The 230686-nt window shown below is 71.3% G+C and carries 213 protein-coding genes, 2 tRNA genes and 5 pseudogenes (2 of these 220 only partly in view); 109 read left to right on the forward strand and 111 right to left on the reverse strand.

Translation table 11 applies throughout. From position 1 onward, the window contains the following. Window positions 1-841, reverse strand: partial view of an amino acid ABC transporter permease gene (locus ABD143_RS06280; RefSeq protein WP_343972499.1) — the 5' portion only. It extends 89 nt beyond the left edge of the window; the window shows 841 of its 930 coding nt (coding positions 1-841); it begins with the start codon at window positions 839-841; its stop codon lies beyond the left edge, outside the window. Window positions 842-848: 7 nt separating this feature from the next. After that, window positions 849-1766, reverse strand: coding sequence for an ABC transporter substrate-binding protein (locus ABD143_RS06285; protein WP_343972502.1), 918 nt, complete (start codon window positions 1764-1766; stop codon window positions 849-851). A gap of 214 nt (window positions 1767-1980) precedes the next feature. Between ABD143_RS06285 and ABD143_RS06290 the strand changes: the two genes are divergently transcribed. From ABD143_RS06290 to ABD143_RS06315, 6 genes are all read left to right on the forward strand, one after another. Next, complete coding sequence (locus ABD143_RS06290; protein ID WP_343972505.1) at window positions 1981-2307, forward strand: antitoxin; 327 nt, start codon at window positions 1981-1983, stop codon at window positions 2305-2307. Between the two features lie 212 nt (window positions 2308-2519). Further along, window positions 2520-3710: a pyruvate dehydrogenase (acetyl-transferring) E1 component subunit alpha gene (gene pdhA / locus ABD143_RS06295; RefSeq protein WP_379659611.1), complete on the forward strand. Its 1191-nt coding sequence runs from the start codon at window positions 2520-2522 to the stop codon at window positions 3708-3710. Window positions 3711-3722: 12 nt separating this feature from the next. Then, window positions 3723-4688 (forward strand): alpha-ketoacid dehydrogenase subunit beta, encoded by a 966-nt coding sequence (locus ABD143_RS06300; protein ID WP_343972508.1) that lies wholly within the window; start codon window positions 3723-3725, stop codon window positions 4686-4688. Between the two features lie 5 nt (window positions 4689-4693). Next, window positions 4694-6022 carry a dihydrolipoamide acetyltransferase family protein gene (locus ABD143_RS06305; RefSeq protein ID WP_343973395.1) on the forward strand — a complete coding sequence of 443 codons (1329 nt, stop codon included), beginning with the start codon at window positions 4694-4696 and terminating at the stop codon, window positions 6020-6022. 108 nt (window positions 6023-6130) lie between these two features. Beyond that, window positions 6131-7483: an FAD-binding oxidoreductase gene (locus ABD143_RS06310; protein WP_343972511.1), complete on the forward strand. Its 1353-nt coding sequence runs from the start codon at window positions 6131-6133 to the stop codon at window positions 7481-7483. 56 nt (window positions 7484-7539) lie between these two features. Further along, the gene (locus ABD143_RS06315; RefSeq protein ID WP_343972513.1) at window positions 7540-8037 is read left to right on the forward strand and encodes an FxsA family protein; all 498 of its coding nucleotides are present in this window, start codon (window positions 7540-7542) and stop codon (window positions 8035-8037) included. A gap of 29 nt (window positions 8038-8066) precedes the next feature. On the opposite strand, the gene ABD143_RS06320 is transcribed toward ABD143_RS06315, so the two are convergent. Continuing rightward, complete coding sequence (locus ABD143_RS06320) at window positions 8067-8708, reverse strand: SIMPL domain-containing protein (RefSeq protein ID WP_343972516.1); 642 nt, start codon at window positions 8706-8708, stop codon at window positions 8067-8069. 98 nt (window positions 8709-8806) lie between these two features. Between ABD143_RS06320 and ABD143_RS06325 the strand changes: the two genes are divergently transcribed. The 3 genes from ABD143_RS06325 (at window position 8807) to ABD143_RS06335 (ending at window position 11467) form a co-directional block, all read left to right on the forward strand. Further along, window positions 8807-9640: a DUF1206 domain-containing protein gene (locus ABD143_RS06325; protein WP_343972519.1), complete on the forward strand. Its 834-nt coding sequence runs from the start codon at window positions 8807-8809 to the stop codon at window positions 9638-9640. A gap of 126 nt (window positions 9641-9766) precedes the next feature. Continuing rightward, window positions 9767-10957: an AAA family ATPase gene (locus tag ABD143_RS06330; RefSeq protein ID WP_343972522.1), complete on the forward strand. Its 1191-nt coding sequence runs from the start codon at window positions 9767-9769 to the stop codon at window positions 10955-10957. Window positions 10958-11149: 192 nt separating this feature from the next. Beyond that, window positions 11150-11467, forward strand: a complete 318-nt coding sequence (locus tag ABD143_RS06335; protein WP_343972525.1) for a GroES family chaperonin — start codon at window positions 11150-11152, stop codon at window positions 11465-11467. A 723-nt stretch (window positions 11468-12190) separates the two neighbouring features. On the opposite strand, the gene ABD143_RS06340 is transcribed toward ABD143_RS06335, so the two are convergent. Next, window positions 12191-12394 carry a hypothetical protein gene (locus ABD143_RS06340; protein WP_343972528.1) on the reverse strand — a complete coding sequence of 68 codons (204 nt, stop codon included), beginning with the start codon at window positions 12392-12394 and terminating at the stop codon, window positions 12191-12193. Between ABD143_RS06340 and ABD143_RS06345 the strand changes: the two genes are divergently transcribed. Together ABD143_RS06345 and ABD143_RS06350 are read left to right on the forward strand one after the other, a co-directional pair. After that, window positions 12378-14237: a VanW family protein gene (locus ABD143_RS06345; protein WP_343972531.1), complete on the forward strand. Its 1860-nt coding sequence runs from the start codon at window positions 12378-12380 to the stop codon at window positions 14235-14237. The genes ABD143_RS06340 and ABD143_RS06345 overlap by 17 nt on opposite strands. Window positions 14238-14320: 83 nt before the next feature. Further along, window positions 14321-14746, forward strand: a complete 426-nt coding sequence (locus ABD143_RS06350; RefSeq protein WP_343972534.1) for a CBS domain-containing protein — start codon at window positions 14321-14323, stop codon at window positions 14744-14746. Window positions 14747-14817: 71 nt separating this feature from the next. Here ABD143_RS06350 and ABD143_RS06355 read toward each other — a convergent pair whose 3' ends face one another. Next, the gene (locus ABD143_RS06355; RefSeq protein ID WP_343972537.1) at window positions 14818-16662 is read right to left on the reverse strand and encodes an acyl-CoA dehydrogenase; all 1845 of its coding nucleotides are present in this window, start codon (window positions 16660-16662) and stop codon (window positions 14818-14820) included. Between the two features lie 212 nt (window positions 16663-16874). Here ABD143_RS06355 and ABD143_RS06360 point away from each other — a divergent pair, with 212 nt between their 5' ends. After that, the gene (locus ABD143_RS06360) at window positions 16875-17891 is read left to right on the forward strand and encodes a peptidoglycan recognition protein family protein (protein ID WP_343972540.1); all 1017 of its coding nucleotides are present in this window, start codon (window positions 16875-16877) and stop codon (window positions 17889-17891) included. Window positions 17892-17914: 23 nt separating this feature from the next. Here the strand turns inward: ABD143_RS06360 and ABD143_RS06365 are convergent, their stop codons facing one another. After that, a complete protein-coding gene (locus ABD143_RS06365) occupies window positions 17915-18730 on the reverse strand; it encodes a glucose-1-phosphate cytidylyltransferase (protein WP_343972543.1) in 816 nt (271 codons plus the stop codon). Next, on the reverse strand, window positions 18730-19473 hold the full coding sequence (locus ABD143_RS06370; protein WP_343973398.1) for a 2-C-methyl-D-erythritol 4-phosphate cytidylyltransferase: 744 nt from the start codon (window positions 19471-19473) through the stop codon (window positions 18730-18732). The genes ABD143_RS06365 and ABD143_RS06370 overlap by 1 nt, the downstream gene beginning before the upstream one ends. Window positions 19474-19628: 155 nt before the next feature. Between ABD143_RS06370 and ABD143_RS06375 the strand changes: the two genes are divergently transcribed. Then, window positions 19629-22259: a LuxR C-terminal-related transcriptional regulator gene (locus ABD143_RS06375; RefSeq protein ID WP_343972546.1), complete on the forward strand. Its 2631-nt coding sequence runs from the start codon at window positions 19629-19631 to the stop codon at window positions 22257-22259. 20 nt (window positions 22260-22279) lie between these two features. Here ABD143_RS06375 and ABD143_RS06380 read toward each other — a convergent pair whose 3' ends face one another. From ABD143_RS06380 to ABD143_RS06395, 4 genes are all read right to left on the reverse strand, one after another. Next, the gene (locus tag ABD143_RS06380; protein ID WP_343972549.1) at window positions 22280-23755 is read right to left on the reverse strand and encodes a dynamin family protein; all 1476 of its coding nucleotides are present in this window, start codon (window positions 23753-23755) and stop codon (window positions 22280-22282) included. Beyond that, window positions 23752-25593 (reverse strand): dynamin family protein, encoded by a 1842-nt coding sequence (locus tag ABD143_RS06385; protein ID WP_343972551.1) that lies wholly within the window; start codon window positions 25591-25593, stop codon window positions 23752-23754. Before ABD143_RS06385 ends, ABD143_RS06380 begins: the two co-directional genes overlap by 4 nt. A 126-nt stretch (window positions 25594-25719) precedes the next feature. Next, a complete protein-coding gene (locus ABD143_RS06390) occupies window positions 25720-26571 on the reverse strand; it encodes an IniB N-terminal domain-containing protein (RefSeq protein ID WP_343972554.1) in 852 nt (283 codons plus the stop codon). Window positions 26572-26768: 197 nt separating this feature from the next. Further along, window positions 26769-27437 carry an IniB N-terminal domain-containing protein gene (locus ABD143_RS06395; protein WP_343972557.1) on the reverse strand — a complete coding sequence of 223 codons (669 nt, stop codon included), beginning with the start codon at window positions 27435-27437 and terminating at the stop codon, window positions 26769-26771. Between the two features lie 211 nt (window positions 27438-27648). Here ABD143_RS06395 and ABD143_RS06400 point away from each other — a divergent pair, with 211 nt between their 5' ends. The 5 genes from ABD143_RS06400 to ABD143_RS06420 all read left to right on the forward strand — a co-directional run bounded on the left by ABD143_RS06400 (window position 27649) and on the right by ABD143_RS06420 (window position 31695). Then, entirely contained in the window at window positions 27649-29559 is a 1911-nt protein-coding gene (locus ABD143_RS06400) for an Hsp70 family protein (RefSeq protein WP_343972560.1), read from the forward strand. Between the two features lie 31 nt (window positions 29560-29590). Continuing rightward, window positions 29591-29851, forward strand: a complete 261-nt coding sequence (locus ABD143_RS06405) for a hypothetical protein (protein WP_343972563.1) — start codon at window positions 29591-29593, stop codon at window positions 29849-29851. Between the two features lie 28 nt (window positions 29852-29879). Next, complete coding sequence (locus tag ABD143_RS06410) at window positions 29880-30326, forward strand: GNAT family N-acetyltransferase (RefSeq protein ID WP_343972566.1); 447 nt, start codon at window positions 29880-29882, stop codon at window positions 30324-30326. 37 nt (window positions 30327-30363) lie between these two features. Next, window positions 30364-31182 carry a hypothetical protein gene (locus ABD143_RS06415; protein ID WP_343972569.1) on the forward strand — a complete coding sequence of 273 codons (819 nt, stop codon included), beginning with the start codon at window positions 30364-30366 and terminating at the stop codon, window positions 31180-31182. Between the two features lie 156 nt (window positions 31183-31338). After that, window positions 31339-31695, forward strand: coding sequence for an MmcQ/YjbR family DNA-binding protein (locus ABD143_RS06420; protein ID WP_343972572.1), 357 nt, complete (start codon window positions 31339-31341; stop codon window positions 31693-31695). Here ABD143_RS06420 and ABD143_RS06425 read toward each other — a convergent pair. Both ABD143_RS06425 and ABD143_RS06430 read right to left on the reverse strand, forming a co-directional pair. After that, entirely contained in the window at window positions 31616-32224 is a 609-nt protein-coding gene (locus tag ABD143_RS06425) for a GNAT family N-acetyltransferase (RefSeq protein ID WP_343972575.1), read from the reverse strand. The genes ABD143_RS06420 and ABD143_RS06425 overlap by 80 nt on opposite strands. Further along, window positions 32221-32409 carry a hypothetical protein gene (locus tag ABD143_RS06430; protein ID WP_343973432.1) on the reverse strand — a complete coding sequence of 63 codons (189 nt, stop codon included), beginning with the start codon at window positions 32407-32409 and terminating at the stop codon, window positions 32221-32223. Before ABD143_RS06430 ends, ABD143_RS06425 begins: the two co-directional genes overlap by 4 nt. Window positions 32410-32411: 2 nt before the next feature. On the opposite strand from ABD143_RS06430, the gene ABD143_RS06435 reads away from it, so the two are divergent. After that, window positions 32412-32678, forward strand: a complete 267-nt coding sequence (locus ABD143_RS06435) for a cupin domain-containing protein (RefSeq protein WP_425563739.1) — start codon at window positions 32412-32414, stop codon at window positions 32676-32678. A 4-nt stretch (window positions 32679-32682) separates the two neighbouring features. Here ABD143_RS06435 and ABD143_RS06440 read toward each other — a convergent pair whose 3' ends face one another. Further along, window positions 32683-33321, reverse strand: a complete 639-nt coding sequence (locus ABD143_RS06440) for an NAD(P)-dependent oxidoreductase (RefSeq protein WP_343972578.1) — start codon at window positions 33319-33321, stop codon at window positions 32683-32685. A 77-nt stretch (window positions 33322-33398) separates the two neighbouring features. On the opposite strand from ABD143_RS06440, the gene ABD143_RS06445 reads away from it, so the two are divergent. Further along, window positions 33399-33767 (forward strand): winged helix-turn-helix transcriptional regulator, encoded by a 369-nt coding sequence (locus ABD143_RS06445; RefSeq protein ID WP_343972581.1) that lies wholly within the window; start codon window positions 33399-33401, stop codon window positions 33765-33767. Between the two features lie 25 nt (window positions 33768-33792). Further along, window positions 33793-34989 (forward strand): DNA polymerase IV, encoded by a 1197-nt coding sequence (gene dinB / locus ABD143_RS06450; RefSeq protein WP_343972584.1) that lies wholly within the window; start codon window positions 33793-33795, stop codon window positions 34987-34989. A gap of 49 nt (window positions 34990-35038) precedes the next feature. Here the strand turns inward: dinB and ABD143_RS06455 are convergent, their stop codons facing one another. Beyond that, entirely contained in the window at window positions 35039-35380 is a 342-nt protein-coding gene (locus ABD143_RS06455; RefSeq protein WP_343972587.1) for a VOC family protein, read from the reverse strand. A gap of 120 nt (window positions 35381-35500) precedes the next feature. Further along, window positions 35501-35571: transfer RNA gene (locus ABD143_RS06460), tRNA-Gly, on the reverse strand. 187 nt (window positions 35572-35758) lie between these two features. On the opposite strand from ABD143_RS06460, the gene ABD143_RS06465 reads away from it, so the two are divergent. Next, entirely contained in the window at window positions 35759-36889 is a 1131-nt protein-coding gene (locus ABD143_RS06465) for a UDP-N-acetylglucosamine 2-epimerase (RefSeq protein WP_343972590.1), read from the forward strand. A 30-nt stretch (window positions 36890-36919) separates the two neighbouring features. Then, complete coding sequence (gene dcd / locus ABD143_RS06470) at window positions 36920-37501, forward strand: dCTP deaminase (RefSeq protein ID WP_343972593.1); 582 nt, start codon at window positions 36920-36922, stop codon at window positions 37499-37501. A 10-nt stretch (window positions 37502-37511) separates the two neighbouring features. Here dcd and ABD143_RS06475 read toward each other — a convergent pair whose 3' ends face one another. Beyond that, on the reverse strand, window positions 37512-38300 hold the full coding sequence (locus tag ABD143_RS06475; protein WP_343972596.1) for an ABC transporter permease: 789 nt from the start codon (window positions 38298-38300) through the stop codon (window positions 37512-37514). Beyond that, a complete protein-coding gene (locus tag ABD143_RS06480; RefSeq protein ID WP_343972599.1) occupies window positions 38297-39253 on the reverse strand; it encodes an ABC transporter ATP-binding protein in 957 nt (318 codons plus the stop codon). The genes ABD143_RS06475 and ABD143_RS06480 overlap by 4 nt, the downstream gene beginning before the upstream one ends. A 136-nt stretch (window positions 39254-39389) precedes the next feature. Here ABD143_RS06480 and ABD143_RS06485 point away from each other — a divergent pair, with 136 nt between their 5' ends. Together ABD143_RS06485 and ABD143_RS06490 are read left to right on the forward strand one after the other, a co-directional pair. Beyond that, window positions 39390-40577, forward strand: coding sequence for a histidine kinase (locus ABD143_RS06485; protein ID WP_343972603.1), 1188 nt, complete (start codon window positions 39390-39392; stop codon window positions 40575-40577). Window positions 40578-40582: 5 nt separating this feature from the next. Beyond that, window positions 40583-41191: a response regulator transcription factor gene (locus tag ABD143_RS06490; RefSeq protein ID WP_343973401.1), complete on the forward strand. Its 609-nt coding sequence runs from the start codon at window positions 40583-40585 to the stop codon at window positions 41189-41191. 3 nt (window positions 41192-41194) lie between these two features. Here ABD143_RS06490 and ABD143_RS06495 read toward each other — a convergent pair whose 3' ends face one another. Further along, a complete protein-coding gene (locus tag ABD143_RS06495; protein ID WP_343972606.1) occupies window positions 41195-41839 on the reverse strand; it encodes a class I SAM-dependent methyltransferase in 645 nt (214 codons plus the stop codon). Between the two features lie 187 nt (window positions 41840-42026). On the opposite strand from ABD143_RS06495, the gene ABD143_RS06500 reads away from it, so the two are divergent. Together ABD143_RS06500 and ABD143_RS06505 are read left to right on the forward strand one after the other, a co-directional pair. Then, complete coding sequence (locus ABD143_RS06500; protein ID WP_343972609.1) at window positions 42027-42938, forward strand: AraC family transcriptional regulator; 912 nt, start codon at window positions 42027-42029, stop codon at window positions 42936-42938. Window positions 42939-43123: 185 nt separating this feature from the next. Next, window positions 43124-43855, forward strand: coding sequence for a hypothetical protein (locus ABD143_RS06505; RefSeq protein WP_343972612.1), 732 nt, complete (start codon window positions 43124-43126; stop codon window positions 43853-43855). Window positions 43856-43924: 69 nt separating this feature from the next. Here the strand turns inward: ABD143_RS06505 and ABD143_RS06510 are convergent, their stop codons facing one another. Next, window positions 43925-46216, reverse strand: a complete 2292-nt coding sequence (locus tag ABD143_RS06510; protein WP_343972615.1) for a heterodisulfide reductase-related iron-sulfur binding cluster — start codon at window positions 46214-46216, stop codon at window positions 43925-43927. A 435-nt stretch (window positions 46217-46651) separates the two neighbouring features. Here ABD143_RS06510 and ABD143_RS06515 point away from each other — a divergent pair, with 435 nt between their 5' ends. The 12 genes from ABD143_RS06515 to ABD143_RS06570 all read left to right on the forward strand — a co-directional run bounded on the left by ABD143_RS06515 (window position 46652) and on the right by ABD143_RS06570 (window position 59850). Further along, window positions 46652-46915, forward strand: a complete 264-nt coding sequence (locus ABD143_RS06515) for a hypothetical protein (protein WP_343972618.1) — start codon at window positions 46652-46654, stop codon at window positions 46913-46915. Window positions 46916-46919: 4 nt separating this feature from the next. Then, window positions 46920-47390 carry a hypothetical protein gene (locus ABD143_RS06520; protein ID WP_343972621.1) on the forward strand — a complete coding sequence of 157 codons (471 nt, stop codon included), beginning with the start codon at window positions 46920-46922 and terminating at the stop codon, window positions 47388-47390. After that, window positions 47377-50400, forward strand: coding sequence for an ATP-binding protein (locus ABD143_RS06525; protein ID WP_343972624.1), 3024 nt, complete (start codon window positions 47377-47379; stop codon window positions 50398-50400). Before ABD143_RS06520 ends, ABD143_RS06525 begins: the two co-directional genes overlap by 14 nt. Next, window positions 50397-52346 carry a hypothetical protein gene (locus ABD143_RS06530; RefSeq protein WP_343972627.1) on the forward strand — a complete coding sequence of 650 codons (1950 nt, stop codon included), beginning with the start codon at window positions 50397-50399 and terminating at the stop codon, window positions 52344-52346. The genes ABD143_RS06525 and ABD143_RS06530 overlap by 4 nt, the downstream gene beginning before the upstream one ends. A 73-nt stretch (window positions 52347-52419) precedes the next feature. Continuing rightward, window positions 52420-52959, forward strand: coding sequence for a hypothetical protein (locus tag ABD143_RS06535; protein ID WP_343972630.1), 540 nt, complete (start codon window positions 52420-52422; stop codon window positions 52957-52959). Between the two features lie 13 nt (window positions 52960-52972). Next, on the forward strand, window positions 52973-53989 hold the full coding sequence (locus tag ABD143_RS06540; RefSeq protein ID WP_343972633.1) for a C40 family peptidase: 1017 nt from the start codon (window positions 52973-52975) through the stop codon (window positions 53987-53989). Between the two features lie 260 nt (window positions 53990-54249). Then, window positions 54250-54678, forward strand: a complete 429-nt coding sequence (locus ABD143_RS06545; RefSeq protein ID WP_343972636.1) for a hypothetical protein — start codon at window positions 54250-54252, stop codon at window positions 54676-54678. Window positions 54679-54846: 168 nt separating this feature from the next. Then, window positions 54847-56703: a molecular chaperone DnaK gene (dnaK, locus tag ABD143_RS06550; protein WP_343972638.1), complete on the forward strand. Its 1857-nt coding sequence runs from the start codon at window positions 54847-54849 to the stop codon at window positions 56701-56703. Further along, the gene (grpE, locus tag ABD143_RS06555) at window positions 56700-57398 is read left to right on the forward strand and encodes a nucleotide exchange factor GrpE (protein WP_343972640.1); all 699 of its coding nucleotides are present in this window, start codon (window positions 56700-56702) and stop codon (window positions 57396-57398) included. The genes dnaK and grpE overlap by 4 nt, the downstream gene beginning before the upstream one ends. 18 nt (window positions 57399-57416) lie before the next feature. Further along, window positions 57417-58610 carry a DnaJ C-terminal domain-containing protein gene (locus tag ABD143_RS06560; RefSeq protein ID WP_343972643.1) on the forward strand — a complete coding sequence of 398 codons (1194 nt, stop codon included), beginning with the start codon at window positions 57417-57419 and terminating at the stop codon, window positions 58608-58610. After that, a complete protein-coding gene (locus ABD143_RS06565) occupies window positions 58607-59044 on the forward strand; it encodes a heat shock protein transcriptional repressor HspR (protein WP_343972646.1) in 438 nt (145 codons plus the stop codon). Before ABD143_RS06560 ends, ABD143_RS06565 begins: the two co-directional genes overlap by 4 nt. Window positions 59045-59418: 374 nt before the next feature. After that, window positions 59419-59850 carry a type II toxin-antitoxin system VapC family toxin gene (locus ABD143_RS06570; protein ID WP_343972649.1) on the forward strand — a complete coding sequence of 144 codons (432 nt, stop codon included), beginning with the start codon at window positions 59419-59421 and terminating at the stop codon, window positions 59848-59850. On the opposite strand, the pseudogene ABD143_RS06575 reads toward ABD143_RS06570, so the two are convergent. The 4 genes and pseudogenes from ABD143_RS06575 to ABD143_RS06590 all read right to left on the reverse strand — a co-directional run. Further along, a pseudogene (locus ABD143_RS06575) lies at window positions 59837-59974 on the reverse strand (flavohemoprotein); the annotation flags it as partial. The gene ABD143_RS06570 and the pseudogene ABD143_RS06575 sit on opposite strands and share 14 nt — an antisense overlap. Window positions 59975-60066: 92 nt before the next feature. Next, complete coding sequence (locus ABD143_RS06580; protein ID WP_343972652.1) at window positions 60067-60513, reverse strand: hypothetical protein; 447 nt, start codon at window positions 60511-60513, stop codon at window positions 60067-60069. Continuing rightward, window positions 60492-60905 carry a hypothetical protein gene (locus tag ABD143_RS06585; RefSeq protein ID WP_343972655.1) on the reverse strand — a complete coding sequence of 138 codons (414 nt, stop codon included), beginning with the start codon at window positions 60903-60905 and terminating at the stop codon, window positions 60492-60494. The genes ABD143_RS06580 and ABD143_RS06585 overlap by 22 nt, the downstream gene beginning before the upstream one ends. A gap of 124 nt (window positions 60906-61029) precedes the next feature. Then, window positions 61030-62133: a globin domain-containing protein gene (locus ABD143_RS06590; RefSeq protein WP_343973404.1), complete on the reverse strand. Its 1104-nt coding sequence runs from the start codon at window positions 62131-62133 to the stop codon at window positions 61030-61032. Between the two features lie 462 nt (window positions 62134-62595). On the opposite strand from ABD143_RS06590, the gene clpB reads away from it, so the two are divergent. From clpB to pyrE, 4 genes are all read left to right on the forward strand, one after another. Beyond that, window positions 62596-65211: an ATP-dependent chaperone ClpB gene (gene clpB / locus ABD143_RS06595; RefSeq protein ID WP_343972658.1), complete on the forward strand. Its 2616-nt coding sequence runs from the start codon at window positions 62596-62598 to the stop codon at window positions 65209-65211. A 114-nt stretch (window positions 65212-65325) separates the two neighbouring features. Then, window positions 65326-65991 (forward strand): type III secretion system chaperone family protein, encoded by a 666-nt coding sequence (locus ABD143_RS06600; protein WP_343972661.1) that lies wholly within the window; start codon window positions 65326-65328, stop codon window positions 65989-65991. Window positions 65992-66048: 57 nt separating this feature from the next. Further along, window positions 66049-66819, forward strand: a complete 771-nt coding sequence (locus ABD143_RS06605; RefSeq protein WP_343972664.1) for an SDR family NAD(P)-dependent oxidoreductase — start codon at window positions 66049-66051, stop codon at window positions 66817-66819. Then, window positions 66816-67385: an orotate phosphoribosyltransferase gene (gene pyrE, locus ABD143_RS06610; RefSeq protein ID WP_343972667.1), complete on the forward strand. Its 570-nt coding sequence runs from the start codon at window positions 66816-66818 to the stop codon at window positions 67383-67385. The genes ABD143_RS06605 and pyrE overlap by 4 nt, the downstream gene beginning before the upstream one ends. Before the next feature lie 33 nt (window positions 67386-67418). Here the strand turns inward: pyrE and ABD143_RS06615 are convergent, their stop codons facing one another. From ABD143_RS06615 to ABD143_RS06625, 3 genes are all read right to left on the reverse strand, one after another. Next, on the reverse strand, window positions 67419-68432 hold the full coding sequence (locus tag ABD143_RS06615; RefSeq protein WP_343972670.1) for a hypothetical protein: 1014 nt from the start codon (window positions 68430-68432) through the stop codon (window positions 67419-67421). Between the two features lie 113 nt (window positions 68433-68545). Beyond that, the gene (locus ABD143_RS06620; protein WP_343972673.1) at window positions 68546-69652 is read right to left on the reverse strand and encodes a DUF4142 domain-containing protein; all 1107 of its coding nucleotides are present in this window, start codon (window positions 69650-69652) and stop codon (window positions 68546-68548) included. A gap of 13 nt (window positions 69653-69665) precedes the next feature. Beyond that, entirely contained in the window at window positions 69666-71006 is a 1341-nt protein-coding gene (locus ABD143_RS06625; RefSeq protein ID WP_343972676.1) for a ferredoxin reductase family protein, read from the reverse strand. Between the two features lie 371 nt (window positions 71007-71377). Between ABD143_RS06625 and ABD143_RS06630 the strand changes: the two genes are divergently transcribed. The 3 genes from ABD143_RS06630 to ABD143_RS06640 are packed head-to-tail and all read left to right on the forward strand — an operon-like array spanning window position 71378 to window position 75224. Next, entirely contained in the window at window positions 71378-72061 is a 684-nt protein-coding gene (locus tag ABD143_RS06630; RefSeq protein WP_343972679.1) for a hypothetical protein, read from the forward strand. Further along, on the forward strand, window positions 72058-74481 hold the full coding sequence (locus ABD143_RS06635) for an AAA family ATPase (protein WP_343972682.1): 2424 nt from the start codon (window positions 72058-72060) through the stop codon (window positions 74479-74481). The genes ABD143_RS06630 and ABD143_RS06635 overlap by 4 nt, the downstream gene beginning before the upstream one ends. Before the next feature lie 59 nt (window positions 74482-74540). After that, a complete protein-coding gene (locus tag ABD143_RS06640) occupies window positions 74541-75224 on the forward strand; it encodes a TrmH family RNA methyltransferase (RefSeq protein ID WP_343972685.1) in 684 nt (227 codons plus the stop codon). 20 nt (window positions 75225-75244) lie between these two features. Here ABD143_RS06640 and ABD143_RS06645 read toward each other — a convergent pair whose 3' ends face one another. Beyond that, window positions 75245-75688: a DUF4262 domain-containing protein gene (locus ABD143_RS06645; RefSeq protein ID WP_343972688.1), complete on the reverse strand. Its 444-nt coding sequence runs from the start codon at window positions 75686-75688 to the stop codon at window positions 75245-75247. 618 nt (window positions 75689-76306) lie between these two features. On the opposite strand from ABD143_RS06645, the gene ABD143_RS06650 reads away from it, so the two are divergent. The 3 genes from ABD143_RS06650 to ABD143_RS06660 all read left to right on the forward strand — a co-directional run bounded on the left by ABD143_RS06650 (window position 76307) and on the right by ABD143_RS06660 (window position 77707). Then, window positions 76307-76507 carry a MerR family transcriptional regulator gene (locus ABD143_RS06650; protein WP_343972691.1) on the forward strand — a complete coding sequence of 67 codons (201 nt, stop codon included), beginning with the start codon at window positions 76307-76309 and terminating at the stop codon, window positions 76505-76507. Between the two features lie 97 nt (window positions 76508-76604). Then, entirely contained in the window at window positions 76605-77285 is a 681-nt protein-coding gene (locus ABD143_RS06655) for an HAD family hydrolase (protein ID WP_343972694.1), read from the forward strand. Continuing rightward, window positions 77285-77707 carry an NUDIX domain-containing protein gene (locus ABD143_RS06660; protein WP_343972697.1) on the forward strand — a complete coding sequence of 141 codons (423 nt, stop codon included), beginning with the start codon at window positions 77285-77287 and terminating at the stop codon, window positions 77705-77707. The genes ABD143_RS06655 and ABD143_RS06660 overlap by 1 nt, the downstream gene beginning before the upstream one ends. A 7-nt stretch (window positions 77708-77714) precedes the next feature. Here ABD143_RS06660 and ABD143_RS06665 read toward each other — a convergent pair whose 3' ends face one another. Both ABD143_RS06665 and ABD143_RS06670 read right to left on the reverse strand, forming a co-directional pair. After that, a complete protein-coding gene (locus ABD143_RS06665) occupies window positions 77715-78353 on the reverse strand; it encodes a DJ-1/PfpI family protein (RefSeq protein WP_343972700.1) in 639 nt (212 codons plus the stop codon). A gap of 14 nt (window positions 78354-78367) precedes the next feature. Then, a complete protein-coding gene (locus ABD143_RS06670; protein ID WP_343972703.1) occupies window positions 78368-79339 on the reverse strand; it encodes a GlxA family transcriptional regulator in 972 nt (323 codons plus the stop codon). A 79-nt stretch (window positions 79340-79418) separates the two neighbouring features. Here ABD143_RS06670 and ABD143_RS06675 point away from each other — a divergent pair, with 79 nt between their 5' ends. Further along, complete coding sequence (locus ABD143_RS06675) at window positions 79419-80495, forward strand: glycoside hydrolase family 76 protein (RefSeq protein WP_343972706.1); 1077 nt, start codon at window positions 79419-79421, stop codon at window positions 80493-80495. Between the two features lie 17 nt (window positions 80496-80512). Here ABD143_RS06675 and ABD143_RS06680 read toward each other — a convergent pair whose 3' ends face one another. The 3 genes from ABD143_RS06680 to ABD143_RS06690 are packed head-to-tail and all read right to left on the reverse strand — an operon-like array spanning window position 80513 to window position 82070. Continuing rightward, window positions 80513-81157 carry a DedA family protein gene (locus ABD143_RS06680; RefSeq protein ID WP_343972709.1) on the reverse strand — a complete coding sequence of 215 codons (645 nt, stop codon included), beginning with the start codon at window positions 81155-81157 and terminating at the stop codon, window positions 80513-80515. A gap of 28 nt (window positions 81158-81185) precedes the next feature. Further along, window positions 81186-81437 (reverse strand): hypothetical protein, encoded by a 252-nt coding sequence (locus tag ABD143_RS06685; RefSeq protein ID WP_343972712.1) that lies wholly within the window; start codon window positions 81435-81437, stop codon window positions 81186-81188. A gap of 54 nt (window positions 81438-81491) precedes the next feature. Continuing rightward, window positions 81492-82070, reverse strand: a complete 579-nt coding sequence (locus tag ABD143_RS06690; RefSeq protein WP_343972715.1) for a SigE family RNA polymerase sigma factor — start codon at window positions 82068-82070, stop codon at window positions 81492-81494. Window positions 82071-82253: 183 nt separating this feature from the next. Between ABD143_RS06690 and fbaA the strand changes: the two genes are divergently transcribed. The 4 genes and pseudogenes from fbaA to ABD143_RS38125 form a co-directional block, all read left to right on the forward strand. After that, window positions 82254-83285 carry a class II fructose-bisphosphate aldolase gene (fbaA, locus tag ABD143_RS06695; protein ID WP_343972718.1) on the forward strand — a complete coding sequence of 344 codons (1032 nt, stop codon included), beginning with the start codon at window positions 82254-82256 and terminating at the stop codon, window positions 83283-83285. 47 nt (window positions 83286-83332) lie between these two features. Then, window positions 83333-83740 (forward strand): DUF3151 domain-containing protein, encoded by a 408-nt coding sequence (locus tag ABD143_RS06700; RefSeq protein WP_343973407.1) that lies wholly within the window; start codon window positions 83333-83335, stop codon window positions 83738-83740. Between the two features lie 5 nt (window positions 83741-83745). Beyond that, the gene (locus tag ABD143_RS06705; protein ID WP_343972721.1) at window positions 83746-84861 is read left to right on the forward strand and encodes an FUSC family protein; all 1116 of its coding nucleotides are present in this window, start codon (window positions 83746-83748) and stop codon (window positions 84859-84861) included. Beyond that, window positions 84858-85055 (forward strand): annotated as a pseudogene (locus ABD143_RS38125) (DNA alkylation repair protein); the annotation flags it as partial. The gene ABD143_RS06705 and the pseudogene ABD143_RS38125, both read left to right, overlap by 4 nt. A 50-nt stretch (window positions 85056-85105) precedes the next feature. Here the strand turns inward: ABD143_RS38125 and ABD143_RS06710 are convergent. Further along, window positions 85106-85726, reverse strand: a pseudogene (locus ABD143_RS06710) (ATP-binding cassette domain-containing protein); the annotation flags it as partial. A gap of 170 nt (window positions 85727-85896) precedes the next feature. Between ABD143_RS06710 and ABD143_RS06715 the strand changes: the two are divergent. Next, complete coding sequence (locus ABD143_RS06715) at window positions 85897-86559, forward strand: lysophospholipid acyltransferase family protein (RefSeq protein WP_343972724.1); 663 nt, start codon at window positions 85897-85899, stop codon at window positions 86557-86559. A 38-nt stretch (window positions 86560-86597) separates the two neighbouring features. Here ABD143_RS06715 and ABD143_RS06720 read toward each other — a convergent pair whose 3' ends face one another. The 7 genes from ABD143_RS06720 to ABD143_RS06750 all read right to left on the reverse strand — a co-directional run bounded on the left by ABD143_RS06720 (window position 86598) and on the right by ABD143_RS06750 (window position 92022). Beyond that, entirely contained in the window at window positions 86598-87401 is an 804-nt protein-coding gene (locus ABD143_RS06720) for an urease accessory protein UreD (protein WP_343972726.1), read from the reverse strand. Window positions 87402-87407: 6 nt separating this feature from the next. Further along, the gene (gene ureG, locus ABD143_RS06725) at window positions 87408-88112 is read right to left on the reverse strand and encodes an urease accessory protein UreG (protein ID WP_343972729.1); all 705 of its coding nucleotides are present in this window, start codon (window positions 88110-88112) and stop codon (window positions 87408-87410) included. 20 nt (window positions 88113-88132) lie between these two features. Further along, window positions 88133-88816: an urease accessory protein UreF gene (locus tag ABD143_RS06730; protein WP_343972732.1), complete on the reverse strand. Its 684-nt coding sequence runs from the start codon at window positions 88814-88816 to the stop codon at window positions 88133-88135. After that, complete coding sequence (locus tag ABD143_RS06735) at window positions 88816-90534, reverse strand: urease subunit alpha (RefSeq protein ID WP_343972736.1); 1719 nt, start codon at window positions 90532-90534, stop codon at window positions 88816-88818. The genes ABD143_RS06730 and ABD143_RS06735 overlap by 1 nt, the downstream gene beginning before the upstream one ends. Beyond that, the gene (locus tag ABD143_RS06740; RefSeq protein WP_343972739.1) at window positions 90531-90905 is read right to left on the reverse strand and encodes an urease subunit beta; all 375 of its coding nucleotides are present in this window, start codon (window positions 90903-90905) and stop codon (window positions 90531-90533) included. The genes ABD143_RS06735 and ABD143_RS06740 overlap by 4 nt, the downstream gene beginning before the upstream one ends. Before the next feature lies 1 nt (window position 90906). After that, window positions 90907-91209, reverse strand: a complete 303-nt coding sequence (locus ABD143_RS06745; protein ID WP_343972742.1) for an urease subunit gamma — start codon at window positions 91207-91209, stop codon at window positions 90907-90909. 87 nt (window positions 91210-91296) lie between these two features. Continuing rightward, complete coding sequence (locus tag ABD143_RS06750) at window positions 91297-92022, reverse strand: hypothetical protein (protein ID WP_343972745.1); 726 nt, start codon at window positions 92020-92022, stop codon at window positions 91297-91299. Between the two features lie 63 nt (window positions 92023-92085). Here ABD143_RS06750 and ABD143_RS06755 point away from each other — a divergent pair, with 63 nt between their 5' ends. Continuing rightward, complete coding sequence (locus tag ABD143_RS06755; protein ID WP_343972748.1) at window positions 92086-93369, forward strand: adenylosuccinate synthase; 1284 nt, start codon at window positions 92086-92088, stop codon at window positions 93367-93369. 318 nt (window positions 93370-93687) lie between these two features. Here ABD143_RS06755 and ABD143_RS06760 read toward each other — a convergent pair whose 3' ends face one another. The 5 genes from ABD143_RS06760 to nth form a co-directional block, all read right to left on the reverse strand. Further along, complete coding sequence (locus ABD143_RS06760; protein WP_343972751.1) at window positions 93688-93927, reverse strand: hypothetical protein; 240 nt, start codon at window positions 93925-93927, stop codon at window positions 93688-93690. Between the two features lie 54 nt (window positions 93928-93981). Beyond that, window positions 93982-95178, reverse strand: coding sequence for a MarP family serine protease (locus tag ABD143_RS06765; protein WP_343972754.1), 1197 nt, complete (start codon window positions 95176-95178; stop codon window positions 93982-93984). Window positions 95179-95239: 61 nt separating this feature from the next. Then, window positions 95240-95935 (reverse strand): NUDIX hydrolase, encoded by a 696-nt coding sequence (locus ABD143_RS06770; protein WP_343973410.1) that lies wholly within the window; start codon window positions 95933-95935, stop codon window positions 95240-95242. An 8-nt stretch (window positions 95936-95943) separates the two neighbouring features. Next, the gene (locus tag ABD143_RS06775; protein ID WP_343972757.1) at window positions 95944-96585 is read right to left on the reverse strand and encodes a TlpA family protein disulfide reductase; all 642 of its coding nucleotides are present in this window, start codon (window positions 96583-96585) and stop codon (window positions 95944-95946) included. Continuing rightward, window positions 96582-97313: an endonuclease III gene (nth, locus tag ABD143_RS06780; protein WP_343973413.1), complete on the reverse strand. Its 732-nt coding sequence runs from the start codon at window positions 97311-97313 to the stop codon at window positions 96582-96584. The genes ABD143_RS06775 and nth overlap by 4 nt, the downstream gene beginning before the upstream one ends. A gap of 333 nt (window positions 97314-97646) precedes the next feature. Here nth and ABD143_RS06785 point away from each other — a divergent pair, with 333 nt between their 5' ends. From ABD143_RS06785 to ABD143_RS06795, 3 genes are all read left to right on the forward strand, one after another. Further along, window positions 97647-97898 (forward strand): hypothetical protein, encoded by a 252-nt coding sequence (locus tag ABD143_RS06785; RefSeq protein ID WP_343972760.1) that lies wholly within the window; start codon window positions 97647-97649, stop codon window positions 97896-97898. Between the two features lie 167 nt (window positions 97899-98065). After that, window positions 98066-98740: a Crp/Fnr family transcriptional regulator gene (locus ABD143_RS06790; protein ID WP_343972763.1), complete on the forward strand. Its 675-nt coding sequence runs from the start codon at window positions 98066-98068 to the stop codon at window positions 98738-98740. Between the two features lie 103 nt (window positions 98741-98843). Continuing rightward, window positions 98844-100133, forward strand: a complete 1290-nt coding sequence (locus ABD143_RS06795) for an MFS transporter (protein WP_343972766.1) — start codon at window positions 98844-98846, stop codon at window positions 100131-100133. Here the strand turns inward: ABD143_RS06795 and ABD143_RS06800 are convergent. Then, window positions 100055-100840, reverse strand: a complete 786-nt coding sequence (locus ABD143_RS06800) for an MBL fold metallo-hydrolase (protein ID WP_343972769.1) — start codon at window positions 100838-100840, stop codon at window positions 100055-100057. The genes ABD143_RS06795 and ABD143_RS06800 overlap by 79 nt on opposite strands. Next, window positions 100837-101688 (reverse strand): NUDIX hydrolase, encoded by an 852-nt coding sequence (locus ABD143_RS06805; protein ID WP_343972772.1) that lies wholly within the window; start codon window positions 101686-101688, stop codon window positions 100837-100839. The genes ABD143_RS06800 and ABD143_RS06805 overlap by 4 nt, the downstream gene beginning before the upstream one ends. A gap of 191 nt (window positions 101689-101879) precedes the next feature. On the opposite strand from ABD143_RS06805, the gene ABD143_RS06810 reads away from it, so the two are divergent. Continuing rightward, window positions 101880-102779 (forward strand): Gfo/Idh/MocA family protein, encoded by a 900-nt coding sequence (locus ABD143_RS06810; protein ID WP_343972775.1) that lies wholly within the window; start codon window positions 101880-101882, stop codon window positions 102777-102779. Between the two features lie 13 nt (window positions 102780-102792). Here ABD143_RS06810 and ABD143_RS06815 read toward each other — a convergent pair whose 3' ends face one another. Genes ABD143_RS06815 through sp36 form a run of 4 tightly spaced genes read right to left on the reverse strand, consistent with a single transcriptional unit; the run spans window position 102793 to window position 106011 of the window. Further along, complete coding sequence (locus ABD143_RS06815) at window positions 102793-104727, reverse strand: hypothetical protein (RefSeq protein ID WP_343972778.1); 1935 nt, start codon at window positions 104725-104727, stop codon at window positions 102793-102795. Window positions 104728-104772: 45 nt separating this feature from the next. Further along, the gene (locus tag ABD143_RS06820; RefSeq protein ID WP_343972782.1) at window positions 104773-105372 is read right to left on the reverse strand and encodes a hypothetical protein; all 600 of its coding nucleotides are present in this window, start codon (window positions 105370-105372) and stop codon (window positions 104773-104775) included. Continuing rightward, window positions 105359-105832 carry a RidA family protein gene (locus ABD143_RS06825; protein WP_343972785.1) on the reverse strand — a complete coding sequence of 158 codons (474 nt, stop codon included), beginning with the start codon at window positions 105830-105832 and terminating at the stop codon, window positions 105359-105361. Before ABD143_RS06825 ends, ABD143_RS06820 begins: the two co-directional genes overlap by 14 nt. Window positions 105833-105837: 5 nt before the next feature. Next, window positions 105838-106011: a Sp36 family protein gene (gene sp36 / locus ABD143_RS06830; protein ID WP_343972788.1), complete on the reverse strand. Its 174-nt coding sequence runs from the start codon at window positions 106009-106011 to the stop codon at window positions 105838-105840. A gap of 72 nt (window positions 106012-106083) precedes the next feature. On the opposite strand from sp36, the gene bagA reads away from it, so the two are divergent. Together bagA and bagB are read left to right on the forward strand one after the other, a co-directional pair. Then, window positions 106084-107112, forward strand: coding sequence for an ATPase BagA (bagA, locus tag ABD143_RS06835; protein WP_343972791.1), 1029 nt, complete (start codon window positions 106084-106086; stop codon window positions 107110-107112). Further along, entirely contained in the window at window positions 107109-108287 is a 1179-nt protein-coding gene (gene bagB / locus ABD143_RS06840; protein WP_343972794.1) for an ATPase BagB, read from the forward strand. The genes bagA and bagB overlap by 4 nt, the downstream gene beginning before the upstream one ends. 20 nt (window positions 108288-108307) lie before the next feature. On the opposite strand, the gene ABD143_RS06845 is transcribed toward bagB, so the two are convergent. Further along, window positions 108308-108643: a WhiB family transcriptional regulator gene (locus ABD143_RS06845; protein ID WP_379659619.1), complete on the reverse strand. Its 336-nt coding sequence runs from the start codon at window positions 108641-108643 to the stop codon at window positions 108308-108310. A 119-nt stretch (window positions 108644-108762) separates the two neighbouring features. On the opposite strand from ABD143_RS06845, the gene ABD143_RS06850 reads away from it, so the two are divergent. The 6 genes from ABD143_RS06850 (at window position 108763) to ABD143_RS06875 (ending at window position 118445) form a co-directional block, all read left to right on the forward strand. Then, on the forward strand, window positions 108763-111219 hold the full coding sequence (locus ABD143_RS06850) for a penicillin-binding protein (protein ID WP_343972797.1): 2457 nt from the start codon (window positions 108763-108765) through the stop codon (window positions 111217-111219). Window positions 111220-111327: 108 nt separating this feature from the next. Continuing rightward, a complete protein-coding gene (locus ABD143_RS06855; protein ID WP_343972800.1) occupies window positions 111328-111870 on the forward strand; it encodes a hypothetical protein in 543 nt (180 codons plus the stop codon). Between the two features lie 226 nt (window positions 111871-112096). Beyond that, the gene (locus ABD143_RS06860) at window positions 112097-114091 is read left to right on the forward strand and encodes a bifunctional MFS transporter/dTMP kinase (protein ID WP_343972803.1); all 1995 of its coding nucleotides are present in this window, start codon (window positions 112097-112099) and stop codon (window positions 114089-114091) included. Then, window positions 114088-115239 carry a DNA polymerase III subunit delta' gene (locus ABD143_RS06865; protein ID WP_343972806.1) on the forward strand — a complete coding sequence of 384 codons (1152 nt, stop codon included), beginning with the start codon at window positions 114088-114090 and terminating at the stop codon, window positions 115237-115239. Before ABD143_RS06860 ends, ABD143_RS06865 begins: the two co-directional genes overlap by 4 nt. A 33-nt stretch (window positions 115240-115272) precedes the next feature. Then, on the forward strand, window positions 115273-118119 hold the full coding sequence (locus ABD143_RS06870) for an ATP-binding protein (protein WP_343972809.1): 2847 nt from the start codon (window positions 115273-115275) through the stop codon (window positions 118117-118119). Window positions 118120-118247: 128 nt separating this feature from the next. Next, window positions 118248-118445 carry a hypothetical protein gene (locus ABD143_RS06875; protein ID WP_343972812.1) on the forward strand — a complete coding sequence of 66 codons (198 nt, stop codon included), beginning with the start codon at window positions 118248-118250 and terminating at the stop codon, window positions 118443-118445. 9 nt (window positions 118446-118454) lie between these two features. Here ABD143_RS06875 and ABD143_RS06880 read toward each other — a convergent pair whose 3' ends face one another. Then, complete coding sequence (locus ABD143_RS06880; protein WP_343972815.1) at window positions 118455-119159, reverse strand: class I SAM-dependent methyltransferase; 705 nt, start codon at window positions 119157-119159, stop codon at window positions 118455-118457. Window positions 119160-119280: 121 nt separating this feature from the next. Here ABD143_RS06880 and ABD143_RS06885 point away from each other — a divergent pair. Continuing rightward, window positions 119281-119357, forward strand: a tRNA-Thr gene (locus ABD143_RS06885). A gap of 14 nt (window positions 119358-119371) precedes the next feature. Here the strand turns inward: ABD143_RS06885 and ABD143_RS06890 are convergent. Further along, on the reverse strand, window positions 119372-119893 hold the full coding sequence (locus ABD143_RS06890; RefSeq protein ID WP_343972818.1) for a tyrosine-type recombinase/integrase: 522 nt from the start codon (window positions 119891-119893) through the stop codon (window positions 119372-119374). Here ABD143_RS06890 and ABD143_RS06895 point away from each other — a divergent pair. After that, a complete protein-coding gene (locus ABD143_RS06895) occupies window positions 119859-120101 on the forward strand; it encodes a hypothetical protein (protein WP_343973435.1) in 243 nt (80 codons plus the stop codon). The two genes, ABD143_RS06890 and ABD143_RS06895, sit on opposite strands and share 35 nt — an antisense overlap. A gap of 29 nt (window positions 120102-120130) precedes the next feature. Here the strand turns inward: ABD143_RS06895 and ABD143_RS06900 are convergent, their stop codons facing one another. After that, window positions 120131-120334, reverse strand: coding sequence for a DUF4236 domain-containing protein (locus ABD143_RS06900; RefSeq protein ID WP_343972821.1), 204 nt, complete (start codon window positions 120332-120334; stop codon window positions 120131-120133). A gap of 116 nt (window positions 120335-120450) precedes the next feature. Between ABD143_RS06900 and ABD143_RS06905 the strand changes: the two genes are divergently transcribed. Beyond that, complete coding sequence (locus ABD143_RS06905; protein ID WP_343972824.1) at window positions 120451-120585, forward strand: hypothetical protein; 135 nt, start codon at window positions 120451-120453, stop codon at window positions 120583-120585. 81 nt (window positions 120586-120666) lie between these two features. On the opposite strand, the gene ABD143_RS06910 is transcribed toward ABD143_RS06905, so the two are convergent. After that, complete coding sequence (locus ABD143_RS06910) at window positions 120667-121116, reverse strand: excalibur calcium-binding domain-containing protein (RefSeq protein ID WP_343972827.1); 450 nt, start codon at window positions 121114-121116, stop codon at window positions 120667-120669. Between the two features lie 3751 nt (window positions 121117-124867). Here ABD143_RS06910 and ABD143_RS06915 point away from each other — a divergent pair. Further along, window positions 124868-125044 (forward strand): annotated as a pseudogene (locus tag ABD143_RS06915) (IS630 family transposase); the annotation flags it as partial. A 293-nt stretch (window positions 125045-125337) separates the two neighbouring features. On the opposite strand, the gene drmB reads toward ABD143_RS06915, so the two are convergent. From drmB to ABD143_RS06935, 4 genes are read right to left on the reverse strand one after another with little or no spacing between them, the layout of a single operon-like run. After that, window positions 125338-127146, reverse strand: coding sequence for a DrmB family protein (drmB, locus tag ABD143_RS06920; RefSeq protein ID WP_343972830.1), 1809 nt, complete (start codon window positions 127144-127146; stop codon window positions 125338-125340). Further along, complete coding sequence (locus ABD143_RS06925; RefSeq protein WP_343972833.1) at window positions 127147-130326, reverse strand: helicase-related protein; 3180 nt, start codon at window positions 130324-130326, stop codon at window positions 127147-127149. Then, window positions 130323-131843 (reverse strand): NERD domain-containing protein, encoded by a 1521-nt coding sequence (locus ABD143_RS06930; RefSeq protein ID WP_343972836.1) that lies wholly within the window; start codon window positions 131841-131843, stop codon window positions 130323-130325. Before ABD143_RS06930 ends, ABD143_RS06925 begins: the two co-directional genes overlap by 4 nt. Further along, the gene (locus ABD143_RS06935; protein WP_343972839.1) at window positions 131844-136550 is read right to left on the reverse strand and encodes a DEAD/DEAH box helicase; all 4707 of its coding nucleotides are present in this window, start codon (window positions 136548-136550) and stop codon (window positions 131844-131846) included. It lies immediately after the preceding gene. 452 nt (window positions 136551-137002) lie between these two features. Between ABD143_RS06935 and ABD143_RS06940 the strand changes: the two genes are divergently transcribed. Then, on the forward strand, window positions 137003-137515 hold the full coding sequence (locus ABD143_RS06940; RefSeq protein WP_343972842.1) for an Rv3235 family protein: 513 nt from the start codon (window positions 137003-137005) through the stop codon (window positions 137513-137515). Here ABD143_RS06940 and ABD143_RS06945 read toward each other — a convergent pair. Beyond that, a complete protein-coding gene (locus ABD143_RS06945) occupies window positions 137512-138609 on the reverse strand; it encodes a DNA cytosine methyltransferase (RefSeq protein ID WP_343972845.1) in 1098 nt (365 codons plus the stop codon). The genes ABD143_RS06940 and ABD143_RS06945 overlap by 4 nt on opposite strands. A 92-nt stretch (window positions 138610-138701) precedes the next feature. Between ABD143_RS06945 and ABD143_RS06950 the strand changes: the two genes are divergently transcribed. Further along, entirely contained in the window at window positions 138702-139121 is a 420-nt protein-coding gene (locus tag ABD143_RS06950) for a very short patch repair endonuclease (protein ID WP_343972848.1), read from the forward strand. Here ABD143_RS06950 and ABD143_RS06955 read toward each other — a convergent pair. Genes ABD143_RS06955 through ABD143_RS06975 form a run of 5 tightly spaced genes read right to left on the reverse strand, consistent with a single transcriptional unit; the run spans window position 139115 to window position 146193 of the window. Then, on the reverse strand, window positions 139115-139885 hold the full coding sequence (locus ABD143_RS06955; RefSeq protein WP_343972851.1) for a DUF6339 family protein: 771 nt from the start codon (window positions 139883-139885) through the stop codon (window positions 139115-139117). The two genes, ABD143_RS06950 and ABD143_RS06955, sit on opposite strands and share 7 nt — an antisense overlap. After that, entirely contained in the window at window positions 139882-140778 is an 897-nt protein-coding gene (locus ABD143_RS06960; protein WP_343972854.1) for a hypothetical protein, read from the reverse strand. Before ABD143_RS06960 ends, ABD143_RS06955 begins: the two co-directional genes overlap by 4 nt. Beyond that, window positions 140775-142616 (reverse strand): hypothetical protein, encoded by a 1842-nt coding sequence (locus ABD143_RS06965; protein ID WP_343972857.1) that lies wholly within the window; start codon window positions 142614-142616, stop codon window positions 140775-140777. Before ABD143_RS06965 ends, ABD143_RS06960 begins: the two co-directional genes overlap by 4 nt. Next, the gene (locus ABD143_RS06970; RefSeq protein WP_343972859.1) at window positions 142613-143602 is read right to left on the reverse strand and encodes a PD-(D/E)XK motif protein; all 990 of its coding nucleotides are present in this window, start codon (window positions 143600-143602) and stop codon (window positions 142613-142615) included. Before ABD143_RS06970 ends, ABD143_RS06965 begins: the two co-directional genes overlap by 4 nt. Then, on the reverse strand, window positions 143599-146193 hold the full coding sequence (locus ABD143_RS06975; RefSeq protein WP_343972862.1) for a Z1 domain-containing protein: 2595 nt from the start codon (window positions 146191-146193) through the stop codon (window positions 143599-143601). Before ABD143_RS06975 ends, ABD143_RS06970 begins: the two co-directional genes overlap by 4 nt. 680 nt (window positions 146194-146873) lie before the next feature. On the opposite strand from ABD143_RS06975, the gene ABD143_RS06980 reads away from it, so the two are divergent. Beyond that, the gene (locus ABD143_RS06980) at window positions 146874-147716 is read left to right on the forward strand and encodes an IS5 family transposase (protein WP_343972865.1); all 843 of its coding nucleotides are present in this window, start codon (window positions 146874-146876) and stop codon (window positions 147714-147716) included. A 223-nt stretch (window positions 147717-147939) separates the two neighbouring features. Continuing rightward, window positions 147940-148374: a hypothetical protein gene (locus ABD143_RS06985; RefSeq protein ID WP_343972867.1), complete on the forward strand. Its 435-nt coding sequence runs from the start codon at window positions 147940-147942 to the stop codon at window positions 148372-148374. A 10-nt stretch (window positions 148375-148384) separates the two neighbouring features. Here ABD143_RS06985 and ABD143_RS06990 read toward each other — a convergent pair whose 3' ends face one another. Next, window positions 148385-148564, reverse strand: a complete 180-nt coding sequence (locus ABD143_RS06990) for a hypothetical protein (protein ID WP_343972870.1) — start codon at window positions 148562-148564, stop codon at window positions 148385-148387. A gap of 260 nt (window positions 148565-148824) precedes the next feature. Here ABD143_RS06990 and ABD143_RS06995 point away from each other — a divergent pair, with 260 nt between their 5' ends. The 4 genes from ABD143_RS06995 (at window position 148825) to ABD143_RS07010 (ending at window position 151628) form a co-directional block, all read left to right on the forward strand. Continuing rightward, on the forward strand, window positions 148825-149280 hold the full coding sequence (locus ABD143_RS06995) for a VOC family protein (protein WP_343972873.1): 456 nt from the start codon (window positions 148825-148827) through the stop codon (window positions 149278-149280). Window positions 149281-149456: 176 nt separating this feature from the next. Then, window positions 149457-149678 (forward strand): response regulator transcription factor, encoded by a 222-nt coding sequence (locus tag ABD143_RS07000; RefSeq protein WP_343972875.1) that lies wholly within the window; start codon window positions 149457-149459, stop codon window positions 149676-149678. Window positions 149679-150073: 395 nt separating this feature from the next. Continuing rightward, window positions 150074-150613 (forward strand): dihydrofolate reductase family protein, encoded by a 540-nt coding sequence (locus ABD143_RS07005; RefSeq protein ID WP_343972878.1) that lies wholly within the window; start codon window positions 150074-150076, stop codon window positions 150611-150613. 514 nt (window positions 150614-151127) lie between these two features. Next, on the forward strand, window positions 151128-151628 hold the full coding sequence (locus ABD143_RS07010; protein ID WP_343972881.1) for a Pycsar system effector family protein: 501 nt from the start codon (window positions 151128-151130) through the stop codon (window positions 151626-151628). 207 nt (window positions 151629-151835) lie between these two features. Here the strand turns inward: ABD143_RS07010 and ABD143_RS07015 are convergent, their stop codons facing one another. The 4 genes from ABD143_RS07015 to ABD143_RS07030 form a co-directional block, all read right to left on the reverse strand. Then, window positions 151836-154571 (reverse strand): GAF domain-containing sensor histidine kinase, encoded by a 2736-nt coding sequence (locus tag ABD143_RS07015; protein WP_343972884.1) that lies wholly within the window; start codon window positions 154569-154571, stop codon window positions 151836-151838. Between the two features lie 104 nt (window positions 154572-154675). Beyond that, window positions 154676-155155 carry a (2Fe-2S)-binding protein gene (locus tag ABD143_RS07020; protein ID WP_343972887.1) on the reverse strand — a complete coding sequence of 160 codons (480 nt, stop codon included), beginning with the start codon at window positions 155153-155155 and terminating at the stop codon, window positions 154676-154678. Between the two features lie 8 nt (window positions 155156-155163). Further along, window positions 155164-156075: an FAD binding domain-containing protein gene (locus ABD143_RS07025; protein ID WP_343972890.1), complete on the reverse strand. Its 912-nt coding sequence runs from the start codon at window positions 156073-156075 to the stop codon at window positions 155164-155166. Continuing rightward, entirely contained in the window at window positions 156072-158429 is a 2358-nt protein-coding gene (locus tag ABD143_RS07030) for a xanthine dehydrogenase family protein molybdopterin-binding subunit (protein WP_343972893.1), read from the reverse strand. The genes ABD143_RS07025 and ABD143_RS07030 overlap by 4 nt, the downstream gene beginning before the upstream one ends. Here ABD143_RS07030 and ABD143_RS07035 point away from each other — a divergent pair. The 4 genes from ABD143_RS07035 to ABD143_RS07050 all read left to right on the forward strand — a co-directional run bounded on the left by ABD143_RS07035 (window position 158343) and on the right by ABD143_RS07050 (window position 161342). Next, on the forward strand, window positions 158343-158912 hold the full coding sequence (locus ABD143_RS07035) for an aldo/keto reductase (protein WP_343972896.1): 570 nt from the start codon (window positions 158343-158345) through the stop codon (window positions 158910-158912). The genes ABD143_RS07030 and ABD143_RS07035 overlap by 87 nt on opposite strands. A gap of 117 nt (window positions 158913-159029) precedes the next feature. After that, a complete protein-coding gene (locus ABD143_RS07040) occupies window positions 159030-159440 on the forward strand; it encodes a PPOX class F420-dependent oxidoreductase (RefSeq protein WP_343972899.1) in 411 nt (136 codons plus the stop codon). A 180-nt stretch (window positions 159441-159620) separates the two neighbouring features. Beyond that, entirely contained in the window at window positions 159621-160040 is a 420-nt protein-coding gene (locus tag ABD143_RS07045) for a YciI family protein (protein ID WP_343972902.1), read from the forward strand. Window positions 160041-160055: 15 nt separating this feature from the next. Next, the gene (locus tag ABD143_RS07050; protein WP_343972905.1) at window positions 160056-161342 is read left to right on the forward strand and encodes an RNA polymerase sigma factor; all 1287 of its coding nucleotides are present in this window, start codon (window positions 160056-160058) and stop codon (window positions 161340-161342) included. Window positions 161343-161377: 35 nt separating this feature from the next. Here ABD143_RS07050 and ABD143_RS07055 read toward each other — a convergent pair whose 3' ends face one another. From ABD143_RS07055 to ABD143_RS07085, 8 genes and pseudogenes are all read right to left on the reverse strand, one after another. Further along, window positions 161378-162376: a sigma-70 family RNA polymerase sigma factor gene (locus ABD143_RS07055; protein WP_343972908.1), complete on the reverse strand. Its 999-nt coding sequence runs from the start codon at window positions 162374-162376 to the stop codon at window positions 161378-161380. A 13-nt stretch (window positions 162377-162389) separates the two neighbouring features. Beyond that, window positions 162390-163127, reverse strand: coding sequence for an SDR family oxidoreductase (locus ABD143_RS07060; protein ID WP_343972910.1), 738 nt, complete (start codon window positions 163125-163127; stop codon window positions 162390-162392). Between the two features lie 144 nt (window positions 163128-163271). Continuing rightward, on the reverse strand, window positions 163272-164372 hold the full coding sequence (locus ABD143_RS07065; protein ID WP_343972913.1) for a lysylphosphatidylglycerol synthase transmembrane domain-containing protein: 1101 nt from the start codon (window positions 164370-164372) through the stop codon (window positions 163272-163274). Window positions 164373-164887: 515 nt separating this feature from the next. Then, window positions 164888-165061 (reverse strand): DsrE family protein, encoded by a 174-nt coding sequence (locus ABD143_RS07070; protein WP_343972916.1) that lies wholly within the window; start codon window positions 165059-165061, stop codon window positions 164888-164890. Window positions 165062-165130: 69 nt separating this feature from the next. Continuing rightward, entirely contained in the window at window positions 165131-165271 is a 141-nt protein-coding gene (locus tag ABD143_RS07075; protein ID WP_343972919.1) for a helix-turn-helix domain-containing protein, read from the reverse strand. A gap of 10 nt (window positions 165272-165281) precedes the next feature. After that, window positions 165282-165533: pseudogene (locus tag ABD143_RS38130) on the reverse strand (hypothetical protein); the annotation flags it as partial. Further along, window positions 165428-166051 carry an SAM-dependent methyltransferase gene (locus ABD143_RS07080; RefSeq protein ID WP_343972922.1) on the reverse strand — a complete coding sequence of 208 codons (624 nt, stop codon included), beginning with the start codon at window positions 166049-166051 and terminating at the stop codon, window positions 165428-165430. The gene ABD143_RS07080 and the pseudogene ABD143_RS38130, both read right to left, overlap by 106 nt. A gap of 178 nt (window positions 166052-166229) precedes the next feature. Next, on the reverse strand, window positions 166230-166646 hold the full coding sequence (locus tag ABD143_RS07085) for a MarR family winged helix-turn-helix transcriptional regulator (RefSeq protein ID WP_343972925.1): 417 nt from the start codon (window positions 166644-166646) through the stop codon (window positions 166230-166232). A 132-nt stretch (window positions 166647-166778) separates the two neighbouring features. On the opposite strand from ABD143_RS07085, the gene ABD143_RS07090 reads away from it, so the two are divergent. Next, window positions 166779-168530, forward strand: a complete 1752-nt coding sequence (locus tag ABD143_RS07090) for an ABC transporter ATP-binding protein (protein ID WP_343972928.1) — start codon at window positions 166779-166781, stop codon at window positions 168528-168530. A 35-nt stretch (window positions 168531-168565) separates the two neighbouring features. On the opposite strand, the gene ABD143_RS07095 is transcribed toward ABD143_RS07090, so the two are convergent. The 5 genes from ABD143_RS07095 to ABD143_RS07110 form a co-directional block, all read right to left on the reverse strand. Continuing rightward, a complete protein-coding gene (locus ABD143_RS07095) occupies window positions 168566-170020 on the reverse strand; it encodes a hypothetical protein (RefSeq protein WP_343972931.1) in 1455 nt (484 codons plus the stop codon). Window positions 170021-170125: 105 nt separating this feature from the next. Further along, window positions 170126-170752, reverse strand: a complete 627-nt coding sequence (locus ABD143_RS38135) for a DUF6875 domain-containing protein (protein WP_379660114.1) — start codon at window positions 170750-170752, stop codon at window positions 170126-170128. Between the two features lie 224 nt (window positions 170753-170976). Next, on the reverse strand, window positions 170977-171951 hold the full coding sequence (locus tag ABD143_RS07100) for a TauD/TfdA family dioxygenase (protein ID WP_343972934.1): 975 nt from the start codon (window positions 171949-171951) through the stop codon (window positions 170977-170979). Then, a complete protein-coding gene (locus ABD143_RS07105) occupies window positions 171948-173198 on the reverse strand; it encodes a hypothetical protein (RefSeq protein ID WP_343972939.1) in 1251 nt (416 codons plus the stop codon). The genes ABD143_RS07100 and ABD143_RS07105 overlap by 4 nt, the downstream gene beginning before the upstream one ends. Next, window positions 173195-174064: a P-loop NTPase family protein gene (locus ABD143_RS07110; RefSeq protein WP_343972942.1), complete on the reverse strand. Its 870-nt coding sequence runs from the start codon at window positions 174062-174064 to the stop codon at window positions 173195-173197. The genes ABD143_RS07105 and ABD143_RS07110 overlap by 4 nt, the downstream gene beginning before the upstream one ends. Before the next feature lie 1124 nt (window positions 174065-175188). Here ABD143_RS07110 and ABD143_RS07115 point away from each other — a divergent pair. The 3 genes from ABD143_RS07115 to ABD143_RS07125 all read left to right on the forward strand — a co-directional run bounded on the left by ABD143_RS07115 (window position 175189) and on the right by ABD143_RS07125 (window position 178003). Continuing rightward, window positions 175189-175941, forward strand: a complete 753-nt coding sequence (locus tag ABD143_RS07115) for a dienelactone hydrolase family protein (RefSeq protein ID WP_343972945.1) — start codon at window positions 175189-175191, stop codon at window positions 175939-175941. A 7-nt stretch (window positions 175942-175948) separates the two neighbouring features. Next, on the forward strand, window positions 175949-176206 hold the full coding sequence (locus tag ABD143_RS07120) for a DUF6295 family protein (RefSeq protein ID WP_343972948.1): 258 nt from the start codon (window positions 175949-175951) through the stop codon (window positions 176204-176206). A gap of 504 nt (window positions 176207-176710) precedes the next feature. Then, window positions 176711-178003 carry an MFS transporter gene (locus ABD143_RS07125; RefSeq protein ID WP_343973419.1) on the forward strand — a complete coding sequence of 431 codons (1293 nt, stop codon included), beginning with the start codon at window positions 176711-176713 and terminating at the stop codon, window positions 178001-178003. Window positions 178004-178414: 411 nt separating this feature from the next. Here the strand turns inward: ABD143_RS07125 and ABD143_RS07130 are convergent, their stop codons facing one another. Then, window positions 178415-179062 (reverse strand): GntR family transcriptional regulator, encoded by a 648-nt coding sequence (locus ABD143_RS07130; protein WP_343972951.1) that lies wholly within the window; start codon window positions 179060-179062, stop codon window positions 178415-178417. Between the two features lie 193 nt (window positions 179063-179255). Between ABD143_RS07130 and ABD143_RS07135 the strand changes: the two genes are divergently transcribed. Further along, window positions 179256-180248, forward strand: a complete 993-nt coding sequence (locus ABD143_RS07135) for a Gfo/Idh/MocA family protein (protein ID WP_343972954.1) — start codon at window positions 179256-179258, stop codon at window positions 180246-180248. On the opposite strand, the gene ABD143_RS07140 is transcribed toward ABD143_RS07135, so the two are convergent. Together ABD143_RS07140 and ABD143_RS07145 are read right to left on the reverse strand one after the other, a co-directional pair. Then, entirely contained in the window at window positions 180235-180621 is a 387-nt protein-coding gene (locus ABD143_RS07140) for a hypothetical protein (RefSeq protein ID WP_343972957.1), read from the reverse strand. The genes ABD143_RS07135 and ABD143_RS07140 overlap by 14 nt on opposite strands. Then, window positions 180618-181454: a nucleotidyltransferase domain-containing protein gene (locus ABD143_RS07145; RefSeq protein WP_343972960.1), complete on the reverse strand. Its 837-nt coding sequence runs from the start codon at window positions 181452-181454 to the stop codon at window positions 180618-180620. The genes ABD143_RS07140 and ABD143_RS07145 overlap by 4 nt, the downstream gene beginning before the upstream one ends. 77 nt (window positions 181455-181531) lie before the next feature. On the opposite strand from ABD143_RS07145, the gene ABD143_RS07150 reads away from it, so the two are divergent. Continuing rightward, window positions 181532-181924: a VOC family protein gene (locus ABD143_RS07150; protein WP_343972963.1), complete on the forward strand. Its 393-nt coding sequence runs from the start codon at window positions 181532-181534 to the stop codon at window positions 181922-181924. Window positions 181925-182002: 78 nt separating this feature from the next. Beyond that, window positions 182003-182506 carry a bifunctional nuclease family protein gene (locus ABD143_RS07155; RefSeq protein ID WP_343972966.1) on the forward strand — a complete coding sequence of 168 codons (504 nt, stop codon included), beginning with the start codon at window positions 182003-182005 and terminating at the stop codon, window positions 182504-182506. On the opposite strand, the gene ABD143_RS07160 is transcribed toward ABD143_RS07155, so the two are convergent. From ABD143_RS07160 to ABD143_RS07175, 4 genes are all read right to left on the reverse strand, one after another. Then, window positions 182465-183742, reverse strand: a complete 1278-nt coding sequence (locus ABD143_RS07160) for an MFS transporter (protein ID WP_343972969.1) — start codon at window positions 183740-183742, stop codon at window positions 182465-182467. The genes ABD143_RS07155 and ABD143_RS07160 overlap by 42 nt on opposite strands. After that, on the reverse strand, window positions 183739-184191 hold the full coding sequence (locus ABD143_RS07165) for a MarR family winged helix-turn-helix transcriptional regulator (protein WP_343972972.1): 453 nt from the start codon (window positions 184189-184191) through the stop codon (window positions 183739-183741). The genes ABD143_RS07160 and ABD143_RS07165 overlap by 4 nt, the downstream gene beginning before the upstream one ends. Before the next feature lie 137 nt (window positions 184192-184328). Next, window positions 184329-185300, reverse strand: coding sequence for a DUF6807 domain-containing protein (locus tag ABD143_RS07170; RefSeq protein WP_343972974.1), 972 nt, complete (start codon window positions 185298-185300; stop codon window positions 184329-184331). A gap of 155 nt (window positions 185301-185455) precedes the next feature. After that, complete coding sequence (locus ABD143_RS07175) at window positions 185456-187405, reverse strand: TPM domain-containing protein (RefSeq protein ID WP_343972977.1); 1950 nt, start codon at window positions 187403-187405, stop codon at window positions 185456-185458. A 101-nt stretch (window positions 187406-187506) separates the two neighbouring features. Between ABD143_RS07175 and yczE the strand changes: the two genes are divergently transcribed. Then, window positions 187507-188130: a membrane protein YczE gene (gene yczE, locus ABD143_RS07180; RefSeq protein ID WP_343972980.1), complete on the forward strand. Its 624-nt coding sequence runs from the start codon at window positions 187507-187509 to the stop codon at window positions 188128-188130. A 19-nt stretch (window positions 188131-188149) separates the two neighbouring features. Here yczE and ABD143_RS07185 read toward each other — a convergent pair whose 3' ends face one another. Beyond that, window positions 188150-189400 carry a multidrug effflux MFS transporter gene (locus ABD143_RS07185; RefSeq protein ID WP_343972983.1) on the reverse strand — a complete coding sequence of 417 codons (1251 nt, stop codon included), beginning with the start codon at window positions 189398-189400 and terminating at the stop codon, window positions 188150-188152. Between the two features lie 139 nt (window positions 189401-189539). Beyond that, the gene (locus ABD143_RS07190; RefSeq protein WP_343972986.1) at window positions 189540-190901 is read right to left on the reverse strand and encodes a type I glutamate--ammonia ligase; all 1362 of its coding nucleotides are present in this window, start codon (window positions 190899-190901) and stop codon (window positions 189540-189542) included. A gap of 97 nt (window positions 190902-190998) precedes the next feature. Here ABD143_RS07190 and ABD143_RS07195 point away from each other — a divergent pair, with 97 nt between their 5' ends. Together ABD143_RS07195 and ABD143_RS07200 are read left to right on the forward strand one after the other, a co-directional pair. Then, a complete protein-coding gene (locus ABD143_RS07195; protein ID WP_343972989.1) occupies window positions 190999-191991 on the forward strand; it encodes an alanine racemase in 993 nt (330 codons plus the stop codon). Window positions 191992-192233: 242 nt separating this feature from the next. Next, window positions 192234-193436 (forward strand): pyridoxal phosphate-dependent aminotransferase, encoded by a 1203-nt coding sequence (locus tag ABD143_RS07200; RefSeq protein ID WP_343972992.1) that lies wholly within the window; start codon window positions 192234-192236, stop codon window positions 193434-193436. 23 nt (window positions 193437-193459) lie between these two features. Here ABD143_RS07200 and ABD143_RS07205 read toward each other — a convergent pair whose 3' ends face one another. Next, entirely contained in the window at window positions 193460-194431 is a 972-nt protein-coding gene (locus ABD143_RS07205) for a zinc-binding dehydrogenase (RefSeq protein WP_343972995.1), read from the reverse strand. 73 nt (window positions 194432-194504) lie between these two features. Between ABD143_RS07205 and ABD143_RS07210 the strand changes: the two genes are divergently transcribed. Both ABD143_RS07210 and ABD143_RS07215 read left to right on the forward strand, forming a co-directional pair. Beyond that, the gene (locus ABD143_RS07210; RefSeq protein ID WP_343972998.1) at window positions 194505-195107 is read left to right on the forward strand and encodes a hypothetical protein; all 603 of its coding nucleotides are present in this window, start codon (window positions 194505-194507) and stop codon (window positions 195105-195107) included. Then, window positions 195104-198256: a helicase HerA domain-containing protein gene (locus ABD143_RS07215; RefSeq protein WP_343973001.1), complete on the forward strand. Its 3153-nt coding sequence runs from the start codon at window positions 195104-195106 to the stop codon at window positions 198254-198256. The genes ABD143_RS07210 and ABD143_RS07215 overlap by 4 nt, the downstream gene beginning before the upstream one ends. 19 nt (window positions 198257-198275) lie before the next feature. On the opposite strand, the gene ABD143_RS07220 is transcribed toward ABD143_RS07215, so the two are convergent. From ABD143_RS07220 to ABD143_RS07235, 4 genes are all read right to left on the reverse strand, one after another. Beyond that, window positions 198276-199844, reverse strand: a complete 1569-nt coding sequence (locus ABD143_RS07220; RefSeq protein WP_343973003.1) for an efflux RND transporter periplasmic adaptor subunit — start codon at window positions 199842-199844, stop codon at window positions 198276-198278. Between the two features lie 13 nt (window positions 199845-199857). After that, window positions 199858-201066, reverse strand: a complete 1209-nt coding sequence (locus ABD143_RS07225) for an ABC transporter permease (protein ID WP_343973006.1) — start codon at window positions 201064-201066, stop codon at window positions 199858-199860. Next, window positions 201063-201758 carry an ABC transporter ATP-binding protein gene (locus ABD143_RS07230; RefSeq protein ID WP_343973009.1) on the reverse strand — a complete coding sequence of 232 codons (696 nt, stop codon included), beginning with the start codon at window positions 201756-201758 and terminating at the stop codon, window positions 201063-201065. The genes ABD143_RS07225 and ABD143_RS07230 overlap by 4 nt, the downstream gene beginning before the upstream one ends. Before the next feature lie 161 nt (window positions 201759-201919). Continuing rightward, a complete protein-coding gene (locus ABD143_RS07235; protein ID WP_343973012.1) occupies window positions 201920-202195 on the reverse strand; it encodes a helix-turn-helix domain-containing protein in 276 nt (91 codons plus the stop codon). 33 nt (window positions 202196-202228) lie between these two features. On the opposite strand from ABD143_RS07235, the gene map reads away from it, so the two are divergent. Beyond that, complete coding sequence (gene map / locus ABD143_RS07240; RefSeq protein ID WP_343973015.1) at window positions 202229-203008, forward strand: type I methionyl aminopeptidase; 780 nt, start codon at window positions 202229-202231, stop codon at window positions 203006-203008. A 164-nt stretch (window positions 203009-203172) separates the two neighbouring features. On the opposite strand, the gene ABD143_RS07245 is transcribed toward map, so the two are convergent. Continuing rightward, entirely contained in the window at window positions 203173-205122 is a 1950-nt protein-coding gene (locus tag ABD143_RS07245; protein ID WP_343973018.1) for an acyl-CoA dehydrogenase family protein, read from the reverse strand. Further along, window positions 205119-205772 carry a TetR family transcriptional regulator gene (locus tag ABD143_RS07250; RefSeq protein WP_343973021.1) on the reverse strand — a complete coding sequence of 218 codons (654 nt, stop codon included), beginning with the start codon at window positions 205770-205772 and terminating at the stop codon, window positions 205119-205121. Before ABD143_RS07250 ends, ABD143_RS07245 begins: the two co-directional genes overlap by 4 nt. 56 nt (window positions 205773-205828) lie before the next feature. Here ABD143_RS07250 and ABD143_RS07255 point away from each other — a divergent pair, with 56 nt between their 5' ends. The 5 genes from ABD143_RS07255 to ABD143_RS07275 all read left to right on the forward strand — a co-directional run bounded on the left by ABD143_RS07255 (window position 205829) and on the right by ABD143_RS07275 (window position 211889). Further along, window positions 205829-207130 carry an acetyl-CoA C-acetyltransferase gene (locus ABD143_RS07255; protein ID WP_343973024.1) on the forward strand — a complete coding sequence of 434 codons (1302 nt, stop codon included), beginning with the start codon at window positions 205829-205831 and terminating at the stop codon, window positions 207128-207130. Continuing rightward, window positions 207130-208473 (forward strand): 3-oxoacyl-ACP reductase, encoded by a 1344-nt coding sequence (locus ABD143_RS07260; RefSeq protein WP_343973026.1) that lies wholly within the window; start codon window positions 207130-207132, stop codon window positions 208471-208473. The genes ABD143_RS07255 and ABD143_RS07260 overlap by 1 nt, the downstream gene beginning before the upstream one ends. Continuing rightward, complete coding sequence (locus tag ABD143_RS07265; RefSeq protein ID WP_343973029.1) at window positions 208473-209315, forward strand: MaoC/PaaZ C-terminal domain-containing protein; 843 nt, start codon at window positions 208473-208475, stop codon at window positions 209313-209315. Before ABD143_RS07260 ends, ABD143_RS07265 begins: the two co-directional genes overlap by 1 nt. Before the next feature lie 67 nt (window positions 209316-209382). After that, complete coding sequence (locus ABD143_RS07270) at window positions 209383-210912, forward strand: adenylate/guanylate cyclase domain-containing protein (protein ID WP_343973032.1); 1530 nt, start codon at window positions 209383-209385, stop codon at window positions 210910-210912. Between the two features lie 80 nt (window positions 210913-210992). Then, a complete protein-coding gene (locus ABD143_RS07275; protein WP_343973035.1) occupies window positions 210993-211889 on the forward strand; it encodes a DMT family transporter in 897 nt (298 codons plus the stop codon). 19 nt (window positions 211890-211908) lie between these two features. Here ABD143_RS07275 and ABD143_RS07280 read toward each other — a convergent pair whose 3' ends face one another. From ABD143_RS07280 to ABD143_RS07305, 6 genes are all read right to left on the reverse strand, one after another. Further along, a complete protein-coding gene (locus ABD143_RS07280; RefSeq protein ID WP_343973038.1) occupies window positions 211909-212688 on the reverse strand; it encodes a putative hydro-lyase in 780 nt (259 codons plus the stop codon). Further along, entirely contained in the window at window positions 212685-213563 is an 879-nt protein-coding gene (locus ABD143_RS07285; protein ID WP_343973422.1) for a 5-oxoprolinase subunit C family protein, read from the reverse strand. The genes ABD143_RS07280 and ABD143_RS07285 overlap by 4 nt, the downstream gene beginning before the upstream one ends. Before the next feature lie 98 nt (window positions 213564-213661). After that, window positions 213662-214273 (reverse strand): 5-oxoprolinase subunit B family protein, encoded by a 612-nt coding sequence (locus ABD143_RS07290; RefSeq protein WP_343973041.1) that lies wholly within the window; start codon window positions 214271-214273, stop codon window positions 213662-213664. Beyond that, on the reverse strand, window positions 214270-215040 hold the full coding sequence (locus ABD143_RS07295; protein WP_343973044.1) for a LamB/YcsF family protein: 771 nt from the start codon (window positions 215038-215040) through the stop codon (window positions 214270-214272). Before ABD143_RS07295 ends, ABD143_RS07290 begins: the two co-directional genes overlap by 4 nt. A 349-nt stretch (window positions 215041-215389) precedes the next feature. Beyond that, a complete protein-coding gene (gene ppc, locus ABD143_RS07300; protein WP_343973047.1) occupies window positions 215390-218170 on the reverse strand; it encodes a phosphoenolpyruvate carboxylase in 2781 nt (926 codons plus the stop codon). 274 nt (window positions 218171-218444) lie between these two features. Then, window positions 218445-219023, reverse strand: a complete 579-nt coding sequence (locus ABD143_RS07305) for an SACE_7040 family transcriptional regulator (protein ID WP_343973050.1) — start codon at window positions 219021-219023, stop codon at window positions 218445-218447. A gap of 99 nt (window positions 219024-219122) precedes the next feature. On the opposite strand from ABD143_RS07305, the gene ABD143_RS07310 reads away from it, so the two are divergent. Next, window positions 219123-220730, forward strand: a complete 1608-nt coding sequence (locus tag ABD143_RS07310) for a sensor histidine kinase (protein ID WP_343973053.1) — start codon at window positions 219123-219125, stop codon at window positions 220728-220730. Here ABD143_RS07310 and ABD143_RS07315 read toward each other — a convergent pair. Further along, window positions 220706-221380, reverse strand: coding sequence for a response regulator transcription factor (locus ABD143_RS07315; protein ID WP_343973056.1), 675 nt, complete (start codon window positions 221378-221380; stop codon window positions 220706-220708). The two genes, ABD143_RS07310 and ABD143_RS07315, sit on opposite strands and share 25 nt — an antisense overlap. A gap of 276 nt (window positions 221381-221656) precedes the next feature. On the opposite strand from ABD143_RS07315, the gene ABD143_RS07320 reads away from it, so the two are divergent. The 5 genes from ABD143_RS07320 (at window position 221657) to ABD143_RS07340 (ending at window position 228332) form a co-directional block, all read left to right on the forward strand. Further along, on the forward strand, window positions 221657-223264 hold the full coding sequence (locus ABD143_RS07320; protein WP_343973060.1) for a carboxyl transferase domain-containing protein: 1608 nt from the start codon (window positions 221657-221659) through the stop codon (window positions 223262-223264). Window positions 223265-223272: 8 nt separating this feature from the next. Beyond that, a complete protein-coding gene (locus ABD143_RS07325; RefSeq protein WP_343973063.1) occupies window positions 223273-225237 on the forward strand; it encodes an acetyl/propionyl/methylcrotonyl-CoA carboxylase subunit alpha in 1965 nt (654 codons plus the stop codon). Further along, on the forward strand, window positions 225237-226385 hold the full coding sequence (locus ABD143_RS07330) for an acyl-CoA dehydrogenase family protein (RefSeq protein ID WP_379660115.1): 1149 nt from the start codon (window positions 225237-225239) through the stop codon (window positions 226383-226385). Before ABD143_RS07325 ends, ABD143_RS07330 begins: the two co-directional genes overlap by 1 nt. 69 nt (window positions 226386-226454) lie before the next feature. After that, the gene (locus ABD143_RS07335) at window positions 226455-227903 is read left to right on the forward strand and encodes a fused MFS/spermidine synthase (RefSeq protein ID WP_343973066.1); all 1449 of its coding nucleotides are present in this window, start codon (window positions 226455-226457) and stop codon (window positions 227901-227903) included. Window positions 227904-227942: 39 nt separating this feature from the next. Next, the gene (locus ABD143_RS07340; protein ID WP_343973069.1) at window positions 227943-228332 is read left to right on the forward strand and encodes a type III secretion system chaperone family protein; all 390 of its coding nucleotides are present in this window, start codon (window positions 227943-227945) and stop codon (window positions 228330-228332) included. 33 nt (window positions 228333-228365) lie between these two features. On the opposite strand, the gene ABD143_RS07345 is transcribed toward ABD143_RS07340, so the two are convergent. Together ABD143_RS07345 and surE are read right to left on the reverse strand one after the other, a co-directional pair. Beyond that, window positions 228366-228542, reverse strand: a complete 177-nt coding sequence (locus ABD143_RS07345) for a hypothetical protein (protein ID WP_343973072.1) — start codon at window positions 228540-228542, stop codon at window positions 228366-228368. Between the two features lie 128 nt (window positions 228543-228670). After that, entirely contained in the window at window positions 228671-229471 is an 801-nt protein-coding gene (surE, locus tag ABD143_RS07350) for a 5'/3'-nucleotidase SurE (protein ID WP_343973075.1), read from the reverse strand. Between the two features lie 134 nt (window positions 229472-229605). Here surE and ABD143_RS07355 point away from each other — a divergent pair, with 134 nt between their 5' ends. Further along, a complete protein-coding gene (locus tag ABD143_RS07355; RefSeq protein ID WP_343973428.1) occupies window positions 229606-230514 on the forward strand; it encodes an aldose 1-epimerase family protein in 909 nt (302 codons plus the stop codon). A 69-nt stretch (window positions 230515-230583) separates the two neighbouring features. Here the strand turns inward: ABD143_RS07355 and ABD143_RS07360 are convergent, their stop codons facing one another. Further along, window positions 230584-230686, reverse strand: partial view of a transglutaminase family protein gene (locus ABD143_RS07360; protein WP_343973078.1) — the final stretch only. The gene runs 674 nt beyond the window's last position; 103 of the gene's 777 nt are visible here — the last part of the coding sequence; its start codon lies off the right edge, out of view — the gene reads right to left on this strand; the stop codon is at window positions 230584-230586.

Genomic DNA, 230686 nt, shown 5'->3' on the forward strand with positions numbered 1-230686 from the left:
GGCGTTCGACGAAGCCCTGCCCGACCGAGAGGATCGAGGTCAGGGCCAGGTACCAGATCGCCGCCACGATGAGCAGCGGGATCGTCTGGAAGTTCGTGGAGTAGATCCGCTGCACCGACGTCAGCAGCTCGAAGTAGCCGATCACCACCACGAGCGAGGTCGTCTTGAGCATCGAGATCGTCTCGTTGCCTGTCGGGGGGATGATCACCCGCATGGCCTGCGGGAGCACGATCCGGCGCAGTGTCTGCGCCCGGGACATGCCCAACGCGCCGGCCGCCTCGCTTTGCCCTTCGTCGACCGACAGGAGCCCGCCGCGCACGATCTCGGCCATGTAGGCGGCCTCGTTGAGCCCCAGGCCGAGCAGGCAGGCGGCGAACTGGTTGATCAGCGTGTTGGTGTCGAACGAGATGAACTCTGGCCCGAACGGCACCCCGAGCGACAGCCGCGGGTAGAGCGCGGCGAGGAAGTTCCAGAACAGCAACTGCGCGATCAGCGGTGTGCCGCGGAAGAGCCAGATGTAGAGCGCCGCCACTCCCGAGAGCACCGGGTTGGGCGACAACCGCATCACCGCGAGCGCGACGCCGCCCACGACCCCGATGGCCATCGACAGCACGGTCAGGATGAGCGTGTTGCGCAGCCCGTTCAGCACCGGCGGGGAGAAGAGGTACTCCCCGACCACCGGCCAGCGGAAGCCGGGGTTGGTGAGGATTGTGTTGACGAGCATCGCGGCCAGCACGGCCAGCACCGCGACCGCGAGCCACCGGCCGGGGTGCCGCACGGGAACGGCCTCGATCGGCTGCGGCCGGGCCCGTTCCTCCGAACTGGACGCCGTGGAGGTCACGGGAAGCTCAGCTCCTGACCTCGGAGGCCGGGACCGCCCCGTTCGACACGTTCCACTTCTCGAGGACCCTGCCGTACGTGCCGTCGTCGATCAGGGACTGCACCGCGCCGCGCACGGCCTGGGCGAACTGGCCCTGGTTCTTCGCGAGCACGATGCCGTAGGGAGCGGTGTCCCACGGCTCTCCGACCGCCTCGACGGCGCCGTCGGTAGTGGTCACCGCGTAGGCGACGACAGGGGAGTCGGCAAGCATCGCGACGATCCGGTTGGACGTCAGCGCGAGAGTCACATCGGTCTGCTGCTGCAGCTCCGTCACCTGGATCGCCGGCTGGGCTGCGGCGGTGCAGGCCGCGCTCCGGGCGGCGATGTCGTCGACCTGCACCGTGCCGGCCTGCACGCCCACGGCCCGGCCGCAGAGGTTGTCCGGAGCGATGCCCTGCGGGTTGCCGGAGGCGACGGCGAGGCTCGTGCCGGCGGTGAGGTAGCTGACCATGTCGACGGTTTGGGTGCGCTCAGGAGTGATCGAGAACGAGGACATGCCCAGCTCGTAGCGGGAGCCCTCGATCCCGGGGATGATCCCGGAGAACTGGCTGTTCTGCCATTCCGGTGTGAGCCCGAGCTTCTGCGCGACCGCCGTGCCGAGGTCGACGTCCATCCCGATGATTGTGGTGCCGTCGGTGTCGGTGAACTCGTTCGGCGGGTACGAGGCGTCGGTGCCGAACACGAGGCGGCCGTCGGATGCGATCGGGGCGGGCACCATCGCGGCGAGCGCGTCGTCCTTCGCCACGGCGGGGGCGGGCGCGCTCGGGGCGGCCCCGCCGGACGTTCCTCCGCCGCTGCCGTCACCGCCTGCGCCGCAGCCCGCGACGATGACGGCCAGCGCGGCCGCGCCGAGGACGGCCGGGATCGAGCGGGACCTGACGGGCACTGTGGACCTCCTCGTGGGCGGTGAGTACGCGGGGATGCTGCCATCCGGACGCCTCGAGGACACATGCAAGGTGGTCACCGTTGTGTGACGTCACGCTGAGTGATCTAGTGGGGATGGGAAGGTGAGTAAACCGGCGGGGACGGGTATACCGGGGAACCAGCGGGCGGTACGAGCGCGTTGTCCGCTGTGAGAACCCCGACGACGGAGGACCGCGATGCCCCTGTTCAGAAAGCTGGCGATGCTGGCCGGAGCCGCCGAGGCTGCGCGCCGCTACGCCAAGAGCAACCCGGACAAGGCGGCCAAGTACGTCGACCAGGCCGCACAGTTCGTCGACAAGCAGACGAAAGGCAAGTACTCGGGCCAGATCCACGGCGCGGCGGCGAAGGCGAAGAGCGCCGCCGGGATCAGGCAGACGCCGGGTCATGGTGCCACCGGCAACGGCTACCCGCAGGGTTACGACCAGAACGCCGGTTACGGCAAGAGCGCGGATTACACCGCACCCCCGCCGCCCCGCCGCCAGCCTGGTCAGGCCGGCCAGTAGGGCACCGGCAGCACCTCGTGAACGGCACGTCCTGCACCGCGGGGCGTGCCGTTCACGTGTGCGGGCTGTCGGCTGCCCGGCAGCCGTCACATCGTGTCAGGATTGCGCCGAGAGCCGGTCGTGGCCGCCCTCACCCGGGGCACCCGGCTGGGTCGGCGCCCGCCCTGCGTCCGCCACGAACGGGCGCGGGATCCCGAGCACGAGGAGGCACCGTGTCCGTTCCGCAGGACTGGACCCCGTCCACGTCCATCGACACCGAGGTACGGCCCGGCCGGGAGCACGTGCTCGCCGGCTTGAAGGCCACAGACGAGGGTGACCCGGAGCTCGTCCAGCTGCTCACCCCGGAGGGTGAGCGGGTCTCCGATCCCCGTTTCGACGGCTACGCGACCGACCTGGGGGTGGGAGCGCTCCGGAGTCTGTTCCGCGACATGGTGCTGGTGCGTCGGTTCGACCGCGAGGGCAACGCCCTGCAGCGCCAGGGTCAGCTCGGGATCTGGGTGCCGCTGCTCGGCCAGGAGGCGGCGCAGATCGGCGCGGGCCGCGCGCTGCAGCCGCAGGACATGGCCTTCCCGTCCTACCGGGAGCACGGTGTCGCGTTCGCGCGCGGGATCGATCCCGTGGACCTGCTCGGGATCTTCCGCGGCACCGACCACGGCAGCTGGGACCCGAACAAGGCCCGCTTCCACCTTTACACCATCGTCATCGGCAACCAGTGCCTCAACGCCGCCGGCTACGCCATGGGCCAGAAGTTCGAGGGCAAGGTCGGCGAGGGCCCCGACAGCGAGGCCACTATCTGCTTCTTCGGGGACGGCGCCACGAGCCAGGGCGACGTACACGAGGGTTTCGTCTGGGCCGCGGTCTACGACGCGCCCGTCGTCTTCTACTGCCAGAACAACCAGTGGGCGATCTCCGAGCCCACGTCGAAGCAGTCCCGCGTGCCCCTCTACAAGCGCGCGACCGGGTATGGGTTCCCGGGCGTGCGGGTGGACGGCAACGACGTTCTCGCGTGCCTCGCCGTCACGCGGTGGGCGCTGGAGGAGTGCCGCACCGGCAACGGGCCGGTGCTGGTGGAGGCGTTCACCTACCGGATGGACGCCCACACCACGTCCGACGACCCCTCGCGCTACCGGCTGGCCGACGAGCTCGAGCTGTGGAAGCTCAAGGACCCCATCGAGCGGGTGCGCGTCAACCTGGTGCGCGAGCACGGTGTGGGCCAGGAGTTCTTCGACGAGGTGCAGGCCGAGTCCGATGCGCTCGCCGCGCGGTTCCGGGAGCACTGCCTGAACATGCCGCCGCCCGCGCCGGACCGGATGTTCTCGCAGGTCTACGCCGAGGGCTCGCCTGTGCTGGACGCGCAGCGGGCCGAGTACCTGGCCTACTATGAGTCGTTCGAGGGGGTATGAGCCGTGCCTCAGATGACTCTCTCCAAGGCGCTCAACGACGGGCTCCGCGCCGCGATGGAGCGTGACCCGAAGGTCCTCGTGATGGGGGAGGACGTCGGCAAGCTCGGCGGGGTCTTCCGTGTCACCGACGGGCTGCAGAAGGACTTCGGTGAGCAGCGGGTGCTCGACACCCCGCTCGCCGAGTCGGGGATCATCGGCACCGCCGTCGGCCTCGCCATCCGCGGCTTCCGCCCGGTGTGCGAGATCCAGTTCGACGGGTTCGTCTTCCCCGGGTACGACCAGATCGTCTCCCAGCTGGCCAAGCTGCACTACCGGTCGCAGGGCACGGTGCGGATGCCGGTCGTGGTGCGCATCCCGTTCGGCGGGGGCATCGGGGCCGTCGAGCACCACAGCGAGTCGCCGGAGTCGCTGTTCGCGCACGTCGCCGGGCTGAAGGTCGTGGCCTGCTCGAACCCGGTGGACGCGTACTGGATGATCCAGCAGGCCATCAGCTCCGACGACCCGGTGATCTTCTTCGAGCCCAAGCGGCGCTACTGGGAGAAGGCGGAGGTCGACACCGACGCCACCCCGGTACCGCTGTTCAGCTCGCAGGTCGTGCGTACCGGAAGCACGCTGACGCTCGCGAGCTACGGACCGATGCTCAAGACCTGCCTGGAGGCCGCCGCGGCTGCCGAGGCGGACGGCCAGGACATCGAGGTGATCGACCTGCGCACGCTCTCGCCGCTCGACCTCGGGCCGGTCGTCGAGTCCGTGCGGCGCACGGGGCACCTCGTGGTGGTGTCCGAGGCGCCGTCGGAGTCCTCGATCACCTCGGAGGTGGCCGCGCGGGTGCAGTCGGAGGCGTTCCACTCGCTGGAGGCACCGGTCCTGCGGGTCACGGGCTTCGACACGCCGTACCCGCCGTCGCGCTGCGAGGACGACTACCTGCCCGATCTCGACCGGGTGCTCGACGCCGTCGACCGCTCGCTGGCCTGGTGACGCGAATGCGCCGCGAGTTCAACATGCCCGACGTCGGCGAGGGGCTGACCGAGGCCGAGGTCGTCACCTGGCACGTCGCCGCAGGCGACACGGTCACCGTCAACCAGGTGATCTGCGAGATCGAGACGGCGAAGGCCGCGGTGGAGCTGCCGTGCCCGTACGCGGGCACGGTGGGCGAACTGCTCGTACAGCCGGGAGAGACGGTCGCGGTCGGCAGCCCGATCATCGCGATCGAGACGGCCGAGGCGGGGGCGCCAGCTGCCCCCGCGCCGGGCGCGGAGGACGGACCGAAGATCGGCGAGGCCGGCAAAGACGGGCGCATCGCCACGCTGGTCGGCTACGGACCGCGCCCCGGATCGGCCACCCGCCGTCCCCGCCGGTCGACGGCGGCCGCGACGGTCGCGGCGGCTCCGGCCCCCGGGCCGTCCCCGGCGCCCGTCCCTGAGCCGGAGCCGGTCACGTTTGCCGCGCCCGGCGGCGGGGTCGTGCCCCTCGCGAAGCCGCCCGTGCGCAAGCTGGCCAAGGACCTCGGCGTCGACCTGCGGTCGCTCACCGGGTCCGGCGCCGGCGGGGTGATCACCCGCGAGGACGTCGAGGCGACCGTCGCCGCGCCGTCCGCCCCCGCGCCCGCGGTGGGCGGGGTGCGCCGGGAGCCGATCCGCGGGGTGCGCAAGGCCACCGCGGCAGCGATGGTGAGCAGCGCGTTCACCGCGCCGCACGTCACGGAGTTCCTGGCCGTCGACGTCACGGCGACGATGGAGCTGCGCGACCGGCTGCGCGCGACCCGCGAGTACGCCGAGGTCAAGCTCACGCCGCTGGCGTTCGTCGCGAAGGCCGTGTGCCTCGCGGCGCGGCGCACCCCCGAGGTCAACGCGCACTGGGACGAGGCGGCTGGTGAGATCGTCTACTTCGACCGGATGCAGCTCGGGATCGCCGCTGCGACCCCCCGCGGGCTGATCGTGCCGAAGGTCCGCGACGCCGACACGCTGACGTTGCGGGAGCTCGCGGGCGCCCTCGGAGAGCTCACCGCCACGGCGCGGGCGGGCAGGACGGCGCCCGCCGACCTGGTGGGAGGCACGTTCACGATCACGAACGTCGGTGTGTTCGGTGTGGACACGGGCACTCCGATCCTCAACCCGGGAGAGGCCGCGATCCTCGCCGTCGGCGCGATCAAGCCGACGCCGTGGGTGGTGGACGGCGAGCTGGCCGTGCGCACGGTGTGCCAGCTGGCCCTGTCGTTCGACCACCGGCTGGTGGACGGCGAGCAGGGCTCGCGGTTCCTTGCCGACGTCGGCGCGCTGCTCACGGAGCCAGGGCTCGCGCTGACCTGGTAGCCAGGGCGTGTCCCAGCCGGCCCGGGCTTTCAAGGCTTCTGCAAGCGGCGTGCCTGATGGTGCTCCCGCACGCGACCCGACCCGGGTCGCGCCGAGGGGGGACCAGGGATGACCAGCTCGACGACCGATGTCGGAGCCGATCTGGAGGGGCGGGTCACCGGACCGCTGCTGCGGGCAGGCGACCCGTCCCTCGCCGCCGAGGTCGCGCCGTTCAACCGTGCCCGCACCCCGCGGCCGGTGGTGGCCGTCGGGGCCACCTGCGCTGAGGACGTCTCGGCCGCGGTCGGGTGGGCCGCCATGCGCGGACACCGGGTGGCTGTGCAGGCAACCGGCCACGGGCTCACATCCTCGCTGGCCGGCGCAGTTCTCGTCACGACGAAAAGAATGGCGGGCGTCGAGGTCGATCCGGTGGCCCGCGCCGCCAGGGTCGGCGCGGGCGCGAGCGGCGCCCAGGTGATCGCGGCGGCCGCGCCGCACGGGCTGATGCCACTGGCCGGCTCGTCGTCTCAGGTCGGGGTCGTCGGTTACACACTCGGCGGCGGGCTGGGCCCGCTGGGCAGGCGCTACGGGTTCGCCGCCGACCATGTCCGGCGGTTGCGGCTCGTGACGTTCGAGGGCGCGGTGCGCGAGGTCGATGTGGATCGGGAGCCGGAGCTCTTCTGGGCCGTGCGCGGCGGCAAGGGCAACTTCGGGATCGTCACCGAGCTGGAGTTCGGGCTGGTACCGGTCGCACGGCTGTACGGCGGCGGGGTCTTCTTCCCGGCCGAGGTAGCTGCCGACGTACTGCACGCCTACCGGGAGTGGGCCCCGACGCTTTCCGACGAGACCACCACGTCGATTGCACTGCTGCGGTTGCCCCCGCTCCCCGAGGTGCCGGAGCCGCTGCGCGGCCGGTTCGTCGTGCACCTGCGGATCGCCCACCTCGGCCCGGCAGCCGAGGGCGCTGCGCTCGCCGCACCGATGCGGGCCGTAGCGCCCGCCCTGCTCGACGTGCTGGCGGACATGCCGGCGGCCGCGCTCGACGCCGTCCACATGGACCCCACCGAGCCGATGCCCGTCCGGGAGCGCGGCGCCACCCTCACCGGGCTCCCCGCCGAGGCCGTGGATGCGCTGCTGGCCGCGGCCGGCCCGGACCTCGACGCGCCGTCGCTGGTGATGGTCGAGATCCGGCAGCTCGGCGGCGCGCTCGCCCGCCCGCCCGCGGTGCCGAACGCCGTGGCCGGCCGGGACGCGGCGTACTCGCTGCTCGCCGTCGCTCCCGAGGACGGGCCCGCGTCCGCGGTCGTGGACCGGCTCGCTCCGTGGTCCACCGGCGGCGCACTGCTCAACTTCCTCGGCGCGGCCACCGCAGAGCGCATTCGCGGCCTGTGGAGCCCGGCCGATCTCGAGCGGCTGCTGGCCGTCAAACGGCGGCACGATCCGGCCAACGTGTTCGCGCTCGGGCAGCCCATCGACGGGTGACCGATCCGTAACCCGCAGATCGGGAGCACAGGAGCCCGCTCGTGCGTTAGAGGGGCATGCCGTTCGTGCTCCTGTACCTCGTGGTGGAGATCGTCGCGCTCGTCGCGCTCGGTTCCGTGATCGGGCTGGGCTGGACGCTGCTGGTGTTGCTGGCCGGTTCCGTGCTCGGCCTGTGGCTGGCCCGCCGGGAGGGGGTGCGCGCCGCGCAGGCGCTCGGCGACGCGGTCGCCAACCGTCGCGTGCCCACCGCGGAGGTCACCGACGGGATGCTCGTCGCCGCAGGCGGCGTGCTGCTGTTCGTCCCTGGCCTCGTCACCGACGTGGCCGGGCTGCTGCTCCTGCTCCCGCCCACCCGTGGGCTGGTGCGGCGCAGGCTCGTGCGCGCCGCGGAGGCACGCTCCCCCGAGCTGCGCACCGCGCGCATCCGGGAGCGGGGCCCGGTGGTCGAGGGGGATGTCGTCGAGCACCCGCGGGCCGGAAGGCCGCGCCCTCAGGGCCACCTGGTGATCGAGGGCACCGTGGTGCCCGGCGAGCCGCGCTCAGCGAGCTCGTAGGTCAGGCGTTGCAGGCCAGGCGTTGCAGGTCAGGCGCGTAGCGACCAGGTCGTCGTGCAGCGGGCCGTGACCCGCACCGGCTCCGGCTCCAGCCCGAGGTCGTGCACGTCCGGGGCGGCCGACTCGGCGCCGGCCGCCATCCGGGCCCGGTACGCCATCGGGACGCCGTGCTCAGGTGCCTCGGAGAGCCGAAGCAGCGGTCCGAGCGTGCCGCCCAGGGCCTCCGCGTATCCCTCGGCGCGGGCCCGGGCGTCGGCCACCGCGTTGCGCTGAGCCTCCCGCTGAGCCGCCGCGGGGTCGGTGAGCACCCAGCGCGGACCCTGCAGGTCGGTCGGCTCGGCGCCGACGAGGGCCGACAGCGCCGGCTCGAGCACCGAGACGTCGGTGATCACCAGCTCGAACTGCTCCCCGGCCCGGCACCCGACGATCCGCTTGCCGCGCCACTCGTTGTGCACCCACAGCCGCCTGCTGCGCACCACGAGCCCGGGCAGCTCGAGCGCCGGGGCGGCGGCGGCCACTTTTTGGCCGAGGTCGCGGACGGCGTCGGAACGGGTGCGGGCCACCGCGCTGAAGGCGACGTCCAGCTCCGCACGGTCGCCCGGCTGCTCGTGCCAGCCGGTGCCCTCCGTCACGATCTCGGGGCCGCCGGTGTGTCCCGCCGTCTCGCTCACGAGGAGAAGGAAACCAGATCGGGGCCTATCGGGCGGTCTCGTGATTCTCATAGACACCGCAAGAGAGTGCGATCAGCTTCCGCTGGGTAGATCTCCGCATGGCCCAACGCCTCGCTCCCCTTCACAACCTCGTGCGTGAGGGCCGCTCCGACGCTCCTGGCCGGGTCGTCGACCTGCTCGGCCGGATCGGGCTCGTCGGCTACGGGATCGTGCACGTGCTCGTCGCGTGGCTCGCGCTGCAGGTCGCGTTCGGTGTTCCGAACGCGCCCGCCGACGCCGGCGGGGCTGTCGGCACGATCGCGCGCACCCCTGTGGGTGTGCTGGCGCTGGTGCTGGCGGCGATCGGGCTGGTGGCGTTCGCGCTGTGGCAGGTGACCGCCGCCGCGATCGGCTTCCGCTGGGTCCGGGACGGCGAGCGTGTCCGCAAGCGGGTCGGCGCCGTGGCGAAGTCCATCGCGATGACCGCGCTCGCGGTGGTGGTCGTCAACTACCTGACGGGTGTCCGCGGGGGTGGCGACGCGACGGCCCAGGACCTGGCGGCGAATGTGTTGGACCTGCCGGCCGGGCGGGTGCTGTTCGGGCTCGTCGCGGGGCTGATCCTCGTGCTCGCCGGGGCGATGACCTACACCGGTGTGCGCCGCACGTTCATGGGCGACCTGGACGTCCGCGACCTCTCCCCCACGGCCCGCCGGGCGATCGAGCTCGCGGGGGCGATCGGCCACCTCGCCAGGGCCCTGGCGCTCGCGGTGGTGGGTTTGCTCGCCGGCACGGCGGCCCTGTTCGCCGACCCCGCTCGCGCAGGCGGGCTGGATGCCGCGCTCCGCGCCCTCGGCGCCACGCCACTGGGCGCGGGGCTGCTTGTGGTCGTGGCGGTGGGTTTTGCGGCCTTCGGTGTCTTCTGCTTCGCGGATGCGGCCACCCGGCGTGCCTGAATCGGCTCCTCTAGCGATTTCTAGAAAGCTTCCGAGAAAGCGCTACACAACCCGATCGACGACACGCCATCGCCTTCGCTAGTCGCTTCTACGGTCTGCACAAGATGTGCCGATACCGTCCGATGCGTGGATCCCGTGCGCAACCCGTTCGCTCCCGGAGCCGGTCAGCGGCCTCCCGAGCTGGCCGGCCGCGATCGTGAGCTCGACGCGTTCGAGATCGTGCTGGAGCGGGTGGCCCGCGGGCGGCCGGAGCGCAGCCTCGTGCTGACCGGCCTGCGCGGTGTCGGCAAGACCGTGCTGCTCGGCGAGCTGCGCTCGATGGCGCTGCGCGCGGGCTGGGGTGCTGGCAAGATCGAGGCCCGCCCGGACGCCGACCTGCGGCGCCCGCTCTCCGCCGCCCTGCACCGCGCCATCCGCGATCTCGCGGTGCGCCACCCCGAGCCCGAGCGGGTGGACGAGGTGCTCGGCGTGCTCAAGGCGTTCGCGATGCGGTCCGCGCCGGACGGGGCGAAGCTGCGCGAGCGGTGGCAGCCGGGGATCGACGTGCCGGTGCGGAACGGACGGGCCGACTCCGGCGACATCGAGATCGACCTCGTCGAGCTGTTCACCGTGGTGGCGGATCTGGCGGCCGACCTGGAGACGGGGGTGGCCCTGCTCATCGACGAGATGCAGGATCTCGAGCCCGACGATGTCTCCGCGCTCTGTGCGGCCTGCCACGAGCTTTCCCAGTCGCGGGCCCCGCTCGTGGTGGTCGGGGCCGGTCTGCCGCACCTGCCCGCCGTGCTCTCGGCGTCCAAGTCGTACTCCGAACGGCTGTTCAAGTACGCGCGCATCGGGCAGCTCGACCGCGCCGACGCCGACTTCGCGCTGCTCGCCCCGGCCGAGCGCGAGGACGCCTCGTTCGACGCGGATGCGCTCGACGCGCTCTACGAGGCGTCCGGCGGCTATCCCTACTTCGTGCAGGCCTACGGGAAGGCGGCGTGGGACGCGGCGCCGCGCAACCCCATCGGCGCACCGGACGTGAAGCTCGCGGCACCCGAGGCGGAGGCCGAGCTGGCCGTCGGCTTCTTCGGGTCCCGCTTCGAGCGGGCCACGCCGGCAGAGCGCGAGTACCTGCGTGCGATGGCTGAGCTGACGGAGGGGCGCGACGAGCCGGTGGGCACCTCGGGCATCGCGGAGCACCTCGCTCGCAAGGCGTCCTCGCTTTCCCCAGCTCGCGACAACCTTCTGAAGAAGGGTCTCGTCTTCTCGGCGCAGCGGGGCCAGATCGCGTTCACCGTGCCCCATTTCGGGCGCTATCTGCTCAGCCAGCCGTGACGAATCCCTGATACTAGGCCGAACGAGTGAAAGACGGCCCGAAGACGTTGAGAGGTAACAGACCGCCTCCGCTGTCCGATTCCATGTACAGCCCCGCGGTGCTGTCGGACCCCCGACCTGACAGCATCGCGGGGCTCTTCCGTTTCCGGCCCGGTCAGGGTCGCTGCAGACCGGGCTCGTAGCATCGGGCCGGTGCAGGACCCCAAGCTCGAGATCCAGATGCTGCACGACCGGGTGATGGTGAGGCCGGAGACGAGTGGCGAGCGCCGCAGCGGCGCGGGAATCGTCATCCCCGCAACCGCCGAGGTCGCCAAACGTCTGGTTTGGGGAGAGGTGTTCGGCGTCGGTGCCCATGTACGCACCGTGAAAGTGGGGGATCGGGTGCTGTTCGCGCGGGACGACCAGTACGAGGTCGACGTACAGGGGTCGACCTACCTCGTGCTCCGCGAACGCGAGCTGCACGCGGTGGCCGCCGAGCGCACCGAGCATGGCACGGGGTTGTACCTGTGACGAACCGGGCCTGCGTCAAGGCCCGGTCCGATGGTGAGGGGAATCAGAGTTCATGCCCGAGCGGCAGTCCACGCCCGGCGAGGTGACGTCGCGTCCGGAAGCGGACGCGACGGAGAACGGAAACGGTATGGGCGCCGACCAGGGCACCCGGGCCGGGGGGAACGCGAAGCCGGCTGCGCCCGCGGAGGCCACCACCTCGGGCGAGGTGGGGTCCTCGGAACGTACCGGGGACACACCGCAGGCTCGCGGCGACGCCGGGGGGAACGGCGTGACTGCGACCGAAAGTTCCGGGGGGAGCGGGAGCGCCGCCGACAGCACCACGATGACCACGGCGCACGTCGCTGGGCAGAACGGCGGGCAGGCGGCGCCGGGGGCGGGGGGTTCGCGCCCGACCGGTGATGCGCCGAACGGCTCGCCCGGCACCCCGGTGAACGGCGCCGCGAGCCCGCAGGTGAACGGCCCAGCCCAGGTGAACGGCCCAGCCCAGGTGAACGGCCCAGCCCAGGTGAACGGCCCAGCCCAGGTGAACGGCCCAGCCCAGGTGAACGGCCCAGCCCAGGTGAACGGCCCAGCCCAGGTGAACGGCCCAGCCAACGGGCAGGCGAACGGGCCGGCCAACGGCTCTGCGGGCGGTTCGGGAGGCGCGCTTCCGTCGCCGTCGCCCCGGCCGTCCGGCGCATCGCGGCCGCCGGCCGCCCCGCGCCCGTCGCCGCGTCCTCCGGCTCACCCGGAGTCGTCGGCCGAGCGGTCGACCGTGCGCACCCCCGCCGGGGACGAGAGCCCCACAGTGCGCACCCCGGCCGAGCAGCCCACCACCGTGCAGTGGGCAGGAGGCGACTCGCCCACCACGGCGGTGCGGCGCCCGGCGGCTGCGGCGCCTGCCGCGCCCACCCGCTCGTGGTTCACACCGGTGGACGCCGAAGTCACCGAGGTGCTCCCCCGCATGCCTGCCCCGCTGGCAGTCGCGCCCCGCCCCACGCCGAGGGCGCCGGAGCCGGCCACCGAGGTCATCCCGGTCACGCGGGTGGCCCCGTCGGCGCCGCCGGTTCCCCCGCCCCCGAACGTCCCCGGCCCGAACGACGAGGACACCGACGAGCCGCGGCCGCGCAGGCGCGGGCGCAGGGTCCTCGTGATCACATCGGCGGTCGTGGGCGCACTCGCGCTGCTCTACGCGGGCGACGTCCTGCTCGGGTCGGGATCGGTGCCGCGCGGGGTGACGGTCGCGGGCATCGCCGTCGGCGGGCTCCCGCTCGGTGAGGCCGAGCAGCAGCTGCGCGCGGAGATCCAGCCGCGCATCACCCAGCCGATCCCGGTGAGCGTCGGGGAGGCCACGAGCGAGATCGACCCGGTGGCGTCCGGGCTCGCGGTCGACTGGCCAGGGACTATGACCGCGGCCGGAGCCCAGCCCTACAACCCGATCACCCGGCTCACGTCGTTCTTCACCGAACGGCCCGTCGCGGTGGTGACGACGGCGGACCAGACCGCGCTGGACTCCGCGCTGGAGGAGCTCGCGCCGGTCGTCGACCGCGAGCCCGTCGAAGGCTCCGTGAAGTTCGAGGGCACCGATCCGCAGCCGGTCGACCCGGTTCCTGGGCAGCAGCTCGACGTGGCCGCGGCCGCCCAGGTGCTGCAACGGGACTGGGCGAAGGGGGGCGTCGTGGCGCTGCCGCTCAACGAGCTGCCGCCAACCACCACACCCGAGGACGTCGCCACCGCGATCGAGGAGGTGGCTCGTCCCGCGGTCGCCGCACCCGTGACCGTCATCGGCGAGAACGGCGTGCAGGGAGTCATCAGCCCCGAGGTCACCGCCACCGCGCTGCTCTTCCGCGCCGAGAACGGCGGCCTGGTGCCCGAGCTCAACCAGCAGGCCGTGCAGGATGCGCTCGCGCCGCAGATGGCTCCGTCGGAGCGGCCCGGCCGGGACGCCACCCTGGACTTCTCGGGGGGCAGCCCGGTGATCGTGCCCTCCCAGGACGGGCGCGGTGTGGACTACCAGGTCACCCTGGCCCAGCTGCTCACGGTGCTCACCGGCACCGGGCCGCGCGAGATCACAGCGGTGTACGCCGATCAGCCCGCCGAGGTCACCACCCAGGACATGGAGGCGCTGGGCAACCCGACGGTCATCGGTGAGTTCACCACCGGCGGCTTCGCCCGCGACTCGGGCGTGAACATCCGCCGGGCCGCCGAGCTGATCAACGGCGTCGTCGTGCAGCCGGGCGAGACGTTCAGCCTGGATGCCGCAACCGGTCCGCGCACCGCGGCGAACGGGTACGTCGAGGCGGGGGTGATCGACAACGGCCAGCCCTCCCGCGGCATCGCGGGCGGGGCCTCGCAGGTGTCCACCACGCTCTACAACGCCGCCTACCACGCGGGCATGACGCTCATCGAGCACAAGGCCCACAGCTTCTACATCAGCCGCTACCCGGCCGGGCGCGAGGCGACGATCGCCACAGGCGCCATCGACAACCGCTGGCGCAACGACAACCCCACCCCGGTGCTCATCCGCACCGCGTGGACCCCCACGTCGGTGACGGTGTCGATCTACGGGCAGCGGCAGTTCGAGGTCACCGGCGCTTTCGGCCCGCGCACCAACCCGACGCAGCCCAAGACGGTGACCATCCCACCGGGCCAGCCGTGCAATCCGAGCAACGGGGGACCCGGCTTCACGATCACCGATACCCGGACCCTCCGTGACGTCAGCACCGGCGAGACCCGCAGCGAGACGATTACGACCCGCTACAACCCGATCCCGCGGGTGGTCTGCGGGTAACCGAGGAAAGCCAGCCCTTTCGCGATCCCCGTCACACTTCGTACCCTTGATCCCGTCCGCCACGTGGGATCGGGGGTACGGAGATGCGCATCGCAGACGTTCTGCGTAACAAGGGAACTGATGTGGCGACGGTGGCCTCTACCGCCCGCGTCACGCAGATGATCGCTGAGCTGGCAGCACACAACGTGGGCGCGCTGCCGGTGGTCGACGACGGGGAGCTGGTCGGGATCGTGTCCGAGCGCGACGTCGTGCGCCGGCTCAACGGCATCGGCGCAGCATTACTGGAGGCGAGCGTCGGCGACATCATGACCACCGATGTCACGACCTGCTCGCCGGAGGACGGGGTGGCCGACCTGGCCGCGATCATGACTGCGCGGCGGTTCCGCCACCTGCCGGTTGTGGTGGAGGGCCGGCTCGCCGGCATCGTCAGTATCGGCGACCTGGTCAAGGCCCGGATCGACCTGCTGGAGTCCGAGCGCAAGCAGCTGGAGAGCTACATCGCCGGCTGAGGACACCAGGACGGCCCTTCCACCCCATCGGGGCCGGAAGGGCCGTCAGGCCTGCTTGCTGGTATCGCTGCTCAGAACGCCGCTTCGGGCAGCTCCATCAGCGAGTTGTCGGTGTTCTCCACGATCGTGCGCTGGGCGCTGAGCTGCGGCAGCACGGTCTTCGCGAAGAACCGCGCCACCCCGACCTTGCCCTCGTAGAAGGCCACGTCCTTGGCCGACGGCTCGCCGCCCAGCGCGGCCAGAGCCACCTCGGCCTGCCGCAGCAGCAGCCATCCGACGAGCAGGTCACCGACGGCCAATAGCAACCGCACGCTGTTCTGCCCGACCTTGTAGATGCTCGACGGGTCCTCGGCCGAGGCCATCAGGAAGCCCGTGAGCGCTCCCAGCATGCCCTGCACGTCCGTCAGGGCCGTGGCGAGCAGCGCCCGCTCCTCCTTGAGCCGTCCGTTGCCGGACTCGCCGTCGAGGAACTCCTGGATCTGCCCGGCGACGTGCGCGATGGCCTGCCCGTTGTCGCGCACGATCTTGCGGAACAGGAAGTCGAGCGACTGGATCGCCGTGGTGCCCTCGTACAGCGAGTCGATCTTGGCGTCGCGGATGTACTGCTCGATCGGGTAGTCCTGCAGGTAGCCGGAGCCGCCGAGGGTCTGGAGCGAGAGCAGCAGTTGCTCGGTGGCGCGCTCCGAACCCACGCCCTTGACGATCGGCAGCAGCAGGTCGTTCACCCGCTCGATGAGCGAGACGTCCTCACCCGCAGCCTGCCCCAGCCGGATGCGGTCCTGGTAGGTGGCCGTGTAGATGTAGACGGCGCGCAGGCCCTCCGCGTACGCCTTTTGCAGCATCAGGATGCGGCGGACGTCCGGGTGGTGGGTGATCGTGACCCGCGGGGCGGTCTTGTCGAGCATCCTGGGCAGGTCGGCGCCTTGCACGCGCTCCTTGGCGTAGTCGAGCGCGGCGAGGTAGCCGGCCGACAGCGTGCCGATCGCCTTCGTGCCCACCATCATGCGGGCGTACTCGATCACCTCGAACATCTGCGCGATGCCGTCGTGCACCTCGCCGAGCAGCCAGCCCTTCGCCGGCAGGCCGTGCTGGCCGAACGTCAGCTCGCACGTGGTGGAGGCCTTCAAGCCCATCTTGTGCTCGACGTTGGTCACGAAGGCACCGTTGCGCTCGCCGAGCTCACCGGTCTCGGTGTCGAAGTGGAACTTCGGCACGAGGAAGAGCGACAGCCCCTTCGTGCCGGCCTTCGGCTCGATTCCGGGGCCTTCGGGGCGGGCCAGCACCAGGTGCATGATGTTCTCGGTCAGGTCGTGCTCGGCCGAGGTGATGAACCGCTTCACGCCCTCGACGTGCCAGCTCCCGTCCTCCTGCTGGATCGCCTTCGTGCGGCCCGCGCCCACGTCCGAACCGGCGTCCGGCTCGGTGAGCACCATCGTGGCGCCCCAGCCGTGATCGATCATGATCTCGGCCCAGCGCTTCTGCTCCTCGGTGCCGTTGCGGTGCACGACGGAGGCGAAGTTGGGGCCCGCCATGTACATGAAGACGGCCGGGTTCGCGCCGAGGATCAGCTCGGCTGCGGCCCACTGGACGGTGGGCGGGATGCCGTACCCGCCCAGCTCGGTGGGCAGGCCGAGGCGCCACCACTCGCCGTCCCACAGCACCTTGTAGGCGTCCTTGACCGACTGCGGGAGCGTGACGGAGTGGGTGGCGGGGTCGAAGACGGGCGGGTTGCGGTCGGCGTCGGCGAAACCTTCGGCGAGCGGGCCGGTGGTGACGCTCGTCAGCTCTTTGAGGACGCCGCGCACGGTGTCCGCGTCGACGCCGTCGAAGGGGGCGCTGCCCAGCTGGTCCTGCACCCGGAACACCTCGAAGAGGTTGAACTCGAGGTCACGCAGGTTGCTCCTGAAGTGGCCCATGGCCCTTCGCTCCTCATCACGCGGTGGTCCTACCCGTCGGTAACCAACGATATTACTCGCTGGTAACCGAGGCAAGACCGCGAGCCCACGCGCAGCGCACGGGTGACACACCTTCGGGCACCGAAGTTGTGGCTGGGGTTTGAGTAACGCATGGTGCAGGAGAACGACTATGAGGCTTGTGTGATGTCATGAGTCGACTGGGGAGGTCACCGATGTGCCCGCTAGCCCGTCGCAGTTTCCTGATCGGTGGTCTCGGCCTGGTAGGAGCCGGCGCCGGGCTGCTAGGCACCGCAGGTGATGCCGCGGCCGTCACTTCCCCGGAGATCATCGACTGCGCCGGCTGGGGGGCTCGCCCGAACAGCGACGTCGTCCCGGTGCGGAGCCAGCGCCCAGTCAAGATCATCGTGCACCACACGGCAACCCCGAACACCAAAAATCTGAGCCGAGGGGCCGCCGACAACCTCGCCCGCGGGATCCAGAACTTCCACATGGACAAGCGCGGCTGGATCGACACCGGCCAGCACTTCACGATCAGCCGCGGCGGCTTCGTCCTGGAGGGCAGACACCGGAGCCTCGAGGCGCTTCGCACAGGCAAGCGCCAGGTCGAGGGTGCGCACTGCTCGGGCCAGAACCTCGTCGCCGTGGGCATCGAGAACGAGGGCACCTACACGACGGGCGCGCCGCCAGGCCGCCAGTGGGACCGGCTCCGGCAGCTGTGCGCCTACATCTGCGAGCAGTACGGCATCGGGGCGACCGAGATCTACGGCCACCGCGACTTCAAGGACACGGCCTGTCCCGGCGACAGCCTCTACGGAATGCTCCCGCGCCTGCGCGGCGAGGTGGCGGGCGCGCTCGGGCAGGCGGCGTCGAGCTCGGCGCTGCAGCTGGCGTCGTGGCCGCTGCTGCGCATCGCCGACCGCGGCCCGACAGTGCTGGCCGCGCAGCACCTGCTGCGTGCAGCAGGTGAGCGCGACGTGGTGGCCGACGGGCAGTTCGGCCGCAGCACGGCCGACGCCGTCCGCCGGCTCCAGACTGCGCACAGCACGGAGGAGGTCAACGGCATGCTCGGCGGCGAGTCGTGGCCGCTGCTCGTCTCGGTGGCCGACCAGGCCGGCGACGCCGACGTGGCCAGCGCGGTGCAGGCGCTCAATGCCGGGCGCCCGCTCAGCCGGTCCCTGCGCGGCCCGGCGGACTGGCAGCAGCTCCTTGACCCGAACACGCCGCGCTGACCCCGGGATCGGCGCCGGACGGGTCACCAGGTGAGTGGGTCGTCGTCCCAGATCTTCCAGGGCGCCTTGCCCGCGCTCCACAGCCCGTTGAGGTACTGGTAGTCCTTGTAGGTGTCCATCGCGGCCCAGAAGCCCTCGTGCTTGTTCACGGTGAGCTGCTTGTCGCGGGCGAGCTTCTGCAGCGGCTCGGCCTCGAGGAACAGGTCCTCCTCGTCGTCGAGGTAGTCGTCGAGGAACGACCGCTCGAACACGAAGTACCCGCCGCTCACCCAGCCGGTGACCTGCGTGGGCTTCTCGTTGAACTCGGCAACGACGTCGGCGTCGACCCGCATCTCGCCGAACTTGGACGTGGGGTGCACGCCGGTGACGGTGCCGAGGCGGCCGCTCGTGGTGTGCTGCTCCGCAAGGTTCGCGATGTCCACGGCGCTGACGCCGTCGCCGTAGGTCATCATGAACTGCGGGGTGTCGATGTACTCGCGAATGCGGCGCAGCCGCGCGCCGGTGCCGGCCTCGAGCCCGGTCTCGGCGAAGGTGATCTCCCAGTTCTCGTCGGCCACGCCGTTGCGGAACTGCGGCTGGTGGTCACCCTCGGAGAGCGAGAGCGTGAAGTCCGACATGTGGGCGCGGTAGTCCAGGAAGAACTGCTTGATCTCCCAGCCCTTGTAGCCCAGGCAGAGGATGAAGCGGCGGTAGCCGTAGTGGCTGTACAGCTTCATGATGTGCCAGAGGATCGGCCGGCCGCCGATGTCGACCATGGCCTTCGGCAGGCGCTCGCTGACCTCGCGGATGCGGGTGCCCTGTCCTCCACAGAGGATTACCACCGGGGTGTCGTAGTCCATCAGGAAGCGTGTCCCTCCGCAGTGTTTGGAACGCCACCGTGCGTGATCGGGGAGAAGGCGGCGTCGAGCTCATTTCGTATCGGAGCGCGGGCGTCATCGGCAAATCGCCCGAGTGTGAGCCGCCGCACGACGGCGAGCTCCTCCGGCGTCGTGACGTGCAGGTTGTCCGATTCACCCGGCACGGTGTCCACCCGGTACCCGTTCGCGACCAGCAGGCTCGAGTTCTCGACGGGCCGGGGCCGGGAGGCGTGCAGCTTGCGCAGCACGTCCACCCGGAAGGCGTGCGGTGACTGGGTGAGTACGAGGTCGTTCTTGGGCACCGTATCGACGACCCGGCCGTCCTTGACGCGCTGGACGACCTCGAGGATCGGCACCACGGGCACCGCGCCGTCGGCGCCGCGGCGCACCGCGTCGATCACGGCGCGGAACAGCGCCTCGGATGCAAGTGGGTGGGCGGGGTCGGCCACGACGGCGATCGCGGCGTCGGCCGGGAGCGTGTCGAGGCCGGCTCGCAGCGACTCCGACTGGTGGTCTCCGCCCTCGGCGAGGGTGTCGACGGGGTCCCCGTCCCACCGGTGTCCGGGCGGGAGCACGAGCGCGACGCCGTCGCACGTCCGGCGGGCCGCGGCGACCGTGTGATCGACCATCCGGAGGCTGCCCACAAGCTCGAACTGCTTGGGACGTGCACCGAACCGCCGGGCCGAGCCGCCCGCGAGGACGATCGCCCACACCGGCCCGTCCATCACGCCCCCCTCCGCGTCGTGCGCCCGTATCGTGCCACTCCCACTCGATCGGGCGACGCGCGCATACACGGTCAGCGATCAATCGGCCATTCGGGGCAGCAAGGCGGTCTGGGTAGTCTCTGGTCCCGGGGAGACCGCAACGCTGGGGGTGGCTGGTGTCGACGCGAACCCAGTCGCCTGCGGGGGCGGCGCCGGACGCGCTGGCAGGCTCCCCGATCGCCCGGCGGCTCCTCCGGGACGCTCGGTCGGGCGCGATCACACGGCTCGACGTCATCGGCCCCGGCGGGCACGGCAAGACCGTCCTTCTCGACGCGCTGGCCGCCGCGTTCGCCGAGGCAGGGGTGCCCGTCCGGCGTGACATCCCGGCTGATGCGCTCGGGTCGGCCGCGCTGCTCGTCGACGACGCCCACCTGCTGGCCCCCGCCGAGCTGGAGCGGCTCACCAGTCTCGCCAGGGCTGCGGGCGGCCATATCGTCGTCGCGCACCGGCCGTGGCCGCGCCCCACGGGCACCGCCGCGCTCGGCAACGCGCTGGCGGCGACCCGGCCGCCGGTGGTGCTCGACGCGCTGGACCGCACCGGGGTGGCCGCCCGCGCCGCGCTGATGCTCGGCGAGCGCGCCACCGCCGAACTCGTGGACCACGTGCTCGACCGCGCTGCGGGCCTCCCGTGGCTGGTCGACCGGCTGCTCGTCGCGCTCGGCGCGGCGACCGGAACCGAGCGCGTTCGCGCCTCCCCGGTCGCCCGTCCGCCGCCCGAACTGCTCGTCCAGCTCGGGTACGTCGTGCACGGCCTCGGGCCGGACGTCCCCCGGCTGCTGCTGGCCCGCGCGCTCGGCGCTCCGCTGGACGCCGAGGTTCTGGTCCCGCTGCTCGGACTAGGCACTGCGGCGGACCTCGACGAGCTGGTGGAGGCGGCCCGCGCGGCAGGTGTGCTGACCGCCGACGGGCTCGCCGTGCCGTTGGTTTCCGCCAGCGTGCTCGCCCGCGCGCCGGAAGCGGCGCGGCTGGAGCTGCGCCGCACGCTGGCCGAGCTGGAGCTGAACCGCGGCGGCGACGTGCTGACCGCGGCGAGGAGCCTGCTCGGTACCGGTGCGAGCGGAGCAAGGGTCGCAGCGGTGTTCACGGCGGCGGCAGAGGAGGCGCTGCGCGCCGGCTCCGGCAAACCGGCGGGCGAGCTGTTCGCCGCCGCTGTGCGGGCAGGCGCCCCGGCGCTCGGGCTCGCGGCCGCCCGCGCGGAAGCCGCCGTGCTCGCCGACGACCTCGACCTCGCCCTCGCGCAGGCCGACCAGGTGTTGTCCGATCCCGGGCAGGTGCCGCCGCGCGACGCCGTGCGCGCCGGCACCGTGGCGGCCGCCGTGCTCGCCCGCCGCGGGCTGCTCGCGCGCAGCGCCGAGCTCTACCGCTGGATGGGATCCGCGCTGGGCCCCGCCGTCGGGACGGGGGCGGTGCTCGCCGTCCCCGCACTGATCGGCACGGGTGCGCTCGACGAGGCCCGCGAGCTGCTGCGCGGGCCGGTGCCGGCACCGGGCGCTCCGCCGCGGCCGCCGACCCTCCTCGCGGGGGCCGAGGAGCTGATGGCGCAGGGGGTGTACGACTCGGTCGCCGGTTCCCCGACGGCCGCCCTCTCGCAGCTCACACGAGCGGCGGCCCTGCTGGAGTCCTCGCCGCGGGCGGCGCTCCTCCCCGACACGCCCGCCGCGCTGGCCGCGCTCGTCGCCGTGCACTGCGGGGAGCTGGACGTCGCCCAGTCGGTGCTGGAGCGGGCGGTGCGAGCGCGCCTGGGCGGGCGCGGGGCGGCCGTCCGGCACCGGCTGCTGCTCGGCTGGATCGCGTTGTTCCGGGGCGCGACCCCGGGCGCGCGTTCGGCGCTGGCTGCCGCCTCGCCTGCGGGGGCCCGGCTGGAGCCCCGTGACGAGTTCCTCGCGGCCGCGCTCGAGGTGGCGCTGGCTCGACGCACCGGCGACCTCGCGGCCCTGATGCCCGCGTGGGGCCGGGCGCGCGAGGCGATCGTCCGGCACCCGGTGGACCTGTTCGTGCTGCAGCAGCTCGGCGAGCTGTCGATCGCGGCCACCCGGCTGCGCGAGTCGAGCTGGGTGCAGCCGCATCTGGACGAGGCCACGACATTGCTGGCCCGGCTCGGCGACCCGGCGCTGTGGGCGGCGCCGCTGCACTGGTCGGGGCTGCAGGCCGCGATCCTCGCCGAGCACCGCGACGAAGCCGGCCAGCACGCGGACGCGCTGGCGGCCGCCGCAGGCGCGAGCCGATACGCCTCCGCCATGGCGGCGGCGGCGCCGCACTGGGTGCGTCTGCTCGACGCCGAGGTCGACGCCACGGCAGTCGAGGCGGCGGCCAGGGGCCTGCATGCCGTCGGGATGGCGTGGGAGGGCGGGAAGCTCGCCGGCCAGGCCGCGATCCGCACCCGGGACCGCAAGGCGATGACCACTCTGCTGGGCTGCGCCCGCGCGCTGCAGAGCAGCGGGCCCGCCGTGCGCCCTGCGCAGGCCGACCCGGAGGCCGCCACCGACACGCAGCCCCGCGGCCTGCCCGCCGTGCCCGAGTCGGAGCCCGCCGCCGAGCGCAGCGCCGAGACCGACGGCCCCCTGAGCGAACGGGAGCGCGAGGTTGCTGCGCTCGTGCTCGAAGGCCTCACCTACAAGCAGATCGGCGAGCAGCTCTTCATCTCGGCGAAGACGGTGGAGCACCACGTGGCCCGGATGCGGCAGCGCCTGGGCTCGGGCAGCCGGGGCGAGCTCTTCGCGCACCTGCGCCAGATCGTCGGGCAGTAGCGCACGCACGGCCGGGGTGGTTAACGGCGGATGCCGGCGAGCACGCCCTCGCAGCTGCGCACCACGAGCCGGGCCACGTCCGAGACCGCGCGGGTGGACAGCGGGCTCTCGGCGCGGCGCTGCCACCGTGCCAGCGCGTCGAGCGCCGCCGCCCACAGCTCGTCAGGGCCCGCGTCGGCCTCCAGGCCCAGCCGGGCCGCCGCCGCTCCGCCGTCCGCGCCGAGCAGCCGCTCGGCCTCCTGCAGTGCCTCCACGGGCAGTTTGACCGCACCCGCGCGGAGCGTCGACAGCACCCGCAGCTCCGCGAACTCGTGCGCGCCCGCGAGGATGCGCTCCACCTCCGCCGCGAGCGGTGCGGCGGCGGGCCGGGGTTCGCGCGTGAGCACCAGGTCGACGGCCAGCAGCGCGGAGCGCGCCTTCAGCAGGTCGCGCCGCTCGGTGAACTGGGTGGCGAGCACGCTTCGCAGCTCGTCGAGCCCACTCCGCTTGACCAGCTCCGCGGCGATCGCGTTGGGGTCGGTCATGCCCTGGCGGATGAGTGTGGTGGCCAGCCGCACACCGAACAGCCCGAAACGCTCCATCAGCCGGGCGCGGGTGTCGGAGTCGACGGCGTCGACCTCCGTGCGGGAGAACCGGTCGGCGGAGAGCAGCATCCCGTCGATCTCGGTGCGCGGCAGCTCGGCGAGCGCGGTGAGGGCGGTGAACTCCTGCTGGCGCATCGTGCGGCCGGTCTGGGCGAGCAGCCCCGCAACCGCCACAACCGTCTGGCAGAGGCCGCGGATCTTCTCGTCCGAGCGGTAGCGGCGGGCGATCTTCCGGGCCGAGGTGAGCGCGTCCAGACGGCCGACGCCGATCTCGTCGGCCCGGGAGAGCACGGCGATCGTGTTGACGGGGGTCGCCTTCGCGACGCCCTGGTCGAAGAACGACTCCAGGAACCGCACGTCGGTGGCGTGCAGGTGGCGCATGAGGTAGACGACCGCGTCCGCCTGCGTCGGCGCGTCCTCCGGGGCGAGGAACGCCCCCGCGCGCGCTGACGTGTCGCGCGAGAGCGAGGCGATGCCGGGGGTGTCGATGAGGGTGTGGTTGCGCAGGCTCTGCGACGGCCACTGCACCTCGAGCTTGTCCACCTGGTCGATGGGGGTGCCCTGCAGGTCGAACGACAGCGCGCCGCCCGAGCGGCTGATCGCCAGCTGTCGCGGCGGCGACGCCCGGGGGAACATCGTGACCTTCGGGACCTGGCTGTCGACGTACCAGGTGACCACCCGGGTGCACTCACCCGCGTCGGTCGGTGCGATCTCCTCGCCGACGAGCGCGTTGAGCAGGGTGGACTTGCCGGCCTTGACCTTTCCGGCGATGGCCACGCGCAGCGGCTCGTCGAAGCGCTGCAGGTTGTGCTGCAGCCAGCCGACTGCCTGCGGGCTGTCGCGGTAGGTGTCGATCGTGCGTCGCAGGAGCACGCGGACCACGGAGCCGAGCTGCGGAGCAGGTGCCGTCATGTCCGCTTCCCGGAGGTCACGGCGCGCGGGCCGGCCGAGTCGGCCTGCGCCACGAGCGCGCGGGCCCGCTCGGCGAGCACGTCGATCCTCGCCAGCTCGGCCTTGAGGTCGCGGATGCGCCGCTCCCGTTCCGAGCCCGTGGTCTTCACCGCGTTCTGCGCGGCGGCCACCGATGCCGCGAGGGACGTGCTGACCTCCTCGGCGATCGCACTGAAGTGGTCGCGGAGCTGCCGCTGGGTGCGCCGCAGCATGTCGCGGGAGTCCTTGCCGATCTGGAACGTGACCTCGTCGACGTGCCTGCGCACCGCCTGCTTGGCGTCGGAGCGGCGCTTCTGCAGCATGCGCTTGCGCTCGTCGCGCACGGTCTTGCCGCCGAAGAGCAGCCCGGCGCCGAGCGACAGCGGGTTGAGCAGCCCGAGCCCGGCGATCGACGTGGCCATACCGATCATCAGCATGCCGCCGTAGCCACCCCGCATGCCCGTGAAGAGCTTGTTGCCGACACCGAACTTCTCCGCCTCGGGCTGCTCCAGCGGGTCGACCCTCCCCGCAATGCCCTGGTCGTCGAAGCGGAGCCGGGGCAGCGCGACGTCCGCGCCCTCGGCGAAGTGCTCGGCCACCTGCCCCGCGAGCCACCGCGCGCGCTCGGCCGCCCACACGAAGTTCGCGGACGCCGCGGAGGAGACCTGCTGGTGGAACCACTGCGCGAACTGGTCCCACACCTCGGCCGGGTCGGCGTCGTCGATCAGCTGCTCGGCTTCGCGACCGATGCTGCGCAGCCGGTCGCGCAGGTCGTAGTCGATGTCGGACTGCAGGTCGGCCGTGCCGTCGTTGAGGGTGATCTGCCAGCGCGACGTGCGCTGCCGCAGCTCGTCGGCCCGGCCCTTCGCGGCGGTGAGCTCGCGGACCAACCCTTCCATCCGCTGCGGGTCCTCCTGCACGGCGAGCTCGGCCTTCATGCCGGTGCCGAGCTGGTCGGCGACGGACAGCACGTCGTGGCCCGCGGAACGCCGGTCGAGGTCGTCGGACTGCGCGACGACCTTCTTCAGCAGGAAGTCGACGAGCGGCCGGAACCCTGACTCGTCCATGAGCGTGGTGTCCTGGTTCTTCGCCGCGATCAGCCGCAGGGTGGAGGACACCGGGAAGAACTCCGCCTCGACCCCGATGCCGGCCAGGTGCCCGCGGTCCAGCTCGACGATCCGGCGCCAGTGCGGGTAGAGGTCGGTCTTGGTGAGCACACAGGCGACGTTGGGGCAGAGCGCCATCGCCGACTGCAGGAACTCCAACTCGGGCGCCGTGTACTCCTGCGCGGCGTCGGAGACCAGCAGCACGGCGTCGGCGGTGGGCAGTGCCGACATCGTGGCCGCGCCGTGCGCAGATCCGAGCCCGCCGACGCCCGGGGTGTCGACGAGCACCAGGCCGCCGGCCAGCAGCTTGCGGGGCAGCCCGACCTCCGCGTAGCTCAGCATCGCCTTGTTACCGGGGTTGCCCGCCTCGGAGACGTGCTGGGCGAGCTGGCCGGCAGGCACCTCGGTGCGCTCGGTGGGCCCCTCGTCGCCGCCATCGCGGACGAGCGCGGCGGTGGTGGTCTCGGCGTGCTTGACGACCGTGGGCACCGCGGTGGCGATGTCGTCGTCCACCGGGCACACCGGCGCGTTGACGAGCGCGTTGACGAGCTGGCTCTTGCCCTGCTTGAACTCCCCGACGATGAGCACTCGCACGTCCGGGTCGGCCAGGCGCTTGCGGGTGTGGAGCAGCCGCCCGCCGAGGTCCGGGCGGCCGTACGCGGTGGTCGCCTTCAGCGCCAGGTCGACGAGCTCCACCGCTGCCGGCACCGCCACGGCGTCTCGCCTCCCTCAAGTCGTCGAACTCATGACGACGCCGGCCCCGCCACCCGGGTTTTCCCGTGAGGTGGCGGGGCCGGCGGTCACATCACCGGCAGGTTACCCGGTGACGATCTCGGCGCTTCAGGCGTGGAAGTCCGCGTCGTTGTGGCTGGCGACGTGGTTCTCGATCTCGTCGTGCGAGTCGATGTCCGTGTTGGTCTCGGTGTCGTTGTGCGAGTTGACGTCGACGTCGACGTCGGTGTCGTGGTTGAACGAGTCTTCGTTGTTGGTGGTGGTCGTGGTCTCGGTCTCGTTGAACGAGTCGTCCACGTCGTACTCGCCGGTGGCGTCGCCGCCGGAGGAGAACGCACCGCCGTTGCTGACGTTCACGTCGCCGCCGACCGAGGTGCTGGTCGCGTCGCCGGAGCCGAAGCTCGTGGTGTTGTCGTCGCCGGTGACGGCCTGGTTGCCGTCGCCCACCACGTTGCCGTCACCGGTCACGTTGTCGTCGCCGACGACGTTGTCGTCGCCCGTCACGATCTCGGAGTCCTCGACGTCGCCGCCGACGGCCACCGCGCCGTCACCGGTGGCGATGGTGTTGTCGACGTCGATGTCCTGGTCGAAGTCGCCACCGTCGGTGTCGATGTTCTGGTTGATCGAGTTGTCGATGATCGTGTCGCTGTCGTTGACGTAGTTGTTGGTGATGTAGTTGTTCAGGTACTGGACCGCGTCCTCGTGGTCGTCGTGGTCCACGGGTGCCGGCGGGGGCGTGTGCACCGTGATCGAGTTGCCGCCGGTGTTGTACTCGCGGTCGAAGCTCGCCTCCTGGCTGTCCTGCAGCAGGAGAAGCGAGTCGTGCAGGTCGGCCGCGGACAGGTGGTCGATGCCGCAGGAGGCGAGGTAGCCGTCGCCGTCCTCGAGGAAGGCGTCGCGGGCTTCCGGGTCGCGCAGCAGGTTGAGCAGGAACTCGATGAGCGAGGTCGAGGTGGTCATCTCGGTTCTCCTGGATCTGTGGACTGCGTGGTCTGTGGGGACTGCGTGGTCTTCGCGGATCTGCCTGCCGGGCGACCCGGCGTTGATGAGAAAGCTAGGGCCGGTCCCGCTCCGGGCCATCGGGGATCAGCCAGAGTCCTGCGCTATGGGGGATACGGGGGCCGGCGCGTGCCCGGTTAGGGGACACGGGGATCTGCTCAGAAGTCGCCGTCGTGGTGCTCGGCGACGCTCCCCGGGTCGCTGCCCGGGTCGCCGGACGGGTCTGCCCAGGGTTCGCCGTACAGGTCGCTGTCGTACTGGTCGCTGCCGTGGAGATCGCCGCCGTGGAGATCGCTGCCGCCACCGAAATCGGGGCCGTTCGACTCGGTGGTGGTGACCTCGTCCATGTCGAAGACGTCCGCGTCCGGGTCGGCCGGAGCCACTTGCGCCGGCGTGCCGAACTGGTCGCCGACGTCGTGGCTGCCGATCCTGGCGCCCACGCCGAAGCCGGCGGTGTCATCGGGCGGCCACGAGGCCCCGTCGAGGTCGGCGAGCCGGTCGACGTCCAGGTCGTCCGCATCAAGAACCGGTTGCTCGCCGGTGAGATAGCTGCTGAGGTAGCCGACCGCGTCGGGGTGGGCGTGGGGCGGTGGGGCCGGCGGGACGTGGCCGGCCAGGTCGGGGAGGCCGGCGGTGAAGTCAGCGCTGAAGTCGGCGGTCTGCGTGTCTTCGACGAGCACCAGCGCGTCGTGCACGTCGGCCGGGCTGAGGTCGGCGAGCCCTAGGTCGGCGAGTGTGGCGTGCGGGTCGGCGAGGAAGCGGTCGCGCATGCCGGCATCGGAGACGAGCTCCTGCAGGAACTCCAGCAAGGACAGCGGCTCGCTCACGACGCCGAGGCTAGATGTCCATCCGGCCCCGGCCATCGGGGATCGAGCGGGGTTTGCGGGGCGCCGTTAGGGGATCGGGCCGGGGGGTTGGGGGATCTTCCCCACTACTGGGGGACCCCCCGCGCGCCGGGGCTAACGACCGCAGTGGATCCTCCGATGGCGTGGTGGGGCCGGCCCGGATGCCGGTGTCGATCGGGGGAGGGGTAAGGCGATGGGGTACCAGCTCGGCATCGACGTCGGCACGACCTACACCGCGGCGGCGGTGTGCCGGTCGTCGGAGCGCCGGTGGGTCGAGCCCGAGGTGGTCACCCTCGGCACCCGCAGTGCCACGGTTGCCTCGGTGCTCTTTGTGGCACCGGACGGGAGTGTCGTCGTCGGGGAGGCGGCCGAGCGCCGCGCCGTCACCGACCCCGACCGGGTCGTGCGCGAGTTCAAGCGGCGCATCGGCGACCCGACCCCCGTGGTCGTGGCCGGTCGCGCGTGGGCGCCAGAGGAGCTGTCGGCCCGGCTCCTACGCTGGGTGGCCGACCGCGTGGCCGAGCGCGAGGGCGGCCCGGCCGACCGGATCGCCGTCACCCACCCCGCGTCCTGGGGCCAGCACAAGAAAGACCTCTTCGGGGCCGCGCTCGCCGCGCAGGGCCTTCGCGTCACGTTCCTGGCCGAGCCACAGGCGGCAGCGCTGCACTACGCGGCCGCCGAGCGCGTCGGCCCCGGTTCCACCATCGCCGTCTACGACCTCGGCGGCGGCACTTTCGACGCCGCCGTGGTCCGCAAGGGCGACCCGGCGGCCGCGGCGGCATTCGGTCTGCTCGGCAGGCCGGAAGGGTTGGAGCGCCTCGGCGGCATCGACTTCGACGACGCGGTCTTCGGGCACGTCGTGCAAGGCATGCAGGCGGCGTTCGCCGAGCTGGACGAGACCGACCCCGCGGTGCTGTCGGCCGTGGCGCGGATCCGGCGGGAGTGCACGGAGGCCAAGGAGGCGCTGAGCAGCGACACCGAGGTCTCCATTCCGGTGCTGCTGCCGTCCTCGCAGGGCTCGGTGCGGCTGCACCGCAGCGAGTTCGAGGCCATGATCCGGCCGCAGGTCGAGGAGACGGTGTCCGCGCTGCGCGGCGCCGTCGTCTCGGCGGGGCTGGTGCCCGAGCAGCTCACGGCCGTGCTCCTGGTCGGTGGCTCCTCCCGGATTCCACTCGTCGCCCAGCTCGTGTCCGAGCAACTCGGGAGGCCGGTCGCCGTCGACGCCGACCCGAAGAACGCAATCGCCAAGGGCGCCGCGCTGGCGGTCTCGCCCAAGCCGACGGCATCGTGGCCGGGGGTGGCGATCGGGCCCGTCCCCCAGGCGCCCGCCGGACCTAAGGTGGCCTTCTCGCCTCCGCCGCGTCCGTCGCGGCCAGGACCCGGGGTGCTGCCCCCGGCCTCGGCGCCGGGCAGCTTCTCCCGTCCGCCCGCCCCGCCGCCGCGAGCGGCCGCCGCCGCCGCGTTCGCGCCGGAGCGGGAGCCGGTCACCGCGGTGCTCCCGCCCAGCCGCGCGCGGCAGTCGTGGCAGGGCGAGCCCGACTGGGACGACGAGCCCGAGCCGCGGCGCCGCCCCAGCGGCCTGCTGATCGGGCTCGGTGGGCTGGCCGCCGTCGCTGCGGTGGTTGTTGCCGTGCTGCTCTGGCCGCAGGGATCGGAGTCGCCCGGCCTCGGCCTCGACACCGGCGCGGACGTGACGCCCACACAGGAGCCCGCCCCGGAGGTGGGGGCCACGTCCGCACCCGCTCCGCGGGACAGCGGCGCCAGGCCCGCACCCTCCGGCGGTGGCTCCAACGGCGGCGGAGATGCCGGCGACTCCTCGAGCCGTCCCCCCGACGCGGAGCCGGCGGGCCCGACGAGCGCGCAGACGCCGCCGAGCGACGTCACCGAGCCGCCGTCTGTGGTGGAGACCCCACCGATCCCGGCGGTCGAGACACCATCCGTCGACCCGGCAAACCCGCCCCTCGGCTCCGGCACAGATGGCAGCGGGGACCCGAGCACGGTGCCGAGCGGAAACGGCACGGCCTCCTCAGGCGAGCAGCAGGACCAGGCCGTCGTGGCAGAAGAACCGCCGGCCACCGCGTCACAACCGCCGCCGGCGGTCTGAGCAAGACATCCAGGAGAGAAGGAGCAGGGCAGTGGTGCGCATGGGAGCGGCGGTCATCGCGATGGAGGGCGCGGCGCTGGTGGTCGCGTACGCGTATTTCGGATGGCCGGTGCTGCTGGTCGGGGTGCCTGTTCTGCTGGGCACCCTCCTGGTGCTGCTGTTCGTGCGGGCATCCGAGGGGCCGCGCCGCAAGCTGCATGAGCACCGCGCGGCCCGGTGGGACCCGGAGGCTGCGCTGCCGGGCGGCCTGATGAGCGGATTCTTCGAGGCCAAGAAGGTCTCCAAGTCCTGACGCGCGGGCGGCCTGGGATGCTGGAACTGTGCTCGTCCGACCGGCCCGCCCGCAGGAGGCCCCTGCTCTCGCCGCCCTCGCGGTGCGCTCCAAGGCGCACTGGGGTTACTCCCGTGAGTTCATCGAGCGGTTCGCCGCTGGGATGGGGCTGACGTCGGAGGTCGTCGCTACTAATGACGTGCAGGTCGGCGAGCGGGACGGGGAGCCGCGCGGCTTCTACACGCTGCTGCACCGCGGCCGGCTCGTCGTGCTCGACGACCTGTGGCTGGAGCCCGCCGAGATCGGCCACGGCTCCGGGCGGCTGCTGTTCGAGCACGCCGCGGCGCGTGCGCTCCGCAGTGGGGCGGCCGTGCTGGAGTGGGAGGCCGAGCCGTACGCGGTCGGCTTCTACACACGGATGGGCGGTGACACCGTGCGCTGGACCGGCTCCGCTCTGGGGCGGAGGCTGCCCGTCATGCGGCTGCAGCTGACGTGAGCGGGCGGCCCGGAGGGCGGGACGGCATGCTGACGCCGTGCTAGTGGGGATCCTCTTCGCAGTTGTTGCGATGGTTCTCAACACCTTTGGGGCGCTCCTGCAGGCTGAAGGGGCCCGCCGGGCCACGCGCAAACGGCCCGCGTTCCTCCAACCGAGGTACCTCGCCGGGATCTTCACCGACCTCGTGGCGTGGGGCTTCGCGGTGCTCGCGCTCCGGCATCTCCCGGTGTTCGCCGTGCAAGCGGTCATCGGGGGCACGATCGCGCTCACGGCGGTGCTCGGCGCCCGGCAGATCGGAGTCCGCCTGCCCACGTCCACCCGCATCGCGGTGGCTCTGTGCCTCACGGGGCTGGTGCTGGTGGCGGCGAGCGCGGGGAGCGAGCCACCGCACTTCCGGCAGCGCGGTGTCGACGTGGTGCTGCTCGTGAGCCTGCTGCTGCTGGCCGTCGCCGTGCTGGCGTTGCGCCAGGGAAAACACGCATGGCCGCTCGCCCTGGTCTCGGGCATGGGGTTCGGGGGCACCGCGCTGTCGGTGCGCGCCGCGCACGTGCAGACCGGCGATGGGTTCGACCTCGTGCAACTGCTCGCCCAGCCGTCCACGTACCTGGTGGTCGGGTTCTGGCTCGTCGGGATGATCGGATACACGGCGGCGCTCTCCCGAGGTGACGTCGGCGCCGTCACGGCGGTGTTCACGGTGACCGAAGTGCTGATCCCCGGGATGGCCGGCATCCTGCTCCTCGGCGACCCGGTGCGCCCCGGATGGGGCTGGGTCCTCGCGGTGGGTCTGGCGATGGCGGTGGCGGGCACTGTGGTGATCGCGAAGGCCCCGCCGTTGCGCCCGCCCCGCGTCCGGTGAGATGTGGTGAATCGCTTCCGGCGAACGTCCCATCGCGGCCCGGCCTGTGATGCACTGCGGGTATGCCGACCCTGCTCGGGTTGCTACCGACGATCGCCGAGTTCCTGGCTCCGGTTCGTCCATGACGGCGCGAGGGACGTGCGCCACCATGTCCCCATGCCGACCTGGGACGACGTCGTGGCGATCGCGGGTGCCCTGCCGGAGGTGGAGGTCTCGACCTCCTACCGCACACCCGCTCTGAAGGTGAAGGGCAAGGGCTTCGCGCGGCTGCGCACCGAGGCCGAGGGCGGGCTCATGCTGATATGTCAGCTCGACGAGAAGGAGGCTCTGCTCGCCTCCGGCGACCCCGCCTTCTACACCACCCCGCACTACGACGGGTACGGTGCGATCCTCGTCGACCTGGAGAAGGTCTCGCGCGAGCAGCTCGCCGAGCTCATCGAGGAGGCGTGGCGGGAGCGGGCCACGGCCCGGCTGCGGACGGAGTACGACTCCGGCGCCACTCGTCGCGGGTGAGCGCGTACTCGACCTCACCGTGCTCGGAGCCTTCGAGGGGATCGGGCCAGTCGGGGTGGAACGTGCGAACGTAGCGGAGGCCGACCTTCTCCATCACCCGCCGGGAGCCGCGGTTCACGGTCATCGTCGTGGCGATCACCCGCTGCACACCGAGCCCGGTGAACCCCTTGTCCACGAGCCCGACGGAGCCCTCGGTGGCGAACCCGCGCCCCCACGCGGCCTGGCGTAGCCGGTAGCCGAGCTCGATCTCGCCGGGTGGCGCGTTCTCGGCCATCGGGGGCCGGAACAGGAACCAGCCGAGGAACGCCTCCGTCGCCTTCTCGATCGCGGCGAAGTACCCGAACCCGGGAATGCGCTCGTAGAGGTCGAGGTACCAGGGCAACGTCGTGTCCCGCACGTACTCGCGGGTGGCGGGCCGGCCCAGGTACCGCAGCACGGCCGGATCGGAGTGCAGAGCGTGCACGTCGTCCAGGTCGGCGCCGGTGAAGCGGCGCAGCCGCAGCCGGTCGGTGTCCAGGTAGGTCGTCACGGGGCGATTGTGGGGCCGGCCGGCGCCGCCCGCGACTGCTTTGGGCCCGGCGCCGCGCGCAGCACCCTGGCCAGCTCGCGGACGCGCGCGGTCGCACCCGCACGGCGCCAGACGAGCGCCCACACGACCGGCGGCGCGTCCCGGAACGGCACGAACCCGATCCGCGGATGCGCGAAGTACTCCACGGGTGCTCCTCGGGGAGGAGGTGCACGTCCTCGAGAAGGACGACGTGCTGCTCGTGCCACCGCATGTGCCGCACGCTTTCGGAGCTGCGCCCGGAGCCGAGGCGGATGTGCTCTTCGTTTTCACGCCGGGGATGGAGCGCTTCGACTACTACCGCCTGCTCGACCGGGTGCACCGGGGTGAGGCCGACCCGGCGGAGATCGCGGCCTCGCAGGACCGGTTCGACAACCACTACGTCGAGAGCCCGCTCTGGCGGGCGACCCGGGGATGACCGTTCAGGGCCACACCGCCACGAGCCCGCGGTGGCGCGGCTCCTCCGCCTCGTCGACGAGAGCCACGGCGAGGTCTGCGTAGGACAGCGGTGCGTCCGTGGGCTCCAGGAGGGCCGCCCCGCCCGTCCGGTACCGGCCGGTCCGCGCGGCCGTGTCGTCCAGGAATGTGACCGGCGGGGCGAGCACGACCCAGTCGAGGTCCGCGGCGGCGAGGACGTCGAGCTGCTCGACGTGGCCGAGCGCGAAGGCGCGGTATTCCGCCGGGTAGCCGGGGTCGTCGAGCAACCGGCGTCCGGGCGCCGTCTCGAGCACCGGCCCCATCCCGAGCAGCACGAGCCTGCGCACACCGGCCTTGCCGAGCCCGGCCACGAGTGCCTTCGTCGCGGCTCCGAAGAACTCGACGGCCGGCACGTCCATCCGGGCGGCCGTCGTGATCGCGGCGTCATGGCCGGCGGCGACGGAGGCGACGGCCGCGGCATCGGTGACGTCGCCGCTCACCACCTGCACGCCGTCACCGGCGAGGCTCCTGTGGCTCTCCGCGTCACGCACCACGGCCGTGACGCTGTGACCCCGTGCGGTGGCCTCCTCGACCGCCCGCCGTCCCGCTCGCCCACCCGCTCCGAACACCACGATCCGCGTCATGTGGCGGACGTTAGGCCGTCGACCTGCGGTTTCCGCAACGGTACTGGCGCCCACGTGCGCGGACGTAGGCTGCTCGCGTGCGCGAACCCCTCGACCCCGCGCTCTTCGCGGACTGCGACGACCACACCGACCTGCCAGTCCGGGTCGGCGACAAATGGACCGCGAAGATCCTCGTCTGCCTCCGGGACGGCCCGCGCAGATTCTCCGAGCTGCAGGTGCCGCTCGCGCCCGTCACGCCGAAGGTGCTCACGGAGTCGCTGCGGGCGATGGAGCGCGACGGGCTCGTCACCCGCACGGCCTACGACGAGACGCCCCCCAGAGTCGAGTACGAGCTGACTCCGCTGGGGCACTCGCTCTTCCAACCGCTCGCCGCGTCGTGCACGTGGAACGCCACCCACGGCGCCGAGATGGCCCGCGCCCGGGAGGAGTACGCCAACCGACGCTAGAATCGTCGGTGCTTGATGCGAACATATGTTCGTGTCGAGCGAGGCGTCCATCCTGCACGCGGATCTCGACGCGTTCTACGCCTCCGTCGAGCAGCGCGACGACCCCTCCCTGCGCGGCCGGCCCGTCATCGTCGGGGGCGGCGTCGTGCTCGCCGCCAGCTACGAGGCCAAACGTTGCGGGGTGGCCACGGCGATGGGCGGGCGCCAGGCGCTGGGGCTGTGCCCGCAGGCCGTCGTGGTGCGGCCGCGGATGTCCGCCTACTCCGCGGCCAGCAAGGCGGTGTTCGAGGTGTTCCGCAACACCACGCCGCTGGTGGAAGGGCTCTCGATCGACGAGGCGTTCCTCGACGTCGGCGGCTTGCGGCGGATAGCGGGGCCGCCGGTCGACATCGCCGCGCGGCTGCGGGCCGAGGTGCGCCGCCAGGTCGGACTACCCATCACGGTCGGCGTCGCGCGCACGAAGTTCCTCGCCAAGGTCGCGAGCGGGGTCGGCAAGCCCGACGGGTTGCTCGTCGTGCCGCCTGACCGTGAGCTGGAGTTCCTGCACCCGCTTGCCGTCGAGCGGCTCTGGGGGGTCGGCAAGGTCACGGCCGACAAGCTGCGGGCGTATGGGATCGGCACGGTGGGCGAGGTGGCCCAGCTGCCCGAATCGGTGCTCGTTTCCGTGCTCGGGCGCGCGCTGGGCCGCCACCTGCACGCTCTCGCCCACAACCACGACCCGCGCTCGGTCGTGGTCGGCCGCCGCCGGGGCTCCATCGGGTCGCAGCGCGCGATCGGGCGCGGCCCGCACAGCCCGGAGAGCATCGACGCGGTGGCCGTCTCGCTGGTCGACCGGGTCACCCGCCGGATGCGCGCGGCCCACCGCGTCGGCCGCACGGTGGTGCTGCGCCTGCGGTTCACCGACTACTCCCGGGTCACGCGCTCGCACACGCTCGCCCGGGCCACCTCGGGCACGGAGGACGTGCTCGCGGCCGTGCGCGCCCTGCTGGCCAGGGCATCGCCGCTCATCCACGAGCGCGGCCTCACGCTCGTGGGCATCGCTGTCGGCAACCTCGATGACGACGCCGTCGTCCAGTTGGAGCTCCCGTTCGACGAGGGCAGCGCGTTCGCCCTTGACGCCGCCCTCGACTCCGTGCACGAAAAGTTCGGTTCGGCCGCCGTCACGCGGGCGGTGCTGCTGGGCCGCGACCAGGGATTCTCGGTTCCGCTGCTGCCCGACTGAATCGAGCTTCCCACCACTGGGCTGAGGATTCAGCACATGCCGGAGCAGCTCAGACGGGCGCGCCTCCGAACGCGATCTCGTTGCCGTCGGGGTCGCGAAACAGCGCCTTGCGTACGCCGTTGGGGTACGTCTCCCGCTTCACGGGTTTGATCCCGCGTACGGCGATCTGCGCGATGCGGGTGTCGAAATCATCGATGAAGATCGTCTGGATGGAGTGACCCGCGTGCTCGGCGTTCTCCTCGATCACCAGCGAGCGGTGGTCGGCCAGCTCCCACACCGCCTCGGCGTCGGATGCGACGAAGTCCGGCTCCGAGCCGAGCAACCGGGCGTACCAGGACCGGGCAGCTTGGTAGTCCCGGACGTAGATCCCGGCGTACAGGTCGAGTGGCACGGCAGCATGCTGGCACGGCGAGTGGATCAGTACAGCGGCCAGGCTGCCGACCGCGGCGCCCTCTGCACGACGAAGGCCCAGCTCCGATGTGGACATCGGGTGGGCTGGGCCTTCGGTGAGAGCGGATGACGGGAATCGAACCCGCGTTCTCAGCTTGGGAAGCTGATGTTCTACCATTGAACTACATCCGCACTGTGCTTTCGTCAGCGTAGCAGCTCACTCTGGGTAGTCGACCAAGCCTCTTCCGTACGCCCATCGGAGTGGTTCTCACCCGGGCGGCGCCGACAGCGGGGATGAGGGCTCGACGGCCGGTAGATCGCCGGTTCACACTTTAAGGGCCCGCAAGGCCAGCTCCCCCGGCCGCGAAGGACTCCCGCCATGACCGAGTTGAACCCACAGCACAGCTCGCTCCCGGAGCAGGATCACGACCACGACGTTCTCCTGATCGCTGGGAGCCGACCGGATGTCGCGCGACTCGCCCCTGTCGCCACGGCGTTCGCCGAGTCCGACCGCATCCGCGCGCTCACCGTCGCCACCGGGCCCGACCCGATGTCCGTCCACGAGGCGTTCGAGGCGCTCGGGGTGCCTGCTGACATCACCCAGCTCCTCCGCGAGCCCCCGGCCCCGCAGCCCGCTGCTATCGCGTCGATCCTCATGAGCCGGCTCGACGAGCTGCTCGTGGACCTCGATCCGTCTGCCGTGATGGTCTACGGCGGCGGGATGACCGCGGCAGTCGCGGCGCAGGTGGCGTTCTGGCGGCAGATCCCCGTCGTGCACCTGCAGACCGGCGTCGGCACGGAGGATCTGCTCTGCCCGTTCCCCCAGGAGGCCAACCGGCGCATCATCGGCCAGCTCGCCTCGCTCTTCCTCGCCACGGCGAGCTCCGGGCTCAACCCGCCGACGGGGCCGAACGAGATCCGGGTCGGCGAGACGATGTACGCGAATCGGCAACCGGCCGACCTCCAGTTCGCCCGGCTGGTTCGGCGGGCGCGCGCGGGTGGTCCGCGGCTGGTGCTGGTCGGGCTCGACCGCGCCGACTCGCTGGGTGTCCTCGCGGGCCTGCCCGAGCTTCTCGACCTCGAATCGGACATGGAGCTTGTGGTGTTCGGCGAGCTCGCGGCGCACGGGGCCGCCTACCCACTCTTGCAGCACGAACGGGCCACGGTCGTGCACAACATGCCCCTCGCGGAGCTGGTCCAGCTCATGGCGGCGAGCGCCGTGCTCGTCTCGGACAACCCCGAGCTGGTCGCCGATGCGCCCGGTTTCGGCACCCCCGCGGTGCTGGTCGACGGCCCGCACGTCGCGCAGCCGGGCGACTCGATCCGCAGCATCCTCAGTCCGGCGGTAATGACCACGGTCCGGCAGCTACTCGCCACCGCGGGCGTCACTCCGGTGCCGACATCGGATGGTCTGGAGGCCGCGCGTGTGGAGCAGGCGGTCGCCTGGATGTTCGGGCTCTGCCCCTCGCCGCTGCTCAGCTCGCCGTTCCCGTCGAGCACCGAGGTCTGACCGGCGCCGCCGCGCCATTACTCTGGCGCCGTGCTGCTCTCCGACGGTGACCTGCGTAAGGAGCTCGAGTCGGGACGGCTGATGCTCACGCCCTGGGATCCGGAGATGCTCCAGCCGTCGAGCATCGACGTGCGGCTCGACCGTTTCTTCCGGGTGTTCCAGAACTCCCGATACACCCACATCGACCCCGCGAAGCAGCAGGACGAGCTGACCTCGCCGGTCGAGACCGAGGATGACGAGCCGTTCGTGCTGCACCCCGGGGAGTTCGTGCTGGGGTCGACGTTCGAGTCCGTCACGCTCCCCGACGATCTGGCGGGGCGGCTGGAGGGCAAGTCGAGCCTTGGAAGGCTGGGCCTCCTCACCCACTCGACGGCCGGCTTCATCGATCCTGGATTCACCGGGCACATCACGCTGGAGTTGTCGAACGTCGCGAACCTGCCGATCACGCTCTGGCCGGGCATGAAGATCGGGCAGCTCTGCCTCTTCCGACTCTCCAGCCCGGCTGAGCGCCCCTACGGCAGCGCGGGCGTCGGCTCCCGCTACCAGGGGCAGCGGGGGCCCACGCCGTCGCGCGCCCACCTGAACTTCCACCGGGCAGACACCCGCCGCTGACCTCTCGTGGTCAGCGCCGGGGATCCCAGCGGAAGCGGCGCAGCGCCACCGCGCCGAGAACCAGAGGCCAGGCCACGAGCGCGGCGAGCGGCGGCACGATCGCGGGCATCCCTGCGGTTCCGGCAGCCCAGCTCCCACCCGTCATGGCCAGCTGGGCGAGATCCCCGATCGCTCCTCCCGGCATGACCGAAAGGGCGGGCCACCACCCCTCACCCGGCGCGATCGCGGCCACGACACCCACGCCGAGCATCACGAACATCAGCGGCAGCGTCGTGATCTGCGCGCGTTCCGGCGACGGGGTGACGATGCTGGTCGCAAGTGCCGCCGTCACGACGAGGGCGAGCCCGCCCATCACTGCGAGCACCAGAGGAAGGGGATCATTCGGCGACGGTGCCCCGATCCCGACGTTCACCACTGCGAACACCACCAGCTGAACGACGCCGAGCACGACACTCGGTGCCAGCGTCGCCACGATCAGGCCGCGGTCGGACAGGCCGCTCGTCCGCATCCGCTTGAGCACGCCGCTGTGCCGCCGCGCCACCAGCGTCTGCGTGGCCGTCAGGTACACGCCCATCGCCAGCGCCACGGCGAGCTGCAGCGTGATGCTGACGGCATGCCGGGCAGGGTCGTCCACGCCGCCGAACTGGAAGGCCCACAACACGCCCAACCCGAGTGGCAGCACCAGGGAGGACACGGCCACCGTCTTGTTGCGCAGGATCAGCCGGACCTCCGTCGCGGCCAGGGCCAGCACCCGGCCTGCCGCCGTCCCGCCTGCCGCCGTTGTCGTCGGTGCGGTCATGGCCGCCTCACCCCCGTCTGGTCGGAGCGCACCGCGTGGTAGATGTCGGCCAGCGAGGCCGGGGCGGCGCGCAGGTCGGACAGCCGCACCCCGCGAGCGGCCGCCCAGGTCAGGAACGTCGTGAGGTCCCCCTGCAGGTCGGCCGTCTGCACCTGCACCCGGTCCGCCTCGCGGCGGGCCGAACCCGCCAGGCGCGGTAGGTCGGCGAGGTCGGCCGGCAGCGTGGCCGAGAAGCGCGCGGGCTGTGCCGCGACGATGTCGGCCAGCGTCCCGGCCACGGCGACCCGGCCCTCGTGCATGATCGCCACCTGGTCGGCCAGGGCCTCGGCCTCCTCGAGGTAGTGCGTTGTCAGCACGACCGTGCGGCCGGCCTCCTGCAGCTCCTGGATCGCGTCCCACGTCCGCCTGCGGGACTCCGGGTCCAGTCCCGTCGTCGGCTCGTCGAGGATCACCAGCTCCGGAGTCCCCCACACCGCCATGGCCAGGTCGAGACGCCGCTTCTCGCCGCCCGAGAGCTTCCCGACGGGCACGTCCCGGCGCTCCAACAGGTCGAAGCGCTCCAACAGCCGCCCTGGGCGGTCCGGCCGATCGGCGAGGCGCTGCCAGAGCACGAGCGTCTCCGCGACCGTCAGGTCCTCGACGAACCCGCCCTCCTGGAGCTGTACGCCCATGCGCGCGCTCAGCTCGTTGCGCTGGGTGGCGGGGTCGAGCCCGAGCACCGATACGCTGCCGCTGCTGTGTGTGCAGAAGCCCTGCAGCACTTCAAGTGTGGTGGTCTTGCCCGCTCCGTTCGTGCCGAGCAGCGCGAAGATCTCGCCGCGGTGCACGTCTAGGTCGATGCCCCGCACGGCCTCGAACGCGCCGTAGTGGACGTGGAGGCCGCGCACGGAGATGGCGGACCGCGGGTCCGGCGGGGCCGCCGCCAGACCCGCTCGGTGGGTCGTCTGCGTCATGGCGCAACCTTCGCGATCGGCGCCACCCCGCTGGTAGTACCGCTGATCACGAGTGCGGCTGACACCGCGCAGCAACCGGGATGACAGGTGTCATCAACTCGGCTGCCGGAGCACGGGCGTCCGATACGTTCCCGTCGTGGACGTCTCGCCGCTGGCCGGAGCCGAGGAGCGGAAGGTCCGCGCCGCCCGTCGGTTCGGCCTGATCGGGCTGCTGATCACCACCGGCTGGCTGTTCATCGTCCCGATGTCCATGACATGGAACGGCTGGCCGTCCGCCGGCTACACCGTCGCGCTGGTGGCACTGTTCGTCGTCGCGCTCGCCCTGCATGTGTGGCGGATCCGTGAGCTCACGAAGTCGCTCGGCCATCGGGCGCCGGTGTGGTTCATGATCGCGGCCACAGCCATCGGGCTGGCGGTGTCGCTGGTCGCGCTCGCCGGCGGGCCGGTCGGGTTCGTCTGGGCGATCGTCAGCGGGGTGCTGCTCGGCGACATCGTCGGTGGCCTGCGCGCTCGCTGGATCGCGGCATGGGTGCTCTCGTCGGCCGCCGTGGTGTTCTGCGCCGGCTACCTGATCACCCTCCAGACCGTCGACGCGGCCCGGTCGCCCGCGGTTCCGTACGTCATCGCCGGCCTCGCCGCGTTCATGGTCGGCTCGATGTGGACCCTCGACGTCGAGCGACTGTGGTGGCTCAAGGCCGTGACGGACCTGGACGATTCACGCCGCGCCGCCGCCGAGCTGGCGACTGCCCGCGAGCGGCTGCGCCTGGCCGACGACCTGCACGACATCCTCGGCCACGCTCTGGAGGTGGTGGCGTTCAAGAGCGAGCTGGCCTCGCGGCTGCAGGGGACCGACCCCGACCGCGCCTGCGCCGAGATGGAGGAGGTGCAACGGGTCGCCCGCGAGTCGCTCACCGAGGTGCGGGCGCTCGTGCGCGACACCCGCAGCACCGACCTCGTCACGGAGCTGGCAGGGGCGCGGGCGGTGCTCGGCTCCGCCGGGGTGGACCTCGTCGTGCGCGGCGAACCCGCCTCCGTCGGGCCCACCGCCCGCAACGTCCTGGGCCGCGTGCTGCGGGAGGCGATGACGAACGTGCTCCGGCACGCCGCGCCGAGTCACTGCACGATCGAGATCGACGTGACGGACGGGAAGGCCCGGCTGCGGGTCGTCAACGACGGCGCGCTCCCCGGCCACGGCGCCGAGCTGGGCACCGGGCTCGCGGCACTCGGCCGCTACCTCGACGAGCACGCAGGCCGGCTCGATGCGGGTCCCGGTCCGGACGGGACCTTCCGGCTCGACGCCGTGCTGCCCGGGGCTGCCCGGTGACCACGGTGCCGATCCGGCTCGTGCTCGCGGACGACGAGTCGCTGACCCGCGGTGCTGTCGGGGCACTGCTCGGCCTCGAACCCGACCTCGTCGTCGTCGCCGAGGCAGGCACCGGCGACGAGGCCATCGCGCGAGTCCGCGAGCACCGGCCCGACGTCGCCGTGCTCGACGTGGAGATGCCGGGTCGCGACGGGGCGGAGGTGGCCCAATGGGTCGCGGCGAACGAGCCCGGCACCCGCTGCATCATCCTCACCAGGCACGCCCGGCCCGGGGTACTGCGGCGGGCGCTCGCGGCCGGCGCCACCGGCTTCGTCACGAAGAGCGCCCCGGCCACTTTGCTGGCCGACGTCATCCGCCGGGTGCACGGCGGCGGACGCTACGTCGACCCGGACCTCGCAATGACCGCGCTGATGGCGGAGGAGTGCCCGCTGACCGACCGCGAGCTGGACGTCCTGCGCGCCGTCGACATCTCCGGCACCGCCACCGACATCGCAGGCCGGGTCCACCTGTCCCCAGGCACGGTGCGCAACTACCTGTCGTCGGCGATGCAGAAGCTGGGTGCGGGCACCCGGATGGAAGCGGTGCAGAGGGCGCGTGACCACGGCTGGCTCTGACGGTCAGCGGGTGGCGCGGAAGTACGCGGCCCCCGCCCTGTGGTCGATCTCCGCTGCGTCGGCGAGGCCCGCCGCGCGCATGCGCTCGGGGATCGCGTCACCCGTGTTGGCGTCAAGGCGGGGGGTTCTGCGGTGCAGCATCCGAGCGAGCGGGCCCTGGTGGCTGCCGCCGAAGTCCATGAGGTGCAGGCTCCCGCCCGGCCTGAGCACCCTGCGGACCTCGGCGAGGGTTCGGCGCTTCTCGTCCTCGTCGAGGTGGTGGAACATCAGGGACGAGAGCACCCGGTCGACACTCGCGTCCGCGTAGGGCAGCTCGGCAGCTGTGCCGAGGTCCCACTGGACCCGCAGGCCACGGCGCCCGGCCTTGCGGCGCGCCACGGCGAGGGCCAGCGGGTCCAGATCGAGCCCGACGACCTCGGCGTCCGGGTGACGGCGAGCTACGAGCAGTGCCAGGTTCCCGGTGCCGGTGCCGATCTCCAGCACCCGTTGCCCCGGTCGCACCGCGGCCTGGTCTGCGAGCCTGCGGTGCCCGGCACGCGCGCCGAGCAGCAAGGTGAACACGTCGTAGAACGGCAGCAGCCGGTCATGGCCCATCGCGGGCAGGTAACCGTGCCCGTGACCCTTCGTGTGCGGTGCCTTGTCTGCCATGGTGCGATGCTCCGTCCGATGCGACGATGTTCCGGTGCCGCTGCCCAGTCTGAAGGGCCAACATCCAGGCCACGATGGTCCATCTGCGGGAGCTCTGGGACGTTCTTCGGTTCTGCTTCCTCCCGCCGACACCGGGAGGCGGGTCGAGGGGGGCGCGCCCGTCTACGGCTACCGCCGGGTGCCGGGAGTGCCGCCGGTCGGCGTCGTGCGCTGCGAGCCCGGGGAGCTCCAACCCGGAGGGTTCCTCCGCGGGCGCTCCCATGCGCACGACTTCCTCGTCCTGCTCCACGTCGAGCGCGGCGGCGGCACCTTCCAACTGGACGGGCGGTCGTGGCCGCTCGAAGCCGGAGATGTGTTCGTCATCGGGCCGGGCCAGGTGGTCGATTCCGGCGGCACCGACGACCTGGACTCGGTCGCCTGCCGGGCCGTCTTCTTCCCGGCGGACGTGCTCGAGTCCGCCGCGCCGGGCACCTTCCTGTCCTGGCGGTCGCACCCGCTGCTGTTCCCGTTCGTCCGCGGCGTGGCGGGCGGTGCGCAGCGGCTCCGCGTGCCGACCCGGGAGCGGGCCGGCTTCGCCGCCCGCATCGCCGCGCTCGAACGGGAGTTGGACGAGCGGCGTGACGGTTACAACGAGGCCGTGCTCGCCCACCTCACGCTGCTGCTCGTGGCGGTGTCCCGGCTCGCGGCAGACGTCCCGGACGACCTCGCCGTGCGCGACGAGCCGCTGCTCGCCGCCGTGTTCGACGCGATCGAGGCGGGCTATCGGCGCCCGATCTCCCTGCGGGACGTCGCGGACGCCGTCGGGCTCACACCGGGACACCTCACGACGGTGGTCGGGCGCAAGACCGGCCGCACCGTCCAGCAGTGGCTCACCGAGCGGCGGATGACGGAGGCGCGGCGGCTGCTCGCCACGACGGACCTCACTGTGGAGGTCGTGGCTGGGCGAGTCGGCTACCAGGACCCCGGCTACTTCACCAAGCGGTTCCGGCGCAGCCACGGCGTCGCGCCACTGGAGTGGCGCCGCGCCGGCCGCGACCCGGGCGGCGTCCGGAGCGACGACACACGGCGACTGCTGGGACACGGACCGTCCGACCGGTAGCCTCGGGCGGCGTGGAGGAGCGAGGCACCACCCCACCCCCGTGGCTTCCTGCCCCCCGGCCGGACGCCGGCCCGCCGGCGTTCCCCCCACCGCCGAGCGCACCACCTCCCGGCCCGCCCCCGCACGGCCCACGGCCTCGCTTCGACTGGCGGCGGTTCACCCGGTCCCCCCGCGGCGCCGCGGGCGTGGCGGTGCTGGCCGCCGCCCTCCTGCTCTGGCCCTTCGCGGGGCTGTCCTGGATCCCGTGGCTGATCGGCCTCGCCGCACTGATCGTGCTGCGGGTGCTGCGACTCGACGGACCGCTGCGCGGCTGGGACCTCCCGCTCGCCGGCCTCGCGGTTGTCATCGGGTTGATGATGAGCACCGGCCCATGGGCGTGGGCGCTCGCGGCGAGCATTGGAGTGCTGCTCGCCGGGCTCGCGCAGTTGCCATGGTGGCGGCTTGCGGCGGTGGGGGCGGTGTTGTGCTTGATCAGCGGCGTGGGCTACGGCTTGTCGGCGTACCAAGCCCGCATAGACGCGGAACAGGTTGCGGCGCAGGCCGGTAATCAGATCCGCACGGAGCTGGGAACTTCGCGCTTCGACACGGTCCTCCCCGCATTGGCGAGGGCAGTGGCGGACAACAATCCGGCTCGGTTCTGCAACTTGCTGGTGTCGGATGCGGAGCCGCGATTCGTGGCGGCCTCCGGTAGCGCGGACTGCAGTTCCGCTGTCGTCCGGCTCGCATCACAGGTACGAAGCCCTCGCGAATACTCGCAGCCAAAAGCAGCGATCACTGAGCAGACTGGCGGCTGGATTGTTGATGCTTGTGCGATGACCTGGCCGGCGCCGGAAGCCGGGCCTCAGTTGGGCAGGTTCCGCGTTGAGCAGGCAGGCCTCGGTGGCGGATTCGTCGTGACGGACTACCAGCCCTGCTGAGATTCGGGACGTGCGCTGACCAGAGGCTCTGCTCCTGGTCGGCGCAATACCCGTTGTGCTGAGCTGTCGTTAGTCGTCGCGCCGATCTTGCATCGCGGAGTCGGCGCTTGCGCCCGCGCCGAGGGCGTCCACCTCGCCGTTTGCCTTCCCGTTGCTTGCGCCGTCACCGCGCTTGACGGAGGCCAGGAGCATCTGTGAGACGTCGAGGATCTCGACGCCTGCGCCCTTGTCCTCGCTTTGGCGTTGGGTGAGGCCGTCGGTGAACATCACGCGGCAGAACGGGCAGCCGGTGGCGATCTGCTCGGCGCCGGTGCCGAGGGCCTCGTCGACGCGTTCGAGGTTGACTCGTTTGCCGATGGTCTCCTCCATCCACATGCGGGCGCCGCCGGCGCCGCAGCAGAAGGAGCGGTCGGCGTGCCGCGGCATCTCGGCCAGGCGCACCCCGGCGGCGCCGACGAGCTCGCGGGGCTCCTCGTAGATTTCGTTGTGCCGGCCGAGGTAGCAGGGGTCGTGGTAGGTGACGTCGGTCCTCGCGCCGTCGGGGGCGGCGACCGGCACCAGACGGCCCTCCCGGACCAGTTTGTTGAGCAGCTGCGTGTGGTGCACCACCTCGTAGTGCCCGTCCAGCTGCGGGTACTCGCGGCCGAGGGTGTTGAGGCAGTGCGGGCAGGTGGTGACGATCTTGCGGGTGCCGGGCTCGCGGCCCTCGAACACCGTGTCGAGCATCTCCACGTTCTGCTGCGCGAGCATCTGGAAGAGGAACTCGTTGCCGGAGCGGCGGGCGGGGTCGCCGGTGCAGCCCTCCTCCGAGCCGAGCACCACGTAGTTCACGCCGGCGCGGTGCAGCAGCTCGGCGGTGGCGCGGACGGTCTTCTTGGCGTTGTCGTCGAACGCGCCGGCGCAGCCGACCCAGAACAGGTACTCCGTGTCCGTGGCGAGTTCGCCGTCGAACACCGGCACCTCGAAGTCGAGGCTCTTGGTCCAGTCCAGCCGGTCCTTGGCGTTCTGGCCCCAGGGGTTGCCCTTGTTCTCCAGGTTGCGGAACAGCGCACCCAGCTCGGAGGGGAACTCCGACTCGATGAGCACCTGGTGGCGGCGCATGTCGACGATGTGGTCGACGTGCTCGATGTCCACCGGGCACTGTTCCACGCAGGCCCCGCAGGTGGTGCAGGACCACAGCACGTCCGGGTCGATCACCCCGCCGGCCTCCAGGGTCCCCACCAGCGGCCGCATGGCCTGCTCGGGGCCCGACCCCGGCACCCGGCCGAACCCGGACTCGGGGACGTGGTGGCCGTGCCCGCCGGCCTGGTCGGCGCTGCCCTTGACGGAGACCGCGCCCTCTTCCGGCATGTCCTTGCCGTCGATGAGGTAGGGCGCCTTCGCGAGCAGGTGGTCGCGCAGGTCCATGATCACGAGCTTCGGGGAGAGTGGCTTGCCGGTGTTCCAGGCCGGGCATTGGGACTGGCAGCGCCCGCACTCGGTGCAGGTGGCGAAGTCGAGCATGCCCTTCCAGGTGAAGTCCTCGACCTTGCCGCGCCCGAACGCGGCGTCGTCGGGTGGGTCCTCGAAGTCGATCGGGGCGCCGTTGTGCTCGATGGGTTGCAGCGGGCCCAGCGCCTTGGGCAGGCGTTTGGCCGAGACGTTGATCGGCGCGGTGAAGATGTGCAGGTGCTTGCTGTAGGCGATGATCACCGTGAAGATCAGCATCACGCCGATGTGCAGCAGCAGCCCGACGCTCTCCAGCACCTGCAGCGTGCCCGTCGACAACCCGGCCTGGCCGAACAGCTGCCCGACGCCGATGGAGACGAACGCGCCCGAGGGGTAGGGGAACACGCCGAGCGCCGAGGCCGCGCCGCGGAAGAAGAACATCGTCCACAGCACGTTGAAGATCATGAACAGGATCAGCCACGCCCCGCCGGTGTGGCTGCCGTAGAACCGTGACGCCCGCGCCTTCCGTTGCGGGGCGTTGCGGATCCGGATGACCGCGAACACGCCCAGCGAGACCAGCGCCGCCGCGGCGATGAAGTCCTGCAGGAACCCGAGCACCGGCCAGCGGCCGATCAGCGGGATGTGGAAGTCGTGGTCGAACAGCGCCCCGTAGGCCTCGAGGTACACCGTGATCAAGATCACGAACGCCCAGAAGGTGAAGAAGTGTGCGAGGCCGGGCACCGACCACCGCAGCAGCTTGCGCTGCCCGAACACCTCCACGACCTGCGCTTTCAGCCGCTCGTTCAGCCCTTCGAGCCGGTCGTTCGCGGGCTGGCCCGATTTGATCAGCTTGTAGAGCCAGAAGGCCCGGCGGCCCGAGACCGCGAGCGCGAGCGCGGTCATCGCCAGTCCGATGACGAGTCTGACAACCACGGGCTTCCTCCCAGGACTGGCCGGCGGTGCGGGCGGGCGGCCGATGCGGAGCAGCGTAGACGGGCGCCTCAGCGCCCTCTCTCATCTGCGGCGACGTCGGTCGGGCATGCAACCTACTCACGAGTAACTGTGGGTCCGTTGCGACCCTAACGCGTGGTTCGGACGTGTGCGGGCCGCAACGGTCCGTCGTTCGTCACTCAATCGGTCAAGACGGGCCATCCGGTGCCGATGCTGATCAATCACCCTGTCGGCGGACGGCCGTGGCTGTGCGTGTTGCTGCGTGTCTGCTGGGTGGATGACCCTCTATGCTCCCGCTGGTCAGCATGGTCTACTCGAAGTCGGGAAGGTCGAGAAGACCGGGTCGGGCGATCGCCAGCCCGAGGGGGTCGGGCACGCGGCAGCCTCGGTTGGCAGTGCCACGAGGATGGAGCCGTCATGACCGCACCGGAGGCCGTTGTGCTCTCGCTCGCTCAGGGCGTGACGTCGGCGCCTCTGCAGACGTGGATCCAGGACAACGTGGTCCCGCTCATCCTGCTGGGCATCGCGATCATCCTGCTCTGGATCGGCGGCCGTGGTGACAACGCAGGCGTCGCCCGCCGCAGCGTCGGGCTGATCATCGGCCTCGTCGCCCTCGGCATCGCGGTTTCCGGCAACGGCCCGGAGATCGGCAGCTTCCTGGCCAGCCTCATCACTGGGTGACGGCGTGCTCGTCCGCACCGACGACGAGATCTACCGCGTCGACTCCATCTGGCTTGGTCCCCCACGCGCCACGTTCCCCTGGCGCGTGCGCTACGTCGGCTACGGCATCGGCCTGCTGGTGATGATCGCCGTCATGTTCGTCCAGCGGCGGATCGGGATCGGGCTCGACTTTTTCTCTGTCGCGTGGGCACTGGTGATCACCATCGTCGTCACCCGCTTCGTCGGGAAGCGCATCGACTACGAACGCCCGCTCGGGCAGGTCCTCGAGCTCTTCAGGCACGAGCTCACCGGGCCGCGGAAGCGCACGGCCGCCACAGGAGGCGAGGTGCGCTCACGGCACGTGCGGGTCGGTCCGGTCGTCCGTCCGAGAGCATCGTCACGCAAGCGCGCGCCCAAGCGGCGCGCATCGAACAGCAAGGCAGAGCGCCCGGCCGACGCCGGGCGGCGGAAGGGGCGTTCGCGTGTCACGACGTGACGCGGGCCGTGACCGGAGATCTTCCGAGCCGAAGCGCGGCGCCCGCCGCGGCCGTGCGCTCGCCGGCGACGGCGGGCTGCCCAAGTACGAGCCCGACATCGCACTCCGGTCGATCGAGGGCCACCTCACGCGCACCGGCACGCAGGTCATGGCGTGGTACCGGCTCGCGGCGCAGGCGTGGAGCTTCCGCAGCGACTCGCAGCGCGAGATCCTCATCCGCCAGATCGCCGCACAGCTCGGCGAGCTGCAGGGCCGCTGGCTGCACCTGCGGGTGACGACGCGGCCGTATCCGGTGCACATGTGGGCCGAGTCGTTCGACCACAACGCGCTCGGCCGGATGCCCGACGTCGCGGGCGCGCTCGGCTGGGACGGGTTCCTCGAGGGCGAGCAGCGCCACCTCATGGGCCTGTCGATGTCGGACAAGGAGGTCTTCCTCGGCATCGAGGTCTCCGGCCGCAGCATGCTCGACCGCTGGGTCGAGCGGGCGGCGCCGGTGCTGGGCAAGGTGGCGCCCGCTGCCGTCCGCGCCGAGCTGGCCGCGCTGTCCTCCGAGGTTGGGCACCTGGACGCGCTCGTCTCCGGGAGCGGGCTCGACGCCGTGCCCGCCAGCGCCGACGACATCGCCTGGCTGATGCATCGCTCGTGCGCACTCGGGCTGCCCGCGCCGCGCACGCTCTCGGTCGTGCCCGGCGGGGTGGGTCGCTGGGAGACCGAGGACCTCGCCGCGTTCACCGACGGCGTCGACATGCACCAAGAGCCCTACGCCCCCACTGTCCGGGTGATCGGGCGGCTGCGGGCGCAGACGGTCTCACGGAACGTGGCGGTCCTGTCGGTCGGCCTGATGGAGGGGCTGCGCATCCCCGAGGTCGACGACCCGTGGATGCAGCACTCCGACCGGCTCCCGTTCCCGGTCGAGTGGTCGGCGCGGATCTATGTCCGGCGTCCCGACGAGGTGGCCGGGGAGCTGCAGCGCCAGATGGGGAAGGTGCGCAGCCAGATCCGGCACTACACCCACGACCACGACCTCGACCCGCCGATGTCGCTGGCCCGCCAGGCAGAGCGGGTGCTGGAGGTGGAGGACGAGCTGACCTCCGGCCTCACGCAGCTCAACACCCGGCTCTACGGCTGGTGGCGCATCGCTGTGTCCGGCAAGGACGAGGCCGAGGCGATCAGCCGCGCCCAGCAGGTGCTCGACGTCTACCGGCCCAAGGTGCAGGTCGAGCACCCGGAGGCGCAGTACCGCTACGCCCGTGAGTTCATCCCAGGCGAGCCGCTCGCGTCCACGGCCTATCGCCGCCGAGGCTCGGTCACCTGGGCCGCCTCTGCCGTGCCCGCGGCCACCGCGTCGGTCGGCGACCGGCGCGGAATCATGATCGGGGAGACCTGCACGGCCACCCGCCGCCCTGTGGCGTGGGACCCCTGGCTGGCGCAGGAGGTGCGCCGGGCGTCCGGCCTCACCGCCGTCGTCGGTGGGCTGGGCTCGGGAAAGTCCTTCCTCACCGGCGTGATCGTCTACAAGACCCTGCGGGCCGGGGCGCGTTGGACGGTCCTCGACCCGTCCGGGCCGCTCGCTCAGCTCACCCGGCTCCCGGAGCTGGCGCCGTTCTCCCGCCACATCAACCTGCTCCGCGCCGACCCGGGCATCCTCAACCCGTACCGGGTGGTCGCGGAGCCGCGGCCCGAGCACTTCGCGGATGAGGAGGACCCCGAGCGGGCCTGGCGCCGCGAGCGCTCGCTCGCCGCGGCCACCCGCAGGCGGCTCGTCCTCGACGTGCTCACCGGGCTGCTGCCCTACGACGTGGCGCGGATCCCGCACACCCGGATCGTGCTGCTCCGCGCGGTCCGCGAGGTGGGTGGCGCCACCGATCGGCACCCCGGACAGGTGATCGACGCGCTGCGCCGGCACGCCCGCGAAGGGGAGGAGCACGCCGGTGTCGTCGCCGACTTCCTGGAGGAGCGGCGGGAGCTGCCGCAGGCCGCATTGCTCTTCCCGGACACCTCGCGCGACGACCCGTGGCAGGCCGACCGCGACTACCGGCTGACCGTGCTCACCATGCAGGGGATGACGCTGCCCCGGCCGGGCAGCCCGCGTGAGGAGTGGACCGACGGGGAGGCACTGGCCGTCGAGCTGCTCAACCTGGCGTCCTGGCTCACCCAGCGCACGATCTATGAGGCCGACCGCAACCTCCGTAAGGGTGTCGCGCTCGACGAGACGCACTTCCTGTCGCAGGTGCCCACGGGGAAGGTGCTCATCGACCGCCTGGCCCGCGACTCGCGCAAGTTCAACGTCCGGGCCATGTTCGCCTCCCAGCTCGCCGGCGACCTGCTGCGCGTCTCGGGGTTCGCGTCGCTGGTCAACGCCGTGTTCGTGGGCCGCACCGACGACGAGGAGGCGCAGACGGAAGCGCTGCGCCTGCTCAAGGTGCCACACGGCGTGGGCTACGAGCAGATGCTGGGCACGCTCTCGCCGCGGCCCCGGCACGACGACCGGCCCGACGACACCCCGCGCCAGTTCATCTTCGCCGACGGCCACGGGGGCGTGGAGAAGATCCGGATCGACCTCGAGGCACCCCATCTGGAGCACGTCCGCGAGGCGCTCGACACCAACCCCGACGCGAGCCGCGTCTCGGCCCGCGGGGTGCCCGCCGCCACCGGACCGGCCGCCGTGCGGGCCCCCGACGAGCCGGCCCCGCGCCACGCGCCGCTCGCCCCGCCGGTCGGGCGCTTCGTGCGGCCCGGCCCAGACCTGGGCAGCGACCTCGGTGACGACCTCGACGACGAGTTCACCGATCTCGACGACCCGGACGGCCTGCTGACCGGCGACCGGGGCGGGCCCGGCGGCGACGCGAGCGACCACTACGGCCGCCCGGGCCCTGAGTTGCGGCACGACGAGCACCTCGACCTGGCAGGCGATGTCGATCCAGGCGACGACGACTCGGTCCATGGCGGCAACGGCCATGCCGGCCTCGACCAGGACCGCGTGCGCGCGGCCGGCGAGGCCGTTCGGTGAATCCGGGGGAGCTCCCGGCGGGTGTCGGCTGGCTGCCGGTCGCCCTTGTGGTGACGGCTGCCGTCTTGGTGGGTCTCCGGCGTGGACGCAAAGCGGGTGCCAACAATCGGGCTGCCGATGCCGGGGCATCGGATCGGCGCCGCAGTAGGCGAGCGGCGCTGCTGGTCGTCACCGGACTGGTCGGCGCTTCGGTCATGCTCGGGCAGCCGGCGTTCGCGCAGGGGATCGACTGCCGGGAGTCGCCGGAGCCGGATCGGCCGGGCACGGGCCTCGTCGGATCGTTGGATCCGCCGCGCCTGGACCGAGGTGAGCCGGGAAGCGTCTACGACGAGGTCGGGTACGCGGGTCTCGTCTGGCACAACTACGACCTCGGCTGCGCCGGCACGGCGGTGTTCAACCCGGCCACCACCACGGACACGTGGCTCGGGAACCAGGCGCTCAACGCGGCGAAACTCGTGGTGGGTGGCGTCAATTGGGCGCACTACCTGATCGCCGACGGGGGCGAGCTGCTCGCCCCGCTCGACCAGTTGATCAGCGACGGCACGCGTGCGATGTACGACACCGTCTTCACGACCTGGGTCGGGTTGGCGCTGATCATCCTCGCCGCGGTGCTCCTCGTCCTGGCTCTTCGCGGAGATCTTGCTCGGCAGACCCAGCGCGCGGCGTTCGCGGTCGTTGCACTCGTCGTGGGGTCGGCTGCGTATCTCGCGCCTGTGGACTGGGCGCGGGCCGCCGACGGGCTGCTGCTGAACGGCGTCACCGAGATGCAAGCGGGCTTCCTCGGGCAGGTCGGGCTCGGAGACCGGGACACCTTGCCGACGGTTCTCGTCGATCAGACGATCTACCAGAACTGGCTTCGCGGCGAGTTTGGATCACCCGAGGTGCCGCAGGCCCAGGCGCTCGGACGCGACCTGCTGCGCGCACAGACCTTCACGAAGCCAGAGGTCGCCGAGCGCCAGGACACGCTCCAGCTGGCAGAGCAGAAGAAAGCGGACTTCGCCGCGATCGCGGATCGGATGGGCGACCGCTATCCCTACTTCACCGGTGAATCGGGCAGCCGGATCGGCGCCGGCCTTCTCGCCGTCGTCCAAGCCGTCTGCATCGCGCTGTTCCAGTTGCTCTCCAAGGTGCTCGTCCTGGTCGCGCTGCTGATGCTGCGGCTGCTGGTGATGACGGCTCCGGCGATCGCCGTGGTGGCGATCCTCAAGCCGGACATCCTGCCGTCGCTGCTCCGCGTGGCGGGTGCGGCGATCGTCAACACGCTCGTGGTCGGTGCACTGGCCGGCCTGCACGCCCTGCTCGTCGTGTCGCTCTTCCGCCCGGGCTCCGGGGTCGACCTCTGGCTCGCCCTGCTCGTCACGGGGGTGGTGACGGTCGTCCTCTGGGCCGTCGCGCGCCCGTTCCGACGGCTCGTGTCGATGGTGTCGCTCACCCGTGAGCAGTTCGGCGGGATCGTTCCGGGGGCAGGCACCGGGCCGATGTCCCGGGTCTGGCAGCGGATGCGGGGCGGCCCGCCGGAGGACCGGCAGGCCCGGTGGTGGGACGAGCGGCGCGGCGCCGCGGGCGCCTCGGGCTACCCGCACGGCGAACGCCCCGAGGCCGAGCCGGTCATCCGCGTGCCCGCGCAGGCCACCCGGCCGGTGCGCGGCCGCAGCGAGATCGAGGCGCCCCGGTCGCCCCAGATCTACCCGGCCGCCCGCCGTCCCGCGCTGCCGTCCGGGCCGGACGGTGCATCGGCCGCGGGGGGACGTCCGGGCTGGGGTGAGCCCGGCGACGTCGACGAGCGGGTGATCTACCGGCGCCCGGACGCCGTGCCGCTCCGGCCCGGCGGCGTCCGCCCGGTGCAGGCCGAGATCGTCGACGGCGTGCCGGTCTACCGCATCTACCGGCCGCGCCCGACGCAGGCCGTGTACACGCCGCGTGGTGGGCCGAGCGGTGCCGATTAGGAGCCCCCGCGGCCGGGCCGCCGCGTACCGCTCGCTCTGGCAGTGGCCATTGCGCTCTCCTGGCCGTCTCGCGGTGACGGCCGTGGTCGTGATCGCGCTGGGTACCGGGGTGAGCTTCGGGATCGGGTATCTGAGCGGCAGCAGCGCCGGTGCGGGAGGGGCCCGGGCCGGGCACTCGTCCGCCGGCCCGACGACGGGCGCTTTCCCGCGGACCGGTTCGACGTCCGGGTTCCCGCCCGCCACGCCGACCCCCACCGCGCTCCCGCCGGTCGCCGACCTCCAGCCGACGACGCTTCCGCTGTCCCGGGCGCCCGCGGCGGCACTCTCGACGGCTGCGCGCTGGACGGCGGCCTGGGTGCGTCCGCCCGATGGCACTCCGGCGCAGCAGTGGTTGGAGGGCCTTCGCTCCACGACGACGGAGGAGTACCTCGGTGTGCTCAGCGCCGTCGACCCGTCGAACATCCCGGCTACGCGCGTGACGGGCGAGCCGCGAGCAGTGCAGGTGTCGCCGCGGTCGGTGCAGGTCCAGGTGCCCACCGACGCGCTGACGCTCGTCGTCCTCGTGATCAACGGTGACACGGGCTGGCGGGTCGCCGGCTACGACCGGGTTTGACGGGCTGGGCCGCATGAACTTCCTGCGTCCGCTGCGGCTTCTCATCCCATTCGTCGCGATCGCGGCGGCGCTCGCGCTGTTCCTCGGCGTCGGGTTCATCGCCTTCAACATCAGCGGGGGCGGAGGCGGGCGCCCGGGCACCTACGGGCCGTGCGACGCCGGGCTGCGCTCGCCGGTCGGGCCGCTCGCGGGCGATCGCGCGGGCACTACCATCGGCGATCTGAGTGATGAGCAGCGCCGGAACGCGGCGACGATCATCGGGATCGCCAGGGACATGGGCGCGCCGCCGCGGGCGTGGCTCATCGCGCTCGCGACAGCCATGCAGGAATCGACCCTCCGCAACATCAACTACGGCGACCGCGACTCGCTCGGGCTCTTCCAGCAGCGCCCGTCACAGGGCTGGGGGTCGCCCGCGGAGGTCACCGACCCCGTCTACAGCACGACGATCTTCATCGAGCGGCTGCTGAAGGTCCCGGGCTGGGACACCATGCCGGTCACGGTGGCCGCGCAGACTGTCCAGCGCTCGGCGTTCCCGGACGCCTACGCGAAATGGGAGGGCCTCGCCGCGCAGCTGGTGCAGCAGCTCGCCGACGTGGCCGACCCGGCCGGATGCGGCCAGACGGCGGTCCTTCCGGACGGCGTCGCCAGTGCTGCCATCGCCTTCGCGCTCGGCGAGGTGGGTAAACCGTACGTCTGGGGCGCCACCGGACCCAATACGTACGACTGCTCCGGACTGATGCTGCGGGCCTTCCAGGCGGCGGGGATCAACCTGCCCCGGGTGTCGCGGCAGCAGTTCTACGCGGGCGGGCACGTGCCGATCGGGCAGGCGCAGCCGGGGGACCTGTTGTTCCTGGCGACGGACCCCAGCGACCCGTCGACGATCCACCACGTCGTGCTCTACATGGGCAACGACCAGATGGTCGAGGCGCCCTACACGGGCGAGAAGGTGCGGGTGCGGCCGGTCCAGTGGGACCACAAGGAGCTCGTGCCGCTGGCCACGCGGCCGGGGACGACGCCGAACCGCGCCTAGAGGAGCGCCCTGAACAACCCGGCCCTACTGCGCGACGCCCAGGCGGGCACCTCGCGGCGTTGGACGATCGGGCCGATACAACAGCGGTATCGGCCCGATCGTCCGCCTTGCGATGCACCCACCTGGACGCCGCTCGCTACGGGCGGAGTTGTTCAGGACCCTCCCAGCTGATCCACATCGGGGCACCGGTACGCGCGAGTCGCCGCGCTCTGGGAGAGTGGAGTGTGCCCGAGCCGGGCACGAGCACTAGCAGGAGTCGCATGCCCTCCGAACCGTCCGTGCCGGCGTCGACGACGCCGGTGAAGGACTACCTCGATCGTCCTGCGCGCGGCGCCACGGAGGACCACCTCGTGGTGCCGAGGTCGCTCGCCCAGTCGATGCCGCTGCGGTGGCAGCAGGTGTTCGTCGGGCTGCTCGCCGACCTCCACGACGCTTACGGCCACCTCACGTGGCCGGACTACAAGATCGTGCCGAGCCGTCGGGAGCTACTGGTCGACCTCGACGAGGAGCAGTTGCGGGCCGCCGGCTACCACGCGGACCTGGGGCCGGACGGCGAGCTGGAGTATCGCGACGCGGACGACCAGGTCGTCGACGACCCCGAGCGCCACCGGGTGCTCGCGCCCGTGGACGACCCGCTGCCGCCGGCCTCCGCCGGGCGAGTGGAGCCCCGGCCCGCCGCACCGCTGTAGCGCGGCCGGCCCCCACCAGACGCGGTCCCCGGGAACACGATCGCCGAGTGTTTCGTTGGACTCCACGAACAAGTTGAGCGCAGCGGACTCAAGAACCGAGTCAGAGCTCGGACCCGCCGCGTGGCAAACTTGAGCGAAGGCAACTCAAGCAATTCGGAGGCACACACCATGGCTCGTGCGGTCGGCATCGACCTCGGGACCACCAACTCCGTCGTCGCCGTGCTCGAGGGTGGCGAGCCGACGGTCATCGCCAACTCGGAGGGTGCGCGCACCACGCCGTCCGTCGTGGCTTTCGCGCGCAACGGCGAGGTGCTCGTCGGGCAGTCGGCGAAGAACCAGGCCGTCACCAACGTGGACCGCACCATCCGGTCGGTCAAGCGGCACATCGGCACCAACTGGAAGACCGGTGACGTCGACGGAAAGCAGTACTCCGCCCAGGAGATCAGCGCCCGCGTGCTGCAGAAGCTCAAGCGCGACGCCGAGGCGTACCTGGGTGAGGAGATCACCGACGCGGTGATCACCGTCCCCGCCTACTTCGAGGACGCGCAGCGCCAGGCCACCAAGGAGGCCGGCCAGATCGCGGGCCTCAACGTGCTCCGCATCGTCAACGAGCCCACCGCGGCCGCGCTGGCCTACGGGCTCGACAAGGGCGAGAAGGAGCAGACCATCCTGGTCTTCGACCTCGGTGGCGGCACCTTCGACGTCTCGCTCCTGGAGATCGGCGAGGGTGTTGTCGAGGTCAAGGCGACCAACGGCGACAACCACCTCGGTGGCGACGACTGGGACGAGCGGGTCATCAACTGGCTCGTCGAGAAGTTCAAGAGTGCGCAGGGCATCGACCTCACCAAGGACAAGATGGCGATGCAGCGGCTGCGCGAGGCCGCTGAGAAGGCGAAGATCGAGCTGTCGAGCCAGTCGACGGCCACGATCAACCTGCCCTACATCACGGTCGACTCCGACAAGAACCCGCTGTTCCTCGACGAGACGCTCTCGCGCGCCGAGTTCCAGCGCATCACGTCCGACCTGCTCGACCGCACCCGTGCGCCGTTCAACCAGGTCATCAAGGACGCCGGCATCTCGGTCGGCCAGATCGACCACGTCGTGCTCGTCGGCGGCTCCACCCGCATGCCGGCCGTCACCGACCTGGTGAAGGAGCTCACCGGCGGCAAGGAGCCCAACAAGGGCGTCAACCCGGACGAGGTCGTCGCCGTCGGTGCCGCACTCCAGGCCGGTGTGCTGCGCGGTGAGGTCAAGGACGTCCTGCTGCTCGACGTCACCCCGCTGTCCCTCGGCATCGAGACCAAGGGCGGCGTGATGACCAAGCTCATCGAGCGCAACACCACGATCCCCACCAAGCGGTCGGAGATCTTCACCACGGCCGATGACAACCAGCCGTCGGTGCAGATCCAGGTCTTCCAGGGTGAGCGCGAGATCGCGGCGTACAACAAGAAGCTCGGGATGTTCGAGCTGACGGGCCTGCCGCCCGCCCCGCGGGGTGTGCCGCAGATCGAGGTCTCCTTCGACATCGACGCCAACGGCATCGTGAACGTCTCGGCGAAGGACCTGGGCACGGGCAAGAGCCAGGCCATGACGATCACCGGCGGGTCCGCCCTGGGCAAGGACGAGATCGACCGGATGATGCGCGAGGCCGAGCAGCACGCCGAGGAGGACAAGAAGCGGCGTGAGGAGGCCGAGGTCCGCAACCAGGCCGAGTCCCTCGTCTACCAGACGGAGAAGTTCGTCAAGGAGAACGACGAGAAGCTGCCCGCCGACGTCAAGGACTCGGTGAACAGCGCGCTCGGCGAGGCGCAGACCGCCCTCAAGGGCACCGACACCGAGGCCATCAAGACGTCGATGGAGAAGCTCGCCACCGAGTCCCAGAAGATGGGCTCCGCGCTGTACCAGCAGCCGGGTGCCGACGGCACTGCCGCTCCGGGCGCCGACGCCGGCCAGCAGCAGGCGCAGAACAGCGCCGACGACGTGGTGGACGCCGAGATCGTCGACGAGGAGAAGGACAAGAAGTGAAGGGACCGGACCGCAACGAGAGCGCCGAGAACGGCGACGGTGAGCGGGTCGTGGTCCGGGACCGGCGTCGGATCGACCCGGTGACCGGCGAGGTGCGCACCCCGGCCGCCCAGCCGGCCGGGGCCGCCGAGGCCGAAGGGCCGGAGCCGGTCCCCGGCCCGGATGCCGTCGCGGCCGCCGAGCTCGCCGCCCAGGTGGCCGAGCGCACCGCCGACCTGCAACGGGTGAGCGCCGAGTACGCCAACTACCGACGGCGTGTCGAGCGTGACCGCGAGAGTGTGCTGGTCGGGGCTCGGGTGCAGTTCGTCTCCGAGCTGCTCACCGTGCTCGACGACCTGGACAGGGCCGAGGCGCACGGCGACCTCACCGGCCCGTTCAAGTCCGTCAGCGACAAGCTGGTCGCGGTGGTGCAGAAGCTCGGCCTGGAGCCGTTCGGGCTGGAGGGCGAGCCCTTCGACCCGTCGGTTCACGAGGCCGTGCAGCACGAGCCCAGCGATCTCACGGGGCCCACGGTCACCGTGGTCTCCGCGGTGCTGCGGGCCGGCTATCGCATCGCCGACCGCGTGCTGCGGCCGGCGATGGTCATCGTCGCCGACCGGGCCGACGAGCTGGGCCAGGGCGACGCGGCCACCGAACCTCACGCTCTCACCGACACCAAGACACCAGATCCCGATCCGGCCGACGGCCCTGACTGATCACGCAGGGGAGGCGGAGTGACCCAGCGCGACTGGATCGAGAAGGACTTCTACCGCGAGCTGGGCGTCGCCTCAGGCGCCTCGGCGGACGAGATCAAGAAGGCGTACCGGAAGCTCGCGCGCGAGCTGCACCCGGACGCCAACCCCGGTGACGCCAACGCCGAAGCCCGGTTCAAGTCGGTGTCCGAGGCATACGGGGTGTTGTCCGACGAGAAGAAGCGCCGCGAGTACGACGAGACCCGTGCGCTCTTCGCGGGCGGGGGCGGCGGCTTCGGCGGGGGCGCCGGCTTCCCCGGCGGTTTCGGCACGGGGGCCGGACAGAACTTCGACCTGAACGACCTGTTCGGCCGCTCCGGGGCTTCCGGGGGCGGCGGTGCCGGCGGCTTCAGCGACCTGCTCGGGGGCCTCTTCGGCAACCGGGCGGGCGCCGGCCCCACCACCGCTCCGCGTTCCCAGCGCGGCGCGGACGTGGAGAGCGAGCTGCGCATCGACTTCGTGGACGCCGTCCGCGGAGCCGAGGTGCAGCTGCGGCTCACGGCGCCGGGCCGGTGCGAACGTTGCGGCGGCACGGGGTCGCGACCGGGCAGCACGCCGCGGCAGTGCCCCACCTGCGGTGGCGTCGGCCTGGTCAGCCGCAGCCAGGGGGCGTTCGCGTTCTCCGAGCCGTGCCGCGACTGCCGGGGCACGGGCCGGATAATCGACGACCCGTGCCCTGAGTGCGGCGGCGACGGCACCAGCACTCGCACCCGCACGATCACGGTCCGCATCCCCGCGGGTGTGGCCGACGGGCAGCAGATCAGGCTGAAGGGCCAGGGCGAGCCGGGCCGGGGCGGCGCTCTGGCGGGGGACCTGTACGTCAAGGTGTACGTCACCCCGCACCGGCTGTTCGGCCGGTCGGAGCGCAACCCCGACGACCTGACGCTGACGGTGCCGGTGACGTTCCCGGAGCTGGCGTTCGGCACCACCCTGACCGTCCCGACGCTGGAGTCCACCGTCTCGCTCCGGATCCCCGCCGGAACCGCGAGTGGGCGCACGCTCCGGGTGCGCGGGCGCGGGGTGCCACGCAAGGGCAAGACCGGGGACCTGCTCGTCACCGTCGAGGTGACGGTGCCGGCCAAGCTGGATGACGCGGCCTCAGCGGCTCTGCAGTCCTTCGCCGAGGCCACCAAGGAGTTCGACCCGAGGGCCGACCTGCTCGGAGGTGCTCGATGAACAGCGGTGGGACGGGCCTGCCACCCGGCGCCAGCCTGGACAGCCCCGTGTTCGTCATCTCGGTGGCTGCCGAGCTGGCGGGGCTGCACGCCCAGACGCTGCGCAGCTACGACCGGCTGGGGCTCGTGAGCCCCGGCCGGTCGGCAGGCGGCGGGCGGCGCTACTCGGCACGTGACATCGCGCTGCTCCGCGAGGTGCAGCGGCTCTCGCAGGAGGAGGGCGTCAACCTCGCGGGCATCAAGCGCATCATCGAACTCGAGAATCTGCTCGACGAGCTGCGCACGCGCATCGAGGAGATGGCGCAGGAGCTGCACGCTGCCCACGTCGCGGCCGAGCAGGCTGCGGCGAGCGTGCACGCCTCCTACCGCCGCGACCTCGTGCCGGTCGACCGTCGCCAGGCCTTGGTGGTGTGGCGGCCGAAGCCCCGGGGCTGACCGTCTCAGGACAGACGATCGCTTGTTAACCGACGACGCTGTCGTACTCTGACCGACGTGAACGACGCGGTGTCGGTCCCGAGGCCGAGGCAGCCCGAACGGGAGATCGGGATCCGCGAGCTGCGCAACGCTGGGAAGGTCGTGGCGGAACTGGCTGCGGCCGGGGCGATCGGGCGTTTAACCAGCGGCGGACGCCTTGTTGGCTGGTTGGTCCCTGCGAGCGAGGACGAGCAGCGGATCGAGGATCTCATCGCCCGAGGGAGACTCCGGCCTGGTCGCCCGGGCGGTCTGTCGGGCCGACGGGCACGTCCTCGGCGGCCCGGCGTCCGGCCCCTTGGTGAGACTCTCGAGCAGCTCAGGAACGACGAGGACAGGTGATCTACCTCGACTCGTGCGCCCTGGTCAAGCTGATCCGCGAGGAGGACGAGTCCGAGGCGCTCCAGGAATGGCTCGACGAACGAGGTGGCGAGCTGGTCGTCACGTCGGAGCTCGCACAAGCCGAGGTGCGCAGGGTTGTTCTGCGGAGCAACCACACAGACCAGGGTGCGCTCATAGATGCGGACGAGCTGGCTGCGGAGCTCGCCGAGGCTGAAGCTGTTCTGGATGAGGTGGCACAGGTTGTTGTCGACCGCCACCTTCTCGAACGTGCTGGGGCTTTCGAAGCGCCGATGGTGCGGACGCTCGACGCGATCCACCTGGTGTCGGCCCTTGAACTCGAACCCGCGGCCACGGAGTTCGTGACGTACGACAAGAGGTTGGCGACGATCGCACACGCCGCCGGGCTCACGGTGCTCAGTCCATCGTGAACGGGTCGTACCGGATGCGGTCGAGCGGGGTGCCCGCCACCAGCATCCGCGACACCGTGGCCCGGATCATCGCCGGCGAGCCGCAGACCAGCACGTCATGGTCGGCCCACGCCCCGTATCGGGTGCGGCGAATACGTCTCCTGCTCTCCGGCGAGGAGTCGCTGCTGGTGCTGTTCGCTCATCAAGTGCCCGGTGCTTCCCGATCTCCTGGCGTCCTTAACCCGCGACCACTGTCGGCGGTGGGATTTCTGGCACCGGGTATGGCGCCAAGAGAACGCCATCCGAGCCGTCTTTGTTCGAGAAGCGGAGGTCGAGCGAGGTGCCGACAAGGGAGGCCTCTGGGTGGGTGGGCTGCCCGCTCTTGGTCAGCGGCCATGGGCCGCCTAGATCTGTGACGATGAGATCCTGGACGTCGGCGAGCATGCGGGCTGCGACCGCCGCCAACCCGCCCCGTTCAACCTGGGCTGGGACCCCGACCGTCTCGGTTGCTACAGCCCTGGGCTGGCCGGCGGTCGTTGAGAGCAGAACCTGTCCCCCGACCACCATAACTGCGAGGTGCTTGGGGAGCATCGGGCGTAGCTGGTCGACGCTATGCGTCAGGATATCAGGCAGAAGGACGGCCCAGTTCTGGGAACTGGCTCTCATCTGGCCGTGATCAGACATTCGTTCACCGCCGATATATAGGTTGTCCTCGTTACGGGCGAATAGTGTGTAGCTTGGAACTTGTACGTATCGCCGAAGAACCAGCCTTCCTGGGAGCGGAACGTCGTGTGAAAGTTGTCGTCCTTGATGTCGAGTCGCGGCGTGAGAGGTCGGCCGTTGAGGACGTGCGACCAGTTGTAAAAGCCGGGCGCCGCTCCCGGATCGTTGATGAACCAGAAGACTACAAGGCTGGTGAACGTGCCGGTTCTCGGATCCAGCCGTAGGTCCACCTCGACACGGCCGCCAGGTTCATGGTGTACGTAATTGATGCACGGCGGCGGCAACGGCGGCGCAGCAGCCGCGGCGGTCGCAGTCGTGAGCAGCGAAGCGATAACGAGGAGTCCGGTCGTCACAGCGCGGAGACCCTGCGGCGGCGGGCTCGTCCGTCTGAAACTGGTCATGGCACCAAGGCTCTGCCATCATCCCTGCTCGGTGTCCCGAACGTGATCGAACCACTCGGACGGAGCAGCAGATCGATCAGTCCATCGTGAACGGGTCGTACCGGATGCGGTCGAGCGGGGTGCCCGCCACCAGCATCCGCGACACCGTGGCCCGGATCATCGCCGGCGAGCCGCAGACCAGCACGTCGTGGTCGGCCCACGCCCCGTAGCGGGTGACGACGTCGGCCAGCGTGCCGCGCTCGGCGCCGGAGCCGCCCTCGTCCTTCTCCACGACGGGCACGATGTCGAGCCACGTGTTGCTGTAGGAGAGCTTGCGCAGGCTGTCGAGGTCGTACAGGTCGTCCCAGTTGCGGCCGCCCACGAATACCTGCGTGTGCGGCTGCTCCCGGCGCGCGGCGATGTCCTCGAGAAGGGCCTTGATCGGGGCCATCCCGGTGCCGCCGGTGATCATGAGCAGGTCGCGCCCGGTGTCCGGGTCGACGTGCATGCGGCCCATTGGCGGGCCGATGCGCCAGGTGTCGCCGATGCGGGAGTGGGCGACGACCGCGCGGCTGACCCAGCCGCCGTCGACGGCGCGGACGTGGAAGTCGATGGTGCCGTCGGGGCGAGGCGCGTTGGCGGGCGATAGGTAGCGCCACAGCCGCGGCCGCTGCGGGGTCTCGACGCTCAGGTACTGCCCCGCCCGGTACGGGATTGGCTCACTGGGCTGCACGGTGATCACGGCGATGTCCCAGCCGATGCGGGTGTGCCCCACCACCCGTCCGAGCCAGGACGCCGGGCCGCGCTCGGCCTGCGCGGCGCTGGTCATGGCGCCCGCGACGATGCCGTAGGCATCGGTCCAGGCCTGCTCGACGTCGAGGGTCCAAGCGTCGCCCGCGAACGACCCGATGGCGCCCAGGAGTGCTGCCCCGACGGCGTCGTAGTGCTGGGCGAGCACGCCGAACTTACGGTGGTCGCGGCCGAGCTGCTCGAGGAACGGCACGAGGTCGTCGGGCTGGTCCACCATCTGCACGACGTGCACCAGCGCCCGGAGCAGGCGGCTACGCTGCACCTCCATGTTCACCGGGAACAGTTCGCGCGTCTCGGGGGCGAGCTGGAAGAGCGTGCCGTAGAAGTATCTACCGAGAGAGTCGGCCTGCGGTTCGACGCGCTCCCAGCTCGTACGGATGACCTCGACCATCCCGGACTGCTCGCTGCGGGGCTCCTCGACGATGGGGAGGTCGGTGAGCAGCTGTTCAGCGGTCATGGATGGTTGGATCTCCCTCTGGTAGACCGAGGCATGGGGAGCTGGCCCCCCGGCATGGCACCTTATCGCGCGCGAGCCCGTTTCCGTGACTCTTGACAGGTCGAGCTGGGTTGCGACGGCGGATGCCACCACGCACTTGAGCGGCGTGGCGAGGTCTGATCGATCGTCGACGTCCTCGGACCGGCTCGGTGCGCCCGCTACCTGCTCCTCGACGTCCGTCCGTTCGAAGCCCAGAGACCGCTGCGGCGGCGGCTCGTCCACGGCAGGCTGGTGGGGTGAGGGCTCGGCCGACGACCCGGATGCCTTGAGCGGAACACGCTCAACTTTCCTGACGTTGTCCTTGTCGACGGGCACGATGATGCCCAGGCGAGAAGATGCAGGAGGAACGCGGGGAACATGGATTCCTTCAACCCCACCACGAAGACGCAACAGGCCATCTCGGCCGCCGTCCAGGCCGCTTCGCTCGCCGGCAACCCTGATGTCGGTCCCACCCACCTTCTGGGGGCCCTACTCGCGCAGGGCGACGGGATCGCCGCGCCGCTGCTGCAGGCGGTCGGCGCGGACGCCGGGGCCGTCCGCAACGAGCTGACGCAGATGGGCAACCGGCTGCCGTCGGCGGCCGGGGCCACGGTGAGCGCCCCGCAGCTGTCGAGGGACGCGATGGCAGCGATCAAGGCGGCGCAGCAGCTGGCCACCGAGATGGGCGACGAGTACGTCTCCACCGAGCACCTGCTGGTCGGGCTGGCCGGCGCCCGTGGGCCGGTCGCCGACCTGCTGCGGCGCCACGGGGCCACCCCGGACGCGCTGCGGGATGCGTTCACGAAGGTGCGCGGGTCCAGCCGGGTCACGAGCCCCGATCCGGAGACCACCTACCAGGCGCTGGAGAAGTACGGCGTCGACCTGACCGAACGTGCGCGCAAGGGCGAGCTCGACCCGGTGATCGGTCGAGACACCGAGATCCGCCGGGTCGTGCAGGTGCTCTCCCGGCGCACGAAGAACAACCCGGTGCTGATCGGCGAGCCTGGTGTCGGCAAGACGGCCATCGTCGAGGGGCTCGCCCAGCGCATCGTCGCGGGTGACGTCCCCGAGTCGCTGCGCGGCAAGCGTGTGGTCTCGCTGGATCTGAGCGCGATGGTGGCCGGCGCGAAGTACCGCGGCGAGTTCGAGGAACGGCTCAAGGCCGTGCTCAAGGAGATCACCGAGAGCGCGGGCGAGATCGTCACCTTCATCGACGAGCTGCACACGATCGTCGGCGCCGGCGCGTCCGGCGAGGGCGCGATGGACGCAGGCAACATGATCAAGCCGATGCTCGCCCGCGGTGAGCTGCGGCTGGTCGGCGCCACCACGCTCGACGAGTATCGCCAGCGCATCGAGAAGGACCCCGCCCTGGAGCGGCGCTTCCAACAGGTGCTGGTGGGCGAGCCGTCGGTGGAGGACACCGTCGGCATCCTGCGCGGGCTCAAGGAGCGCTACGAGGTGCACCACGGCGTCCGGATCACCGACGCCGCGCTGGTGGCCGCCGCGACCCTGTCGGACCGGTACATCACCGCCCGGTTCCTGCCGGACAAGGCGATCGACCTCGTCGACGAGGCCGCGTCCCGGCTCCGGATGGAGATCGACTCCCGGCCGGTCGAGATCGACACGGTCGAGCGGGCCGTGCGCCGGCTGGAGATCGAGGAGATGGCGCTCGAGAAGGAGTCCGATGCCGCCTCGGTCGAGCGGCTGGCCGCACTGCGCGCCGAGCTGGCCGAGCAGCGCGAGCGGCTCTCGGCACTCACCGCGAGGTGGCAGAACGAGCGCGGGGCGATCGAGTCCGTGCGTGAGCTCAAGGAACAGTTGGAGTCGCTGCGCGGGGAGTCCGAGCGCGCCGAGCGCGACGGCGACCTGGGCCGGGCGGCGGAGCTGCGCTACGGACGGATCCCGGCGCTGGAGAAGAAGCTGGCCGAGGCCACGGCCGTCACTGCGCCGGGCACCGACCTGATGCTCAAGGAGGAGGTCGGCCCGGACGACGTCGCCGACGTCGTCTCCGCGTGGACCGGCATCCCCGCCGGGCGCATGCTCGAGGGCGAGACGGCCAAGCTCCTGCGCATGGAGGACGAGCTGTGCAAGCGGGTGGTCGGGCAGACCGAGGCCGTGCGTGCGGTGTCCGACGCCGTGCGTCGCGCCCGCGCCGGCATCGCCGATGAGAACCGGCCGACGGGCTCGTTCCTCTTCCTCGGTCCCACCGGCGTGGGCAAGACCGAGCTGGCCAAGGCGCTGGCGGAGTTCCTGTTCGACGACGAGCGGGCGATGGTCCGCATCGACATGAGCGAGTACTCCGAGAAGCACTCGGTCGCGCGGCTCGTGGGCGCGCCTCCCGGCTATGTCGGCTACGACCAGGGCGGGCAGCTCACTGAGGCCGTGCGGCGCCGCCCGTACACGGTGGTGCTGTTCGACGAGGTCGAGAAGGCTCATCAGGACGTCTTCGACACGCTGCTGCAGGTGCTCGACGACGGCAGGCTCACCGACGGCCAGGGCCGCACGGTGGACTTCCGCAACACGATCCTCGTGCTCACGTCGAACCTGGGGTCGCAGGCCATCGCCGACCCCGCACTGGACGACCGCGGGCGCAAGGACGCGGTGCTGGGGATCGTGCAGCGGCATTTCAAGCCCGAGTTCCTCAACCGGCTCGACGACGTCGTCGTCTTCCACGCGCTGTCCACGGAGGAGCTGACGTCGATCGTCGACATCCAGCTCGACGTGCTGCGCAAGCGGCTCGCCAAGCGGCGGCTCACCCTGGTGGTGTCCGACGCCGGGCGCGAGTGGCTCGCGATGAACGGGTTCGACCCGGTGTACGGGGCGCGGCCGCTGCGGCGGCTCGTGCAGTCCGCGATCGGTGACCAGCTCGCGAAGGAGCTCCTGGCGGGCGACGTGCGAGAGGGCGACACGGTGCGGGTCGACCTCGACCCGGGCGCCGGCGGCGGAACCGGCGGGCTCATCGTCGGCAGGGGCCTTCCCGTCGGCAGTCACTGACGGCATGGCGGCCTCGCTCACGGTTGCCGTAGGCGGGGCCGCCAGCCGTCGATCAGGCCCGTTGCACCGTGGCGTTCCCGCTCGTCACGGCCCGTCGCGGCTACGCTGCTCGGCGTGGGCCTCTCGTCGACGGTGTGGTTCGTCATCGCAGTGATCGCACTGCTCCTCGGTGCCGTGCTGCTCCTTGCCGACAGGCGCAGCGGCGGTGGCGGTGGCGGCGCCAAGGACCGCAAGCGATGGGCGGCGCTGCGCGGCTGGGAGTACCTGGACACCGATCCGGTGCTCCCGAGCCGGTGGCGCTACGGCACGATCCACCAGGGCGGGCCGGGGGTGGCCCGCAACCTGATCAGCGGCGACGTCCCCACACCGGACGGACCCCGCATGGCGTACGTGTTCGACCACGAGCAGGCGGGGCGTCTGACCTCCGTGCTCGTCGCGGTCCAGGTGCAGGCGCAGCTCCCGGCGGCGGTCGAGCTGCGGCTCCCGTCGGCTCCCCTGCCCGACGACGCCGGGCTCGACCTTCTGGAGCCGGTCGGCGACCGGTACGCGTTCGTGTCCGATGCCGGAGCTGTGCGCCCGCTGCTCACCCCCCGGCTCGCGGCCGCCGCGGACGCCGTGGGCGACGACGTCGAGCTGCTGTGGGCCGAGGAGTCCTGGGTGCTCGCGACGGCGCCCATCGGTTCGTCGGCCGAGCGGGTGCAGGACCTCCTCGCCGACCTCGCCGAGGTGGCCACCGCGCTGGAGCAGGGCCAGGCAGCCAGGTTCCGTACCGACCACTGAACGACCACTGAGGCGGTTGCTCCGGCGGCCCATCGGATCGCTCAGTAGGGTCACGCCGTGCCCACCGCCCTGATCACCGGAGCCACCGCAGGCATCGGCGCCGCATTCGCGAGGCGGCTCGCGCGCGACCGCCGGGACCTCGTTCTCGTCGCCCGCGACCGGGAGCGGCTGGAGCAGGCCGCCGCCGAACACCGCGCGGCCGGGGTTGCCGTCGAGGTGCTCCCCGCCGACCTGTCCGTCGCCGACGAACGCGAGCGCGTGGCCGTCCGCCTGTCCGACCCCGACGCCGCACCGGTCGACCTGCTGGTCAACAACGCCGGGTTCGCGCTCGGCGAGCCGTTCCTCGAGTCGGATCCGCCCAGCCTGCAGCGCCAGCTCGACGTCAACGTCACCGCGGTGCTCCGGCTGACCCGTGCGGCGTTGCCGGCGATGATCGACCGCGGCCGCGGGGCGGTGATCAACGTGTCGAGTGTGCTTGGCCTCGTGCCCGGCCGGGGAACCTACGGTGCGGACAAGGCGTGGGTCACGTCCTTCACCGAAGCGATCGCCGCGTCGCTCGTGGACACGGGAGTGCGTGCGCTCGTGCTGTGCCCCGGTTTCGTCCGCACCGAGTTCCATGAGCGGGCCGCCATGGACGTGGGCTCGCGAACCGGACCGTTCTGGCTCGATGCGGACCGCGTCGTCGAGGAGTGCCTCGCCGATCTGGCGAGGGGAAGGGTGGTATCGGTGCCGAGCCCGCAGTACAAGGCGCTCGTCGCGCTGGCCGAACTGCTGCCCAGGCCGCTTCTGCGGCGGGCGATGGTCGCGGCCGAACGGAGGGGTCGGTGACCGCTGACACGGAGCGGGAGGAGCTGGCGGCGCTGGTCCGCGAGCTCGGGGTGGTGCACGAGCGGATCACGCTCTCGTCGGGCGCTGAGGCCGACTACTACGTGGACCTGCGCCGGGTCACGCTTGAGCACCGGGCCGCGCCGCTGGTCGGGCGGCTGCTGCGGGTGCTCACCGCCGACTGGGAGTACTCCGCTGTCGGGGGGCTGACCCTCGGCGCGGACCCGGTCGCCGGCGCCGTGCTGCACGCGGCCGCCGCGGAGCGGGCAGCGGATCCGGCCACCCCGCCGATCGACGCGTTCGTCGTCCGGAAGGCGGCGAAGCAGCACGGGATGCAGCGGCGGATCGAGGGGCCTGACATCACCGGCCGGCGGGTCCTGGTCGTGGAGGACACCTCGACGACCGGGGCGTCGGTGCTCACGGCCGTTCGCGCGGCTCGGGAGGCGGACGCCGAGATCGTCGGGGTGGTCACGGTCGTAGACCGCGACACCGGTGCTCGTGAGGCCATCGAGGCCGAAGGGCTGCAATACCGCGCACTGCTCGGACTGGCCGACCTCGGCCTCACCTGAGGCCGAGACCGAGGTCGGCCGGGCCCGCCGGTATCACTTCACGGTGACCCGCACGACGTCGAACGCCGGCGTCTGGTTCGCCCGCTGCATCATCGGCACGCGGTGCGAGCCGTCGCCCGCCCACACTGCGCACTGCGCGGTCCCGGCGCGCGGCATCCCCGTGACGGTCACGGTCACGGTGTCGGGTGCGGCGCCGCCGCCGTTGTCCTGCGTGGCCACGAAGAACTCGGGGTCGGGTGCTGCGTCGGGTGCCGTGTCGAGGCTGTCCAGCATCCGGCACGCGGTGTGGAAGTGGCCGCGCTGGATGCCGTCCTTGTTGAGGAACGAGCTCTCCAGGTAGTAGCCGCCCGCAGCGGCGCCGAGGAACCGGTCGCGCACGAGGTTGCGGGTGCTCACCGAGAGCGTGAAGGTCTCGCCCGCCTTGACGGTGTCTGGCGACTTCGTGATCAGCAGCGACGGGCTCTTGTCCTCCGAGGCGACCTCACCGAACTCGGTCTCGACGCAACGCGGCGCCTCCTGGAACCCGTTGTGCGGCGGGAGCTTGCTGTTCGAGCAGTCGCGGCCCAGGACGTCGAGGCCGTTGTTGTCGGCCTTCCCGCCGCCGCCTCCGCCGCCGTTGTTGTTTCCGGCCTTCTTGTCGGCGGCAGCCTGGTCCGGCCCGCTGCCCGAGTTGCCGGAGTCGCCGCCGTTGTTGTCGTTGCTCTTGTTATCGCCGCCGTTGTCGCTGCTCTTGCCGCCGGCGTTGGCATCGCTGTCGTTGCTGTTGTTGTCGTTGTTGTCGTTGCTCTTCCCGGAGCCGCCGTTCGTGCCGTTGCCCGGGAGGTCGACGCCGCCGACGGGGAAGAGCTTCTGGGGGCCGTTGTGGCCGCTGTGGTCGGTCTGTGCGGCGGTCTGGTCCGCGTAGGCGCTGCTGCACGCGACCGGCACGACGGTCACGACGAGGGCCGCGGCACAGATCAGGAGCTTTCGGGCGAAGGGGCCGCGTCGGGGCACGAACGCCTCGCGGGGTTCGGCGTCGGCGCTCGATGGATGGGTCTCTGGGGACATCCGGGTGCTCCGTTCGGGGATCGGACTAGGGATGGACCGGCGGCCGGGCGGCCGGCCGGTTCCCGGTGCGGTTGCGGGGAGCGGCACCGGGTCGTGCTGAGGTCCGTGGTGAGTTACCGCCGCATGGAATGGCGAGCGCGGGAGCGCGGGAGGCGGTGGGCGCCGGAGTCGGAGACGGCTCGCTGGGAACCGGTGTCCGAGACGGTCGGCTGCGGGCCGGTGTCCGTGACGGCTCGCTGCGGGCCGGTCTCGGTGGCGACACTCGACCGCATGCTGGAGACGGCCTCGAAGGACCCGGTCTCGTTGGCCCGACGCCGGGTCGCGCCCGTGGGCCACCGGTGCGACCCGGTGTCGGTGACGGTGCTCAGCGGTCCGCTGTCGGTGATCGTCGGGATGGGCCCGGTCTGGTCCACGGCCAGGCCGGGTGTGCGGGGCGGAGCTGGGAGCGCGGCCACGGTGGCGAGCCCGGAGAGTGGGCCGTGGTCCGGGATCGTGACCCGGTCGCGACGGCCGGCGCCCCGCTGGCGTAGCCCCCAGAACAGCGCGATGGCGGCGAGGAGGGCGGCCGCGAAGACCAGCACGGGGACGATCAGGTCCTGCGGGTTGGTGCCGCCGCCGAAGAGACCCGGCGAGGACTGCGGCAGGGCCGAGTAGTCCACGAGCCCGGTGCTCTCCAGGTACTGGTGGTGCCGGGTGACGAACTCGGCGGCGGTGGTCGCGAACTGGCGGACCAGGTCGTTGCGGGTACTGGCGCGGACCTGCGAGATGATCGGCAGCACGTTGCCGTGGGCTTCGCGGAGCCGCTGGACGAACACGCGGTCGTAGTCGGAGCCGGTCTGGGCCGAGATCTCGTTCATCCAGGCCACTTGCTGCGAGTTGGGGCTGCTGGGCAGCAGCACACCGAGCTGGTTCGCGGTATTACGCACGATCTCGTCCAGCTGCGCGTGCTCGGTGGAGATCTTGCGGCCGACTTCCTTGACTTCTGCGCTGCTGGCCTGTTGCTCGGCCTGCTGACCGGTCGGGCCCTCCCAGAGGCCGGCCAGCCGGACCTTGACCAGCAGGTCCCGGTCGGCGGGACCGAGGGGGCCGAATTCGGTCTGCACCCAGCCGCCGGTACCCGGCGAACCGGCCGACCAGGATTGGTAGACCGACGCGGAGACGGCCAGCAGCACCATCACGATCACGGCTCGGCGGAGCAGGCGGGGGATACGGCGGAGCATGAAGGCCTTCCTGTTAAGCGAAGTCGAACTGCTCGGTGTGCACGTGCTGGGGAGCGACACCGATGACATCGAGAACGCTGAGCGCGTCGGACACGAGGGACGGGGGACCACAGATGAAGAACTCGTATCGGCCGGGCTGTTCTGCTCCGGCGAGAACGACGGACATGAGCTCGACGCCGATCTCGCCCGTGTGGCCTGACCACCCATTCGTGGGCCGGCGCAGCACCTCGGTCACGTCCAGGTCGAGCTGGAGCCGCAGATGCGCGAGCTCGGCACGGAAGAGCAGGTCCTCCGGCGCGCTGGCCACGACGACGAGCCGGTAGGGGCGGCGGTCGCCGCGGTGGGCGGCGGTGCGCAGCATGCTCATCATGGGTGTCACCCCCACGCCGCCCGCGATCATGACGAACCCGCTCGCGTCTTCGGAGTCATTTGTGAACGCGCCGTGGGGGCCGTCCACCCACACGCGGCTGCCCGGCGGCAGGCGGCGCAGCGCACGCGTGAAGTCGCCGGCGTGCCGGATCGTGAACTCGGTGGTGCCGCGGTGGGCACTGGAGGCGATGGTGAACGGATGCTCCTGGGCGGTGACGGACCGGTCCAGTCGGATCCAGGCGAACTGGCCGGGCGCGAAGGCCCAGGTCGTGGCCCGGTCGCCGCCGCGGCTCAGCGGCTCGAGCACGAGCGTGCTCACGGTCCTGCTCTCGCGGCGGATGCCGCGGACGACGAACTCGGTGGACGGGTCGAACATCGGCCGCCACGCCCAGCGGTAGCCGAAGACCACGAGCACGAGCAGCGCCATCAGCGAGAACAGGCTGGCGAAGGTGGCGTCGGCCATCAGTTGGCCGAGCCCCCAGACGTGCAGGCCGGCGAACAGCAGCACCGTGGCCGCGAGGGCGACGTGGCTCCACCGCCACAGCTCATAGCTCAGGCCGGCGCGCCGGCCCAGCATCGCCAACGCGGCGAGCGCGAGCAGTGCGACGGTGGCAGTCGTTGCGGCCTGCGCCCTGGCCGGCGCGCGCACGATGTCCAGCAGCGCGATGTTCGCCGGGTTTTCGGCGACCACGCAGGCGAGGTGCGCCAGCACGAGAGCGGCGGTGACGATGCCGAGGAACCGGTGCACGTCGACAACCGACTCGATGCCGAAGGCCCGGTTGAGCGACCGCAGCCGGGACGGCAGCACCGCCGTGCACACGAGTGCCGAGAGCGCGAGCAGGCCGGTCTGTTCCGAGAGCCGGTGCCACAGCCCGTCCGGGGCTAGGGTCGGTGACGGCAGCACGAGGATGTAGGCGAGCGACGGGGCACCGACGATCGCCCCGAACACGCTCAGCCACACCACACGCAACAGCCGCTGTTCCACGGCGAGGGACGGTAGGAGGTCGTGGAGGGTTGAGGTTGCCAAACTGAGAGCCCGGTAAGCCGGAAGTAACTAACGACGCGGCGAGCGGTTCGTTATTACTCCGTTCGCGTTACATCTTGCGCCGATCGCCATGTAACGCGTTCAGGCTGTGCCCGTTTCAACACCCTCCGCCTCAGGATCCCGCCGCTCGGCGACGAGCCGCCACCGGACGGGCAAGCCTCGGCGGCCCTGCAAGCAAGGGTCGCGCGCCGGGTGGCCGGGTAGGCGCCGCCGGTGGATCCGAAACCTGCTCGCAACCGGTTCGGCCCATCCGTATTGCGACTCCGTGCCCCATACTCGTAGGTCACGGTTCGATCACGACTGGAGGTCGGATGGCCTGCAGGTCCGACCCCGCAGGGCGCCTGCGACGGGTCGCGCTGGGTCTGCTGCTTGCCGCCACGGCGCTGCTGACCGCGTGCGGCGGCCCTGCGTACACGTACGTCACGAACTCCGACGACCGCACCTACTTACGGGTTCCCAACAGCTGGCAGCCGATCGACACAGCGGCGCTCGGCGCCGCGCTCGGGCTCGACCCGTCGACCACGACACGCGCGCAGGGGTTCTGGCTCGCCGGCTACGACGCCGACGCCTCCCCGTCCACCGCGCACATCCTCGGTCCGCACTCGCCGGCGCCGGCCATGTTCATCGGGGTGCAGGACGTCCCGCCCCAGCTGCGGGGCCAGGTCTCGCTCGACGTGTTGCGTGACTTCTTCCGCCCGGTGTCCAACTCCGGCCGCCAGCGGGCCGCGGCCAACCCGATGTCGCCCTACAGCGCGTTCGCGCTGATGAGCGACGAGGTGCTCACGCCGGGGGCAGGCCTGCGGGGAGTGCACTCTGTGTACCAGTACCGCATCCAGGGCGGCCCGGCCCAGGTCTTCGACCAGACCCTCTACGTCAACGACGACGCCAGCAAGCTCTTCATGCTCTACGTCCGCTGCTCCACCCAGTGCTACGCGGACCGACAGCAGGAGATCACGAGCGTCGTCTCCTCATTCACGGTCCGGGAGAACCCATGACAGCGCCGGCCGCCCCGTCCCCCGCGCCCGAAGGGTTGACGCCTCCCGACGAGCCGCCGCACGCGCCCCCCGGTCCCACGCGCAAGAAGATAGGGATCTGGGACCGCCTCCGGCTGCTGCTGCTGTTCGTGCTCGCCTGGCTGATCATCGTCTGGGCGTCGATGGCAGACAACCCGCTCCTGCCGTTCGGCGACGCCGCGCTGATCCAGCTCGTCGACTCGCAGTGGCTGCTGTGGCTCGCGGGCGCCGAGTTCCTGCGGCAGATCCACTTCTTCATCAGCGAGCGGTGGTCGGCCTACCACCTGTTCTGGACGCAGCGGGTGTTCGGCGGCACCGAGCGCGCGCTGCGGCGCCGCTTGTCCGACTGGACCCGGTTCCGGCTCGGCAGGTTGATCAAGATCGTCGCGTTGGTGGTGCTGTTCGCGCTGGTGGCGGCGCAGATCCTGCAGACGTCGCCGATCCTCGCGCTGTTCCAGGCGCCCGCGCTGCTCTACGGCGCGCTGCCGCTGATCCTGCAGCTGCTGTTCGCGTTCTTCTTCATCGCCTTCCAGTTCATCGGGCTGTTCTGGCTCCTGTCGCGCGGCGGGGTGGACACCTACTACCCCGACGACATCACCACCCGTTTCAAGGACGTCTGGGGCCAGGACCACGTCGTCGAGCGGGTCAAGGAGAGCATCGTCTTCCTCGAGAACCCCGACGAGATCGAGAAGAAGGGCGGCTACGTCCCCAGCGGCCTGCTGCTGTGGGGGCCGCCGGGCACCGGCAAGACCCTGATGGCCGAGGCGGTGGCGGGCGAGACGGGAAAGCCCTACGTCTTCGTCGACCCCGGCGCGTTCACGAACATGTTCATGGGCGTCGGCATCCTCAAGGTCAAGTCCCTGTTCCGGAAGCTGCGCAAGCTCGCACTGCGGTACGGCGGCGTGATCGTGTTCTTCGACGAGGCCGACGCGCTCGGCAACCGCGGCGCGCTCGCGCAGGTCGGTCCGGGCGGCGGCCGCGGGCTGGGTCACCGCCCGCCGTTCCAGTCCGGCGGCTGCCACGGATTTTCCTACCTGTCCGACGACACCCGCTGGCTGCTGGCGAAGGAAGCGCTCGGCACCGCCCCGGCCGAGCCTCTCGACACCCGGCGCAGCCGGTTCGTCATGGGCGGGATGGCAGGCGGCGGCGGTGGAGGCATGGGCACGCTGCAGGCGCTGCTCACCGAGCTCTCCGGGCTGAAGAAGCCGCGCGGGCTGATCAACCGCGTCGGCAGGCGGATCCTTGGGATGCGACCGAAGCCGCCGCCCAAGTACCGCATCCTCGTCATGATGGCCACGAACATGCCCGAGGCCCTCGACGAGGCGCTGCTGCGTCCGGGCCGCATCGACCGGATCTACCGGGTCGGCTACCCCAGCAAGGCCGGGCGCGTGCGGACCTACCAGGGCTACTTGGACAAGGTCGCGCACGAGTTGGACGACGAGCAGATCGACAAGCTCGCCACGATCACCCCGTACGCCACGGGCGCCACGATCAAGGACCTCGTGAACGAGGCGCTGATCATCGCCATCCGGGACGGCCGGGAGATCATCACGTGGAAGGACGTGATGCGGGCCAAGCAGCTCAAGGACCTGGGCCCGCCCGAGGACGTCGAGTACATCGAGCGGGAGCGGCACGCCGTGGCCGTCCACGAGGCGTGCCACGCGGTGGTGGCCTTCCGCACCCGCAGGCACATGGAGATCGACCTCGCCACCATCGAGAAGGGCAGTGACTACCTCGGCATGGTCGCGAGCATCCCGCCCGAGGACCAGTTCACGCGGTGGCGCTCGGAGTTCGAGAGCGACATCCTCGTCTCGCTCGCGTCGCTCGCGGGCGAGCGGATGTTCTTCGACGGTGACTCGTCGTCCGGCGTGTCGGGCGACCTGGAGTCGGCCACGGCGGTCGCGTCCTTCATGGAGGGCTACTGGGGCATGGGTGCCACGGTGTCGTCCTACTCCACGGCGCGACGGCTCGAGGTGGGCAGCCCCGGCGGCGGCCGCGGGGGCCCGGCGACAGGCGAGAGCACCGAGGCCGTGCTCCGCAAAGCGCTGGCCGACCGCATCGAGGACCAGCTCGCCGACCTGCTCGCGAAGGCCGAGGCGATCCTGCACGACAACCGGGCCGGGGTGCTCGCCGTGGCCCACGCCTTGGAGACGCACAAGACGCTCTCCGGCGACGATGTCGAGGCGGTGCTGGACGGCCGGATCGGCATCACCGTGGACGGCACCGTCTACGCCGACGCGGAGTTCGCCGCGAAGCTGGAGGAGTACCACGCAGCGGCGGCCGGCGCGCACCGCAGCCACACCACCGTGAAGCTGGCGCTGCCGGCAGGCGGGCACCTGCCGGTGCTGCGCGAGCCGACGGGCTCCGAGACCGCCGCCGCGACGCCGCACGAGCCCCCCTGACGCGCTTCTCGCCGACGGGGCACCTGGGCGGGTGAGGCCGCCATGACAGGATCGCGCTGGTGGAGCAGGGCGACGTGGACGAAGAGGAGCCGGCGGGGCCCAGCGAGTGGACCGCGGCGGGTCTGCCGGTTGGTGTCGGTCCGTGGCCCGGCGGGCCCGTGGCATGGCCCGAGGACGACCGGTACGATCCCGAGCTCCTCGAGCACGGTGACGCCCGCAACGTTGTGGACGCCTACCGATACTGGCGCCGCGACGCGGTCGCTGCCGACCTGGTGCGCCGCGCGCACCCGTTGCACGTGGCCATCGAGAATTTCGGCCACGACCACAACATCGGCACGGTGGTGCGCACGGCCAACGCCTTTGCGGCGGCAGGAGTGCACATCGTCGGTCGGCGGCGGTGGAACCGCCGCGGTGCGATGGTGACCGACCGCTACCTGCGGCTGCACCATCACGACACGGTGGCCGGGCTCGTCGCGTTCGCCGCTGAGCACGGGCTGGCGGTGGTGGCCGTGGACAACACACCGGGCGCCCAGCGCCTGGAGACCGCCGCGCTACCCCGGGAGTGCGTGCTGCTCTTCGGTCAGGAGGGCCCTGGCGTGACCGGCGAGGCGCGGGCGGCGGCCGCCATGACGGTGTCGATCGCGCAGTTCGGCTCCACCCGTTCGATCAACGCTGGAGTGGCCGCCGGGATCGCGATGCACACCTGGGTGCGCCAGCACGCCGACCTCGCCGGCGCGTGGTGACGAGCAGGCGACATACGCGCTCAGGAGCAGAAGAAGCAGGGCAGGTCCGCGCCTGGCGAGGGCGCCAGCTCGTCGGCCGGCACCACCAACAGGGCGGGCACCGGCGGCTCGCCGGGCAGCCGGTAGAGGTCGTTGGCCGCGAAGAGCCATTCGGCCGACTCGGGGAACGTGAGCATGTGGACGCCTCCGCTCCGCAGCCGGATCTGCTCGCCCGGCCGGAGCCGCCGCCCGGCGCGGACGAGTTCCCCGAGGTCGTTCAGCACCGTCGCCGCCGTGGCCTGAGTCGTCGCGAAGAGGATCAGCTCGGGGTGGTCGAAGCCGGTGAGCCCCACCGTGTAGACGAACGGCGGCCCGTCCTCGTCGCCGAGCACCGCCTGCAGGGCCCAGCCGTGGCGCCGGATCGTCTCGCGCTGCCACGCGTCGTACTGGTCGAGTCGGTGCGTGAACCGCTCCGGGGTCTCCATGGGGGCAAGCTACGCCCGGGGTCCGACGGTTTCCCCGGCGGAAATCGGGGCGAGAACGGACCGGGGAGCGGGATATTCAGATGAAACGGCACGTGTCGGCGCTCGATCGTTGAGGGTTGCTCGTTACGGGTAGTTGCTGTGGGGGACGTCGTGTGCAGGCGACGGCCCCGCTTGTTCGATCGCCCGGTACATCGCCTGGGCTGCCTCTTCTTGCGAGTCAGCGAACCCGTACAGCTCCGTAGCGGTGGACTCGCGCCAGGCGTTCCACCACCAGCGTTGATGACGCTCGATGTACACCACGCGGGTATCCCACGGCCGGGACATCAGAGGCTCCCGTGCTGACGGTGCTGCGCCGCGAGTCGTGCAGCGGTGCCAACCGTGATTGGTGGCGCCATCGTTGACCGGGCGCAGCCAGGGCACAGGGTCAGGCATAGCTCACCGGCAGCGGTCACCAGCGTCCTGGCGGAGAGGTCTCTGCGCTCGACTCCGCATGACTCGCAGCGCACGCCCAGGGGACAGGTCACTCATGCAGCTTACGCCAAATAGGACATAGGTCGAGTTGGTGCAACTCATGCCAGGCGACCGGTATAGGACGTAGATGCCACGTATCGTCGCGGTGTGGGTGGTCCAGAGCGCCTGTTGAGCACGGGCGAGGTAGCGCGAGATCTGGGGCTGAACCCCCGGTCGCTGAGCCGCTGGGCCAAGGACGGGTTGGTCACGCCCACGATGGTCAGCCCCGGCGGCCGGTACCTCTGGGATCTCGATGATCTCCGCTCGCAGCTCCGCATCTTGCGGGAGCGTTCGTCCGACCAGGAGTAGCTGCGAAAGTCGGTCGTCAGGTCGCGGATCAGCAACTAGCCTCGGCTACTGTGCGTAGACATCGCTGGTCGCATCGAGTAGTAGTCGCAGGTCAGACATGGTTTATCTAATCTTCGATGCCGACGACACGCTCTGGGAGAACAACGTCCTCTTCGAGCGTGTGATCGACGCCTACCTCGACTGGCTCGCCCACCCCACGCTCGACCGGGCGGCCACCCGGGCGGTGCTGGACGAGGTGGAGCGGGCCAACGTCGGGGTGCACGGCTACGGGAGCGCGAGCTTCCTGCGCAGCCTCCACGACTGTTTCGAGCGGCTGTCCGAGCGGCCCGCATCCGCCGCAGAGGCCCGGGAGATCGAGGAACTGGCCGCCTCGCTCGTCTTCCACGAGGTCGAACTCGTGCCCGGCGTCGCCGAGACGCTCACCCAGCTCGGCACCCGCCACGAGCTGCTGCTGCTCACCAAGGGTCAGCAGGCTGAGCAGCAGCGCAAGATCGACGCCTCCGGCCTGGCCCACCACTTCCGGAGCCTGCACATCGTGGCGGAGAAGCGCGCCGCGACCTACCGCGAGCTGGTCACCGAGCAGGCCCTCGAGCCGTCGGCCACCTGGATGATCGGCAACTCGCCGCGGTCGGACATCCTGCCCGCCAGGGCGGCCGGGCTCGGCGCGGTGTTCATCCCCAGCCCGCACACGTGGGTCCTCGAGGAGGACGACCTCGACCCCACCGACGAGCGGGTGCTGCACCTCAAGACGTTCCCCGAGCTGGTGGACCACTTCTGATGGCCGTCGACCCGCTCGTGGCGCCGGCGGTGTCGGTGGTGTTCGTCTGCCACGACGCCGAAGGCAAGGTGCTGCTCGCCCGCCGGGGCGCGGGCGCCAGGGACGAGCCGGGCACCTGGGACACCGGGGCGGGCGCGCTCGAGCACGGCGAGTCGTTCACGGACGCCGTGCGCCGGGAGGTGCGCGAGGAGTACTCGGCCGAGGCGCTGCGCGTGGAGACGGTCGGCGTGCGCAACATCCTGCGCGGTGACCCGGTGTCGCACTGGGTGGCCGTGGTCTGCGCCGTGGAGGTGGATCCGGCGGCAGTCGCGATCGGCGAGCCGCACAAGTTCGACGAGTTGGGCTGGTTCGCCGTCGACGCCCTGCCCAGCCCGTTGCATTCGCAGCTCCCGGCCACGCTGGAGCTCTTCCGCAGCCGCTAGCAGCAGGTCATGCCCTGACCTCCGCGTGCTTGACGACCCGGTCCATGACCGCGGAGCTCACCTTGCTGGGGTGCCCGGCGTCGAACGGCGGATGCGGGTCGTACTCGATCATGACTTGCGCCGCTTGCGCGGACACCTCGTCGACGAGCAGCTCGACCAGCCGGATCGCCATGTCGATGCCTGCGGAGACGCCGGCGGCGGTGATCACCCGTTCCGGCAGGTGCTCCACCACCCGCTGCGTCACCGGCACGGCTCCGAGCTGCTCCAGGTACGGCAGGACGCCCCAGTGCGAGGTGGCGGTGAGCCCGGTGAGCAGCCCGGCGGCCGCGAGCACGAGGGAACCGCTGCAGACCGACGTCGTGAACCGGGTGGTGGCGTACGTGCTCCGGATCCAGTCGATGCACGGCCCGCCGTCTAGTAGCTCCCGGTTCCCGTCGCCGCCGGGCATCAGCACGACGTCGGGGGCGGGCACCTCGTCGAAGGTCGCGTCCACCGAGAGGCCGAGGAAGCCGTTCTCGGTGCGGACTTCTCCGCGTTGCTCTCCGACGAACACCACGTCCAGCGCGGGGACGCGCTGCAGCACCTCATAGGGCCCGATCGCGTCGAGCGCGGTCAGGCGGGGAAACAGGGCAATGGCGACCTGCACGGCAGCGTCCTCTTCTAGTTGGGGGTGACGGCGAAGCGCCGCCGGTACTGGTCGGGCGCAACCCCGAGACGGCGCAGGAACGCCCGGCGCATCGTCTCGGCCGACCCGAAACCCGCTCGGGCCGCCGCGACGGTGACGAGCACGGGCTCGGACTCGAGCACGCGCCGGGCGGTGTCGACGCGCACCTGCTCGACGTAGTCGCCTGGCGGGCGGCCGAGCGCCTTCGTGAACTCCCGGCTGAAATGCCGCTCGCTCATCCCGACGCGGGCGGCGAGCACCGGCACCCGCAGATCGGCGGCCGGGTCGCCGTGGATGAGGTCCTGCGCTGAGCGGACCGACGGGTTCTTGGCAGGCGGGGACCACACGGGCCCGGCGAACTGGCTCTGGCCGCCCGGCCTCCGCAGGAACACCACGAGTTCCCTGGCGATCTGCTGCGCCACCTCGGCGCCGTGGTCGTCCTCCACGAGCGCCAGCGCCACGTCGATTCCAGCGGTCACGCCCGCGGACGTCCAGATACGGCCCTGGCGCAGGTAGATCGCGTCGGTCTGGACGTCGACGGCCGGGAAGTGGCGGGCGAGCACGGGCGCGTAGCGCCAGTGGGTGGTGGCCGACAGCCCGTCGAGGATGCCGGCAGCGGCCAGCAGCAGCGCGCCCGTGCACACCGACACCACCCGGTCCGCGCGGTCGGCGGCCCGTCGCAGCCACGCGAGGAAGACCTCGTCCGACGCCATGGCGCGGGTCCCGAACCCACCGGGCACCAGCAAGGTGCCGATCGGCCCCGACTCGGGCAGCGGCCTGTCGGCGACGAGCCCGAGCCCGCTCTCTGCGCGCACCGGACCGGGCTGCGCCGCCACCAGCGACAGACGGTAGCCGGGCCTGCCGTCGGCCATGCCGAGAAGGTGCGTGGCGCCCGCCAGCACCTCGTGCGGGCCGGTGACGTCGAGTGGCTGCACGCCCTCGAACAGCGGAATCAGGACCTCGTGCACGACTTTCACAGTGCTGGTGGGCCGGAATGGCGTCAACGACGGGGAGCCCTCGTTTTAGGCCATCAGGCAGACTGGCTGGGTGGCTGCCGCGGACGTCGACTGGTCGGAACGGGCGGGCATCGCCGAACGGGCGGTCCTCCGTAGGCACCTGCGGCGCGTCGGCGGGGTCGTGCCCGGCACCCGGATCGGAAGGGTGCACTGGCCGCGCCGCGTGCCATCGGCTCCGTTCCCCTGGCACTACTGGTGGCAGGCGCACCTGCTCGACTGCCTGCTGGACGCCCAGCTGCGGCGTCCCGAGCGGCACAAGGCATCCGGGATCGCGGCGCTCGCCCGCACCGTCCGGCTGCGCAACGCAGGTTCGTGGCTCAACCGCTACTACGACGACATCGCGTGGCTCGGCCTCGCCGTGCAGCGGGCGGGCACGCTCGCCGGCCGGTCGGGCCCGTCGGCGCTGGCCGCCATCACCACCCGCCTGCACGAGGGCTGGACGGAGGGCGGCGGTGGTGGGCTCTGGTGGCGCCGCGACGACGACTTCAAGAACGCCCCCGCGAACGGCCCGGCGGCCATCCTCGTCGCGCGCGACGGGCAGGTCGGCTTCGCCGCGGCGATCACCGACTGGGTGGCCGAGACGCTGGTGGACCCGGACTCAGGGCTGATCCGCGACGGCGTGCGCATCGCCCCGGACGGGACGGTCCGGGCCGTCGAGCCGTACATCTACACCTACTGCCAGGGCGTGCACCTCGGCGCGTGTGTGGAGCTGGCCGCGCGCGACGGGCACCAGCGCTGGACGGACCGGGCGATCTCGCTCGTCGACGCGGTGATGCAGCGTCTCGCCGGACCCGACGGGGTGCTGCCCGGCTCGGGTGGCGGGGACGGCGGGCTCTTCGCCGGCATCACCGCCCGCTATCTCGCCGACGCCGCGCTACGCGTGCCCGAGTTGGCCGCTCCCGCCTCACAGCTGGTGTTCGCCAACGCGGACGCGGCGTGGAAGGGCCGGGCCGAGATCGCAGGCGGGCCGGTGTTCTCGGCCGAGTGGCGCGACCTGGCGCCCGAGCCCCGGGCGGGGCTGCCGGAGGCCGACCTGTCGGTGCAGCTCGGAGGCTGGATGCTGATGGAGGCCGCGGCCCGCCTGCAGGGCGCGAACCGACACCGGTAAGGGTGTTCTAGGAGCGCCTAGGCGGCGTGCGCGCCCGGCGTCCGGCGCGCCCGGACGATCTCGATGATGATCGGCAGCACCGACAGCCCGACGATCAGAATGAGCATCAGCTCGATGTTGTTGCGAACGAACTCGAACTGGCCGAGCCAGAACCCGAGCAGCGTCACCCCGGCCGCCCACGCCACCCCGCCGATGACCGAGTAGGTGAAGTAACGCTTGGGTTCCATCCTGCCCACGCCGGCCATCACGGTGATGAACGTCCGGACGATGGGGACGAACCGGGCCATGACGATCGCGCGGTTGCCGTACTTGTCGAAGAAGCCCTGCGTCTTGAGCACGTGCTCCGGCTTGAACAGCCGGGACTTCGGCTTGTCGAAGATGGCGGGCCCGGCCGCTCTCCCGATCCAGTAGCCGGCTGCGTTTCCGGCGAAGGCGGCCACCGCGAGGATCACGCAGACCAGCCAGAGCGGCAGGTGGATCGCGCCCTGCGCGACGAACAGACCTGCCGTGAACAGCAGCGAGTCGCCGGGGAGGAAGAAGCCGAGCAGCAGCCCGCATTCCGCGAACACGATCAGGGCGAGCCCGACCACCGCCCATGGCCCGAGCCACGCGATGATCGCGTCGGGCTGGAGCCACTCGGGACCGAGAGCGAGCGTCGTCACGGGCCGAGACGCTACCGGGCGGCGGAGGTCATCCGAGCGCGGGTAGCACTCCTGGCGCCAGGAGCGACAGCAGTGCGAGTGCGCTGCCGAGCACGGCGCCCCCGAGCAGAGCGATCAGCAGCGCCGTGCGGATGCTCGTGCCGGAATGCGGCGCCTGGCGGGGCAGGGGCCGGGAGGGACCGGGGCCGGCCATCAGTGGGCTCGGCATCCCTGGGGCGCCCGCCGCACGCGCCCGCAGCGCCTCGGCGACCCGGCGCTCGGACTCGTCGCTGGTGCTCACAGGGACATCGTGCCGCACGCGGCGCTTACCCACCCCTCGGGCTGCGAACCCGGGTCAGGCGCGCGAACCCATCACCCGCGCGACGGCGTCCAGTGCTCTGCTGGCCGTCGACTTCACGGTGCCTCGGCTGATCCCGGTGGCTTCGGCGATCTCGGCCTCGGACAGCCCGCCGTAGTAGCGCAGCACGAGCACCTCGCGCTGCCGCCGCGGGAGCGTGCCCAGCGCATCGACGACGGCCTGATGCTCGGCCGACAACATCGCGAGCGACTCGGCCGACCGCGCATTGACCTGGTGCGGAGGCACGTAGTCACGGGCCGTGCGCCTGCGCCGGAGCACCGAGCGCGAGCCGTTGACGACGGCCGTACGCAGGTAGCCGACGGCGGCGGCCTCGTCGCGCAGGCTCGCCCAGTGCCGGTGCAGGCCGGTGAACGCCTCCTGCACGACGTCCTCGGCGGTGCTCGGGTCGTCCACGAGCAGGACGGCGAGGCGAACCATCCGCATGCGGTGGTCGCGGTAGAGGTCCGACAGCGTGAGCGGTGCTCCGGGGACCGGTTCAGGCTCGGGTCGCGCGTCGAGGCGCCGCAGTCGCGAGAGCGTCGCCTCGACGGCGTTCTCCCCAGCGCCGTCCACCATGTGGTGGAGCTTAGGCGTTGTCCCGTGGCTCTCTGCCGATGGGCTTGGTGATCCAGATGCTTCCTGGCAGGACTCCGGCCGGCGCGACGCCGCGATCGGCGTTTGCCGCCGGGGGCGTCGGGCGTCGCGGTGCGGGATACTGCTGCATCGCTAGAGGACGCGGACGTCGAGGAGGGCCCAGTCGTGCCGATCGCCACCCCCGAGAAGTACAACGAGATGCTGGACAAGGCCAAGAGCGAGGGCTATGCCTACCCGGCAATCAACGTCACGAGCAGCGCGACCCTCAACGCTGCGCTGAGAGGGTTCGCGGAGGCCGACAGCGACGGCCTCGTCCAGGTCTCGACCGGCGGGGCGGAGTTCCTGTCGGGGACGAAGGTCAAGGACATGGTCACCGGCGCGGTGGCCCTCGCGGAGTTCGCGCACGTCGTCGCCGCGAAGTACCCGGTCAACATCGCGCTGCACACCGACCACTGCCCGAAGGACAAGCTGGACACCTACGTCCGGCCGCTGATCGCGATCAGCCACGAGCGCGTCGCCCGCGGCGAGAACCCGCTCTTCCAGTCGCACATGTGGGACGGGTCGGCCACCGAGCTGCACGAGAACCTGCGCATCGCGGCCGAACTGCTGGACCACGCCGTCAAGGCGAAGATCATCCTCGAGGTCGAGATCGGCGTCGTCGGCGGCGAGGAGGACGGCGTCGCCAACGAGATCAACGAGAAGCTCTACACCACCGCCGAGGACTTCGAGGCCACGATCGAGGCGCTGGGCGGCGGCGAGAAGGGCCGCTACCTGCTCGCCGCGACGTTCGGCAACGTCCACGGGGTGTACAAGCCGGGCAACGTGAAGCTCCGCCCGGAGATCCTCAAGCTGGGCCAGGAGGTCGCCGCGCGCAAGCTCGGCCTGCCGGAGGGCTCGAAGCCCCTCGACCTGGTCTTCCACGGCGGTTCGGGCTCGCTGCTCGAGGAGATCCACGAAGCGCTGAGCTACGGCGTGGTGAAGATGAACATCGACACCGACACGCAGTACGCCTTCACCCGGCCCGTCGCCGACCACATGTTCAAGAACTACGACGGCGTGCTGAAGATCGACGGCGAGGTCGGCGACAAGAAGGCCTACGATCCGCGCACGTACATGAAGGTGGCGGAGACCGCTATGGGCACCCGGGTCACCGAGGCATGCGCGAACCTCAAGTCCACGGGCACCTCGCTCCACTGACGGTCGCGGGACGGCGGCACCGGGTCGGGCAGGATGAGCCCATGACTATGCAGGGGAATCTGCTCGGCCCGGAGCCCACGCTCCTGCCCGTCGACCCGGCCGCGGCCGATCTCGACCGCGGCATCGCGCCACCGGAGGTCGCGGCGGCCCACCCGCAGTCGAGCCTCGCCTGGGCGGTCCTGGCCGAGAGCGCGCTGCGGGACGGCGTCACGATCACCGGTTACGCGTACGCGCGTACGGGCTACCACCGCGGCCTCGACCAGCTTCGCCGCAACGGCTGGAAGGGCTTCGGCCCGGTGCCGTGGTCGCACGAGCCGAACCAGGGCTTCCTGCGGTCGCTCGGCGCATTGCAGAAGGCCGCGGACGCCATCGGGGAGACCGACGAGGCCGAGCGCTGCCGCGTGTTCCTCACCGAATCCGACCCGGCCGCGGCCGTCGCGCTCGGCCTCGCCTGAACCCCGTGCGCGGGGCCGGCCGGTTGCAGCGGGCGCGCGCCCGGTTTCGACAGGGCGGCCTGCGGCTGCGGCTGTCGGCGCTGCCGGTCGCCCAGTGCGCCGTTGCGGCCGGGATCGCGTGGTTCGTCGCGAACGACCTTGTCGGGCATGCCCGCCCGTTCTTCGCCCCGATCGCGGCGGTGATCAGCCTCGGCGTGTCGCTCGGGAGCCGGCTGCGGCGCGTCGTCGAGCTCGTGGTGGGCGTGAGCCTCGGAGTGCTCGTCGGCGACCTGCTCATCGCGCAGATCGGCAGCGGGCCGTGGCAGATCGCGCTGGTCGTCGCGCTGGCGATGGGTGCGGCGGTGTTCGCCGACGGAGCCGCGCTGCTCGTGGCGCAGGCCGGGTCGTCGGCGGTGCTCGTGGCCACGCTGCTGCCGCCGGGAGAGGCCGGCGGTCTCAACCGGTGCGTCGACGCGCTGATCGGCGGCGCCGTCGGGGTGCTCGTCGCTTCCGTACTGCCGTCGGACCCCGTCGGCCCGGTGCGGCGGGAGGCAAGAGCGCTGCTCGAGGAGCTGGCCGCCGTGCTGGAGCAGACCGCACGAGCGCTCCGCGAACGCGACCCCGAGGCCGCCGCGGCGGCGCTGCGCAGGGCGCGGGCGAGCCAGCCGCTGATCGACGGGCTGCGGGCGGCGCTGCGGGGCGGGCAGGAGGTCACCCGCGTCGCGCCGCTGCTTCGGCGCAGGCGGCGGGTGCTGCACCGGTTCCGCGAGCTGGCCGAGCGGGCCGACTACGCCATGCGCAACGCACGGGTGCTCGCCCGCCGCACCTACACGGCGCTCTGCGACGACGAACCCGCCGCTCCCGAGCTGGCCGACCTGCTCGCCGAGTTGGCCGGGGCCGTCGGTGTGCTGACCGATCAGCTCGACCGCGAGGGCGAGCGGGAGCTGGCCCGGGAACCGGTGCTCGACGTGGTGCGCCACCAGGCGGCGCTGTCGGACGGATGGGCGACGGGGGCTTCGGAGCAGGTGATCGTCGCGCAGCTCCGATCGATCGCGCTCGACCTCCTGCAGGCCACCGGAATGAGCCGCGGGGAAGCGCTGGCCGCGATGCGGGCACCCGAGGTGAGCGGAGGACGGGCATGACCGGCGCGCTGACCGCGGAGACCTTCCGGGGCCGGCTGGACGCCGAGGCGAACGAGGCGCAGCGGGTGGCCTACCGGCGGTACTTCCCCGGTGACGAGACGTTCATCGGGGTGCGGATGGGCACGGTGTTCGCGCTGGCCAAGGAGTTCATCGCGATGCCGGTGGCCGAGATCGAGGAGCTGCTCGAGAGCCCGGTCCACGAGGCCAGGGCTGGAGCCTGCTCGATCATGGGCAAGGCCCCGCGCAGCTGGTCCTCCAGGAACGCGGCTGCCTCGTCGTCGAGGTGGTTGGTGGGCTCGTCGAGCAGCAGGGCGACCGGCCTGCGCACGAGCAGCGCAGCGAGCCCGAGCCTGGCCCGCTGCCCTCCCGACAGCGTGTCCAGCCGCCGCTCGGCAGCGACGCAGGCAAGCCCGAGACCGGCCAGCACCAGTTCCGCGCGGCGTTCCGCGTCCCACGCGTCGTGGTCGTGGCACCAGTCGAGGCACTCCCCGTAGCTCTGCGCGATCTGCGGGTCGTCAGGTGCGACGGCGAGTGCGCCGGCGAGCTCGTCGAGCCTGCGGATGGCCGCGTGCGACTCGCGCAGCGCGTCGGTCATGACGGAGCCGAGGGTGGTGCTGCCGGGATGTGGCAGCTCCTGGTGCCCGTGACCGAGGTCGGCCGGGCGCGTGACGGTGCCGGCGTCGGGCTCCTCGACGCCTGCGAGCAGCCGCAGCAACGTCGACTTCCCGGCCCCGTTCTCGCCGATGAGCCCGATGCGCCGGCCGGGGGCCGCGGTGAGGGACACGCCGTCGAGCACGGTGCGGTCGCGGTAGGCCTTCACGACGTCGTGGGCGAGGAGGGCTTCGTTCTTGCGGGCTGCGGGCACGCGGAGACCACCGAGGGTTCGGTCGGGCACCCACCGGGCCGAGCCGCGAACGCGGGTGCGTGGCGTGGTCAGATCCGCATGATGTGGGCAGCATTGCTGCCGTCCGGGTGACGTTGCAACCGGATTTCCCGTTCCTGGAACCGGCCGGTTGTCCAGTGCGTTGTTCGCGCGTGCATCTGCTGGTCCGCTGGTTGCTCGCGCCCCTTGCCAGGCTCGTCTACCGCCCGGTGGTGCACGGAGCTGACAACGTTCCCCGGACCGGCGCGGTGATCCTCGCGGCCAACCACCGCGCGGCCGTCGACACGGCGGTGATCGCGCTCACCGCGGGCCGTCCGGTGTCGTTCCTGGGGAAGGCCGAGTACTTCACGGGAAAAGGGCTGCGCGGCCGCGCGTTCGCCTCGTTCCTCTCCGCGCTCGGCTACGTGCCGGTCGACCGGTCCAACGCGAAGGCCGGGCTCGACGCGCTGTTTGCGGCCCGCACCGTGCTTGAGGCGGGGGGCGCGTTCGCGATCTACCCGGAGGGCACCCGGTCACTCGACGGCAGGCTGCACCGCGGACACACCGGCGTGGCGACGCTGGCCATGGGCACGGGAGCGCCGGTCGTCCCGGTGGCGTTGATCGGCACGGAGCGCGTGCAGCCGGTCGGGGCCCGGTTCCCACGGGTGCGTCGTGTGGTCGTCCGCTTCGGCCCGCCGCTCGACTTCTCGCGCTACGACGGCCTGGAGGGCTCCAGCGCGATCCGCCGGGCCGCCACCGACGAGATCATGGACGCGATCGCGCGCCTGTCTCACCAGGAGTACGTCGACACGTACCACCACCGGCCCGCCGCCTAGCCACGAGCGCGCTGAAGAGCTCGGGCCTACTGCGCGCGCTATGGCCGGAGCTTGTCAGCACCCTCCTCGGGCGTCGCGGTCGTCAGCACCTCGCGGGACCAGCCGGGGTGGCAGGCGATCGCCGTGGCGAGATCGCGGGTGGTCGCCACCGCGTCGGTCCCCACTGCGGTGGCCAGCGAGCCTCGCCGGGCAAGCGGGGTGAGCGACCACCACACGCCGGCATGCGCCGCGGGTGGGTCGTCGCCCCAGACGAGCAGCTCGGTGCCCAGCACGCGGCGTCCGGCCAGGTGCGCGGCGGAGGCGTGCAGAGCGGCATCGCCCAGCTCCTGGGCTTGCACCAGAAGGGGGCAGCCGGCCTCACGCACGCTGGTCAGTCCCTGGAAGCGGCCCGAGCCCTCGCCGCTGCGTCCGGCTACGAGAACCTCCCGGCACCTGAGCCGCGCCCCTGGGCCCAGCTCGGCGTGTAGCTCGCTGTGGTGCTCGGCCCGCCGCGTGACGATGGTCGGTTCCGGGAGGTACTGCACGGCCGCCCGCTCGCCCACCTGGAGCCGCACGACCAGCCTGCTCGCGACCGCCCCGCCCTGGCCGGGTAGCGCGAGTGTGGCGGCGACCCCGGTGAGCACCAGCTGGGCGCCCGGCCCGACCTCCACCTCGAGCGTCACGTCGTCACCGCCGAGCGGCGTGCTGGCCGAGCCCACCACGTGCACCGTCGCGACGGGTGAACGCGCCGCGGCCGCCCCGCGCTGCGGGAGCAGCGTCAGCGGGGCCTGCGACCGCAGCTCGCGCACCACCGTGCGCCCGGAGCCGTCGCACTCGACGACGACGCGCGCCCTGGCCAGCACCTGACGTCAGCCCACCGGCGCGCGCACGGCGGCGATCTGCTGCTGCACCCAGCTCGCGACGTCGGTGGCGGCCGGGTCACGCACGAGCGACTGCGTGATCACGGGCAGCTCGCCACGCATCCGGTGCGCGTCCGCGGTCATGACTCCCATGTCCGCGCCCACGTACGGGGCGAGGTCCAACTTGTTGATCACCAGCAGGTCCGCGGTCGTCACCCCGGGGCCGCCCTTGCGCGGAACCTTGTCGCCGCCGGCGACGTCGACGACGAAGATCTGCCGGTCGATCAGCCCGCGGCTGAAGACGGCGGTCAGGTTGTCACCGCCGCTCTCCACGAGCACCAGGTCGAGGTCGCCGAAGCGCTCCTCCAGCAGCTCCACGGCGTCGAGGTTCGCGGTGATGTCGTCGCGGATCGCGGTGTGCGGGCAGCAGCCGGTCTGCACGGCCTCGATCCGGTCCGGGGTCAGAACACCTGCGCGACGCAGGAAGTCGGCGTCCTCGGTCGTGTAGATGTCATTGGTCACCACGCCGAGGCGCATCTGCGGCCCGAGGGTGCGGGCGAGCGCGGCGACCAGCGCGGTCTTGCCGCTTCCGACGGGGCCGCCGATGCCGATCCGCACGGCCCTCCCGCCCGGTGCAGCGGCGTGGTGCGGGTCGGGTTCGGTGACGGTCGGGTCGAGCGAGTGGCCGTGGCCGTGTCCGTGGTCAGCACTCATGTTCACTCCGCAAGCTCCGTTCAGGAGACAAAGAGACGCACCTGCTCCCGGTGGTGGTGGACGTGGGCCTGCGCCATGAGGTCGAGCACCGGCGCTCCGGGCGCCGGTAGTCGCTCGGGTGGTAGCGCCGATGTGTGCAGAGCCTGGGTGACGACGGCGTCGAGGACGGGGCGCAGCGCGACGATCGCGGCGTTCACGGCGAACGGGTCGAGCCCGAGCAACCGCACCGCCGCCGACGCGGGGCCGCTCACCGCGAGGTAGCCGACGACCTGGGCGGCCTCGGCCGGGCTCCCGCCGTCGACGCCGACCACGGCACCGACAAGCAGGGCGTGGTGCGGGTGGCGCGCGACGGCGCACAGGTCGTCCAGTACCGGGGAGGGCCAGGCGAGCCGCGCGGCGCGAAGCGTGGCCCGGCCCTGCGCCCGGGACGCGTCCCGTTGCGCGGCCGCCGGTGTACGCGCGTCGAGCTCCGCGTCGAGCGCGGCCCACTGGGCGCCCATCCCGGTCGCCGCGACGACGGCCGCCGCGGCGAACGCGGCTCCGACCAGCCCTGTCGTGCGCAGCCGCCCGGCGAGGAACGGGCGGAGGTCCGACACGCTTGTGACGAGTCCGCGCGCCACCGCCTCCTCGAGACCGCCGGAGTGGACGTGCCCCCCGCCGGGAAACCTGGCGTCGGCGAGGGTGAGCGCGGCGAGCGACCCCATCAGAAGAGGAAGTACTTCTGCGCCATCGGCAGCTCGGTGACGGGAGCGGGCTCGACGAGGTCGCCGTCGATCCGCACCGCGAACGAGTCCGGATCGACCTTCACCTCCGGCCGCGCCGAGTTGGCGATCATGTCGTCCTTGCCCACTTTCCGGGTGTCGGCCACCGCGGTCGCCTGCTTGCGCAGCCCGAGCCCGTCCAGTTGCCCGTACTCGATCGCGGTGTGCGCGACGAAGTTGAGGCTTGTGGCCGCCGCAACCAGCGGCGCCGCCCCGAACATGGGCCGCGGCATCACGGGCTGGGGCGTGGGAATGGAGGCGTTGGCGTCGCCCATCTGCGCCCAGGCGATGAAGCCACCCTTGAGTACCAGCTCGGGCCGAACACCGAAGAACTTCGGTTCCCAGAGCACCAGGTCGGCGAGCTTCCCGACCTCGACGGAGCCGATCTCCTGTGCCATACCGTGCGCGATGGCGGGGTTGATCGTGTACTTCGCGACGTAGCGCCGGGCCCGCAGGTTGTCGGCCGCGCCGTCGCCGTCGAGCGCGCCGCGCGTCGCCTTCATGACGTGCGCGGTCTGCCACGTCCTGATGACCACCTCGCCGATGCGACCCATCGCCTGCGAGTCCGAGCTCATCATCGAGATCGCGCCCATGTCGTGCAGCACGTCCTCGGCGGCGATCGTCGTGGGGCGGATGCGGCTCTCGGCGAAGGCCAGGTCCTCGGGCACGCCGGGGTTGAGGTGGTGGCAGACCATGAGCATGTCGAGGTGCTCGTCGATCGTGTTCACCGTGTGCGGGCGCGTCGGGTTCGTCGAGGACGGCAGGATGTTCGTCGTCCCGACCACCTCGATGATGTCCGGCGCGTGACCGCCGCCCGCTCCCTCGGTGTGGAAGGCGTTGATCGAGCGTCCGGCGATCGCCGCGAGGGTCGACTCGAGGAAGCCGGCCTCGTTCAGCGTGTCCGTGTGGATCGCCACCTGCACCCCGGAAGCGTCGGCCACCTTCAGGCACGCGTCGATCGCGGCCGGTGTCGTGCCCCAGTCCTCGTGCAGCTTGAACCCGCCCGCCCCGGCCCGAAGCTGCTCCCACATCGCCTCGGCGCTGGTGGTGTTGCCCTTGCCCATCAACAGCACGTTGATCGGCAGGTGGTCCATCGCCTGGAGCATGCGGCCGATCGCACGGGGCCCGGGCGTCACTGTGGTCGCCTTCGTGCCCTCGGCGGGGCCGGTGCCGCCGCCGGCGAGGGTCGTGATGCCGGCCGCGAGCGCGGTGTCCACCAACTGCGGGCAGATGAAGTGGACGTGCGCGTCGATCGCGCCGGCCGTGAGGATTCGCCCGTTGCCGGCGATCACCTCGGTGGACGGCCCGATCACAAGGGCCTCGTCCACACCGTCCATCGTGTCGGGGTTGCCGGCCTTGCCGATGCCGACGATCCGCCCGTCGCGGATGCCGACGTCGGCCTTCACCACACCCCAGTGGTCGAGAACGACGGCGCCGGTGATCACGAGGTCGGGCGCGCCCTCCGCGCTGGTGCGCGCGGACTGGCCCATCGACTCGCGGATCACCTTGCCGCCGCCGAAGAGCACCTCGTCGCCCGACGCGGCGCCGCGGCTGCGGTCCTCGGTGACCTCGATCAGCAGGTTCGTGTCGGCGAGCCGGATGCGGTCGCCGACGGTCGGGCCGAACAGGTCGACGTAGCGCGCGCGCTCGATGGACGTCATGTGTCGCTTCCGTAGGTCAGCGGCCCGGGTTCGGGCGTGCGTTCGTCCAGCGCACCCGCGTACTCGACGCGCAGCCCCGGCACGAGCCGCGCCCCGCCGAACGGGACGAGCACAACCTCGCGCTCGATGCCCGGCTCGAAGCGCACCGACGTGCCTGCCGGGATGTCGAGGTGCGTGCCCCACGCCGCGGCCCGGTCGAACGTGAGCCCGGGGTTGACGGCAGCGAAGTGGTAGTGCGAGCCGACCTGCACGGGCCGGTCCGCGGTGTTGGTGACGACGAGGGTGGTCCGGTCCCGGCCCGGGTTGAGCGGGACGGCCCCCTCGCCGGGGATGATCTCGCCGGGTCCGCCCGGCGCTGCTCCGCCCGCCACGTCAGACGATCGGGCTGTGGACGGTGACGAGCTTGGTGCCATCCGGGAACGTGGCCTCGACCTGCACGGAGTCGAGCATGTCACCCACCCCGTCGAGGACGTCGGCCTTGGACAGCACCTTGCGGCCGCTGGACATCAGCTCGCCGACGGAGCACCCATCGCGGGCTCCCTCCAGCACGTGGTCGGTGATCAGGGCCACGGCCTCCGGGTAGTTCATCCGCAGCCCGCGGGCTTTGCGGGACCTCGCGACGTCGGCGGCGACGTGCACGAGCAGCTTGTCGCGCTCCTGGGGACTCAGGTGCATGAGCGCCATCATCAAGACGCCGTGTTACTCACATGTGGCGCGGGTGTTTCGGTTCCCGGCGCCGGAGTGTGTCCTGTACCGCTCGGTTCAGGGCCGCACGAGCCGCCAATCGGTGGTGTGCCGGTACCAGGTCCACCGCGGTACGGGCCGCGGGTGCGCCACCCCGTCGACGACGACCGTGGCCGGCTCGCAGCCCACCTGCACTGCCCGGCCGACCGCCGATCCCCGGCCGCCCGCGGCGAGCGGGGACACCGGCCGCACCTGGCCGTCCGGGGCGCGCCCGCTCCACCCGGCGCGCACCGCGATCCCGGCCGGGCCCGGCGCGACGACCAGTCGCCGCGCGCTGCCCCGCAGCACCAGGACGTCGTCGCAGAAGCACTCGCCGCGCAGGTCGGCGATCTCCGCACGTCCGACGAGCACCCCGCCCGAGTCGTCGCGGACCAGCGGGACGGGCGATGCGGCGCCGTCGAGCGCGAGGTCGACGGCCGCCGGGCCGGTGGGAAGGCCCCACGCGACGGTCGCAGGTGAGCGCCGAACGGGGAGGTAGGCGACCTCGACCCTGAGCCGGTCGGTGCGCAGCAGCCGCACCAGCACCGCCGCCAGGTCGGCGTCGGTGCCCGCGACGAGCACGCGGCGGGGCTCGTGCTCGGCGAGGACGGGGTCGATGGCCGTGCGGTCGGGTCGCGCCGGGAGCGCGGCCGCGGGGAGGGCGGCGAGATCGTCTTCCCGGCGGCTACCGTTATCGGGGAGCCGCCGCGGCTGCCCGGTATCGGAGCAGCTCAGCAGCACCACGTTCGAATCGATCGAGCCCACGAGATCGGTTACCCTCCCCGCCGCGGTGACCGCACCGCCGCGCGTCCAGGACTGGAGTTTCACATGCCGGCGATCGTGCTGATCGGCGCCCAGTGGGGCGACGAGGGCAAGGGCAAGGCGACCGACCTGCTCGGGGGCCAGGTCCAGTGGGTCGTGCGCTACCAGGGTGGCAACAACGCCGGGCACACGGTCGTGCTCCCTGACGGCCAGGACTTCGCCCTGCACCTCATCCCGTCCGGGATCCTCACACCCGGCCTGCGCAACGTGATCGGCAACGGCGTGGTGGTGGACCCGGGCGTGTTGCTCGACGAGCTCGCCGGGCTCGAGGCCCGCGGTGTGGACACCAGCAACCTGATGATCAGCGCCGACGCGCACTTGATCATGCCGTACCACGTGGCCATCGACAAGGTCACCGAGCGGTTCCTGGGCAAGGCCAAGATCGGCACGACCGGCCGCGGGATCGGCCCCGCCTACCAGGACAAGGTGGCCCGGGTGGGGGTGCGGGTGGCCGACGTGCTCGACGAGAAGATCCTGCACCAGAAGGTCGAGGCCGCCCTGGAGTTCAAGAACCAGGTGATGGTCAAGGTCTACAACCGGCGTGCGCTCGACGTCGACGAGGTGGTGGACACCGTGCTCGCGAGCGGGCGCCGCTTCGCCGACCGGATCGCCGACACGCGGCTCCTGCTCAACCAGGCCCTCGAGGCCGGTGAGTCGATCCTGCTGGAGGGCTCTCAGGGCACCCTGCTCGACGTCGACCACGGCACCTACCCCTTCGTCACCAGCTCGAACCCCACCGCGGGCGGCGCTGCTGTCGGCTCCGGCATCGGCCCCAACAAGATCACCAGGGTGATCGGGATCCTCAAGGCCTACACCACACGCGTCGGCTCGGGCCCGTTCCCCACCGAGCTTCTCGACGCGATGGGGGAGCACCTGCGCAAGGCCGGCGGCGAGGTCGGCGTCACCACGGGGCGGCCCCGCCGCTGTGGCTGGTTCGACGCGGTGATCGGGCGCTACGCGGTGCGCGTCAACGGCATCACCGACTTCTTCCTGACGAAGCTCGACGTGCTCTCCGGCCTCGAGCGGGTGCCGATCTGCGTCGGCTACGAGGTGGACGGCCGTCGCGTCGACGACATGCCGATGACGCAGACCGACGTGCACCACGCGGTTCCCGTGTACGAGGAGATGCCCGGCTGGTTCGAGGACCTGTCGGCGTACCGGACCTTCAAGGAGCTTCCGGCCAACGCGCAGGCGTACGTGCAGCGGATCGAGGAGCTGACCGGGGCACCGGTGAGCGCCATCGGCGTCGGGCCCGGCCGCGACCAGACGATCACGCGCGACGTCTCGTAGGCCCTGGAGTCTGAGCGCATTCAGACCCGAACGATCGTCAGCGTGAGGCGAGATGAATTATGGCTCCACCCAATGGGGGTGACCGTCCTCGATCGAGTCTGCTCCGATACTTGGAAGCTGAGGGCTTCGAGTTCGTCGCTGTCGACGATGGGGACAGGTACCGGTTCCGCTCCAGGGCCGGTACGGACGGACCTTTCACAGTCGCACGACCTCGAGTGGGTGGCATACCCACCGGACTCGTCATGTTCGAGCGACCGCTTTCGCGCCGAACGTGGGTGAATGCCGGCGGGGCGGGCAAGGAACCTTGTTTTCACGGCGCTAGCGCCGCCACCTCGGCAGCGCGGGCACGAAGACAAGCAGCAGCGCCACGACCATCAGGGCCACGGCTGCCAGAGCACCCGCCTGGCCCGGCAGCGGCGGCCGGTGCGGCCACCCGAGCAGCAGCACACCTGCTGCGGCCATGGTGGCGCCGGCGAGCAGCGGCACGACGGTGCTCGCGGCCTCACGGCTCTTGGGCGCGGTAGGGGTCAACCCGACCTCCAGGACATCGCAGGTCACCTACCCTGCGGCGTCGTGTGGATCGCCGCGCGCGTTATCCAGGCGGGCGCAGTTTCACGCAGCGCAGTTGCCCGTAGCCACCTCACTGCGGAGGGTAGCTGCCGCCTGCGCCACACCGGCCACCTGCTCGACGGTGAGCACGAATCCGGTCTCCTGGTCGTCGAGCGCGGCGCCGAACACGACGCCGATCACGCGGCCGTCGGGAGCGATCATCGGGCCACCGGAGTTGCCGGAGCGGACGACCGCGCGAACCGTGTAAACCTGGCGGGTGACCTCGCCGTCGTCGTAGATGTCCGGGCCCTTGAGGTTGATCATCGACCGGACCTTGGCCGCCGTCGCGGTGAACGGCCCGTCGAGCGGGTAGCCGAGCACGATGGCGTCGTCGCCCGCGCTCGCCGGCTGCGGGTCGAACGTCAGCGGCGTGGCCTGGAGGTCGGGCACGCGGAGCACGGCGAGGTCGACCGAAGGGTCGTAGAGCACGACCTCCGCGGCCAGCTCGCTGACCCGCCCGCGCCTGCCCGTGACCTCCACGCCGGTCTCGGACGTGCCCGCGACGACGTGGGCGTTGGTGAGCACGAGCTCGGGGCCGATCACGAACCCGGAGCCCTCGAGCTGGCGGGCGCACGACGGCGCGCGGCCCCGGATCTTGAGCACGCTGCTCGCCACATCGGCCACGGCCGGGCTCTGCGCCAGCAGCGGATTGGGCGGGCCGACCTCGGTGATCGGGGTCTCGGCGAACGGGCTGAGAACGTCGGGGAATCCCGAGTTGTTGAGTAGCTGGCGCAGCTCGGCCGGCAGGGCCTTGGCGCCCTCAGGCATCACGGAGTCGACAGCCCGTAGAACCTCCGACCCGCGGACGCCCGCGGCGAGGCCGGGGAAGCTCGCGGAGGCGAGCGGGAGCGCGACGAGCCATGCGGCCAGCACGACGGTGATGGCCTGCAGGACGGAACCGAGTGTCGAGTCGACCTGGAGGGTGCGTTCGCCCGTGATGCGGTCGCGGATGCGTCTGCCGAAGAAGACCCCGGTGGTCTCGCCGAGCGCGACGAGGAGCACTACGACGACGATGCTGACGATGATCCGCGTGGTCGGGGCCTCCACGCCTGCGGCGATGAGTGGCGCGAGACGCACCCCGAGCACGGCTCCGGTCAGCACGCCGACGAACGACAGCAGCGCGACGGCCATGCCGTGCCGCCATCCGGATACTGCGGCGATCAGCGCGAGCAGGATGACGACGACATCGACCCAACTCACGTTGTTGTCCGCTCCGTCGTCGTGCGTACCCCGACCGCCCCGACCTCTCGAGGCCCCGAGCTCATGATCCTGCGCCCTCCCGCCGACCAGCCCGCGCCGTCGACCACGCTGTGGCTAGGTCCGCCACCCGAGTGGTGTCCCACGGTCGAGCCCATCCACCCCGATCCAACAGCGCGGACAATAGGCCCCCTGTGAAACCCCACACGAGCAACCCCGCGACGGTGAACGCGGGGCCGGTGAGGCCTGAGGGGTGGCGCACCCGGAGCCGGTTGGCGGGGTCGGCCAGCTCGGCCAGCGGCACCCGCACGACCGCGGCGGTCTCCCCCGGGTCGGCCGCGTGCACCGCCACCGGCCGCGCCCAGTGGGCGATCACCGGCGTGACGACGAATCCGGACGGCGGCACGAACAGCTCCGGCAGGAGGGCGAGCGGCACCACCCCCGACGGCTCGACGCCCGTCTCCTCCTCGGCTTCGCGCAGCGCGGTGCCCACGGCGTCCGGGTCGCCGGGGTCGGCGCCACCGCCGGGGAAGGCGACCTGCCCCGCGTGGTTGCGCAGCGTGCTGGCCCGCTCCATCAGCAGCACGTCCGGGCCGTGCCGGGGATCCTCGCCGAACAGCACCAGCACTGCGGCGTGCCGGCCACCTTCGGCGGGCGGAGCCGAGCGGTGGCGGAGCAGGCCGGCGGCGTCGACATCGCGCACGCCGGCGAGCAGCGGCTGGAGCCAGCCTGGGGCGAGGTGCGGCTGCAGCGCGCTCATCTGGCGTGTCACGACAGCCGCTCCACGGCGGCCGCCACGTCGTCGGCGGTGCGGAACGGCGTGGGTGGGTCGACCCTCAGGACAGTGCCGTCGGCGCGCACCACGTACGAGACAGGCAGCGCCGGCGGGACGCCGAGCGCGACGCGCAGCGCGTCGTTCGGGTCGGTGACCGACGGCAGCCGCACCCCGATGTCGGTGAGAAGTGTCAGTGCGGCCCGCGGGTCGTCCTGCACGTCGACGCCCAGTACCGGCACGGCTCCCGGCCGGGCCGCGTACTCGGCCAGCGCGGGCAGCTCGTCGCGGCACGGGCCGCACCAGGATGCCCAGACGTTGAGCAGGGCGGGTCGCCCGGCCAGAGCCGCGCCGAGGTCGACGGAGCCGGCCGCACCGAGGCACGGGACGGAGACGCCCGCCAGGGGGCCGGCAGCGGGCGCGTCGGCAGGCGCCGGGCACGGCTGCAGCCCGGCCGCGGCGCGTGGTGCAGCCAGTTCGGCGTCGGAGACGGCGACAGCCTGCGGGCCATCCGGCCGGGCGCCCGCGGTGGGGGCTCCGGCGTTGCGGGGCCAGAAGGCGAACACGGCGGCGGCGGCGAGCAGCACGACGACCACGGTAGAGATGATCTCTGAGCGCCGCGCGCCGACTCGGTTCACGGGGCGTCCTGGTCCTCGCCGGGAGCGGCTGGGGGCGCCGAGTCGTCCGGTACGCCGGCCATGGCGAGCAGGTGCGGCCGCGACGGGCCCTTGACCAGCGCGGCGGCCTTCATCAGGTCGGTGGGGCCGGTGCCGTAGGCAGGGCAGTCGGCGCTGAGGCTGCAGGCGCCGCACGCGGGCTTGCGGGCGTGGCAGACGCGACGGCCGTGGAAGATCACCTCGTGCGACACGATCGTCCAGTCGCGCTTGGGCACCAGCGCGCCGACGGCGTGCTCGACCTTGACCGGGTCCTCCTCCTGCGTCCAGCCCCAGCGCCGGACGAGCCGGCCGAAATGGGTGTCGACGGTGATGCCCGGGATGTCGAAGGCGTTGCCGAGGATGACGTTGGCCGTCTTGCGTCCGATGCCGGGCAGCGCCACCAGTTCCTCGAGCGTGTGCGGGAGCACCCCGTCGTGCTTCTCGACGACTGCGGCGCCCAGCCCGATGAGCGAGTTGGCCTTGTTCCGGAAGAACCCGGTGCTGTGGATCATCTCCTCCAGCTCGGCGCGGTCGGCCTGCGCGTAGGCCAGCGCAGTGGGGTACTTCGCGAACACCGCGGGCGTGACGGAGTTGACCAACTTGTCGGTGGACTGCGCCGAGAGCACGGTGGCGACCGCGAGCTCCAGCGGGTTGGTGAAGTCGAGCTCGCAGTGTGCGTCGGGGTGGGTGGCGGCGAGGGTGCGGAGCATCCGCCCTACCCGGCGGGCCCGGCCGAGCGGCGGCTCCCCTTCGGACACCCGCTTGGCGAGCCGGGCAGCGCTGCGTGTCGTGGGCGTCGTGCGCGCCGTGGCACCGGCCGGGCTGCTGGGATCGGCAGGCCTGCGGGAAGCGGTGGTCACGACAACGAGCGTACGGCTGCCCACCGACATCCGACGACGGCCTCTGCGGGGCCGCGGGGCCTCCGCTCGCGATCCGATTCGTTACCCAGGGTGATGTAGAAGGTTACGAATCGGTATCGGGGTCATGGCGCACCCACCCCGGTCGCGCGCCCGCGGCTGCCGTGCGAGAGCATCCACTCCGATATGACTGCCTGGTTGTCCGTCCTCGTGCCGCCGCTGGTGATGTTCTTCGCGCTCGGCATGGAGCGCGTGGAGTCCAAGCTGCGGGAATCGACCGTGCGGCCGGAGGAGCTCGAGGAGCTGCTTGAACGACCGCGTCCCGACGAGCTGCGTGCCCTGTTCAGGCAGGGTACGGGCCGGGCTCTCGAGCTCTTCCGGCTCCGCAACCGTGGGGCGAAGGGCAGGCGCTCGGCCAAGCGCAGCAGAGCTGCCTGAGCAGTACGGAAGGCTCGATCGGGTCCTAGCGTGGCGGTCTCGCGCGAAACTTGCCCGGTCGTGCGTCGAAAACGGCGGTTGCCACGTCACACAGGGTGCGCGCACCCCCGTAGACTGACCCGCCGGTGATCCGCCGCGGGGCAGCGGTGGGGACGAGGAGCGGTGCAGTGGACGAAATTCTGATCCGCGCAGGGATCTTCCAGGGCGTGGAGCCTCACGCGGCAGAGGCGCTTGCCCAGGCGCTCGAGCCGGCGGAGTTCCCCCGTGGGCATGTCATCTTCGCAGAAGGTGAGCCGGGCGACCGCCTTTACATCGTCGGCAGCGGCAAGGTCAAGATCGGGCGCAAGTCGCCTGACGGCCGTGAGAACCTGCTGATGGTGGCCGGGCCATCCGACATGTTCGGCGAGCTCTCGATCTTCGACCCCGGACCGCGCACGTCCTCCGCCACTGCCGTCACCGAGGTCCGCACCTTCACGATGGACCGCGGCGCCCTGCGCGAGTGGATCGGCAAGCGCCCCGAGATCGCCGAGCAGCTGCTGCGGGTGCTCGCGCGGAGGCTGCGGCGCACCAACAACATGCTCGCCGACCTCATCTTCACCGATGTCCCCGGTCGCGTGGCGAAGTCGCTGCTGCAGCTCGCCCGCCAGTTCGGGTCGCAGGAGTCGGGCCTGCTGCGGGTCACCCACGACCTCACGCAGGAGGAGATCGCGCAGCTCGTCGGCGCCTCCCGGGAGACGGTGAACAAGGCGCTCGCCGACTTCGCCCACCGCGGCTGGCTGCGGCTGGAGGGCAAGAGCGTGCTCATTCTCGAGCCCGAGCGGCTGGCCCGCCGGGCCCGGTAGGCCTGGGCTCCGACGACGCCAGGCCCGGGCTCCGGCGACGCCTGTCGCCGTTCTCCTGCAGAAACTGGTACGTGCGTACCAAAAAGTGTGCGACCCTGGTGCGATGTCGGGCTCGTCCGCATCCCTCGCCGACTATCGCGCCGCCCTGACCGCGCCCGGGGCGCTCGCGCCCGTGCTCGCGTCCGCGCTCGGCCGGTTCCCCATCGCGATGATCGGGCTGGCCACGCTGCTCTACGTCCAGCGCGCCACGGGCTCATTCGCCGCGGCGGGGCTCGTCTCCGCAGGCACGCTGGCCGGGGTGTCGCTCGGCTCGGTGGGCCAGGGTCGGGTGATCGACCGGCTCGGCCCCACGCGGCCGCTGCTGGTGGCCGCCGGGCTGTTCGGGCTCGCCGCCACCGTGCTCGTGGTCGCCGTGCACACGCGGCAGCCGCTGGCGCTGCTCGTCGTCCTCGCGCTGCTTGCCGGGCTCGTGCAGCCGGCGCTGCCGGGCACGTCGCGGGCGCTGTGGGCCGAGCTCGTCCCGCCCGGCCCGCGACGGGACGCCGCCTACAGCTACGAGGCCATCAGCCTCGAGGTGTTCTTCATCCTGGGCCCGGCCGTCGCGGCGCTGCTGGTGGTGGCCCCGTGGCCGGGCACCGGTTTCGTTGTCGCGGCCGCGGCCATGACGGTCGGATCAGCGGCGTTCGCGGTCACGCGCCCGGTCCGGGTGCTGCGACCCGCTCCGGCAGGCCCGTCGATCGGCGCGCTCGGAGCACTGGCGCGGCCCGCGATGAGGACGGTTGCGCTGGCGTCATTGGGGTTCGGGCTGGTCGTCGGGTTCGTCGAGGTCGGGGTGCCGGCGTTCACGGCGGCGGCCGGCTCGCCCGCCACGGGCGGCCTGCTCCTCTCGGCCTGGTCGGTGGCCTCCGTACTCGCCGGGGTGCTCTACAGCATGCGGCCGTGGCCGCGCCCGCTGCACCTGCGCATGCCCGCGCTGCTCGGGGCGTTCGGAGTGCTGGTGGCCGCGATGGCGGTCGTCGGGCCAGTCCCGTCGTTCGCGCTGCTCGTGGTGGTGATGCTCGCGGCCGGGGCGCTCATCACGCCGCAGGTCACGGCCCACTCGCTGGCCGTCGACATCGCGGCGCCCGAGGGCACGGCCACCGAGGCGTTCGGCTGGGTCGTCACGGCCGCGACGCTCGGGCTCGCCGCCGGGCAGTCGGCCGCCGGGATCGTCGTGGAGGCGGCCGGCCCGCCGTCGGCGTTCCTGGCGGGCGGGCTCGCCGGTGTGGTGCTGGCCGTGGTGCTGTGGGTCCGCCGCGCCACCCTGGCGCCGGATCAGCCGCGCAGGTACTCCAGCTGGGCGAGCACCGAGAGCTCGGCCGCCGGCCAGAGGACCGGGTCGACGTCGGTGTAGACCAGCTCCACCACAGCCCGCGCCGAGGCGTCCGGCCCGAGCCTGCCGAGCGCCGCGCGCACCTGGTCGAGCCGCTGCTCGCGGTGGGCCAGGTACCCGGCGACCACGGCCGGGGCGTCGTCGAGCTCCGGCCCGTGGCCCGGCAGGATCGCCGTGCCCGGCGCGAGGTCGGCGAGCCGGTGGAGCGAGTCGAGGTACGGGCCGAGCGCGCCGTCCGGGTGCGCGATCACGGTGGTTCCGCGGCCGAGGATGGTGTCGCCGGTGAGTACGGCCGGGTCCGCGTCCGGTCCGCCGAGAAGGAACGACAGCGAGTCGGACGTGTGGCCGGGCGTGCCCACCACCCGCAGCTCGACGCCCCCGGCGTTCACGACGTCGCCGTCCGCGAGCGCTTCCGATCCCAGCACCAGTGTGGGGTCCAGCGCCCGCACCGGCGCCCCGGTCAGCTCGGCGAAGCGCCGCGCGCCCCCGGCGTGGTCGTGGTGGCGGTGGGTCAGCAGCACGAGCGCGACGGGCCCGTGCGCGGCCACCCGCTCCAGGTGGTCTCCGTCGTCCTCGCCCGGGTCGACGACCACGCACTCCTCGGCGCCCGGAGCGCGGAGCACCCACGTGTTGGTGCCGTCGAGGGTCATCGGCGACGGGTTGCGCGCGAGCAGCACCGAGGCGAGCGGGGTGACCGGGCGCAGCACCCCGTAGGCCGGATGGCTCATGTCGAGCTTCCCGGCGCTTCGCCCGCCAGCTCGAAGCCCGGCTCGCCCGGCAGCATCACGGTGACCTGCGCGCCCGTACGCCGCACGATGGGCAGGATCGGCCGGATCACCCGTTCGTCGGCGGCTGCCAGCACGGACGCGGCATCGGCGTGCTCGGCTATCTCCTGCAACGAGCGGTGCGTCGGTGCCATGAGCTGCACGTCCCCGCGCTCCCAGCTCTCCAGAGCCTCGGCCGGGTGCCACCATGTGGCCTCCACGGCCTCCGTCGTGTGCGCGTCGGCCTCCTGCCCATCGGGCACCCGCGCGACGAAGAACGCGGTGTCGTAGCGCCGCGGGGACGTCTCGGGCGTGATCCAGCGCGACCACGGCCGCAGCAGGTCGGAGCCGAGGACGAGCCCCTCCTGTTCGAGGACGTCGGCGAGCGTGCGGCGCCGCGCGACGAGGTCGGCCCGCAGCCGCACCGTGGCCTCGGCGCGCGGCCGCACCGTTGCCTCGGCCCGCAGCCGCGCAGTGCCCTCGGGCAGGTGCGGCCCGGCGAGCAACACCCCGCACTCCTCGAACGTCTCCCGCACGGCGGCGGAGACCAGCGCGCCCGCCAGCTCGGGGTCGCAGCCGAACCGCTCGCCCCACCAACTCGGGTCGGGGCCAGCCCAGTGCGTGGCGTCGGGCCGATCGGCGTGGTCGACGCCCCCGCCGGGGAAGACGGTCATCCCGCCTGCGAACGCCATCCCGGCGGCCCGGCGCTGCAGGAAGACCTGCAGCGGGGTGCGTCCGGGGGGAGGGGTGGGATGGTCGCGCACCAGCAGCACGGTCGCCGCCGGCCGGGGAACGACGGGCGCGGAGGGCACCCCCGGACACTAGGCCGTGTCCCGCGAATCGTCACCCGCGGGCTTCGCGCCCAGATGGCCCCTGGCTGCGTTGTCGGCAAGCCCAAGTACGCCCGGTACGAGGACTTGCCTCCGCCTTGCCAGGAACCATCTGGATCACGAAGCCCGTCGGCCACGATCCACGGGACACGGCCCGCCCGCCGCGAGGCAGGATGGTGGGCGTGGATCGGTTGCGGGTGGGCTTGGTCGGCGGTGGTCCGTGGGCGAGGACGGTGCACGGACCAGGCCTCGCTGCGCACCCCGGCTTTGAGGTGGCCGGCGTGTGGACGCGCCGGCCCGAGGTGGCGGAGGAGCTCGCTGCGGAGTTCGACACCCGCGCGTTCACCGACCTTGACGCCCTCTTCGCCGACGTCGACGCGGTCGCGTTCGCCGTTCCGCCGCACGTGCAGGGCCCCCTCGCGGTTCGCGCTGCCGCCGCGGGCAAACACCTGATCTGCGAGAAGCCGCTCGCGGCTTCGGTCGCGGAGGCCACAGAGGTGGTGGCCGCCGTGCGTGCCGCCGGCGTGCACTCCTCCATGGTCCTGACGATGCGCCACTCGCCCGCTGTCCGTGCCTGGCTCGCGGGGATGCCGAAGGAGCCGGCGGGTGCCGACACCGTGGCCTCGGCGCGCTGGCTCTCCGGCTCGCTCCTGGGAGGGCCGTACTCGGGGTCGGCGTGGCGTCAGGAGCAGGGCGCCCTCCTCGACCTCGGCCCGCACGTCGTCGACCTGCTGGACGCCGCCGTCGGGCCGGTCGTCCGGGTGGCGTGGGCGCACCACGACGAGCCGGACCTGTGGCGGTTCGGGCTCGACCACGCCGGCGGTGCGCACAGCACGGTGACGCTCTCGATGCGGCTGCCGATCGACCCGTCGGAGATCGAGTTCACGGTGCTCGGCTCGGCCGGGCGCCACCGGCTCGCGGGCCGCACAGCCGACCCGCAGGAGTGCTACGCCGCCCTGCTCGACGAGCTCGTCGCCGCGGTCGACGGCTCCGGCCCACCGCCTGCGCTGGACGTCGCACGCGGCCTGCGGCTGCAGGAGCTCGTCGACGAGGTCCGCGCGGCCGCGCGCTGACGGGCCGGCCGGCTCAGCCCGCCAGGTCCGGCGGGTCGGACCGGTGGCTGCCGTTGTTGCCGGCCCCGTTGTTGCCGACCCCGTTGTTGCCGGGACGGTGCGGGCCGACCCCGTTGCCGATCCCCGCGCGCCTGCTGACCCGCGGCCTACGGCCTTCGAGCAGCTCGGCCTGCAGCCGCGCCAGCAGTTGGCGGTCTGCGTCGCTCAGCCGCGAGAGCGACTCCGGGCGGAGCCCGAGAGCTTCGCCGCTCGGTTCCAACTCGAGCCGCGGGCGCTCGGGCTCCGCCTCCGCCACCGGTTCCGGTGACGCGGGTTCGTCGGTGTACCGGTGCCGGGCCGGGCGACCGGGAGCGGGCCGGGGGGCGGGCGGCTCCGCTTCGGCCACCGGGTCGTCCGCTTCCTCGGCCTCGAAATCGGTATCGGCGACCTCATCGCCGGCCTGATCACGCTCCCGGGGCGGACCGTCGAGGACCGAGGGCGCCATCGCCCATGTGCCGGACAGCCAGTCCGCCGACCAGTCGTCGTGATCTGCCCGGGCGGGCGGGGCCACGTCCTCGGCGGGCAGCCGACCCCCGACCGCGAGCGGGTCGTCCTCGTGGACCGTCGGGTCGAGCAGCGGCGCCAGCAACGGCTCGTTCAGCGGGCCGTTGAGCGGATCGCTCAACGAGTGGAACGCCGGGGTCTCGGCGTCGGCCGGGCGGCGGTCCGGCGCCGGGACGCTCTCGCGCGCCGGGGGCTCCGTCACCTCGGCTGCCGCGGCGTCGACCGGCAGCTCGGCTTCGGGCTCCGGCTCGATGGGCGCCATCGGGCGGACGATCGAGGCCGGACCGCCGCGACGGACCAGCGGGATGGGGTTGGGCACCGACGTGCGGGAGATCGGCGTGACGGTGGGGCGCCTGATCCGTGCAGGGGTGGGGACCGGCCGGGGCGCGGGGCGCGGGGCAGGTCGAGCCGGCGGCTCGGGTGTGGGCTCCGCCTGCTCTCGTTCCGGGGCGGGGCGACGGCTTGCTGCGGGAATCGACGCGGGCATCGCGGACGTGGTGGCCGGGTCGTCGGAGTCGTCCGCGCCACGGGCCTCGCCGGTGGCGTCCGGCACGGCGACGGGCCTGGCCGGCTCACGGCGCTCAGGCCCCCGCCGGTCTGCCTCCTGGGCTTCTGGTTCGCGCTCCGCACGGACGGAGGGCAGCACGTCGCCCAACAGTGCGTCGCTCTGCACGGGCGGACGGAGGAGCCCAGCGGTGTCGGGCACCTGACGCCGGGCGGCCGGCTGCTCCTCCGGCTCCGGTCGCGTTTCGCGTTCTCTGCGGGGCGCAGGCCGCGGGACTTCGGCGAATGCCGGCTCGGCGTCGTCGGCCGAGATAACGGGGGCTGCGCTGCGCAGGGCCGCGGCGTGGTACTCGGACAGCGCGCCGTCGGGGCTGAGCACTTCCACCGAGGCGTGCACGTCGGCTCGCTCGAGGGCCACCGCGATCTGGTAGGCGAGCACCTCGGTGGGACGCCCGCCCGCGGGGGCCTGCACGAGCACGACGGGGTGCGGTACCGGCCCGGGTGCCGAGCCGGCCGGCGTGCGGCGGCGGGCGAGCAGCACGTGGCATCCGGCGAGCGCGCGCGCCGGGAGCGCGAGGAGCGCCCCGGCCACGGGGTCGTCGTCAGCTGGTGCGGCGAACCGGTGCTCGGTGCCGTCTTCGGGGTCGGCCTTCGGGAGCGCGGCGCCCGGGTCGAGGTCGGTGCGCGCCGCTCGCGCCGCCGCCACGAGGGCTGATCGCACCCGCTCCGGCAGCACGGCGCGGCCGGCGACGAGGCTCGCGGTGACCAGCTCGACCGCGCGGGCGTCCTCGCCCACCGCCACCAGCTCGCGCGCCCGGCCCAGCAAGTCGTCGTCCACTCGGCCGGCCAGCGCCAACAGCAGTTCGTGCGTCGTTTCCCCAAACGACGTCCCGTCCTCCACCTGGCCCCCCTCCCGTCCCGTCGCTCTCGACCGAGCCGGTTCTTCTCACGCGTCGGCCAGCGCCGCCGCAGAACGCCACAACGGCGTAGATCCGATGATGGCTGCCCGGTGGTACGCGGGCGGCTTCCCGTGCGGCGGGAGCACCTCCACGCACGGTGTGCGGTCGCCGTGGGCCCGCAGAACGCGCTGCAGTGTGCCCGCGAGCACCCACGGCCGCTCGGCGCCGAGCACCAGCACCACCCGCTGGCCCGGTGTTCCCGCCGCCTGCCGCCAGCCCTGCCGGAGCTCCACGCAGCCCGGATGGCCGCGCACCACGGCGAGCACGCTCAGCGCGGCCGCGTCGATGTCGGCGGCGCTCGAGTCGGCCCGGAACGTGACCGTGACCTCGTCGGGATCGAGGGCGGGCAGCACGGCGTCCAGCAGCCGGTGCGACGCGCCCCACTCACCGACGGCCGTCTCCAGCAGGTCGCGCTCGGCGTCGGTCAGCCCGACGCGGTGGCGCAAGAGCTCCCGTGGGAGCGTGGCGCCCAGCACGGAGCGGCCGCCGTCGGCGAGCCAGTCGCGCATGCGCCACAGCAGCTCGTCCGGCAGCCGTCCGGCCAGCCGGACCAGCAGGTCGTGGCAGGCGACGTCAGGGGACGTCACGCGTGCCGACCTGGACTATCAGCTCCACCTCGACGGGAACTCCGAGCGGCAGCTCCGCCACGCCGACGGCGGAGCGCGCGTGCCTTCCGGTCTCCCCGAAGATCTCCCCGAGCAGGTCGGAGGCGCCGTTGACGACTCCGGGCTGGCCGGTGAAGCCGGACGCGGAGGCCACGAAGCCGAGGACCTTCACCACCCCGGACACCGAGTCGATGCCGACCAGCGCGTCGACAGCGGCGAGCGCGTTGAGCGCGCAGATCCGCGCGAGCCGGTAGCCCTCCTCGGTGTCGATCTCGGCGCCCAGCTTGCCCAGCGCCGCCGGCTTGCCGTCGACGATCGGCACCTGGCCCGAGGTGTAGACGAGGTCGCCGACGCGGCGCGCGGGGATGTAGGCCCCGGCCGGAGTCGGCACCGAGGGCAGCGTGATGCCGAGTTCGGCGAGGCGCTCGCTCGTGTTGCCCACGCCGGTCAGCCCTTCACTGGGCGCTTGAACCAGGCCACCAGCTGCTCGGGGTTGAGCCCCGTGGTGACCGCGACCAGCTCCCAGCCATCACGGCCGAAGTTGTTGAGGATGGCCTGGGTGTTGTGGACCAGCACGGGAGCTGTGAGGTACTCCCACCTGGTGACCTCGGCAGTGCTCATGGGCAAGCACTGTAGCCAGCGCCTCACCCCGTTCAGGCGGCCGGTCGGGCCGGGCCTCCGTAACCTGGACCGGTGACGTCAACCGGTTGGCCAGCAGCGCTGTCGGCCGCCCGCCTCCACGTCGTCTCCGGCAAGGGCGGTACGGGCAAGACCACGGTGGCCGCCGCGCTCGCGCTGGCGCTGGCCACCGGGGGCAAGCGCACCCTTCTCGTGGAGGTAGAGGGCAGGCAGGGCATCGCCCAGCTCTTCGACACGGCCCCGCTGCCCTATGAGGAGCGCAAGATCGCCGTCGCGCCCGGCGGCGGGGAGGTGCGCGCGCTCGCGGTGGACGCCGAGGCCGCGCTGCTGGAGTACTTCGAGCTGTTCTACCGCCTCGGCATGGCCGGGCGGACGCTGCGGCGGATGGGCGCCATCGAGTTCGCCACCACCCTCGCGCCGGGGCTGCGGGACGTGCTGCTCACCGGCAAGGCCAAGGAGTGCGTCAACCGCAAGGGCCCGGACGGGCGCCCGGTCTACGACGCCGTGGTGCTCGACGCCCCGCCCACCGGCCGCGTCGTGAGCTTCCTCGATGTCACCAAGGCCATGGCCGACCTTGCCCGCAGTGGCCCGATCCACAGCCAGGCCGAGGGTGTGGTGAAGGTGCTGCACTCGGGGCTCACCGCCGTGCACCTCGTCACGCTGCTGGAGGACCTGCCGGTCACCGAGACGCTGGAGACGGTCGACGAGCTGGCCGCCGCAGGGCTCCCGACCGGTGCCGTGTTCGTCAACCGGGTGCGGCCCCAGTGGCTGCCTGACCGCTCCGTGGCCGCGGCGGCGGGTGGGCGCGTCGACGCCGAGCGGATCCGGGCCGGGCTGGCGTCGGCCGGGCTCGACCTGCCCGCCGACGTCGTGGACGGACTGGTGACCGAGACCGTGGAGCATGCCGTGCGGGTGCACGGAGAGGGCGCCGCGCTCGCGCGACTCGCCGAGGCGTCCGACCTACCCCGGCTGGAGCTGCCGCAGATCATGGACGGTGTCGACCTCGGTTCGCTGTACGAGCTGGCGGAGACGCTCGTGGAGCAGGGCGTCGGCGGCTGGTCGTTGTCCGAGGTGAATGCATGAGCTCGTCGAAGGTGCCACCGCCCCTCGACGTCGACACGCTGCTCGACGACCCCGGCACCCGGGTGATCGTGTGCTGCGGGTCCGGCGGGGTGGGCAAGACCACCACGTCGGCGGCGCTGGCGATCCGGGCCGCCGAACGCGGCCGCCGCACCGTGGTGCTCACGATCGACCCTGCCAAGCGGCTCGCGCAGGCGCTCGGGCTGGAGGCGCTGGACAACGAGCCAGGACGGGTCGCCGGGGCCGCCGGGCCGGGCGAGCTGCACGCGATGATGCTGGACATGCGGCGCACCTTCGACGAGATGGTCGAGATGCACAGCGCCCCGGACCGCGCCGCGGCGATCATCGCCAACCCCTTCTACCAGACGATCTCCTCGTCGTTCTCCGGCACGCAGGAGTACATGGCGATGGAGAAGCTGGGGCAGCTCGCCGCCACCGGCGAGTGGGATCTCATCGTCGTGGACACGCCCCCATCGCGTTCGGCGCTGGACTTCCTCGACGCCCCGCAGCGCATGTCGAACTTCCTGGACGGCCGGATGATCCGGCTGCTCTACGCCCCCGCCAAGGCGGGTGGGCGGGGCCTGCGCAAGATCGTCGGCGCTGGCTTCACGCTGTTCGCCAAGGCGGTGTCGACGATCCTCGGCGGGCAGATGCTCGCGGACGCGTCGGCGTTCGTGCAGGCGTTCGACACCATGTTCGGCGGCTTCCGCGAGCGCGCCACGGCCACGTACGCGCTGCTGCGCTCGCCGGGCACGGCGTTCCTGGTGGTGGCGGCACCCGAGCCGGACGCGCTGCGCGAGGCCGCGTACTTCGTGGACCGGCTCTCCGCCGAGGAGATGCCGCTCGCGGGGCTAGTGCTCAACCGCACCCACCCGGTGCGCGCCGAGCTCTCCGCGACGAAGGCCCGCCACGCCGCCGACGGCCTGCGCGGCGCCCCGCTCGCCGCGGCCGTGCTGCGTCTGCACGCCGACCGGGTGGAGCTGGCCGACCGCGAGGAGCGGCTGCTCTCACGCTTCACGAGCGCCCACCCCTCGGTGGCCGTGACCAGGGTGCCGGTGGTGGCGGGCGACGTCGCCGACCTGGACGGGCTGCGTGAGGTGGGCGAGCGTCTCGCGGCCGGTGCACAGCCGGAGCCAGGCACGGCCGACAGCGACCGCCGCCTGCGCTCCGCCCGCTGACACCCGGAAGTCGCCCGTCGTCAGGCGGGCTGCGCCGCCTCGGACTCGTAATGCGCGGTGCGGGCCTGGAAGAGCAGCTCCGCCCACGACCGCACGTGCGGCCGCGCCCGCAGCAGGGCGCGGCGCTCGCGCTCGGTCATGCCGCCCCAGACACCGAACTCGATGCGGTGGTCGAGGGCATGGGCCAGGCACTCGGTGCGCACCGGGCATGCCCGGCAGAACTGTCGTGCCTCCCGCTGCCGCGCCCCCGTGACGAAGAGGCCTTCCGCATCGGCAGTGCGGCACCGTGCCGCCCCCCGCCAGTTCCACCAGCCCGCCATCATTGCTCCCCCTCCACGTCCGCCCGTGCCCGACATGACCAGCACAGACGGATTGTGGAAGCGGGAGGTTCCACCCGTAACCGAGCAAAACTACTCAACTTCGCCGCGCGACGACCTGACGGGCGGAATCGGACCCGCCGCGTACCCTGCCCTTCGTGAGAGTCCCGCGCCACCTCGTCCGGCCCATCGCGATGCTGGCCGGGCTGGGAGTTCTCGCAGGCCTGGTTGTGGCAGGCATGACGTTCCCCGCCGCCGCAGGCCTGGGCCTGGTCGCGAGCGACGCGGGCGACAGCGTCAACAGCGTGTCCACCGACCTGCTGGACGGTCCGCTGCCGCAGACCACCGTCGTCACCGACTCGGCAGGCGCCCCGATCGCGCGGTTCTTCGAACAGAACCAGAACCGGGCGTCGGCGGCGGCCGGGAACATCGCTCCCGCGATGAAGGCCGCGATCGTGGCGGTCGAGGACCGCCGCTTCTACCAGCACGAAGGCGTCGACTGGCAGGGCACGCTGCGGGCCCTCATCGCCAACTCCGCCTCGGGCGACGTCGTGCAGGGCGCATCGACGCTCACGCAGCAGTACGTCAAGAACTACATGCTCTACGTCGCGGCGGAGACCGACACCGAACGGCTCAAGGCCACCGAGCAGACCCCTGCGCGGAAGCTCAAGGAGGCGCAGATCGCCCTCCAGATGGAGCAGACCCTGAGCAAGGAAGAGATCCTCACGCGGTACCTGAACATCGTCTCGTTCGGCAACGGGGCGGCGGGGGTCACGTCGGCGTCGCGCCTCTACTTCGACACCACGCCGGACAAGCTCACCGTTCCGCAGGCCGCGCTGCTCGCGGGGATGGTCAACAGCACGTCGGCGTTCGACCCGGTCACCAGGCCGCAGGCCGCACTGGAGCGGCGCAACCTCGTCATCCTGCTGATGCGCGACCAGCAGATGATCGACGAGCGGCAGGCCCAGGCCGCCCTCGCCGCCCCACTCGGGGTGCTCCAGCCGCTGAACTCGCAGGCCAACGGCTGCATCGGCGCGGGCGACGCGGGATTCTTCTGCAAGTACGTCGTGGACTACCTCACCGAGGCCGGCTTCTCGATGGACCAGCTCAACCGCGGCGGCTACACGATCAAGAGCACGCTCGACCGCACGGTGCTGGAGCGCATGAAGGCCTCCCTCGACGCCGAAGTGCCCCCGCGGCAGCCCAACGTCGCCAACGTCATGTCGGTGGTGCAGCCGGGAGCCACCAAGCACCGCGTGCTCGGGATGGCCTCCAGCCGCACGTTCGGGCTCGACGCCGAGGCACAGGAGACGAGCTACGGGCTGCCGTACGAGCCGGTCAACCTGGGTTCCGGCTCGGTCTTCAAGATCTTCACCGCCGCCACGGCCCTCGAGAAGGGCCTCGGCATCAACTACCAGCTCGCAGTGCCGCCGAGCGGCTACGCGTCGCCGATCTACACCGATGGCGCGGGCCGCCCGTTCCCCGTGGCGAACGCGGGGAGCTACCCGGAGCGGCTGACGCTCACCGACGCGCTGGCGCAGTCGCCCAACACGGCGTTCATCAAGCTGGAGGAGTTCACCGGCGTCCCGGACGTCGTCAACATGGCCGTGCGGCTGGGCATGCGCTCGCTCGCCACCACCCCGTTCGTCGACCCGAACACCGGCCGGCCGACCGACCGGTCGATCGCTGAGGTCACGAAGGCCCAGCGACTGGCATCGTTCACGCTCGGCGTGAGCCCGGCCAGCGTGCTGGAGATGTCCAACGTCGGCGCGACGCTCTCCAGTGCAGGCATGTGGTGCCCGCCGAGCCCGATCGAGTCGATCACCGATCCCGCGGGCAGCCCGGTGCCCGTCACCGAAGCGCCTTGTGAGCAGGTCGTCGAGCCCGGCCTGGCGAACGCGCTGCTCAACGCGCTCAGCAAGGACGACCTCCCGGGCGGCACGGCGGCCGGCGCGGCCCGAGAGGTGGGCTGGGACCGCCCGATGTCGGGCAAGACCGGCACCACCCAGCAGCACAAGTCGGCGGCGTTCGTCGGGTTCGTCCCGCAGATGTCCGGCGCGGTGATCACCTTCGACAACTCGAACTCGCCCCGCCCGCTGTGCGACGGCGGCGGCGCCCCGTTCGCCTGCAGCTCCGGCACCATCTTCGGCGGCAAGACGCCCGCGCAGACGTGGTTCGGCGCGATGCGCCCGCTGCTGGAGGGCCAGCCGGTCATCCCGCTGCCGGCCGTGGAGGATCGCTTCCTCGAGGGCGGCGCCGCATCGCGCGTGCCGGACGTCGTGGGCCGGGCGGAGAACGACGCCCGCGCGATCCTGGAGCGCGCCGGGTGGGCCGTCTCGACGCGCACGGTCGACAACGCCGCCGCGCGGGGCACGGTCGTCGGGCAGAGCCCGCGGGGATCCGCGCTCCCCGGGGAGACGATCCAGCTCAGCGTGAGCAGCGGCTCCGTGCCCCCGCCGCCGCCGGCCCCGTCAGACGGACGGTCGTCCGGTGGCGGTGGCGGTGGTGGCGGTGGTGGTAACGGTGGCGGCGGAAACAGGAACGGCAACGACAACGGGAACGGGAACGGCAACGGCAACGGCAACGGCGGCGGTGGTGGTGGTGGCGGTGAGTGACCGCGGCCCCCGCCGGGCGCCGCCGGCGCTCGGCCAACGGTGTGGTCCGCCCCTGACCTGACGCGTCGTCCGCCCCGAGTGGCCTGTCGGCGGCCTAGCATCCGCCGCATGACCGTCGGGCCGGGGGACGCGCGGTTTGACCAGGGCGGCACTGCTGCCAGTGGTAGCCCGTCGGCCGCGCCGGAGTATCCGCCCGAGCTGGCGCCGGAGGGAACGTCCGCCCCCACGGCGACACGGGCCACGTCCGTTGTCCCGGCCTGGCTGACCGGGGAGTGCACGCTGCCGTGGCCGCCGCCAGAGTCCGCCGAGCAGAAGGCCGCCGAGCAGAAGGCCGCCGAGCAGAAGGCCGCCGAGCAGAAGGCCGCCGAGCAGAAGGCCGCCGAGCAGAAGGCCGCCGAGCAGAAGGCGGCGCCCGCCACGATCCCGCCGCCCCGCCAGCCCCAGCCCCAGCCGCGGCCGCCCGTGCCCGTGCGGGCGGTGATCATCCCCGGTGCGCCGCCGAGGCCGCGGATCGTCGAGGAGCCGGCCATCCTCGGGCTCTCCCGGCGCACGCGCGGCCGGTTCGGGTCTCGCGTGTTCACGCTGTTCTTCGTGCTGGTGTTCGCGCTGATCGTGGTGCAGATGGTCGCTTCGCTCCTCTACCCGTGGTGAATCCCGTTCCGGGCAGTTGCTCCACTGCTGAGAACACGCTGTGACCCGCGCAGATGCCCAGGCCGGGGCCGGTCGGTCCGCCCGACTACCCTGAAGGCACCACGGCGGAGCCCGCGTTCCGCCCCCGGCCGGCCGATCACGGCCGACGCGGAGGAGGTGAGGAGCGATCGGACTGGAGTCCGGTGCGCCCCGGCTTACTGCGCCCACAGCCCACCGTGTCCGCAGTGTGCTGGCCATCCCCGCGTTCCGGCGTCTGTGGGTGGTCACGTCCGTCTCGGCCGTCTGCGACTGGCTGAGTCTGCTCGCGCTGTCGGCGCTGGCCACCCAGCTCACTAGCGGCTATCAGGCGCAGAGCTTCGCGCTCGGCGGCGTCGTCGCCACGAAGCTGCTCCCAGCGATCTTCCTCGGACCGCTCGCGGGCGCGCTCGCCGACAAGTTCGACCGCCGGCGCGTCATCGTGGTGTGCGACCTCCTGCGGTTCGGGCTCTTCGTCTCGATCCCGCTGGTCGGGTCGCTGTGGTGGCTCTTCGCCGCCACCTTCCTCATCGAGATCTGCGCTCTCTTCTGGATCCCGGCCAAGGACGCGTCGGTGCCCAACCTGCTGCGCAGGCCCGACCAGGTCGAGACGGCAAACCAGCTCAACCTCGTGATGACCTACGGCGTCGCGGTCATCACGGCGTCCGGCCTGTTCACGGTGCTCTCCAGCCTCGGCGGGTTCTTCGGCGGCGCAGGCTCGGCGCTCCCCACCGTGTTCGTCGCGCTGGTGCTCAGCGGCGTCGCCTACCTGGTCATCGCGCTCACCGTGCTCTTCCGGATCCCGGAGATCTCCGGGCGGGCCACCGAACGGCGGGCCACCGCGCCGAGCGTGCTCACCCTGCTGCGCGACGGTGCCACGTTCGTCGTGCGCACCCCGCTCATCCGCGGGCTCGTCATCGGCATCGTGGGCGCGTTCGCGGCCGGCGGCACGGTCATCGGCTCGGCCACGCTATACGCGGCCAGCCTCGGCGGTGGCAACGCCGCGTACGGCATCCTGTTCGCCGCGGTCTTCATCGGGCTGGCGATCGGGATGGGCGCAGCGCCCCGGATGGCGCGGCGGATCCCGCACAACCGCATCTTCGGCGCCGCGATCGTCGCGGCCGGGCTGGCGCTCGTGCTGGTGGCCATAGCCCCGCACCTCTTCATCGCGATCGCCGCCGTGATGCTTGTCGGCGGCTTCGCCGGCATCGCCTTCCTCACCGGCCTCACGATCATCGGCTCGCAGGTCGCCGACGAGATCCGCGGCCGGATCGTCGCGTTCGTGCAGTCGATCGTGCGGCTCACGCTGCTCGGGTCGATGGCGGTCGTGCCGCTTATCGTCGGCCTGGTCAACGCCCAGCGCATCGAACTGTTCGGCACCCCCTTCCTGATCGACGGCACCCGGGTCGTGATGCTCGGGGGCGGGCTCGTGGCCGCGGTCGTCGGCACACTCGCCTACCGGCAGATGGACGACCGGCGCACCGAGCCGATCCTCCCCGACCTGCTGGCCGCCCTGCGACGCGGCGAACCGCGCTTCGACAGGGGGGTGCTGATCGCGGTCGAAGGGGCCCCGGCCGAGGAGACCACGGAACAGGCGGCGCGCCTCGCCGATCGGCTGCGCGCCGCCGGCCATGTCGTCGTCGTTCCGGACGGCGGCGAGCGCGACCGCGAGCGCTGGGCCGCGGCCACCCGCGAGGCCGCCCTGTCCGGAGTGCGGGCCAAGACGCTGGCTGCCGCGGCCGTGCAGGCCGACCGCGTGGAGCGGGTCATCCGGCCCGCGCTCGCGAGCGGCTCGGTGGTGGTCGTCGACCGGTTCCTGGTCAGCCCCATCGCGCAGTTCGGCGTCGCGGCCGAGCGCGCCGACTCCGAACTCGACCCTGGTGAGCTGGAGAACCTCGCCGCATGGGCCACCGGCCGGCTGCGGCCCGACGTGTCGGTGCTGCTCGACCGCGCACCCGTCGAGGCGGCCGATTCGGGTTCCGGCCGGGCCGGCGTGGCGGGTGAGGAGCATGTCCGCGTACAGCGCCTGCTCACGCGAATGGCTGCGGCCGAGCCCCACCACTACGTCGTGGTCGACGCCGACGGCTCTGCCGACGAGGTGGCCGAGCGGGTGTACCGCGGCGTCGAGTCGGTGCTTCCTGCCGCTGCCGCTGCCCAGCCGGTGCAGGAGCAGCCTCCGGGCCGGGCGGGAGCAGTTGCGCCGTGACGGTGTGGGACGAGGTGATCGGGCAGCCGTCCGCCGTCGCCGAGCTGAGCGCCGCGGCCGAGAGCCCGGCTGCGATGACACACGCCTGGCTCTTCACCGGCCCGCCCGGATCGGGCCGATCGGTGGCAGCTCGCGCGTTCGCGGCGGCGCTGCAGTGCCCGCGCCACGGCTGCGGGGAGTGCCAGTCGTGCCACACGGTCATGGCCGGCACACACTCCGACGTGCGCGAGGTCGTGCCGGAGGGCCTGTCGATCTCGGTGCGGTCGATGCGGCAGCTCGTGCAGTCGGCGGCGCGGCGCCCCGTCACCGGCCGGTACCAGATCCTGATCATCACCGACGCCGACCGGCTCACCGAAAGAGGCGCCAACGCGCTGCTCAAGTTCGTCGAGGAACCGCCGGATCAGACGATCTTCTTGCTGTGCGCGCCGTCCGACCACCCCGAGGACGTCCCCGTGACGATCCGGTCGCGCTGCCGTCCGGTGCCGCTGCACACGCCGTCCGCGGCGGCGATCGCCGACGTGCTCGTCCGTCGCGACGGGATCGAGCCGGAGACGGCGAGCTGGGCGGCGTCCGTCGCTGGTGGGCACGTCGGCCGGGCCCGAAGGCTCGCCCGCGACCCCGAGGCGCGCAACCACCGGGAGCTGGTCCTCGGCCTGCCGCTGCGCGTCCGCGGGATCGGCGACGCGTTCACCTACGCGGGCGACCTCGTGCGCGACGCGAAGGCCGAGGCCAGCGAACTGAGCGAGAGCCGCGACGCCGCAGAGCGCGAGGAGTTGGCCGTCGCCATGGGAGCGGGCGGCACAGGCAAGGGAGTCGCTGCAGCCGCGCGGGGCGCCAAGGCGGCCGAGCGCGATCTGGAGCGGCAGCAGAAGTCGCGCAACACCCGCACCCAGCGCGACGCCCTCGACCGCGCCCTCGTCGACCTGGCGGGGTTCTTTCGCGACGCGCTCGTGGTCGGCAGCGGGGCCCAGGTGCCCCTCACCCACCCCGACCGCGACTCCGACATCCGGCGCGCGGCCACCGAGTGGGGGCCCGAGTCGGTGCTGCGCAGGCTGGAGGCCGTTTTGGCGTGCCGCACCGCGCTGGACCAGAACGTCAAACCGGAGATCGCCGTCGAGGCGATGATGACCTCCCTGCAACAGGGCTGAATCCTGTCGCCTTCGCGGGGCAGAATCGTCGTCGTGACGCAGGGGGGCACGATCGAGCCGACGGTCTCGGCCCGTGAGGCGGAAGTACTGGCCGCGGTAGGCGAGCACCTCACCAACGCCGAGATCGCCGCCCGGCTGTTCATCTCGATCCGCACCGTCGAGAGCCACGTGTCGTCGCTGCTGCGCAAGCTCGGGGCGAACGACCGCCGCGCGCTGGTCTCGGTGGCCGCCGAGCAGCGCCTCCCGGCGGTCCCGTCCGGCCCTGTCGTGCAGCGGCGGGTGGCGCCGTCGGCGCTCACCTCGTTCGTCGGCCGTGCGGCCGAGCGCGCCGCCCTGGCCGACGCCCTCACCGGTCAGCGCCTCGTCAGCGCGGTCGGCCCCGGCGGGGTCGGAAAGACGCGGCTGGTGCAAGCGGTCGCCGCCGACGTCGTGGGCCGGTTCGCCGACGGCGTCTGGTACGTGGACCTGGTGCCCGTCACCGACGCCGAGATGGTCGCCGCGGCGGTCGCCGCCGCTCTCGGGCTCGGCGAGCAGCAGGGCCGCACGGCCGAGGACACGCTGCTCGGCTGGGCCGCCGACCGGCAGGCGCTGCTCGTGCTGGACAACTGCGAGCACCTGCTGGACGGCGTCGCGCTGCTGGTGGAGCGGCTGCTGGCCGGCAGCCCCGAGCTGGTCGTGCTCGCGACCACCCGGGCGCGACTTGTGCTGCCGTTCGAGCGGGTGTTCCCGGTGGCGGGCATGTCCGTCTCCGGGCACGACGGCACTGGGCACGACGGCACTGGGCACGACGGCACTGGGCACGAGGGCAGTGGGCACGGCGACGCGATCGCCCTGTTCGAAGAACGCGCCACGTCTGCGGGCTCGGTGTTGTCGGCGGCCGACCGGAGCCGGGTCGCCAGGATCTGCCGGGGCCTCGACGGCGTGCCGCTAGCGATCGAGCTGGCCGCGGCCCGCTTGCCGTCGATCGGGCTGGACGGGCTGGAGGACGGGCTGGCCGACCGCCTGCAGCTGCTCACGGGCGGCCGTCGCGTCGACGGCCGGCACAGCTCGCTGCGGTCGATGCTCGACTGGAGCTGCGCGCTCCTGGACGCGCCCGCCCAGGCGGTGCTGCGGAGGGTGTCGGCGTTCGCGGGGCCGTTCCGGGCCGACGGGGCCGCTGCCATCGCCGGGTGGGATCCGGTCTCACGTCGTGAGGTGGGTGCGCACCTCGCCGCACTCGCCGACCAGAGCCTCCTGGTGCTCACCACCACCGCGGACGGCACCCGGTACCGGGCGCTGGAGACCGTGCGCCAATACGGCGCCGAGCTGCTCGACGACGCCGGGGAGCTGGTCGAGTCCCACGCCAGGCACCTGAAGTGGGCGCAGGAGGAGGGTGTGGCGCTGCTCGCGGCGGGCGACATCGAGGGCGCCGAGTGGCGTGCCAGGTTCGACCAGCTCGCCGACGAGCTGCGTGCGGCCGTCCGGCGGGCGGATCGGCCGGGCCACCGGGCCACGGCGTACGACGTGGTGACCGTGCTCGCGGCGCTGTGCTACCGGCGCGGGATGCCGCGCGAGTCCCAGCTGCGCCACGAGCAGGCGGCCGAGTTCGCACCGGACCAGCACCTGGCCGCCGCCGCGTTGCACCGGGCTGCGGGCGCGGCCGAGACGCAGCTGGCCGGAGACGAAGCGCTCCGGCTGCACCGGGCGGCCGCCGACGCAGCCCTACGGGCGGGTGAGCCCGGTGTGGCGGCGAGGGACATCGCGCAGATGGCCGAGCTGATGAACCGGGCGTCCGGGGTGGTGTCCCTGCCACCTGACCCGGCCGTGGTGCGGGCGCTGATCGACGAGGCCCGCAAGCACGCCGACGGCGACGAGGTCGCACACGCGCGGATCGCCATCGCCGAGGCGTTCGCCGTCGCCGACACCGATCCCGAGGTCGCCGACCTCACCGACCGCGCCCTGGAGCTGGCGCGCCGAGCGGGCAACCCGATGGCGGAGAGTGCCGCTCTCGACCGGCTCACGACCGTCCAGCTCAGCCGGGGCGAGGAGCGGGGAGCCCTGGCGAGCGCCATGCGCCGCACGCAGCTGCTCGCCCCGGTGACGGTCGACGCCGACCTGGGCTTCGAGCTGTCGGACGCCCACGTCATGGCCGCCGAGAGCGCGATCGCCGCCGGTGACCTCGCTGAGGCGCGCCGGCTCGCCGAGCGCATCCGCGACCTACCGCTGCACCGCGAGGTCGGGCACGTGGCCGTCGCGCGTCTCGTCATCGTGTCGTTCCTCGAAGGCGACTGGGACGGCGCGCTCGCCGCGGGAGCGCGGTTCCGCGAGGGCTGGGAGCGCGCCGGCCGCCCGCGTGTCTCCACACTCCGCCGGTGCACCCACGCCTTGGCCACGGTGCACGGCCTGCGCGGGGAGGAACGGGAGCGGGAGAGCTGGCTCGAAGTCTTCGCCGCGCTGGTGCCGCTCGGCAGGCCCCATCACGACCAGCACCCCACCGCCTTCTTCGACGCCCTCCTCCACCTGCACCGGGACCGGCCCGACCTGGCATTGGAGTGCCTCGCCACGCCACCCCACGAGCTGCGTGCCTGGTACCAGGCGCTCTGGCGGCCGTGGTACGCAGCGCTGTGGGCCGAGGCTGCCGTGCTCGCCGGTACACCGGACGCGGCCGAGCGGGTCGAGGCCGTCCGCTCCCTCACCGCCGACAACCCGGTCGCGTCGGCGCTCACCGACCGCGCCGCGGCGCTGCTGCTGCGCGACGCCGACGGCGTGCTCGCTGCGGCCACCGCGCTGGACGCCGCGGGGTGCCGCTACCAGTGGGCCCGCAGCCTCGTCCTGGCTGGCGGCGCCCACGGCGCCCGCGGCCGGTCCGCGTTGATCGCAGCCGGCGTCACGGTCAGCTGACCAGCAGGAACGTCCACGCACGGAGCGCACGGACGAGAGTTTCCGTGCTCGCTCCGTGGTCACCACGGATGTCCGGGAGCGCCCGAGAGTCGATCGTTGATGCATCGCCAGCCACCGACCTGAGGGACGTGACCGAGATGCTGAACCAGCTCTTCACCGCCGCCGACATCGCCGCCGACCACCAGCGCACCCTGCTCGCCGAGGCCAAGGCGCAGCGGCTCGCCAGCGAGGCCGCAGCGGCAACCCGCAACGGCGACGCCGAGCGCGGAACGCGGCTCCCAAGGCTCGCCCTGCCCCGCCCGTGGCGCGCCCGTAGCGCCACGTGAACGCGGTCGTCAGTCGGCGGGCGGCATCCGGAAGAAGATCATCGGGTTGTCGCCCGCCCCACGCACCGGCGCGAGCCCCAGTTCGTCACGAAGGGCGTTGAGCTTGTCGTACGTGGCCCGCGCCTTCGCCCGCGAGGGCGTGAAGAACGGCGTGCGGTGCGCGTCGAGCCAGCGCACCACCACCCGGCCCTCGTGTAGCGGCAGCGTCGCGCGGAAGTGGTAGACGTCGTGGACACTCACCGGAATGCCTGCCGGCACCCGCGGGAAGAGGTCCCGCAGGTACCAGCGGGCGAAGCGGCTGTTGTGCGCGGCGTCCACGAACAGGTAGGCGGTGTCCGCCGGGACCTGGTCGACCGTGTCCTTGACGTCACCCTGCACGAAAGTCCACCGACCCTCGGCCAGCTCGTCCGGGACGTTCCGCCGCACGTTGTCGATGATGTCGAAGCTGTGCAGCTGCCCTTCGCCGTTGTCGCGCAGGGCGCTGAGGATCCACGACGTCGACCACCCGTGGAACGTCCCCAGCTCCATCACCACGGCAGGCCGCGTGGCGCGCAGCAGCAGGTAGGTGATCTCCGCCTCGAGGTCGTCGAGCTGAGGGGTCATCCGCGACCCCATCGCCTCCGCGTACGCTCGCTGCTGTTTCCCGACCGCCGCGAGCTCACCCGCGAACTCCCGGTACAGCTCGGACACGTACCCGAGGTCGATCTGCTTCAACGGACGGACCTCCACGGTCGGCTGGTGCGGGGCGACGAACCACTGTATCGGCAGGTCGGAGACCCACCCGGCCGGGCGCGGGGCGGCGGGAAGCGGTCGCTACACTGAGCGCGCACCACCCGCCGCCTTAGCTCAGTCGGTTAGAGCGACGCACTCGTAATGCGTAGGTCTGGGGTTCGACTCCCCAAGGCGGCTCCACGCTCCGCCGCAGGTCAGACCGCATCCCGGTCACCTGCTTTGATCGTCGGAAGCACACTCACCGGGCGCCCGGTCCGCACCTGGTCCGCATCAGAGTTGATCTTTGCCTGATGCAGGCGGTCCGCGACCGTGTCGAGGTCGTCCGCGAAGAGGTGCGAGTAGACGTTCAGCGTCACCGACGGTGAGCTGTGCCCGAGCATCCGCTGCACCAGAACTACCGTCGCTCCGGCCGCGATCGCCAGCGACGCCGCGGTGTGCCGCAGCCCGTGCGGCGTCACGTCGCCGACCCCGGCCCGTTCGGCGGCAGCGTCGAAGACGTGCGTCGCGAGCTCGTCGACGAGGAACGTCGGAACTGGAACCTCGCGGCGCTCGTGGTCCTTCGGTGTGCCGACGACGGTCCGCGTGGCCCTGCACGATCCGCACCGCGGCCGTAGAGGCGAAGGCGAGGCGCGTAGCCGCCGACAACGAGAGCGCGGCAGCGCGGCGAATGGTGGTCGGCGGATGAGGGCGCCGTGGGACACGAAGGTCGTGTTCATCGAGCGCCGCCGGTGTTGGTGGTGGAACGCCTGGCGGGAGTCGACTGCGACCGAGCTCTACGGGTTCTCCGACTCGCAGGAGACAGCCAGCCGGGCGATGTTCCAGGCCATCGAGCAGGCCGGCCCGTCGCCCGCGCCTTTGGCCGGCGGCGCGATGCAGGACGAGGTGGGGCGGCGACGTGACGACCCCGGCCGCCGCCCCACCTGATGACCTGAGGCTCGGCCAGGCCCCGCTCGTCAGCCAGCGGTGTCCCTGCGCTTGCGCTTGCGTCGGCCGGTCGAGTGCAGCCCGCCCGGTCCGGGCGTGTCGATGGACGTGGAGCCGCGGGTGAAGTTGCGGGTGAAGCGTCCGATGCGGATGCCCCAGCTGGAGAACCCGCGCTGCGTGAACGTGAAGAACAGCGGGCCGAGGCGGAAGGTCTTGCGGGCGCGGAACCTCATGGTGATCTCCTCAGTCGTTGCGGTTGAGCATCTCGTAGACACGCCGGCCGAGGCGGAAACGTGCCAGCCGTCGCCTCCACAGCGGCCACGCGGGCGGCCAGGCGCCTTGCCCGACGGTGAGCGCCAGCGCCCGGCGCCTGAGCACCACCATCGGACGGGCGCTGCGGGCGCTCATGCGCGCTGACGACGAGCTGGCACGGCGCGAGTGGGCCGAGTCGGTCGCGCAGGCGCTTGACGATCTGGAGCTGTGACGCCCCGGTCAGGATGCGACGTCGGCTCGGGTAACGATCGCTTAGATGCTCCGCAACGCCGCCGGCGCCGCGGCTCTGGAGCTACTCGCAGCCCGTTCCGTCGCCGTCCCGGTCGAGGTGGCTGCCGTAGCCCGGATCACCGTGATGGACCGGAGCCGCCCCCGCGGCGCGGGCAGCGGCGCAGTTCTTGTAGTACGTCGACGACGGTTCCTCCCTCGGCGCGGGCGGCGGCGGGGGTGGCGGAGCGGGAGCGGGCGCCGGTCGACGTACGTCGTTGTCGTTGTTCTGGTCCTGAGCCGGCGGTGGAGCCTGCCGGGTGGTGGTCGGCGGCGGAGGTGGGGGCGGCGCGACGCAGAGCGTCGACCAAATGCCGGTCTTCGCGGCCTGCTCCGCGGCCTGGATCTGCGGGTCCTTCTGTACCGGCTTGTTGTTGAACACGTAGCTCTTGGCCCACCCGGCGCGGGTGACGGCGATGGAGTAGTCCTCGGGCGCCCCGACGTAGAGCAGCGCCCGCCCGGGACTAGCAACCACAGGCCAAGCCGTGAACAATGTCGCGGGACACCCGTGCATGATGTGCCGCGACATCACAGTGTCATGTAGGCCAGACATCACAGTGTCATGTAGGCCAGCTCCGTCGGTAGGGACAGGTGTCGAGACGAGCTTGAGCTGTGTCGGTAGATCGTGTCCCGACAGCTCAACACCCCTCAAGCTTCTCCGTGGTTCCAGCGGTGCGAGGTTGCGCGACAGTGAAGTCGTTAGCTGTAGTTGCCGTAAGTGTGCCGTCGGAGCCACGCCGCCAGGTCTTGCCGAGAGAATCGCGAAAACCGAATCTTTCGACCTTGAAACCGGGCTCATCGCTTGTTCCGCTTGGCGGTACGACGATTACTCGGGTGCAGCCCGGGATAGTGCCAACTATGACATTCTTCGACTCCTCCATGTTGGGCATCTTGTACACATAGTAGACATCGGCTATCGGCTCCTTGTTTCGATTCACTAGTGAGAACCGGATAGGGCCGTCCAGCCCTGCTGACTCCGCATCGAGAGTCACACTCTGCGCCCGAGTGGCCTGGGTCGTGTCGTTAGCACGCTTAGCCTCGGCGACCGATCCGATACTGATAAGGAGGCTCGCTGCGCCTAAGCAGACCGCGATCCAGTTGGCCCGCTTCGCAACCTTTAGGGCGCGCACGGCCGTTTCGGCCTCTGAGGGCGTCGGGAGAGGCGGAGTCATGGAGTCCTCGCCACTGCGTAAAGCGCTACAGTCACAGGTCGCCTGGCCAAGGGTGTGTCGCCGTTGCGGCGATGGTTAGCAGTTGTTCAGGTCGTCGATATCGGGCGTCACGTTGCCATACGTCAGGGATGCATACTGCCTTCGGTCAGACGGTGTGTCGATGCGCACCCAGATGCTCGACTCATACGGTCGCTCGCCGGCAGCAGTGTTGGATTTGACGAGACGGCCGGATATTTTGCACAATGCGGGCACTCTGTCGCCACTATTGAACGTGCCATCAGCGTCCCTGTCGGGCTTAGAATCTGTGACTCCAGGATATACTAGGATGATCGGAGAAGCGGCACCAAGATCATCGAATTGGAACGTGAATTCGATACCGTCGGTCGCGGGCCCGCTGGGAGGAGTCTGCTCGGGGATTGGCGGGCGTGGAGTCAGTCCCGCACTGGGTGTTGATCCGATACCAGTGGTCGCCGTTGGGGGCGCCGTGCTCGTAGTTCCAGGAGTAGTCGCAGTTGATGTTGCGTTAATCTCGTACGATTGGGGGTCGGGTCCAGAGCATCCCGTGAGCAGGGCGGCGAGCAGCCAGGTCGCCAAAATTGGTAGTTGCTTGATGTGCAGCACGGTTCACTTCCTAGTGCGTCCATGTCCTAGTATGGAACTCGGGTCATGGTACGTCAGGCTTAAGGCGTTGCGTGACCAATACGATCTACGTTCCGGGTGGACATTCGGCGGTTTGCGGTTGCGGACTTAGTGCTGTTCCTGGAGTGTCCAAGTGGTGGTCGCTGATCCAGCCTTCGGAAGCGGAGTCTACTTGGCGTGAGGCGTTCTGTGCGAAGTACCAGAGCCGATTACCGTGAGGGCCGACGGGCCCGCCGTATCGGTAGCATGTCAAGCTGATCATGTCGCCAGTATAGAAGCCGTTGCCGGGGGCGACGACTGGAGTATTCCAGTCAGGTGTCGCCCTCCAATAGATGCCGCCATCGGCGTCTACGGCGTTCCACGTGCAGAGCAGTTCGCCGTTCTCCGGTCCAACTCCCGGAGTGCAGTGGTATCCGTAAGACTCGGTGGCGGCATTAGCTGTCGGGGAGCCCATCGGTGTGGCAGCGGCGACGGTCGTCACGGCAGCTACCGCGCCGTACTTCAAGAAGCGGTGCCACCTGGATGGCTCTCGCCTTGATCTATCGTTCGGCTGCATCGGTGGGCTCCTTCGGTGGTCCACGTCGTACGGCTCTACTCCTACCGCCCGGTCGCGGCAGTTCTGTCCACGTCCATACCGTCACGCTCGCCAATCGGGTAAAGAAGACTGCACAGAAGGCGCTTTGCGAGCGCGGGGTGCACATCATAACGGCTGCTCTGCCAGCAGAGTTCCCGACGTGGGTCTCATCCGTTACTCGGCCTGGCAGCGACCGGTTGGTTTGGTCGGCAACAGGTGGGTACGTCGTGCGCTGAAGATCACCGAGCCGTCAGACATGTCAGGTCCACGGAGTGCCGAACGAGCCCCGTCGCGGCCGGCGTGAGAAGCGGTATCGGCTGAATACCGCAGCCACCCACGACGTACGGCCATCCTTTGCACTTCTGCGGCGCTAGGATCGGCCGCACGCACTTTACTGGGGTCTAGCAATCGGGAACCGTGAAGTCGGTGTTGTGTTGGGCTGGTCCTCCTGGAGAGTCCCCGTTGAGAAAGGTGTTTGCGGCAGCGTAATAAGAGTCATTCCACGGCGCGCTAGCGATCCTGTACCAGTATCCATCGGGCGAGACGCTTGCGATTGTGGGAGCTAAAACCTTGCAGCTCACCTCGACTACTTGGCCTGGCGCTATTCGATCCCCTTTTCCGCTCGCATTGTGATAGTTTGTGAAGGTGTCGGACCCGAAATGGCCTTGAGTCTCGGAGAAGCGCTTGGGAGCGGGCGGGACGTCGACGGGTGCCTGTTCGACGGCATTACCGCCGGGCGGTTCTTGTCCGGGCGGTTCTTGTCCGGGAGGTTGCTGAGGTGGCGGGGTCACAGGTGGCGGGGTCACAGGTGGCGGTTGGATAGGGTCTTGGCCAGGCGAGGACTCGTCATTAGGTGCTGACTCTGCGTTCGGGTACACGAACCGCGCCGTCACAGATTCCGTGCATCCTTCGACAATTGCTTGGTTCTTGACAAAGTCAGAGAATACGAATCCGGAGTATCGGGGTTTGGGTCCGGACGCTTCATTCACATAGAACCAAATACGGGAATCCCCAGGCACGCCAGGTGGATGCGCGCCATTGATGTAGCAGCGCATGAAAACCGTGGATCCATTGGGCAACTGGTCCACGATGTCACATTGAGCGGGGTACTCGGCAGTTGGAACTGCAAAAGGGCACAACCGAAGCTTTACGGGAATTTCGCTATCAGGTGACGCGATATTGCTGCTGCCGTCAGGGTTGGGAGAATCGGTTGAAGAAGACAGGCCGACAGCCTCTTCGTGGGTACTCCCGCAACTAGCTATGCCAAGGCAAAGTGTCGCCGACAAGAGGACGCCGACGGAAACAATCGAGTGGCGCCGACCGCCCACAGTCGCCTCCTTGAACTCCGGGAGCGAATACTACGACACAGTGATCACTGCCTCTTTAGTCCGTTTGGACGAAATCTGCTCGAGGCTGCCCGAAATGTCTGCTTGGCACACCTCAACAGCCGTTAGCAAGCTCAGCCCTGCTACGTCGGACCGCCGGGTAGACGGTCGCTCGGCGGCTCCCGGGCGCTGCCCGACGCTCCTTCCTGGGTGACCTGCGGGAACGCAGAATCTTCCGGGCGTACTTGACAGGGCATCGCGTACACGATGGATCGTCGGCTCGCGCCCGCCGCGTTCCGGACGCGCAGGACAAGAACGCCGACGGTGTCCCGATGTGGGTGGTGGACGTCCTCGTCGACGACCCCGAGGCCGACCGTGCCGAGATCGCCGGGGTGAAGGTCGCCAGCTACGACGAGCCCCGCACCGAGCTGGGCAAGGAGGTCCGCCTCCGCGGCCTGGTCGCCCTGCCCTACGTCCAGCAGGGCACCAGCCGGGTCGCCTTGTCCTTCTCCGCCGACGCGTCAGGCCATCCGCCGCGGCAGCTTCGGCCGCGTCAAGGAGCTGGTCGCTGCGATCAGGCGATTCATCGACGGCTGGAACGAGCGCTGCCACCCGTTCGTCTGGACCAAGACGGCCGACGAGCTGATCGATCACTGCCGACCCGGTCAAAGGACATCGTTTACGCGACACTAGCTAACGCGGGAGGCTGCCTTATCGGACCAGATCGCGGGCTTACTGTAACGCAGTACGAGTACCCTGTGAGCAGGAAGAAGTTCCTTCGTGCGCTCGACGACGTCGCGCCTGGATTCCAGCGCGCCGCACTCGCTTGTGTCGCCTGGCTCAACCGAACTCCTGCAGGACCGTTCTCCCCGAGTCTTCTCGAGGAGCTCGCTGGAGGCCAGCTTGGAGTTGTCGAGCTTCGTCAACGGCGCACCTCGAGCGCGGCCCGCGAGGAACACGGGGTGCTGGTTCGACCACTTAGCCGGCTAGCCGAGCTGCCTGACCTCGGCCAGGACATGCCCGAGCAGTCCCTCGACGTCCTTCCCACCCAGGACGAGCTGACGGTCGAGGAAACGGTTTCCCGACTCGCAGGACGTCTCGCTGACCAGACAGCAACCGTGGCAGGCCGACAGGTTCAGGCTCGAGGAGCCCTGTCGGTCACTCTCGATGCACACCGGGTCGTTCGAGCACACGTCCGCCTCGTCGAGCGCAGCCACAAGCATGGGGATGAGCTTGTCCGGGGCGCCCAGCCTCACCAGACCGCCGAGCGTCCCTTGCGCGTCGCCAGCGGCCGTGTAGATCAGAATCCCCGCCGTCCGGTCGGCGCGGTTGGCGTTGGCATAGATCCTCTCCTGGAGTGACGCGGACGCGTAGCCGCTAGCGAAGGCGAGTCTGCGTATGAGGAGGTGGGACAGCGTGTGGAGCGCTACGAATCGAGGTTCCGGGACATCGAGTCTCTGCGCCCACGGCGTTTCGCTCCTGCGTCCGACCAGGATGTCCGCCCTCGCTCGGACATCGGGAAGTCGTTCCCAATCCTGTAATTGCTGCTCGTCGAAACGGAGGAAGATGCCTTCCCCGAAGGTCTCGATCGCGGGGTAAGTTGGCCGCCTTCCCTGATCGGGGCCGAGGTCCGCTTGCACGAGCTCCGCGTCAGGGCTGTGGCGCCTGAACCCCCTCAACGCGCGCACCTCGCGCATCCGGCGCACCTGGCCCACAGCCGTCAGCCGATCGGTGAGGCTCGCCGGCCACGACGGCCTGGGCTCGACGGCCCACCCATCCACCACGAAGTCGCCGCCCGACCTGTCGCGCCCGCCTTCGAGCTTCTTGATGAACGCAGCCCACTCGCCGTCCTTGAGCCCCAGGAGGGGCTTCTCGTCCTCGCCATCACCGTCCGACCCGGCGGCGATCGCCAGGACGGCCTCCGGAGTCGTGCCGAGCTCGGTCGCGATCCACTCCGAGACCATCTGCGCCTGAGGGCCGCCGTTGTCGGCGACGATCTTCTCGAAGTAGACGTGCGCCCTCACCTTGTTCGCCAGCTCGACGGACGCGGGCGGCTCCTCCGGGATGTCGAGTGCCGAAAGCCTCTCGGCGAGGTAGTTCCCGGTGGCGCCGCGCTGAACGGCGACGAGCTTGTGCTCACACGCCTGAGCCTCGGACTTCTCGATCCATGGCTGTGTGCCGGTGCACCTGATGCCGTCCCGCGCGAGGGCGTCGTCCGTGACCAATTCCACAAGCGAGCGAGACCGGCCGCAGGCGGTGCACTCCATGCTCAGCGCCTTGAGCCCCTCTCCGAGCTTCGCGGATCGGGTGAACCGAAGCTCCTTATACGCCTTGCAGAAGCGCACCTCTTCGGTGACTCCCGCGTCGTGCCCGCGGTGCGTCCACATGAACCACGGGACGTCCTGGATGTGGCTGCCCTTCTTGCAGACCGCGACATACCGCATCGGCACGAGCGCACCGCCGCAGTCGCACCGATTGATCCACTTGCCCTTGGACCTCCCGGTGAGTTTCGAGACCTTGCCGCACTGCTCGCAGAAGCGCCAGGCGGGGAAACGCCAGTACGTGAGCGCGGGCGTCTCCTTGGCCGCGATCCCCGCGTGGGACGGCGCCTGCCGAAGGACTCCAGGGCCCAGCCTGTTGAGAAGGCGGTCGCAACTGATCTCTGGCGCGAACTTCTTGTCCCACCAGGAGGTGTCGGGTGCGATCAGGGACTCCCCGCGCACGTCCACGATCGCGCCGACGCCGAACGGGCTCACCGTTTCGGACAGCCTCAGGTCGTGCCTGATTGGCTCCATTCAGCTCTCTCCGTCCATCGGCTCCCGCACCTCGACCGCGACGTTCGGCTCCACCGACCTCATGGAGTCACCGACCAGCAATCCGTCGCCCTGCTGCCCGAACCGCTTCAACAGCGCCGAGTCCACCCCCGGGGACCGCTCGTACCGCAATCCGGAGTCGTCGTCACGGGACTCAGACGCTCGGCGTGCCCAGTTCCGCAGCAGAGCCCACACTTGGTCGGCGGTCTCGTCGGCCTCGATCTTGTCGGCGAGCCGCACACGCTCGACCAGCTTGCCGACGAGAGCCCCAACTGCGCTCTCTAAAGCCGTATCATCGAGGTCGAGCCGCGCCGCGGCGTTGTTGTCGGCGAGCTGGGCGACGGACTGCCGAAGCAGCATCACGACGGCGCCGGCGAGCGACCGGTCCCTGGAGGACAAGGACCACGGCGTGACGCTCGTGGGCTCGACGGTGCGGTAGAGGGACTCGTGATAGCTCCGGAAGGTCTCGAAATGAGAGCGGTCACGGGCACGGTTTGACCTGAAGAGTGTCGTGACCACGCCCCGCACGTCGCCACGCCCGACTCTGCTTGTCGCCTGGATGTACTCGGAGGTCGTCTTGGGTTGTCCGACCATCAGCATGAGTGAGAGCCGCGGCACGTCAATCCCGACCGAGAGCATGTTGGACGAAAGGACGACGTCGACCGCCTGGTCGGTCTGCTCGATGCTCCTGCCGAGCTCGCGAAGGTCGTTCGGCAACTCTTCCGGGCGTCGACGGCTGGTCAGCTCGACGACGCGGTCCGGCCGAATTCGCCGGTAGGTGATCCCCAGGCGGCCCGCGCGAGCTTCGAGCCTGGCGTTGACGTCGTCGACGACGAGGGGTCCGGACCGTCCGAGCTCCCGAAGGCTGTTGTGGTACATGACGAGGGTCCAGTAGGCGTCGCGCGAGAACCCGGACCCGCCCTCGAGCGTCTCGGGCAACTCCGCCAGGGGAGTGGTGGCGGCGATGACGGCAGATGCCTGCGACACTGACTGGGGCATCAGGCCGAGGTAAAGTCGGCCCTCGTCGGAGGCCACCGGGCGGGAGAAGAAGTTCTGGTCGTCGTCCAGGCCGGAAGGAGGATAGAGCGCCACCGCCCGGCCGTAAAGCCCACGCACCTGCTCCTGTGAGGAGCGAATCGTCGCGGTAGATGCGATGATCTTCGGTGTGCTACCGCCCTGTGCAAGCAGGAGCTGGAGCACGGCGTCGAACACGGCGACGGTGGTGCCAAGCGGGCCGGACAGCAGGTGGAGTTCGTCCTGAATGATCAACGACGGCTGGCGGAAGGGCCCCCCGACGCCGATCAGGCGCCCTGCGTCCGGCCTGAACTGAAGACGGGCGAACTTGTCGACGGTCGCCAGCAGGACTGTCGGTGGATTCTCGTACAGCACCTCGTCCACCACAGCGACTGGGATCTCCCGGTGGAAGGGACATTCGGCGTCCGTGCACCGGACGATCACGTCCCGGCCGACCGTGACGAAGCCGTACCGGCCGCGGTCGTCGGTGAACTTCGGGGGCACCAGCGAAGCGCCACACCAGGGGCAGCTCTCGACCTGGAAGCCGTTCGCCTCCTCCGGTCTGGCTGCCTTGTGGAGGCGCTCGAGTGCCTTGCCCGCCTCCCGGCGAGTTCCCGATGTGGCCTCGTTACCGACCCAGAGGCCGATCGAGAACGGTGCCATCCCGCTGGCCCGCGCGTCGGCGAGCCTGCCGGGTCGCCGCAGCAGCTCCATCGCGCAGATGAGTGCCGAGGTCCGATGGAACTGCTGGGCTGTGAGCAGGCGCAGCGTGTAGCGGGTGATCACGGCCGTCCCGCCGCCGGCCGCGCCGTGGACGAGTCGCCTGCGGAAGATCTCGATGGCGGCCAGTCCGAGGTAGGCCTCCGTCTTGCCGCCGCCTGTGGGGAACCAGATCAGGTCGACGAGATCTCGCTCGGGATGGTGGTCGTCGACCGTCGAGGCGAGGGATACGAGGATGAAGCCCAGCTGGAAGGGCCGCCAGATCGGCTCGGGAACGTGGTCAGGCTCCTTGCCCTCGTTGATCCGCGCCTGTCGCATCTGCAGGCGCATCGCGGCCATGCCCAGGGCGAACGCGGCGCGCAACGGGCCCTGCGTCGGGTCGCGCAGGATGTCCACCGTTGTGAGCATGCGGACCACAGTGGCTCGGGCCCTCTTCACGATGCGACGCGCCACGACGGCGTCGTGGCCGAAGCCCGCGACGCGGGCTTCCTGCTCTGCGACCCACGTCTCGTACGCCGTGACGAATGCCGCGAGTGCTGCGGTGACCTCGTCGGTACGAGAGTCCGCAGAGGCGAGGAAGTCCAGGCGGAGCGCTCGCGCTTCGGTGCTGGTGGGGTCGAAGGCAACCGTCTCGATGGCGGGTACGACGAAAGCGGGCACCGGGTCGAGGAAGGCTCTGGTACAGCGTCCGGCCTCGAGCTCCCAGTCTGCCGCCATCCCGTGGCCGACGGCGTAGGTCTTCCGGTTCCGGTACCGCAGGCGCAACTCCGCGGACTCGTCGTCGGCGTCCAGCGAAGCGGACGTGTCGTACTCGAGAATGCGACCGGACGCCGCCGGGCGTACGGCCAGCTCCACCTGGTAGAGGATCGAGCCCGGGTTCGCCATGGCGTCCCCGGCGCTCGTTGTCATGACGCGCGCGTGAACCGTCACGAGCCAGGCTGAACCAAATGCTCGCCAGCGCGACCCGATCTGGACTCTCACCCCGCACACGTCGAGTGAAAGGGGCGGTGTGTCACCCGACAGTTCCAGATCGTTGAAGGCGAAGGGCGTCCGCTGCCAGCTGGGAGGACCGTCCGCTTCCACCGGGGCATAGGTGCCACCCGCGAAGTCACAGAGGACGGAGTTGCTGTCGGTCACGAACGAGATGGCGACGGACGACGGCCGCCACTCCTCTGCTAGCGGAACAGTGGCATCTCCCTCTTCGACATCCCCCTCCGACACATCGGCGGTGAGGTCCTCGCCGGCGTCGTCGCTCGATGTCTCGCCCTCCGGCTGAGGCGGCCCGGACCCAGGCGGGTAGAGCATCCCGACCGTGTACTGGAGGTTCGGACGTCCGTTGACGACGATCTCGTCGGGGCCGCCCTCAGGCCCCATGTAGGCGGCGCGCGCGTGCAGCAAGGCGGCCTGCTGCGCTTCGGTCAGCGTCATCGCGCCTCCATGTTCGTGCGAAGAAGCTTCTGCAGACGCTTCCGGTCCTGCACGGAGATCACCAGGTGGAGAGCCACCCGAGCCCGGGTGACGGCGACGTAGAAGGCCGCGGCGCCCGTCTCGTCGAGGTTCTCCGGCACGTTGTAGACCACCACACGGTCGGCTTCGAGGCCCTTGGCGTGGCGCGGGCTCGTGATGGTCAGGCCCCGCTCGTCCCGCCGGGGTGGCTCCGAGGAGCCGCAGTCCACGAGCCAGATCGAGTCCGGGCGGGCCCCCTGCTCGACCAGGTCGTGCGCGACTTCTTTGGCCGCCTTGAGGTCTGCAGGAGCCTCCACCTCGTGCCAATGGAGGTCCTCGCCGTGGACTATGGCGGCATCGCCGATGTCGGCGCGGAGATACGACTGGACCATGTGCACGATCGGCTTGGTGTTGCGCACGTTCATAGGGAGCGGAAAGGAGACCGCCTCCTCGAGTATTAGTTCGTAGACGTCGGGGTCGAAGCCGCCGTCGACATGCGCCTGGTTGTTCGGGTCGAGGAACATGCGCCACCGACCCGCCGCGCGGCCGCCCGCGACGACGATGTCGAGTCTGTCCATCGCCTCCGCGGTCATGAGGTCCTGTGCCTCGTCGACGAACACGGCGTCGTAGGTCCTGCTGGCTGCGAGGTCGCCGAACGGGACGACATCGATGCCTCGGCCGGTGACGAGTGTCTCGAAGAAGGTCGTGAGCCCCGGCGATCTGAAGGTGATGAGTACTGATCGCTGCTGGTCGGCGTCCTGCTTGGCGCCTTCCGCCAGTGCCAGCGACTTGCCGGTACCGGCTCCTCCTAGGACTACGAGCCGTGAGGTCCGGTGGAGACCTTCGAGGTAACGGGCCTGGCCGGCGGTCGCACGAGTCTGCTCCTCGAAGACAGCGCCACGCTGGACGTCGATGCGAGGCAGGCGAGTGAACTCGCCGAAGAGCCGCTCGCGCACCTCGGCCGTCCGCTCACGCCGCGCGCGCGACGGAGCCTGCGGCGCACGGGACACGACCTCGTCGAATGCTCTTCTCAGCCCGTCGACCGTCATGTCGCTGCTCACGAGCCAGTGGGAAGGGTACCAGCCGATCGCCTTGTCCAGGTCGTCCACGTCTGGAGTGATCACTGCATGCTGGTCCGCGTACCAGCCCAGTCCGTCCTCCTTGAGGATCTGCCGCAGCGCCATCTTCGCCTCGTTGGCCTGGTCCATCGGCGACTCGCGCAGGGGATTCCAATCCTGGCGGCGGTTGATCGTCCACCACTTCCCCTGGACGCATCGGACGCCGCCGCCCTTGACCTCGAGGACGATCACGACGTCCTTCCACAGAACGACAAAGTCGGCCTCGGCTTGCTGCTTGTACCGATGAGAGCGCAACTTCACCGAGTGGAAGGCCACGGCAGTGGGGCCGCCGTCCACATTGGCCAGAAGGCGAGCCACCCGACGTTCGGCCTCGCTCGTGGCCGTGGCCAGGATCGTCTCAAGGTCCGGCGAAAGAATCATCTACTGCTGCTCCCGCCAGAGACGCTCGTACTCCCGATAGCCCAGAAAGCTGCTCATGTCGCCGAAGTCGTCGGCCATGTCCACGATGAGGCACTCCTTCTTGCCGCCGTTCGCCGGTCCTCGCAGCCCACGGCCTGCCATCTGGATGTAGGCGTTCGGACTGAACGTGGGGCGGGCGATGTAGAGCGCCCTTACGCCAGGAGCGTCGAAGCCCTGGATGAGGAGGTCACAGTTGGCCAGCACTTGCACCTTCCCGTCCTGGAATCGCTGGATGACGTCACGACGCTGCTGGCGGCCGGTTTGGCCGCTGACCGACTCGGCGACCACGTCTCGGTAGCGCAGCGACGCGGCCAAAACCTGCGCCGATAGGACACTGGGGGTGAACACCAGGATGGGCCAGCTCGGGTCCCGCTTCAGGATGTGGTCGACAAGGATTCCCATGCGGGCCTGGTCACGGCCCACGCGGTCCAGCACAGCGGGAGTGACGCGGCGACGGCGGCTCGCATCGTCGGCCTCGTCGGCCGAGAGTGTCACCTTCACTCCTGCGAGCACATCGTGCTTCACACGAGCCAATACGCCTCGGCGGGCGAGTTCCTGGTAGGCGTCACCTTCAAAAGCTCGGATGATCTTGTTGCCGAACCTCCTGACCAGCGAAATCGTGGCTGTCTCCGAGGTGCCCTTGAACGGGGTCGCGGAGAGGCCGACCAGCGGCCGCTCCCAGCCCGTGCCCGCGACTCCCAACCAGTTCAGGATCCTCGTGTACATCACTGAGTTGCCGGCGCGGTGGCCCTCGTCGACGATCACCACGGAGGCCCTGCTGAGCCACTGATAATCGGGGTTGTCCAAGATGCTGTTCAACTTGGCGTCGGTCGCGACGATGGCCGAGAACTCGGTATCGGGCTCGTGGACGACGTTGTTCTCCCAGAGGCGGCCGATAGTCATGGGCCGCTCGTCGCCAAGACCCCGCCACACCAAGCTGAAGGTCTGGACAGCCTGCTCACATAGTTCGAGCGATTGGGCGATCCACAGCACAGGCCCCTTGAGTTTGCCTTCGACGAAGAGGCTGAGGACGGTCTCGGAGGCGACACGCGTCTTCCCCGCGCCGGTCGGGAGCTCGACCATGGCCTTCTGGCAGCGACCGTCCGCGTTGCGAGTGGTGATCACCTCGCGGAGCTGCTGGCTGATCGTCTCCTGGAAGTCATGCAGCCCATTCAGACGGACCGCCCCAGGGACGACGAATTCCTGCTCTTGCCGTTCGTTGCGCCGTCCCGCGTACTCCGTCCCAAAGCCCATCCTGCGTAGCCAGCTGATCGTGGCCGGGCCGCCTGCCCACTCCTTGGGGACGTCGGGGTAGCCGAGGTGCCGGAAGTTCTCGTGGAGTTGCTTGATGGAGTCCGATCCCCAGACTGTCAGGAACAACTCGGCGACCGAGGTCCTCGTGTCGACCAGGCGCTGTGCTTCGAGGGCCGACCACAGACCGGACGGCAGCGCCTCGCGGAGGTCGTCCTCACCGAAGTAGACGTCCAGCCGTGAAGCATCATCACCGACTGCTTGCGCCTGCACGCGCTGGAGCTCGAGTTTGTGGTCGAGCCCTCGCTGCATCACCTGTCCGAGCTCGGCATTGTTCAGGTGAAGGCCGAAAGCTTCGTTGATGAAAGCGAGGCACTCGCCCTCGTCCGGGTCCTGCCCAACTAGCAGGCTGACGCCGTCGAGATGCCATGGGAGCGCCTGGTCCTCGACGCCATCTTCGGTGGTAACCCGCTTCGCCAACAGGGCGACCCGACTCAGGGTGGCGTTCTCCACGCGTTCAGCACCCCGGGCATTCCGCAGCCCGGGATAGAGGTCGACGATGCGCTCGCTCGCCTGCTGGCCGTCGATCAGCATCGAGAAGGTGAAGCTGTCCTCGAACCGTCGGCAGCCGATCTCGGTGACGAACGAGTTCACGTCCTCGGCGGCGACGCGGAGGAATGGTCGCTGACGCGCGGCGAGGAACAACGCCTGCTCGTCGTCCGTCGCGAGATACACAGCCCCAGGCGGCCGGCTCTCCATGGCCTTCTGGATGCGTGCGGGGATGCTGGGAGGTTTCGTTCCCGGATACGCCTTACGGCTGGCAGCCAGTACGAACTCGGCGATGACCACATCGTCGAGAGCCGGAGGGTAGATGTCCTCCTCGAGAGCCTGACGGAAGACCTCGCTGGGGACCTCGTCGAGCTCGTCGGGAAGGTCCAGCGCATGTGCCAGCTGGGACGGCCCCTTGAGCAGCGGCAGCAGCCCCTGATAGCGGACCAGCGAGGGCGCGATGACCTCGGCCGGCGGCTTGAACCCTCGCTCAGTCCTCAGGAGGCCGAACCTCTTCGCGGCCCACACAGCTGGACCGTCGACCCGGAACGTGCGATTGGTGTCGAGGTCCTCGCACGTCCACTGCTGGTCGGCGTACTGGAGCAGCCCGGTCGTCCACCTCTCCCGAACCTCAGGAGGCGCGCCTGCGTCGACGAGCATGGAGAGAATGGAGAAGGGGCCAGGCCCCGTGCCTGGGAAGACGTCGACCCGGCTGGTCGGCAGGTCGCCCGGGCCCCGGTTGCCGTTGAGCTGGGCGATGAGGGCCTCGACGTAGGACTGGTACCCCGGCTCGTCGTCCACCCCCAGGTCCTTGACCGGGCCGGTAAGCACACCGAGCGCGTGTGCCAGTGTCGGCAGGCATCGGTCATGGTCGAGGACGCGATTCGCGTAAGACGACGACAGGGCGTCGACGTCGTAGACGTCCCTCGACCGGTTCCAACTCCCGTCCATGGTGGGGACGAGGACTCGGTCTCTCTGTGCTCGCATCAGCTTGAGACCGATCGCGACCGGGACGTCCAGGGCCGCGTCCCACAAGCGGGTCAGCTCTTCGTCACCGGGCCGGTCCGAGAGGCGGGCGATCCGCGCGTTGAGGATCGCCTCCGGGTCCAGGTCACGAAAACCGGCTGCCCGGAGGATGTCCTCCACCCCCGGGCGCGTTAGGAACGTGGGCTCGACGAAGGAGGCGCCGTCGATCTCGAGGTCGGGTGCCTGGCGCAGGAAAACGACGTCCTTGTCGAGCAGCGAACGCATTCCGTCATTCGTGGGGACGACCTTAGCCTCGCGGATCCCTTCCACGTTCGAGTGACCCCAGACCACCTTGAGGGCGTTCGCCGAGGATGTGGCGTCGTCACCTTCGGCCCACTCGCGTAGCCATGACAGCAGTCCACGCTTGGGGACAAGCTCGAGCGCTCGCTTCTCGTCACGACCGGTGCCTGAGAACTGATCGTCGGAGAGTGAGGCGGTGAATAGGGTGCGTAGCCTCGCCACGCGCTGGGCGTTGGTGTAGCACCTCCAGTGGGGGACGTCGTCGCCCGTGTTGGGCGACTCGCACCACGCCTTGTGGATATCGGCTTTTAAATCGATACCGAAGTCCAGCGGGCGGAACTCCGACGGATGGTGAAGCTCCCCCACGGCGTCGGGCACAAGCGCACGCTCAGCGGCAATGCCTGGGATGTGGGCGACCAGCAACTCGTCCCCGTAGCTGAGGATCTCGCGTCCGCGGGCGGGCATGTAGTCAAGGTGCGCCGCCGGATCCGCTTGGGCGCGGACCCGGGGAAGCAAGTCGACAAACATCTCCGAGAGCGTGCGGAGGATCTCGCGGTTGTAGTTGTTCTTCAGCAGGGTGGTGCGGTCATCGTTGACGCTCCACGGTGCGTTGAAGAGAGCGGATGCCGACGTCCTGTCCTGCAAGGGGAAGTACGACCAGAACTCACCGATGCGACGGCGCGACTGCTCCGCGGGCAGCGCCACGGTGACCTTCACCCGCTGGCGCGAGACCGCCTCGCCGACCTCCTGGCGGGCCTCGTGCGACGGCTTGTGCATGCTGTCAAGCACGAGCCACTCGTCGTTGTCTCCGCTCGGCCGCTCGATGCGAAGCCGGCCGCCGCCCAGACCCCGTGACACGTGGCTGGTCTCGAACGGCTCTGGTCCCAGCACCCGGAGACGGACCTCGCGAACTGCGGGGACGAAGAGTAGGAACTCGGAAGAGAACTGCTCGATCTCATGGCGGAGCCGCTGGAGGTTCTCGGCAGCGGGCAGCTTGACGATCGTCGTCGCCCACTCGGCGAGACCGGCGAGGATCGGGTCGGAGCCGATCTCCGACACGGCGTCGACCGGCGTGGCTGTCCGCAGCACGGGGTACCGCTTGACGCCGCCGGCCACCTTCGTGAGGGCCGCTTTCGCCTCAGTGGAGTTGAAGCCGAAGGCGATGGACCGGCTGAGCACCTGAGGGGTGTCCGAAACGGCGAGCACGGACTTGAAGCCGAGGCCGAAGCGTCCGATCTCGTCCCCGCGTTTGCCGCTCAGGTGCGCCATGGTGATGGCTGTGATGCCGGACCTTGAGAAAGGGCGTCCGGTGTTAGCGCAGTACAGGGTCCGATTGGCGGGATCCAGGACGATTTCCACCCGCCCCGCCTCAGGTCCGTTGACGTCTTCGGCGCCAGCCACTGCGTCCGCCGCGTTCTGCACGAGCTCGAGAAGCGTTCTGCTGGCATAGCCGCCAGTGCGGATCGACTCCTCGAGGTTCGCGTGCTCCGACACGAGGTCAGGATGGATCCTATAGGATTCTATCGCCCTCTCGAACTGCTCCTTGACTACCCTCATCAGGCCGACGTCCGGCTTCCAGTCTGTCCATCCGTTCGTCACCACAGGGGCAGACTAACGATCACCGCCGACGGCGTCCTACGTCTCGGGCGACATCGTTGGCCGTCACCGGTCCTGCACTGATGTTCAAGACGCGCTCCGAGCAAAGACCTTCGTCGATCTCGGTCCGGCTTGTCGGCCGTGCTGTGTTGCTGGTGGTGGGCCGCTTACTCCGCCCGGTCTCGCGTTCCAGGGTGCTGGCGCATCGACTGGCGTCGACAGCCCTGCGGGCTGCCCTGGAGCGTGAGCCTCGCCGGGCGGAGTCGGGCGCGGAGGAGCAAGGGCGGGCGCTTCGCACCGCGCCCCGCAGCCAGCCCACCACAACCACATACCCCCGCTGCTCGGGCTGGTTGCCGACCCTTGTCGGAGGCCGCTATGTCCCAGACCCTCGATCACAAGGAGACGCCTAGCGAGAACACGCTTCGGCGGGTGCTCGGGCTGCGCCCGGTCCGCACGGTGTGTTCGACGGCGAGGACTTCCTCGAGCCGTGCCCCACTTGCGGGCACCGCCCCCCGGCCGAGCTCCCGCCCGGTGACCCGGTCACCGACGTTCCGGTCGACCGCGCCGCGGTCGCGCGGGCACACCGGACGGTGGCGATGCTGCTGCAGGTGCTCGACCAGCGCCGCCCGGCCAAGCACATCGCCGACCTGGTGGCGCAGCGAGTGCTGCGCTACCTGCGGGCGGTGCCGGTCGAGGCCAGCGGGCTGCGGGGGGGGGGCCGGTTGCTGAGCTGCTACCCGTCGCAGCCACACGAGGGCGTGGTGGAGATAGCCGGATCGGTCCGGCTCCGGGGACAACGCCGGGCGCTGGCCGCGTCGTTCACGCGGGCCGGGCTGGACCGGTATATGTGCTCGACGTCCGGATCCTGTGAGGCCGATGGGGCCAGGCGAGACCTTCTCGCCCGGTCCCGTCAGGCCGTCGCAGTCGACCTGGCGCGTTGTGCTGGCATACCACGGCGCGCCGGGCCCTAGGTTCCTGGGTTCCTTTGGCCGATGAGTTTCGCGAGGCTGGTTGCGAGCTGGACCGGCACGGCGTTTCCGATCTGGCGCGCGATGGAGACCTTGGCGCCGCACCACTGGTAGTCGAGGGGGAAGGTCTGGAGGAGGGCGCCCTCGGCGAGGGTGAGGGGGCGGTGCTCCTCCGGGTGGAGGTAGCGGCCCTTCTCGGGCTTCACGAACTCCGTGCGGATCGTGACCGAGGGCTTGTCCCAGCGGAGCCGCCCCATGACGTCCATAGAGCCAGTCCTGTGCTTGCGCCAGCCCGGGGTCTGGAGCTTCCACGGTAGGTCGAGGCGGTTGCCGCCTTCGGGGATGGACGCGAAGCGCTCGACGGAGATCGGCTGCAGGTGGCGGGTAACGTGCAGTTGCGAGGTCTTGAACGAGCCGGGGAGGCCGCCGTCGAAGTCGAAGATCCCGTCGGGGAGCTCGATGTTGTCGGGGTCGACCGCCGCCGGCAGACCGACGAGGGCCTGGCGGACGGTCACGAACTTCTCCGGTCGGCCGGCGAACTCACCCTGCGGGTCAGGCAGGGGATCGCGGCTCTTGTGCCGGGCGAGCACGACCGCGCGCTTTCGGACTTGCGGGACGCCGAACTCGGCGGCGTTGAGGGTGAAGGGCTGCAGTTCGTAGTTCCGGAGTGGTCCGTCCGGCCCGGTGGCGAGCTGGAGCAGGTTCCACTGCGGTGACCTGAAGAAGGCCGCGACGTTCTCGATGACGAAGTAGGAGGGCTGGATCTTCTCGACGACCCGCACGTACTCGCGCCAGAGCCGGTTGCGGTAGTCGAGAGGGTCGCGCTTGCCCAGGTTGGAGAAGCCTTGGCAAGGCGGCCCGCCGACCACGATGTCCGCGTCCGGAATGGCGGCGGTCGGCCAATCCTCGATCCGGCCGTGGAAGAGGTGGTCGCGGCCGTAGTTCGCCGCATAGGTCGCCGCGGCGGCACGGTCGAGCTCGACGGAGGCGACGACCTCAAACTTCGAGGTGATCTCCGGATCCTTGTTCGCATCGAGAAAACCCTTGGTCAGGCCACCACAGCCCGCGAATAGGTCCACCAGCCGCAGCGTCGACACATCGGTAACCTAGCCGGCGGGTACGACAATCCGGCGCAGGGTGCCAGCGTGTCCACAGCCTGCGCTGTGCTAGCGGTACGGAGGGAGGAACGGTGTCGAGCGACCGTCCCACCCCGTCGAGCACCGCAGTCTCGGAGCGGATGAGCCGCGCCCGTCGTCGCGACACAGAGCCCGAGATGATGATCCGCAAGGAGGCCCACCGCCGGGGCCTCCGCTACCGCGTGGAGGCCGCCATCCCCGGCATGCCCCGCCGCCGCGCCGACATGATTTTCGCCGGCGCGAAGGTCGCGGTGTTCGTGGACGGCTGCTTCTGGCACTCCTGCCCCGAGCACACGAGCATTCCGCGGGCGAACCGCGAGTGGTGGGTCGCCAAGCTGGAGAAGAACCAGCTCCGGGATCGGGCGACCGACGTGCACCTGGAGGGCCTGGGCTGGACGGTCCTGCGCTTCTGGGAGCACGAGGACCCGCTGGTCGCAGTGGACGCCGTGGAGAGGGCCGTTCGCGGTCACTGAGCCCGCCGGTCGGCCTCGCGGATCGCGGCCACCGCTATGGCGGCCTCGCGGCGGATCTCGCCGCAGAGGTGGGCGTAGTCGAGGGCGTCGAACTCGAGGATCGCGGCGGTGCGCAGGAGTCGCTTGAGCACGTCGCGCAGGATCCGCCGCGAACCGAATTCCGCGGTGTCGACGCTGGGCCAGACGTCGGCGAGGGCCCGGACCACGGAGCGGCTGCCGCCGAGCAGGTTGCGGCGGGCGTAGATCTGGTCGAAGTCGGACTCGTTGAAGGTGTCGAGCAGCCGGTACGGGTCGGGTTCGTTCGGGAGGGCGAGCAGGTGGGCGCGCCACCAGAGCCTGCCCCAGACGTGACGGGTGATGTCCGTGCCGAGGATCCGGTCGACGGGCGGTTCCCAGTAGCGCCAGTAGGAGACGTCGGGCAGGACGACCAGGGCGAGGAACGCCCAGATCGGCCGGACGGCGGCCTCCGCAGCGACGAGCCCCATGCGCTCGTGGAGCAGCCGGGCGATCTCCCGGTCGAACTCGGTGTGGTCGCGTCGCCGCCCACCTCCGGGGAACCCGGACTCCTCGGCGATCTTGACGACCCGGTTGCGAAGGTCCTCCAGGTGCTCGACTGGCACCCGGTCGCCGCCCGTCGCGGCGAAGACCGCGGATGGGTGCCGGAAGGCGGGCAGCTCCTGCAGCTCCTCGACCGTGAGCCGCGTGTAGCGCTTGTGTATGTCGAGTGCGGCGGCGTCGAGCAGGCGCGGGTAGAGGATGCTCATGCGCCTCCCAGGAGCCCGGTGGCGTTCTGGATCTGCGAGGTGAACATGATCGGCTCGTGGTCCCGGTCGCGCCGCAGGGCTTCGAGGGTCTTGCTGGGGAAGGTGTTCCGGACGACGGAGGCGAGCAGTGCGCCGACGGACCCGGCGGGGTAGTCGGTGTCGAGGTCGAACTCCTCATCGACGAGGGCCCGTTCGACCAGCGACCGGACGACCTCGCTGCGGATGGCCGAGAGGACGAGCTTGTCGGCGTCGGTCGGGTCGGCGGCGTTCTCCAGGGCCGTGGTCACGACCTCGCGGCGCTTGTTCGCCAGGAGCAGGATCGAGCCGAGGGCCTGGGACTCCAGGTCGACGCCGAGCTCCAGGTGCCAGGCCGCGCCCGCCGGGTAGGGCAGGTGCTGGAAGTCCACGATGGCCAGCGGGAACAGCACGGCGTCGCCCTGGAGCATCACCGACCGCACGTCGTGCCAGAGCACGCTGCCCGGCCTCGATGGCGCCGCGGCCGAGGCGGGCGACGGGCCGACCGTGCGCAGCGTCAGGCTGGTCTCGAGATCGAGGCGACCGCCCAGCTCGTCACCGGGAAGCTCGAAGTCGATCTCCAACTCGACGTCGGGCGCGGCGGGGACGGGAGCCTGCCAGGCACGGCCGCGCAGCGAGGAGTTCGCGGCCGACCAGACGACAGTGAGGACGATCTCGGCGTCGGTCGGGAGACCGCAGGACAGACGGGCCTGAAGGCCGTCGATCCGCATCGGGCGGCGCAGGTGCAGGACGGTGCCGTAGTCCCAGTCGGGGAGCTCGACCGGCAGCTCGTCGAGCGAGTCCGCCGTGGCGCGCAGCCAGGGCCCGCCGGCGACGACATCGACGGGAGGGCGGCGGTAGGGGTAGGCGCGGCTCACGAGGCGACCGCCTGCTCGACCCGCGCGCCGACGACCACGATGTCGGTGATGGTGTCCGGAACCGGGAGCACGACGAGCTCGACCTCGGACGGGCTGGCGACGAGGCAGGTCGCGCCGACCTGCTCACCGTCGGGGGTGAGCCAGGCGAGGACCTGCGGGCGTGCCGCACCGACCGGGGTCTCGTCCTCGCGCGCCCGGTCGCCCAGCCCCACTGAGAGCCGGGACTCCAACAGCACGGGCCCGGGACCGGTCACGGAGAACCGCTGAACCAGGACGACCCGGCCGTCACGCTCGTCGACGGCCGGGTAGGTCAGGTCGCTGACCCGCACCTTGTCGCGGGGGACGGGCGATGGGCGTCCGCCACCGGCTCCGCGTCCGGTCCCCGAGGCGCTCGCAGGCTGATCGGGGCGGGCGAAGGCAGCCGCGACGATGCCGCCGAGGAAGTTGCTCGCGGCACCGAGCGCGACCCCGCCCTCGGACTTCACCGTCGCCACGACGGACGATCGGTAGCTCGCGAGCTGCTCCTTGATCCGACGGAACGTGACCCGCACGAACGTCTTGTCGTGGCCGGTCAACTGCTCGTGCACCCAGTGGTCGTGGGTGGGCGGCTCGGCGGCGGCGAAGACCGCGTCGAGATCGTCGACCGCCCGGAACACCCCGGCGTAGGCGCGGTTCACCGAGCCGGTCTCGGTCTGTTCGAGGTAGCGCACGACGAGCTCGGGCGCGCGCATGAGGCAGATGTGGTGCGGGTCCCCCGGGACGCCGGCGCACTCCGCCGCGAGACTCGACTGAGCCGTCATCGGCACGACGAACCGGTGCTCGACGGCGAAGTTGCCGAGCTTCTTCCGCGGGTTGCCGCACTCCAGCACCACGCCCTCGCCGTCGCGCTGCGCGCGGTAGGCGTCGACGAACATCTCCAGCGGGTAGGTGTCGGCCGGGTCGGGGACCGGGAACGTCGTGCCGCCGGCACGGACCTCGGCGACGAGCCGGTTGTCACCACGCTCGGGGAGCATGATCGGCCAGAGCTGCCAGGCGATGGTGTTGGCCAGGTGCCGGGCCGCGTCGCCGATCTCCTCGAAGTCGTCGAGGTCGGGATCGAGCACGACGAGGGTGGTGCCGGTCTCGCCGTCGGGAAACGGCTGCAGGCCCAGGAGGCGGGCGACGGAGTCGGCCTCCGCGCCGCGCAACGGCTCGACATGCCCCTCCTGGACGTCGCCCCACCAGTGCCGTCCGGTGAACGGGCGGGTCTCGCCGGTGGGGGACTCGCGGCCGTCGAACGAGCTCCGCATGGCGATGCCGATCAGCCGGGACTTCAGCCCGACGCCGGGCTCCTCGGTGCGGGTGTAGACGAGGATGGTGCCCACCTTGGACAGTCGGTAGAGCACGGCCTTGCCGTAGCCGTAGGTGCCGCCACCCTGGTGGGTGTCGCGCTTCTCGCCGACGTTGAGCACGAAGGAGACCCAGTCACGGCGGTCGACGGCCAGCTCGTCGGCCCGGGTGGGCCCGCCGAGGCCCTTGGTGCCGCGGTCGACGACCGAGAGCAGCCGCAGGTTCGACGTCCGGACCAGCTTCCCGATGCCGAGGTTCTCCTCGCGGTTCGCCCGCGGGCTGAGCAGCCGTTCCCAGTTGGGCCGGTGGGTGGGGGAGACGGTGGTCAGCTCGAGCCGGAAGGTGGTGGGCCGGTCGCCGATGCGGGCATCCCAGGAGTTCTGGGCCGTCTCGCGGACGAACACGGTCAGCGGGTCGACGGGTGGGCGGCCGAGTTGGTTGCGGATGCCCTCGGACGCGATCGCGCCCGTGGGCGGGAAGGGTTGGGACCACCAGCGCGGGGTCGTCACGCCTGCTCCAGGAAGGTCTCGACGGGATCGGCGTCCGTGCGGGCGGCGACAGCGGGCGCGCTGTCGAGGTCGACGTCGTAGCCGATGTTCGCCAGCCCGGCGAGCGTCGCGTCGCCGACCAGACCCGCGCTCGTCAGGCGCGGGAATCCCGGCCTGACCTCGTACGTCTGCTGCTCGACGACCTCGAACACCCGCCGCGAGTACACCTCGCGCTCGGTGGACTGGTAGCCGAACTCGCGCAGCGCGGAGTGGAACGCGGCCTCGTCGTCGGCCACCTGCAGGACCTCGTCGGCCAGGTCGGGCACCGAGCGGCCGCGGTCGGTCCGTAGTCGCAGCCAGGTCAGCAGCAGCCGACCGTCGCCGCCGTCGAGCTGGCCGAGGCCGTGGATGCGGACGCAGCGGGACTCGACCGACGTCGTCGACTTGACCTCCAGCGCGACGTCGGCGCGGTGGAAGTCCTGCTGGCTGCGGAACGGGCCGGTCCAGAACGCGACGGCGCCGGGGTCGCGGGCGAGCATCGCGAGCAGGACGGTCAGCTCGCCGTAGAGGCCGGCGAGCTCCGACGGCGTCAGTGTGCGCCGCGTGCCCGAGAGCAGGGAGCGCCAGTCCGCGAGGGTCTTCCGCAGCGCCGGGACCGCGCGGTCAGGGGTGGCCGCGATCCGGGTGAGGACCTCGACGCAGAGCGCGGTGAAGAGGTCGCTGAGCCGGTCGTCGGCGAGTGCCAGCGAGGCGTAGACGCGGAAGCTGGTCTCGTCCTCGAGCTCCTGGCGGCGCAGGGTGACCGCGCGCCCGTCGACGTCCTCCTGCAGCGTGTGCTTCGGGTCGATCGGGAGCAGCAGGTGCCGGGCGCCGGTGTCGCGGACGCCGATGAGGACGGGGCCGCGGGCAGTGTCGACCCCGCTCGTGGCCGTCCGGAAGAGGCTGACCACGGGTCTGGCCGCCGCAGCGGACCAGAGCTTGACGAGTTGAGCGCCGTCCGGGGTCACTCGTCGTCCTGTTCCAGGATGGAGGTGTCGTCCTCCTCGACGACCACCTTGGACAGGTCCGCGCTCATGTACTCGACGTCGGAGTCCTTGTACTTGGGCTCGGGGAAGACCAGCGCGACGCCCATGACGACGTCGTTGGTCGGCGCGGCGAGCGGGACGCGGCCCTTGGTGTTCTTGGGCTCGGACTCCGGCTCAATTGGGTAGAGCAGCAGCAGGCCTTCGGTGGGGCGCTTCTGTCGCCGCAGCGTCACGAGTTCCTTGCGGCTCATGGTGCTGGCGTTGGACGCGTCGAGGTCGAGGGCCTCGTCGCGGCGGCTCGTCAGTGTCTTGATGTCCGCGACGCCGTCGAAGTCAACGTCGTCGTCGTAGGAGAGCCGGGAGCGGCGAACCATCTTGACGTCGATGCCCGAGCCGAGGTCGCAGCGCTTGGTGTCGGCCGTGTCCTGCGAGTTGCCGACCACTCCGATGCTCCAACGGCCGAGCGAGCCAGCCCGCACCCGCTTGCGGATGTACTCGGCGAGCCGGCCGCTGTGCCCGTCGGAGGACCGATCGTGGAACGAGTAGGTGCTCAGGAACTCCAGCACCGCCTGGTGGGGAACCTCGGTGAACAGCGCGGTCTCGTCCCGCGACGGCGTGGCCGTCCCGTCCTTTGCCGCCCGCGCGACCAGCGTCCGCGCGGCGGCCGCGTTGGCCTCCAGCCAGGGCGACCCGTTGTCGGAGACGTCGAAGAACCGGGACTCGACGAGCTGGCCGCCGTAGGCCGCGGTGGCCTTGACCGCGCTGGTCATCTTCGCCTTGGCCGTGATGCTCATCTTCGGGTGCGTCTGCAGCCGCACGGCGAAGTTCAGCGGCGTGACGCCCGGGTTCATGTAGCGGTTGATGTCCTGGCGCATCTCGGCCTCGACCGTGGCCAGGTGGCTGAACCACTCCATGAGCTCGTCGGTCATCCAGATGCGGGGAAGATCGGCGTAGTGGTTGCGGTAGCCGAACCAGCGGCCCATCTGCAGCAGGGTGTCGTAGGCGGACACGGCGCGGACGAAGAGGCTGGAGACGAGGCCCTCCAGCGTGAGGCCGCGGGACAGCGTGTTGCCGCCGACCGCGATGGCCGTGACTGGGCCGGACTCGTAGTCCAGTCGGTCGTTGCTGCGGTAGTTGTCGATCACGACCTTTGTGGCCTTGACGACGGCGGGGAGCTCTTCGAGCAGGTCCTCGAACGCGACCGGGGCCTCGCCGAAGTCGGCGGCGGGGACCCGCGCGGTCTCCTTCGCCCACGTCGTCCGTAGCCGGTCCAGCAGCTCGGGGTCCCCGATGGTCAAGGCCTCCAGCATCCGGTTCTTCAGCTGGAGCAGTGGGTTCTTGAAACGCTCGTGGACCGTTGTGTCGGTCGTCGTGTGGATGAGCATCGTCGAATGCTTGTTGCCGCCGCCGCGGACCTTCCGCGCCGCCGTGGCCAGCCAGAACCACTCGACTGAGCGGCGCAGCGAGTGGGTCAGGCCCGGGTAGAAGTCGGCCGCCTCCTTCTTCGTCCGCGGCTTGAGGTCATCGACCTCGTCGTCGGGGACGGTGCGGACCATGTCGTAGCCGCCGGGCAGGTCGGCCGGGTCCTCGCCGGGCAGTAGCTCGCGGCCGAAGAGGATCTCGGTGCCCTGGTAGTCCGTGGGCTGCGGCAGGTTGACGATGAAGTCGCGCGGGTAGAAGTCGGTCTCGTCGGAGGGCTTGATCAGCAGGTTCGCGAACGGCGTGGCGGTGTACCCGATGTATCCTACCTTCGGGAACTTGCTCATCACCTGGTAGAGCAGCGGATTGATCTTCGCCGTGGCGACCGTGGACTGGTCGGCCTCGTCGTCGATGATCAGCGTCGGGGTGCCGGCCAGGTAGTCGCCGCCCTTGGCCAGCCAGTCGCGCAGCTTGCGCAGCACTGCGGCGTTCTTCTTGACCACCAGCAGCATGTGGTGGTCCTTCGTCGCGAAGAAGACCTGCGGGTTGCCGCCGGGCGGGGTGAAGTCCTTGTCCTCGGTGGTGACCTCGTGCCAGAGGTCGGGGTTGGCGTGGACGAGGTCGCTGGCGAGGCGGATCTGGGTCTGCCGACGCAGCGTGTTGTGGATGCCGGACAGCACGATGAAGAGCTTGTAGCCGCGGTCGGCGGCCTTCGCCATGACTCCGGTGAAGTTCGTGGTCTTGCCGGACTGCACGAACCCGACGACGAGCCCGCGCGTGCGGAACTCGTCCTGCTTTGGGTGGTCGAGCAATGAGAGGATCTTCGTCGACGCCTCATCGACGGACGCGATGTTGTCCTCACCGAAGTTCTTCGCCTGCAGCGACTTCACGACGGCCGGCCAGTTGCGGTCCATGTCCTTGGGGCCCGTGTACCAGGTGACGCGCCCGTCTCGCCAGACCGACGGCGGCTGGTCGAGGTTCCGGATCCGGATGGTCTCGGCCTCGTGCTTCTCGCGCACGGCCTTGATCAGCGGAGCCGGGACCATCATCATCTCGAGTTCCTTGACGGCGTCGGCCGGCGAACTCTTGTCGGAGAACTTCAGGAAGACCTTGTAGGCACCCTCGATCTGCTTGTCCGACAGTCCGTCAGCCACCCGGCTACCCCCCACGTGCCCCGTTCAGATGTTCGGAAGGCTAATCAGCGAAGGGCAGCGGTGTGTTACCGGGCCACTCGTCCGAGTGGCAGACCCGGAGTAGTACGCGAGTGACCAGCGAGGAGGAGACGCGGATCGACCTGGTGACCGGTCAACTCGGCATGAAGATCATCGGCATGACTGCGGCGATGACTGCGAACGTCCCCGTAGACATGCCAACGAGTACAGCAGGGCCAGCAACTGCGCCGCGCTGAGTTGCAGCATGCAGGCGAGGGGTCGCTACACCCGGCACTTTCAATCCGCGGGTTCCGGGTTCGATCCCCGGCGGCCCACCGAACACCCAGGTCAGGGAGCTGGCCCCACGTCCCGGTCAAGATCTTGGGTGCAAAAACCTGTTGGCGGACCACGGCGACCGCTGCTACTTCTTCAGAGGCCGTGCCAGAGAACGAGGAGGTGGTACCCGTAACGCAGTATCGACATGGGTGCTCCCCTCCGGGGTCACGGTCGGGCGATAGGTCGTCCGGGGAGCGCCATTCAAGAGCACTCCCGAAAGGCACGACCATGCGATTCACTTCTGAACAGCGCCTCGACGACGGCGTCCGCGAACGCGAATTCACCCTCAGAGCGTGTTTGAGAAGGATCGGCGCGCCTGCGTGATCTTGTCGGCTGGGTGATCAACTGTGTCCGGGTGGCACGACGCGCGGTACCCCTCGGACACCAGCGACGAGCAGTGGGCTCTGATCGAGCAGCTGCTGCCGGAGGTGAAGACCGGGGGCCGACCGGAGAAGCACCCACGCCGGGCACTGGTGGACGCGATCCTCTACGTGGTCCGAACCGGGTGCTCGTGGCGGCAGCTCCCGGCTGACTTCCCGCCCTGGCAGACGGTGTACTGGCACTTCGTCCGCTGGGAGCAGGGAGGAGTCACCGAGCAGATCCTGCCGGTGGTGCGCGAACAGCTGCGGGTGCAGGAAGGACGCAACCCGCAGCCCAGCGCCGGGCTGATCGACTCCCAGAGCGTGAAGGGTGCCGACAACGTCGGGCGGGACTCCCGCGGCTACGACGCAGGAAAGAAGATCAATGGGCGCAAGCGGTTCATCGTCACCGACACCCTGGGACTCCTGCTGACCGTCGTCGTCCTCTCCGCCAGCATGCAAGACCGCGACGGCGCCAAGCCCGTCCTGCTGGAGACCTGCCTGCGCACGCCGGTGCGGTTCGTCTTCGCCGACGGCGCCTTCGCCGGCCGGCTGCTCGACTGGGCCAACACGATCCTGGCCACCACCCTGCACATCGTGCGCAAGCCCGCCAACCAGCGCGGGTTCGCGATCATCCAGCGCCGCTGGGCGGTCGAGCGGACCTTCGCCTGGATCACCGCGCACCGCCGCCTGGCCCGGGACTACGAACGCGACCCCGCAGTATCCGAAGCCATGATCCGCTGGGCCGCGATCAACACCATCACCCGACGCATCGCCCGCGGCGGGCTCGCGACCCGTCAGCAACGGCGTACCTTCACACCCTCAAGTTGAACTTCTCGACTCTCAGCGAGATCCCCGGCGTCCTATGGACGCCTGGATCCGCACCGGCCCCGCTGATCCTGATCGGGCGGCTTGCACAAGCGGCTCCCCCGGCTCGTCGCCCGGGCCCGGCGCTACGCGGCGGAGTACGGCTACGCGGCGGCCGCCATCGACGCACCCGGGCACGGTGACCGGCCCCGTTCTGCCGTCGACGAGCAGGCCCGCGCCGAGGGCGATGGAGGCCGGCGAGCCGGTCAACGAGATCGTCGACGCCTTCATCGTCCCGCTGGTCAAAAGGGCGGTCCCGGAATGGCGGACCACCCTGGACGCCCTCCTTTCGCTGCCCGAGATCGCTGGCCCGGTGGGGTACGACGGGATGACCGCCATCGGCATTCGGCTGGCGCTGGTCGAGCCGCGCATCGCGGCCGCCGCATTCTTCGGCGGCGGTTTCGTGCCCGACACCCTGTTCGAGGAAGCCCGGCAGGTCACCATTCCGCTGCAGTTCCTGCTGCAGTGGGACGACGAAGGGGTGGCACGGCAGCCGACCATGGATCTGTTCGACGCCATCGGCACCAGGGAGAAGACGCACGCCTATCTGGGCGGGCACGCCGGTACCCCGTGGTTCAAGGTGGACGACGCGGCCCGGTTCTTCGCCCGGCACCTGAAGTGAGGCCTGGCAGTCAGGCCAGCAGCAGACGGTAGGCGGTGTCGACCAGGATGCCGCTCATCGAGGACAGGTCCCGGCCCTCCTCGATGGCGGTGGCCAGCAGATGCACAACCGCCCCGATCGCGGCGGTACCGGCCATCGGCGGTACCGGCCGGTCGGGGGCGGGGGCTACGGGCGGGATGGGCTGGGACATCTTTGGGTCACTTTTGACCGGCAGACGCCCCGAATCGACGCCCAACGACGACAGGTTCACAGGGCTCAAGCCGCAGGTCACCGTAGGTATCGCTCGCCGTCACCGCCCTGGCGACCCTCGCCGCCGGCTGTCTCGCTCCTGCTGACCCTCCGGCTGCCGGCCAGGGACGCCAAGGCCAGCACGGGAGATCGACCGGGCAACCGATGAAATCCGCGGGGCTGGGCCGGTCGAACTGGCGTACCGTCGACTGGAGCCCCACCATGACCACGCCCGCACACCCCGGCCGGATGCTGTTCGTGAACATCCCCGTAGCCGACCTCGAGCGCAGCAAGGCATTCTTCTCGAAGCTCGGGTTCACCTACGACCCGGCGTTCACCGACGAGACCGCCGCTTGCATGCTCGTCGGCGAGCAGGCCTTCGTCATGCTGCTCGGCCGCGAGACGTTCGCGCAGTACGCGAAACTGCCGATCGCCGATCCCACGACGCACACGCTGGCCCTCTACTGCTTCAGCGTGTCGACGCGGGACGAGGTCGACGCGATCTCCGCCGCGGCCCTCGCCGCGGGCGGCACCGAGGCGGACGGCGCCGAGGACCACGGGTTCATGTACTCGCGGAGCTTCTTCGACCCCGACGGCCACGGCTGGCAGGTGATGTGGATGGACCCCGCGGCGCAGGCGCTCGCGGCCTCGACGGGGGACGCCGGCGCCCCGGCCTGACCCGGCGAGGGGGGAGCGGCGGCTGGCGCTTCAGGCGGCGCCCGGCGACGCCGGAACGGGCGATCGCCGCTAGCCGGGACCTGCGGTGACCGACGCGCTCAGCCCCGGGCGCCGCCGTCCACCGCGTCCTCGGAGGTCCCGGCGGTCGCCTGGTCGGCTCCGCTGCCGGCCGGGGCGTGACCAGTCCGCAGATCGCGGCCCGGCTCCATCTCTCGCCGCGCACCGTGCAGACCCACATCTCGCACAGCCTGCGAAAGCTCGGACTGCGCAGCCGCTCCGAGCTCGCGGCCACCGTGGCGCGGCACCACCGCTGTGGATCCGCGTGGCCTCCTTCGTGGCCTCCAACCAGTTCCCGCGATGCCAGTCACGCACTGCTGAGAGTCTCGGAAACGCGCTGATGCAACTGGCGCCTGAGGTGACCCTGGAGACGGAAATTCTCGTAATGCGTAGGTCTGGGGTTCGACTCCCCAAGGCGGCTCCACAGCTCACCAGCCGGTTCTTCGCTCGGCCCGATGACAGGCAGCGTCAAGGCGCCGCCTGGCGGCGGCGCGCGTGGCCGGCTACGCCACCACCAACAGGACGCGCCCGATCCCTGGAACGAACACGAGCAGCGCGACGAATGCGGACTACGATCCAGCCTCGTGAAAGACGGTCCGCCTGTTACGAATAGCCAGCGAGCACGTGTTGACCTGAGCATGTACGGCCTGCCCTCGGTGCGGTCGTCCCGGGGCGGTCCGCGGATTGCTCCCGCCGAAGCCGATGAGTTCGTGACTTGCGCAGGGTCGTAACCGGCATGAGCGATACGGATGCTGACCTGGGCAAGGTCGTTGTGAATAGGGCGATGTCGCTGGACGGCTTCATCGCTGGCCCCAACAACGCGATGGACTGGGTCATCGAGTACAACGAGTACGCGTTTCCGGAGGTCATGCACGCCACCGGCGCCATGCTCGTCGGCCGGGGTACCCACGAGGTCGGCAAGCGGATGTCCAGCGAGGACACCGACTACGACGGGGGGCCGGTGTTCGTCCTGACGCACCAGGCGCCGGACGAGCCGGAGCAAGGGTTCACATTCCTCACTTGCGACCTCTCGGAGGCCGTCGCCACTGCGCGCGCCGCCGCGGGCGGGAAGAACCTGGAGATCCTCGGTGCCGACATAGCCAGTCAGTGCCTGCAGCGAGGGCACGTCGACGAGGTCCTGGTGTATGTCCTGCCAGTGCTGCTCGGCGACGGCGTGCGCTTCTCGACTTCGGGCCTCGGTAGGATCGACCTGGAACCGTTCAGCAACACGCAGTCAGGTCCCGTGACGATGCTCCGCTTCCGCGCGCGGAAGTAGGCGCGGGGGTCCAGCAATCGAGTGGTGTGTGGTGGGCCTCGGTGGGCTTGAACTCCGACCTCTTCCTTATGACCGCGCACGGATCCGTGGGAGACCGGGTTCGTCGACATCACTGGTGATCAGGCCCTGTTGGGGCAGGTCGATCACCATCACCTCGATCGCCGCCCGGAACGCAGCGAACTCGTAGGATCGGGCGGCCATAGTTAGCTGCAGGTGGGCGAGCGCAAAGCAGGCGCTGCTGGTGCGGGCCAGCTGTCCGGGAGGAATCCACGCGACGAGATGGGGTGCGCATGTTGGACTCGGTTCGGGAGACATGCCGATGAACCACGTCTCTGCGTGACAGGGCTTAAGATCGACATCTGTTGTCGCCACCGGGCCATCTCGGTGATCGACTCATGCCCGCACTCGACACAAGTGCAGGACCACGTGCGACCCCGGGAGTCACCAGGTGCGGACTGCTCCAGAAGACACGGATCCAACTGAGGTCAGCCCAGCTCCCACGCCAGCATCACCAGTGACAAGCACCTCCTCAGGCCATCTGGATACGGACGGCCAGTTCATGATCACGCAAACATCGTCCTGGATCTTCAACGCCGATGCGAAGGCGGGCCTTCTGCTTGCGGCGCTCGCCGTGCTCGGCGCGGCACTGACAGGGCAGCTCCAGTCGACGTTGAGGGGGTACCTCGTATTCGGCGTCCGGGAGGTCGCCGGGCTGGTCCTCTTTGCTGTGGCTGCAGCGATGCTTGGCATCTCGGTGTTCTACATCTACCGGGTTCTGGTCCCGCGCTTGGACGAGACCTCCTCCGAATCACGGTTTTCCTGGCCGTGGGTGTCACAGCAGGCTCTGGACCTGATCTTCCGCCGCGAGCCCGGCGGAGTCCGACGTGAGGCCTGGGTGCAGGCAGTCGCGCTCTCGGGCATCGCTCGCGCAAAGTTTTCGGCGTTCCGTGCAGCACTGCAGTTCGCGATCATCGGCAGTGTGTTTCTCCTGGCTGGGTCCGTCGTCGGCTTCTGAGCGACCGCCTTCAACCTCGCGGGTCGATATCGAGCATTTGGTCGGGCTGCAGCGGCCAAGGAAGACCGGCTTGCCACATCCGCTCGGCTTCGTCGACGAAATGCTCGTACCAGCGAGACCTTCGGCGCGCGGTCGGCAGCCGCGCGGGTCGTCGTGGTGGTCCGGCTTCACGGCGTACCCCTGAGCGGCGCAGGGCGGGTCGATCGGTCATCCGGGCTGCAGGGGAAGCTCGACGACGATCGCGGTCCCTTCCCCGGTCGGGCTGCTGACCTCGATCGCCCCGCCCAGGGCATGCACCCGGTCACGCAGCCCGATCAGACCCGAGCCCCCCGCGGGGTCGGCGCCGCCGATGCCGTCGTCGCGGATCGAGAGACACAGCATGGCGTCGCGTTGTTCGACGATGACGTGGGCGTAGGAGGCGCGGGCGTGTTTGGTGGTGTTGGTGAGCGCCTCGGACACGACGTAGTAGGCCGCCACCTCGATCGGCGGCGCGGCGCGGGTGTCGGTCCGGATGTCGAGTTCCACCGGGATCGCCGCGCGGCGGGCGAGAGTGCGCAGGGCCGGGCCGAGCCCGCCTTCGGACAGGATCGCCGGGTGGATGCCGCGGGTGATCTCGCGCAGCTCCTCGATCACCACATTGAGCTCGTCGGCGACGCGGCCGATCTGCGTCTGAAGGGCGGTGCGGTCCGCGGGCTCTGTGGACTGGGCCAGGCGTAGCTCGAGGCCGAGCGAGACCAGTCGCTGCTGGGTGCCGTCGTGCAGGTCGCGCTCGATGCGTCGGCGAGCGTCGTCGGCGGCGGCGACGATCCGGGCCCGGGATGCGGTGAGCTGGTCGCGGCTGTCGGCGTTCGCGATCGCGGTGCCGACGAGCTCGGTGAAGCCGGCCATGCGCTGTTCGGTGTCGGCCGGCAAACGCTCGAGCACCCCCCCGATGGCGATCGCGCCCCAGAGATGCCCCTCGACGACGATCGGCGCTGCGACCGCCGACCGGAGTCCGATCTGGCGGACGGCGTCGGCGAACGCGCAGGAGGCTTGGCTGTAGTCGTCGCAGCGCGCCGAGCGGCCGGTGCGCAGGACGACCGCCACGGCCACGGGCGGCTCAGGCCTCCATCGGCTCCTCACCGGTAGCTCGCCCTGATGGTCGCCGACGCGGGTGAGAACGGTCACCGCGCCGTCGGGATCGAGGCGGACGATGTTCGCGCCGTCGGCACCGAGGACGCTGCTGACCTCCTGGGCGACGGCCGCGAGGACCTCGGCCGGTGGCACCCCACGGGCGACCAGCGTGGCGACGCGGCGCAGGGCGGCCTGCTCCTGGGCGAGCTGGCGGAGTTCGTCGCGGTTTTCCTCGAGCTGGGCGCGGCCTTCGGCGTTCGCGATCGCGGTGCCGATGAGCTCGGTGAACCCGGCCATGCGTTGTTCGGTGTCGGCCGGGAAACACCCGTGCCGCGTCCCGATGGCGATCCCGCCCCACAGCCGCCCCTCGACGACGATGGGCGCTGCGACCGACGACCGGAATCCCATCCGGCGGACGGCGTCGGCGTAGTCACCGGGGGCTTGGCTGTAGTCATCGCAGCGCGCCGGGCGGCCGGTGCGCAAGGCGACCGCCACGGCCACGGGCGGCTCCGGCTTCCAGCGGCTCCCCACCGGCAGCTCGGCGCGGTGGGCGCCGACGCTGGCGACGAGAGTCGTCGCGCCGTCGGGATCGCGGCGGACGATGACCGTGCCGTCGGCACCGAGGACGCTGCTGGCCTCGTCTGCGACGGCCGCGAACACCTCGGCCGGTGGCAGCCCGCGGGCGACCAGTGTGGCGACGCGGCGCAGGGCGGCCTGCTCCTGCGCGAGCCGGCGGAGTTCGTCGCGGCTTTCCTCGAGCTGAGCGCGGCCCTCGGCGTTCGCGATCGCGGTGCCGACGAGCTCGGTGGAGCCGGCCATGCGCTGTTCGGTGTCGGCCGGGAGGCGCTCGTGCCGCGTCCCGACGCCGATTGCGCCCCACAGATGCCCCTCGACGATGATCGGCGTCGCGACCGCCGACCGCATTCCCAGCCGGCGGACGGCGTCACCGTAGGCGCCGGACGCTTGGCTGGTGTCGTCGAGGCGAGCCGGGTGGCCCGTGCTCAAGGCGACCGCCAAGGCCAGCGGTGGGTCAAGGTTCCAGCGACTCCCCACCGGCATCGCGTCGGCGTATGCGCCGGTGCGGGCGGCGAGGGTCGCCGCGCCGTCGGGATCGAGGCGGACGATGAGCGCGTCCACGGCACCGAGGACGCTGCCGACCTCGTGCGTTACGGCCGCGAACACCTCGGCCGCCGGCACCCCGCGGGCGACCAGCGTGGCGACGCGGCGCAACGCGGCCTGTTCCTCGGCGAGCACGCGCAGCTCCTCGCGGCTCTCGGCGTTCGCGGTCGCGAGGGTTTCGGCCTCGCGGGCGCGGTGCGCGGCCATGCCGACAACCGAGCTGACGGCGCCGGCGACGAGGACGAACGCAACCAGGGTCACCACCTCGTTGAGGTTGGCGACGGCGAAGTTGTCCGGCGGGATGAAGTAGTAGGCCAGCAGCGCCGCGGCCGCGACCGCGGCGGCCAGCGCCGGAACCAGCCCACCGAGCAGCGCCACGACCACGACGGCGAGCAGGTAGAGCAGCATCTGGCTGGGCATGTTCAGGATGCCGCGAAGCTGGGCCAAACCCAGGGTCAGCAGGGGAAGAACGGTCAGCGCGGTCAGCGCCCCGGCGAGCCGGCGCCGCGGGGAGAGCCCCGCGCGCAGGGCAGGCAGGCGTCGTCGGGTCGCGCCGGGCTCTGGCGGGACGGTCAGCACGTTGAGGTCGTCCGTCTCGCCCAGTGGGTGGCGGCAGCACCGGACCGGCTTACCATCCTTCTGCCCGCCGCAGCCGGCGCGGGCGGGTGCGAGCGGCTGGCCGCCGGCGCCCACGCAGAAGTCGTCAGCCACTCCCGCCACGGTACGTCCCCCGCCTGCGTGTTGTGCTCTGTCGTGCCGCGAGGCGCGACACGTTCGGGGGCGCGGAGGACGCGCGTGATCGCGTCCTGCTCTGCCTATGTGACCGTGCCGTACGCGCGCAGCACGGCACGGCGGATGCCCTCGTAGCCGGTGCAGCGGCACAGGTTCGAGCTCAGCAGCCCGTCGAGGCGCTCGGGGTCCTCGGCGATCGTGGGGTTCTCCTCCAGGGCTCCGACCACCAGCATCACGAACCCGGCGGTGCAGAAACCGCACTGCAGCCCGTGCTCGACGGAGATCGCCTCCTGGAAGGCGTGCAGCCGGCCGTCCGCCGCCAGCCCCTCGACCGTACGGACGTCGCGGCCCACGCACTGCACCGCGAACATCAGGCACGAACGCACGCCCTCACCATCCACCAGCACGGTGCAGGAGCCGCAGACCCCGTGCTCGCAGCCGAGCTTGGTGCCGGTGAGCCCGCAGTCGTCGCGCAGCACGTCGGCCAGAACCCGGCGCGGCTCGACCGTCACGTCGTACTCGGTCTCGTTGACCGTTAGGCGTATCGGAGTGCGCCCTGTCATCGTTCGCCCTACCTCTCGCCGTTGATCTCACGGTCCTCGCGTGCCTGCGCCAACGCCCGGCGGATGAGCACGCCGACCGCGTGCCGCTTGTACTCGACCCCGGCATGCGGCTCGGGAAGCGGAGCGGCGGCGGCCACAGTGAGTTCGGCGGCCCGGGCGAAGACCGCGGGTGCGGCCTCCCGGCCGACCAGATGACGCTCTGCCTCGTGTGCGCACACCGGGCGGTCCGCCGCCCCGGCCAGCCCGAGCCGGGCGCCGGTGATCACGCTGTCCCGCACGGTCAGCACCGCCACGACCGCGACCTGGGCGAAGCTGGCGTGCGTGCGGTGCTGCTCGCAGAAGCCCACGCCGACCGCGTCCGCCTCTGCGCCGGGACCGGGACCGGGACCGGGCAGCAGTGGCAGCCGCACGGACGTCAGGATCTCGTCCGGCTGCCGTGCCGTGTGGAAGGGGCCGAGGAAGAAGTCACCGCCCGCCACCGTGCGGCTGCCCACCGGCCCGGTCAGTTCGATCGCGGCGTCGAGGGCGACCGCTGTGGCACACCACTCGGATGCCGGATTGGCCCAGGCCAGGCTGCCGGCCATGGTCCCCCGCGCGCGTACCGGCGGATGCGCGATGAACGGGCTGACCCTGCTCAGCAGCCGCCCCAGCGCCCCCGGAGCCACACTCGGCGTCTCGAAGGCCCGGTGCCGGGCCAGGGCGCCGACGCGCAGCGCGTCACCCTCCACCGTGATCGCGTCCAGGCCGCGCACGTTGTTGATGTCGACCAGCAGGGCGGGCCGCTCGCGGCGGTAGTGCATCTCGAGCACCAGGCTCTGGCCACCGGCCAGCACACGGGACGTCTCGGGCCGCTCGGCGAGCGCAGTGACGGCGTCGGACAGGTCAGTGGGTGCCACGTAGTCGAAGGGCGCCGGTTTCATCGCACGCCCACCTCCTGACGGTCGGCCACCAGCCAGCAGGCCTCCGGGGTCAGTGGCAGCTGGACGCCGCCGATGTCCGACGCCGCCGATCCGGCGCCCGTGGCCGCGGGCCCCAGCGCGTCGATGACGGCGTTGACGATCGCGGGCGGCGTGCCGATGCATCCGGCCTCGCCCGCACCCTTGGCGCCGAGCGCGCTGTTCGGATTGGGGGTGACGGTGGTGCCGAGGGTGAGCGGCGGGAGCTCGCCGATCGTCGGCAGCAGGTAGTCGAGCAACCCGTCGGCCTGTGGCCTGCCCCGGTCGTCGTAGGGCATCTCCTCGTACAGGGCCTGCCCGATCCCCTGCACGATGCCCCCGCGCGTCTGGTCCTCCACGATCTCGTGGTCGACCGCCACACCGCAGTCGTCGACCGCGACGAGGCGCAGCCCGCGCACAGTGCCCAGCTCCTGGTCGACCTCGACCACGGCGACGTACGTGCCGAAGGGGAAGGCGGCCGGGGTGTCGTAGCTGCCCTCGACGCGCAGCGGTTCCGGCGACGCGGTCGCCAGCTCGCCTAACGTCCAGCTGCGCTGCCCGACAGTGATGGTGCCGTTCACGTAGCCGGCCTCGCCGCCGGCCAGCCGGACCGCGCGCCGCTTCGCCTCCTCGATCAGGTCCAGTGCGGCCTGGTGCAGCGCCGAGCCGCCGACCTGCATCGACCGGCTTCCGAACGTGCCGATGCCGTCGGCCACCTCCGCGGTGTCGCCCTGGATGAGCGCGACGCAGTGGGCGGGGATGCCGAGGGTGCGCGCCACGAGCTCGGGAAATACCGTCTCGTGGCTCTGGCCGGTCGAGCAGGTGCCGATGCGCGCGGTGACACTCCCGTCGGGCGCGACGTCGAGGGCGGCCCACTCGTGCGCCATCGGCGCCTGTTCCAGACCGGAGCGCTCGGCGAAGCTGCAGATCCCGATGCCGAGCGCCCACTCGCTGCCCGACCGAAGTCGCCGGCGCTGCTCGGCGCGCCAGTACGCGTAGTCGACCAGCTCCAGTGCCTTGTCCAGCGCCGGCTCGTACTGCCCGCTGTCGAAGCGCCTGCCGGTCGGTGAGTCGTACGGGAAGGCCTCCGGCGGGATGAAGTTGCGCCGCCGCAGCTCGGCCGGGTCGATGTCGAGCCGCCGGGCGAGAAGGTCGACGGTGCGCTCGACCGCGTAAACCTGCTCGGGTCGGCCGGCCCCGCGGTACGGCGCGGTGGGCGTGGTGTTCGTGACGACCGTGCGAACAAGGGCGTGCACCTTCGGGGTCAGGTACACGCCACCGGCCGCCATCCCCGTCTCGGCGGCGACGAAAGGGGCGAGCGGGTAGGCGCCGACGTCCGCGTCCACCTCCAGTGCCAGCGCCAGCATCCGGCCGTGCTCGTCTGCGGCGAGCCGCACCCGCTGGTTCTGACCGCGGCCGTGTGTGGCGCTCGACAGCGTCTCGGCACGGTCCTCGAGCCAGCGCACCGGGCGGCCGAGCTGCAGCGCGAGCCGCACCACCGACAGGTACTCGGGGAAGGTGGCGCTCTTCGAGCCGAAGGCGCCGCCGCAGTCCGGCACCCGCACCCGGATCCGCTCCGCGTCGAGCTGCAGCGCTGTGGCGAGGTCCCTGTGCAGCCGGTGCGGCGACTGGTGCGAGACCCAGACCGTCAGCCCTCCGTCAGCCTCGGGCACGGCCAGGATCGCGCGCGGCTCCATCGGGGTGGGGGCGAGCCGGGGCTGGCGGTAGATGCCCTCGACCACAACAGGAGCCTGCTGCCACACCTCGTCGGGGATGGGCTCGCCGAATTCCATCCGGGCCGTGACGTTGTCCACCCCGTCGAAGAGCCACGTGGACGACGCGGCGGCCTCTCCCGGGTCCACCAGCGCGGGCAACGGGTCGATGTCCACTCGCACGGCGTCGGCGCCGTCCTCGGCCACGTAACGGTCAGTGCCGACAACGACGGCGAGCGGTTCGCCGACGTATCGCACCCGGTCGACCGCCAGCGCAGGAATCTGCCTCGGGTCGGGCTCGGGGGTGGGAAAGAACGAAGGCACGACGAGCGGCTCGTCTCCCATGTCCGCCGCGCTCCACGCCCCCAGGACGCCGTCGACCATCGCCGCCGCACTCGTGTGGACCCGGAGCAGCTGCCCGTGGGCGACCGTGCTGCGCACGAATGCGGTGTCGAGGCAGCCGTCGACGTCGAGGTCACCGACGTAGCGACCGGCTCCGGTGACCAGCCGGGCGTCCTCCCGTCTCCCCAGGACCCACGATTGCGCTCCCTCGGGAACCTGGGTGGACATGGGCGGCGGCGACACCGGAGGCTCGACGGGCGTACGGCTCTCTGTGAAGTCGCTCACTCGTTTCAGACTAGGCCTCTCTGCCAGGGACGCTCGCGGACGAGGCGCGCCAGCTCCGCGCGCTGCAGAAGGCGCGGAGGTAGCCCCGGGGGGAGCGCCGGCTCCCGGCCGGCCAGCAGGGAGATCGCTACGCGGCGGCGTGGCTCGTCGTCCACATGTGGCAAGGCCCCGCCCGGACGTCCTCACCGTCTAACCAAGCCGGCCGCCGTTGCCCTGGCCTGGCTGCGCACCCGTCCGGGCACCGTGGTGCCGATCGTGGGCGCGCGCCGACTCGGCCACCTCGAGCAGAACCTCGCGGGCATCGACGTCGCACTCTCCGCCGAGCATGTCCGCACGCTCGACGAGCTGTCCGCGCCGACCCTCGATTACCCCGCGCCGATGCACGGCGCGCTGCGGGCGATGCTCCAGTTCGCGGGCACCATCGTCGACGGGGAGTCCTCCGCGGTCTACCCGCCGCTGACGGCGAGCAGCGTGCGCTACTGAGCCGCGGCCATCTCGTCGCGGCGTTGGTAGCACACTCGGTCGCTCCAACACGCGGCCTTGTCCGCGTCGTGTTAAACCTGCTCCCATCGGACTCCGCGGTCCATAGGGGAGCAACTGATGGATCTCGACAAGGCGTTGGACGTCATCCGCGAGCAGCACAAGGCGGTGCTCGCCACGATGCGCGACGACGGCACTCCGCAGATGTCGCCGGTCCTGGTCGCCGTGGACGACGACGGGCGTGTGCTCGTGAGTACCCGTGAAACCGCGGTCAAGGTGCGCAACCTGCGAAGAGACCGACGGGTGTGGCTGTGCGTACTGCCTGACGACTTCTTCGGACGCTGGGTCCAGGTGGAGGGCCTCGCCGAGATCGTGTCCCTGCCGGAAGCCATGGACGGCCTGGTGGACTACTTCCGGCGGGTCTCCGGCGAGCACGAGAACTGGGACGACTACCGCGCGGCGATGGAGCGCGAGCGGCGGGTGCTGGTACGGGTCACCCTGACTCGCGCCGGCCCCGATCGCGCCGGCTGATCGAGGGGCGCGGCCGTACGTAGCCGACGCGCTCAAGCAGGTGGACCGGACCGAGATCGCGGGCAGGTCCGGCGGTTCCTCGGAAGAAGGTCGGGGGGTGTGTCGATCCGCGACGTTCGCCGTTCGACCTTGGGGTGAGAGGGTCCGAGATGGACCCCGGACACCTAGGGAGACGGAACGATGAAGTACATGCTGATCATGCGGGCCACCGACGAGGCCTTCGCGGGAATGGCGAACATCGACTTCACCGAGATGCTCGAGACCATGGGCAAGTACAACGACGAGATGATCCGGGCCGGCGTGCTGGTCGCCGCAGAGGGACTCGACGACGCCGCCGAGGGCGTGGTCGTCGACTACTCCTCCGAGCCGCCGGTGGTGAGCGACGGCCCGTACGGCGAGACCAAGGAGCTGTTCGGCGGGTTCTACATCCTCAACGTGGCGTCGAAGGAGGAGGCGGTCGAGTGGGCCAAGCGGTCGCCGATCACCGGCCCGGGCTTCAAGACCGAGATCCGCCGGGTCACCACGATCGACGAGTTCCCGCAGGACAACGAGTGGATCCAGAAGGAGCGGGCGTGGCGCGAGGCCAACGGTCAGCTCTGAGCGGATCGAGGGGACATGGGCGATCCCACCGGACGTGAGGCCGTCGCTGCCGTCTGGCGGATCGAGTCCGCGCGGATCGTCGGTGCGCTCGCGCGGTACACCGGCGACTTCGCGCTGGCCGAGGATCTTGCCCAGGAGGCGCTGGCCGAGGCTCTCGTGACCTGGCCACGCGACGGGGCGCCCCGTAACCCCGCCGGGTGGTTGCTCACCGTCGGCCGGCGCCGCGCTATCGACGCGTTCCGTCGGCGCTCAGCCCTCGACGAGAGGTACGCCGCGCTCGCCCAGAACCTGGGCGAGGGCGGTCTCGTCGCGGGGAGCGCACCGGCCGATCCGGCCCGGGAGACCGAGGACGTGCTGTGGGACCCGGACCAGATCGACGACGACGTGCTCGCGTTGATGTTCATCTCCTGCCACCCAGTGCTGTCGCGGGAGGCGAGGGTGGCGCTCACCCTGCGGGTGGTCGGCGGTCTGACGAGCGATGAGATCGCCACGGCGCTGCTCGTCCCGACCGCCACCGTGCAGGCCCGGATCACCCGGGCGAAGAAGACCCTCGGGGCGGCACGGGTGCCGTTTGCGGTGCCGCCGGCGGTGGAGCGGGCCGCGCGGCTCGGCTCGGTGCTCAACGTGGTCTACCTGATCTTCACCGAGGGATCCTCGGCCAGCTCGGGTGGCGATCTGATCCGATTCGATCTCGCGGGCGAGGCGCAGCGGCTCGCGCGGGTGCTGGCCCGCCTGGTGCGGGACGAGCCGGAGGTTCATGGCCTGCTGGCCCTGCTCGAGCTGACGGCGGCGCGCTTCCCTGCCCGCACCGGGCCGGACGGCGAGCCGGTGCTGCTGGAGCATCAGGACCGGCGGCGCTGGGATCGCACAGCGATACGCCGGGGACGGGCCGCCCTGGTCCGTGCGGAGCGGGTCGGCCGGGGACTCGGCGCCTACGGCCTGCAGGCGGCGATCGCGGAATGCCATGCCGTCGCTGCGTCGGTCGACGCGACGGACTGGGAGCGCGTCGTGCTCCTCTACGAGGCGCTCGGCCGGCTCGCGCCGTCACCGGTGGTCGACCTCAACCGGGCGGTGGCGGTCTCGATGGCCCAGGGACCGCTTGCGGCGCTCCCGATCGTGGACGAACTGCTGGCGGCCCAGGCGCTGTCGAAATCGCACCTGCTGCCGAGCGTTCGCGGGGAGCTGCTCACTCGCCTGGAACGCACCGGCGAGGCGCGAACCGAACTGGAGTTGGCCGTGCGGCTGTGCGGCAACGAGCGCGAGCGTGCGGTGCTGGAGCGCAAGCTCGCCGAACTGGGCTGACGGGCGCGGCGGTTGGCGATCAGCGCTCGCCCGGTTCAGGTCGCGAGCGCGGGCGCGAGACCGAACGTCGGCACCAGGCTCGGGTCGTTGAACGCCGTGATGCGAGAGATGCGGGCGCCGATCAGGGTCAGGACCTGAATGCCGTACGCCTCGTACCGGCCGTCGCCCGCGTGCGTGTAGGCGACGAGGGCGGGCTGCCTGTTGGCGCGGGTGGGCACCATCCGCCACTGACCCTCCCGGCGCAGCACGCGACTGGCCAGGAAGCCGACGACTGCGCGCCGGCCCGTGAACCAGGTCGGGATCGGCGGCATCTCCATCTCGACGTCGGCGCGCAGCAGGTTCACCAGCGCGTCGGGGTCGGCCCGGGTGAACGCGTCGACGTAGCTGTCGAGGAGGGTTCGCCGGGTTTCCTCGTCCGGCTCGGCCAGGTCGTCCTCGACGGGCCCGGCCTCCGCCAGGTGGGCCCGAGCGCGGCGCAGCGCGCTGTCGACGGCGGCGTCCGTCGTGTCCAGCATCTCGGCGACCTCGGCCGTCCGGAACGCCAGCACGTCACGCAATGTCAGTACGGCCCGCTGCCGGGCGGGCAGGACCTGGAGTGCGGCGATGAACGCGAGCCGCACTCCGGTCCTCCCGGCCACGATCGACGCCGGGTCGCCGGTGCCGAACAGCGCGTCGGGTGCCGGCTGGAGCCACGCCACCGACGGTTCGCGGGGAGCCACGGCCACCCGGTGATCGTCCGAAGGCGTGCCCAGCCCGGACGGGAGTGGCCGTCGCGAGCGGGTTTCCAGCGCTGTCAGGCAGGCCATCGTGGCGATCTTGTAGAGCCATCGCCGCACCGAGGAGCGGCCCTCGAACCGGCCGAATGCGCGCCACGCTCGCAGGTAGGTCTCCTGCACCAGGTCCTCGGCGTCGTGGATGGAGCCGAGGATCCGGTAGCAGTGCGCGAGCAGCTCAGGCCGGAACGGCTCGGCCAGGGCGGCGAACTCGGCGTCCGAGGGCATCGCGGCTTCTCCCGGGGGTGCGGTGAGGTTCACGGTAGGCGGACGGTCAGCCGACCGGGCGCGATCCGGCGCCGCTGACGATGTACTCCGGCGCGCCGGTGTCTGCGGCGACGTCCAAGACGGCCTTGGCCACCTGGTCCGTGGTGAGGATCGGCTGCAGGCCTTCGATGAAGGTGTCCCGGTCCACGCCCTGGCGTGCGGCGTAGCCCGTGATCCCGACCGAACCGACGCCGCCGGCCGGGGTCAGCTGCGGAAGCAGGGTGACGAACCGGATGTCCAGGCCGGCCCGCTCCGACTCGTCGGCCGCGTACCCGCGGATGTATCGGACGGCGGCCTTGGCGCTGGCGTACCCGCCACTGAGCGGGGATCCGGCCAGCGCGGCTCCGCTGGACATCGCGACGACCACGCTGCCCGGTGCCAGCGGCTCGCGCAGCGCTGCCCGGGTCCAGGTGAAGACATGTCGGGTGTCGGCGTGCCAGTTGCGGCTGAAGGTCTCCCAGGTCTGCTCGTGCACGGGCGCCATGTGCGGCGCGACCCCGGCGTTGAGGACGACCAGGGTGGGACGGTGACGGCGGACCACATCCTGCGCGAGCGCCTCGTCGGTGGCGTCGGCGGCGAGGGGTGTGAAGCCGTCGCCGAGTTCGTCGTGGACGGCGCGCAGTGCCTGCTCGTCGCGGGCAATGCCGACGACGTGGCTGCCCGCGGCGACGAGCGCGGCGGCGATCGCGCGCCCGAAGCCGCGGCTGGCGCCGGTGACGACTGCGGTCTGGATGGGATCGGACATCGGACACTCCGGAGTCGTGGTGGCTTTCGGTCCGCATCAAGACCAGCCGCCGGAGCACAACCCGTCGCAACCGCCGGAATCAGGGGAGTGATGTGGGTCACGGCTACGGCCACCCACCGGGGTCAGGGCTCGCGACGGGAGCTGTCACGCGTGAGCGAGCTCGGGCGCGTGCCTGTGCAAATGCAGCGGCGAGGTGTGGATCGACAGTGCATACAGTGCCCACCCCACCAGAGCCATGCCCAACCAGGTGATCGACCGATAGATCAGCACACTCGCCGCCGCCGGCCCGGCCCCCACGCCTGAGGCCAGCAACAACGCCAGCAAACTCGTCTCGGCCAACCCGGCACCGCCCGGGAAGATCTGCAGAGCCACGCTGAGCTGCACCAGCAGGAAGCCGACGAGAAGCGCGCCCCAGGGCACCACCGCACCGACAGCGACCACACCGGCTGTCAGACAGCAGAAGTCCAGCACCCACGGGAGCGCCGCCAGCACGATCAGCACCACCCAGCGCCCCGCAGACGGCCGCAACAGCGCGATTCGGGTGGACAGCCGTTGCGAGACCTCCTCGGCCCGCGTCGCCCAGGCGAACCCGCAGCTCCCGCACAACCCCGGCACCCACCGGCCCAGCCCGACCAGCCGGCGCAGGGCACGCCGCAGCACCGCCGGGTGGCTGACCACCTTCCACATCCCGACGCACCCCACGGTGATCAGCACCGCCACCCCCAGCGCCAGGACAAACTGGATCCGGCCGGTCACACCCAACCCGGCCGCGCCCAGCACCAGGAGGGTGACCGTGGAGATCACGCCCGCCGCCAGTACCGACCACGAAGCCGGCGCCGCATCAACCCCACGTCGACGCAGCCGGTCGATCGCATATGCCATCGCACCCACCCCGCCGACGACCGGCACCGTCACCGACACCGCGTTCTGCACGAAATTAATGCTCTGCACCGTGGCAACCGACACCCTGGAGCCGCCCACCAGCAGCAACTGGCGGTGCAACTCGGCGTACAGGACCAACGCCGCCACACCGAACAACACGGCAAGCGCCACCCACCCCCAGTCCAGGTGGTCCAACCGTCGGACCGCCAGCGCGGCATCCGCGGCCAGCCCCGGAGCGACCCAGGCCAAATAGCCCACAGCCGCGGCTGCCACCAGCCAGTGCCCCACCAGCAGCCAGTCCTTCCGACGACCCGGCCGAGACGACACATCGGGGGTGTGCCCCTCGGGCCTGGAACTGTTCATGTCAGCACTTTCAGTCTCCGAACGTTGGCCGTGCGTTCGCCTGCGGCCCGACGTGCTGCAGCGTGGTGAGACCTGAGAGTCGGTATGGCTGCGGGTTCGATGTTTCCGGTCGACTGGACGAAGAGACAGCCTGCAGGCAATACGAACGGACCCCCGCAGGCCCTACGAACAGACACCCGGCAGGCAGGGAGCGCGTCGCGGCGCTCGACGGCCGGCTGGAGCTGCGCAGCCCGCCAGGGCAGGGCACGTGCCTGCGCGTCGCCTGACCCGGAGCGATGGCTGAGGGTCGTGGGTCCGTCGACCTGAGGGAGCTCGCCGGTCGGTCAGAAGCTGAAGGTGGTGGCCGCGCCTTCGCCGATCCACTGCCACAACGGGACGGTGCCACCGAGTTCCGCGCCGTTGATGAACGTGCTGTCGTCGATCTTCTTGGCGTGCACGCAGATCGGGCAGACGAGGAAGCGGCCGTCGGCTCGCTCGTAGCGGTCGAGAAGCTCGGTCAGGGGCGGGCAGCCCTCTCAGGCCGTCGCGACCGCGACCCCCGGCACCGCGAGCCGGACGGCCTCCTTGGTCAGGAACATCATCGTCGGCCGGCCCTGCTCCGCGGCGGCGACCGCGGTCAGGAACGCCACGGTCACCCGCTCGGGGTCCTCGAGACCGGTCGTCAGGTTGATCACTGCCTTGTCGCTCACGGGTCCTCCTCATTTGGACGTGGCGGCCACGCTAGGAACGGGCCGGGTCCGTGTCGTGAGGAGTTCTCCCTATGGATCGACGGGTTCGAGGGTGCGCAGGAGCCCGTGCTGCATCGCGAACAGGGCTGCGGCGGCCCGGGTGTTCGTGCCGATCTTCGTGTAGATCCGCTCGATGTGGTTGCCGGCACTTCGGGGCGATGCCCAGGGCATGGGCGATCTGGCGGGTGGATGCGGCCCGGGCGACCAAGACGAGCACCTCGACCTCCCGTGGCGTGAGCCCGGCCGGGCCGCCGGGCGAGCGGCGGGTGTGGTGACCAGCGACGGAGAGCACGGCTTCGACTGCCGACGGGTCGAGTCGTCCGGCGGTCAGGGACGCCTGCGGGCATGCAGGACGGCGTCGTGAATCGTGACCTCCCGGCCCTCCGGGTCGCGAGCCATACGTGGGCGGGAAGCGGCTGTGATCACGTCCCACCGTTGCGTGTCGAGCGAGTTCGCGGCCTCCTCCGCGGTGAAGAACAGGTCGGGTTCGGGTGGACGTGGCATCGTCGTCTGCATGTCGGACGGGTGGTGGCCGACGATCAGCAGAGTGCCGGCCGGCGAGACCGCGTCGGCGAGGCGCGCGAAGAGCGGCTCCCGCAGCGCCCGGGGGAAGTGCATGAACTGGGCGTTCACCAGGTCGTAGGCCCGGTCGGGCGCCCAGGTCGTGAGATCCGCGCACTGCCAGTCGATCCGGCCGCTGATGTCCGGTTCGGCGTGCGCCGCCCCGCGTTCGAGAGCGACGGCGGAGACGTCAACCGCGGTGACCTGCCATCCCCGCCGGGCGAGCCAGTGGGCGTCGCCGCCCTCTCCGCACCCGGCGTCGAGTGCGGTGCCGGGGTCCAGCGCACCCGCCTCGCTGACGAGTTGAGGGTTCGGGTCGCCGCTCCAGATCCGGCTGGCCGAGCTGTAGCGCTCGTCCCAGAACCGCGCGGTGAAGCGTTCGTCGATCATCGGTCACTCCTGTGGCTCGTGCTCGCCCTGCCACTGTCCGGCCAGGACCGAATGGGATGCAAGAAGAGTTGCCAGAACGGCAAGGACCTCCGCGCCGCGTCGAGTGACACATCGCGGATCTCGTAACTGATCACGCTAGGGGCATCGCGGTCGGGCGTTCTGACGATGGGGATGGCCGTCAGTCTTGTAGGTTCCGCAGGATCCGGGCGAGGGAGGTGCGGTCGGCCTCGTCGAGGCGGGCGAAGAATCCTTCGGCCTCGGCGGCCCGCGCAGCCCGGATCCCGGCGGCCACGTCCGCGCCGCGGCTGGTGAGTGCGACGAGGGTGGCGCGGCGGTCGTCGGGGTCGGACCGGCGCTCGACCAGGCGGGCCTGCTCCAGCGCGTCGATCACCTCGGTCGTGGAGCGCGGGACGATGCGCAGATAGTCGGAGAGGGCGCCCAGCCGCATCGGCCCGTGCCGGGTGAGCACGCCCAGCGCGCGAGCCTGCGAGGGGGTGACATCCCAGGGCGCCAGCGTGCGCTGGGTCTGGTGGCGCAGCTGCCGCGCCACCCCACGGAACGCCTCGGCGAGCGAGTCCTCCGGCTGCTTCTGCACCGGAATACCCTACCAACAGGTATCGTTGCCACCTCATGTTGAGCCTGCCTCAGCAAAAGTGTGAGGGGAGTGGGTAGCGATTTGGGACCCGATATCTCGACCGACCGGCTGACGCGCCCCGGGCGACACACCGTGACCGCCGCGGACAAGGCGCAGGCACGTGGGGTGTCCCTGCGCCGCATCACGCGGCTGTTCGTCCCGCACCGCTGGCCCATCGCCACGGTGACCGCGATCATCGTGGTGTCGTCGGTGGTGGCGATGGCCTCACCGTTCCTGCTACGCGCGGTCATCGATGACGCCCTGCCCCACCAGAACCTGACCCTGCTGGTCTGGCTGGTCATCGGCATGGTCGCGGTCGCTGCGGTGACCTCGGCGTTGGGTGTGGTCCAAACCTGGATCTCGACCAACGTCGGCCAGAAGGTCATGCACCGGCTACGCACCGACGTGTTCACCCACCTGCAGCGCCAATCGATCGGGTTCTTCACCCGCACCCGCACCGGCGAGGTGCAGTCACGGATCACCAACGACATCGGCGGCATGCAGACCGTGGTCACCTCCACGGCCACCTCGCTGGCCTCCAACCTCACCACCGTGGTCGCGACCCTGGTCGCCATGCTGGCCCTGAGCTGGCAGCTCACACTGGTGTCGCTGCTGGTGCTGCCACCCTCGATCTGGCTGACCCGGCGGGTCGCGCGGCTACGCCGCGCGGTCACCGCGGCCCAGCAACGGGAACTGGCCGACCTCAACGTCGTGATCGAGGAAGGACTGTCGATCAGCGGTGTGCAACTGGCCAAGACGATGGGCACCGGGCCCGCGCTCGTGCAGCGGTTCACCGCCTCCTCCGAACGACTGGTCGACCTCGAACTGCGTTCCCAACTCGCCGGGCGCTGGCGGATGGCCGCCACCACCGTCGTGTTCGCCGCGATCCCAGCGATCATCTACCTCAGCGCCGGCCTCCCGCTCACCACCACGACGATGACGATCGGCACCCTGGTCGCGTTCACCACCCTGCAATCCGGGCTGTTCCGCCCCATCACCGGCCTGCTCAACATCGGGGTATCACTGATCGCCTCGCTGGCGCTGTTCGCGCGGATCTTCGAATACCTCGACCTACTGGTCGAGGTCGACGACCCGGTCACCCCCGTGGACATCGACCCAGCCCAGATCAAGGGCCACCTCCGCGCCGAGAACATCACCTTCACCTACCCCGGCAGCGAAACCGCCGCCGTCGCCGGGATCACCCTGGACGTCCCCCCCGGCACCACCCTCGCCCTGGTCGGACAGACCGGCTCGGGGAAAAGCACACTCGCCGCCCTGATCACCCGCCTCCACGACCCCGACACCGGGCGCATCACCATCGACGGCACCGACCTACGCGACATGCGCCTGGCCGACCTCGCCAAAATCGTCGGCGTCGTCAGCCAGGAAACCTACCTACTCCACACCACCGTCCGGGAAAACCTGCGCTACGCCCGACCTGAGGCCACCGACACCGACATCGAAACAGCCGCGAAAACCGCCCAAATCCACGACCTCATCACCAGCCTCCCCGACGGCTACGACACCATCGTCGGCTCCCGCGGCCACCGCTTCTCCGGCGGAGAAAAACAACGCATCGCGATCGCCCGAACCCTCCTACGCGACCCCCAAATACTCGTCCTCGACGAAGCCACCAGCGCACTCGACACCCAAACCGAACGCGCCATCCAACACGCCCTCGACCAACTCGCCCACGACCGAACCACCATCACCATCGCCCACCGCCTCTCCACAATCCGAAACGCCGACCACATCACCGTCATTGACCACGGCCACATCATCGAATCCGGCACCCACGACAACCTCCTCGCCCAACACGGCCGCTACGCCCGCCTGGCCCGCTGAGACCAGACCGGTGGGCCGGTCATGATGGCTGCCTGTCACTTGCCTTGGCTGCAGCCAAGGACTTGGTGGGATGTGACCGAGGGTCGCCCCAGGGGATCGGGGGCGAGCAGGGCCGTGCTCGGGCATGCGCCTCGACTCGCGCTGATTACCACGTCCCGGGCAGGGACACCGGGGCCCATGTGGCGCACCGCGACGCTTGCCGCCGCGCCGTCGATGATGAACGGGCTGAGCACGAATGGCACCCGCGCGGTGACCTGCTGTCCGGAGTCTTGATGGCGGAACGGCATCGTAATGCGGTCGGATTCGACGCGGTGTTGCAGGACCACTGGCGACTCGCGGGCGGCCTGCATAACAGTTTGGCGCCAGTCCTGCGCCGAAGTCTGGTTTCCGAAAAACACACCGTTTCCGGACCTGTCGACGGCGGGCTTTGCGACCAGTCGGTCACGCTCACCGGCCGCCATACGCAGCAGTTTTCCCTGCGCGGCCGGATCCTCGTCCAGGCCCAGGCATACGGTCCACGGAACGTGAGTACGCACCAAGGCGTGGTCGGCTCCGGCGAGCACGCCCGCATCACAGTCCTCGTGGAGCCAGGACAGGATCGCCTTCGAGGAGATCATGGCCGACTCCGTGCGCGGGAACATCTCGATGGTTCGGGCACGATCGGCCGCACGCAGGGCGGCGAGTCCGCCGCCGTCGTCGACGATGCGGTTACCGCCCCACTCGAGCAGCACAAGGTCGATCGGCACATCGGCGGCGAGCAGTCGACCGGCGGCGTCGAGGCGCAGGTCGACGAGGTCGGCCTGGACCACCTCGAGGCCCATCCGCTGGGTCTCGGCCACGATGGGCGATCTGGCCGTCTCGTAGCGCCGGACCGCACCGGTGCTTTTGTTGATCCCGCAATACGCGGGCATGAGAAGTCGGCCTCCGTTGCCATTCCCGATCTTGGCGCGGAGCGTCCGGGCCAGCGCCGCGGAACGCGCGGTCACCGTGGAGGGCGGCGGGTACAGACCGCTCTGCGGACACAATCCGGCGTAGGCCTCCGCGAGCCGGGGCGTCACTGTGGCGCCGCCGAGCCGGGTGCTGTTGTTGAATTCGAGAAGGTGGGGCCGCCCCTGCTCGATCAGGAGGTCGGGACGCGCATACCGGGTGAGTTCTGCGGCCACCAGCGGACGATCAGGATCCATCAGCGGGAGGTCATGAGGAAAGCGGAGAACTCGGTGCAGTTCGCCTAGGGTCGAGGCACGGCGACGGCAGGTGTCCACGGCCAGGCGCAGCAGCCGGGCTGCGAGCGACTCGAGGCCCTGGTGGGCGCGTTCTCCGATGACGACCGGCCGGAGTGGCTCCCAGCGCCCGCCGTCCGATTCCTGGCGTGGGTAGAACCCCCATCCGTTCGAGGCCGTTCGGCGGGTGAGGAACTCGTGGCGGAGCAACTCGGGCAGCGCATCCCAGACATCGTGGATCACGAGGTCGAGAAGTCCGTTATCGGTCATGCAGCGACCTTCCCTGCAGCCGGGACAACGTCAGCGGGATGGATTCCGCCTGGTGGCAAGGCTACCTCGGTGCTCGAACGCCCGCTCGGCGTTATCTGTATCCGGCTACGTCGAAAGACCATGACGATCGCGTGCTCTGCTATACAGCGAGAGCAGGAGTGAGTCGCGTATCCGGCCGCGCTGGAAGTGCGATCGGAAGCGCGAATCGTATTCTTTGAACCATTGCCCAGACTGATGCAAAAAAAGGATGTCATGCGGCGCCATATGCCGTATTGCGAGCATGGCTACCGGGGCGACAGAGACTCTGAAGTCTGGGTTCCGGATCGCTCTCTCGTCACAATGCGGATGGAATTGCCCGATCATTAATCCTAATTCTACGGCGAAGTTCTTCAAGCTCGCATACACCGCATCCAGGCGCCCCCAGCCCGCTGGGCCCATGCGTGGCATGACTATCAGCCTACTTTCAAGTAGTACTCCGGTATTGCGCGATGGCCGGCCCGCCTCACCAAACTCGCTGATCTCAGCTCGCAGCTGATCGCTCAATTCCGGATCGCTGGATCCGTCAATGTCGTATCGTATGTGGGTCTCCAAGTCGTGCTGAGCGAGCGCACGAGGGATGAACGGACACACAGGACCAGACCGTCCGACTCTTCGGTCGCCAACGGAAACATATTCCCGCAGCCAAGAGTCGGCCAGCCTGCGGTACTCGTCAGAATGGCTCTCATCGATCATGGCGTGGGTGCCGCTGGACCACGACGTTTCGCGAGCACGTCGGCCCTGTACGAAATTCCTCACGTGGCTAATCCAATCTTGCGATGCTTCTACCCCATTCGCAGAAACAGGTGGTACGGGCAGTTGACGTTCCGATAAAGATTGTCGGAACAGTCGTGTTGTTGGTGACTTCCTCGATCACGAGCGACCAGCGGCGGTGTGACTAGCTGGTGACTAGCTGGTGACTAGCTGGCCCCTGCGGCGGTCGGCTCGTGGAAACGCAGGCGCAGGAGATGGCGTTCAGGATCGGTGAACGCTGTGCGCCCGTGCAACGTAATGTGGTTGTTGATGATCAGGATCCCGTCGGTGGGGATGACCTGCCGGATCTCGTCGGGCCCGTTCACGAGTTGCTCTCGCAGCGCGTCCAGCGCCTGGCGCACCTCGCGAGTCTGATATTCGGGGTGGGCGGCGATTCCCTTCCGAATCCCGTTCTTCCGCCAGCGCCACATGGGTTTCTCGGCCAGAACCGGAGCGTGCAGGCACCCATCCGGAGCAATATTTGCGTACTTCTTGAACTCATCAGGAATCCGCCTGGGCAGCTCCGTCTCGGTGAACAACCGAACCGCCGCGCGACCTTCTGGTGTTTCTTCGAGGTGGCTCTTGACGACTCGGCCATCGCGGAGCAGGGACACTCCGCCGCCGCACTGGGCGGCGCGCACGGCGTACAGCAGGAAGAAGCGCTCCGGAACAGGTAGGGCTCCGTTGTCGGTATGGTAGCTCGCCTTGAGATCATTTTCCGAGAAGCTCGTATGGCCCGACGCCTCATCTCCGCGGTTCTTGACATCCCACACCACACAGTCCAACGGTATGTTCGCGGTGGGGTCACCGAGCAGCGCGGCGAGCGCGAAGACGCACTTGCGCTTGTCATCGATTCCCAGCTCTCGCAGGCCGAGGTCCGGCACCATCACCGCGCACGCCTCGTCGACGTCGAACGCCGAGCGGATACGGTCGGTGAGTGTGGTCAGTCGCGGCGCGACCTCCCGTAGTCGCGCCCGTAAGGCGGCGGGATCGCGCGGAGGAGTCAGCGCATCACCGGCGACATCAGCTCCGTAGTGGTCAACCAGAGTGGCCCTGATGACATCCTTTTCCGTCGCCCACCACGATCGTTCGCCGTTCGCCTCCAGCCGAACGATGCTGTTGAATGACGCGGTCATCGTCATGTGAGATACCTCCGATCTTGGGTCATTGGCGCGCTCTCCTCAGGGTCGAGCTTCTGAGTGAGAGGGTTCATTCGGGCGCAGCGTTGGTGGCCGGTCTCGAACGAGCTCAACAAGCCGCTACTCATGCGTCCACCAGTCGGCTGGGGGTTGGTTCGGGCGGCTCGGCAGAGGTCGTTGTTGCTGACGCCGAGGTGGATGCCGTGTCCGGCCATGGCGCCCAGGACGTCGGGCGCGAGGGCGGGGTCGGCTTGGGCCATGGCGGCCATGAGCCTGGAAAAGTGGCGCCGCTCGCGGACGGCGTCATCGATCAGGCCTGCGGGGTTGTCGCGTCCGGCCAGTTCCAGCCCGCGTAGCAGCAGGGTGTCGAAGCGGGTGGGGTCGGCGCCGGTGTCGGTGACGCGTTGGCGGGCGCTCCAGCACGCGGAGGCCCAGACGGTGCCATCGGCGTGGGGGTCGCTGTGGGGCCCGCCCCGGAAGTGGGCCATCGTCCAGCGGGGGTCGAGTTTGCGGCGTCGTTGTTCGGTCTGCGGGATGTTGTGGCGGTGCCAGCCGTAGATGTCGGGGGTGCCCAGCAGCATCGCAGTGATCACATCGGCGGTGCCTTCGTCCAGGGCGATCTTCTTGTTGGCCTGCTGCCCGGGTGGGCGCAGCCGGTTGAGCCGGAAGTCCGCGGTGTGGCGGCAGACGTGGTGGCCGACCTCGTGGCAGACGATGGCGGGGTTGTGCGCGGGCGCACGAAAATACCGGTCGGTGTCGGAGGTGGCGACGAACCCCGCGCCCCCACCTAGATGCACCTCCCCGGCAGGGCTGGCCGCGTCCGGGTCGGCCCCCACCCCCTGGTCGGGCAGCCGGTAGTGCCCGCCGGCCCACCGGCGCGGCTGCTCGTGCGTCCCGATGCGCACCAGCAGATGCGGCAGCGGATGCCCCAGCAGTCCGCTCACATACCGCAGCGCTCGCTGGGTGTGAAATGCCACGTTGACCACCCCGAACGCCCGCGCCGCCCGGTCGGCCGCCGCACCGGCCAACGGACCTCCCCCGGCGGACGGGTCGAACACCAATCCCCGGCCCAGCCCGTCGCCGGTGAACAACGCCCCGCCGCGCTCGTCGCGGACCGTGGCCTCGGGCAACACCACCTGCGCCGAGCCGAGCTCGAGCACATCCAGCTCGACCTCGCCGAGCCGCCCCGGCCCGCAGCGCCCCTCAGACCCGCCTCGCGGGTCCGGGAGGTAGACCGCCGCACGGGTCATGCCGGAACCGCCGCACCGTTCAACAGTTCCAGCGCACCACCGGCGATCAACTCAGCCGGCGACAACACCGGAAGCCCGGTCGCCGCCGCCGCTTCCCGCGACGCCAACGGGCTCGCGGTCAACAACCCGCTCACCGCTCGCACTGGGGCACCCAGATCCGCCATGATCCCGACCCCGGCCACCGCGCTGAGCGCATCGGCCACCGCCAGCACCACCCCGTCGGCGAACCCGGCCAGGCCCGCGGCCAACCCCCGGGTCTCCTCCTGCAACAACCCGTCGGCGATCTCCAACACGACCACCGATGCACCTCGCCCGACCAGCGCGTCCCGGATCCCGACCATCGTGGCCCGCAACCGCTGCGGCGGATAACCGAACGTCGACGCCATCCCGAAATCCAAGAAATCCACGATCTCGGCCGCCCCCGCGTCGTGATACATCCACCGGTCCTTCCCACTCCCGGAACCGGTGACCTTGCCCGCCCCCACTCGCAACCCAGTGCGCGACCATCCCCGCGCCAACGCTGAGGCCGTCGTGGTCTTCCCCGCCCCCATCGACGAACCCACCACCACGAACGTGCCCAACTCCGGCCGCGCCGACGTCGGCGCCGGCATCGCACAATCATCCAGCGACAATGGCCGACCGGACCGATCGGCCAACAACCCCAGCACCTCCAACACCGTGGGCTCACCACGCCGCGCATGCGCGGAGGCCACCCAGCCGACCACACCGCCCGCGGTCAACAGGTGCGCCGCCGGGCCCGTCGGCAGATACCCCTCGTAGTAATCGGTCGCATACCGATTACCGAACGCCCCTGCCACCACATCCTCCGGGTACAACCGAACCCGCCGGCCATGCGTGTTCTCCATATGGGTATGGGCCCCCACAGCCACTACCCTAGTCAGCACCAGATCTCCCAAACGTGGCTCGCGATCAAGCCTTGCCAGCCCAACCGCCCGACGATCAACCATCCCCCGGGTGACGTAACTCCACTTGGTATCCAAGAACTGTTGCATCCCTCCCCCTAGCGCAGGTGGTGCTCGAATTGGATCTCCGGCCTCGCGCATTTGTCATCGCGCGCCGCTGCGAATCTTCCGAGGGGCACCCTGCGGAAGTTGCCAGCTTGCAACGGAACTGCTGTGACCGGCGGAACGTGAGTTCGGCGTATCCGCTACTGCATCTGCTGGCCCCCGGATCGGGGAAAAGTACCCACACCACCCAGATCGTTGCCGACCCCGCTGGCTGAGCGAGATCGTGTCGTGCATCGTATCTTCCGGATGATCACTGACTCTCCCGGGTGATTGTCGGTCAACCGGTGGCGGCCGCAGGTCATCGACCTTGCCTGCAGCGATCGGTCAGGTTCGTAGCATCTCGTCAGGTGTCCGGCTCGCAATCGGCGCGCTCTCCCTTGCGTTCTTCTGCTGTTTCGGAGGTGCACTCATTCGCATACTCCGTCTGCTTACCTCACATTTGCTTGCGCAAGATGAGACAATAGCCGACAGCGGGCCGCGACTTCTTGAGAACCTCGCCCCCCTTGACGTCGTCCAAGATCAGACTGGGGTACTCAGGTCGGCGTGTGTGGAAGTGTATGGCGATCACGACCGACGAATCGGGTCGATCTCCGCTCGACCGCCCCCGCGGCTCCGATCGACACTGCTCACCCTCTCAATTACTCAGAGGGGCTCACGGTAGTCCCGACCTCTACAGATCACAACCGCACTGTCCAAGATATTCTGGCACGTTGCCCCATGATCGGATCAGCCTCGTGTATTTCGATTTTGGCTGTGCAAGATCAGTGGAGATGTCGATGTTCGACAATGCGCATATGTCGGTTCGTCGGTGGCTAGGACGATGCCGGAATCCTCCCGGTCCGGGGGAATCGCGCCATGGCCCCGGGGAGTGATCCATGACCCGAGACCCTTCTGGAACCGGTAGATCGGAGTAAGGATTGCTGGAGCGGCTGCACCCCCGCTGACGGACCTTTGGAGGAACAATGCACTACGACGCTGTGCTCGCCGAGACGGTGAGCATCCGCGGTGCCGACGACGACGAGGTTGAGGCCTACACCGCCCGGCCGATGGACGGCGGGAGCCGTGGCGGTGTGGTGGTGATCCACCATATGCCCGGCTACGACCGCGAGAGCAAGGAGGTCGTCCGCCGCTTCGCCGTGTGGGGCTACAACGCGATCTGCGTGAACCTCTACAGCCGCGAGGCGCCCGGCGCGGAGCCGGATGACGCCGCCGCGGCGGCCAGGGCGCTGGGCGGTGTCCCGGACGCGCGATTCGTCGGGGACGCGGCGGGAGCCGTGCGCTGGCTGCGGGCGCTGCCGACAGCGAACGGCAAGGTCGGGACGATCGGTTTCTGCTCGGGCGGGCGGCAGGCGTTCCTGTCTGCGGTGGAGCTGGACATCCAGGGCGCCGTCGACTGCTACGGCGCGTTCGTCGTGGGCGAGCCGCCCGAGGGCTTCCCCGTCCGCATGACGCCACTGGCCGACCGGGTCGGGGAGCTGCGCGCCCCGCTGCTCGGCCTCTTCGGCAACGACGACGCCCACCCGTCTCCCGACCAGGTCGACGAGCTGGAGAAGCTCCTCAAGGAGCATGGGAAGACCTACGAATTCCACCGCTACGACGGCGCGGGGCACGCCTTCTTCTCGGTCGACCGGCCGTCCTACCGGGTGGCTGCAGCACTGGACGGTTGGCAGCGCGTGCAGGCGTTCTACGCCACGCACCTGACCGGGAAGGCGTGACGCAGCCATGTGCACCTACAGCACTGAGAAGCTCGACGTGACCGCGAGCAGCGGTAAGGGTCCTGATGGCTGGTTCCCCCTGCGGACGGCGACCGTCTACTACGACCACCCCGTGCACGCGCCGCACGACCACACGGTCAACATCGACTTCCTGAACCCGGAGCAGGGGCCCTCCGCGCGAGTGGCGGTGGAGCTGAGCCTCGAGACTGCGCGGGAGCTGCTCGCGGCACTGCAGGTCACCGTCGCCCGCGCGGAGCACCACTGACCGGCGGTCTGACCGGCTTCTTCGCGCGCGGTTTCCGCGCCTTCGGCGGCAGCGCCCCGATGTGCGCGAGGGCGCGTTCGACCCACGGCCTGGCGCGCTCCGGGGACGCGCGCCAGGCCGGCGGGATCGCGGCGTAGCCGGCCATCGGGCGCTCCGCCGGACCGAACGACCCCTCGCCGTCCTCGACCAGCAGCTCCTCGCGGCTCGCGTCGTCGAGTTCACCCCGACGTCGGACCCGGAGAGGCCGAAGCCGAGCCACCCGTGTGCCTGATCGGGCAGCCCTTCGCGAGGTCGGTGGCAGCGGCCAGGCTTGGGTGCGCTGACGATGCTGTAGCCGCCGAGGCCGGTCAAACCGCGGCGACGACCACCGATCGCCGGGTGACCCCTGCCTCGAATCAGCGCTTGGAGACCCGCCCATAGCTAAGTTCGACATAAATACAAGTTGTCTCTCAGTGTGATTCTGCGTTCATGTCGCTGCCGTGAGGGACGAATCGGTTGAACGTGATGATCTGGCTGCGACGCGGGGCCGGGATCTTGCGCTCGAAAGTCGCAGGAGGACTGAGTGAAATGAGGGGGATCCCGAAGCAGGTCGGATCCAGCCGCTGGCAGTTCGTCGCGCTGGCGATGTTCTGCTGCGGGTGGGGCGGCAACCAGTTCTCGCCGCTGTTGGCGATGTACCGCGAGCTCGGCTACCCCTCAGCCACGGTCGACGCCTTCCTCGGCGCCTACGTCATCGGAGTGGTACCGGGCCTGCTGATCGCAGGACCGCTCTCGGATCGACACGGTCGCAAGCCGCTGATGATCGTGGCTACGGCCGTTTCCGGGCTCGCCAGCGCCGTCATGGCAGCCGCCCCTCCAGGCGAACTGTCGGTGTACTCCGGCCGGTTCCTGGCCGGCATCGCCGTGGGCATCGCCATGACCGTCGGCAGCAGTTGGATCAAGGAGCTATCCGGCCCGCCGTATGAGCAGTCCGCGGATGCCGGCTCGGGGGCTCGCCGCGCCTCTGTGGCGGCGACGGCGGGGTTCGGGTCGGGGGCGGCCGTCGCCGGCGTGCTGGCTCAATGGGCGCCCTGGCCGATGGTGCTGCCGTACTTGGTCCAGGTGGTCGTGGCAGTGCCCTGCCTGGTCGCGGTGAGCCGCGCACCGCAGCCGCCCCCTGCCGGTTTCCGTCGGCCGCTCTGGTCGGACGTGAAGGTGCGGGCCGCGGGAAACAGACGCTTCCTGGGTGTCGCGCTTCCGCTGGCGCCGTGGATCTTCGGCGCGGTCGGAATCGCCTATGCGGTCGCGCCGCAGCTCGAAACAAGTAGGACGGGTCACTGGCAACTGGCATATGCGACGTTGCTCACCGTGGTGACGCTGGGAACCGGCGTTGCCGTCCAGCCCCTGGCCAAGCGTCTTGACAGCGTTGCCAGCGCCCGGGCCAGCCTGGTGGCGCTCGGGCTGGTACTCGTCGGGGTGCTGGCGAGCGCCGTGAACGCTGACGCGCGATCTCCATGGGCTGCCGTGGCGGTCGCTGCCGTGCTGGGTGCGGGCTACAGCATCGCCCTGGTCGCCGGGCTGCGGGAGGTTCAGCGCATCGCCGGGGCGAGGGACCTGGCGGGCCTGACCGGTCTCTACTACGCCCTGTCCTACGCCGGCTTTCTGCTGCCCACGGCACTCGCTCTGGCGTCAGCGGTCGCGTCGTACACGGAGCTTCTCCTGGCGGTCGCGGGAATGGTTGGCTGCAGTCTGCTCGTTGTGTTGTTCAACTCGACGCGCAACGTTCCGTGCCGATCTGAGATACAAGAGGTATCCTAGAGGGGTCCTAGTGGTTGGTCCGCTGCGGAAGCAGCGCCGGAAGAACGAGGTGTCCCGTGAACTGCTACATCTGCGAGTCCGTTGCCCGCACCCGTCCCGTCTCCCTCAGTGGCTTGTCGGAACGCCCTGCGGTGGCCGTGTGCCAGCACTGCGGGGTGGGGGTGTGCTTCGATCACGCCGTCGTGCTCGACCAGCCGGCGCACCGCAGGCCGGGCCTGGGATCGTCGACGAACGGGTCGGGTGCTCGCCGTTTCGACTGCCCGACCTGTGCCGCGGCCGAGTCCTCGGTACTGCGAGGCGCGGCCTGACCCCACGTCAGTGCAGTGGTGTTCGACGCGGTGGTGTTCGACGCGACCGGGTCTCAGCGTTGAGCCCCGGAGCCAGCGATCGCCGGCTGCGTTGCGGCTGGGCTCAGGCCAGCCCGAGCGCGGAACGGGTGCTCGACAGATGATCGCGCACCGCCGCGCATGCGGCGTCCAGATCGCCCCTTCCGAGTGCGGTGGCGATGGCGGCGTGCTCGGAGAGGATGGTGTCGCGCCGTTCGGGGTCGCCGACCAAGGACTCGGCGATCATGCGGACCTGCCGGTCCCGAAGCGAGATGTACAGCTGAGTGAAGAAGCTGTTGCTTCCGGCCTCGACGAGGGTGGTATGGAAGCTGCGGTCCTCCTCGAGGAAGCCCCGCAGGTCCCCGTGGGCGGCGAGGGCGCGCTGGCGTGCGACGCTCTCCTCCATCGCCCCGCGCAGTGCGCCGCGCTGACTCGCCGGGTGGGCGACCACCTTGCACGCGGCGAACTCCTCCACGACCTGCCGCGCCTCCAGGACCTCCCGGACCTCGTGGGGGGAGACGGGGATGACCAGCGCCCCGCGCTGCGGGTAGAGCCGCAGCAGGCCCTCGGTCTCCAAGCGCAGGAAGGCCTCGCGCACGGGAGTGCGAGACATCTGCAGCTCGCCGGCGACCTCTCCCTCGCTGATCAGGTCGCCGCCCCGGTACGCCCCTTGTAGTACCTGGTCCTTGACGAAGTCGTAAGCACGGTCCTTGGCCAAAGTGCGGCCTCGCATGGTCCCAGCCAAATCCGCTGCCTCTCGACTTCTGAGATACCAGTTTGACTCATTATGCATCTCAGAGGAGCTCAACAGCCCAGGGGCTCACACCCGACGGCATCGAACATCAGTTCTATTGTCCACTGTGTTGTCCACACCCTGTGGAGGGTGGGCGGCCGAACTCCTCGTCCGCTCCAGTCAGGATGGAGCCATGAACACCGTGCGCTGGGGAGTGGTCGGGCCGGGTCGGATCGCGGCGAAGGTCGTGCAGGACTTCGTGCACCTGCCGGACGCCGAGGTCGTCGCCGTCGCGTCGCGGTCGGAGGAGCGGGCCGCGGCCTTCGCGGAGGCGAACGGCATCGGGCGGGCACACGGCTCGTACCGGGCAATCGTCGAGGACGACGACGTCGACGTGCTCTACATCGCCACCCCGCACCCCCAACACCGGGCAATCGCGCTGGCCGCGCTCGACGCGGGCAAAGCGGTGCTGGTGGAGAAGGCGTTCACCGTCACACCGGCCGCGACGCGCGAGATCGCGGAGCTGGCCGCCCGGACGGGCGTGTTCGCGATGGAGGCGATGTGGACCCGCTTCCAGCCCGCGATCGTGCGGATGCGCGAGCTCATCGCCGAGGGCGCGATCGGCGACGTCCGCGGCGTGCAGGGCGAGCTCGGGGTGAACGCCCCGACGGATCCGCTCGACCGCTACTACAACCCGGCGGTCGGTGGGGGCGCGCTCTTCGACCTGACCGTCTACCCGATCTCCTTCGCGCAGATGGTGCTCGGCACGCCGGACACCGTCGCCGCACGCGGACTGCTCAACCCGTCCGGCGTGGACGTCGAGGAGACCGTGCTGCTCGGGTGGGCCGACGGCAGCACGGCCTCACTCTTCACCTCGCTCCGGTGCGCGACCCCGGGCCAGATGCGGGTGTTCGGCACGGGCGGTTGGATCGACGTGCTGCCGCGGTTCCACCACCCCGACACGATCGTCGTGCACCGCACGGGCCACGAGGCCGAGGAGGTGACGGCGCCGCACACCGGTGGTGGCTACTTCCACGAGCTGCGTGAGGTCACCGACTGCGTGCTGGCGGGGCGGCCGGAGAGCGCGGTCATGCCGCTTGCCGACACCGTCGCCGTGCAGGACGTGATGGGCTCGGTGGGCGACCAGCTCGGAATGGTGCCGCAGGAGGGCCCTAAGGAGCTGTAGCCGGAGCCGCGGCGCTCGCGCCATCAGTGTCGGCGCCATCAGTGTCGGCACCATCGGTGTCGGCACCGGACGGGCGGATGTGGCGCAGGGTGGTCCCGGTCAGGATCGCCAGCGCCGCGAACAGCACCGCACCGATGACGGTGGCCACATTCAGCCCGCTCGTGAAGGCCTCCCTGGCCCCATCGAGGAGGTCGCTCCCGGCGGCCGGGGGCAGCTCACCCGCAGCGGACACCGCTCCGCTGATGCTCTCCCTGGCGTCCGTGGCGACGTCACCAGGCACGTCGGGACCGACCGTGACGATGCTGCGATAGACCGCGGCGCCGACGCTCCCGAACACCGCCACGCCGAGTGCGATCCCGAACTCACCGCTCATCTCCGACATGCCGGCGGCGGATCCGGCCTTCTCCTTCGCGGCACCGGCGGGCAGGCTCCGCGACGAGTGCGGCGGCGCGATCCAGGGCAGCCGCGAGCGTGCGCTCGTCGGAGCGCAGGTCGGCAAGCACATCGTGGGCCCGGTCGGAGAACCCCTTCGGTGCCCCGGGCAGCCGGCCTGCCGACGCCACTGGGCCCTTCTCGTTGACCACCCACCGGCGCGCCATCCCGTGCAGGGGCATGGCAGCAGGGGCCGACGACGCGGAAGAGGCAGCCGCCGACGTAGGTCGCGTCGCGCCGGGGGACGGCTTTGCGAGCGATGGTCAGCAGGAACTCCGCCTCCCAGAGCCCCGCCACCAGCGCCTCGGCGAGCGCGGTCGGATAGTCCTGGGTCTCCGCTCGCAGCGCTGTGAGCTGCCCGGTCCGATCGGCCAGCACGATGCCCAGTGCCACCTCGCCCGGATACGCGAAGTCCGGCACCCCGAGCGGGTGCCCGATCTGCGCGTGGAAGGAGTAGTGGCCCAGGCGAGCCGCCTGCCAGCAAGAACGGACCCGGTCCAGGTCGCGGTAGATCCAGTCCACCGGCATTCCGTCGATGCGTAGCCAGCCTCCGCCGTCGACCCAGGGCCCCCACTCCCCGCGTTCGGTGACACTGGCGTCCGGCCCGGCGACCTCGCGTGCGAGCGCGCCCAGCGCGGCGACGTCCAGATCGCCGTCGTGATAGACGCCGAGGTCCACGTCGGACTCCGGCATGTGATCGCCGCGGGCCCGGCTGCCGCCCAGCATCACCCCCGTGACGCCGGGGACCTCCACGAGCCGGTCCGCGAGGTCCACCAGGGCGCCGTCGTCGAGAGTCGCCCGGCCATCGTGGGACGCGGGTGCGTCAGGAGTCGCGCGGATATCCTCGCCTGGTGCGGATCGACCTGGTCACCGTTGTTGTGGACGACTACGACCGGGCGATCAACTTCTTCGTCGATGCCCTCGGCTTCGAGCTGGCCGAGGACGCCCCGTCGCTGACCAACGACGGCAGGCCGAAGCGCTGGGTCGTCGTGCGGCCACCGGGCGGCGGGACGGGTGTCTTGCTGGCGCGTGCGGACGGCGACCGCCAGGCGCGCGCCGTCGGGGACCAGGTCGCCGGCCGAGTGGGCTTCTTCCTGCAGGTGGCCGATTTCGACGCGGCGTTCACGCGGATGACCGGCGCGGATGTCGAGTTCGTGAGTCCGCCCGGGCGCGAGGAGTACGGGCGCGTCGCGGTGTTCCTGGACGTGGCGGGCAACCGGTGGGACCTGCTCGGTCCACCCTGACCATGGGGATCGTTCCCCTTCTGCCGCGCGGGAACTGTGTCGCACACTGGCTGTGTCCGCCGAGGGAGCGAGGCCGGGATGCGTGCGGTGCGGGTGCTGCGGCTGGTGGTCCACGCGCGTGCCCGTGAGCCCGTGCTCGTGCTCGGGGAGGTGGACGGCGACCGCTGCGTGCCGGTCTTCCTGCGCCGCCCGCAGGCCGACGTGATCGCGATTGGGCCTCGCGCCGACTCCGATCCGCCGCTGACTCAGGACGTGCTGCTGCCGGTTCTGGCCGGCCTCGGCCACACGCTGGACGGGGTCGAGATCACCGAGTTGCGGGAGGGGAAGTTCGCCGCTGACCTGGTGTTCGACGGCGGCACGCGGGTGGCGGTCCTCCCGAGCGACGCGCTGGCCGTCGCCGTGCGGGAAGGCCTGTCGATCGGCGTGGCGGACGAGATCCTCGACGAGGTGGGCCAACGGGTCACCACGATCTTCCCCGACGGCACGGATGCCCCGCCGGAGCAGCAGCTTCGCGACTTCCGGGAGTTCCTCGACGAGATCTCACCCGACGACTTCGGCACTCCTGGCGGCGCGGGACACTAGCTCCTCGCGCCGCGCGGCGACTGCACCGAGCGCCGCGGCCGCGAGGCATGCCACCGCGCCGAGCGCGAGCCCGGCGCGTCCGCCGAATTGCTGGCTGACCAGGCCTGCGATGGGGCCGCCGATCGGCGTCGAGCCGAGGAACGCGACGGCCCACAGCGCCATGACCCGTCCGCGCATGTGCGGCTCGGAGCCCAGCTGCAGGGTGCTGTTGCCGATCGACTGGAACGTGACACTCGCGGCGCCCACCAGCCCCATCCCGATCAGCGCCATGGTGAGGGTCGGGGCGAGTGCGGTTGCGAGCATCGTGACGGCGAACGCGCAGCACGAGACCACGAGCGGCCACAGCCCGGTGCGGCCCCACGCGGCGACCAGCAGCCCGCCGCCCACGGCGCCGACGCCCATGGCCGCGGTGAGGAAGCCGTACGTGCGGGCGTCGCCTGCGAAGGTCTCGCTCGCGACGATCGGCAGAACGACCTGGAACTCGTAGGCCAGGCAGCCGACCAGGGCCATCATCAGCAGCGGCACGGCGAGCGCGGGTGTGCGACGGACGTACGTGAGGCCCTCGCGCAGCTGACCTGGGGCTCGCGGCGCGGGCTTCGACGGGAGGAGCGCCGAGACGTCGAGTCGCAGGAGCGACGTGACCACGGCGACGAAGCTGACGGCGTTGACCAGGAAGCAGATGCCGAGCCCGCCGAAGGCGATGACGAGGCCTGCGACGGCGGGCCCGACCGCGCGGGCACAGTTGACCAGCACGGAGTTGAGGCTCACGGCGTTGCGGAGGTCGGTCGAGCCGACCATCTCCAGCACGAACGACTGCCGCGCCGGGTTCTCGAAGCTGTTGATCATGCCGAGCACGACAGCGAGCACGTAGACCTGCCACAGCTGCGCGGCGCCGGTGATCGTCAGCAGGCCGAGCAGCAGGGCCTGCGCGCCCATCACGGACTGGAGACCGATCATCAGCCGCCGCTTGTCCATGCGGTCGGCGATGAGGCCGCCGTACGGGCCGAGCAGGAGGGTGGGCAGCGTCTGGAGCGCGATGACGATGCCCAGTGCTGCCGCTGAGTGCGTGAGCTGCAGGACCAGCCAGGACTGCGCGATCGTCTGCATCCAGGTGCCGACGAGCGAGATCGTCTGGCCGCTGAGGTAGCGGCGGTAGTTGCGGTTGGACAAGGACGAGAAGGTCTGTCGGCGCAATGCGTTGAGCGGAGCGAACCTGCGCTCAAGTGCCAGCGTCACGGTTTCTCCGATCGGGGGGCGAGTTGGTCTGCGAGTGCTTCGAGGGCGGGGAGGGCGGCGAGTACCTCGGCTGCGCTCTTCTCCGGCATGGCGGCCAGCCGTGCGGTGAGCAGCGCGGAGCGCTCGGACCGCAGCCGCTTCTGCTCGGCCTGTCCCGCTTTGGTGAGCTCGACGAGCGCGGCGCGGCGGTCGGCCGGGTCGGGCCTGCGCGCCAGCAGGCCCTTGTCCTCGAGCTTGCCGACGATGCGCGAGAGCATCGTCGGGTTGACGCCTTCGATGTCGGCGAGCTCGGAGAGCCCCACCGGCCCCAGCCGCATGACCGTGCCCAGCACGGACATCTCGGTGCGGGTGAACCCATCGCCGCGGGACTGGCGGTCGAGGGATCGAGAGATTCGGCCGAGTGCGATGCGCAGCCGCGTGACGTCCTCGCTGTCGAACCTCTCGGTCACGCCGCCTCCGCGTGTATTTGCCTGCCAACAAGCAACTATACGCTCGTACACGTGACCCGGCACTAGCGGCGCCACGAGCGGGCCCGTGATCTGCCTGACTGCTGTCCGTGCGGTTTCGCCGCCCGTGCCTCGACGGATCAGGGCTGCGTGAGGGCCTTGACGCCGAGCGCCGCGAGGTCTCCGGCGCTTTCGGGGTCGTGCTCGCCTGCGGCCACGACGACGGCGTAGCGCAGGGTGAGCTCGGTGCCGTCCGCCAGCACGTACGGCTTGTCGCTGAAGGGCGCGGGACACAGGCACGCGAAGAGGTTGGAGCGGACGAACCAGGGTGTGGGGTGGTGGATGTTGTCCTCCGCGTCGACGAACACGATCGTCGAGGCGTCGCCACCCTCGTCGTGCCGGCCGGTGAATGCCATCCACGGACCCCGCACGCAGTTGAGGTCGTCCTCGCCGGAGCGGCCGGGGACGAGCACCGTGCCCCCGGTCCACGAGCGCGGGCCGCGCCAGAACAGGCCCGCGTACCCGGCACCCTCGCGACCCTCCGTGGCCGGGCTGCCGATGGGCAGCGGCGCTCCGGAGACGTTGGTGAGGGCGGTCGACCAGGTCAGCACCCAGGCCGGAGCGCCGTCCGGCACGGTGACGCCGATCGAGCGCCGCTCGGTCATCACCGTGCGGCCCGCGGCGGTGGCCCAGTCCAGGCGCTGGGCGATCGTGACGCCGTCGGCGGCGGCGTTCAGGGCGTCGAAGCCGCGGTGCTGGATCGACCCGTCGTTGTCGAGCTGCCGGTAGCCGTGCCCGCGCATGTAGGTGTGGCCGCCGAAGAAGTTCTCCTCGCCGACGTTGGGCAGGCCGAAGCCCAGCCCCTTGTGCCAGATGTGGTCGTGCGGGCGGTAGAGCGTCACCACTTGGCCCGCCAGTGTGCGCAGCGGATGGATGTAGGGCCGCGGCGACTCCAGGGGTGTGTCCCACGGGTGCGTCACGTACCGGAGCAGCTCGGCGCCGTCGAACGTGACCGACACCGATCGTCCGTGCTCGTGGTGCAGGCCGAGCCCGCGGGGCGCCGGCTCGGGGAGCAGGCCACCGGCCGGACCGCTGGCACCGGCATACGGCATGGGATCTCCGTTCGACAGCGACGCGGCAGTGACGATCTAGAAGCGGAAAGCGCTTACAGCGTCGCACAGTAGTCGCGGCCCGCACAACGTCAGCAAGGTGACACTGCAGACGTTGACCCGTCAGCAGGGCCACCCCGCTGACGTTTTGGGGCGCCTCAGAAACGGCCGCCGCCGCCTCGCCTACCCCGGCTCGACGAGCCGCCGAAGCTGCCAGGGCTTCGGCGGCTCCCGCCGTAGCCGCGGCTGCTGCGCCTGCGCCCGCTGCGGTAACCCTCGCTCGCGCCGGAGAGGATCCCGCCGAGGATCAGGCTCCCGAGGTCCGCGGCGAGGCCGTTCCCACTCGGGCCTGTCGCGGACGGCCACTGGGACACGTCGGCCTTGGCCAGCCGCAGCGCTTCCTGGGCGAGGGTGTCGGCCTGCTGCGCCTCGTGCAGCGCAGCGACCGGGTCGGGGCCGCTCGCCAGCTGCAAGTGCCGCTGTGCCTCGGCCAGGCGGGTGCGCGCCCCGCGCCCGACGGCGCCCCGCCGGGTCGAGATGAAGTCGCTCGCCGCCGATACGGCCGAGCGGGCGATCAGCAGGGTGTGGTCGAGCGCGGCGGCGGCGCGGTTGGCGCGGTCCAGGGCGGCGCGGGCGTCGGCGAGACCCGCGTCGAGGGCGGCCCCCGCCTCGTCGAGCAGCCGGAGCGCGGCGACCGGGTCGGGCAGCGGGCCCCGGGTGGCCGCCGCGGCGGCGTCGACCGCGGCTTCAGCCCGAGCCGCCACCGGGCGGAGTGAACCCATCGCTCGCGCCTCGGCGAGGTCCTGCAGCACCTCGGCCCTGGCAGCGGGCACTCGGGCGGTGGCCTCGGTGAGCTCGGACTCCCGCCGCCCGACGCCGTCCAGCAGCGTCTCGGCCTGCGTGATGGCGTCCTCCGCGGCCCGCCCCGAGACCACGGCAGCCGCCGGCCCGGAACCTGGCCCGGCGCCGACGAGCGCCGTGCGCGCCTCGTCGACTTCGATGCTCGCCGCGGTGAGCAGGTTCCTGGCCTGGTCGAGGTCGCCGGCCACCGGTTCGAGCGCGCCCACGGAGTACCGGCTGAGCAGCGCCATCCACGCGGCGTCGACCTGGGGCACCCTCGCCCGGACGGCGGCCAGCCGGTGCGCGAGCCCGATGACGTACTCAGGGGCCCGCGCCTCGAGGCTGCGCAGGGCGTCGAACGACTCCACCTGCTTGTCGAGGCGGTCGTCGGCGGTCGAGGCGATGCGCAGGATCTCTGCGTGCAGGCTCCGCTTGCCCGTCTCGTCCTCCGGCTGGTCGTCGTCGAGCTGTTGGCGCAGTTCGAACGCGCGCAGCATGTCGGCACGCGACTGCGCGAGCGCCGCCGCGAACTCCGCGACGGCCTCGTCGCCGAAGTGCATCCGCGCGGCCGAGAGCTCCTGCTCGGAGGTGCGCACCGCGTCGTCGACCTCGATCAGGGCGGCGCTCGCGCGGTACGCCAGGTCATTGGTCGACACGTCTTTGAACTCGTCGTTCGTGGCGCCTCCGGTGGGCGCCTTGCCTGCCGGCGCCGGGGTTCGGGTGCGTCGCCACCTCGTGAACGCGTAAGCGCCGCCTCCGACGAGCGCGACCCCGCCGATCACCAGAAGTCCGACCGGCACGCCGCCGCCCCCGCCGGTGCGCAGGCCGTCGGCCAGCGCGATCGCGGCGCCCGCCCAGTCGTTCTCCGCGAGGCGCGGCTCGACGTCCCGGGTACGGACGGCGTGGAGGGTGCTCTCGGGGAGCGGCAAGCCGTCCGCGGCCGACACCGCGTAGGCGCGGTCCTGCACGGCCACCGCGAGCAGCACGTCCTCCGAGCCGAGCTGGGAGAGCTCTGCCGAGCGGTTGGCCCACGCCTGCGCGTCCGCCCCGTCGAACGACGCCACGTAGACCACGAAGAGATCGATCCTGCCCTGGACGCGCAGCGCTGTGACCGCGCTGGTGATCTGCTCGGCCTGCCCGGGCGCGAGTACCCCGGCGCGGTCAGTGACGCGCTCGGCAAGCCGTGACGGCGGGTCCGCGAGCGCCGCTCCCGCGCCGCTCAGGAGTAGCACGGCCACCACGGACACGAGGGTGGACAACCTGCGCACGCTGACCTCCGCGATCTTCGAATGGCGTCATCATGACGGTGACGGTCCAGCGGCCGTGGATTGGCCATGGTCAACGCGCGAAGCGAGCCGAGGATGGCCGTATGGCCGTCGTCGACCTGCGCCCGCTGCCCGTTACCACCGACCCCGGCAGGCGGCTCGCGCAGCTGGCCGGCGGCCTCGTGCTCTACGGCGTGAGCATGGCTATGCAGATCAGGGCGGGGCTCGGGCTGAGTCCGTGGGACGTGCTGCACGAGGGCCTCGCCGAGCAGACCCCGCTGAGCTTCGGGCTGGTCACGGGGATCACCGGAGCGATTGTGCTGCTGCTGTGGATCCCGCTGCGCCAGCGCCCCGGGCTCGGCACGGTGGCGAACGTCGTGGTGATCGCGGTGGCCGTCGACGTGGCGCTCGCACTGATCGAGGCGCCCGCCGGGCTACCGGCACGGGTCGCGTTGCTGGTGGCGGGGGTGGTGCTGAACGGCGTGGCGACGGCTGCGTACGTCGGCGCGCGGCTCGGCCCCGGCCCGCGGGACGGGTTGATGACCGGCCTGACGGCGCGCACCGGCTGGTCGTTGTGGCTGGTGCGGACCGGCATCGAGGTCGTGGTGCTATCAGCAGGGTGGCTGCTCGGTGGCACCGTGGGCGTCGGGACCGCGCTCTATGCGCTGGCCATCGGTCCGCTCGCGCAGGCGTTCCTGCCGTTCTTCGCCGTGCGCGCGCGGACCTGAGGGCGTCCGGGACCGCGGGTCAGCGGGCGGCCGGGACCGGGACGGACCCATCCACAACGTCGCCGTCCACAACGTCGCCGTCCACAACGTCGCCGTCCGCCTGCTCGAGGTCGCCGAGCCGCCACGGCCGCACGACCAGCACGAGCACCAGCATCGAGAGCACCAGGCCGCCCGCGACGACGGTGGCCATCGCGACGTTGTTGTTGCCCAGCACGCCGACCATCGGCGAGACGACCGCGCCGACGCCGAACTGCACGGCGCCGAGAAGGGCGGCTGCCGTTCCCGCTGTCTCGCCATGCCGCGACAGCGCCACGGCGGGGGCGTTGGGGAGGGCGAGACCGACGGTGAACAGCACCAGCCACAGCGGCAGCAGCAGGCCAAGGATGCCGCCGACACCCGCGAGCGCGACGCCGACCATCAAGAGACCCGCCACCGCGCCAGCCGGCACCGCGAAGAGCAGCAGCTGCCGCGGCTCGAAGCGGCGCAGCAGCACCGGGTTGAGCTGCGTCGCGGCGATCAGCCAGATCGCGCCGCTGCCGAAGACCAGCCCGAACTGCTGCTGGTTGAGCCCGAACTGCTCCTGGAACACGAACGAGGCGCCTGCGACGTACCCCATCACGGCCGACATGGCCAGTCCGGCGACCAGCACGAGCCCGAGGAACGTCCGGTCGCGCAGGAGTTGGCCGTAGGTGCGCAAGGTGCCGACCACCCCGGTGTGCGTCCGCCGGTCAGGCGGGAGCGTCTCGGGGAGGGCACGGGCAGCGATGGGGAGCAGCAGCAGCCCGTAGAGGGCGAGCACCCCGAAGACGCCGCGCCACGAGGTGAACGCCAGCACGTAACCGCCGAGGGTCGGGGCGATCACCGGGGCGGCGCCCATCACCAGGATCAGCCGGGACAGCAGGGTGGCGGCGGCCCGGCCGGTGTAGAGGTCGCGCACGATCGCCAGCGCGATGACGGACCCGGCCGCCGCACCGAGGCCCTGCAGTACCCGCAGCCCGCCGAGCACCTCGACGTTCGGTGCGATCAGGCAGAGCAGTGACGCGAGCACGTGGACGGCGGTGCCTGCGAGGAGCGGGCGGCGCCTGCCGAGGCGGTCCGCGAGCGGGCCGATCAGGAGCTGCCCGAGCCCGAGGCCCAGCAGCGTGCCGGTCAGCGTGAGCTGCACGGTGGCATCGGTGGTCAGCAACTCGGCGGTGATCGTCGGCAGCGACGGAAGGTACATGTCGATGGTGAGGGGCCCCAGCGCGATCAGGGCCCCGAGGATCAGCACGAGCCGGAGGCGTCCCCCCCGGGTTCCCGTGACTGGCGATGGGACACGATCGGGAGTCGGCGTCACTGAACGGTCAATACGGCGCGCCGGGAGCGGTGTTCCCGTAACCGGAGGAGTGTGCTCCGCATCACTCAAAGGGTCAATACCGCCAGCGCAGCCCGGCGAGGATCTCGTCGACCGGCCGCCCCTCGGCCGCAGCGGCGTCGGAGCGGCGGACCGCCAGGAACGCGCCGAGCAGGTCGTCGCCCAGCACCCGCGCGATCCGCGGGTTCCCGGTGAGCGCCGCCTCCTGCTCGGCCGGCGTGGCCGGAAGCCCGTAGATGTCCTGTGCGCCCCGCTCGTCGGCGGTCCAGGTGCCCGGATCGGACTGCACCGCGGGCGGCAGCGCCAGGCCCTCGGCCACGCCGGCGGCGCCGGCGGCGAGCAGTACGGCGAGGGCGAGATACGGGTTGGCCGAGGCGTCCGAGGTCTTGAGCTCGACGTTCGCGTGGTCCGCGCCGAGCAGCGCTGAGCCCGGCACGAACCGCAGCGGCGCCTCCCGGTTCTCCACACCCCAGAACGCGAAGGCGCCCGCGAAGTAGCCCGGCCGCAGCCGGGCGAGCGAGCCGATGCTCGGGGCGGTGACCGCCGCGACTGCGGGAAGGTCCCGCAGAAGACCGGCGATGTAGGCGGCGCCCTCCGGGCCGGGGCTCCCCGCCGCGCCGGCGAGGAGGTTGCGTCCCTCGCGCCAGAGCGACGTGTGGACGTGCCAGCCGTTGCCGGCGGCGGTCAGAGCGGGGAGCGGGGCGAAGCTCAGCCGCAACCCGTGCCGGCTGGCCGCCGCGCGGAGCGTCTGGCGGGCGAGCAGCTGCCGGTCGGCTGCCGTGAGGGGGTCGCTCGCGGCCAGGGACAGCTCGACCTGCGCCGGCCCGTACTCCGCGTGCAGCTGGCCCAGCTCGAGCCCGTTCGCGGCGAAGTCGTGCAGCACGTCCTTGACGAACCCGTCGATGGGGACGAGGGCGTGCGGGCTGTAGGCCGGGCCCGAAAGCGCAGGCACGAGCTCGTCGGGGTGGTCGGGGTCGTCCCGGTACACCGCGAACTCCAGCTCGTAGCCCACCAGCGCGGTGAGCCCTTCGGCGGCGAGGCTCTCGACCTGCCGCGCCAGCACGCCGCGCTGGTCGTAGGGCCACGGGTCGCCGTCGGCCGTCACGATCTTGCCCGGCGCCCACGCGAGCGCGGGCTGCCCCGCCAGCCGCACGATGCCGTCCAGTACCGGGAGCAACCGCACGTCCCCCGACGGCGTAGCGAGGCCCTCGTGCGCGAACGTGATCACGTCGGAACTGTCGAACACCGCGAAGAGCGTCGTGACCCCGACACCGGTCTCGGCCACCTGCGGCAGCGCGGCCACCGGCACGGTGCGCGAGCGCGGGATCCCGTTGTTGTCGGCCCAGCTGATCGTCACACCGACGACGCCGGCCTCAGTGAGTTCCCAGGTCAGACCCTTGACGCGGTGTGCGGTCATGGCGGCCAGGATGGCGGCGCACGGCCCACAGGTCCAGCCCGGTCCGGTGATCGGGCGGGCCGGGGCCGTGGGCTCGGCACGACGTACCGTCCCGGTCGTGCGAACCGATGAGTTGACCACTCCCGCCCTGATCGTCGAGCGCTCGGTGCTGGAGGCGAACCTCGACACGATGACCGCCGCGCTGCCCGGGCCCCGGCTGCGCCCGCACGTCAAGGCGCACAAGACCTCAGCGCTCGCCCGCCGACAACATGCGAACGGCCACACCGGGTTCACGTGCGCCACGGTGCGCGAGTGCGAGGTGCTGGCGGCCGCGGGCCTCGGCGCGGACCTGCTGCTCGCGAACGAGGTGCTCGACACCCGGCGACTCGGGGCCCTGGTGCGCGACGGGGCGCGCGTCACCGTGGCGGTCGACTCACCGGAGACGATCGCAGCCGCCGTGTCGGGAGGCGTACACGAGGTGCTCGTGGACGTGGACGTCGGCCAGCGGCGCTGCGGCTGCCGGCCCGAGGAAGCAGGCGAGCTGGCGGCCGCCGCGCGCGCCGCCGGGCTCTCGGTGCGGGGCGTGATGGGCTACGAGGGGCACCTGCAGGGGCTGATCGACCCGGCCGACCGGGCCCGGAGGACGGCCGAGTCGATGACGCTCCTACTCCGGGCCGCGAAGGACGTGGGCGGCGACGTCATCAGCGGGGGCGGCACGGGGACGCACCTGGACAACACGTGGGCCACGGAGATCCAGGCGGGCTCCTACCCCCTGATGGACACGGCCTACACCAAGGCCGGCCACCCCTTCGGGCAGGCGCTCTTCGTGCTGGGCACGGTGATCTCGGCCGGCCGCGGCCACGCCGTGCTGGACGTCGGGCTCAAGAGCCTCGGCATGGACCACGGCCTGCCCTCGATCACGGGGGCGCAGGTGCTCGCCTGCTCCGACGAGCACACGACGTTCGTGGCGGACGACCCCATACGGATCGGCGACCGCGTGCGAGTGCTTCCCGCCCACGTCGACCCGACCGTCGCGCTCCACGAGCGGATGCACGTAGTGGACGGCGACGACGTGGTGGAGACGTGGGCGGTGGACATGCGCGGCTGGTGACCGCCCGGCTCAGCCCGACCCGAGGTCTGCGGAGGGCCACCGCTCGGGGCGCAGCGAGTAGATGACCTGCTCGCCGTGCTCGGCCTTGGCGTACTCGACGCCGCGACGTGCGGCTCGGCGAGGAACTGCTCGCGCTCCTGCTTCGACAACGCCATGAGCCCGACAGTAGGTCCGGAGTCCGACAATCCGGGCGCCGTGGGCGGGTGGGGGCACCGGCGAGAGGCGCGACGTACGGTCTCCCCATGCTGGTCGAACGGATGCGCCCCCACACGTCGACGATCTTCGCCGAGATGTCGGCGCTCGCACTGCGCACCGGGGCGATCAACCTCGGCCAGGGCTTCCCGGACACCGACGGGCCACCCTCGCTGCTCGCCGACGCCGCCGCGAACATCGGATCCGGGATCAACCAGTACCCGCCCGGCGTCGGGGCGCCCGAGCTGCGCGCCGCGGTCGCCGAGCACCAGCGCCGCTTCTACGGCATGGACGTCGACCCGGACGCCGTGCTCGTCACGACCGGCGCCACCGAGGCGATCGCCTCCGCGGTGCTCGCGTTCTGCGAGCCGGGCGACGAAGTGGTGACCTTCCAGCCGTACTACGACTCCTACGCCGCGACCATCGCGCTCGCCGGTGCGGTGCTGCGGCCGGTGCCGCTGCGTCCCAACGCCAACGCCAACGCCAACCCCAACCCCGGCGGTCAGCGCCCGCCCGGCTTCGGCTTCGACTCCGACGAGCTGCGCGCCGCGTTCTCGTCGCGCACCCGGCTCGTGCTGGTCAACACACCCCACAACCCGACGGGGGCAGTGTTCGACCGCGAGCAGCTCACGCTGATCGGGCAGCTGGCGGCCGAGTACGGAGCCGTGATCGTCACCGACGAGGTGTACGAGCACATGGTCTACGACGGGCGCGAGCACGTGTCCATGGCGACCCTGCCCGGGATGGCCGAGCGGACGCTGACGATCTCGGCGGCGGGCAAGACCTTCTCCGTCACCGGGTGGAAGATCGGCTGGGTGCACGGCCCAGCCGAGCTGGTGGCGGCGGTGCGAGCGGTGAAGCAGTTCCTGACCTACGTCAGCGGCGCACCGTTCCAGCCCGCGGTGGCCGCGGCGCTCGCCCTGCCCGACTCCTTCTACGCGCAGCTCGCATCCGACCTGCAGCGCAAGCGCGACCTGCTCTCCGCGGGCCTGCGCACCGCCGGGTTCACCGTGTTCGACAGCGCCGGCACGTATTTCGTGGTCACCGACGTGCGCCCGCTCGGCTACGAGGACGGCGCCGAGTTCTGCTGGAGCCTCCCCGAGCGGGTCGGGGTCGCGGCCGTGCCGGTGTCGGTGTTCTGCGCCGACCCGGAACTGGGCCGCCCGCTCGTGCGATTCGCCTTCTGCAAGCGCGACGAGGTGCTCACCGAGGCCGTGGCGCGGCTCGTCGCGCTGCGCGCCCCGGCGGGCTGACCAGGCGTGCGCACTGACCGGTGTCAGGGCACGAGCAACGTCTTGCCGAACACGGTGCGGGCCTCGATCGCCGCGTGCGCGTCGGCCGCCCGCTCGAGCGGGAACGTCTGGCCGATCACGGGGACGATGTGACCGGCGGCCGCCTCCGCCAGCGCCTCCTCGGTGAACCGGCGGAAGTCCGGTTCAGACAGCTGCACGTCGCCGATCCCGCGCAGCGTCACGCCGCGACGGGTGGCTTCCGCCGGTTCGATGGCGGCGAAGCGACCGATCGGCGTGCCGTGCGCGGAGAACCGGCCACCAGGAGCGGCCAGAGCGAACGCGGCCTCTCCGACCACCCCGCCGACGTTGTCGAGCACCACGTCGGCGCCCCGCCCGCCGAGCTCCGCCCGGGCCTTCCCGACCCAGTCGCGCTGCTCGGAGTCGATCACAGCGTCGGCTCCCAGCTCGCGGATGCGCGCGAGCTTGCGCTCGTCCCTCCCGACGGCGACGACCCGCGCTCCGCGCGCCGTCGCCAGTTGCACCGAGACTATTCCGAGCCCGCCGCTCGCACCGACCACCAGCACGGCGTCCCCGGCGGCGATCCGCGTGCCCTCGAACAGGGCGAGCGCCGTGATCCCGTCGTGCAGCACCGCCGCCGCCGCGTGCAGCCCGAGCCCGTCGGGCACCGGCACCAGTGCGCCTGCGGGCACGACCACCTGCTCCGCGTAGCCGCCGCTCCCGCCGGTGCGCGCCGCGACGGCGCGCCCGACCCAGCCTCCGTCCACCCCGTGGCCCACCGCCCGCACCCGTCCAGCCACGGCGTTGCCCGGCACGTACGGCGGGGTCACGTCGAAATGCGGCCCGCCGGCGCCCTGCCGGACCATCGTCTCGACCCACAGCACATCCGCGGCCTCGACGCCGACCACGACCTCGCCGGCCCCGGCCACCGGGTCCGGTACCTCTCGCGACGCCAACACCTCTGGCCCGCCGAACCGCTCCACGACTGCCACCCGCATGGCCCACACCCCCTCGTCACGTCCGTCGTGGGACCACTGAACCCCCGAACACTCCCCGAACCGGAGGAAACCCGTGCCCACTGATCAGCTGACCGTGCCTGAGCGGGCCGCCTTGCTGGCGCTGATGGCCGAGGCGCGCGAGCTGACGAACGCCGAGCTGCACGAGGTGGCCGGCTTCACGCTCACCGGCGTGCCCCGGCGCCGGCTCGTGGAGCGCAAACTGGTGACGTCGCGGAAGGTGGGCCGCACCTTCGCCCACGAGCTGACCGACGACGGCTGGGCGTGGTGCAAGGACGAGCTCGGCGCGGAGCCGCCGGCCCGGGCCGGTTCCCTCGGCGGCGCGCTCTACGCGCTGCTCGCCGGGCTCCGCAGGCACCTGGCCAGGGGCGGGCAGCTGTACGAGATCTTCCAGCCCGACGTCGAGCACCTGATCCGGAGCGCCTACGGCGAGCTGGTGGACGCGCCGGGGCACTGGGTCGGCCTCGCCGAGCTGCGGGAGCTGCTGACCGGCGTGTCCCGCAAAGACGTGGACGCCGAGCTGGAGCGCATGGCGAGCACCCCGGGTGTGCACGTGCGGGCGGCGTCCGATCAGAAGTCGCTCACCGACGCCGACCACTCCGCCGCGGTCCGTTTCGGCGGCGACGACCGGCACCTCTTGATGATCGAGGCCCGTTGACCGACGAGGAGCGGGTGGCGCTGGAGGCGGTCCAGTTCAACTCCGCCCTGACCCCCGAGGATGTCTGGAGTCCGGTCCGGCACCACGTCGAGGGCCTCCACACCAGCGTCGCGATGTCGCTGCTGCGCGACGTGGAGGCGGCCCGCAGGAGCGCAGGCGCCAGCCCGATCGGTGTCGCCCTGCAGGGCGAACGGGGCGTGGGGAAGACACACATGCTGCGCTGGGTGCGTCAGCACGTGCAGGCGCAGGACGGCTACTTCTTCCTGATCAAGCTGTTCGAAGGCACCGACTTCTGGCGCAGCGCGGTGCACGGCATCATCGACGGCTTCGAAGGCGGGCAGGTCGACCAGCTCGGTCCGTTCCTGCGCAGGCTCGCCGCGCGCGCAGACCTGTCGCCGCTGCAGCAGAGCCGGATCGCGGGCACGATCCCGGTCTCCCGCGCTGACCTCGACGACCTCGTCACCGGGTTGAGGCAGATCGACCGGCAGGTGTGGGCCGACTGCCAGAACACCCTGCGGGCGCTCGTGCTCTACCGCGCGATGCAGCCCGGCGTCCAGGAGATCGGGTACGACTACTTCAGCCTCGACGGCGACGTGGAGGACGTGGCGCGGGAGGAATGGGGCTTCCGGCCCGGGGCGAGGACGCGACAGCTCGTACTCCGCGACCTCTCCCGCCTCCTGGCGCTGACCGGCCCCACCGTGATCGCCGTCGACCAGATCGACGGGATGCTCAACCTGCGCTCGGCCGATACGGCGGATGCGGCCACCACCCGGAAGCAGAACGCGCTCGTCGCCGAGGTGGCGGACGGGCTCATGGAGCTGCGGGACGCGACCCGCCGGACCCTCACGGTCGTCGCCTGCCTTCCCGAGACCTGGGAGATGATCGCCACGAAGTCGGCGATCTCGGCCGCCGACCGCTTCCGGACCAGGTTGCTGCAGGGCGCGATGCCGGACGCCGCGGTGGCCGCCGCGATCGTCGGTCAGCATCTCGGGGGTCAGTATGCCGAGGTCGGGTACGTCCCGCCCTACGACACGTGGCCGGTGCTCCTGGCGGCCTTCGAGCTCCCGACCGCACGTAATCTCACGCCGCGGAAGCTGCTCCAGCGGGTCGACGTCCACGTCCGCGAATGCCTCGAGTCGGGTGAGCTGCGCGAGCTGGATGACCTCGCCGAACGGGCTGCACCGACCGACGAGTCCGGCAAGCGGGCCGACGACGCCGTGCTGCAGGAGATGGATGCGTGGTTCGCCCGGCTGCGGGCGGAGGCCGACGTGGCCGCTCCGCTGCACCAGGACACCGAGGACGAGCGGATGCCCGCGTTGCTGGCGGCCGGGCTGAGCGCCTACATCAACGAGCTCGGCGAGCGCGGGCAGATGCTCAGCGTCGACCAGGTGCGCGGCAAGAAGCCGCCGCTGCACGCCCGGCTGCGCCAGACCCTCGACGAGCGGACCGAGGACGAGGTCCACGTCGCGTTCCGGGCGATCGCCCACCGCAACGCCCGCGCGGTGCAGAGCCGGATCAGCTCGGCGCGCACCGAGTCCGGCCTGCGGGCGGGCGGGGACGAGCCCAGGCTCGTGCTGATCCGCAACGCGGGGTGGCCGACTGGCCCGGTGACGGCGCAGGCCGTCGCCGACGTGGAGGATCTCGGCGGGGTCTGCATCCCGATCAGCGAGGACGACCTGCGCACCTTGGCGGCGCTGGAGGTCATGCGGCGGCCGCAGCAGCCGGGGTTTCTCGAGTGGCTCGCCGTGCGCCGGCCTGCCGGGTCGACCGAGCTGTTCCGGCGCACGCTCCCTGGCGCCCCGGCGCCCACGCCTGCGGAACCGGTCACGGAACTGGCTGTGCCTCCCCAGGAGGCGGTCGCGGCGCAGCCGAGCCCGGTGCGCCGCCCCAGCCCGACGCCGCGGCCACGCGTGCCGACGGTGCCGTCCGTGCCGATCGGGCGTTCGGCAGCCACGGGGCAGGATGTGTACGTACCACTGGAGTCGCTGCGCAAGCACGCGGTCGTCTTCGCGGGGTCGGGGTCCGGGAAGACGGTGCTGCTGCGGCGCCTGGTCGAGGAATGCGCGCTGCACGGCGTCTCCGCGATCGTGCTGGACCCCAACAACGACCTGGCCCGGCTGGGCGACGCGTGGCCGGAGCCGCCGGGAGGCTGGCACGAAGGCGATGCGGGAAAGGCGTCCGACTACCTGGAGCACACCGAGGTGGTCGTGTGGACTCCAGGGCGGTCGAAAGGGCGGCCGCTGGCGTTCCAGCCGCTGCCCGACTTCGCCCCGGTCATCGCCGATGACGACGAGTTCCGGATCGCGATCGACACGGCAGTCACCAGCCTGATCCCCCGCGCCCACCTCACCGGGCGGAAGGTCGAGCACGGCAAGGCAGTGCTGCGGGAGGCGCTCAAGCGGTTCGCGCTCGACGGCGGCAGCCACCTCTCGGGGTTCGTCGGGCTGCTGGGCGACCTGCCCGACGGGGTGAGCGAGCTCCGCGACGGGACGAGGCTCGCCGCCGAGATGGCCGACGCGTTCAAGGTCGCCGGGATCAACGACCCGCTCTTCGGAGGGTCGGGGGAAGCCGTCGACCCGTCGGTCCTGCTCACGCCTCGCCCCGGGAAACGTGCTCGCATCTCGGTGATCAACTTCGTCGGGCTGCCCGCCGAGGAACAGCGGCAGAGCTTCGTCAACCAGCTCCAGATGGCGCTGTTCTCCTGGATCAAGGCGAACCCGGCAGGCGACCGGCCGCTCGGCGGGCTCTTCGTGATGGATGAGGCACAGACACTCGCCCCATCGAGGGGGACGACCGCCTGCACCGACAGCACGCTGTCGCTGGTCGCCCAGGCGCGGAAGTACGGGCTGGGGCTGGTGTTCGCCACCCAGGCGCCGCGGGGCCTGCACAACTACATCCCCGGCAACGCGGCCACCCAGTTCTTCGGCTACCTCAACTCCGGAGCGCAGATCAACGCCGCCACGGAGCTGGCCAGGGCGAAGGGTGGCCGGGTGGCCGAGATCTCGCGCCTCGAGTCGGGCCAGTTCTACCTGGCGAGCGAGGGGGTCGCGTTCGAGCGGGTGCAGATGCCCATGTGCCTGAGCCACCACCCGTCGAGCGCGCTCACCTCCGAGGAGGTGGTCAGGCGGGCGGCGGACGGCAGGAATTGACCCGCCCGCCGCCGGACGCTTAGTTCGGCGGCCCCGCCACTGCCGTGACATGCGCCTGCGGCAGGAGCACTTCCTGCCCCTCGTTCAGCCCCGACTTGACCTCGACGAACTGGTCGCCGACGACACCCGGTTCGAACGGCGTGGCCAGTGTGCCGCCCGAGGCCGGTGAGGTGACGACGCTGCGCCCGCCCTCGGTGCGTACGGCCGCGGAGGGGACGCGCAGCACTCCGTCGACGGACTCGACGGCAACCGAGGCCTCGGCGGTCTGCCCGTCGCGCAGGCGGGGGTCGCTCTCGTTCAGGACGATCGTGGCGTTGTAGTTCACGATGCCGGAGACCTCCTCGCCGCTCGGGGCGATGGCCAGCACCGACCCCGGCCGCGTCAGGCCGGCCACGGCGTCGACGGCCACTTCGACTGGCTGGCCAGGGGCGATCCGGGCGGCGTCGGACTCCTCGAAGGGCACCACGAGCTGGAACGACTCGACGCCGTTGAGCACGATGAAGGCGCCGCTCCCGGCGGCCGCTCCGCCTCCGGCACCTGCGGTCGCGCCCAGGTCGGAGATGCCGGGCAGGCCCGCGGTGCTCCCCGGGGCGAGGGCGGTGGCACCGGACGCGGCGCCGACGAACTCGCCGGTCACCCCGTTGACCGCCGAGACGACACCCGCGACCGGGGCCCGCAGTGCGGCGTCGTCCGCCTTGCGCTGGGCGATCGCCACCGCGGCCTGCGCGTCGCGGACGGCGGCGGCCTGCGCATCGATGTCGGCCGGCCGGTCGCTGCCAGCCGAGTCCAGCTCGTTCTGGGCGTTGACGATGCTCTGCTTCGCGTTCTCGATCGACAGTTGTCCGGAGGCGGCGTCGACCCTCTCCCGCTCCTGGGCCGCGTCGAGCGAGGTCTGGGACGACACGACGGCACGCTTGGCGTCCTGCACCGCCGCCTTGTCGGTCTCGATCCGGTCGCAGGCCGGGTTGGTTGGTTCGGGTGGCGTGCTGGTGGTGGCGGGCTGGGTGCTCGACGACGAGGACTCCGACGAGTTCTCGTCGGAGTCACAGTCGGCGCGGTCCTCACGCAGCTTGCGCTCCGCGCGATCGAGCGCCGACTTGTCGAAGTCGAGTTGGACCCGGGCTCGGTCCGTGGCGGACTTGTTCGAGTCGTTCGTCGCGGAGACCTGCTTCTGGGTGGCGTCGAGGATCTTCTTCGCCTGGTCGAGGTCGGCCTGCGCGGCCGCCACCGAGTTGCCGTTGCGGATCTTGGTCAGCGAGGCCTGCTGCTGGGCGAGCTGGGCCTGGCTCTGCTTGAGCTCCTGCGTCAGCTCGAAGTCGTCGAGCCGGGCGAGCACCTGTCCCGCCTCGACCTGGTCACCGACCTTGACGAGCACCTCTTCGAGCCGCCCGCCCTGGGGGAACCCGAGGTTCTGCTCGGTGATCGACGCGAGCTTGCCCGACGCGGACACGCTGGTGGCGACGATCCCGCGGTCCACCCGGACGGTCGGCGGGGGCGCGGGAGTGGCGGTACAGGCGGCTGTGGCGAACAGCGCCACCAGCCCTACCAGAAGCGTTCCCTGGTGGCGTCGCCCCGTCACCTTGGTCATGCGAAATCCGCCTTCATTGGTATCGGAGGGCCTCGATGGGGCGCAGCCGGGCGGCACGGTTCGCCGGGTAGCCCCCGGCGACGAGGCCGATCAGCAGGCTGATCGAGAACGAGAGCACAACCGAGCCGACCGACACCGACGGCGGTGGGAACCCGGGGACGAACTGCGGTAGCAGAGCGGCGGCCGTGGTCGAGAGTCCGACGCCGATCAGGATCCCCATCAGCCCGCCGAGGCCCGCGAGCAGCATGGCTTCCAGCAGGAACTGTTGGAGGATTGCGCGGCGGCGGGCGCCGATCGCCTTGCGGATGCCGATCTCCCGCGTCCGCTCGGTGACTGTGACGAGCATGATGTTCGCGACGCCGATGCCGCCGACCACGAGCGAGATACCGGCCACTGCGCTGGTGAACAGCGTGAGGAACGACAGGAACTGGGTGGACTGGTCCAGCAGGTTCTGCAGGGCCTGTGCGTTGAAGTCGCGGTCGGCCGGGTCGTCGATGTCGTGCCGGTCGGAAAGGATCGTCGTGACCTGGGCCAGCGCGGCAGGCACGGCGGCCACTGTGGTGGCCCTGACGACGATGGTGCTCACGTCGTCGCCGCCGCCGAGCAGATAACTGCGGGCCGCGCCGAGCGGCATGATCGCCACGTCGTCCTGCTGGCCGTCCGAGGCCACAACCCCGATCACGCGGAAGGACGTCCGGCCGATGCGAAGCTCCTGGCCCAGCGCAGCGACCGCGTCCCCGGCGAACAGTTCTGCCACGGGGTTCGGGCCGAGCACGACGACCTTGGCGTTGCTGCGCTCCTGCGCCTCGTCGAAGGACCGCCCGACGAGCAGCTCCCTGTCGGTGACCTCGAGGTAGCCGGCGGTGGAGCCGGTGATTGCGGCGCGGTACTGCTCGCCATCGTCGGTCTGCAGCAACGCAGTGCCGCCGACTACCGGGGTGACCGATGCGACGTCGGGGGCCGAGGTCCGGTCGTCCAACGCTTCCGCGTCGGCGTCGGTGAGGGGCCTCGCGGTGGTGGCTCCCTGGTCCGGGGTCACGGTGATCTGGGTGGCGAGCGAGCCGAACACGTCGTTGAAGCCACTCTGGATCCCGTTGCCCAGCGCTACGAGCACGATCACGGCCGCCACCCCGATGACGATGCCGAGCGTCGTCAGCAAGGAACGGAGGCGGTTCGCGCGCAACCCGCTCAGCGCGATCCGCGCCGACTCGAGGATGTTCACCCGGAGACCCCGACCCGCTCCTGCCGTACGTCGCTGACGATGCGGCCGTCGCGGAGCCGGACCACCCGCTTCGCGAAGGCGGCCACCTCGTCCTCGTGGGTGATCAGCAGGACTGTCCGGCCGGCGTCGTTCAGCTCCACCAGCAAACGCATGATCTCGACGGTCGAGACGGAGTCGAGGTTCCCCGTCGGCTCGTCGGCGAGGATCATCGTCGGCTCTGTCACGAGCGCGCGGGCGATCGCGACCCGCTGCTGCTGTCCGCCCGACAGCTCGTTGGGCATGTGCCGGATGCGCTCGCCGAGCCCGACCCGTTCCAGGGCAGCGCGCGCCCGGGTGCGGCGGGCCCTGCCGCCCACGCCGGCGTAGATCAGCGGCAGCTCGACGTTGCGGGCCGCGCTCGTGCGCGGGATCAGGTTGAAGGACTGGAAGACGAAGCCGATGCGGGTGTTGCGGATGTCGGCGAGCCGGTTGTCCCGCAGTCTGCCCACGTCGATGCCGTCGAGCCGGTAGCGGCCCTCGCTCGGCACGTCGAGACAGCCGAGGATGTTCATCATCGTGCTCTTGCCGGACCCGGACGGCCCCATGATCGCGACGAGGTCACCGTCGGCGATGGTGAGGTTGACCGAGTCCAGCGCACGCAGTTCGACCGCACCGGTCTTGTAGATCTTGCTGACGCCGTCGAGCTCGATCATCGTCCCCCCGTGGCGCCGAACCTTCCCCCGAAGGCCGGCGTGCCCGATCTGACGGCTACGAACGGTTGATGTCAGCAGCCGCTTAGGTGACGCTATCGCGCCAAATGTTCCCCCGATCGAGTGGGGCTGGGTTGTTTGATCTGCGGCGGGAAATGTGCAGATCAGACGGCGGTTGCGCGGTTCTCTCGTGGAACCGGAGGCGCAGCGGCGGCCACGAGCGCGTCCAGTGAGAGGTCCAGCGCGCCCGCCAGCGCGGACACGGTGAAGAACGCGGGGGTGGGGATGCGCCCCGTCTCGATCTTGCGCAGCGTCTCGGCGGAGATCCCGGCCGCGGCCGCCACCTCCACGAGGCTGCGTTCGGCCCGCGCCTCGCGCAGCATCGCACCGAGGCGCTCGCCGCGTTCGCGGTCGGCGGGGGTCAGGGGGACGCGCACCATGGACCCAATACTAATACCGGTATAGTTATCGACATGATCGAGCTGAAGACCTCGACCGAGCTGGACGCGGTGGCGGCGGCCGGGACGATCGTGGCGGACGTGCTCGGCGCCGTGCGCGCACACGCCGCCCCCGGCGTCACCACCGCGGAGCTGGACGCGCTCGCCGCCGACCTGATCGCCGCGACGGGGGCGCGTCCGAGCTTCCTCGACTACCACCCGGACTGGGCACCGATGCCGTACCCCGCGGTGCTCTGCACGAGCGTGAACGACGCGGTGGTGCACGGCATCCCCGGCCAGGAGCGGCTCCGCTCCGGTGACCTGCTCAGCGTCGACCTGGCCGTGCACCTCGACGGCTGGTGCGCGGACGCCGCTTTCAGCACCGTCGTCGGCCGGGCCGAACCCGAGGACGTGGCGCTCGTCGAGACCACCGAGCGGGCGCTCGCCGCGGGCATCGCCGCCGCCGTGCCGGGAGCGAAGATGGGCGACGTCGCACACGCGATCGGGGCGGTGGCACGGGCGGCCGGGTACGGGTTGCTGGCAGACCACGGCGGACACGGGGTGGGTCGATCGATGCACGAGTCGCCGAGCGTGCCCAACGAGGGGCGGCCGGGCCGCGGACTGACGCTGCGGCCGGGGCTGGTGCTCGCGCTCGAGCCGATGCTCATCGTCGGCGGCCGGGACGGTTACGTTCACGGCCGCGACGGCTGGACGATCCGCACGGCCGACGGCAGCCGTGCGGCGCACGCCGAGCACACGATCACGATCAGCGAGGACGGCACGCGGGTTGTGACGGACGGCCGCCCGACGTCGTGACCGTTCGATGCGGTGTAGTCGGCGAGGAACCCCGACTCGCGCGCACCCAGACCCCGACTCGCGCGCACCCAGACCCCGACTCGCGGGCGAACATCCAAGAACCCCGCGAGTCGGGGCGTGAGTGCACGCGAGTCGGGGCGTGAATGCGGGTGAGTCGGGGTGCGTCAGCCGACGGACGCCAGGTCTGACGGCTCCTCGTCTGACGGGGCGGGGTCGGTGACAGCGGAAGAGGCGTCCTTCTCGCCGTCCAGTAGCGGGCACGCGAGCCTGGCCTCCGGGATGCCGAAGGCGTCCACGAGTGTCCTGGCGTGCGGGCGCAGTTCCCCGCACAGCGTGTTCACGGCCTGTGTGACGGCCTTGGCTCGGCCGGCCGTGAGGTACCCGTGCTCGACGAAGAACGCGCGGTCGCCTTCGATCACCGAGAGTGCGTGGAGGGTGCGAACCACCTCCAGCAGCGCCCGCACCTCCGTGTCCTCGACCTGTTCGACCGCGGCGGCGAAGGCGTCGAACACGATCCGGTCGACGTAAGCCCGCGCGGCGACGATCAGGTGGTCCTGGGTGCCGTTGAAGATCCCGAACTGGTCGGCGCCCGGGGCGAGTGCCTTGCGCATCCGCTGCGCGGCGCCTGCGAGCAGGTGCTCCTCGCGCCCGACGAGCAGGCGGCGCTGGTGCGCCCGGTCGCGCAGGTCACCCCGGTTGAGCACAGCCCGCACCCCGGTGCGTTCGGCCACCATCCCGCCAAGGAGGTCGGCGGCGAACCGGGCCTTGCCCACCACGTCGAGCTTCGCGACACGGCGGCCGTAGTCGGAGAGGATCGTCTTCGCCACGAGCTGCAGCAGCACCGTGTTGTCGCCCTCGAATGTGGTGAACACGTCGGTATCGGCCTTGAGCTGGGGGAGCAGGTTCGCGGTGAGGTAGCCGGCGCCGCCGCACGCCTCGCGGCACGTCTGGATCGCCGCGGTGGCGTGCCAGGTCGCGACCGCCTTGATGCCCGCGGCCCGCGTCTCGAGGTCGCGCTGTGCAGCCTCCGGCGCGTCGGCGCCGGGGGCCTGGAGGTCGTGCATGTCGGCCACAAGCTCGGCCTGTGCGAAGTGCAATGCATACGTCGTGGCGAGGGCGGGGAGGAGCTTGCGCTGGTGGACCAGGTAGTCGAGCACCACCACCTCCTCGCCCGTGGCCGGTTCGGCGAACTGCCGCCGGGTGGCGCCGTAGCGGATCGCAAGCGCGAGCGCCTTCTCGGTGGCCGTCACCGCGCCGCCCGCCACGCTGATCCGGCCGCGCACGAGCGTGCCGAGCATGGTGAAGAAGCGCCGGGTCTCGTTCGCGATCGGGCTGGAGTACGTACCGTCCTCGCTGACGTCGCCGAAGCGGTTGAGCAGGGCGTCCCGGGGCACGCGCACGTGGTCGAAGACCAGCCTGCCGTTGTCGACGCCGTTCAGGCCCGCTTTGCGCCCGCAGTCGCCGATGGTCACGCCGGGCATCGGCTGCCCGTCCTCGTCGCGGATCGGGACGAGCAGCGCGTGCACACCATGGGTTTCCCCGCCCGTGATCAGCTGGGCGAAGGCGACGGCCATCCGCCCGTCGCGGGCGGCGTTGCCGATGTAGTCCTTGCGCGCCCCCGCGTCGGGCGTGTGGATCTCGAACTCCTGCGTTGCGGGGTCGTAGGTGGCGGTGGTGCGCAGGTGCTGTACGTCCGAGCCGTGGCCGGTCTCGGTCATGGCGAAGCAGCCGAGCAGCTCGCCGTTCATGATCGCCCGCAGGTACTCGTCGTGATGCCGAGAAGTGCCGAGCACCTGCACCGCGCCGCCGAAGAGCCCCCACTGCACCCCGGCCTTGACCAGTAGCGACAGGTCCCCGTAGCCCAGCATCGCGAACGCCGTGACCACGCCCCCGACGTCACCTCCGCCGCCGTAGGCGGGGTCGAAGCCCTGCTGCGGGCGGCCACTCTCGGCGAGCCCCCGCAGGTTCTCGGTCGTGAGGGCGCGGTACTCCTCTGTGGACAGGTCCGGGTCGGGATCGAGCGACAGCTGCCCCATCTGCGCCCGCACGTCGTCGCGCGTGGCGGCCCACCGGCCGTCGAGGGCGCGCTGGAGAGCAGGGGTATTGACTGTCATGACGATGACGCCTCCTTGCGGACCACGACTCCGGAGAGCCCTGCCCAGGCCAGGTCGGTGAGGTAGGCGGCCAGCTCGTCCCGGCTCATGTCCCCGGGATGGGCCAGCCAGTTGTCGGCCGCGGCTCGGACCATTCCGACGACGCCGTGGCCCCAGGGACTGGCCGCGGACGTGTCGGCGCCGGTGCTAGTCAGCTGTTCGGTGATCACGGCCGCCGCCTCGTCGCCGATCAGGGAGACGAGGTCGGCGACGGGATCAGCGGTCAGCGCCCGGTCGACGAGCGGGCGATGCACCACGAACCGGTAGACCTCGGGGTCGTGCTCGATGAGTCGCAGGTAGGCGGCGATGGCGGCCGAGGCCTTGGCGTGCGGGCCGACTGCGCGGTCCATCGCCGTGCGCACCTGTGCAACCAGCACCTCGGCCACGCGCGCGCACACGGCGACGTACAGCTCGGTGCGGTCGGCGAAGTGGCGGTAGACGGCAGTCTTGCTCGTGCGGGCCTGCCCGGCCACGTCGTCCATGCCGACTCCGGCACCGTGGGTGCGGATGGCGGCGATCGCGGCGTCGGTCAGCTCGGCACGGCGGTTCTGCCGGTGGGCGTCCCACCGGCTCGCGCGCCGATCTCCCACGAGCTTCACCGGGCCGTTCATGAAACCGACAGTACCGTGTACTTTGAGTACCAGCTACTCGTGGGTAAGGAGACGCTATGCCGGACACTCGGAGGAAGGCCGCCGTCATCGGTGGCAATCGAATCCCGTTCGCGCGCGCGAACGGCGCCTACGCCCGCGCGTCCAATCTGGACATGCTCACCGCCACCCTGGACGGCCTCGCGGCCCGCTTCGGGCTGGCCGGTGAGCGGCTCGGCGAGGTGGCAGGCGGCGCGGTGCTCAAGCACAGCCGCGACCGCGACCTCACCCGCGAGGCCGTGCTCGGCAGCACGCTCTCGCCCTACACCCCCGCCTACGACGTCCAGCAGGCGTGCGGCACCGGCCTGGAGACGGCGATCCTGGTCGCGAACAAGATCGCCCTCGGTCAGATCGAGAGTGGGATCGCGGCAGGCGTCGACACCGCGAGCGACGCGCCCGTCGCCCTCAACGACGACCTGCGCCGCGTGCTCATGGAGCTCAATGGCGCGAGGACGCTCGGCGCCCGCCTGAGGGCCCTGCGCGGACTCCGGCCGGGGCAGATCGTGCCCGAGATCCCCCGCAACGCCGAGCCGCGCACCGGGCTCTCCATGGGCGAGCATGCCGCTCTGACCGCGGTGGAGTGGCAGATCGGGCGCGAGGAGCAGGACGAGCTGACGGTCGCGAGCCACCGCAACCTCGCCGCCGCCTACGAGCGGGGGTTCTTCGACGACCTGGTCACCCCGTTCCTCGGGCTGACCCGCGACCAGAACCTCCGCCCGGACTCGTCCGTGGAGAAGCTCGCGAAGCTCAAGCCGGTGTTCGGCAAGGGCCCGAACAACGGCAGCGCAGCCGCCACGATGACGGCGGGCAACTCGACGCCGCTCACCGATGGCGCCTCCGCGGTGCTGCTCGGCTCGGACGAGTGGGCCGCCGAGCACCGCCTCCCGGTGCTCGCCCATGTCGTCGACGCCGAGACCGCGGCGGTCGACTTCGTGCACGGCACGGACGGACTGCTCACCGCGCCCGTCTATGCGGTGCCGCGGCTGCTGGAGCGCAACGGGCTCACGCTGCAGGACTTCGACTTCTACGAGCTCCACGAGGCGTTCGCGTCGACCGTGCTCGCGACCCTCAAGGCCTGGGAGGACCCGGGCTTCGCGAAGGAGCGGCTCGGGCTCGACGCCCCGCTCGGCTCGATCGACAGGGCCAAGCTCAACGTCGCAGGCTCGTCGCTCGCCACCGGGCACCCGTTCGCGGCCACCGGCGGCCGGATCGTGGCGACGCTGGCGAAGCTGCTCCACGAGAAGGGGTCCGGCCGGGGGCTGATCTCGATCTGTGCCGCAGGCGGGCAGGGAGTCGTCGCGATCCTGGAGGCAGCTTCCTGATGTCGAACGACACCTTTCGCGACCTCTCGCAGAACCCGCTCGTCCAGCGCCTCGGCGTCCCCCGCATCCCGGTGCTGCGCCGGTACTCGCCCGGGCAACCGCTGCTCGACGGTCCGGCGCTGGTCTCGGCGGTCGGCGCAGGGCGGAACGCGGAGCAGATCCGCGCGCTCCTGAAGGACGCAGGCGTTGCCGACGCGGGCGCCGAGGGCAAGGTCGCCGCCGCTGTGCTCGACGCCACCGGCGCGCGGACGCTCGACGACCTCGCCGCCGCACGCGAGTTCCTCACGCCTGCCGTGCGCAGGCTGGCGCCGTCCGGGCGGCTCCTGCTGCTCGGGCCCGAGCCCGACCCGGCCGACGTCGAGGCGTCGGCCGTGGCGCAGGCGTTCGAGGGGATCGTCCGGTCCGCGGGGAAGGAGGTGCGAGCGGGTGCGACCGCGAACCTGCTGGTGGTGCACCCCGACGCGCCGCCTGCCGCGGCGGACTCGGCGGTGCGGTTCTTCCTCTCCGCGCGCTCGGCATACGTGGACGGGCAGGTCGTGCGCATCGGCGTCCCGGTCGGCCAGGCGCAGGATCCGATCGGGATGGACAGCTCGGCGGAGGTGGACAGGCCGCTGGCCGGTCGGGTGGCCGTGGTGACGGGTGCCGCCCGCGGCATCGGCGCCGCGATAGCCGACACCCTCGCCCGGGACGGAGCCATCGTCGTCGCCGTGGACGTCCCCGCGGCGGGCGAGGCGCTCGCGCGCGTCGCGAACCGCACGGGCGGCACCGCACTCCAACTCGACATCACCGCGCCCGACGCCGCCGAGCGGTTGCTCGCGCACCTGCGGGAGCGCCACGGACGCGTCGACGTCGTGGTGCACAACGCCGGGATCACCCGCGACAAGCTCCTCGCCAACATGGACGCCGACCGGTGGAACGCCGTGCTGGCCGTCAACCTGCGCGCGCAGCTCGCGATCAACGACGCGCTGCTCGCGTCCGACGTGCTGAGCGACACCGGCCGGATCGTATGCATCTCCTCGACGAGCGGCATTGCCGGCAACCGCGGCCAGGCGAACTACGCGGCGAGCAAGGCGGGTGTGATCGGGATGGTCCGCGCGCTCGCGCCGCGGCTCGCGGAGCGCGGCGCCACGATCAACGCGATCGCACCCGGGTTCATCGAGACCGAGATGACCGGGAAGATGCCGCTCGGCACCCGCGAGGCGGGCCGCCGGATCAACAGCCTGCGCCAGGGCGGACTGCCGGTCGACGTCGCCGAGACGGTCGGCTGGCTGGGCCAGGCCGAGAGCGGCGGCGTGACGGGGCAGGTTGTGCGCGTGTGCGGTCAGAGCCTGCTGGGTGCCTGATGCCGACGGTCCTGAAGAGCGCACCGCGGCTCGGGCCGCTGTACCTGAAGGCCGCGCTCGGGGCGATCGGGCCGCGCGGGCGCGAGCTGCCCGCCACCGAGCTCATGCGCGAGGACGTGGCCGTCGACCTGGCGCACCTGGCCGGGTACGCGCATGTGTGCGGGTTCGCCGTGGCCGACGCGCTCCCGGCGACCTACCCGCACGTGCTCGCGTTCCCGCTGCAGGTGGCGCTCATGGCCGGCCGGGACTTCCCGCTGCCGCTGCCGGGCCTCGTGCACGTGCGCAACACGATCACCGTGCATCGCCGGATCGACGCGGCCGAGCGCCTCACGGTGCGCGTGCACGCCGAAGGGCTCACCGCACACCCGAAGGGCGCGCAGGTCGACCTGGTCGCCCGCATCGCCGCCGGGGACGAGCCGGTCTGGGAGGGCCGGAGCACGTACCTGGCCCGCGGGGCGAGCGCTCCGGACGCCGGGCAGCCGCGTCCGGCGGAGCCGACCGGGGTCGGGGACGGGCCGCTCACCGCCACCTGGCACGTCGGATCGGACACCGGGCGCCGGTACGCGCGGGTGAGCGGCGACGTCAACCCGATCCACCTCCACCCGCTGACCGCGAAGGCGTTCGGGTTCCCCCGCGCGATCGCGCACGGCATGTGGACGGCCGCGCACGCACTGGCCGCGCTGCAGGGCAGGCTCCCCGACGCGCTGACCTACGACGTGGCATTCGGGAAGCCGCTGCTGCTCCCGTCGACGGTCGAGCTGCGCACCCGATCCACAGGCGGCGGATGGGATGTGGATATCCGCTCGAAGCGAGGCACCCACCTAAGGGGAACGACCCGCTGACGAGTAGACGAACGACGGCGGCCGTCTGGGGGCGGTGGTTGCGGCGCACGGCCTAGGCTTCCGCCGTATGGCGCGCTCCCGGCGGTGGGTCATCGACTGGCCGGCCCGTGCCGCGCTCGCGGTTGTGATGGTGGTGGCGAACCTCGCGGGCTCCGGTGTCGTGCTCGTGCTGACCGTGTGGGTGCTGCCGGAGGGGCCGCTACCCGATCCGGCCGGTGTACGTGCGCTGAACCTCGCGGTGTTCGGCGGCTACCTGCTGCTGGCGATCCCGGTCGGTCTCGTCTGGGGCAGTCGCCGGTTCCGGCTGCGGACGGGCGGGGCGGAAGCCGAGCAGCAGCGCGAGCGCCGCATGGTGCTCTACGGGCCGCTGCGGCTGGTGGCGGTGCAGGGTGTGCTGTGGGTGGTGGCCGTTGTGGTCTTCGTCCTGCTGAACGTCCGCATCTCGTCGCTGCGGCTTGCGACGTCGATCGGCGAGACGATCCTGGTCGGCGGCATCACCACGTGCGCGCTGTCCTACCTGCTCAGCGAGCGCATTCTGCGCCGCACAGCGGCCAGGGTCCTCGGGGCGCGCCCGCCGAGCAGGCGAGTGCTGCCCGGGATGGTGGTGCGCTCGCTGCTCTTCTGGGCGCTCGGCACGGGTGTGCCGGTTGTCGGGCTGATGCTCGCGGCCGTCTCCGTGCTCGTCTACGGCGACGTGCCCGCCGAGCGGCTCGCGGTGATCGTCCTGGCGATCGGCGGCACTGCGCTCATCGCGGGGCTCCTCGTGACCGTGGGGGCCGCCCGCGCCGTTGCCGACCCCGTGAACGCCGTGCGGCGCGCGATGGGGCGGGTGGAGCGCGGTGATCTGGACGCCGGCGTCAGCGTGTACGACGGGACGGAGCTGGGTCAGCTTCAGGCCGGCTTCAACACGATGGTGACGGGGCTGCAGGAGCGCGAACGCATCCACGACCTGTTCGGGCGCCACGTCGGGCGGGACGTCGCCAAGGCCGCCGCCGCTGCGGACGAGGTGCGGCTGGGCGGCGAGGTGCGGCAGGTGGCGGTGCTCTTCGTCGATCTCGTCGGTTCGACAGCATTGGCGTCGGAGCGCCCACCTGAGGAGGTCGTCGGCCTGCTGAACCGCTTCTTCGCCGTGGTGGTCGAGGTGATCGAGGAGCACGGCGGCTGGATCAACAAGTTCGAGGGTGACGCCGCGCTGGCGGTCTTCGGGGCTCCCGTTGCCAGCGAGGATCCCGCCGGGTCCGCCCTTGCCGCGGGCCGGGAACTGGCCGCGCGGCTCGCCGCCGAGCTGCCGGAGGTCACGGTCGGCATCGGCATCTCCGCCGGCGCTGCCGTCGCGGGCAACGTCGGCGACGTACGCCGCTACGAGTACACCGTGATCGGCGACCCGGTGAACGAGGCCGCCCGCCTGACGGAGCTGGCCAAGACCGTGCCCGGCGGGGTGCTGGCCGCGGGACGGGCCGTCGAGCTCGCGGGCGCGGAGGAAGCTGCGCACTGGGAGCTTGGCGAGAGCACCGAGCTGCGCGGGCGCGGCGAACCGACCCGGCTCGCGACCCCGGTCACGCCGTCACGAGCGGTCAGCGCGGGTTCGCCGCCGTGAGCGGACTGATCGGCGGGATGTTGGCGGCGGCTGGCCGGAACTCCGTGGCTGCGTCGAGTGCCCGGAGCTAGCGTCCGTCCGTGACCCGCACTCTGACCGCGACCGTCCCGGCGTCCCGTTACCGCTGGAGTGCGTTCGCGGCCGTGGCGGTCACCGTGGTGGCCTGGGCGTCGGCATTCGTCGCCATCAGAGCCGTCGGCGAGTTCTACGGCGCCGGCCCACTCGCGCTCGGTCGCCTGCTGGTCGGCTCGCTCGCACTGGGCGCCGGGCTGCTCGTCAGCAGGCGCTGGGTCACCCCGACCGCCCGCGAGTGGGGCCTGATCGCGCTGTGCGGGCTCGCCTGGTTCGCCGTGTACAACGTCGCGCTCAACGCCGGCGAGCAGCGCGTCGACGCGGGCACGTCGGCGATGCTGGTGAACGTCGGGCCCATCCTGATCGCGCTGTTCGCCGGCCTGTGGCTCGGTGAGGGATTCCCGCGCTGGCTGGTGATCGGTGCGTTCATCGCGTTCGGCGGCACGGTGCTCGTCGGGCTCGCGACGGCCGGGGACGCGCGCTCGGACGTGCTCGGGGTGCTGCTCTGCCTCGTCGCGGCCCTGACGTATGCGGTGGGCGTGCTCGCGCAGAAGCCGCTGCTGCGCCGGCTGCCGGGACTGCAGGTCACGTGGCTGGCGTGCACGATCGGCGCGCTCGCCTGTCTCCCGTTCACCCCCGGCCTGCTCACCGACCTCGTCGCCGCCCCGGCCGGGGCGACGGCGGGCCTGGTGTACCTGGGAGCCATCCCGACGGCGCTGGCGTTCAGCACCTGGGCCTACGCGCTCGCCCGCATGGACGCCGGCCGGCTCGGGGTCACCACCTACCTCGCGCCCCCGATCGCGATCGTCATGTCGGCGGTACTGCTGGGCGAGCTGCCGCCGGTGCTCGCGCTCGTCGGCGGGGCGATCTGCCTGGTCGGGGTCGCGCTCTCCCGGCGGCGGTAGCGCGCGTTGACGCGGTTGGTCAGACGGTCAGCCGGTAGTCCTCGTCGCGGGCATCGGTGATCAGCATGTGGCCGGGCGCGTGGGCGATCGCGAGCGGGGGGCGGGACTCCACCACCGCGGCCTGCGGAGTCACCCCGCACGCCCAGAACACCGGGACGTCTCCCGGCTCGGGCCGCACCGCGTCCCCGTAGTCGGGAGTGTCCAGATCGGTGATGCCCAGCTCGCTCGGGTCGCCGACGTGCACGGGAGCGCCGTGCACGGCGGGGTAGGCGGCCGTCACGGCCACCGCGGTGTCGACGAGCGCGGCCGGGACCGGGCGCATCGACACGACCAGCGGGCCGCTCACCGCTCCGGCGCTGCGGCAGCGCCGCGAGGTGCGGTACATCGGCACGTTGACGCCCTGCTCGACGTGGCGCACCGGCACGCCCGCCGCGCCGAGCGCCCGCTCGAACGTGAAGCTGCACCCGATGAGGAAGCTCACGAGGTCGTCGCGCCACCACTCCCGCACGTCGGTGGTCTCCGCGGCGAGCTCGCCGTCCAGGTAGACGCGGTAGAGCGGGATGTCGGTGCGGACGTCGCCGTCGAGCAGCGGTCCGGCGACCGCCCCAGCGTCGAGGACGTCGAGCACCGGGCACGGTTGCGGGTTGCGCTGGGCGAAGAGCAGGAAGTCCCAGGCGAGGTCGCGGGGCACCGTGATGAGGTTGGCCTGGGTGTACCCGTCGCACCAGCCCGCGGTCGGTGTGACGAGCCCGTCCCGGAAGCGCGCGCGGGCGTGGGCGGGCTTCTCGGTGGAACTCACGGGGTCTCCTGCCACGGGGGCGGGACGAGCACGAACCGGACGGACTGGCCGGGCCGCACCTGGGCGGCGCGGTCGACGTCCCGGTTGAGCACGACGGCGGCAACCGGGTAGCCACCGGTGACCGGATGGTCGGCGAGGAAGAGTACGGGCTCGCCGCCGGGCGGCACCTGGATCGCCCCGCGGACCATGCCCTCGCTGGGCAGCTCACCCGACCCGGCGCGGTCGAGCTTGCCGCCCTCGAGGCGCATGCCGACGCGGTCGCTGCGGCTGGACGCGGTCCACGTCGTGCGGGTAAGCGCCGCCGGGTCGGCGAGGAACCCCGCGCGCGGCCCCGGCATCGCCCGCAGCACAACCGTGTCGCCGGGCGGCGTGGCCACGGGGGCGACGTCGATCAGCGGGAACCCGGGCGGCTCCGGGCCGACTGGCAGCACCGTCCCCGCACTGAGCTTCTCGGGCCCGAGGCCGGCGAGCACGTCGGTGCTGCGGGAGCCGAGCACGGGTTCCACCGCGATCCCGCCGCGCACGGCCACGTAGGTGCGCAGGCCGGTCGGCGGCACGCCGAGCCGCAGCACCTGGCCGGCCCGCAGGGTGAGCACGGCGTTGTGCCCGACCGGGGTGCCGTCGATGTCGGCCTGTGCAGCCGCGCCGGTGAGCGCGGCGGTGAGCAGGCTGCCGGCCCGCAGCGCGAAGCCCCCGAAGACCACCTCGATGCCTGCGGCGTCCTCGGGGTTGGCGACGAGCCGGTTGGCGAGCTTCAGGGCAGCCCGGTCGGCGGCGCCGGAGCGGCCGACCCCGGACGCCGCGAGCCCTGGCCTCCCGAGGTCCTCGATGAGCGCGAGCGGCCCGGTGCTCAGCACCTCGACCTCGCGCGCCACGCCGCCTCCCGAATCCGCGGCGGCGGTGTGCGCGGGAGCACGCAGCCCGGCGACCCTGGCCGGGCGCCGCCTCCTGGTCCGGACCGTGCGGGCCGTGTTCACCGCACCTCCCGGAACCGGACGCTACTGCCCGGCCGCAGCAGGGCCCCGCCCTCGATGTCCCAGAGCACCGCATCGGTGCGCCCGATCAGCTGCCACCCGCCTGGCGACGAGCGGGGGTAGACGCCGCTGAACTCCCCGGCGAGGCCGACGGAACCCGCCGGGACGGACGTCCTCGGCTCGTCGCGTCGCGCCACGTCCAAGCGCGGGTCGCCACCGGCCAGGTACGCGAAACCTGGCGCGAAGCCGCCGAAGGCCACCCGCCACGGCGTGCCGGTGTGAGCGGCGACGACCCCGTCCCGGCCGAGGCCGGTGAGCTGCCCGACCTCGTCGAGGTCGGGTCCGTCGTAGACCACCTCGATCTCCACCGTCTCGCGGTCGGCAGCCGCCGCGCCGACATCGACAGGCAGGTCGAGCACCGCCTTGCGCACCGTGGCGAGATCCGTGCCCGGTTCGAGCGTGAGCAGCACGGTCCGCGCGGCGGGGATGATGTCGAGCACCCCCGCAGGCGGCGCCCCGCGCACGGCGTCGGCGAGCGCCAGCACCTCGGGCAGCCCGTCGACCTCGATCAGCAGGCCCGCGTCCCCGCACGGCAGGACGTTCGTGTTCACCCCGCAGGCCCGTCGACGAACGGGCGAAGCTCCACACCCGCCGCCGTGAGCCCCGCGCGAACGGCGGTGGCCATCGCGACGGCACCGGGCGAGTCACCGTGCACGCAGGCCGACTCGGCCTCCACCCGCACGTCGCTGCCGTCGACGGCGCGAACGACCCCGTCGGTCACCATCCGCAGCACCCGCGCCGTCACCCCCTCCGGGTCGTGCAGCAGCGCACCGGGCTGGGAACGGGGCACCAGCGTGGCCTCGGGGGTGTAGCCCCGGTCGACGAAGAACTCCCGCACCGTCCGCAGGCCGGCCTTCTCGGCCGCTCCCAGGAACGCCGATCCCGGCAGCCCGAGCACGGGCAGCGTGGAGTCGTAGTCGCGGACTGCGGCCACGACAGCCTCGGCCTGCGCCTCGTGGTGGACGATCGCGTTGTAGAGCGCGCCGTGCGGCTTCACGTAGCGAACGCGGGTCCCCGCCACGCGGCACATCCCGTCGAGCGCGCCGATCTGGTACACGACGTCGTCGGCCAGCGCGGTGGGCTCGACCTCGATGAACCGGCGGCCGAACCCCGCGAGGTCCCGGTAGCCGACCTGAGCCCCGACCGCGACGCCGTTCTGCGCGGCGATGAAGCATGTGCGGCGCAGGGTGGAGGGGTCGCCGGCGTGGAATCCGCACGCCACGTTGGCCGACGTGACGAGGCCGAGCATCGCCTCGTCGTCGCCGAGTACCCAGCGGCCGAACGACTCTCCGACGTCCGAATTGAGGTCCACGGTCATCGCTCTCCTTCGCGGGCCCGGCAGCGTCGACTGGAAATCCGTCAATTGGTGAGCGTAAGGATCGCTCAACAATCCTGCAATAGTCTTGGGGTCGTCCGGATGGGGACCGCCCGTTCTGGGGTACCCGCTGGGGACCACGGTCGGACACGGGAACGCCGCCCGGATGGCGGATACGGGATGCACCTGCGGGCCTTGTGTGCCCTCCGCATGTAGGCGGACACTCTGAGCAACCGCGAGCGTGCGGCGCCGAGCGTGCCCGCGTCGGACCGCCCGAGCGGTTGCCGGGGCCGTCGACCGGTGCCCCCTCCACGGTCGACGGCCCTCGGCGCGCTTCGGGCCCGGGTCGTCCTCAGCCGGTGTTGCGCAGGCCCGCCGCGATGCCGTTGATGGTGAGCAGCAGAGCACGGTGCAGGTCGGGGTCCGGCTCCTCGGTCTTGCGGCGCTGCGCGAGCAGCTCCATCTGCAGGTGGTGCAACGGTTCCAGGTACGCAGAGCGCACCGCGAGCGTGTTGCGTAGCACCGGGTGCCTCGCGAGCAGCGTGCTCCCGCCGGCGAGGCGTAGCACCTCGCGCAGCGTGCGTGCGTGCTCGGCCACGATGTCGTCGAAGATCGGGTGCAGCTCGGGGTCGACCAGCTCGGCCACGTAGAACCCGGCGATCCGCAGGTCGGTCTTCGCGAGCGTCATCTCCACGTTGCCCAGCAGGTTCGTGAAGAAGGGCCACTGCTTCATCTCGTCGAGCACCGGCCCGTAGCCGGCCTCCCGCGCCGCCAGCAGCCCGCTGCCCAGCCCGTACCAGCCGGGCACGACCATCCGCGTCTGCGTCCAGCCGAACACCCACGGGATGGCGCGCAGGTCGTCGAGGGTGGGGGCGCCGCGCCCCGGCCGCCGGGACGGGCGCGAGCCGACGTTGAGCCTGCCCAGTTCGTCCACCGGCGTGGCGGTGGCGAAGAACTCCGGGAGTCCCGGCCGTTCGACCAGGCCGCGGTAGGCGACCCTGGCGGCGTCGCTGACGACGTTCATGGCCTCGTCCCAGCGGTCCAGCGTCGCTCCGCCCCAGCGCGCTGACTGGTGCAGCAGCGTGGCCTCGAGCATCGAGGCCAGCATGATCTCGAGGTTGTGGTGGGCCAGCTCGGGCAGCGAGTACTTGTCGGAGACGACCTCGCCCTGCTCGGTGACCTTCATCGTGGCGTCGACCGAACCGAACGGCGCGGAAGCGACGGCCTCGGCCGACGGCCCGCCGCCGCGTCCCACCGAGCCGCCGCGGCCGTGGAAGAGCCGCAGCCGCACGCCGTGCTTCGCCCCGATGTCCCTCAGCTGGCGCTGCGCGCGGTGGATCTCCCACTGCGACGTCGTGATCCCGGCGCCCTTGTTGGAGTCCGAGTAGCCGAGCATGACCTCCTGCAGGTCACCGCGGTTGCGCACCTGCTGGCGGTAGCCGGGCACGGACAGCAGCTCGTCGAGCAGCTGACCGGCCTGGCTCAGCTCCTCGACGGTCTCGAACAACGGCACGAGGTCGATCGAGGACCGCGGGTCGTGCTGAAGCTCCACCATGAACGCCTCGCGGGCGAGCACCGCCACCGCGAGCATGTCGTCGACGCCCTGGCACATCGAGACGATGTAGGTCTGCGCGACTTCCGGCCCCATCTCGTGCTGCACGTCGTGCAGCAGGTCGAACGTGGCGAGCACGTCGACGGCCTCCTCCGGCAGCCCGTAGTGCCTGCGCATGAGCGGCCGGCCGCTCTCCAGCTCGCGGGACAGCAGCTGGGTGCGTTCGGCCCGGGTCAGCTCGGCGTAGGGCTTGTCCAGCTCGCCCAGCACGTCGTACACGGCTCCGAGCGCGTCGTGATGGCGGGCGCTGTGCTCGCGGATGTCCAGCTCGGCCAGGTGCAGGCCGAGCGCCCGCGCGGTGCGCAGCGCCCTGGCCAGCGTGCCGTCGGCGATCCGGCCGCCGAGGTGGCCGCGAAGGGAGCGGTCCAGCACGGCGAGATCCTCGACGTAGCCGCTCGGCCCCAGGTAGTCCCGCCCCGGCTGGTGCTCGCCGCCGTGCTTGATGCGGGCGCGCGTGTTGGCGAGGCGGGCCTGGACGTAGGAGAGCTTGAGCCGGTAGGGCTCGTGGGCGTTGAGCCGGATGAAGCGGTCGTGCACCTCGGGGAGGGCGCGGCGGTCGCGCGCGAGCGAGCCGCGCAGCTCCTCGGACACCCCGATCACCCGCGTGGAGATGGACAGCTCGCTGACCAGCTCCTCCACCAGGGTCTCGTGGATCCGGACCGCCCGGTCGGAGTAGAGCTCCAGCACCTCACGCGTGACGGCGGGGGTGACGTTGGGGTTGCCGTCGCGGTCGCCGCCGACCCAGCAGCCCAGCGCCAGCGGCCGGGCTCCCTCCGGGACGGTGAACCCTGCCGCGCGCACCTCGCGCTCGAACTCACCGAGGAGATCGGGCACCGCGCCCCTCCCGAGCTGCTCCATGTACCAGCCGATCGCCCTGGCCTCGTCGGCGACGGTCGGCTTGCCGGGGCGCAGCTCGTCGGTCTGCCACAGCAGGTCGACGAGGGCGGCGAGGGTCTCGTCCGGTGCGCCCCGGTCGAGGGCCTCGGCCACCCGCCGCAGCACCGCGAGCACGGACTGGCGGGTGGACTCGGTGGGATGTGCGGTGAAGACCGGCCGCAGCTCCGTGCGGGCGAGCACCTCCTGCACCTCGTCGCGGTCGCTCTCGCCCAGCCGCTCGATAAGCCGCCGCATCGGGCCGCGGCCGTTGGGGTGCGCCGCGGAGATCTCACGGGCGCGGTGGCGCTGCTCCGCGATGTTGGCGAGCTGGAAGTACTGGGAGAACGCCCTGGCCAACGACACGGCGGTGCCCGCGTCGAGCCCGGAGAGCAGCCGGGTGACCTCGGCGTCGCCCGCCGCGTCGCCCTGCACGGCGCTGCGGGAGAGCTTCCGAACCCGTTCCACAAGGTCCAGCAGCTCGGGCCCACCGTGGTGGGCCAGGGTCTCGCCGAGCATCGTGGACAGGCGGCGGATGTCGGCGCGCAGCGCCTCGTGGCCCGACTCCGAGATCACGCCGGCGTGCTGCGCGACGGAGTCGGGCGTGCGCCGGTCCAGCGCGGTCGGGTCGCTGGCAAGGTCGGTCACGGCGTCTCCACAAGACCGTCGGGGAGCCGCTCGCACCACTGAGAACGACGGAACGCCACAATCGTCCACCGTGCGGCAGCAGCTGCGCCACCCCGGGCGGATCCCTGGTGCGGTGGCCGCGAACGTTGCCGGGGTGATCGCGGGATCAGAACGGCGCCTCGCAAGGCGCCCCCGCACCCTCGTACCGGGCGTACTCGGGTGCGGGGGCAACGCGGCGAGGCGTCGTTCTGGCCCGCGAGGACCCGGTGGACGTTTGTGGCCACCGGCCACCGCACTAGGCGCCTAGCCCGGTGAGTGCGGTCATCGCCATCCCGCGCAGAAGTGCGGCCGCCTCCGGACCGTGCCCCGTGTGCGGGGTCGAGTTGAGCAACCCGAACGCCCCGTGCGCCGCGATCCGGGCCGACTCGGCCGGGAGGCCGGGGTGCACGCGCTGGAGGGTCTCCACCCAGATCTCCACGTACGTGCGTTGAAGCTGGCGCACGAGCCTGCGCGGCTCCGCTGGGAGGTTGGCGAGGTCCCGGTCCTGCACCACGATCAGCTCCGGCTCGCGCAGCGCGAAGTCCACTTGGAAGTCGACGAGCTCGGCGAGCACGCGGAGCGGGTCGCTCGACGCCCCTGCGCGCGCCTGCCCGCCGGCGAGGAGGTGTTCGCTGATGCCCACCAGCATCTCCGCGAGGAGGGCCTCCTTGCTGGGGAAATGCCGGTACAGCGCGGGCCCGCTGACGCCGACCGCCGCCCCGAGGTCTGCGATGCTCACACCGTGGAAGCCGTGCCTGGCGAACAGCTCGGCGGCCACGGCGAGGATCTGCGCGCGCCTGCCGCTGCCTGGGTTGATCGCCGGTGACGCAGCCATCACGGCAGCGTAGCCAAGGGTTAGCGCTCCCTAACGCCTTCAGGCCCTTCAACCCCGGTCACAGCGCCGTCACAGGGGTGGCTCGTTACCCTCATTGGCATGTCAGGGCCGGTGGGATGGTTGCGCGCGCGCGCGGGAGTGCGTGTGGTGTCCGCGCTGTCCGCCGCGGTGGTGGTGGCCGTGTCGCTGGTGATGGCCGGCGCCGCGCTCGTGTTCCTGGTTGGCCAGTCGCTGCACGGCAGCGTCGAGTCAGGCGCCGAGCAGCGCGCGCACCTGATCGTGGGCCGGCTCGAGGGGAACTTCCGGGGCACCACTAACGAGAACGCCCGTGAGGCCCTCGACGCGCTGGCCACGCCGGACGACCTCGCCCAGGTGGTCGTCCGGTACGGCACCGATCCCGGCGAGACCGAGACGTGGGTGACCGAGGCCGGCACCGACGCCGTCGGGCGGGACACCCTGATGTCGGGCCTGCTGCCCGCGCCCGGCCAGAGCATCGTCGTGCCGCAGACGGCGATCACCCGGGCCGACGGGAGCACCGTGCAGGCCGTGCTCGTGGCCAGCGGCGCCGAATCCGACGGCCGCAACGTCGTGCTGCTGCTGGCCGTGCCGCTCACCGGTGTGAAGGACGCCACCGACACGCTGGTGTTCTACCTGCTCTGGGGTGTGCCGCTACTGATCCTGGTGGCCGGGCTCGCGACCTACCTGTTCGCAGGGCGGGCGCTGCGGCCGGTCGAGGCCATCCGCAGGCAGGTGGCTGCGATGAACGAGAAGGACCTCGAGCAGCGCGTGCCCGTGCCGATCGCCCGCGACGAGGTGGGCCGGCTCGCCGAGACGATGAACGCCATGATCGCCCGGCTGCAGGACGCCCAGGGCGTGCAGCGGCGGTTCGTCGCCGACGCGAGCCACGAGCTGCGCAGCCCGCTCGCCACCATCGCCACCGGCCTCGAGCTGATGCAGAAGGGCGTGTCCGACCCGTCCACCGTGACGGCGCTGCGCGGCGAGACGCAGCGGCTCAACCGCCTCGTCGAGGCGCTGATCCTGCTGGCGCGCGCCGACGAGCGCGGGCTGCAGCCGCGACGCGAGGAGGTGGATCTCGACGAGGTCGCCGAGGCCGAGCGCGGCCGTCCCGCTGAAGGCAGCGTGGTCGCGGAGGTGCGCACCGAGCCGGTTCGGGTGGTCGGCGACCGCGGCCAGCTCGCGAGGGTGGTGCGCAACCTCGTCGACAACGCCCGCAGGCACGCGCGTAGCCGGGTTGTCGTCACGGTGCGGCGCGACGGCCCGTCGGCCGTGATCGAGGTGGCCGACGACGGACCCGGCGTGCCGGCTGCCGACCGGGCGCGGGTGTTCGAGCGGTTCGTCCGCCTCGACGACGCCCGTGCCCGCGCCGACGGCGGCTCGGGGCTCGGGCTCGCGATCGTCTCCGAGGTGGTGGCTGCCCACGGCGGCACGGTGACGGTGGAGGAGGGGCCGAACGGCGGAGCTCTCTTCCGGGTCCGCCTCCCGGCGGCGGCCCAGCCCGACGAGCGGCCCGCGCGAAAACCGCCAGCCGCGATCGGCGCCAGGCCTGTTCAGGCCGCGCTGGGTCCCGGCAAGCCGACGCCGAGGCCGCGTGTGCCCATGCGCGACGAGGACGCTCGGCGCGATCCGGGCACCAACCCCGGCGGCATCCCCGTCGTGCCGATTCAGCCCGGTTCGACCATCCGGTAGCCGACGCCGCGCAGCGTCTCGATGCTGGTGGTGCCGAACGGCGCGTCGATCTTGCGACGCAGGTAGCCGACGTACACCTCGACGACGTTGACCTCGCCCTCGTAGTGGGCGTCCCAGACGGCGCGCAGGATGTCGGTCTTCGTCACGACCTCGCCTGCATGCTTCATGAGGTGCTCCAGCACGCCGAACTCGCGGGGGGTCAGCGTGATCTCGGTCTTGCCGCGGAAGACGCGGTGGCGGGCCGGATCGAGCTGCAGATCCCCCACATTGAGCACGGTGGGGCGCTGCTCACCCGCTCGCCGCAGCAGTGCGCGGAGCCTGGCCAGCAGCACGACGAACGAGAACGGCTTGACCAGGTAGTCGTCGGCGCCGAGGTCGAACGCGTCGGCCTCGTCGTACTCGCCGTCCTTGGCCGTGAGCATGAGCACGGGGGTCCAGATGTCGGCGGCGCGCAGCCGCTGCAGCACGCGGTAACCCGACAGCCCGGGCAGCATGATGTCGAGCACCACGACGTCGTGCTCGCCGGTGCTCGCCGCAGCGAGCCCGGACGGGCCGTCATGCACCACCTGCACGCTGTGGCCGTCCGCCGCGAGCCCTCGCCGCACCATCTCGGCCAGCGGAACTTCATCCTCGACCAGCAGTACGCGCACGCCTTAAACCGTATCGGCCCAGTCTTGGAGCCTCGCGAGGCTGTCGGCAAGAAGCCCGATCGTCCGGAGACGACCGGTCCCTATGATCATCAGCGCATGGGCCGATCAGGTCAGGGGGCGGGTCGGCGGCGTGCCGCTCGGGGCCGCCACTACCGATGATGATCAAACTCAGCGGACGCTACCGGACCCTGGCACCCCGTCTCCCCGCACGGACGCCCCTGGCGCCTCTGGTTAACGTTCGTTAACATCGCGGGCGACTCCACGTGAGGAGGTCCGATGCCCGCCACCTCCGGCACTGTCCTGCGCACCGCCGCCGCTGTGGGCGACGGCGCGGTGCGCAACGCCGCCGCTCACGGCGAGCTGGTGGCCGACCTGAAGGCGCGGCTCGCTGCCGCGGCCTTGGGCGGCCCGGAGCGGGCCAGGGCACGGCACGTCGAGCGCGGCAAGCTGCTGCCCCGCGACCGGGCGGACGCGCTCCTGGACCCGTCGAGCCCGTTCCTGGAGCTCTCGCCGCTCGCCGCCGCGGGCATGTACGGCGACGAGGCGCCCGGCGCCGGGCTGATCACCGGTGTCGGCCGGGTGGCTGGCCGGGAGTGCGTGGTGGTCGCGAACGACGCCACGGTCAAGGGCGGCACGTACTACCCGATGACGGTGAAGAAGCACCTGCGAGCGCAGGAGGTGGCGCTGCACAACCGGCTGCCCTGCGTGTACCTCGTCGACTCAGGCGGGGCGTACCTGCCCGAGCAGGACTCGGTGTTCCCCGACCGCGAGCACTTCGGGCGGATCTTCTACAACCAGGCACAGATGTCGGCGCAGGGCATTCCGCAGATCGCCGCCGTGCTCGGCTCGTGCACCGCCGGGGGCGCCTACGTGCCCGCGATGAGCGACGAGGCCGTGATCGTCCGGAACCAGGGCACGATCTTCCTCGGTGGCCCGCCGCTGGTGAAGGCGGCGACCGGCGAGGTGGTGACCGCCGAGGAGCTCGGCGGCGGGGACCTGCACTCCAGGATCTCCGGCGTCACGGACCACCTCGCCGACGACGACGCCCATGCCCTGCGGATCGTCCGGTCGATCGTCGGGACGCTCGGGCCGCGGGCGCCGCGGCCGTGGGACGTCCTCCCCACCGAGGAGCCGCTCGCCGATCCCGACGAGCTGTACGCCGTGGTGCCCACCGACTCCCGCACCCCGTACGACGTGCGGGAGGTGATCGCGCGGGTCGTCGACGGGTCGCGGTTCCAGGAGTTCAAGGCCGAGTACGGCACCACGCTCGTGACGGGGTTCGCCCGCATCCACGGCCACCCCGTGGGGATCGTGGCGAACAACGGGATCCTGTTCTCCGAGTCGGCGCTCAAGGGCGCCCACTTCGTCGAGCTGTGCGACCAGCGCGGCGTGCCGCTGGTGTTCCTGCAGAACATCTCGGGCTTCATGGTGGGGCGTGAGTACGAGGCCGGGGGGATCGCGAAGAACGGCGCCAAGATGGTCACCGCCGTGGCCACCACCCGCGTCCCCAAGCTCACAGTGATCATCGGCGGCTCGTTCGGCGCTGGGAACTACTCGATGTGCGGACGGGCGTACTCGCCGCGGTTCCTGTTCATGTGGCCGAACGCCCGGATCTCCGTGATGGGCGGGGAGCAGGCGGCCACGGTGCTCTCGATGGTCCGCGGCAACGGGGGCCCTGACGGGGGCGGGGAGCCGGAGGAGAAGTTCAAGGACCGCATCCGCTCCCAGTACGAGCACCAGGGCCACCCGTACTACTCCACCGCCCGGCTCTGGGACGACGGCGTGATCGACCCGAAGGACACCCGCACGGTCCTCGGCCTCGCTCTGAGCGCGGCGGCGAACGCCCCGCTCGCCGATCCTGCCTTCGGCGTCTTCCGGATGTGAGGGACCACGTGTTCGAGACCGTGCTCGTCGCCAACCGCGGTGAGATCGCCGTGCGGGTGCTGCGCACCCTGCGGCGCATCGGGATCCGGTCGGTCGCCGTGTACGCCGACGCCGACGCGGCAGCCCCGCACGTCGCGCTGGCGGACGTCGCCGTGCGGATCGAGAGCTACCTGTCGATCCCGGCCGTCCTCGACGCCGCGCGGGCAACGGGTGCGCAGGCGATCCACCCCGGCTACGGGTTCCTGTCGGAGAACGCGGCTTTCGCGGCCGCCTGCGCCGACGCCGGGATCGCGTTCGTCGGGCCACCGGCGTCGGCCATCGAGGCGATGGGCGACAAGATCGCGGCCAAGGCCACCGTCGCCAAGGCCGGGGTGCCGGTCGTCCCCGGATCGGACGGCGCAGGCCTCACCGACGACGAGTTGGCCGCCGCCGTCGCGCGTGTCGGGTACCCGGTGCTGATCAAGCCGAGCGCCGGGGGAGGCGGCAAGGGCATGCGTGAGGTGCACCGGCCCGGGGATCTGGCGCAGGCCATCGCGTCCGCCCGGCGGGAGGCCCGCAGCTCCTTCGGTGACGACACCCTGCTGATGGAGCGGCTGGTCACCACCCCACGACACATCGAGATCCAGGTGCTCGCCGACGCTCACGGCAACGTCGTCCACCTCGGCGAGCGTGAGTGCAGCCTGCAGCGGCGCCACCAGAAGATCGTGGAGGAGGCCCCGTCCGCGTTGCTCACCGCCGCGCAGCGGGAGGCGATGGGCGCCGCGGCCGTGGAGGCGGCACGCGCCGTCGCGTACACGGGAGCCGGAACCGTCGAGTTCATCCTCGGTGCGGACGCCCCCGACGAGTTCTTCTTCATGGAGATGAACACCCGGCTGCAGGTGGAGCACCCCGTCACCGAGCTGGTGACCGGCCTCGACCTCGTCGAGCTGCAGTTGCGGGTGGCGGCGGGCGAGGAACTGCCGATCCGGCAGGAGGACGTGCGCCTGTCCGGGCACGCGATCGAGGCGCGCGTCTACGCGGAGGACCCGGCCGCCGGCTTCCTGCCGACCGGTGGCCGGGTGCTCGCCCTGCACGAGCCGTCCGGGCCCGGTGTGCGCGTCGACTCCGGGATCGCCGAAGGAAGCGTGGTCGGCAGCGACTACGACCCGATGCTCGCCAAGGTCATCGCCCACGGCGCCGACCGCCCCGAGGCCCTCCGCAGGCTCGACGCGGCGCTGCGGGACACGGTGGTGCTGGGGCTCGGCACCAACACCGGGTTCCTGCGCGCTCTGCTCGCCGACCCGGACGTCCGCGCGGCCCGGCTGGACACCGGGCTCGTCGGTCGCAGGCTCGGCGAGTGGACCGCGGCCGATCTGCCCACCGACGTGCTGGTCGCCGCGGCGGCGCACGCCCTGCTGGACCTGGAGCCCGACGGGCCCGTGGTCGACCCCTTCGACGTACCCGGCGGGTGGCGTGTTGGCGAACCCGCGTGGACGACCTGGCGCATGTCGGTGACCGGCCACGACCCCGTCCAGGTGCGCGTCCGGGGCCGCGCCGCGGACGCCGAGGCCGTCGTCGGGGACGGCGGCCCGGTGCGGTGCTCGGCCGGCCGATCCGGCGTCACGCTGAGCGTCACGATGGCCGGTACGACCCGCCACTACCGCTGCGCGCAGGACGGCGAGACACTGTGGCTCGGCCGCGACGGGCACGCGTGGGGTGTGCGCGAGCAGGCCCCGCTGGACGCGGCGGCAGCCGTCGCGGAGGGTGCGGGCGGCCCGGTGCTCTCGCCGATGCCCGGCACGGTCACGGTCGTCGAAGTGGCCAACGGTCAGCGCGTGGCTGCGGGCGACCGGCTGGTCGTCGTAGAGGCCATGAAGATGGAGCACGTGCTCACCGCCCCCGTCGACGGGGTGGTCCGCGACTTGCGCGCCCGGGCCGGTGCCACCGTCGCGCGCGACGACGTGCTGCTGAGCGTCGTCACCGAGGAGAGCTGATGGACCTCACCCTGAGCGAGGAGCACGAGGCGCTGCGCGCCACGGTCGAGGAGTTCGCGCGCAAGGTGGTGGCGCCCGTCATCGGCGACATCTACGAGCGCGGCGACTTCCCGTACGACCTGGTGGCCCGAATGGGGGCGATGGGCCTCTTCGGGCTCCCGATCGACGAGGAGCACGGCGGGATGGGCGGCGACTACTTCGCGCTCTGCCTGGCGCTGGAGGAACTGGCCCGCGTCGACTCGTCGGTGGCGATCACGCTGGAGTCCGGGGTGTCGCTCGGTGCGATGCCGATCTACCGGTTCGGCACCGATGCGCAGAAGCGCGAGTGGCTCCCGGCGCTCGCGGCCGGTGAGAGGCTGGGCGCATTCGGGCTCACCGAACCGGGCGGCGGCTCGGACGCGGGCGCCACCCGCACCACCGCCCGCCTCGACGGCGACGAGTGGGTCATCAATGGCTCGAAGGCGTTCATCACGAACTCGGGCACCGACATCACGTCGGTCGTCACGGTCACCGCGATCACGGGTGAGCAGCCGGACGGCCGCAAGGAGATCTCGGCGATCATGGTGCCGGCGGGCACGCCGGGGTTCCGGGTGTCGCAGAAGTACTCGAAGGTCGGCTGGTCGGCCTCCGACACCCACCAGCTGTTCTTCGACGACTGCCGCGTACCCGCGGGGAACCTGCTGGGCGAGCGCGGCCGGGGCTACGCGCAGTTCCTGTCGATCCTTGACGAGGGCCGCGTCGCGATCGCGGCCCTGTCGGTGGGCCTCGCCCAGGGCTGCGTCGACGAGTCGGTGCGTTACGCCCGCGAGCGGGAGGCCTTCGGCCATCCGATCGGGCACTACCAGGCCATCCAGTTCAAGATCGCCGACATGGAGGTGCGGGCGCACACGGCCCGGCTCGCCTACTACGCGGCGGCGGCGAAGATGTTGCGGGGCGAGCCGTTCAAGAAGGAGGCGGCGATCGCGAAGCTCGTGGCGTCGAACGCGGCGATGGACAACGCCCGCGACGCCACGCAGGTGTTCGGCGGCTACGGCTTCATGAACGAGTACCCGGTCGGCCGGTTCTACCGCGATGCCAAGATCCTGGAGATCGGCGAGGGCACCAGCGAGGTCCAGCGGATGCTGATCGCCCGCCAGCTGGGTCTGTGACGCGCCTCCGAACGTCGGCGGGGCCACCCCGCTGACGACACGCGCCCGCACACGTCGGAGACTGGTGGGGTGAACGCCCTGTTCGCCCGGATCGTCGTGATCGTGAGCGGCGCCGCAATCCTCGTCGTGGAGACCCTCGCGACGCGGCTCGTGGCGCCCTACGTGGGGCTCACCCTCGAGTCGACCACCGCGGTCATCGGGGTGGCGCTGGCCGGCATCGCGGCCGGGGCCTCGTTCGGCGGGCGGTGGTCGGACGTCCTGCCGCCGCTCCGCGTCGCCTCCGGAGCGCTCGTCGTCGGCGGGCTGGGCGTGCTCGCGGTGCGGCCGCTGGTCCGGGTGCTCGGCCCCGCACTCGGCCCCGGCCCGTTCGCGGCGGTGCTGCTGGTCGCGGCGTCCACGCTGGTGTCGGTCACTGCGCTCGCGATGGTGACCCCCGCGGTGATCCGGGCCCGGCTCGAGCGCCTGGAAGGCTCAGGGACCGTCGTCGGTCAGCTGTCGTCGGCGAGCACTGTCGGATCCATCGCCGGGGTGTTCCTCACCGGATTCGTGCTGGTGGCGCTGCTGCCGGTGGACGTGATCCTGCTCGTCACCGCCGCGTCGTGCCTTCTGCTCGCGGCCTTCACCGCCACGGCGCGCACCAGGCAAGTCGTCAGCACCGTCGCCGTCACCGCGGTGCTGCTCACCCTCGCCCTGGTGGCCGTGCCCGGCCGCTGCGACGTCGACACCGTCTACTACTGCGCCAGCGTGCAGTCCGATCCCGAGCGGCCGAACGTCCGCTACCTCGTGCTGGACGACCTGCGTCACTCCGCCGTGGACCTCACCGATCCGGCGAGCCTGGAGTTCGCCTACACCCGGCGTTTCGCCGACGCGATCGACGTCGCGTTCCCCGGCGCTCCGCCGCTCGAGACCGTGCATCTGGGGGGCGGCGGGTTCACGATGCCGCGCTGGCTCGCGGCCACCCACCCGGGCTCCACGTCCACGGTGCTCGAGGTGGACCGGGGGGTGGTCGAGCTGGCCAGGCGAGAGCTGGGAGCGGACGACGTGGCGGGCCTCGACGTCCGGGTCGGCGACGCGCGGACCCTGCTGGCCGAGATCCCGACCGCCACGGCCGACGTCGTGGTCGGCGACGCGTTCGGCGCGCGCTCGGTGCCGTGGCACCTCGCCACCGCGGAGTTCGCCTCCGACGTGCACCGCGTGCTGAGTCACGACGGGATCTTCGTGCTCAACGTGATCGACCGGGACCCGTGGCGGCTGCTCGCCGCAGAGGCTGCCACCCTCGCCGACCGCTTTCCGCACGTCGCCCTGATGGCGCGCCCCGATCAGCTCGCGCCGGGCGGCGGTGGCAACGCCGTGATCGTCGCGTCCGATCTTCCGATCGACGTCGCCGCGCTCGCCAAGCGGGCTGCCGCCCGCGGCGAGCCGGACTCGGTCCGCGGCGACGATGGCACTCTTGCGTTCGCGGGCGACGCGCGTGTGCTCACCGACGATTGGGCTCCTGTCGATCAGCTGATGGGCTGATCGCGGTACGGTCCGCTCCAACTGAGAAGAGGTGGCATTGTGGCGGGCTGGGACGACCTGGTCTCCTTCGTGCGGATGCGTTACGAGGTCATGCGGCAGAACGAGAGCGAACTGTGGTTCAACGTGCCCACCGGGGACGAACGAACCCAGATCGTCGCCGTGCGCCTTGTGACCGGTGAGGACGAGCACCCCTGGGCCCAGATCACCTCGCCGGTGGGCACCGTCGATGCCATCAACTTGGCCGAGATGCTCGCGCTGGCCGGTCAGACGGTCGCGGGTGGGGCGGTCGCCGAGGACGGCCTGGTGCTCTTCCGGCATTCCATCCCGTTGGGCGATACCGCCCTCGACGGGTTCGACCGCCCGTTCCGGGTCGTCGTTGAGACGGCCGACCGGCTGGAGAACGCGCTCACCGGAGCGGACGAGCACTGAGCCGGCCCCAGGTGGGCGTCAGGCGGGCCGGGCTCAGGCGGGCAACGCGCTCCGGTCGAGCGCCTGGTCGACGACCACCCGGATCCGGGCAAGTAGCTCCTCGGCCTCGCCGACCGTGAGCACGCCGGACCGGACGCCGGACCGGATCTCCTCCGCCACTGCACGGGCCAAATGGGTGGCCCATTCGGCCTTCGGGTCACGTTCGCGCATCGTCAAATCTTGCCCCGTCCCGAGTGCCCATCCAACACTCGAGCCGTTTCCGATAGGTGAAGATGCCCGAAAGGTTCCTGTCACCCGGTGTTCATTTCACTGGGTGTTCATGTCACTGGGTGTCCACGTCAGCCCGCGTTCAGGCTCCGGCGCACACTGTCGAGCACACCAGGCCGTTCGGTGATCCCCTGCAGCTCCGTCAGCGTGGGGTGCCCAGCCGCGAGCAGCGCCGCGTCCGTGCCCGGCTCCGGCGGGGTGGAGATCTCCGTGACGAACGAGTGGAGCGCCTCGCCGTGCTCCCCGTCCCGGTAGTCCACGTGCACCTGCACCGCGCCGAACGTCGAGAGGCGGGCCTCGCGCAGCTCCCCGATGTCCGCGACGGGACGGTCGGGCACGTTGAGCGAGAGCACGGTGCCGTCCGGGGCGGCGAGCAGGACGTCGAGCACCTCGGGCAGGAAATGCACCGCGGACTCCCAGTGCGGGCGCTCCAGCGGCGTCCAGGGGGTGTCCAGTGAGACGGCGAGCGCCCGCCAGCCGTGCATCGAGGCCGCGAGCGCGGCGCCGACGGTTCCGGAGTGCAGCACCGCGTGCCCGAGGTTCGCGCCCACGTTGATCCCTGAGAGCACCACGTCGGGCAGCGGGTCGAGCCAGCCCCGCCCCGCCGAGTGCACGATGTAGGCCGGGTGGCCCTCCACCGCGTAGGCCGTCACGTCGGGCAGGTCGGGCAGCTCCCTGCGGTGCAGCAGCGTGCGGTCGCCGTCACGGACCGACATGACGGAGCCGCCCACCCCGCTCGCGTCGACGTGGGGCGCGGCGACGACCACCTCGAATCCGGCGTCGCGCGCACCCGCGGCGAGGGCGCTGAGGCCAGGGGAGTTGATGCCATCGTCGTTGGTGATCAGGGCGCGCAGTCGTCGGGAGGAAGCCACTGTGCCACCGTAGGCGAGCCAGGTGGCCAGGAACGGGCGTCGCGATGACACTCACGCGGCGCGGGAGAGCGCGCTCGCGTCCTCGTGGGCGCCGCCCGGCGGACTAGGCTTCTGCGGTGAGCGCGTCCCTGCCCATGCCACCGACGGGCGCCCAGTTCGAGATCGGCGCCGGAGACGCTGCCGCTGTCGTCACCGAGGTGGGCGCCGGGCTGCGCGCGTTCGAAATGAGCGGCCGCCCGTACGTCGAGACGTTCGACGTCACGCAGCGGCCGCCGCGCGGTTCCGGCACCGTACTGGTGCCGTGGCCCAACCGCACCGCGAAGGGCCGCTGGACCTGGAACGGCTCCCCCCAACAGCTCGTGATCAGCGAGCCCGCGGCGGGTAACGCGATCCACGGGCTGCTCCGCCACACCCAGTACCGCGTCGCCGAGCGAACCGCCGACGCGATCACGCTGGAAGCCGTGGTCGTGCCGCAGCCGGGCTGGCCGGTGCCGCTCGACACCGGCGTCCGCTACGCCGTGGGACCCGACGGCCTCCGCGTCACACACCGGGTGCGCAACGTCGGCACCGATCCCGTGCCGTTCGGCGTCGGGGCCCACCCGTACCTCCGGGCCGGAAACGATGCCACCGACGACTGCGAGCTCACGCTGGCCGCGGCGCTGGCGCTCCCGCTGGCGGGCGGCCTCCCGTCCGGCCCGGCCCATGAGGTGAGCGGCGAGCTCGACTTCCGCTCCGGGCGGCCGCTCAGGGGCCGGACGCTCGACCACGCGTTCGGTGGCTGCACCCCGGCGGACGGCGACGACGTGGTGCGCCACCGGCTGACCGGTCCGACCACGGCCGTGGAGGTGTGGGCCGACCCGGACTTCGGGTGGGTGCAGGTCTTCACTCCCGGAGATCACCCCGGCAGCGGACGTGCGGTGGCCGTCGAGCCGATGACGTGCCCACCGGACGCGCTCAACAGCGGCACCGGCCTGATCACGCTCGCCCCCGGCGAGGAGTGGACCGGTAGCTGGGGCATCCATCCCCCGCGAGTCGCTGCCTGAGTGCGCGCGAGTCGCTGGATTTGTGCACGCGAGTCGCGGTGTGGGTGCGCTAGCTGCGGTGTGGGTGGGCTAGTTGAGGTGGGCGCGCAGGCTCCGTGCCGCTGCGCGCAGGCGCTCCGCCCCCACCGGCGACGCGTCCGGCAGGCGCTCGTCCAGCAGCCGGGCGCCGTCG

Origin of the sequence: Pseudonocardia aurantiaca (genome assembly GCF_039526725.1) — a bacterium.
GTDB classification, from domain to species: domain Bacteria; phylum Actinomycetota; class Actinomycetes; order Mycobacteriales; family Pseudonocardiaceae; genus Pseudonocardia; species Pseudonocardia aurantiaca.

Coding starts and splice junctions, on each gene's coding strand:
- ABD143_RS07250 (WP_343973021.1), bottom strand. CDS start 205,772: ATGAACGGCCCGGTGAAGCTCGTGGGAGATCGGCGCGCGAGCCGGTGG.
- ABD143_RS06370 (WP_343973398.1), bottom strand. CDS start 19,473: ATGGACGGGCCGGTGTGGGCGATCGTCCTCGCGGGCGGCTCGGCCCGG.
- map (WP_343973015.1), top strand. CDS start 202,229: ATGATCGAGCTGAAGACCTCGACCGAGCTGGACGCGGTGGCGGCGGCC.
- ABD143_RS06590 (WP_343973404.1), bottom strand. CDS start 62,133: ATGGTCGAGGTCATCCGTACGAGCTGGGAGCGCGTCGAACCGCAGGCC.
- ABD143_RS06440 (WP_343972578.1), bottom strand. CDS start 33,321: ATGACGCGGATCGTGGTGTTCGGAGCGGGTGGGCGAGCGGGACGGCGG.
- ABD143_RS07040 (WP_343972899.1), top strand. CDS start 159,030: ATGGATCTCGACAAGGCGTTGGACGTCATCCGCGAGCAGCACAAGGCG.
- ABD143_RS06315 (WP_343972513.1), top strand. CDS start 7,540: ATGCCGTTCGTGCTCCTGTACCTCGTGGTGGAGATCGTCGCGCTCGTC.
- ABD143_RS07110 (WP_343972942.1), bottom strand. CDS start 174,064: ATGGAGAACACGCATGGCCGGCGGGTTCGGTTGTACCCGGAGGATGTG.
- ABD143_RS07190 (WP_343972986.1), bottom strand. CDS start 190,901: ATGACCGCACACCGCGTCAAGGGTCTGACCTGGGAACTCACTGAGGCC.
- ABD143_RS07105 (WP_343972939.1), bottom strand. CDS start 173,198: ATGACCCGTGCGGCGGTCTACCTCCCGGACCCGCGAGGCGGGTCTGAG.
- ABD143_RS07005 (WP_343972878.1), top strand. CDS start 150,074: ATGAGCGATACGGATGCTGACCTGGGCAAGGTCGTTGTGAATAGGGCG.
- ABD143_RS06810 (WP_343972775.1), top strand. CDS start 101,880: ATGGTGGGCGTGGATCGGTTGCGGGTGGGCTTGGTCGGCGGTGGTCCG.
- ABD143_RS07060 (WP_343972910.1), bottom strand. CDS start 163,127: ATGTCCGATCCCATCCAGACCGCAGTCGTCACCGGCGCCAGCCGCGGC.
- ABD143_RS06895 (WP_343973435.1), top strand. CDS start 119,859: ATGAGGGCGCCGTGGGACACGAAGGTCGTGTTCATCGAGCGCCGCCGG.
- ABD143_RS07075 (WP_343972919.1), bottom strand. CDS start 165,271: ATGCCCTGGGCATCGCCCCGAAGTGCCGGCAACCACATCGAGCGGATC.
- ABD143_RS06615 (WP_343972670.1), bottom strand. CDS start 68,432: ATGTCCCCAGAGACCCATCCATCGAGCGCCGACGCCGAACCCCGCGAG.
- ABD143_RS06325 (WP_343972519.1), top strand. CDS start 8,807: ATGGCCCAACGCCTCGCTCCCCTTCACAACCTCGTGCGTGAGGGCCGC.
- ABD143_RS06630 (WP_343972679.1), top strand. CDS start 71,378: ATGGCCTGCAGGTCCGACCCCGCAGGGCGCCTGCGACGGGTCGCGCTG.
- ABD143_RS06390 (WP_343972554.1), bottom strand. CDS start 26,571: ATGACCACCTCGACCTCGCTCATCGAGTTCCTGCTCAACCTGCTGCGC.
- drmB (WP_343972830.1), bottom strand. CDS start 127,146: ATGGAGCCAATCAGGCACGACCTGAGGCTGTCCGAAACGGTGAGCCCG.
- ABD143_RS07265 (WP_343973029.1), top strand. CDS start 208,473: ATGCCGACGGTCCTGAAGAGCGCACCGCGGCTCGGGCCGCTGTACCTG.
- ureG (WP_343972729.1), bottom strand. CDS start 88,112: ATGAGTGCTGACCACGGACACGGCCACGGCCACTCGCTCGACCCGACC.
- ABD143_RS07200 (WP_343972992.1), top strand. CDS start 192,234: ATGCTGGTCGAACGGATGCGCCCCCACACGTCGACGATCTTCGCCGAG.
- ABD143_RS06635 (WP_343972682.1), top strand. CDS start 72,058: ATGACAGCGCCGGCCGCCCCGTCCCCCGCGCCCGAAGGGTTGACGCCT.
- ABD143_RS06930 (WP_343972836.1), bottom strand. CDS start 131,843: ATGATTCTTTCGCCGGACCTTGAGACGATCCTGGCCACGGCCACGAGC.
- ABD143_RS06745 (WP_343972742.1), bottom strand. CDS start 91,209: ATGCACCTGAGTCCCCAGGAGCGCGACAAGCTGCTCGTGCACGTCGCC.
- ABD143_RS06400 (WP_343972560.1), top strand. CDS start 27,649: ATGGGGTACCAGCTCGGCATCGACGTCGGCACGACCTACACCGCGGCG.
- ABD143_RS06990 (WP_343972870.1), bottom strand. CDS start 148,564: ATGTCCCAGCCCATCCCGCCCGTAGCCCCCGCCCCCGACCGGCCGGTA.
- ABD143_RS07345 (WP_343973072.1), bottom strand. CDS start 228,542: ATGCGCGAACGTGACCCGAAGGCCGAATGGGCCACCCATTTGGCCCGT.
- ABD143_RS06480 (WP_343972599.1), bottom strand. CDS start 39,253: ATGACGCAGACGACCCACCGAGCGGGTCTGGCGGCGGCCCCGCCGGAC.
- ABD143_RS06855 (WP_343972800.1), top strand. CDS start 111,328: ATGACCGTCGGGCCGGGGGACGCGCGGTTTGACCAGGGCGGCACTGCT.
- ABD143_RS06730 (WP_343972732.1), bottom strand. CDS start 88,816: ATGGGGTCGCTCGCCGCGCTCACCCTCGCCGACGCCAGGTTTCCCGGC.
- ABD143_RS07230 (WP_343973009.1), bottom strand. CDS start 201,758: ATGATCGAGCTCGACGGCGTCAGCAAGATCTACAAGACCGGTGCGGTC.
- ABD143_RS07205 (WP_343972995.1), bottom strand. CDS start 194,431: ATGCGGGTGGCAGTCGTGGAGCGGTTCGGCGGGCCAGAGGTGTTGGCG.
- ABD143_RS07080 (WP_343972922.1), bottom strand. CDS start 166,051: ATGATCGACGAACGCTTCACCGCGCGGTTCTGGGACGAGCGCTACAGC.
- ABD143_RS06380 (WP_343972549.1), bottom strand. CDS start 23,755: ATGACGGCACCTGCTCCGCAGCTCGGCTCCGTGGTCCGCGTGCTCCTG.
- ABD143_RS07100 (WP_343972934.1), bottom strand. CDS start 171,951: ATGACGATGACCGCGTCATTCAACAGCATCGTTCGGCTGGAGGCGAAC.
- ABD143_RS06800 (WP_343972769.1), bottom strand. CDS start 100,840: ATGAGCCATCCGGCCTACGGGGTGCTGCGCCCGGTCACCCCGCTCGCC.
- ABD143_RS06475 (WP_343972596.1), bottom strand. CDS start 38,300: ATGACCGCACCGACGACAACGGCGGCAGGCGGGACGGCGGCAGGCCGG.
- ABD143_RS07255 (WP_343973024.1), top strand. CDS start 205,829: ATGCCGGACACTCGGAGGAAGGCCGCCGTCATCGGTGGCAATCGAATC.
- ABD143_RS06515 (WP_343972618.1), top strand. CDS start 46,652: ATGACCGCACCGGAGGCCGTTGTGCTCTCGCTCGCTCAGGGCGTGACG.
- ABD143_RS06735 (WP_343972736.1), bottom strand. CDS start 90,534: ATGACGTCCATCGAGCGCGCGCGCTACGTCGACCTGTTCGGCCCGACC.
- ABD143_RS06305 (WP_343973395.1), top strand. CDS start 4,694: ATGCGCCGCGAGTTCAACATGCCCGACGTCGGCGAGGGGCTGACCGAG.
- ABD143_RS07310 (WP_343973053.1), top strand. CDS start 219,123: ATGTCAGGGCCGGTGGGATGGTTGCGCGCGCGCGCGGGAGTGCGTGTG.
- ABD143_RS06355 (WP_343972537.1), bottom strand. CDS start 16,662: ATGGGCCACTTCAGGAGCAACCTGCGTGACCTCGAGTTCAACCTCTTC.
- ABD143_RS06985 (WP_343972867.1), top strand. CDS start 147,940: ATGGAGGCCGGCGAGCCGGTCAACGAGATCGTCGACGCCTTCATCGTC.
- ABD143_RS06700 (WP_343973407.1), top strand. CDS start 83,333: ATGCAGGGGAATCTGCTCGGCCCGGAGCCCACGCTCCTGCCCGTCGAC.
- ABD143_RS07270 (WP_343973032.1), top strand. CDS start 209,383: ATGGCGCGCTCCCGGCGGTGGGTCATCGACTGGCCGGCCCGTGCCGCG.
- ABD143_RS06495 (WP_343972606.1), bottom strand. CDS start 41,839: ATGGCAGACAAGGCACCGCACACGAAGGGTCACGGGCACGGTTACCTG.
- ABD143_RS06795 (WP_343972766.1), top strand. CDS start 98,844: ATGTCGGGCTCGTCCGCATCCCTCGCCGACTATCGCGCCGCCCTGACC.
- ABD143_RS06540 (WP_343972633.1), top strand. CDS start 52,973: ATGAACTTCCTGCGTCCGCTGCGGCTTCTCATCCCATTCGTCGCGATC.
- ABD143_RS38135 (WP_379660114.1), bottom strand. CDS start 170,752: ATGATCGATGAGAGCCATTCTGACGAGTACCGCAGGCTGGCCGACTCT.
- ABD143_RS06580 (WP_343972652.1), bottom strand. CDS start 60,513: ATGTCTGATCACGGCCAGATGAGAGCCAGTTCCCAGAACTGGGCCGTC.
- yczE (WP_343972980.1), top strand. CDS start 187,507: ATGGCCGTCGTCGACCTGCGCCCGCTGCCCGTTACCACCGACCCCGGC.
- sp36 (WP_343972788.1), bottom strand. CDS start 106,011: ATGAGCACTGCCGAGGTCACCAGGTGGGAGTACCTCACAGCTCCCGTG.
- ABD143_RS06785 (WP_343972760.1), top strand. CDS start 97,647: ATGACTGCCTGGTTGTCCGTCCTCGTGCCGCCGCTGGTGATGTTCTTC.
- ABD143_RS07305 (WP_343973050.1), bottom strand. CDS start 219,023: ATGGCTGCGTCACCGGCGATCAACCCAGGCAGCGGCAGGCGCGCGCAG.
- ABD143_RS07355 (WP_343973428.1), top strand. CDS start 229,606: ATGCCACCGACGGGCGCCCAGTTCGAGATCGGCGCCGGAGACGCTGCC.
- ABD143_RS06755 (WP_343972748.1), top strand. CDS start 92,086: ATGCCGGCGATCGTGCTGATCGGCGCCCAGTGGGGCGACGAGGGCAAG.
- ABD143_RS06300 (WP_343972508.1), top strand. CDS start 3,723: ATGACTCTCTCCAAGGCGCTCAACGACGGGCTCCGCGCCGCGATGGAG.
- ABD143_RS06465 (WP_343972590.1), top strand. CDS start 35,759: ATGACCGAGTTGAACCCACAGCACAGCTCGCTCCCGGAGCAGGATCAC.
- ABD143_RS07045 (WP_343972902.1), top strand. CDS start 159,621: ATGAAGTACATGCTGATCATGCGGGCCACCGACGAGGCCTTCGCGGGA.
- nth (WP_343973413.1), bottom strand. CDS start 97,313: ATGCTCCGCACCCTCGCCGCCACCCACCCCGACGCACACTGCGAGCTC.
- ABD143_RS06690 (WP_343972715.1), bottom strand. CDS start 82,070: ATGGTGGACGGCGCTGGGGAGAACGCCGTCGAGGCGACGCTCTCGCGA.
- ABD143_RS07245 (WP_343973018.1), bottom strand. CDS start 205,122: ATGACAGTCAATACCCCTGCTCTCCAGCGCGCCCTCGACGGCCGGTGG.
- ABD143_RS07260 (WP_343973026.1), top strand. CDS start 207,130: ATGTCGAACGACACCTTTCGCGACCTCTCGCAGAACCCGCTCGTCCAG.
- ABD143_RS07065 (WP_343972913.1), bottom strand. CDS start 164,372: ATGAACAGTTCCAGGCCCGAGGGGCACACCCCCGATGTGTCGTCTCGG.
- ABD143_RS07125 (WP_343973419.1), top strand. CDS start 176,711: ATGATCTGGCTGCGACGCGGGGCCGGGATCTTGCGCTCGAAAGTCGCA.
- ABD143_RS07050 (WP_343972905.1), top strand. CDS start 160,056: ATGGGCGATCCCACCGGACGTGAGGCCGTCGCTGCCGTCTGGCGGATC.
- ABD143_RS06360 (WP_343972540.1), top strand. CDS start 16,875: ATGTGCCCGCTAGCCCGTCGCAGTTTCCTGATCGGTGGTCTCGGCCTG.
- bagB (WP_343972794.1), top strand. CDS start 107,109: ATGAGCTCGTCGAAGGTGCCACCGCCCCTCGACGTCGACACGCTGCTC.
- ABD143_RS06660 (WP_343972697.1), top strand. CDS start 77,285: ATGGCCGTCGACCCGCTCGTGGCGCCGGCGGTGTCGGTGGTGTTCGTC.
- ABD143_RS06365 (WP_343972543.1), bottom strand. CDS start 18,730: ATGGACTACGACACCCCGGTGGTAATCCTCTGTGGAGGACAGGGCACC.
- ABD143_RS06565 (WP_343972646.1), top strand. CDS start 58,607: ATGAACAGCGGTGGGACGGGCCTGCCACCCGGCGCCAGCCTGGACAGC.
- ABD143_RS07025 (WP_343972890.1), bottom strand. CDS start 156,075: ATGAAACCGGCGCCCTTCGACTACGTGGCACCCACTGACCTGTCCGAC.
- dnaK (WP_343972638.1), top strand. CDS start 54,847: ATGGCTCGTGCGGTCGGCATCGACCTCGGGACCACCAACTCCGTCGTC.
- ABD143_RS06645 (WP_343972688.1), bottom strand. CDS start 75,688: ATGGAGACCCCGGAGCGGTTCACGCACCGACTCGACCAGTACGACGCG.
- ABD143_RS06845 (WP_379659619.1), bottom strand. CDS start 108,643: ATGTCGGGCACGGGCGGACGTGGAGGGGGAGCAATGATGGCGGGCTGG.
- ABD143_RS07120 (WP_343972948.1), top strand. CDS start 175,949: ATGTGCACCTACAGCACTGAGAAGCTCGACGTGACCGCGAGCAGCGGT.
- ABD143_RS07020 (WP_343972887.1), bottom strand. CDS start 155,155: ATGACAGGGCGCACTCCGATACGCCTAACGGTCAACGAGACCGAGTAC.
- ABD143_RS06955 (WP_343972851.1), bottom strand. CDS start 139,885: ATGAGCATCCTCTACCCGCGCCTGCTCGACGCCGCCGCACTCGACATA.
- ABD143_RS07130 (WP_343972951.1), bottom strand. CDS start 179,062: ATGCGAGGCCGCACTTTGGCCAAGGACCGTGCTTACGACTTCGTCAAG.
- ABD143_RS07170 (WP_343972974.1), bottom strand. CDS start 185,300: ATGCCGTATGCCGGTGCCAGCGGTCCGGCCGGTGGCCTGCTCCCCGAG.
- ABD143_RS07155 (WP_343972966.1), top strand. CDS start 182,003: ATGCGTGCGGTGCGGGTGCTGCGGCTGGTGGTCCACGCGCGTGCCCGT.
- ABD143_RS06290 (WP_343972505.1), top strand. CDS start 1,981: ATGCCCCTGTTCAGAAAGCTGGCGATGCTGGCCGGAGCCGCCGAGGCT.
- ABD143_RS06770 (WP_343973410.1), bottom strand. CDS start 95,935: ATGAGCGCGCTGCAGCCGCACCTCGCCCCAGGCTGGCTCCAGCCGCTG.
- ABD143_RS07295 (WP_343973044.1), bottom strand. CDS start 215,040: ATGACCGTGGACCTCAATTCGGACGTCGGAGAGTCGTTCGGCCGCTGG.
- ABD143_RS07140 (WP_343972957.1), bottom strand. CDS start 180,621: ATGAGCGGTGAGTTCGGGATCGCACTCGGCGTGGCGGTGTTCGGGAGC.
- ABD143_RS06420 (WP_343972572.1), top strand. CDS start 31,339: ATGCCGACCTGGGACGACGTCGTGGCGATCGCGGGTGCCCTGCCGGAG.
- ABD143_RS07320 (WP_343973060.1), top strand. CDS start 221,657: ATGCCCGCCACCTCCGGCACTGTCCTGCGCACCGCCGCCGCTGTGGGC.
- ABD143_RS06900 (WP_343972821.1), bottom strand. CDS start 120,334: ATGAGGTTCCGCGCCCGCAAGACCTTCCGCCTCGGCCCGCTGTTCTTC.
- clpB (WP_343972658.1), top strand. CDS start 62,596: ATGGATTCCTTCAACCCCACCACGAAGACGCAACAGGCCATCTCGGCC.
- ABD143_RS06890 (WP_343972818.1), bottom strand. CDS start 119,893: ATGAACACGACCTTCGTGTCCCACGGCGCCCTCATCCGCCGACCACCA.
- ABD143_RS06620 (WP_343972673.1), bottom strand. CDS start 69,652: ATGCTCCGCCGTATCCCCCGCCTGCTCCGCCGAGCCGTGATCGTGATG.
- ABD143_RS07330 (WP_379660115.1), top strand. CDS start 225,237: ATGGACCTCACCCTGAGCGAGGAGCACGAGGCGCTGCGCGCCACGGTC.
- ABD143_RS06655 (WP_343972694.1), top strand. CDS start 76,605: ATGGTTTATCTAATCTTCGATGCCGACGACACGCTCTGGGAGAACAAC.
- ABD143_RS07095 (WP_343972931.1), bottom strand. CDS start 170,020: ATGACCGATAACGGACTTCTCGACCTCGTGATCCACGATGTCTGGGAT.
- ABD143_RS07115 (WP_343972945.1), top strand. CDS start 175,189: ATGCACTACGACGCTGTGCTCGCCGAGACGGTGAGCATCCGCGGTGCC.
- ABD143_RS06925 (WP_343972833.1), bottom strand. CDS start 130,326: ATGACGCTGACCGAAGCGCAGCAGGCCGCCTTGCTGCACGCGCGCGCC.
- dinB (WP_343972584.1), top strand. CDS start 33,793: ATGTTCGTGTCGAGCGAGGCGTCCATCCTGCACGCGGATCTCGACGCG.
- ABD143_RS06545 (WP_343972636.1), top strand. CDS start 54,250: ATGCCCTCCGAACCGTCCGTGCCGGCGTCGACGACGCCGGTGAAGGAC.
- ABD143_RS07220 (WP_343973003.1), bottom strand. CDS start 199,844: ATGACCAAGGTGACGGGGCGACGCCACCAGGGAACGCTTCTGGTAGGG.
- ABD143_RS06350 (WP_343972534.1), top strand. CDS start 14,321: ATGCGCATCGCAGACGTTCTGCGTAACAAGGGAACTGATGTGGCGACG.
- ABD143_RS07135 (WP_343972954.1), top strand. CDS start 179,256: ATGAACACCGTGCGCTGGGGAGTGGTCGGGCCGGGTCGGATCGCGGCG.
- ABD143_RS06310 (WP_343972511.1), top strand. CDS start 6,131: ATGACCAGCTCGACGACCGATGTCGGAGCCGATCTGGAGGGGCGGGTC.
- ABD143_RS07235 (WP_343973012.1), bottom strand. CDS start 202,195: ATGGTGCGCGTCCCCCTGACCCCCGCCGACCGCGAACGCGGCGAGCGC.
- ABD143_RS06995 (WP_343972873.1), top strand. CDS start 148,825: ATGACCACGCCCGCACACCCCGGCCGGATGCTGTTCGTGAACATCCCC.